Origin of the sequence: Pseudomonas sp., from assembly GCF_035554175.1 — a bacterium.
Lineage (GTDB): Bacteria > Pseudomonadota > Gammaproteobacteria > Pseudomonadales > Pseudomonadaceae > Aquipseudomonas.
In genome coordinates this window covers 171,106-401,791 of the sequence record NZ_DATMIV010000019.1, presented here as the reverse complement: position 1 = coordinate 401,791, position 230,686 = coordinate 171,106, and the positions used below count along the sequence as shown (strand labels likewise).

Genomic DNA, 230,686 nt, shown 5'->3' with positions numbered 1-230,686 from the left:
GCTGCAGGCGCTGCGTGGTGATGCTGGCAAGCAAATCGCTGTAGATCCGGTTGTATTTGCTCATGGCTGGGCTCTTTGCCGACGCTGCTCAAAATCCCGAACCTTAAGTGCAGGGCAGGAGTTTGTCCATGCAGAGGACGGAAAACACCCTAAGTCAAAGTAGGAAAAATCCGCGTTTATCTGACGTCCATCCAGATACACAAACTCGTACAGACGAGTTATTGCATTAACTCGTACAGACGAGTATTTTTCCTCTCGGCGTGCTGCCAATAACAACAATCCACGATGGAAGAACAAGCATGAGCCATGACTATCCGAACATTGCCCGTGAGCTGCTGGAAAGCCTTGGGGGCAGCGACAATATTGAGCAGGCCGCGCATTGCGTGACGCGCTTGCGCCTGGCGCTGAACAATCCCGCGCGGGTCAACGTTGCCGCGCTCAATGGGGTCGATCTGGTCAAGGGTTCGTTCTTCACCGGCGGGTTGTATCAGGTGGTGATTGGCCCCGGCGATGTTGAAAAGGTCTACGCCGAATTGCGCCGGCAGACCGGTCTTGCGGCATCGACCATCGCCGACGTTAAACAGAAAAGCGCGGAAAAGATAAACACCATGCAGCGTCTGGTTCGGGTGTTTTCCGATGTGTTCATGCCGATCCTGCCCGCGCTGATCATTGCCGGCCTGTTGATGGGTATCAACAACCTGCTCGGGGCCAAGGGCATGTTCATCGAGGGCCAGACCCTGCTCGATGCCTATCCGAACCTCGACGGCCTGTGGAGCCTGATCAACCTGATGGCCAACACCTCGTTCGTGTTTCTGCCGGCGCTGGTGGGCTGGTCAGCGGCCAAGCGTTTCGGTGGCAGCGAGATCCTCGGCATCGTCCTCGGCCTGATGCTGGTGCATCCGGATCTGCTCAATGCCTGGAATTACGGCAAGGCCGTCGCCGGGCTGGACGGGCAGCAGCTGCCGTACTTCGACATCCTCGGCCTGTTCCAGGTGGAAAAGGTCGGATACCAGGGCCAGATCCTGCCGATCCTGCTGGCAGCCTATGTGATGAGCGTCATCGAGAAATGGTTGCGGGCGCGAGTGCCCAACGCCGTGCAGTTGCTGGTGGTGCCAATCACCACCATCGTGCTGACCGGCGTGCTGGCGCTGGCGATTATCGGCCCGGTGACCCGTCATCTCGGCATCTACATCACCGAAGGTCTGGTGATGCTGTTTGACCTGGCTCCGCTGGTGGGCGGTGCGATTTTCGGTCTGCTGTATGCGCCCCTGGTGATCACCGGAATGCACCACATGTTCCTTGCGGTGGATCTGCAATTGATCTCGAGCCAGGGCGGCACTTTTATCTGGCCGATGATCGTCATGTCCAATCTCGCGCAGGGCAGTGCTGCATTGGCGGTGTTCTGGATGACGCGCAATGCGCGGGACAAGAGCATGGCCTCGACCTCGGCAATTTCCGCCTATTTCGGTATCACCGAGCCGGCGATGTTCGGCGTCAACCTGCGCTACAAGTTTCCGTTTTATGCCGCGCTGACCGGCTCGGCGCTGGGCTGCATGTTTCTCTCGCTGAACAAGATCCAGGCTTCGGCTATCGGTGTCGGCGGCCTGCCCGGTTTCATTTCGATCATGCCGCAGTTCATCCCGATGTTCGTGATCGGGATGCTGATCGCCATGCTTGTTCCGTTTGCCCTGACCTGTGTGCTGAGCATGAAGATTGTCCGGCCGGGTTACCGGGTCGCCTGAAATCAATAAAGGAGTCGTGCCATGCAAGACTGGCAACGTTCGGTGATCTACCAGATCTACCCGAAGAGCTTTCACAGCCATGCCGGCAACGCCACCGGGGATCTGCTCGGCATTGTCGCCAAGCTCGATTACCTGCAATGGCTGGGGGTCGATTATCTGTGGATCACGCCTTTTCTGCGCTCGCCGCAACGCGACAACGGCTACGACATCAGCGACTACTACGCGGTCGATCCGAGCTACGGCAGCATGGCCGACTGTGAACTGCTGATTGCCGAAGCGGGCAAGCGCGGGATCAAGCTGATGCTCGACATCGTGGTCAACCACACTTCGATCGAGCACGCCTGGTTCCAGCAGGCGCGCAGCAGCCTCGACAACCCTTACCGTGACTTCTATATCTGGCGCGACCAGCCGAACAACTGGGAATCCAAGTTCGGCGGATCGGCCTGGGAGTACGAGGCGCAGACTGGCCAGTATTATCTGCACCTGTTCGACCATACTCAGGCTGACCTCAATTGGGACAACCCCAAGGTCAGGGATGAAGTGTTCAAAATGATGCGCTTCTGGCGCGACAAGGGCGTAGGTGGTTTTCGGCTGGACGTGATCAACCTGATCTCCAAACCGGCGGACTTTCCCGAAGACGACAGTGACGGACGGCGTTTCTACACCGACGGGCCGAACGTGCATGCGTACTTGCAAGAGATGCACCGCGAAGTTTTCGAAGGGCATGAGCTGATCAACGTCGGTGAAATGTCATCGACCCGTCTCGAGCACTGTATTCGCTATTCCAGGCCGCAGTCGAAAGAGCTGTCGATGACCTTCAACTTTCATCACCTGAAGGTCGATTACCCGAACCTGCAGAAGTGGGTGCGTGCCGATTTCGATTTCCTCCAGCTCAAGCAGATTCTGTCCGACTGGCAGACCGGCATGCAGGCCGGTGGTGGCTGGAATGCGCTGTTCTGGTGTAACCACGATCAGCCGCGAGTGGTCTCGCGGTTCGGCAATGACGGCGAATACCGCGAGCTGTCGGCGAAGATGCTCGGCACGGCGCTGCACTTCCTGCAGGGCACGCCGTTTGTGTATCAGGGCGAAGAACTGGGCATGACCAATCCGGGTTTCGAGAGTATCGAGCAGTACCGCGATGTCGAGACCCTGAACATCTTTCGGCTCAAGCGCGAAGCGGGCGCGAGCGACCGCGAGAACATGGCGGCGATCATGCAGAAGTCCCGCGACAACGGGCGCACGCCGATGCACTGGCACGCCGGGCACAATGCCGGGTTCAGTCGCGGCGAACCGTGGATCGGCGTCCCGGCCAATGCCGCGCAGATCAACGTCGCGCAGCAGCTCCACGATCCGCAATCGGTACTGCATCACTATCGACGCCTGATCGCCTTGCGCCGCAGCGAAGCGCTGATCTCGGATGGCATTTATCGCCAGTTGCTGCCTGAACATCCGCAAGTCTGGGTTTACCTGCGTGAAGGGGCGGGTGAACGCTTGTTGGTGGTGAGCAATTTCTATGGCACTGCGTGTGACGTCGAGTTACCGCCGGTGATCGACGAAACGCAACAGCAGCGGCTGTTGATCAGCAACTACCCGGACTGTTCGACCCGCACGCGGCACGTGCATTTGCGACCTTACGAATCGTTCGTCCTGCACCTGACCGATCCCTGATCAATCCCTGAAAAACAGCTTTTGAAAAACACGCAGAACGCTGCGCGGGGGATTTGTGCGCGCTGAATTTCTGCAACCCCACAATAAAAACAATGGGTGGCTTATGAAAACAACAATGAATCTCAGCCTGGCAGTCGCAGGTTTTTGCCTGGCAATGCCTACGGCTTCGCATGCACTGGAGTTTGGCGGCTATCTGCGCAGCGGTGTCGGCACCTCGCTCAACAGCAGCGGCCAGTCGTGCTTCCAGTTGCCCGGTGCGCAGACCAAATATCGCCTCGGCAATGAATGCGAGCAGTACGGTGAACTCGAACTGCGTCAGGATCTGTACACCCTCGACGACGGCTCGGTGTTGAGTATCGACGGCATGGCCTCGCTGTATAACCGCTACGACCGCAGCCTGACCTTCAAGGAAGGCAACGGCTCGATTCGCTTGCCGCAGGCCTACGCGCAATGGTCGGCGATGCCCGCGCTCAATGGCGGGTCGCTGTGGGCAGGGCGGCGCTACTACAAACGTAACGACATTCATATTTCCGATTTCTATTACTGGAACCAGAGTGCCACCGGCGGCGGCGTCGAAGACGTGTTGATCGGTGGTCTGAAATACAGCTACGCCTTCTCGCGCAAGGACAACCTCTATCAAAAGGACTACATCAACCGCCACGACTTCAATGTCGGCGGTTTCAACAGCAACCCCGGCGGCGAGCTGGAGTTCGGCCTGAGCTACATCGACAAGCCCGACAGCCGCGATGCCCACCGTGGCTGGGCGATCACCACGCAGCATGTGCAGCAGGATTTCTTCGGCGGCAAGAACAAACTGGCGCTGCAATATGGCGAAGGGCCGGGCACCGGATTGGGTTATACCGGTGACGTCAGGCTCGACGACCGCAACAAAAGCTATCGAATCGTCGAGTTCTTCGACTGGCAGCTGACTCCGCGTTTCGGCGGACAATTTCAGGCTGTTTATCAGAAAGATATTCGCCGAGGCGGTGCCGACCAGAACTGGCTGTCGCTGGGTGTGCGGCCCGCCTACGCGATCAGCGAACAGTTCAAACTGGTCACCGAACTCGGTCACGATCAGGTCGAGGCAGCGGACGGCACGCGCAAACTCAGCAAGTTCACCTTCGCACCAACCTGGTCGCCCAAAGGCCCGGAATTCTGGGCGCGTCCCGAGGTGCGCTTGTATTACACCTATGCCAGTTGGAACCAGGCGGCGAAACGCGCAGCCAATCTGTTGGCCAATGGCTCGGCACTCTCTGATAGCGGCGCTTTTGGTCGCGCACGGCACGGGGCCAATGTCGGGTTGCAGGTCGAATACTGGTGGAAATAAGCGAGGCGGGTGTTACCGCCCTTACAAAAAATACAACCGCAGGTGATGTCATGGACACTCCCCAACAATTGCAGCTGCTGGCACCGTTGTCCGGCGTTCTGATGGCGCTCGACCAAGTACCCGACCCGGTGTTTGCCGGTCGGGTCATCGGCGATGGCGTGTGCATCGACCCGACTTCAGCAACGCTCTGCGCACCGCTGGCCGGTGTGGTCAGCGACGTGCAGGCCAGCGGACACGCCGTCACCGTCACCAGCGACACCGGTGTGCAGGTGCTGATGCATATCGGTCTGGACACGGTGAATCTGGCAGGCACGGGATTCACCCCACGCGTCGAAGCGGGCCAGCGGGTAGAGGCCGGTCAAGCGCTGATCGACTTCGATGCCGATTACATCGCTTTACACGCGCGCAGTCTGCTGACCTTGATGCTGGTGGTCAGTGGCGAGCCGTTCAAATCTCTGGTCGCGGCGACGGGATTGCTTGAGGCCGGCCAACCAGTGCTGGATGTCGTCGTAGGCGCCGCGGCAGGCGAAATAACAGCGACAACGCAAGGCGATGCCGTGTTCTCGCAACCGATCGAGCTGCTCAATCCCAATGGCCTGCACGCGCGGCCGGCGGCGGTCTTTGCCCAGGCAGCCAAGGCGTTTTCGGCAACGATTCATCTGCACAGGCTGCAGGCGCAAGCCAATGCCAAGTCATTAGTGGCGATCATGGCGTTGCAGACGGCCCATGGCGACAGCGTGCAAGTCAGCGCCGAAGGTGAAGATGCCGAAGCCGCCGTCCAGGCACTGACCCGGTTGCTGAGCGAAGGCTGCGGTGAAGCCGTGACAGCGCCCGCGCCGGTCGAAGTTGCCGCAGACATGCCGAACATTCTGCGCGGGGTCTGCGCCTCGCCCGGTTCGGCACTGGGCCGAGTGATGCACATTGTTGAACCTTCGCTCATGGTCAACGAGTTCGGCGCCGCGCCGCCCATCGAGCTTGAGTCGCTGACGCATGCCCTGATCGAAGCCGATATGGCTTTGCAGCATCTGCGCGATACCGCCAGCGGTCAGGCCCGGGCGGAGATCTTCAAGGCACATCAGGAACTGCTCGCTGACCCGAGCCTGCTGGATCAGGCCCGGGCGTTGATCGATGAGGGCAAAAGCGCGGCGTTTGCCTGGAAGACCACCACTGAAGCCACGGCGGCGATGTTTCGCTCGCTGGGCAACGCACTGCTGGCCGAGCGCGCGGCGGATCTGGCTGATGTCGGTCATCGGGTGCTGAAGCTGATTCTGGGGGTGCAGGAACAGGCGCTGGAGCTGCCGGACGACACCATCCTCATCGCCGAGCAGTTGACGCCTTCACAGACGGCCGGGCTCGATACGCGCAAAGTGCTGGGGTTCGCCACGGTCGGCGGCGGTGCCACCAGCCATGTCGCCATCCTCGCGCGGGCCTGTGGTTTACCGGCGATCTGCGGCATGCCGATGCAAATGCTGACGCTGGACAACGGCACTCAAGTGCTGCTCGATGCCGACAAGGGTGAGCTGCAGTTGTACCCGGATGCACAGTCCATCGATCAATTGCGCGCGCGGCATGAGCGACAGCGCCAACGTCATCAGCATGAGCTGGCGCACGCTGCTCAGGCGGCCTGCACCCGTGATGGCCAGCACATCGAGATCACCGCCAACGTGGCGTCGCACAGCGAAACCGCGCAGGCGATGGAACTGGGCGCGAATGGCGTCGGCCTGCTGCGTTCGGAGTTCCTCTACCTGGGCCGCCATCAAGCGCCGAGCCATGACGAACAAGTGTCTACCTATAGCGCTATCGCCCGCAGTGTCGGGCCGGCGCACAATCTGGTGGTGCGCACCCTCGATGTCGGTGGCGACAAGCCGCTGGCCTATGTGCCGATGGACAGCGAGACCAATCCTTTTCTCGGTTTGCGCGGCATTCGCCTGTGCCTGGAGCGACCGCAATTGTTGCGCGAGCAATTGCGCGCCATCCTGGCCTGCAGTGAGCTGACGCGTTTGCACATCATGTTGCCGATGGTCACCAGTCTTGCCGAGCTGCGGCTGGCGCGACAGATCCTCGAACAGGAAACCCGGGGGGTGGGCCTGGCGCACATGCCGAAGCTGGGGATCATGATCGAAGTGCCCGCCGCCGCGCTGATGGCCGACGTACTGGCGCCACACGTGGATTTTTTCTCCATCGGCACCAACGACCTGACCCAATACACGTTGGCCATGGACCGCGATCACCCACGGCTGGCCAGTCAGGCAGACAGCTTTCATCCGTCGGTGCTGCGCCTGATTGCCATGACGGTGCAGGCTGCGCATGCGCACGGCAAATGGGTTGGCGTCTGTGGCGCGATGGCCTCCGAGCGCCTGGCGGTGCCGTTGTTGCTGGGGCTGGGCGTGGACGAGTTGTCGGTGAGCGTGCCTTTGATTCCGGCGATCAAGTCGGCGGTGCGTGAAGTGAGTCTGAGCGATTGTCGGATCATCGCCGAGCAGGTTGCAAACCTCGAAAGCGCCGCTGATGTGCGCGCAACCTTGCAGCGATTTTATGAGGCGAAACTCGATGCCTCGCCGGTCATGGAGAACTGAAAATGCTCGACAAATTGCAGCAGGCCTTCTGGAAAGCGCTGACGCCGGATCTGCTCCCGGAGGAGCTGAAAGCACCCGCTGAGCCAGGTGAACACTTGAGCGCGGAAATCGTCGCGGCGCTCGGCGGTGTGGATAACCTCAAGGCGCAGCAACCGGTAGCGCTGACGCGAGTGCGCGTGGCGTTGCATGATGCGTCGCGCATTGATCGTCAGGCGTTGACTGATGCCGGTGTCGTGGGCGTGATGGCGCTGGAAGGCGACGTGCTGCACCTGATTACCGGGCTGCACGCGCAAGGCTGAACAGGACGTGCGGCCGTAGGTCGCCCTTACTGTTTCTCAACTGCGGGTGTATCGTATTCGCCTTTTTGCGGATCCCTCGGGATCTGTCGCTGATACGTGAGGTAGTTGAGTTCATGTCCTTTACCCGTCGCCAAATCCTCGGTGGCCTGGCCGGTCTTGTTGTCGTTGGCGTGGGCGCCGGAGGCGCGTCGCGTTACTGGCTGGGCAAGATGGCCGACGCCGAGGCCGGCCACGACTATGAACTGATCGCCGCGCCGCTCGACGTCGAGCTGGTGCCGGGGCACAAGATCGAAGCCTGGGCATTCGGATCGTCGGCGCCGGGCACCGAGTTGCGCGTGCGTCAGGGCGAATGGCTGAGGGTGCGCTTCATCAACCATCTGCCGGTGGCGACCACTATTCACTGGCACGGCATTCGTCTGCCACTGGAGATGGACGGCGTGCCCTACGTGTCTCAGTTGCCGGTGCTGCCGGGCGAGTACTTCGATTACAAATTTCGGGTTCCGGACGCCGGCAGTTACTGGTATCACCCGCACGTCAGCAGCAGCGAGGAACTGGGTCGCGGGCTGGTCGGGCCGCTGATCATCGAAGAGCGAGAGCCCACCGGTTTCAAATACGAGAAAACCTTGAGCCTGAAGAACTGGCATGTCGATGAGCAGGGCCAGTTCGTTGAATTCAGCATCCCCCGCGAAGCGGCACGGGGCGGCACGGCAGGGCGCCTGTCGACGATCAATGGCGTGCCGTTGCCGGTGATCGATCTTCCGGCCGGGCAGATCACTCGGGTGCGCTTGCTCAACCTCGACAACACCCTGACCTATCGCATCAACATTCCCGGCGTCGAAGCGAAGATCTACGCGCTGGATGGCAATCCGGTCGAGCCTCGCCCGTTGGGCAAGGAATACTGGCTCGGCCCCGGCATGCGCATTTGCCTGGCGATCAAGGCGCCGGCGGCCGGTGAAGAGTTTTCGCTGCGCAACGGCCCGGTGCGCCTGGGCACCCTGCGTTCGGTGGCCAATACCGACGCGCCGACAGACTGGCCCAAAGCCCTGCCGGCCAACCCGGTGGCCGAGCCAAATCTGGCCAATGCCGAAAAACTCAACTTCAATTTCGAGTGGGTCGGTTCCGTCTCGGTGAATACCGATAACGGCAAGCCGCCGAGCCTGTGGCAGATCAACGGCAAGGCCTGGGACATCACCGACAAGACCTGCGCCGATCGCCCGATCGCCAGCCTGAAGCTTGGCCAGAGCTATATTTTCGAACTGAAGAACATGACCCAGTACCAGCACCCGATTCACCTGCACGGCATGAGTTTCAAGGTGATCGCGTCGAACCGGCACAAGGTCGTTCCGTATTTCACCGACACCTATCTGCTGGGCAAGAACGAGCGCGCGCAAGTGGCGCTGGTGGCGGATAACCCGGGGGTATGGATGTTCCACTGCCATGTCATCGACCACATGGAAACCGGCCTGATGGCCGCAATCGAGGTGAAGTGATGCGCCAGGTTCGCCCGATGGCGATCATCGACCGCAGCCGCGATCGCGACTTCATGCGCGAAGCCCTGACCCTCGCCGCGCAAGGTGCGGCCCTCGGCGAAGTGCCGGTGGGCGCGGTGCTGGTGCAGGATGGCGCGATCATCGGTCGCGGCTTCAACTGCCCGATCAGCACCAGCGACCCGAGTGCCCACGCCGAAATGGTCGCGATCCGCGCCGCCGCGCAGGCTGTGGATAACTATCGCCTGCCGGGCAGTACGCTGTATGTGACGCTGGAACCGTGCAGCATGTGCGCCGGGCTGATCGTGCATTCGCGCATTGCGCGGGTGGTTTATGGCGCGCTGGAGCCCAAGGCCGGGATTGTGCAGAGTCAGGGGCAGTTTTTCACCCAGGGCTTTTTGAACCACCGGGTGCTGTATGAAGGCGGGGTACTGGCTGAAGAATGTGGCGCGGTGTTGACCGAGTTTTTCCGGGCACGGCGCACCAAATCCGCTGAATAAACACGGATTCAATGTGGGAGTGAGCTTGCTCGCGAAGGCGTCGGTACATTCAAAATGAATGGTGCCTGGTTCACCGCTTTCGCGAGCAATCTCGCTCCCACAGGGGATCTCCGTTATTCCGGAGATCGGGTTATTTCTTGGCGACAATCACCGCCCGCATCGGCGCCGGCAGCCCTTCGATGGTTTTGCTGTGATCCTCGGGATCAAGGAAATCGCTCAACGACTGATACTTCATCCACTCCGTCCCGCGCTGTTCCTCGACGGTCGTGGTGCTGACATCAACGCAACGGATATCTGTAAACCCGGCTCGCCGCAGCCACAACTCCAGCGCCGGCACCGAGGGCAGGAACCACACGTTGCGCATCTGTGCGTAGCGATCTTCCGGCACCAGCACCTGATGCTTGTCACCCTCGACCACCAGCGTTTCCAGCACCAGTTCGCCGCCCTTGACCAGGCAATCCTTCAGCGCCAGCAAATGCTCGATCGGCGAGCGGCGGTGGTAGAACACGCCCATGGAAAACACCGTATCGAAACCTTCCAGATTGGGCGGCAAGTCTTCAAACGGGAACGGCAGGTGCCAGGCATTCGGCTCGGACAAGTAACGCTGCACGGCCTGGAACTGGCAGAAGAACAGCCAGTTCGGGTCTACCCCGATCACGCTGTCGGCACCGGCGCCGAGCATGCGCCACATGTAGTAACCGTTGCCGCAACCGACATCGAGAATGCGTTTGCCTTTCAGATCCAGATGCGGGGCGACGCGCGACCACTTCCAGTCCGAGCGCCACTCGGTATCGACATGCACGCCAAACAGATCGAACGGCCCTTTGCGCCACGGCGACAGGCCCATCAGCGCGGTGCGCATCTGCGCACGAGTTTCATCGTCGCAATCGGTGTCGAGTTTCAGGCCGTTGAGCAAGTCGACTTCCTTTGGCTGAATCTTCGGCAAGGCGTCCAGCGCACTCTGCCAGCGCTCAAGATCGCCGTGACCTTTTTCCATTTTCCTGTCGAGTTGCGCTTGCAGGGTGTTGGCCCAGTCGGCCAGCGGTGTACCGGCCAGACGGCGGGCGAGGGGGGACAGATCAATCATGGCAAGGCAATCAACGAGGCAAAGTTAAGACACTGGAACCACGGCACGACTTTCGAGAACCCGGCGGCGAGCAGGCGTTCGCGGTGTTCTTCGAGGCTGTCGGGCTTCATGACGTTTTCGATGGCGCTGCGCTTCTGGGCGATTTCCAGTTCGCTGTAGCCGTTGGCGCGTTTGAAGGCCACGTGCAGATCGGTGAGCAAAGCGTGTTCTTCGGCGTCGTTGAAGCGCAGTTTCTCCGAGAGAATCAGTGCGCCGCCGGGCAACAGCGATTGGCGAATACGCGAGAGCAACGCGGTACGCTGATCGGGGGCGATGAATTGCAGGGTGAAGTTCAGCGCCACCACCGAGGCAGGCTGAAAGTCGAGGGCGAGGATGTCGCCTTCGATCACCTCGACCGGCAACAACTCCTGAAACATCGAATCCTGACCGTTAAGGTATTCACGGCAGCGCTCAACCATCGCCGCCGAGTTATCCACAGCAATCACTCGGCACCCGTCGGTGCGCACATGCCGGCGCAAGGCTTGAGTAACTGCCCCCAGCGATGAGCCGAGGTCATAGAGCACGCTGTCTGGCTGAGCAAATTGCGCCGCGAGCACGCCGAGGTTTTCGACGATGGTCGGATAACCCGGCACCGAGCGCTTGATCATGTCCGGGAACACCCGCACCACGTCTTCGTTGAAAGCGAAGTCAGGCACCTGGGCCAAGGGCTGGGCGAATAGGCGGTCGGGTTCTCTGCTCACGGCGGCGTCCGGCGGTATCGGTGGAAAGGGCCGGCATTTTAGCCAAAGTGGCGCGGGGATGCTTGGGTTGTCTGATAAAGCACCGGCGGGCGTGTTGTGCCTCGTTGTCAGGGATATGGCTTTCGCGAGCAGGCTCGCTCCCACAGGGGCGCGCGGTGATCTGTGGGAGCGAGCCTGCTCGCGAAGAAGCCAGCGCGGTTTCCCGAAGTCAGTTCACCGAAATGGCGCAGTCAAAGGTTTCCACTGGCAGCACTTCCGGTGCCCAGGGTTGTTGCGAAGTCAGGCGCAGACGGCCGGTGCCGGTGGCAAAGGCCTGGAAACGCCAGGTCGAAATGCCCGCCGCACCGACGACCCCTGCGTCTTCCGGATTGCTGTAAACCTCCGGACTCAGCGCGCGCAATACGCCGCCAGCGGAATCCTGGATTGCCCAGCGATAACCCGTGGTCGGGTTGCTTGGCAGCATCACAATCAGGTTTTGCCCGTTGGTGAGGCGTACGGGGCATTCGCTTTGTTTTTCCACGGTCACGTTGTGCTTCGGTTGCGTGGCGCAAGCGGCCAGCAAGGACAGGGCGAGGGGGAGAAACAGGCGAGTGGGGGTCATGGGGCAGCAGCTCCGGCGGTTACGACGAACGGCGAGCATAACTGAAGATGAGACAAAGTGTGACAGGCGGGTGCCGCGTTGGCCCCACTGGCGCCATCGCGAGCAGGCTCACTCCTACAGGGGGAACGCGTTCCATTGTAGGAGTGAGCCTGCTCGCGATAGCGGTATATGAGGTGCTACAAACCTGTCAGAACAACACCTTCGCCACATCGGCAAACCGCTTGGCGAAATGCACGGTAATGCCTTCCTTCAGATAATCCGGCAATTCCTCGAAGTTGCCCCGGTTCGGCTCCGGCAGAATCAGCTCGAAAATCTTCTGCCGCCGCGCTGCAATCACTTTCTCGCGCACGCCGCCGATCGGCAGTACGTGCCCGGTCAGGGTCAATTCGCCGGTCATCGCCACGCCTTTCTTCGGCGGTTGATTGCGTGCGAGCGAGAGCAGGGCGCTGGCCATGGTCACGCCGGCACTCGGGCCGTCCTTCGGTGTGGCGCCTTCCGGTACGTGCAGGTGGACGAAGGCTTCATCGAAGAACTTCGCATCGCCGCCGAACTGCTTGAGGTGCGAGCTCACGTAGCTGTAGGCGATCTCCGCCGATTCCTTCATCACATCGCCCAGTTGTCCGGTGAGTTTGAACCCACGGTTGAGCGTGTGAATTCGCGTGGCTTCGATCGGCAACGTAGCGCCGCCCATGCTCGTCCACGCCAGACCGGTAATCACGCCGGTGCCGGACAGCACCTGCTCATTGCGGAACACCGGATGACCAAGCGAGGCCTCCAGATCTTTCGGCCCGAGTTTGATCACCGCTTTCGGATCGTCGATCAGTTTCATCACCGCTTTGCGCACCAGTTTGCCCATTTGTTTTTCCAGCTGGCGCACGCCGGCCTCTCGGGCGTAACCGTCGATCAAGGCTTTGAGTGCGGTATCGCTGATGCTCAGGCTGCCTTTGGACACGCCGGCCTTCTCAAGCAGCTTTGGCCACAGGTGACGCTTGGCGATGGCGACCTTTTCTTCGGTGATATAGCCCGACAGGCGAATCACTTCCATGCGGTCGAGCAACGGGCCGGGGATCGAGTCGAGGGTGTTGGCGGTGCAGACGAACAGGACTTTCGACAGATCCATGCGCAGGTCGAGGTAGTGGTCGAGGAATTCGACGTTCTGTTCCGGGTCGAGGGTTTCCAGCAGCGCCGAGGCCGGGTCGCCCTGGTAGCTCTGGCCCATCTTGTCGATCTCGTCGAGCATGATCACCGGGTTCATCACTTCGACGTCTTTCAACGCCTGCACCAGTTTGCCCGGTTGTGCGCCGATGTAGGTGCGACGGTGGCCCTTGATCTCGGCCTCGTCGCGCATGCCGCCGACGCTGAAGCGGTAGAACGGCCGACCGAGGGATTCAGCGATGGATTTGCCGACACTGGTTTTCCCCACGCCCGGCGGGCCGACCAGCAGCACGATCGAGCCGCTGATTTCGCCTTTGTAGGCACCGACGGCAAGGAATTCGAGGATGCGATCCTTGATGTCGTCCAGGCCCGCATGGTGCTTGTCGAGGATTTTGCGCGCGTGCTTGAGGTCGAGCTTGTCCTCGCCGTACACGCCCCACGGCACCGACGTTGCCCAGTCCAGATAATTGCGAGTCACCGCGTATTCCGGTGAGCCGGTTTCGAGGATCGACAGCTTGTGGGTTTCTTCTTCAAGGCGTTTCTTCACTTGCGCCGGCAGGACTTTGCCTTCCAGGCGCTGTTGGAACTGTTCAAGGTCGGCGCTGCGGTCGTCCTTGGTCAGGCCGAGTTCCTGCTGGATGACCTTGAGTTGTTCCTTGAGGAAGAACTCGCGCTGATGCTCGCCGATCTTGCGGTTGACCTCTGCGGAGATCTCTTTTTGCAGACGCGCGACTTCGACTTCCTTGCGCAGCATCGGCAGGACTTTTTCCATGCGCTTGAGCATCGGCACGCAGTCGAGCACTTCTTGCAGTTCACTGCCTGTCGCCGAAGTGAGGGCGGCGGCGAAGTCGGTCAGCGGCGACGGGTCGTTGGGGCTGAAGCGGTTGAGATAGTTCTTCAGTTCTTCGCTGTACAGCGGATTGAGCGGCAGCAGTTCCTTGATCGCGTTGATCAGCGCCATGCCGTAGGCCTTGACCTCGTCGGTTGGCTCGGTGGGTTGATGCGGGTATTCGACCTCGACCAGATACGGCGGGCGGTGGTGCTTGAGCCAGGTCTTGATGCGCACGCGGCTCAGGCCCTGGGCGACGAATTGCAGTTTGCCGTTCTCGCGGCTGGCGTGGTGGACCTTGACCAGCGTGCCGTATTCGGGGAGGGCGCCGGTGTTGAAATGGCGCGGGTCTTCCTGGGGCGTGTCCATGAAGAACAGCGCCAGGGAGTGATGTTCGGATTTGCTGACCAGCTCAAGGGTTTCGGCCCACGGTTCTTCGTTGACGATGACCGGCAGGACCTGGGCCGGGAAGAACGGACGATTGTGGATCGGGATGATGTAGACCTTGTCCGGCAGGTTCTGCCCGGGCAGCGCCAGGCCGGTGCCGGAGGAGGTGTGTTCGATGTGGTCGGTTTCGTAGTCGTCGTGATTGTCCGGGCGATCTTGCTGGTCGGTCATGGGGCACCTGCGCAATGGGGTATGGGCTCTTAGATGGGGCAGGGGTGGGGTGGTTTCAATGGGGCGGGTGTGTTTCTGCTTGTGTGTTCGGAGGGGGGACAGGTTTTTTGACCTTGGCGGCCTTTGGGCCGGCCATGCTCTAGGGGTTTTATGTGAATATCCGTTTGTTCGGGTGTTGCGGCTGGCGGTTTCGCCCTTACGGCGAGGCACTTTTTCCAAACGCCGAAAAAGTACCCAAAAAGGCTTGCCCCAACGTTCGGCCCGCTCGCTAAAGCTCGGGGTTCCTTCGCTGCGGGATCGATCCGGGCGCAGCGGCTCCGGTTTGCTTCGCTGCACCTACACTCGCTGTGTCTGGCTGCGCCAGACGGTCGCTGCGCTCCCACCCCCGGATCAATCCCCCCGCTCAGCCTGCCGACGGGGCGGGTGGATCAAGATCAAAAGCGGTACTCGAGCTGGCGTTCATTGTGTGTAGGAGCTGCCGAAGGCTGCGATCTTTTGATTTGTGTGGGAGCAAGCCTGCTCGCGAAGGCGGTGTATCAGGCGCCATAACTGCTGAATGTGCTGACACTTTCGCGAGCAGGCTCGCTCCCCCCGGGTTCAGCTGTGTGTCGGGGCTGCGGGGCGTAGCTATCAAGCCTCCGTTCACCGCCAGCTCTGCCAGCATGATCACCTGGTGAGTCGCCAGAATGGCATGCCGTTGCGGACTGTCCACATACGCCGCGATGTCACTGGCCATCGCCGACACACGGCTTCACAGGCATGGGCCAACAGGTTGTCGTTGTCCTGAACCGGGGGGATCTGGAACATGGCACTGGGATTGAGGGATTTTCAGGGCTGACGGGGAGTTTTCAGGAGATGACCCAGCGCGTTGGTTTCAAGATGTTCAAGGCCCGCAACGTCGATATTACCGACCACTTCATGGCTGAGCTTGGTATCGAAATCCGTAAAGGTGAAGTTGAACGCGGCCGTGAAGGTTCCTTTGTTTATATCGAATGCTGTTACTTCAAGATAATCCCACGTCTTTTTTACTCTCGTAGCCTTTGGTATGTTCACCTACTGTGCATGAGAAGTAAGGTGGGCGAGGAAGTTTGCCCGGATGAAATTCATGTCGCCCTTTTTCGATGTCCGCTGCAAATTGCAACTGTATCCTGAAATACGGAAAAGGGTTTTTCGTATTTTGTATATAAGGCCACTACTTTTCCATCAGTAGCGAATATAGTGGGTTTCCCTTGGATTCGCTGATATTTTCGTTGTTTTTAATCACAGCATTCAGTGTGCCAGTGCCCGACTGGGTAGCATTTTTAAATTGAAAGTCCGCCCAGCGGGTTGAAAGACACAGAAATGCCAGTCGTCGTGAAGCTGCCCAGATCGACCAGCGTACCGCCAATGGTGCCTTTTACATAAACGTTAAGAATTCCGTTTACCCAGACTGCCGGGGATGCCTTTGGATTCATCATTGGAGTGCTTCCTGTCACTGATTTTGGTTGGAGTAGGAAGTCTGGGGGCGATGTTGGAAAACCGCGAACTGTCATACCTGACAGGTTTTTATACTCTTTGGCGATGAAGCACTATTAGTGGAAGTTATATAGGAGTCGGAGTGCCATCAGGATGCTGGCACTCCGAACAGCAAGCGCAGCCTTTGGAATAAACGTGCAACGGAAATGATCTAAAAAACTGTCAGACCTGACAGTTACATGCCTTAAAACTCATCCGCACTATTGTCATTCCACTTTACGCTTCAATGGAGCTTCATTATGACAGGCAAGAAAGCCGTAACATCCATCACGACTGGTGATTTTACTGCAAAGATCCAGGGACGCCCTGACTTCGACGCGAAAAGGGGCAGGGTCAGTGTTTTTTTCGATGGCGAGTATTATCACTGCGCCGGGACAGAGGAAAATCCTGATCCGAAGGTTTTCAGAACCCTCTATTTCCATGTTAAGAACAATCCAGGCCAGCCACCTACGTTCCATGAGTTGTTATATATCGCTCAATCAGGGCATGATCTTGAGAAAGCCGTCGCCAAAGATGGGACGTTCACTATTGATTTCGATACGGTGGCTCGAATTTACAAGATGTCTTTCGATGTAGTTGTCAAGCACGTAGATTTCGGCAGCATCGCTATTGAGGGGAGCTTTGATCTGCGTAACGAATGACGCACATGCCTCCCCGTTCGCTAGTGAGGAGGTCGTGCGCAGGAGGACTGACGGGAGCTCTCCTGCGCTCTGCGAATCCTTAATCAACCCTGCGCCGGTATCTCCAGATTATCCAGTACCCGGTTCACCGCCAGCTCGGCCAGCATGATCACCTGCTGAATCGCCAGAATGGTATGCCGTTGCGGACTGTCCACGTACGCCGCGATGTCACTGGCCATCACACTCGCCGACGCCAGGGATTCACAGGCATGGGCCAGCAGGCTTTCGTTGTCCTGATCCGGGGTGACCTGGAACATGGTGCTGGGTCGGTGGGATTTGTCGGCGCTGGCGGGTGGTTTCAGATAGTGGTCAAGCGCACGCTCGGCGGCGTGGTGGAGTTTTTTTGAGTCGGGGGATTGGTACGGGGAAGTGTTTTCGGTTTCGGGGGGATTGGGTGTTGGTTTGAACATAATGACGCCTCAGGTTGGGGCCACTTCTCAAATTGCCGCGACGCAATCTGAGGGTGGCAGCTGTACGCAGGTTCGCGGACCGACCTGAGGCATTCGGCATACCCGAAGGTATCCCGCGCACAGCCACCATGAATAACTGCAAAAACAGCATTTCAGTGGCGGCGATTATGCCTCATTACACGGGCCGCGACGCCCGTTCGCTGAATTAGCAGCGACCTTGCGAGCCTATCCAGCGGATTTCCGAAGCACAACCGACGCGAGCTGTCGGAAAACTCCACGGGATTGGTCGCATCTGTAGGACGGCTACATTTCTACGATTCTGCGCGGATCAAAATGTGGGAGTGAGCCTGCTCACGAATGCGGGGTGTCAGGCAACATTTACTGCCGAATGTGCCGATGATTTCGCGAGCAGGCTCGCTCCCACAGGTATTCGCGGTGCTTGCCAAATTGCGCTCACAAAAAAGGCGATGCCCCTCGCGGGACATCGCCTCTTCTTTAACAGCCGTTTACAACTTACTCAGACAGTTTGTAAGCAATCACATAGTCACCCTGCTTGGTGCCCAGCGAGCCGTGACCGCCGGCGACGACGAGCACATATTGCTTGCCGTCCTTGCCGGTGTAGGTCATCGGCGTGGTTTGCGCGCCGGCTGGCAGGCGGCCTTCCCACAGTTGCTTGCCGTTTTTCACGTCGTAGGCACGCAGGTACTGGTCGAGGGTGCCGCTCAGGAAAGCCACGCCACCGGCGGTGGTGAAAGTGCCGCCCAGGCTAGGCACGCCCATGCTCAGCGGGATCGGAACCGGCGAGCTGTCGCGCACGGTGCCGTTCTTGTGCATCCAGATGGTTTTGCTGGTGGTCAGGTCGACCGCCGCCACATAACCCCAGGCTGGCGCCTGGCACGGCAGGCCCATTGGCGACAGCAGCGCTTCGAGGATCACGCCGTATGGCGCGCCTTTGTTGGGCTGCACGCCTTCGGTTTCGCTCTTGCGGCCCGGGCCGGCTTCAACTTCTGCGGCCGGTACCAGTTTCGAACGGAACGCCATGTAGCTCGGGTTGACGAAGGCAATCTGGCGCACCGGATCGACCGAGATGCCGCCCCAGTCGAACACGCCGAAGTTGCCCGGGTAGACGATCGAACCTTGCAGCGACGGCGGGGTGAACGGGCCGTCATAACGCAGGGATTTGAAGTCGATCCGGCAGAGCATCTGGTCGAATGGCGTCACGCCCCACATGTCGCGTTCCTTGAGGGGAGGCGGCATGAAGTTGAGGTCGGATTTCGGCTGGGTAGGCGAGGTGTGGTCGCCTTCCACCGCGCCTTGTGGCACCGGGATTTCGTTGATCGGCACGATGGCCTTGCCGGTGCTGCGATCCAGTACGTAGATGCTGCCCTGCTTGGTCGACGCCAATACTGCAGGCTTGACGCCGTCAGCGGTTTTGATGTCCATCACGGTCGGCTGGCCGCCGACGTCCATGTCCCACAGGTCATGGTGGGTGAACTGGAAGTTCCAGCGCACCTTACCGGTGGCGATATCCAGCGCGGTCAGGCCGGCGGCGTGCAGTTCCGATTCAGGGGTGCGCATGCCACCGAACTGGTCCGGAGTCTGGTTGCCCATCGGCAGGTAGAGCATGCCGAGTTTTTCATCGACGGCGAACATCGACCACATGTTGGGCGAGTTGCGCGTATAGGTTTTGCCTTCGGCGATCGGCGCGGTGTCGTCCGGGTTGCCACTGTCCCAGTTCCACACCAGTTTGCCGGTGTGCACGTCGAACGCACGGATCACGCCGCTAGGCTCGTCGGTGGAAACGTTGTCGGTGACGTGACCGCCAATCACCACCAGGTCCTTGGTGACCGCAGGTGGCGAAGTGGAGTAGTAACCGCCGGCATTGAAGCCGCCGATGTTGGCGCTCAGGTCGACCTGGCCCTTGTCGCCGAAGTCTTCACACATCTTGCCGGTGTCGGCGTTAAGGGCGATCAGACGGGTGTCGGCGGTTGGCAGGAAGATGCGGCGCGGGCAGGCACTGGCCGGGGCCGGGCTGGCCGAACCGGTCGGGCTCTGCTCGGAGGCGTAGACCGCGTCGTCGTGATAGCTCACGCCACGGCAGGTCATGTGCGCCCAGCCTTTGAAGTTGGCCGCGTTCTGCGTGCTCAGCTTCGGATCGAAACGCCAGATCTCTTTACCGGTGTCCGGATCGAGGGCGATCACCTGGCTGTGCGGCGTGCACACGTAGAGCATGCCGTTGACTTTCAGCGGGGTATTTTCAGCGGTGGTTTCGCCCGGGTCGTTCGGCCCCGGGATGTCGCCGGTGCGGTAGGTCCAGGCTGGAACCAGTTTGCTCACGTTGGCCGGAGTGATCTGCGCCAGTGGCGAGTAACGATCACCGTGGGCGCTGCGGCCGTAGGAGTTCCAGTCACCGTCGGGCATGGCCGGGGCGGTGTTGGTCATGCCGTCGACGCTGTCGCGGTCGAGCTGGCCTTTGATTTCACCCGGGTTGGTGAACTGGCTGGCGACAGCGGTCAGGCCGGCCAGCACCACGGCTACGCTCAGAGCACCGGTGCCCATCGGCGCAGGGCCATTGAGCAGCAGCGGGCGGCGGAACCATGGCAGCAACATCACCAGGCCGAGGGCAAACAGCATGGCCAGACGCGGTACCAGTTGCCACCAGTCCAGACCCACTTCCCACAACGCCCAGACGGTGCTGGCGAACAGCACGATGGCGTACAGGCCCAGCGCCGCGCGACGACGCATCAGCAGCAGGATGCCGGTCAGCGCGATGCCGATACCGGCCAGCAGGTAATACAGCGAGCCGCCGAGCATGCTCAGCTTGATTCCCCCGGCCAGCATGGCCAGGCCCATCAGTAGAAGCAGGATGCCGAGCAGGCCCGGTAGCAGACGGCCCCGACTCGAAGCACTTTCGGTGCTCATAGTGTGATTCTCCGTGACGTTTATGTAGTCCCGCGCTGTAGTCACTTTAGATGACGATTCGGCGCGGGCATGGTTCAGATAAAAACTTGTGCAGCTTGCTGAATTTTCTGTGGGAGCGAGCCTGCTCGCGAAAGCGGTGTGTCAGGCAACATCTGCAGCGACTGGTACGCTGCCTTCGCGAGCAGGCTCGCTCCCACATTGAGTGTTTCGGTGTGCTTTAGAACGACGACTGGATCTTGATCCCGCCGATCAGGGCGTCGTCGACGTCGTTCACGCCACCGGGATGGCGGATGTATTGCAGGTTCGGGCGCACGGTCAGCCAGTTGGTCACGTGCACGCCGTAATAGAGTTCGGCGCTGTATTCAGTGTCTTGCGGTGGCAGGAACGCGGGATTGTCATAGTCGTAAACGGCGTTGGCGCGGTTGCTCGCTTCGGCGTTCTTGCGATACGCCGGATTGACGTGCACGCGGGCCAGGGCGAAACCGATGTCGTCTTTGGCGCGGGCATCGAACGGACCTTTGTAGGTCAGGCCGGCCTGCACGTAGTTGTCGATGGCGTTGGTTTTCTTGTCGTGCATCGTCGCGTTGGCGAACAGGCTCAGACCACGGCTGTTATCGCTGGCGACGCGGGTGACCTGCTGCTGCACGCCCAGCCACACGCCGTGCTTGCTCGACGCGCTGCGGTAGGCTTCGCCGCTCAGCGCCGCCGGTTGGCCATTCTGGTCTTTATAAACGTCAGAGGCCTTGGCGTTGCTGTAGTAGTAACCGGCACGGTATTCGCCCGGCAGGCCGTTGAGCTTCGGCGTCCACACCAGTTCGACCGGCAGGATCGCGCCCTGGGTGCCGCTGCCGCTGAGTTTGAAGCCGTTGCCGCGATCCAGGTTCGACGGGTTCTGCTCATAGGCGCCGACTTGCGCGTACAGCTCTGGCGTCAGGTGATATTTGACCCGCAGCGCCCATTGGCTGACCGGCCAGTTGTACCAGATGCCGCCGACCCAGTTGCCGACCTGCGAGCCGCAGAACGCCAGGTTCTGGAAGTCGCAAGGGAAACTGTTGAAGTCTTCACCTTCGCCGAAACGGCCGACCTTGATGTCGAGCTTCTGATCGAAGAATTTCTGCTGGTACCACATCTGCGTCAGGCGCGTGGTCTGGCCACGGCCCCAGACTTCCTGCGCCGAGGTGAAGCCGCCGACGCGCGGGTCGTTGATACGGTCGTTGCTGATGTTGTTGCCGCTGCGTTTGGTGATGGTCAGCTGAAATTCGGCATCGTCCCAGCCGAGGATCTTCTGCAGATCCAGATGCGTGCCGAGGCCGAACTGGTCGCTGTAGCGAGCGGTGCGGTCATGGTCGTAGCCGCCGTGCAGGTTGCTGCCCATCTCGCCGGTGTAGTCGAGTTTGAATTCGTAGCCTTGTTCGGCGAGTTCTGTGCGGGTGCCGTTCCAGTCTCCGAGCATGTACGGTGACTCGTTGTCGAACGCGGGAGCAGCATGGGCGCAGGTGGCGAGGCTCAGGGCAGTGCAGCCTCCGAGCAGGCGCAGAGCGGAGATAGCGCTATCTCGATACAGCGGAAAATCGGGCATAAAAGGGTCTTTCTTGATCTTTTTCTGGGGGTGGGCTGGCCGCTACGATTTGACGCAGGCAGTGAAGCGATTCAGCGGAACGGCGGCAGGATAATGATCTGTAACAAAAAGACAAAGCGCTTTTGTAGACATGCAGCCTTTCGTATTTGGTAACAGTGCGGCAAACGGGCGCATTGTCCGCTTGCCACGCGGCTGCGATCTTCGCCGGTTGACCTACATTTGCACGAAGGCCTTCCACCCGCTCACCCCCTCGGCTAAGGTGCGCGGCTTTACGCATTTTCACTTCGCCCAGAGGTCCGGCATGAACGAACAAACCCCCGATCCGCTGCACGGCGTGACCCTCGAACAGATTCTCAATGCGCTGGTGGCCCACTACGAGTGGTCGGGGCTGGCCGAGCGCATCGACATCCGTTGCTTCAAGAGCGACCCGAGCATCAAGTCGAGCCTGACCTTCCTGCGTAAAACCCCGTGGGCGCGTGAGAAAGTCGAACGCCTGTACGTGAAGCTGATGCGCACCAAGCGTCCGCTCTGAGATGGACAGCGCGAGGCGGCGAAGCCTGATCACCTGCCTGGCCGTATTGGGCTGGGCCGGATTGACGATTCAGCTGTACCTGATTTTCTTCGCACGTTTGAGCATCGGCGCCAGCCTGCTGGGCGGGCTGGTGAGTTTCTTCAGCTACTTCACCATATTGACCAACACCCTGGTGGCGACGGTGCTGACCTGCGCTGTCACCGAGCGCGAATCCGCCGCGCGGCGCTGGTTTCTGCAACCGTGGGTCAGCAGCGGCATTGCCGTGAGCATCGCCGTGGTCGGCCTGGCCTACAGCATCCTGCTGCGGCATTTGTGGCACCCCGAAGGCTGGCAGTTCATTGCCGATGAATTGCTCCATGATGTGATGCCGGTGCTGTTCCTGGTTTATTGGTGGTGCTGCGTGCCAAAAGGCACGTTGCGCCTGTGGCACCTGCCGCTGTGGCTGATCTACCCGCTGGTGTATTTCATTTACGCCTTGCTGCGCGGGCATTTGCTCGGCGCCTATGCGTACCCGTTCATTGATGTGGCGGTGCTGGGTTATCCACAGGTGCTGGTGAATGCCGGGGGGATTTTGGTGGGGTTTGTAGTGATTGGGTTATTGGTGATTGGTCTCGACCGATTTCGGCGGTAACGTCAAAAGATCGCAGCCTTCAGCAGCTCCTACAGGGGGAATGCATTTCAAATGTAGGAGCTGCCGAAGGCTGCGATCTTTTGATTTTCGAATTTACTCCTCTTCTGAGCCTTCAGCGCGCCAGTAACCGACAGCCTTGATCAACTGTTCATCCAGCCCATGCGCGTCGATCAGCACCCGGCGGATCTGCCGTGAGACCTTGGTCTCCGTCGCCACCCACGCGTACAGATTGCCCTTGGGCACCTGCAGTTGTTTGACGGTGGTCAGCAGGTTGTCCTTGCCGCCCTCGCGCAATACCCAGATCACGTGAACCTCTGCCGGGCTTTCGAGCCGTTGCTGCTCGGCACCGTTTTCCACTTCGATCACCACCAGCGCCTTGCGGTTGGCGGCCAGTCCTTCAAGGCGGCGGGCGATGGCGGGGAGGGCGGTTTCATCGCCGATCAACAGGTAGCTGTCGAAAATGTCCGGCACGATCATCGACCCGCGCGGCCCGCCGATGTGCAGGTACTGGCCGGGTTGCGCCTGCTCGGCCCAGGTCGAGGCAGGGCCGTCGCCGTGCAGGACGAAGTCGATGTCCAGCTCCATTTTTTCCAGGTCATAACGGCGCGGGGTGTAGTCGCGCATCTCGGGCATCGGGCCATTGTCCTTGCCGGCGCCCAACTGCAGTGTCTCGAGAGCGGCGGCCTGTTCGGCGGTCTGCGGGAACAGCAGTTTGACGTGGTCGTCGCTGCCCAGGCTGATGAACCCGGCCAGCTCCGGGCCGCCGAGGGTGATACGGCGCATGCGTGGGGTCAGGCTGGTGACGCGCAGCACTTGCAGCTTGCGCCGTTTGATTTCGTGCATCACGCGGTGAATGGTCTGGGTATCGACTGCAGTCATTGGGCTTTCTCCGGGACAGGTTGCACGGCAGGGCCGTCGACGATGGCTTTGGCGGTGTCGTTGAGCAGGTCACGCACACGCTGGATTTCCTCGGCGCTCCAGCGCCCATGGTGCAGTTGCAAGGCATGGCGCAGGTTGTGCACCGCTTCATGGATTTCCGGCGGGCGATCATGGCCGCGCAACGAGCGCTTGCTGACATCGATGCGCATGCGCACGCCATCGAGGGCCACGGCCTGTTCACTTAAAGACAGACGTCCGGCGTCGGTCACGCTGTAACGTTTTTTGCCGCCTTCGGCATCGCCGGCGATCAGGTCGCTCTCTTCCAGAAAGGTCAGGGTCGGGTAGATCACGCCGGGGCTCGGGCTGTAGGCGCCATCGAACATGGCTTCGATCTGGCGGATCAGGTCGTAGCCGTGGCACGGCTGCTCGGCGATCAGTGCCAGCAACAGCAGTTTCAGGTCGCCAGGGGCGAACACTCGCGGGCCGCGACCGCCGCGACCGCCGCGTTCGCGACCGGGGCGTTTCTCGAAGCCATCGCGGCCATCGTGTTCGCGGTGGGGGGGATGAGGGTCTCTCATTTTCGCTTTCTCTCTCGTCGTATTTAGATACAACTTAAGATATATCTTAATGCACATGCAAGGCGTTTTTCTTGCAGCCTGGGCTTGGCAGACGAGTGGTCGACATACAAAAAAAGGCAACAGGAAGTTTTTCCGCCCCTCGATGAGCACGGTAACTGCGAAGTTAAAGTTATCGCTCTAGTTGCTCTGGAGTATCTATTCTAATATCCCCCAAGTTACCGGTTTAACGTGGCCGCGTTGCTGTATGGTTTTTTGTTGATAACTGTATGTAGGGATTAACTTACGGCGATTGTTGCAAGTATCTGTTTTTCGTTCCTTTTTCCGGCAGGGTGTGAGGTTGTTTAACTACGAGTTTGTCGGAAGTTGCCTGCTTACATTCCAGAGGCAACAGCCGATGATGGCCGCCGTTGAAAGTTCAAGTTGCTCCCCGATGTTTTTGTCGAGCAATGGGTTTATGAACTTTTAATGACACCCCCCTTAGATAAGCAAACAGGTATTGAACGATGTTCAAGAAACTCGCAATCGCCGCTCCACTGGCTCTGGCCATGTCCTCCACTGGTGCCTTCGCTGCGGGCGAAGCGGCGCACTCGATCAATCTGATCGCACACGTGCCGACCAATGGTTTCTACGTAGTGCCGACCGATCCTGATCTGGTCAACAAGGATCAGGACATGAGCTACCAGCCGGCCACCGGCACCATGGGCGTAATCAATGGCTTCTTCGACGTGCGCAACAATAATGGTTCGGTGTACGGCAGCGTGGACAGCACGCCGGAACTGATCTCCGGTTCCACCAAGATCCCGCTCAAAGTCGAGTTCAACAACAAGACGCTGACCACTACCCCGCAGGAAGTTGTCGGCGAGGCGGAGTCGGACGTGAACTATCGTGCTCCGATCAGAATCAGCGCGGTTGGCAATACCTTCAACCCGGGTGATTACACCGGCGTCGTCGCGATGACGTTTGATGCTGTGCCACCGGTAGGTCCTTGATCGAACCGCTTGGCAAACGGCGCTGATCTCCCCACAGCGCTGACCGAAGGGCAAGCCGGCCGGCTTGCCTCTTCGGATTTTCATCATCCGTAATCAGAGTAAGAGTTCATGTTCCCGATGACACCCATCGCGGCTGCGCTTGCGCTGTTGTTTTGTGCCAGCGCAGCCGTGGCTTCCACCTCACCCGGCACCACGCCGCGCAGTTTGCTGGCGCAGGCCAAAGGTTTGCCGGCGGATTTCGAGGAGCATTTCTTTGATGTGCCTCTGGCGGTGCGGGTCGAACTGGATGGCCAACCCCTGGGCGAAGCCATGGTGGTGTTGTCCCGTGACGATCGCGTCACCTTGCTTGAATTTACCGACACCAGTGAAAACCGTTTCGGCCCCGCCGAACGGGAAAAGTGGGCCAGTTTTCTCAAGCCCGGTGTGCCGCTGGGCAATTGCACCGGTTCGTGTCCGGATCAGGTGCTGGCGGTGCATTACAACCTGGAAAATTCGCTGCTTTCGATCCTCACCGAAAACGCCGAACGCGACGTGCAAGCCAAGCGTTACTACGACCAGCCCGAAGGTGGCAGCAGTGGTTTGATGGTGCGCAATCAGCTCAACCTGAACGGCGGGCAGGACCAGGATCTGGGCGGGCGCTTCGGCCTTGAAGCCAGTGGCAGCCTGGGCAACTGGAGCCAGACGCTGAACCTGCAACTGGCGCGTCTGGGCGGCCCGGACGACAAGCTTTATCACGCGGTACACGAGCTTCACACCCAGCGCGAACTGCAAGGCAGTTTCTTGCGCCTGGGCTATTTCACCCCCAATTCCGAAGGCCTGACGCGCCAGCCGCGCACGTTTGGCACCAGCCCGGACACCGCCGTAGGCGTCATGTACGGCAGCTCCGACAGCCTGGCAATCAACAGCCCCATGCCCAGCGTCTATCCGATTTATGTCACCGCCAATCGCCAGGGTTCGGTGGAGATCTGGCGCGACGGCCTGTTGATAAATACTCAATCGGTGCCCGCCGGTCTGCAGACCCTCGACACTCGTCCTTTGCCGGGCGGCATTTACGAAGTGGAAGTGCGCCTGATCGAAAATGGCCAGATCACCTCCACCACCCAGGAGCTGGTGTACAAGCCCAACAACTGGCGCAACCTCGACGAGCGCTGGCGCTACAACGTGTTTGCCGGCGAAGAGACCCGGCTGCTGAGCAACTGGGACACCCAGGCCAGTGGCAGCCCTACCGGCGGCGCGGCGGTCAACTACCTGCTGCACCCGCGCGTGATTGTCGGCCTGTCGGCACGGCAGATTCGCGAAAAACTGCAATACGGCACGTCCATCGACTGGACCCTGGCCAATCACGTCAGCCTGTACGCCAACGTCTACAAGACCGAGGACTACGGCACCGGTCTGGATCTGCAAACCCTTTACAGTTATGGCTCCGGCAGCGTGGTCTTCAGCCATACCCGCAGTTGGCTCGACACCACCAACACCTACGACACCCTGCCCGACGGCACCCGCATTCGCCCGCGCAATGTCTTTGTCGGCCAGACCAGCAACTCATCGCTGGCAGTCAACCATCGGCTCAGCAGCAAGAACTCGCTCAACGCCCGGGTCTCCCACAGCGAAGGCAATGTCGAGGGCCTCGGCCTGGACCTGGGCTGGACGCAGCGCACCGAACTGTTTGGCAGCGATGCCAGCTGGCGCCTGTCGCTGTTCGATCGGCCCGGCAGTTACAGCAGCGGCGATGCGCGCAACCGTGGCGTCGACTTGAGCGTCAACCTGGCGCTTGGCGCGCCCGGCCAGCAAATCACCGGGAGCATCGGCTCGCGTACCGCCCGTGACGGCGCGCGCGACAACAATGCTTCGCTGGGCTGGCGCAAGGACTTCAAGGATCACGTGCTGCAAAGCGTGTCGGTGACGGCGTTGACCGACACCTATGGCGTGGGCATGTCCAGCCTGGCCAACTTCCGCACCGATGCGGTCAATGGCGACGGCTTTATCCAGCGCTCGTCCTACAACGGCAATTTCACCGGTGGCCTCAACCTCGACAGCACCCTGGTGGTCGGCGGTCAAAAGATGCTCATGACCAGTCAGAGCGAAATGCGCGGCGCCGGCATGATCGTCGATGTGGAGTCGGATATCGACGACATCACCCTGCGCGCCGACGACTACAGCGGTGGCAGTGCGGTGTTGAAGCCGGGGCGCAATTTCATCCCGATCACCGCCTATCAGAACAGCTCGGTGAGTTTCGATTTCGAGGGCAACAACGTCCCGGCCGCCACCATTGCCCCGGCGCGCACCCGCTATCACTTGAACAAGGGCGGGGTCGAATACCGCAAGTTGCAGGTGATGAAAACCCTCACCGTGCTCGGCCGTCTGGTGGATGCGCAGGGTCGCCCGCTCAAGGGCCATCACGTTATCAACCACGCCAGCCGCGGGGTGACCGAGGTCGACGGGTTCTTCTCGATGGAAATGAACGCCGGCTCACCGACCCTTGAAGTGCGTCGGGATAACCAGCTGCTGTGCCAGTTCCGCCTCGAAGAGAGCCAGCATCGCAGCGAAAACAACGTGTTGATGATCGGTGACCTGCGCTGCACGCCGGACACCCTCGCCGATGTTACGGCCACTGAACAGAAGGCGGGTTGAGCCGATGAAAGCCACTACGTACAGCCTGGGATTATGTCTGGCGCTGGTGATGCCCATGGTCGAGGCGGCCACTCAGGAGATTCGGGCGTTGTTTCAACCCGATTCGTCGCAGCCGGGCAAGAACGTGTTCGTCAACAAAACCCCGAACAGCGGGTACTGCGCCACTTACCCGAACCAGTGTGCGGAGCACTCGATGTTCAGCATTCAGGTGCCTGTGCGGTTCACTTCCCGGTACCCCCGCCCGCCCAATGCGACAACTGGAATAAAGGCGCCCACCGACTGGCGCCGCTTGACGGTGACCAACACCGAAACGATGGAATCGGAAACGGTTGAAATACGCATTATCGGCATAGGCTCCACCTATGTATTGAGCCAACCGGCCCACGAGCTGGTCGGAGTGAGCGACGTACTTGAGGGCCATAAACGGCTTTGGGATACCAGCAGCTGGGTATATCCGCCCCGGAACTGCCAGTACAGCGGTGTCGGCGCTTATACCCCCGAGACCTACCGTTTTTTCTGGAAGACTCCTACTGCGGGATATTGTGTCAAGAAGTCGTTGGCGGCCATTCCGTCGATGTACTTCAACAATATGGACTTTGCCTATGAACTGCGGACGCCTAATCCATTGGGCATGTCATCGGGTCAGTACACCGGTTCGCTGACCTACAGCCTGGGGGGGATTGACGGTGACTTCGTTCTGGGGGCAGAGCATGATCCAGACGACACCAGCCTCACCCTGGACTTCGTGCTCGACGTGCAGCACACCCTCAAAGTCGAGCTGCCACCGGGTGGCAACCGAGTGGTGCTGGAACCGGAGGGCGGCTGGATGCCCTGGATCAACAGCGGACGCATACCACCGCGCATCTTCCGGGATCAGCTGTTCTACATTTCCGCCTCATCGCGTTTCAAAGTGTCGATGCTGTGCAACTCCTACGGCGGTACGCTGTGTCAGCTAAACAGCCCTACGGGCAGGTCCACCCAGGTCGAAGTATTCCTCACCTTGCCGGCCGGGATCGAAGGCCCTGGCGGTGGCCCCGTCAAGGACACGCCGTTGCGGTTCAACGGATGGGCCGGGCCTTTCCAGCCCACCGCCTATTTGCCACGTCAGACCGGCTCACTACGTTTCGCAATACCCCCGGACGCCATCAGCTTTTTGTTGAAACCCGGCCTCAGAGACACCTTCAGCGGCAACATTACCGTGATCTGGGATTCGGAAGTGTGAGCGCGTCGATCAAACCATTTCAATTCAGGGAGAAAACGATGAACCGTGGTTTTTTGCTGAGCGTACTCGGGCTGTTTTGCCTGAGCGCGCAGGCCGGTCCGCAGATCAATGTCGGCACGGTCTACGACTATCTGGACGCCGATAAAAGCACCTACCTCAAGCGGGTGTTCAACAGCGGCGACGCCACGGCGTTCGTCAAGGTCAATGTGCTGGAAATCGTCTATGGCGACGATGGTGTGCCAAAGGAAATTCCCGTCGAAAGCGCTGCCGACGGTGCTTCGCGCAACGGTCTGATGGCCAGCCCGGCGCGGCTGATCGTCCCGGCCCAGGGCATGCAGGGCACGCGTCTGCTGTACATGGGCGCGCGCGATCGGGAACGTTATTTCCGCGTGCGCTTCGTTCCCGTGGTGCCGGAAAAGGAAGACGAATTCAGCGTCAGCGGCGAGGAGCGCGAAGACTATAAAAAAGCCTTGAAGGCCGGGGTCAACGTGATGACCGGTTTCGGCACGGTGTTTTTCGTGCGGCCCAAAGACGCCCGTTTCGCCACCGCCATCAATGAAACCGACACGCGCTTTGAGTTGCGCAACAACGGCAACACGGTGGTGATCGTCGATGAGTTCAAAAGCTGCTCGCAGGCAAAGGAAGGCGACTGCGGGGCGACGACCAAACACCATGTGCTGGCCGGCAAGACGTTCGCCTTCGATAAAGAAAAGGGGCGCGAGTACCGCTTCTTCCTGATCGAAGGCGCAGAGAAGAAAACCCTGAAAATCGCCAGTCGCTAGTGCGGTTTTCCATTGACGCATCGGGTATCCCACATGATCAAGCAATGCATCGTCGTCGCGCTGGTGGCCGCGACGATACTGACCGCCACCGCGGCCTGGGCCGCTCGCGAGGAGCACATCTTTGAAGTGTCGCTGACGGTTCCGGCCCGGCCGTTCTACATCATCCCGACGGAGCCGGGCTGGATTCATCTGCCGCAGTTGCTGGCCTGGGATTTCCCGACGTCGAGCCTGCGCGGCCTGCGCAGGAATTTCGATGTGCGCCATGACACCAGTGCCATTGAGGCGCGCCTCGGCAATTTGCCTTACCTGTCCAATGGTCGGCCGGGTGAAGAAATCGGGCTGCGGGTAACGTTCAACGACGTTGAGCTGAGTAACGAGGTTACGCCGCGGCAGGTACTGACGCGCGAAGAGGCCGCAGCCGGCGCACGCGTGGCGCTGGTGATCGAACCGCAAAGGCCGGTCGGGGGATACCGCGCCGGCGACTACAGCGGCAACGTGTTGCTGTTGTTCAACGCCCAGGCGCCGGACGTCAGATAACCGCCGTCCCGCGGATTTGCAAAGGCACAGAGACCCATGAAAATCGTCAAATGGCTGGTATTGCTGGCGTCGTTGAGCAGCCCTCAGGCGCAGGCGCTGAATCAGGAAATACGCGCCCTGTTCCAACCCGATCCTTCGAAACCGAACAAGAACGGCTTCGTCAACAAGACCCCGAACAGTGGTTACTGCGCGCAGTATCCGCAGCAATGTGCGACGCACTCGATATTCAGCATTGAATTGCCGGTTCGATTCACGTCCTCGCGCTTCGTGGCGCCCTTCGACTGGGCGCACGTAAAAGCCCCCGCCGAATGGCGGCGAGTGACGGTGACCAACCCCGAGACCCAGGAAGAGCAAACCCTCGAAGTGCGCATCAGCGGCATGGGCTCCACCTATGTACTGAGCCATCCGGCGGCCGATCTGGCGGGTGGCGGCAACGCGCTGGAAGGCCATCGCCGCCTGTGGAAAACCGGCGATTGGGTCAGCGGGATACCCGTGATGTGCCAATACAGTGGCGTCGGCGCCTATGGCGCGTCGCATTGGCGGTTTTTCTGGAAAACTCCTCTGCCGGCTTTTTGTACGAAGGAACCGGCGTTCATCATCCCGTCGATGTATTTCGACAAGCTGGACTTCGCCTACGAGCTGCGCACACCCGATCCATTGAAAATGTCCACAGGCCGTTACAGCGGCTCCATCAATTACAGCCTCGGCTACGGTGCCGATTTCGACATGGGTGTACTGTTCGAGCCGGACGAAACCAGTGTCACCCTGGATTTTGTCCTCGACGTACAGCACACCCTGAAAGTGGATATTCCACCCGGTGGCGACAAGATCGTGTTGGAGCCGCAGGGAGGGTGGCCCCGCTGGCTGGCCGGGGGACGCAAACCCGTGCGGGTTTTTCGCGATCAGGTCTTCCATATCTCCGCCTCGTCGCCGTTCAGCATGAAGCTGGAATGTGAATACGACATGGGCTTTGAAACAGGCTGCGGCATTACCAACCCCGACACCGGATACGCCGGGCTGGTCGGCGTGAGTGTCAGTCTGCCCAACAATTTCACTGACAGCGCCGGGCAAGCGGTCAGGCGCCAGCCGCTCAGTCTTCAGGCAACAGGGCCTTTCCAACCCGTTACCTATGCCGAACGCAAGCCCGGCACGCTGCATTTCGAAGTCGGTTCGAACCAGACCGGCTGGCTGATCGATAACGCCGGGGACAAACCCTACCGGGGCAACATCACGGTGATCTGGGATTCGGACGTTCGTTAGCTGGATTTTGCAAAGGGAAAAGACCCATGAAAACCGTGAAGTGGCTGGCACTGCTGATGGCGTTGAGCAGCCCTCAGGCGCAGGCGCTGAATCAGGAAATACGCGCCCTGTTTCAACCCGATCCCTCCAGACCGGACAAGAACGGGTTCGTCAACAAGACTCCGAACAGCGGTTACTGCGCGCAATACCCGGGGCAATGTGCAGCACAATCGATATTCAGCATTGAGTTGCCCGTTCGGTTCACCGCCACACGCGGCCTTTCGAATCTATACGACTGGACGTCCGTGAAGGCTCCCTCCGACTGGCGGCGAGTGACGGTGACCAACCCCGAGACGCAAGAGACTCAAACCCTCGAAGTGCGCATCAGTGGTATGGGTTCCACCTATGTGCTGCCCCGCAGAGTCACCACGATTGCCGGCGGCAGCAGCGCCCTTGAAGGCCATGGCCGCCTGTGGAAAGGCGGCGATTGGGCAAATGCAATACCTGCCCCTTGCCAGTACAGCGGAGCCGGCGCCTATGGTGATACGCATTGGCGTTTTTTCTGGAAAACCCCTCAGGCCGGTCATTGTTTCAAGGAGCCTGCCGTCTTCTTACCGGAGCCGTTTTATTTCGACAAACTGGACTTCGCCTATGAGCTGCGCACCCCCGACCCGTTGAAAATGTCGACGGGCCGCTACACCGGCTCCATCAACTACAGCCTCGGCTACGCCGGCGATTTCGACATGGGCAAGCTGTTGGAGCCGGACGTACGAGCCATCACCCTCGATTTTGTCCTCGACGTGCAGCACACCCTGAAAGTGGATATTCCCCCCGGTGGCGACAAGATCGTGCTGGAGCCGCAAGGAGGGTGGCAACGCTGGCTGGCCGGGGGAAGCAAGCCCGTGCGGATTTTTCGCGATCAGACCTTCCATATTTCCGCGTCGTCGGCGTTCAGCATGAAGCTGGAATGCGAACACGATATGGGCTTTGGCTCGGGCTGCGGCATTATCAACCCCGACACGAGATACGCCGGGCTGGTCGAGGTCAGTGTCAGCCTGCCGAACAACATAACTGACAGCGCCGGGCAACCGGTCAGGCGCAAGCCGCTCAGTGGCCAGGCAACAGGGCCTTTCCAACCCGTTTCCTATGCCGAAAACAAGCCCGGCACGCTGCATTTCGAAGTCGCTGCAACCCACCTCGACTGGCTGATCAACAATGCCGGAGACAGACCCTACCGCGGCAACATCACGGTGATCTGGGATTCGGAGGTGCGTTAGGCCGATCAACCCGGCCGGCCCTGCGCAAGGCTGGCCGGGTTGATTGCCAGACTGTCAGAGACCGGCTCTGGCCAGCGCTTCGCGGGTCAGGCGCCGGGCGAGTTCCTGGCGTTGATAACCCATGTCGGTCACCAGCTCGTCGTAACGTTCCTGGCGCATGGGCGCATCGTCGAACAGACCCGGTTCATTGGAAATGCCCAGTTGATCCGCCAGGGTCTGCATCCTGCGGGCCAGCACGTGCGCATTGGTCTGCTTGTTCGGGTTGGCCCATTCGGCCTTCGCCGTGCGCAGGTCTTCCAGCTGCTCCAGTCTGGCAGCGAAGGTCTGATTATTGAGTTCGAACTCCGCGGGATACGTCTTGCGCAGATGTTCTTCCCAGAAATTTTCCGAACGCAGATTGAGCATTGCGTTGACCAGACCATCACCTTTTTCAGCCTTGATGATCGTGGCGTAGGCGGCGTCGATTTTTTCCTCGGTGACGTTCGAGCGGCCTCGGTACAGCATGGTTTCGGTTTGCCAGGGCAACTGCAGTCGCGCAGCCAGGCCCGTCTCGAACGCGAGATGGACTTCGGCTTCATCCGGCGCCATGTTGTCGGCAGGGGCGGTTTCGTTGAGGGTCTTTTGAGACTCGTATTCAAATTTCGCTTCATCGGTGACCCGGTTCAGGCGTGACGCGCCACGGGCCAAGCGGACCAGCGTCTGCTCCAGCGCGGCAGGCGATGTCGAGTCGGTGTACGCCTTGGAAACCAGCACCTTCAGGCCCAGAGAGTTGAACAGCTGCGTGCCGAGATCGCCGCAGTCGTCCGCCGAGACGGCCTGTTTGAACATTTTCTCGCGCAGCCTGGAGTCCAGCGCCGTTGCATCGACCATGTCCCAGACACGTTGGGTCAGCCGTCGGCGACCTTCGTCCCACAAGTAATCGGCGCTTTCCCGCTGCTTGCGAATCACGCTGAAAAAACCTTCGGATTCGGGTTCGGCCATCAGGTCATGCCAGGATTCTTCCCGGTATTTGCTGAGCGATCGCGACGGCCCCAGATCAAGAACACTGTGGGGAAACAGTTGCCAGTAGCTGAGTTCGTCGCTGGCTGCCGGCAGATATTCCTGCACAAAAGTGAAACCTGTGGATTGACGGTACTGACCATAGCGCACCCGATCCTCATTGCTCAGGTACGACTGTTCGATGCGCGCGCGGCTCAGAATAAACGCCTGATCAGAACCCGGGGTGACCACAGGCAAGGTGTTTACGGTGGTTTCGCGCATATCCAGCATAAAGCTTCGCGGCCGCATTTTCGCGGTTCCACCGACCTCGAATAAACCTTTGGGCCAGCTCTGCAAACGCGTTTTGGCCAGATGCAGTTGTGTCAAATGATCCATGCGGCCGACGTCGGGCGGCACCTGCAAGTGGTTGCCGTCCAGATTGAGCGTGCGCAGGTCTTCCAGTGCGCCGAGGTCCTGGCTGGATTGCGCTGTCAATGTGATCTTGTTGTCGGCGAGATCGAGATCTTGCATTTTGCGCATCAGCCCCAGAATGGGCGGCAGTTCCTTGAGACCGCACTGGCGGGCGCTCAACTGACGCAGATTGGGGAAGTTGCTCAGCAGAGCGCTCGGATCTGGCGGGAGCATTGCTCTGTCGAGTTTCAGCGCCGTGATGCGGTCAAAGAATGGTTTCATTGCCGGACGTTGACGCAGGTCTTTCCACCAGCGCTCGAGATCGTAGCGTGACAGTTCGGTCGACAGGTCCAGCGTATAGCCTTGTTCAGGATGCACGCTGCGCTCGCCGAATATCTCGCTTTCGCGATCAAAGCATTCGATCAAGCGGCGCTCGATAAAGTCTCCGCCATTGCGCAGGTAATCCTGTGGCGAGTGAGGGTGCCCGGTTTCGGGATCACGGTCGACGACATAACTTTCGCGCCACTTGCGCAGTTCGTCGTGCAATTGCAAGCGCTCGTTTTCCAGCCGGGTGATGGCATCCACCGGCTCGCCCTTGCTCGCCAGCGCCTCGAGGAATGCAATGATCTCCCTTTTTTCCAGTCGCGGATAAAGACTCTGGAGCTTTTCCTCCGGTGTCGAACCACGCAAAAACCGTGGCCAGCCACGTACCAGAAGTTCGGTGTCACGCGGCGCCACCGGGCGAATCGGTGGTTCTGCCAAGGCGACGCGCCGCTCGGCGGGCGGGGCGCACGTTTCCATGATCCACAGCTTCAAGGCGCTGCCCTGGCCGCGACGATAACCAAGATTCGACAGGGCCTCGTCCGGCAACGCGCGCAGAATCGATTCGTAGAAGTCGGCGTCGGCATGCAGGCGATGGCCGTTGCCGTCGCGCACTTCATAACGGCCTGTTTCGTTGCGGATCAGACGCCGCACGGTGCGCGCGTCCGCCGGCCCGGCACTGCAACGCAGTGGCCCCTGCGGGGTGCCGTCGAGGACTTCGATGCGCAGGTCTGCGAAGCTGTCGCTGTGGATTTTCAAGGTGTTGAGCGCCAGGCGTTCGGTCTGCGCGCTTATTGGCTCATCCCGATAAAACCCCTCGTAGGCGCGGGTGGTCGATGCCTCGAAGTCCAGTTCGCGCGCGGTGGTTTTCAGTCGCAGGGGCAATCGTTGTTCATCATGGATTCTCTGCAACTCGGCGGGCCGGGCCTGGGCCACGACTTTTTCCGCCAGCGGCAGTGGCAGCTGTGCAAAGGACTGGCGGATCACCCGCAGTTCGCCGTTGCCGCCACGCTCGCCGGCCTGATAGACATGCCGGGCCACCTCGCTGCGGCGCAGATTGACCGCGTCGGCGAGCTGGTTGCGCAAGGCCGGCACTCGTTGCTCCGGGGGCACGGCGGGCCCGAGCAGGTTGTTGAATTCGTCGTCGCGCAGAAACCCCGCGACGCGCTCCGGCAACTGACCGGCGTTGAGGTCGGCAAGGCTGATGCGCAAGGTATCGGCCGGCAGGGCCAGCGGGTTGCCATATTTGCGCGAATAGCCAGTCAGATCCTGGCTGGCGAACACCTCCAGTGCGCGGGCCGGAGGCCAGCCCGGCAGGCTGGTCAGTATCGGCTCCAGCCACACCGACTCGGCTTCGATCGACTCGCCGTTGCGGATCCTCGCGCTAGCCTCGAGCACCTGTTCATGGGCACTGAAGCGCTTGATCGTATCGGCCAGCAGTGGCGGCGGCGGGCCGTTTTCGTTGTGCATCTGGCGCAGCTCGTGATGGTTGGTACCGCTGGTCACGCGGATTTGCTCCAGCTGCGTGGGCGAAAAACCTTCGACGCTGTGACCCAGGCGTGGCATCAGCCTGGCGTCTGGCCAGTCCGCCGGGCTCTCTGCTTCGTGCACCCAGGCACCGTGACCGTTATGTTCGACCCGTGGCTGGTAAGCATTGGGGCGGTGCGGGTGCTGGATCCGGTGGGTTTTACTGGCCGGGTCGGTCGAGGCCTTTTCGACCACATAGAGGTTGCCTTCGAGGGGCAGAACGTCGGCGCCGGCGTGTCGGTGCAGGCCATGACGGTCAGGTTTCGATTGCGCTGACAGCGTCAGGTCGTCGCGGGCGTAAGGGCTCAGGTCGCGATGCCACAGGCTCGGTTTACCGTTGGGCAGTTTGACCGGTTGCATGGCATCGACCAGCGGTGACAGTTTGACCTTGGCCAGCTCGCCGATCTGCGCGCCGGCGCCGACAGCGGCCAACTGGATGACGTCCGTCACCACGCTGATGACGTGTTCGGCCGCTTCCTGCCCCAGACCTTCGGCCAGATCGACGATGCCCTCGATGACGTCGGTGGTCAGTTGATAGGCGGTCCAGGCCATCATCAGTTCGCCCAGCCCCGGCACGAACGGGGTGGCGACCAGCAGCGCGACATTGAAGATGTCCGAGACGATTTTCTTGAAGTTGTCCCACCAGGCCCAGCGCGCCTTGCTGTCGGTGTCGGCGGTGGACACGGCGATTTCCCGGGCGTCATTGAGGATTTTATTGAGCTTTTGCTGGTAGGCGTGGCGCCAGTAATTGCCTTGCAGCGCCAGACGCTGCATGCGCAGTTTGGGATTGTCCACCGGGTCCTTGCGCCACGGCGGGCTTTGGTCGGTAGGGTCGGTGCGGGGGTGATAGCGCAGGGTGAACAGCTGTTGCTCCAGCTCGGCGAAGAAATGTCCGCGCTGCTGCTGGTCGACGAACTGGCTGAAAAACTGGCGGTAGGTCTGCCGGGTGGCGGCGCTGTATTTGTCTTCGCGCAACTGACGGGTCAGTTCTTCCTTGAAGCGCTTGAGCGAGTCGTACTCCTTGAGCGGATGCTCGGGATCCTGGGGCACGTAGGCGATCATCCGGGTAACCCCAGCACTGCCGCGAACCGCATAAACCAGCAGCAGGACACCGGTGAGCCGGGTGCCGAGGATCGACAGGTCGCAGCACCGCATGGCGCGGCCATTGAGCAATGGTGGCTGGATGTCCTGAGCCAGATCCATCAGCATTTTGAACGCGTCGTACTGGATGTCGTTTCTGATCAACGCCATGTGCGCGGCAGCACCGAGGGCATCTTTCTGGCTTTGCGTGACGCGGGTTTGCAGTACGGCTTCGGCCACGGGTTCGCCGGGCAGCAGAATACTTTCCAGGTGTTTTTTGTAGCGCGCGCCGATGTCCAGTTCCCGGCACAGGGTCTGAAATGCGGGAATCGACATGCTTTGCTTGATCGGCAGGATGTCGAACAGACCGCGCGCGTCCGGTTTGTTGATGTATTGCGAGCCGCTTTCTACGGTTTCGTCCTGGGCGAAGTTGTGCAGGGCGGCGTCCAGCAGGGACACTGTCCGGCTGGCGCTCCCCTTGACGATATCGAAGAAGGCGTACCAGGGCGTGTCCTGGGGCGCATACAGGCGCAGCCAGGTGGCTTTGACGTCGAGGTCGAGGCCGTGGCGCTGTTTGATTTCGGCCTTGAGCAAGGCTTCGGCGAAAGCGTACAGGTCAGTCTTTTCCAGCAGGTGGTCAATCGTGTTCTGCGAAGTCCAGGCCTTGAGGTTGGCGGCGGCGAGCTTGTCCGGCCAGACGCTGGCCTTGGTTGAATACCACGGCTCGATCTTCAGGGGGACGGCTGCCAGAGCCTGGATCCGGCTGACGGTGGTGGTTTTGAAAGCGGCGCTGACAGTCGACTCGATGAATCCGTAGTGCCGCCCTTTGTCCGCGTTTTCGGCAGGCTGAGGTGCGAGAGACATGGCAATCATCCTTGATTGTTTGAGGAATGATCAGCCTACCGCCGCAAGGGCAAAACAAAAGTTCAAAGTTCAGGAGGCAAACCGCGCTGCGGCGCACCAATGGGCCCAAAAATCGAATTCGAAAAATACAGGAGTACCGCCCGCAGCGACAAAAAAGCGCCACCCTGAAACAGAGCAGGGCGACACGCTTTGTTACCTCGCAGCATAAGCCACGTGATCGCCTCCGGGCACGGTGGGTGCTGCTGGCGTCCGACATTGCGAGTCACTGCCCGGCTGCAAATAGGGCGTCAGAATCGGCGCCATGCCCTTGAGCACCTGCGTGGGCAGGGCCGAGGTGAATTTGAAATTCTCCGCCGAGCGCCCCGGCACGAACGCGGTCAGCGTGCCGAAATGATGATCGCCGATGTAGAACACGAAAGTCGCGGTACGGTTGATCGACTTCGAACTGATGATCCTCCCGCCCGAGCCGATGGCCGCGATGCGGTTGTCGCCGGTGCCGGTTTTGCCACCCATGGCCAGCGGCGTGCCGTCGGGCAATTTGAAACTGCCGGACACACGTTTTGCCGTACCGGCATCGACCACTTGCGACAGCGCCTCACGCATGGCTCTGGCGACTTCCACGGGCATTACCCGCTTGCCGACGTGCGGGTCGTTGACCAGCTTCGTTTCGTAAGGCGTACCGGCAGCAAAATGCAGGCTGTCGATGCGCAGCGTCGGCATGCGCACACCGTCATTGAGAATGGTGCCGATCAGCTCGGCGAGCGCGGCGGGGCGGTCGCCGGAACTGCCGATGGCGGTGGCCAGCGACGGCACCAGATGGTCGAACGGGTAGCCGACCTGCTGCCAGCGCTGGTGAATATCGAGGAAGGCTTCGATCTCGAGCATGGTGCGGATACGACTGTCGCGGGCGCCTTTGTGCCGGCTCTTGAACAGCCAGCTATAGACTTCCTGGCGCTCGAAATGGCTGGCCTTGACGATCTCGCTGAAGGTCGCTTCCGGGTGATGCAGCAGGTAGCCCATCATCCACAGATCGAGCGGATGCACCTTGGCGATGAAGCCTTGATCGGGCAGATCGTAACTGCCGGGGCCATAGGCATCGTAGAGCCGGATCAACCGGTCATCGGTGAGTTTTTCCGTGACTTTGGCGCCCTTGAGGTGCGCGCGGACAAAGCTGTTGAAGTCTTCCTGGCTGGCGTCGGGCAGCAGATAGCGGTGCACCGCGGCCATGCGGATCGGCGTCGGGCGGATGCTGTCGAGAAAGGTTTCAAGCCGCGCCTGGGTGTCCTTGTTCTTGTACTTCTTCCAGAACTTGAGCAGGAACGACGTGCCCTCGCGGTCGGCGAAACTGGCGAGGTATTCCTGCCGGCGCGGGTCACGGTCGTCCTTGAGCAGTTCGGCGCTGCTGTTGGGGCCGGAATAGGTGACGTAGCGCACCACGTCGCGCATCAGGCGAATGAACGGCAGGTTGATCGACTCGCGCAACGAGTCGCGCAGGGTCGGCAGGCGCCCGTTGTCCTCTTTGCGAAAGTTATGGAAGGTGTGCAAACCGCCGCCGGTGAAAAACGCTTCGCCGGGGCTCGCCGAATATTTGCGATCCAGCGCGGCGGCGAGCAGCTTCGACAGGTCGTGATCCTTGTTCTGGATCAGGTAGTCGATAACCCACTGGCTGAGGCGATCCTGATCCGGCACGTCGACCTTTTTCAGTTCCGCCACGCCCATGGCGCCGTACTTGTCGTGCAGTTCGGCGATGATTTGCAGGTAGGTGGTCAGCACGCGCATCTTCGCCGTCGACCCCAATTCCAGTTTGCTGCCTTCGTTGATGTCGAAGGGCTGGTCGGTGCTGTCGGTCTGCACGCGCACCCGGGAGCCGTCCGGGGTCAGCTCGAACAGGGTGAAGCTGTAGCGCACTTGCGTGGTGCTGGTGGGTGTCAGCAGGCGTTCGCCGAGCAAACCGATTTCGGCGGCGTAGGCCGGGTCGGCGAGTTTTTTCAGGTAAGCGGTGGCCTGGTTTTGCAGATCGCCCTGCAGGGTGCTGGTGGCCGACAAATCGAGGCGATCGAGGTCGTACAGCGGACGGTTGAGCATGCTCGCCAGACGGCTGCGGGCGACGCTGATGCCTTTGTTGGTTTCGATCGGCTGCATGGTCGGCTGGGTCTGCCAGTCGCGGTACGACGCGGTGCTCGCCAGGGCTGCGTCGGCCAATGCGCTGTCGATCACGCCGTTCTGCCTGAGCAGGCGCAGGTGGCTGTCGGTCAGGCTGGCCAATTCCTCGCGGCCCTTGGTCAGGTAATACGAAGGCCGGCGCTGAGCGATCATCAGCGAAAGCATTTCCCGCAGGGCCAGGCCTTTGGCAGCCATGGTCTGCGGATCGGTCGCCGGACTGTTGAGTTGCTCGTTGGCCTTGTTGAAATCACTGCCGTACCAGACCCGCAAGCCTTCGGCCATGCCGTGCACTTCGCCGTGGCCAGGCACCGCCGAGAGCGGCACGCTGTTGAGGTAGTCACGCACGATGTTCTGGCGCGCGCCGAGGGTCTGCGGGCCATCCTGATAGGCGCGCACGCTGGCGGAAATCATCTGCCGAATCTTCTCCGCGCCGGACACGGTCAGGCCATCCGGTGAATGCCGGTACTTTTCCAGTTGGGTCGCCAGGGTACTGCCGCCGGCCGATTGCCCCGGCAAGCGCAGCAACTTTGCCACCTGCGACCAGGCGGCCATGCCGAAGCGCGGCCAGTCCACCGCCGGGTTGGCCAGCGGCTGCCTGGGGTCGAGCAGAAAACGGTTTTCGATGAACAACAGGCTGCTGACCACAACCGGCGGAATTGCCGCGAAGTCTGCGTACAGTTGCTGCGGATAGTTGTAGCGATACAGCGGCGCGCCTCGGCAATCGGTGATCGACAGCCCGGCCTGAATCTTTTCCGAATACGGCACGAACAGGCCTTTGTCGGTGTAACCGAGCAGGGCAGGGGAGAAGCGCGTCTGCTCGGTAATCACATAATTGCGCTTGAGCAGGCGCGGAAGAAATTCGTCGAGCGAGCTGTAACCCAGGCGCAGATCGAACGGCCCGTTGCCCGGATAGCGAATCGCTTCGCTGGGGCCGGGTTCGAGCTTGTAGGTCAACGAGGCGGCGTACTGGCTCAGTTCGCGGGCCTGGAAGCGCGAGGTGCGCATTTCCTTTGACGCAGCGAGACCCACCACCACCGCGATGATCACAAACAACAACCAGAAAGCCTTCCACCCGTGCCGGTTGCGGCGGGGTTTTTCAGGGACAGGCGCTTCATCCACACGTTCAGTCGGAACCACGGTTTTACTCGAATCGGTTTGCCACAAAACGCCCATAGTCGACTGATCCATTCACGCAGATTGATCGGACTTGTCTGAAGCTTAGACGGTGGACAGGAAGGGTGGAGGAAATGTGCGTCTGCAGCAGGCCCAAGCCCATGCGACCACGGTCTTGCTGATACACCGCAAGAGGCAGGTTTTACGACTGCTGCGCAGCCGAGCGGGAGCAAGCTCCCTCGCCACGGGGTGTTGCGCAGCTTTGGAGTGAACACGCAGGGCAGCGATGGCTGAAGTTGGCCATTACAGTGGGCGCACCCCACTTCTGTGGCGAGGGAGCTTGCTCCCGCTGGACTGCGCAGCAGGCCCAACCCCAGGCAAGCCCGGTCTTGCTGATACACCGCAAGAGGCAGGTTTTACGACTGCTGCGCAGCCGAGCGGGAGCAAGCTCCCTCGCCACAGGGTGTTGCGCAGCTTTGGAGTGAACACGCAGGGCAGCGATGGCTGAAGTTGGCCCTGACAGTGGGCGCGCCCCACTTCTGTGGCGAGGGAGCTTGCTCCCGCTGGACTGCGCAGCAGGCCCAGGCCCAGGCAAGCACGGTCTTGCTGATAGACCGCGAGAGGCAGGTTTTACGACTGCTGCGCAGCCGAGCGGGAGCAAGCTCCCTCGCCACAGGGTGTTGCGCAGCTTTAGAGTGAACACGCGGGGCAGCGATGACTGAGGTTGGCCCTGACAGTGGGCGCGCCGCACTTCTGTGGTGAGGTGTTGCGCAGCTTTGGAGTGAGCACGCAGGGCAGCGATGGCTGAAATTGCCCTGACAGTGAGTGCGCACCACTTCTGTGGCGAGGGAGCTTGCTCCCGCTGGACTGCGCAGCAGGCCCAACCCCAGGCAAGCCCGGTCTTGCTGATACACCGCAAGAGGCCGGTTTTACGACTGCTGCGCAGCCGAGCGGGAGCAAGCTCCCTCGCCACAGGGTGTTGCGCAGCTTTGGAGTGAGCACGCAGGGCAGCGATGGCTGAAGTTGGCCCTGACAGTGGGCGCGCACCACTTCTGTGGCGAGGGAGCTTGCTCCCGCTGGACTGCGCAGCAGGCCCATGCCCTTGCGACCACGGTCTTGCTGATACACCGCAAGAGGCAGGTTTTACGACTGCTGCGCAGCCGAGCGGGAGCAAGCTCCCTCGCCACAGGGTGTTGCGCAGCTTTGGAGTGAACACGCAGGGCAGCGATGGCTGAAGTTGGCCTGACAGTGAGTGCGCCCCACTTCTGTGGCGAGGGAGCTTGCTCCCGCTGGACTGCGCAGCAGGCCCAACCCCATGCGACCACGGTCTCGCTGATACACCGCAAGAGCCGGTTTTGCGACTGCTGCGCAGCCGAGCGGGAGCAAGCTCCCTCGCCACAGGGTGTTGCGCAGTTTTAGAGCCAACAGGCATCCCACAGCGGGTAGTTGCCGACTTTCGTTACCAGGCCTGCACGCAGAGGGTTGGCAATGATATAGCGTGCATAGGGTCGCAGGTCTTCATTGTCGCGGATCGCGTGGTCGTGGTATCCGGTTTGCCAGAAGGCACCGGTCCGGTTCAATGCTCGATTGATTGTCAGCGTGCTGCGGGACTTGATGGTTTGCATCAATCGCTCCAGCGAAGAGTTTTCGAGTTGCACCAGCCAGTGGAGGTGATCCGGCATTACCACCCACGCGATCGACTTGACCCATTGCTGGTCATGGGGTCGCTTGAGTTCTGCTACCAGCAGACGACCGATTCGCCAATCCACGAAGATCGGGCGGCGTTGGTAGACGACTGCCGTGATCAGATAAGCGCGCCCTGGTTCCGAGCACCGCCCGCGTCGAAGTCGATGCGAATACAAGCATTTGCGCATTCCGTTGCGTCCTGGTGATTCATTCCTTATTTACGCTAGCTGTCGAGTGACCGAGTTGGGTCTGAGAAGGCTGTCAGACGCTTCTGCTTAATGTGCGGGCAAGTTCTGTGACGAGGCAATGCGCAGCTTAGAGCCGGAGGGCAGGATTAATGGTGGTGTAGCCATGTAAGGGGGCCACAACCAGCGGCGCCGATCGCTCGGGCGCGACATGACGCTGCACCATAGCTGTGCAATACTCGTCGGCTTTTTCAGTGGCGAAAATTCCTACGAAGGGTAGGTGAAGCCTCTTCGCAAACCGGACTCATGCCGAGAGTTGTCGCTGAATATTGTGACCTATTGAGTGAAAAATCCTGTCCGGAGCTTTTTATACTGCACGCCCCGCTGATCTTGCAGGTCTGCCCGCAAGACGCGTCCGCCCACGAAGCGAACGCGGTTTCCTGCCCAGCCAAGGCCTATCGGCCGACGCTTCGAAACTCGGCGGTCATATCCAATAACAAGACGAGGTTGTACCCCTATGCCAGTCGGCAATCCTCTGCCCAACGGCGACACCGCTTCGGGCGGTCCGCTCAAACGCGAACTCGGCGAACGGCATATCCGCCTGATGGCGCTCGGTGCCTGTATCGGCGTCGGTCTGTTCCTGGGTTCGGCCAAGGCCATCGAAATGGCCGGCCCGGCGATCATGCTCTCCTATATCCTCGGTGGTCTGGCGATCCTGGTGATCATGCGCGCCCTCGGTGAAATGGCCGTGCATAACCCGGTGGCCGGTTCGTTCAGCCGCTACGCGCAAGATTATCTCGGGCCGTTGGCCGGTTTTCTCACGGGCTGGAATTACTGGTTTTTGTGGCTGGTGACCTGCGTCGCCGAAATCACCGCCGTGGCGGTGTACATGGGCATCTGGTTCCCTGACGTACCGCGCTGGATCTGGGCGCTGGCCGCTCTGGTCAGCATGGGCTCGATCAACCTGATCGCGGTGAAGGCGTTTGGCGAATTCGAGTTCTGGTTCGCCCTGATCAAGATCGTCACCATCATCGCGATGGTCATTGGCGGCGTCGGCATCATCGCGTTCGGTTTCGGCAATGACGGCGTGGCGCTGGGCATTTCCAACCTGTGGGCCCACGGCGGCTTCATGCCCAACGGCGTGACCGGTGTGCTGATGTCGCTACAAATGGTCATGTTCGCCTACCTCGGCGTCGAGATGATCGGCCTGACCGCCGGTGAAGCGAAGAACCCGCAGAAGACCATTCCCGATGCGATCGGCTCGGTGTTCTGGCGGATTCTGCTGTTCTACGTCGGCGCGCTGTTCGTGATTCTGTCGATCTACCCGTGGAACGAAATCGGCACCCAGGGCAGTCCGTTCGTGATGACCTTTGAGCGTCTGGGCATCAAGACTGCCGCGGGCATCATCAATTTCGTGGTGATCACCGCCGCGCTGTCGTCGTGCAACGGCGGGATCTTCAGCACCGGGCGCATGCTCTACAGCCTGGCGCAAAACGGCCAGGCCCCGGCCGGTTTCGCCAGGACCTCAACCAACGGCGTGCCACGCCGTGCGTTGCTGCTGTCGATTGCGGCGTTGTTGCTGGGGGTACTGCTCAACTATCTGGTGCCGGAAAAAGTCTTCGTCTGGGTCACCTCGATCGCCACCTTCGGCGCGATCTGGACCTGGGTGATGATCCTCCTGGCGCAACTGAAATTCCGCAAAGGCCTGAGCGCCAGCGAACGTGCCGGCCTCAAGTACAAAATGTGGCTGTACCCTGTCAGCTCGTACTGCGCACTGGCGTTTCTGGTGCTGGTGGTCGGGCTGATGGCGTACTTCCCGGACACCCGTGTGGCGCTGTATGTGGGACCGGCGTTTCTGCTGCTGTTGACGGTGTTGTTCTACGTGTTCAAGTTGCAACCGAGCCAGGTGTCGCAAGACCCGGTGCGTTCGGTTTCGTAAGTTCCAGTCGCTGAAAAAACAAAGCCCCGATCGCAGGATCGGGGCTTTGTTTTTGGCGCGTGCCACAGATCGTCTCGCAAGCCAGAACCACCTGTCTTTGCTCCGGCAGGGTGATGACCGCTCGTCGGAAGTAGCCCTGCACCTGTAATTTCTGACTGTGCACTGCCGCCGAACTGACCCAGGCCTCCAGCAATTTCGCGACTTTCTGCATTGCGGCAGCGTTTTCGTTTTACATGAATACGCTCTACACCTTCGACAGCCGCAGATCGGTGCTTGGTTATGTGTTGTTGCTTGGAGTGATGGGCGCGATGGGTGTTGCCATCGGCGACATTGCCTATGCGCGTGGTCTGCCGGGGATGCTGACGGTGGGGGTGTATACGCTGTTGAATCTGCTGTGTGGGTACTGCTTTTTCATTTTTGTGCTGTTGCGCGGGAGAGCGCCATGACCGCTCTTTCAACGTGCTGCGATGGAAGTTTTAGACGCGCTGGACCTTGGCCGGCACCACCAGGGCGTTCGGCTCAAGTTGCAGCCAAATAATCTGTCGCACAGTGCCGAGCGTTCGATGCCATCACCGAAAATCGCTGTCTGCAGCAGTGTCTACATCGTTTTGATCATGTAGAAGTTGTTGCAGGAAGCGATTTTTTTTGTTGTAAGCAGTCATTGAAAAAAGCTCGCTTGTTATCTCGGGAAATATTTGTGGAGTATGTGTCCGGGTGCGATGAGTTGATTCTTGTAGTTGTTTTGTCATGGGCGACAGTGGTTAGCGTCAGGAACGTATAATGTCCGGTGCCATTCTCTAAGTAACAGTTTTTATAGTTATTCGTTGAGTTGTTGTCTGTCGGCGTCGTCAAGCTACATTGGAAATACTTCTCCGGTTTATGGTTTTTTAAGTTTCATTATCTACTTTGGATTCCATTTAATCCCGTCAAGGAAGAATAAAATGTCTGAATCCAATGTGGACGTAGTTGCTGATGTATCGATATCCGAGAATGAACAGCTGGAGAACATCACCACCCTTCTGGAGGTCGAGAAAGTTGCTCCCCACCCGTTTGCTGATTTTGCCGGAGCATTGTCCTGGCCAATTCCATTGACGGTTGCGCAGCAAAAAGAAGTCTTGAGCGCCACCCGTGTTTATCTGGACAGCCTCGATCTTATTTCCACACCTGGTGCCGGCGTACTGGACTATCTGGATGCTGAAGAGCCGCTTTCAAACGAGGCACTGATGCATCCGCCGTCGGCATTGGCCAGCCTTGTCGCCAGTCCTCGCGGGCAGGCTCTTGGGCTGGCGATCCAGAATCGCTTGAACGGCATCGCGACGGATGTCAGCGTCAGGGAATACGCGTTGGCTGGCATCCATTTGAGCCTGCATCCGGGAGATATCGATCAACCGTCACGTAGCAAAGTTGCCGGTTTCGACCTGACCGGGGAGCAACTTTGGGGCAAACCTGCTTTGGCGGTTTTTGACAATCTGGCTGATGACCTGATCAAGAAACATCTGAGTAGCCGCAGACTTGCCGGATTGACAGCAGCCCTGTTGCTGGTTCGCAAGGCGCCTGAATTTCTCATCGAGAAGTTGCCCGACAATCTGAAATACGGCACCACGGCCTGGTTCAACCTGACAGTCGCGGCGCGAACGATTGAGGCTCAGACACCCGGCAGAGTTGCGTACATGACGTTTGCCCAAGTCATGGCGAGCGCCGATAACGCTGCACTGATCGACTCGCAAATTGCGCCTCAAATTCATGCCGCCGCGCTATTGGATTGGGGTGTGGTCAACGGTGTATTGCAAAGGAATGACAACGAACAATACACCCGCAAAGAGTTGGAGCAGGTCAGGATACAGTTCAACCAACAACTGACCGACCGCCTCAATACTTCAATACTGTTGAACAGCGAACTTCCGAGCCGCAAGGCCATTGCGCTGGAAAGGCTCAGGACAACATTCAAGGGCGATATTCCTTTTGAAGAGCGGCTTCTGCAACAACCCGCAGTGGTCGCTGTTGAAGGCATCGGCTTGTCCCCGACACTCAACGGCCGATATTCGCTGCTCGACATCGTCATGATGGAAGGGGCTAAGCAGTATCGATGGACGACCCGCGATCCGCGCTTGCTGCCGCTGCTTGGGAAGATCAATGCGCCGCTGGAACTCGGCGTGGTCGACGCCTTCCAGACTCAATTCAACAATGCCCTGAGCAACCTCAAGCAAGGTGCGCGGCTGCTGGTTAAACACCTGATAGCCGAGTTGCCGCTGCAAGACAGAAAAAATCTCGAATACGGACGCGTTTCTTTTTACCAATACAAAACCTATCGGCTGGATCTGGGCTTTTTCGGCAAAAGCCTGAAGTCCACTCAAGGTACCTTGAGAGTGAAGGCAGAACTGGGCGGGGAATCGAAGCTTTATGAAATCGATCTGAAGCGAGGCGTTATCCGTACCAGGACCTACGATCCAGCGGAGGCCAGCGAGCGTACTGATGCATTCGTTCCGAGCCTTCAGCACACCATTGAGCCTTTCAGGCTGGCTGACGAGGCGAAAACCAGAAAGCTTTCGTCACCAGGCGCACGTACCGCTCTGGTGCCCGCCAGTTACTCAAGCGAGAGGACTGAGCTGATTGCCGACGCTCTTGTTGAACATCTTGATCTGGACAGCAATGCCATTCTCCAGGCAGCCAAGGGCCAGACGACGCAAGATCGGGAAAACGCGGCGGTGCAGAAGTTCATCGATTTTCTGGTCGATCTGGTTCCGTTCAAGTCGGCGATCACCAACTTCATCAACGGCAACTATCTAGACGGTGCAGTGGATCTGTTTTTTGATTTGTTGGGCTTCGTTACCGCGGGTGCGTCGACTGCGGCGAGGCTGACGCAGGTTGTCGGCAAAAGTGCTTCGGCGCTCAGCCGGGGTCTCAAGGCGGCGAGGATCATCGGGGCTTTCGTTATCGGTGAACTCAATCCGCTCAGTGGCCTGCCAGCGCTGCTGGCAGGTGGCGGCAAGCTGATAGTAAAAGGATTAGGATTCGTTGGTCACCGTGGCCTGCAACAGCTCAACAAATTGCGCGGCGCGACAGATGGCTACCAGTTGCTGCAAACGATAAGTGAAAAGCACGGGCCCACATTGGTAGGCACGTTCAGGACGGGTGATCACGCTATCGTCGGTGTGGGGGCGTTGAAAAATGATGTCTGGTATCCCTACAACCTCGATACCGGCAAGTTGTATGGCCCACCAAGGAATTTCGAGCCTCGAGGTGTCAGTTGGGGGGGAACCTTGGGGGCCGACGCCAACTCCCGCCTGTACGTCAACTTTCACAACAATATCGAGTATGCACGACACCCGAAGCACCTTTCCGACTTCGAACTAGGTTACCGGCAGGGCCGGGTGCTCGATATCAGTGGCTATCAACCGCAAATGAAGTTTGATGACTTGATTGATCTCGCATCGCAGCCAGGACTCATGCCGGCAGAAATAGGAGCCCTTACAAAGGAGCTGAAATCAAGAATGGTTCATGACGCTAATTACACTTGCGCTCTGCTGCGCCAAGATGTTCAAGGTGTGAATGTCAAGGTGATCTCCTATTCCCAAGGGCATTATCTGGCGCACGTCAACCTGGTGTCCAAAGGCGAATGCGCAGGGCTCGCAAACGCCATGGCGCTGGCCGTTCTCAATGGAAACGAAGAGAGATTGCTGAGAAACATGACCAGGGCGGCCAAGATGCCCGCCAGCCCTGACGCCGCGCGATTCATTGGCGATCTGCGGTCGTTCCACGACACGGTGAATAAAAAACACACGTTTCATATGCGCGCGGCTGAGAAAAAATGGATGCAGATGAAATTATTGAAGCATTGGAAACGTCTTCGGAGACGAACATTCTCAGAGTGACTTCCAAAGATCATGCAATGCTTGCAGGGATAAGAGTCAAGAACGGCAACCCGGAGTGGTTTTTTTACGACCCTAATTCCGGATTAGCGAAATTTGCCACCCCGGAAGCCATGAAAAAGGGCTTGCATAACACCCTGGAAAACGGAGCGCTGAGCGCCACGTTCAATTCTTACGGACGCAAACGCGGTGGCCGTGATTTCAACGTCAGCAAGTTCGACCCCGCTGATGTTGACGGTGGCTCCTTCAGCCGCAACCGCGTTGAAAAGCTGTCATCGGTCGAGTTGCCTGATCCGGACGAACTGATCGCGGTCCAGGTCGTCAGGTAATCGGCGCAAGCCAGCAAGCCAGCAAGCCAGCAAGCCAGCAAGGCAGTCAAGCGTCAGTCCGCCATGCAGACTGACGCCGTTAGCGTCAAGCGGCCGCTACCTCCTGCGGCTCAAAACTATCCGCCCGCGCCATCTGCCACATCCGCGAATAGAACTCGCCGTTGACCTCGCCATTGAGCAGTTCCCCCGGTTTCAGGAACACATGCAACTGCGAAAACAGTTTGATCTCGGTCGCCGACATGCGCCGCACCAGATGTTTGGCCGACAGCTGCGACGGGTGATCGAGCCCCGCCGCAGCGAGCATTTCCGCCAGCGCTTTCAACGTGCTGCGATGGAAGTTGTAGACGCGCTGGGCCTTGTCCGGCACCACCAGGGCGCGTTGGCGCAGGGCGTCCTGAGTGGCGACGCCGGTCGGGCATTTATTGGTGTGGCAGCTTTGCGACTGGATGCAGCCGATGGCGAACATGAAGCCGCGCGCGGAGTTGGCCCAGTCGGCGCCGATGGCCAGCACGCTGGCAATGTCGAAGGCGCTGACGATCTTGCCGCTGGCGCCGAGTCTGATCTTGTCGCGCACGTTCAGGCCGACCAGGGTGTTGTGCACGAACAGCAGGCCTTCGCGCATTGGTACGCCGATGTGGTCGGTGAATTCCACAGGCGCCGCGCCGGTGCCGCCTTCCTTGCCGTCGACCACGATGAAGTCGGGCAGGATGCCGGTTTCCAGCATGGCTTTGGCAATGCCCATGAACTCCCACGGATGGCCGAGGCAGAACTTGAAACCCACCGGTTTGCCGCCGGACAGTTCACGCAGTTGCTGGATGAACTGCATCATTTCGATCGGTGTGGAAAACGCGCTGTGGCGCGACGGCGAGACGCAGTCCTCGCCCATCAGAATGCCGCGGGTTTCGGCGATTTCCCTGGTGACCTTGTGTTTGGGCAGGATGCCGCCGTGGCCGGGTTTGGCGCCCTGGCTCATCTTGATTTCGATCATCCGCACTTGCGGGTTTTGCGCCTGAACAGCGAAGCGCTCCGGGTCGAACCGGCCATCGCTGGTGCGGCAACCGAAATAGCCGCTGCCCAGCTCCCAGGTCAGGTCGCCGCCGTGTTCGCGGTGATAGGGGCTGATGCTGCCTTCGCCGGTGTCGTGGGCGAAGTTGCCGAGTTTCGCGCCCTGGTTCAAGGCGCGGATGGCGTTGGCGCTGAGCGAGCCGAAGCTCATTGCCGAGATATTGAAGATCGACGCCGAGTAAGGCTGTGTGCATTGCGGTCCGCCGACGGTGACGCGGAAACTGTTCGGATCGCTTAACGGCGCCGGGCGCATTGAGTGGCCGATGAATTCGAAACCCGACTGGTAAACGTCGATCAGCGTGCCGAACGGTTTGTCGGCGGTCTCGTTTTTCGCCCGCGAATACACCAGCGAACGCTGGGCGCGGGAGAAGGGCAGAGCATCGCTGTCGGATTCCAGCAAATACTGGCGGATCTCCGGGCGGATGCCTTCGACCAGATAACGGATGTTGCCCAGGATCGGGTAATTGCGGCGCACCGCGTGGCGCGTCTGCATCAGGTCGAAGACCCCGAGCAGGCTCAGCACTGCGGTAACGGCGCTGATCGGCCACAGCCAGTCATGTTCGAGGAAGGGCAGGCTGGCGAGGGTGAACATCACACAGACGGCAAAGAAGGCGTAGCGGCTCAGCAGTGACAGGCTCATACGGGTTCCCTGGTTCGGACTTGAAATTCAAAAGATCGCAGCCTTCGGCAGCTCCTGCAGGTCGGTGCATGACTCGCCCTTGTAGGAGCTGCCGAAGGCTGCGATCTTTTCAGGCGTTCTGCGCCTGCAGAAAAATCGAAAACAGCTCGGACTGGGATTTGATCCCCAGCTTGCTGTACATGTGCTTCTTATGGACTTTCACGGTTTCCACGGAGATTTCCAGCTTACGGGCGATTTCTTTGCTCGAGCAACCGCTGAGCATCAAACGCCCGACATCCAGTTCGCGCGCGGTCAATTGCGCGCCCTTGAGTTGTTGCACCGACGCTTCCAGTTGCACTCGCCAGTCTGCCTGCGCAGGCGCGGCGGCGAGAGCCACGGTTTCGTTGATCTCATAGGGCAGACGCTGGCGCAACAACCCGAGTACCCACGGTTGAATCAAAGACAGCAAAGCAATCTGTTCACCAGTGAAAGGTTTTTCACTGCCCAGCGACAGGCACAGCGTGCGCTCGCCTTCGAGCTGACAATTGAACTGGATTTCGTCAGCGACCACATTCAGACGAAAGTATCGCTGGTAGTACTCGGTCAGTTCGAAGTGCTCCGGCGCGACTTCCGAGAGACGATACAGCCCGGTGCGCGATTGCTCGCGGCAGGCGATGTAGAACGGGTCGAGCAGGTAGAGACCGCGCAGATAATCCTGAAACAACGGGTCCGAGCTGCCGTCCTCGCCGGGGCACTCGGCGAAGACCTGCGGGCGCTGATCGGTGCTGAACAGCAGCACCACCCAACTATCGAACGCTACGTACTGCTCAAGCAGACGCACCAGTTGGGCCCAGAAATTCGGCTTGTCGAGCGCGTCGATCAGTTGCCCGACGGCGCGGTGCCAAGTGATGTCATTCAACGAAAGTGTCATCGATCTACCCCTATCGGGTTACCCCGGCCGCGTGATTCCCTGGTCGGTTGCTTGCTGCGCATACTGGCCCACAGACAGTCACCGGGCAATCTTTCAAGGCCCGGCGCACCCAACAAGGAATGCCCATGAAAGTCGAACTCGCCCAACTGGCGGGCCGTGACCACGACACGGCTTACAACCTGGAACGCGCACTGGCGGCGATTGCAGCCTGCGCAGCCGATACGCAACTGATCGTCTTCCCGGAAACCCACCTGATGGGCTTCCCCAACGCCGAAACCGTGGCGCAGATCGCCGAACCGCTCGACGGTCCGTCCATCAGCGCCGTGCTGGCGGCGGCGCGTGAGCGCGACATCGCCGTGGTCATCGGCATGGCCGAGAACGACGACGGGCGCTTCTACAACACGACGTTGCTGATCACCCCTGAAGGCATTGCCCTGAAATATCGCAAGACCCATCTGTGGGCCTCGGATCGCGGTGTGTTCGAAGCGGGCGACCGCTACGCCACGTGTGAGTGGAACGGCGTGCGCGTCGGCCTGTTGATTTGTTATGACATCGAGTTCCCGGAATCGGCCCGTGCCCTGGCGCAACTGGGCGCCGAGCTGCTGATCGTCACCAACGGCAACATGGACCCGTACGGCCCGACCCACCGCACCGCGATCATGGCCCGGGCCCAGGAAAACCAGGCGTTTGCCTTGATGGTCAACCGCGTAGAGGCGGGGGACGACGGTCTGGTGTTTGCCGGTGGCAGTGCGCTGGTCGATCCGCTGGGGACGCTGCTGTTCGAGGCCGGACGCGAAGAAGGGCAGTTCAGTGTCGAGCTGGATGTCCGGCAGTTGGCGGTGGCGCGCAAGGATTACCGCTATCTGGATGATCAGCGGTTGAAGTTGCCGGGGGCGGTGGTGGAGCACGCTTCTGGCTTACGCGAGCTGCTGATTCCTGCCCGGTGATCCGAATGCTGTGCCGCTGGGGCTGACGCCTTCGCGAGCAGGCTCGCTCCCACAGGGATTTGAGACGTGCACGGACATTGTGGGAGCGAGCCTGCTCGCGAAGAGGCCGCTCAAACAACATAAAAACAACAAGCAATAACCGAAATTTTCGCCGACCCCGGCTCTGCCATAAATCCAATAACATTCGGAGTAAGTCGCCCATGGCTCGTTTGCAACGCACCCTTTCATTAGGGTCGGTGGTGCTGTTCGGCATCGCCTACATGACGCCGATCATTGTCCTCGGCACCTTCGGCATCCTCGCCCAATCCACTGCCGGCATGGTGCCCGCGGCCTATCTGGCGGCACTGGTGGCGATGTTCTTCACGGCGATGAGCTATGGCCGCATGGCCGCGGCGTTCCCTTTCGCCGGTTCCGCCTACAGTTACGTGCGCAAAGCGATCAGTCCGAAACTTGGTTTTATCGCCGGTTGGGCGGTGCTGCTCGATTATCTGTTTCTGCCCATGGCGATCTGGCTGATCGGCGCGGCCTATCTGGCCTCGGCGTTCCCGTCGATCCCGCAGTGGATCTGGGTGCTGGCATTTATCGGCATCACCAGTGCGATCAACATCATCGGCCTGAAACTGGCCAACGGCATCAACGCCTTGTTGATGCTGGTTCAGTTCCTCGTGCTGATCGCCTTCGTCGCGCTGTGCGTGCACTACATCGGTGGCGATGCGAATACGCCGTTGTGGTCGGTCAAACCGTTCTTCAACGGCGACATGCAAATGCCGCTGATCATGAGCGGTGCAGCGATTGCCTGTTACTCGTTCCTCGGCTTCGACGCGGTCAGCACTTTGACCGAAGAAACCCGCGATCCACGCCGCACCATCCCGCGGGCGATCATGTTGATCACCTTGGTCGGCGGGCTGATCTTCGTCGGCGTTTCCTACTTCGTGCAGATCGCGCACCCGTCGTTTCAATTCGAGAGTGTCGATTCGGCGGCTTACGAGATTGCGCGCAACATCGGCGGTGATCTGTTTGTATCGATCTTTCTGATCGGTCTGATTGTCGGTCAGTTCGCCTCGGGGCTGTCGGCGCAGGCCAGCGGCTCGCGACTGCTGTTTGCCATGGGCCGCGACGGTGTGTTGCCGAAATCCTTCTTTGGCACTTTGCACGCGCGCTTCGGCACACCGGTCAACAGCATCCTGCTTTGCGCCGTGGTGGCGTTGCTGGCGCTGAAACTCGACGTGACCACCTCGACTTCATTTATCAACTTCGGCGCGTTCCTGGCGTTCAGCCTGGTCAATCTGTCGGTGATCTTCCATTACTGGATCGGTGGCGAAAAAAAGGGCCTGCGCGAGTTGGTGCTGTTTCTGATCTTCCCGCTCATCGGGCTGGTGGCTGATGTGTGGCTGATGGTCAGCCTTGATCATCTGGCGGTGTATCTGGGCCTGAGCTGGCTGGCGATTGGCGTGGTGTATCTGGCGGTGCTGACGGGGGGCTTGCGGCGCCAGCCGCCGGAGATGGATTTTCAGGAACCCGCCTGAAACGGCTTCAGGCAGCGGGCCGGTTCTGACGCATCGGTAGCTCGACGCGAAAGGTCGTGCCCACTCCCGGCTCGCTGCGTACCGAAATCTCTCCACCGTGTTTTTTAACGATGCCGTAAGACAGGGACAGACCAAGCCCGGTGCCCTGGCCGACCGGTTTGGTGGTGAAAAACGGATCGAAGATTTTCTGCAGGATGTCCGGCGCAATCCCCGCGCCGGTATCGGCAACCTCCACCCAGGCGGTTTCCTGTTGTTGCCCGATGCGCAAGGTGATGGTGCCGCGCTCAGGGCCCATGGCCTGAGCGGCATTGACCACCAGGTTCATGATCACCTGATTGATTTGTGACGGCAGGCACTCGATATCCGGCAATGGCTGATACTCCTTGATCAGGTCAGCCTTGTACTTCAGTTCGCTGGCGACGATGTTCAGGGTCGACTCTATGCCTTGCTGCAGATTGGCCCACTGCCATTGCTGATTGCTGTCGACCCGGGAGAAATCCTTGAGGTCTTTGACGATCTGCCCGACCCGGCCGATGCCGTCCTTGGATTCGCGGATCAGCACCGGGATGTCTTCGAGGAGAAAATCCAGATCGACGTCTTTGCACAATTGCTCAAGGCGCGCAGCGGATTCGCCGTCCAGGGCCTGCCCGAGTGTCTGGCAGGCATCGCGCAGACTCAGCAATTGTTTGAAGTAGCCGTCCAGGGTGCCGAGGTTGGAGGAGATGAACCCGATCGGGTTGTTGATTTCATGGGCCACGCCGGCCGCCAGTTGGCCCAGTGAGGCGAGTTTTTCCGACTGTACAAGCTGACTTTCCAATTGCTTGCGCTCGTCGATTTCTCTTTGCAGTGCTTCGCTGGCCTGCTTGAACTGGGCCGTGCGGCGATCCACCAAGTGTTCCAGATGATGCATTTGCAGTGAGGCTTTTTCTGTCATCTGCCATTTGGTCAGCAGCGTGTTGGCCATTTGTTGGACTTCGATGTTGTCGAACGGCTTTTTCAGGATCAGCAAGCGGTCATGAGCTTGCAGGCGGTTGAGCAGTTCGTCCCAGGAATAGTCCGAATAGGCGGTACAGACCACCACTTGCAATTTCGGGTCGTGCTGCCACAGGTGTTCGATGGTCTTTGCCCCGTCCCAGCCATCGGGCATGCGCATATCGACGAACGCCAGTGCGTACGGCCGTTGTGCCTGCAGTGCTTGAATCAGTTTGCCCAGGCCTTCCTCGCCACCATAGGCCGAGTCCAGCTCGAACAGGGGGCGCTCGGGCAGCACCTGAGCGCCGAACAGCGCGGCCTCCATCTCATCGAGTTCTGCAGACTGCGCGGTGGCCGGGGTCAGAATCTTGCGAAAGTCCTCATGGATCGACGGCATGTCGTCGATCAGCAGGATACGGCGGTTCGACGGCTCGCTCATGCGTTCTCCGTTACGGTAATCAGCGGGATTTGCAAGGTGAACAGCGCGCCCGTGCCTGGCCCGTCACTGTGCGCGGTAAGGTGCCCGTTCATCTCGATGGCGGCCAGGGCACAACTGTGCAACCCGAAGCCGTGACCTTCCTTGCGGGTGGTGAAGCCGTGGGCAAAGATTCGCGTCATGTTCTCCGGAGCGATGCCTTCGCCATCGTCTCTGACGCTGATTTGCAAAAAGCTGTCCTCGACGGTTTTGACGCCCAGGGTCATGGTGCGCTGCCGATTGCCAAGGTCGGACATGGCATATTTGGCATTGCTGATGAGGTTGATCAGGATCAGCAGCAAACGGTGCTTGTCGCCCATGACTTGCGGCACGTCACCGTATTCCCTGACCACGGTGACGTGGTGCCGGGTCAGTGCTCCGGCGTTCATGCGCAAAGCGTCTTCGAGCAGTTCGTGAATGAACAGCGGCTCGGTCATGCTGCTGGCGCCGGCGTAGGACTGTTGCGTGGCGACGATGTCCTTGATGTGATCGACGCTTTTGCTCATCTGGTTCAACTCGTCGACCATTTCCTGCTGCTCCTGGGCAATGGCACCCACCAGTTGGTTGAGGTAACCCGGGAGCAATTTGCCCTTGGCGTCTTCGCTGAGGAAGGCGCCGAGATCATGAGGGTGTTCGTTGACCAGTTGCATGGCTTTGCCCATACCCTGGGTCTTGCTGCTGCGCAGTTTGCGCGCAATCAGATCGGTGGAAATGTTCACGCTGTTGAGGACATTGCCAACGTTATGCAGCACGTTGGTGGCAATCTCCGCCATGCCGGCCTGACGGGCGGCGGCCAGCAGTTCGCTCTGAACATTTTTCAGCTCGCGGGTGCGCTCTTCCACCCGTTGTTCCAGCACGTCGTTGGCGGTTTGCAGTGCGTTATTGACCCGATTGATTTCCGCGAAACTGCCGATCAGACGAATCGCCAGCCACACCAGCGACAACATCAGCAGCACGGAAAACACCAGCAGATAAAAGTGGTATTGCCGGTCCAGCAGATCAGCGCGCTGTTGATCGCGATCGAGCAGGGTGGTGATGGTGTCAAGACGTTCGGCCACGGGTATGGCCTCGATGCTTTCGAGCAGTTGATTGACCACCGGTTGCTCGCGTGCAATCAAGGCAATGTGATTGCTCAGGATTCTGATCGGGACCTGAAATTCCTGCGGCAGGCGTTGCGCATTCACTGCCAGTTTGTTCAGTCCCACCTCGATTTCGGCGGCCTTGTCGGTGCTGGTGACCTGGGCAAACTCCAGCGCACTGAGCAGCAGGTCATACGTATCGGTGGTGATGTTCTGCAGTTGCAATTTGTCGAAATCGGCGAGGTCGGCCAGTTGCTGCTGAATGTCGTCCTCGGCCGTTGGCAGAAAAGCCAGTGAATTACGCAACAGGGCGTTATGGGATTTGAACTGTTCGACCAGACGGGATTTCTCCCGCATCGCTTGCAAATAGCCTTGATGGGCCTGATTCCATTGCGCCGAATCGTGGCGTCCGTGGCCGGACTCGATAGCGTCGAAGCGCGCCCAGAGCTGGTTCATCTGGTTCATGGGCGACACCAACGGATCGTAGTCATGGGAGATTGCCACCCGCGCCTTCAGAACCTCGTTTTCCCACAGTGAATCCTGTTGTTTGATCTGCCGAATCAGGTCCCGTGATTCGGTGTAGGTCATGGTTTCATCGGCGCTGTACTTCACATAAAGAAACAGCAGCACCGAGGCCAGCACCAGGGCGACCAGGGTCAGCAACAGCAGGCTGCGCCGGCGTGAGGACTTCATCATGGTGCGCCTTCCCACTGGCCGGTCAGGGTCTTGAGAAACCCGATGATCAAGGTTTTGTCTTCCTCGCTCGGCATGCGTCCCAACTGGTACTTGAACATGATGTCCACCGCCTGTTCGAGCGTCTGCGCCGAGCCATCATGAAAGTACGGGGCGGTCAACGCGACGTTGCGCAGACTGGGTACTTTGAACACCGAGCGATCGGCTTCATCGCCGGTGACATTGAAGCGTCCCAGGTCGGCTGCCGTCGGCTTGCCGCGATCGGCGATGTAGTCGCCGAATACACCGAACTTCTGAAACATGTTGCCGCCGATATTCACGCCCTGATGGCAGGCGATGCAGCCGTAGTCCTTGAAGCGTTGGTAGCCTTGCTTTTCTTCGTAGCTGAGGACGTCGGTGTGGCCCAGAAGGTACTGATCGAAACGCGAACCGGGCGTCAGCAATGTGCGCTCGAAGGCGGCCAGCGCTTGCTGGATATTGGTCTGGGTCACCCCGTCGGCATAGATCGCGGTAAAGTCGCGGCGGTAACCGGGGTCGCCAGCGATGCGGGCGATAACGGTGTCCCAGTTGCTGCCCATTTCGTGAGGGCTGGTGACGACAATGTGGCTTTGCTCCTCCAGAGTTTCGACCCGGCCATCCCAGAACTGGCGGAAATTCAGACTGGCATTGAATACCGTCGGCGTGTTGACGGCTACCGGGTTGCCGTCAACACCCAGGGAGAACGCGCGGTTGTCGGCGCCGTTGGTTGCCAGTTGATGGCAGCTGGCGCAGGACAGGGACTGGTTGGCGGACAACCTTGCGTCGTGAAACAGCTGACGGCCGAGGGCAACGCGCCTGGCATCCTGGCTGACGATTTCGGGCAAGGGCTTGAGTGGTTCGTTCAGCGGTTCTGCCGGAACCTGGCAACACAGGCTGCACAGTGCCAACGCCAGCGTATGTCGGCGAAGGTTCATGGGCGATCGTCTGCCTGATCCACAGACCGTCGCCCGGCGATCGGCGCGTACAAACGCCGTGCTCACGTCAGACGATCTGCGGTGTTGGTCGCCGTTATTTTCAGAAACATCCTTTTCCCCCATGACTTCCGTTCCAGACTTTGCCCCCGACTACCCTGTTGAGCGTAGTTGGCCGCTCGGGACTTCGCCTGCGGGTCGGCCCTGAAGTTTTGCGTGGCCGGCGGAAAAATCATCTAGCCTTTCCCCAGATGCAGACAAGCGCGGTGCCGGATCGCTGCGTCATTAACGTTCACTGTTTCGCTGAGGCCATGCCATGGAAGTCCAATCCACTCCGACGACAGGTCACCGACCCAAAGTGCTGCTGGTCGATGATGAAGAGTCGATTCTCAACAGCCTGCGCCGTCTGCTGCGCGGCCAACCCTATGATGTCCTGTTGGCCACCAGCGGTGCGCAGGCGCTGGAGATCCTCGCACAGCAGCCGGTGGATCTGGTGATGAGTGATGCGCGGATGCCCAATATGGACGGTGCCTCGTTGCTGGCGCAGGTTCGCCAACAGTACCCGGCCGCCCAGCGCATCATGCTCACTGGCTATGCCGACCCCGACGCCATCATCAAGGCAATCAATGACGGGCAGATCCACCGTTATGTCAGCAAGCCGTGGAATGACGAAGAGTTGCTGTTGATTTTGCGCCAGTCCCTGGAACATCAGCATTCCGAACGCGAGCGCCAGCGTCTGGAGCGCCTCACGCGCCTGCAAAACGACCAGCTCAAGCAGCTCAACAGCGCGCTGGAAAAGCATGTCGCCGCGCGTACCGCCGAGTTGCAACAGACTGCCGACATGCTCGACCTGGCGTACGAAGAACTCAAACACAGTTATGTCACCGGCACGGAAGTGTTTTCGCTGCTGGCCAACCTGCGTTTGCCGCCTGCCAAGCAGACCAATCGACAGATCATCGAACTGGTGCGCGGCTACTGCAAGGCGCACGCCATCGATGAGGCGTCCAGCCGTGACCTGGCCATGGCGGCGGCCCTGTATAACATCGGCAAACTCAGCTGGCCCGACACCATGATGGCCTCCCCGTCGGATCTGCTGCGCCATACCGATCGTGAGCGCTATCGCAGCTATCCGAAGCAGAGCGAATCGTTGCTCATGACCCTGGATCCGATGAAAGACGCTGCGCGCCTGATTCTGCATCACCAGGAGCGCTGGGATGGCAGTGGTTTTCCCGATCGACTGAAGGGGGAGGCGATTCCGTTTGGTTCGCGGCTGCTGAAGCTGGCCGTGGACTTCGTCGAGCTGCAGCGCGGTCTGATACTCGAACGGCAGATGAACAGTGATGAGGCGCTGCTTTATCTGCGCCAATACAGCGGCAGGTTGTACGACCCGCAACTGGTCGAGGATTTCATCAGCGTATGTGCCGCGTTCCTCAGCGATATCACCCTGATCGATCCGGACGTCAAGGTGCTGACTACCCGTGAGCTGGTTGCAGGGATGAGCCTGGCGCGCAACCTCAATGCCGATAACGGCATGCTGCTGCTCAATGCCGGCAAAGTATTGAGTGCTCTGCTGATTGAAAAACTGATCGCCTTCGAAGCGATGGAAGGTGGCAAGTATCGTATTTTCGTCAAAGTCCCCCAAGACGATCCGGCGTTGCTGCAAGCCGAGGGATGAAAGGCATGACGGCATGGGGCTGGCGTGGGATCCTTGCCTTTTTGACCCAGGGCCGTTCCTTCCATGACGCTTGCATCCGCCGTTTCGCCTCGCCTCATACACATCGCCGCAGCGTTGCTGCTCAACGCTCAGGGCCAGACCCTGCTGGTGCGCAAGCGCGGCACCACGGCGTTCATGCAACCGGGCGGCAAGATCGAAGCCCAGGAGTTGCCGGTGCACGCGCTGGCCCGCGAGCTGGAAGAAGAATTGGGGCTGGCGATCGATCCGGCGCGGGCGGTGTTCCTCGGTCAGTTTTGCGCCCCCGCCGCCAACGAGCCGGGGTTCGTTGTGCATGCCGACATTTTTCAACTGACGATCGACGCTGACGTGATCCCTGCAGCCGAAATCGAGGAAGCCATCTGGGTCGATCCGGCCACTGATCCGGCACTCGAGCTGGCGCCATTGACACGCGAGCATATCCTGCCGTTTTATCGCCGTTCACTGACTGCGCTCGCCTGATCATCCCTGCCAAGGACGTTGCCATGATCCCGCTCGAAGACCTGCTGATCTTTGCCGCCGCTGCACTGCTGATGGTGCTGACGCCAGGGCCGAACATGATCTACCTGATCTCGCGTTCGATCTGTCAGGGGCGCCGGGCGGGAGTCACTTCGTTGCTCGGCGTGGTGGGCGGGTTCTTTGTGCATATGTTTGCCGCCGCGGCCGGTCTGACCGCAGTGTTTCTGGCTGTGCCGATGGCCTATGAAGTGTTGAAGTGGGCCGGTGCGCTGTACCTGTCATGGCTGGCCTGGCAAGCGCTGAAACCCGGCGCCCGCTCGCCGTTCGAGGCGCAGCAATTGCCGCCGGACTCGTCGCGCAAACTGATCACCATGGGTTTTCTCACCAGTGCGTTGAATCCGAAGATTGCTGTGTTCTACCTCTCGGTATTCCCGCAGTTCATCAGCCCTGAGCACGGCTCGGTGTTTACCCAGAGCATTATCCTTGGCCTGACGCAGATCAGCGTCAGCTTCAGCGTCAACCTGTTGATCGCGCTGTTCGCGGCCGGCATTGCTTCGTGGTTCGTGCGCAATCCGACGTGGCTGGCGTTGCAGCGTTATTTCATGGGCATGGTGCTTGGCGGCCTCGCGGTGCGCCTGATGCTCGAACAGCGCCGGACGGCCTGAGATGTGGATCGAGCGGCTGGATGCCAGCCATGCCCTGGCTTATCGCCAATTGATGCTGGAAGCCTACGACCGTCATCCGCAGGCGTTCACTTCCAGCGTGCGCGAACGGGCGGTGATGCCGCTGAGCTGGTGGGAAGGGCGGCTGACCAGCAAGCTTGATGTGGTGTTGGGGGCGTTCGACGCCGGCACGCTGGCCGGTATTGTCGGCCTGGCTTTCGAACCACGCGAAAAGGCCCGACACAAAGCCACGCTGTTCGGCCTGTATGTTTCAGCAGACTTTCGCCGCCATGGTCTGGGCTTTGATCTGGTCCAGGCCGCTTTGGCCGAAGCGCAAAGGCACCCGCTGCTGAAACTTGTTCAACTCACCGTTACCGCTGGCAACGACGCGGCTTTCCAGTTGTACCAGCGCTGCGGCTTCATTCAGTACGGTCTCGAACCACTCGCAGTGCGCGTCGGCGAAGACTATTTCGACAAGATCCACATGTGGCGCCAGCTCTGATCCAACACGACAATCCTCGTGGGAGCGAGCCTGCTCGCGAAAGCGCTGTATCAGCAAACATCTTCGGCGACTGACACGACGATTCGCGAGCAGGCTCGCTCCCACAGGGGGATCTTCCGCACAGAAGAATCAGCGTACGGCGCTGACCCCATCAAGGGTGGAAAACGAGGTGTCCTTGGCGGTCAGCAGGAAATCGCGCATGTACGGCGCGTCAAGCATGTCGGTGCGGATCGCCGCATACAGCGTCGCGAACAAACCTTTCTCCCCCAACCGCTTGCCCTTCACATAACCGCGCGAGCTGTATTCATGCAGCGCCCAGTGCGGCATGCCGCAGACACCGCGGCCGCTGGCGACCAGTTGCATCATCATCACCGTCAGCTCCGACGTGCGCACCTGCGCAGGCTCGATGTCGGCCGGTTCAAGGAAGCGGGTGAAGATGTCCAGACGATCACGTTCCACCGGGTAGGTGATCAGCGTTTCAGTGATCAAGTCTTCCGGGACGATGTACGGTTTGCTCGCCAGTGCGTGCTGATTGGCCACCGCGAGCATGGCCTCGTAGGTAAACAGCGGCACATAGGTCAGGCCGGCGATCTCCAGAGGGTCGGAGGTCACCACCAGATCCAGATCCCCCCGGGCAAGGGCCGGCAGTGGCGCAAAAGAGAACCCCGAGGCCAGATCCAGTTCGACCTCCGGCCAGGCATCACGAAACTGGTCGATGGTCGGCATCAGCCACTGGAAACAGCTGTGGCACTCGATGGCCATGTGCAAGCGCCCGGCAGTGCCACCGGCCAGACGGCCGATGTCGCGCTCGGCGGCACGCAGCAATGGAAGGGTGGCGTCGGCCAGTTGCAGCAGGCGCAAACCGGCGCTGGTGAAGCGTACCGGTTTGGTCTTGCGCACGAACAAGGCCATGCCCAGCCGTTCTTCAAGCTCCTTGAACTGGTGGGACAGTGCCGACTGCGTCAGGTGCAAGCGGTCGGCGGCATCAACAAGGCTGTCGGCTTCACGCAGGGCGTGCAGGGTTTTCAGGTGACGGATTTCAAGCACCGAGGGCTCCATGAGGAAAACTTTTGACTGGTACGATTATCTTGAGTTTGTCTCATGATCTCGCGCTTGTCGATCAGAGGGGCTGCGTTTGTCTCAGGTCGGCCAGATTGCCACCGACGGTCATCACAGACAGCGGTGGCGATGGCTGAGCGTTCAGACGTTTTCGAAATGCCTCAGTACCACTGACTGTTTGCTGATCTTTGCATACGGCAGCGTCGCGTCATCGGCATGGGTGAGAAACCGGTGTTGCGGCAGTTTCACGTGGCCAGTTTCAATCAGGCTGACCACCGGCGTGGCACTGAAGTAATGAAAGTGCACATACCACAACAGTCGTGCAGGCTCCTCAGTGATATTCCAGATTTCATACTCCTGCATATAGTCGGGACGATTGCCGCGCTTGCCCAAATATTTGATCGGTTGCATTTTGCGTATTTCAACAACCTTTTGCTCGATGAGGTCGTCGAGCATGCCGTCAGTGGGCTTCTGGCTGGTCAATGTACGTTCGGTACGCAGGGCTCGCCCCGCAATCTTCAACTCAGCGGCCTTGTCGCGTAATTGCTGCACAAGCGGGTGCCCGGCCGATCTGGCTTCAATGCGCTCGGCCCGGCTGATGAGCTCACTGGCCTGGGTATCCATCATGTGTTGCAGATCAACAGGCAGCATGCCGCGGTCGGCATGTCCCAGTACGTTGGCCCGATAGGCGGGCACCTTGTCCAGACTCTGTCGGGCGAAGTTGACCAGTGCGGCAAGACTCACCTGGGGCGGAGCAGGGCGGGCAAGCTGACTGCGAGTGCTGATCAGCCGTGCATAACCATCGCTTCCTGGTTCCCAGGTTTGCACTTCGCCTTCCCTGAGCTTGCGTTCGTACAGGCGCCGCTGCGCCGTGGTGTCCCATTTTTCGATCCCGTACATCAGTTCGCCGTCGACGCTGGTAAACACGCGCAGGACTGGCTGGCCCCTTTTTTTCGGTTGAGGCGGATCGATAATGCCTTTGCGGGCGCGGCTGGCGAACTGCTCCAGCCCGTCGAGCAGCGGTTCGATGTCGTCTGCATGGAAGTGCTCTGGATAGGCGGCGACCCAAATGGCCATGTGCCGTCGAAAGCGGGTGTAGACGTCCAGGCAGTTCTGGAGCATGCGGCTGCGCTGTTGGGGGATCGTTTGAATATCCGGCAAGTCGTACTGGGTGTTCACGGCCAGTCTGACGCTGTCCCAGAGATCCTCGCTCTGTTCACGGAAATACATCCAGGAAACATCGTTGTCGTAGAGGTTGTCCATGACCAGTTCCAGGCGCCTGCGGATTTTGTGATAGAGCAGGCGGGCATCACTGTGTTGACGATTGATCTGACCGATATCCGTGGACCAGCCGGTCTTGTCGGATTTCACGGTAATGCGCTCGTACCATTGATTGAGCTGGTTCCTGATGGCCTCCAGCTCCTCGATTTTTTTCACATAATCCAACTGCAACTGGCGGATTTCTGCATGCAGCGCCAATTTTCGCGTTCGTGTGCCCGGCGGCAGGGCGCTCACGGTCATGCTTAAGCGCAAGATGTCGTCCGATATCATGCTTGCGTCTACGGACACGTGACGGGCGCGCAAGGCGTATCGCGCAGTCAGTTGTGCTGCGACGGAGCTTTGCACCTGGCGCACGGACTGTTGTTTGTTGCCACTGGTGAGCAGCTTCAATTCCTCCAGGGCTTGATAACGTTGAGCAAACAGGCGGATATCTTCCAGGCACGCGGTTTGCGCTGCCGGCAACAGGGCGCGCTGGTCGGCGGGGCTGGCGTTCGCGAAAGCCAGCATCGCCGCCTTGTGCGCCTCGAGCTTGCTGTCAAGGACATAAGCCAGACGTTCCGTCTCCAATGTCAGCTGCTGATGGCGACGAAAGGTGCGCTCAGCCCACCAGCGCGGCAGATATTGGCGGATCGCTGGTGGCCAGTACGGATCCAGCGTATCGGCCAGACGCCCTTGAATATTGCCGCCGCCGACCAGGCCGCCATCGAACGCGGTTCCATAGACGCCGAACCAGGTATCCCACTGACCGGTTTCATCCAGGGCAACCGGTTGCTTGTAAGTCCTGCGGGAGTTACCGGACAAGCGCCAGATGCGCGAGTCCTGGTTCAGTTCCACTTGATAGATGCGCCCCTGACGAACGATGAAATCACCGTCGGCATGCTTGTAAATGCCTCGGTAAAGCCCGTGGCCGCCAGGCTCCATACCGCTCAGCGATAATGGCTTTTCATAGTCGTAACCCTGAAAACGCGCCAACACCTGCCTGGCATTGCGTTGCGTCCGGCCATGCAGCGCCGCGACGTTGCCGAGCAGCGTGCGCAGCTGGCGGGTGCGGGTCAGCGCGCGGGTAGTACGCGCGAGGGTCGAGGCCGCCGCTTCGCCCGGCAACAGATCCATGAACGCATCGATCAACGACAGGAACATGGATTCGATTTCTGCCAGGCCTTCGGCCACCTCTCCGCGCAAAAACGCCGCCACGGCCTGATTGGCTGCATTCCAGGCGTCATACAGCGCCAGCACGGTGCCGACGAAGGGCAGCATGCCCATGGCCATTTTTATATAGTTAAAGGCGCGCGGGCCTTTCAAAGCGTAACGTTCGAAGAACAGCTCATCGTTGGAGCGCGACGTGCCGCGATGCGCTTCGATCAAGCGGCCCATGTGCGCATCGAGCAGATGGGCGGCCAGCGAAGTGCTCGCCGGCCAGGGAATGCCGATCTGGATCATGGCGTCGAAGTTTTTCTGCACTGCCTGACCGATGCGGCTGACGTGGGCCCTCACATCGCCCTGCAGGGCCCGGCCCGCGAGATACTCGCTCCATTTATCAGTGCTGCATAAGGTGAACAAACCCCTGCGTGCGGCTTCGCGGCTGGCATAGCGGCGTATGAACTGACCATCCGGGCTTTGCGGCAAATACAGCAGGGTGACGCCGCTGACCTGTTCTTCGATGAGCGTCACACCCGACAAGGTGACCGGGCCTTGGTGCGGCGTGTCCTTGCCGCCTGATTTCAGCGACACCGGCAGCAGCACGATGCGCTTGCCATGGCTCAGCCAGACCTCGGGCGTGTTGGCGTCGATGGCGATGTTCAGCACCTGCGACTCGCCAGCACTGATGTGTTTTTGCAGTCTGGCGTTTTCACTCTGGATCTTGAGCAGCAAACGCCAGGGCTCGATCAGGCTTTCGCGCCGGTGTTCGCGGACGAAGCGTGGTTCGCTGGCCGATCCATTGAATGCTGCGTAGATCTTTTGCTCATAGGCCTTGGGCAGATCCAGCTCCGGCAGAACCTTGCGCAGCCAGGTCAGGTTGACGCCATTGAGCAGGCGAATGCGATCTCTGGGCAGCGTTGCGCTGATCTCCAGGCGCATGAACACCAGGCGTTGTGACAGTGCGTCATTGAGAATGGACGGAACGTTGTCGACATTGAGCTGGGCAAGGTCTTCGAGCGACATTTTGCTGCGCGTGGCGCCGGGCACTATGACGGTCTTGCGGCGTGGTCCGGTGGGAGTTGGCTCCACGATGGTCTCGGTTTTAGTCGAATCGGGCAGTTCGACCTGCACGGAAAAATCCCCCTCGATGGCGAAATCCTTGCGCAATCGAGCGTGCAAATGTTTGCGAGTGAAATCGTCACGGGGCTCCAGCGCCAGCGTCATCAGCTTGTGACTGTTGCGCATCGCCTGGATGTAGGCCTCGATGTGCTGCTTGAGCTCGATTCGCTGGCTTTTTTCCAGATGGACCAGCCAGTGCGGAAGGTTGGTGGCGAGCGTGCCACTGCGCTCCTGCTCCTGCATGTGATGGAAACACAGGCGGCGCGCGGCGTGAACGGGAACCTGCAGCGCCGTCAGGGTGACCAGGCGCAGGGTTTCCAGAGCGTCGGCCTGCTCGGGTTTACCGCGCAAACCGGCGGCTTTCGTTTCGAAGTCGGAAATCAGCTCATCGAGGCAATAATGCAGCGGATCATTCGCGAGTTTATTCAGTTGTACGCTCGCTTGGCTGTCGAGTTCGTGGATCTTGAACACTTCACGGGCCAGTGTCCGGTGATCGGCAAAGCGCTGCAGACCGCCTCCGGCGCCAGGGCAATAGAGCAACAGGCTCGAGTCGGGCGCATCGTTCGCCGGCGTGGTGCGGCGGCTGAACACCAGTGCGCCTTTGAGCGTTTCACGCTGTACGGTGGTTACTGCGTTCGCGCTTGCGCTGAGTGACAAGCTCAGACTGGCGGCGCCGCAGTCAGCATCGCGTTCAGCGGCGAGCGGGGTATCCAGCACCGCCGTGAGCAGGTCGTTTTCGCGGCGGTCGATCAGCCCCAGCAACGCTTGCAGGCTGGCCTCGGCCCGCAAACCGTCCTTGTGCGCCTGATAAATGGCGGTAAAGGTCGAATTAAAGGTTTGCGCATCAATCACGTGCTCGCGGTAAAGCAGAGATCTGGCGGCGCTCTCGCAGGCTTGTTCGGCGCGATCCTGGGCAGCCAGCGCGTCTTGGCATTGCTTGTAGCCGTCGGCCTCACGGCCATCGGCAAGCAAACGTTCGAGTGCCTCGCGTTCGCGTTTGAGCGCGGCATGCCGCACGGCCAGCGGGATGCCGGCGTGCAGGCTGCCGAACAAGGGCGGTTCGTCACTATCGACAGCGTCCGTGGCGGCGGCTGGTTTCGCCGGCGCCGCGACGATGGATGCGCTGCTGCGTTGAAGGTCGATCAGCTCGACATGCACCAGCGCTTGCCCGGCATGTTCCCTCAAGCCGGATTTGCCTCTGTTGGTGTTTCGCAACGCGGCGATTTGGGCATGATGCCGGTCGGCAAACAAATCGCTTGCGCCGGTGATCATCGGCGCTGTGGCTGCGGTGTAATCGAAGCGCAGGATCTTGCGGGGCAGCCCTGTGGGAATCTGCACCGCGCCGGCCAGCCAGGTTTCCAGTTGCCCGCGGTTGTCGAAAGCCCGAATGCATTCGGGGCGGCAAGGCAGATACAACAGCGGGCTGGCGCGATCGCCGACGCTGATGACCCATGCGCCCGGCAGTTTGACCTTGCTCTGATTGCTCAGCACCAGTGCCGGTTTCTCGGTGTGCAGGGCTTGCCCTTTGAAACTCAGCGCAGCGGAACCCGAATCGATGACCTGACGCAGAATTTCAAGCTGCTCAGCGTTGATCGTCTGCCGGGCGAAAGCCGCATCAACAGTTGCTTCGAAATGTCGGCGATAAAGCTGCGTTGCGCGTGTGCGCCGGGTGACCGGAGTACGCGGCGCACGACCTTCCCAGAATTGTGCCCAGGCCGTGGCATGCGCCTGTTGTGGATCGAGCGCCTGGAGTTTTCCCAGCAGTTGCAGCGGCTTCAAGGCGTACAGCGGGTGATCGCGCGTCAGACCTGTGATCTGGCAGCGCTGATCGAGGTCGCTTTCCAGCGTCGGCTGTTGCACGACAAAGGCGCAAGCGTCGGTGAGGCTGACAAGTTGCTCTGGTCGGGTACCGGTGGCGGCGAAGCGCAGCGCGCTCTTTTCGCCATCGAGTTGCAGCTGTTGGCGCAGCAATCTGTTGATCGTATCGCGCAGTGCCGGGCTGGCGGCAAACAGTTCGCGCAAGCCTTCGCTGCTGTCGCGCCAGCGTTCGTTGGCCTGTTGCAGCAAACTGTGATCGATGGTTTTTGGCAGGGGCATGGAGGGCGCCAGGATTTCTGGCGCAGAGGGCGGCAAATCGAGGACAAGCGGTTCGAGCATGGCGGATGACTCGCATGGAGGAAGCGGGGCATCCGCTCCTTTGGCGGTCATTCAAGAGAAATCGCAGCGGGCGATGGCGGTACATAGATATCGTCTGCGACCACCAGGCGACCGCTCGGCACTCTTCATCAAACTGTCATGGAAGTGTGGCAGCGCGCTCGCACGAAGTTCATCAGACTCGCGCTCTACTGGGGTGCTGCGTTTTGGTGTTTTTCATGTTCAAGGGATTTCTTTCAGTCGCGGCCGCGTTGGCCGCGCTTTTGTTCGGGGCTTCGGCGCTGGCGGTGGAACGTTGCGATGTGAACGTGCCGACCGAGCATGTCGATCTGCCGCAAGTCAGCTTGGCTTATCAGAGTATCGGTCGGGCGTCCGACCCGGCATTGTTGCTGGTCATGGGCCTGGGCGGACAGTTGATTCATTGGCCGGATGAGGTCGTGGTCGCGCTGTGTCAGCAAGGCTTTCGGGTGATCCGCTATGACAACCGCGATGTCGGTCTGTCGACCTGGCGGCAAACGCCGGTAGAGGCCAACCTGACGTTTGAAGTGCTGCGCTACAAGCTCGGCCTGCCCGTCTCGGCACCGTATAGTCTGACCGACATGGCCGACGACGCACTGGGTCTGATGACGGCGCTGCAGGTCGAGCAGTTCCATGTGCTTGGCGCAAGCATGGGCGGGATGATCGCCCAGCACATGGCGGCCCTGGCGCCGCAGCGGGTCGAGAGTCTGACCCTGATCATGACCACCTCCGGCGCCGAGGGTTTGCCGGCTCCGAGTGCGGCGCTGGTGCAGTTGCTGTCGCGGCGGGGCGCACCGAACCGGGAGGTGGCGCTGGAACAACAGGCCGATCTGCTCGCGGCGCTGGGCAGCCCGGCGGTGACTGATGATCGGCAAGCCCTGCTGCAACAGGCGGCGGCGTCCTACGACCGTGCGTTCAACCCTGAAGGGGTCAAGCGGCAGATCATGGCCATTCTCGCCGAGCCCAGTCGCGTGGCGTTGCTCAATCAACTGCGCGTGCCGACGCTGGTGGTGCACGGCACGGCTGATCCGCTGCTGCCGGTGATGCACGGTGTGCACCTGGCGGCGCACATTCAGGGCAGTCAGTTGAAACTGATTCCGGGACTGGCGCATCGGTTTCAGGAGGCGTTCAAGGAGCCGTTGCTGGCGGCGGTCCTGCCGTATTTGCAGGCGCATCGTGAAGACACTTCGCATTGGGCGCAGATTGAGCCGGTGGCGGGAACAAGCCTTTTGTAATAATGATGCATTGAAAATACCGGGAAAAGTTAATCCCTTGGTAGTGTGCTGCGTGGTGCGAGAACTATTAGAGGAAATGAAGTAAGAAGTTTCTTCGCTATTCTGAATCGGTATGTCCGACTGTAATTTCTGACAGTGGCTTAATTGGCATCATTAAAATATTCTCGGCCAATGGTCTCGCGAAGCGGGACAACTATAGGGAGAATGGAAAATGATACGTTTACGCCAAGGTCTTGTTGCAGCCGCATTTTTTGCCATGCTTTCTCTTAATGCCGAGTCTGTAAAGGCAGATCAATATGATGACGCTTTTGACGCTATCGACAAAGAGAGAGCAGAGGAAGAGGCAAAAGTCGCCGAGTGGGCGAAAAGTCGAAATCCAAAACCCGATACACCTTGTATGACAGCCTGGAAAGAAAATAGCGCGAACCATAGCTGTATCTCATCTGCCATCATGGATGGTCCTAACAATGAATGCACGTTTACAAGTATTACGTGCCCGAGGGTGAACACCTCACCAAACGATGAATATTCGACGGAATCAAAGGGCGACGCTTCATCCATTCATGTAAGGACTTCTGTGATCTATGAAAACCTGACAGTGCACATCAATACTGTGAGAGGTTACTTTAATTGTGATGGCGTATTAACGGTGAAACGTTCGATTAACGATCTTGAGCCCTGCAAAAAATGATTTTCACCGGCTTGAAGTGGATTGTGTGCAGGTCATGCATGGATACGCACCCAGACCGTGACAAGCACCGTAGCCGCCATCAACCACGCCACCGCCGCCACCGCTAGCGAAGCCTCCAGGCGCATTCGATCGACCATCACATACAACGTCGCCAGATACACAAAGTACGGAATGATCGACCACATCCCGAACACGATGGTGGTCTTCAAATCGTCAATCGAACGCCCCTTGCCGACGATGTAATGCGCGATCAAGGCAAAGGTCGGAAACAGCGGCACCAAACCTGCAATGTAATAGTTTTTTGTCTTGGCCAGCGCCGCCAGAATCACGACCACGGCGGCGCCGAGTGCAGCCTTCAGTAATAGATCCATCAGTGGCTCAACCCGTATTTTTTGACTTTGTCGAACAGGGTGGTTTTCGCCATGCCCAGTTCCTGACTGGCCTGGGTCAGGTTGCCGCCGCTGCGGTGCAAGGCGTCGCTGAGCAGGTTGCGTTCGAAGGCTTCCACCGCTTCGGCAAACGCCAGACCCTGGCCGGCGCTGGCGCCGGATTTCTTGAAGGCCGGCAGGCCGAGGGCGAAGCGTTCGGCGACGTTGCGCAGTTCGCGCACATTGCCCGGCCAGTCGTGGCTCATCAGCTTCGACAGGGTCTGGTTGTCCAGTTCCGGCAGCGCGCGGTCGAAGCGCAGCGCCGATTGCTGGGTGAAGTGTTCGAACAGTTGCAGGATGTCCTCGCGGCGTTCGCGCAGTGGTGGCAATTCCAGGGTCACTACGTTGAGGCGATAGTACAAGTCGCTGCGAAATGCCCCGGCCTTGCTCGCTTCGTCGAGGTCGGATTTGGTCGCCGCGATCACCCGGCAATCCACCGCCACGCTCTGGTTCGAACCGAGGCGTTCGAGGGTGCGTTCCTGCAGTACGCGCAGCAATTTGATTTGCAACGGCAGCGGCATGCTTTCCACTTCGTCGAGGAACAGCGTGCCGCCGTCGGCGTGTTCGATCTTGCCGATCCGGCGTTTGCCGGCGCCGGTGAAGGCATTGGCTTCGTGGCCGAAGATCTCGCTCTCGAACAGGTTTTCCGGCAGACCGCCGCAATTCAGCGCGACGAACTGTTTGCTGTGGCGGCGACTGAAATCGTGCAGGCAGCGGGCGACCAGTTCCTTGCCGGTACCGGTCTCGCCTTCGATCAACACGTTGGCGGAGGTGTCGGCAACGTTGGCGATCAGCTCGCGCAGGTTCTGCATCGCCGGTGAACGGCCGATGATCCGCCCTTCAAGAGAGTCGCGTTCAGCCAGTTGCCGACGCAACGAGGACACCTCGCGGGCGAGGCTGCGTTGCTCCAGCGCGCGTCGCGCAACGTCCACCAGGCGCTCCGGCGAGAACGGTTTTTCCATGAAGTCGTAAGCGCCTTTCTGCATCGCGCCGACGGCCATGGAGATGTCGCCGTGGCCGGTGATCAGCACCACCGGCAGGCTGCGGTCGCGTTGCTTGAGACGGCTCAGCAGTTCCAGGCCATCGATGCCCGGCAGGCGAATGTCGCTGATGACGATGCCGGCAAAGTTGTCGCCGACACGCTCCAGCGCTTCTTCGGCACTGCCGACGCCGATGCAGGGAATGTCTTCGAGGGTCAGCGCCTGTTGGCAGCCGAGCAACACATGGGGGTCGTCTTCGACGATCAGCACACTAAGGTCGTTGTTCATATTGGCTCGGCAGGAGTAGGGCTTACCAACGGTAAACTGAGGACGAAGGTGGTGCCACCGCCGGCCGGGTGTTCGACACCCAAATGCCCGCCAGTGGCGGCGGCGAGGCTGGCGGACAGGGTCAGGCCCAGTCCCAGGCCCTGCTCGCCGGGTTTGGTAGTGAAGAACGGTTCGAACAGATGCTTGCGCGCTTCGGCGTCGATGCCGTGGCCGTTGTCGCGCACACGCAAGCGATACTTGCCGTTGAATTCTTCACCTTCGAGCCACAGCTGCGGCTGCGGTTGTGCCTGCATGGCGTCGAGGGCGTTGCCGATCAGGTTGACCAGTATCTGTTCGAGGCGGGTTTGATCGATCTGCAACTGCACGTCGGCAAACTGCCGGTGAATCTGCAACGTGGTGTTTTCCAGACGCGCGCCAAGCACTTGCAGCGCGGCGTCGACGGCTTTGCCGAGACTGGCCTGGCCCTTGTTGTCACCGCGCCGGGCGAACGAACGCAGGCTGGCAGTGATCCGGCCCATGCGGTCGATCAGGTCGTTGATGGTCTTGAGGTTGGTGCTGGCGACGTCGAGCTGCCCGCGCTCGAGAAAGCGCACGGTGTTGCCCGACAGCGTGCGCATCGCCGCCAGCGGCTGGTTCAATTCGTGGGCGATGCTGGTCGACATCTGCCCTATCGCCGCGAGCTTGCCGGCCTGCACCAGTTCATCCTGGGCGCGGCGCAAGGTTTCTTCAGCCTGGCGGCGCTCGCGAATCTGACTCTTGAGTCGTTCGTTGCTGGCGCGCAGATCGGCGGTGCGTTCGGTAATCCGACGCTCCAGTTGGCTATTGGCTTGCTGCAACGCTTCGCGAGCGGCCAGGCGGGTGGCGAGGACTTTGCGCCGCTCGTTCCAGGCGATCAGCAGGAAGGCAAACAGGGCAAACGCCACTGCCACCAGAATCCCCTGGTTGATCGCTTCGCGGCGCAGATCCTGCAGCGGTGTCAGCAGGGTGAAATTCCACGGTGTGTCGCTCAGCGGCCGGGTTTGCGCCAGGTAACTGATGTCGTCCTCGCCAGGCTGCAGTTCGCTGTTGGCCGGGAAGGTCAGTTTCTCGACGCCTTCGGCCAGCGTCTCGCGGGCCAGCGGTTGCAGTTCGTTGAGCGGGAACCAGTAATACTGCAGGCTGCGGGCGAGTTTTTCCTTGACCTCGTCGCTCAGCGGAATCACCGATTTCAGGCGCCGGGCCGGGTCGCTGGAAAGAATGATGATGCCGTTCTCATCGCTGACGAACGCTTCCAGACGCGCGCGCTGCCAGCGCTCTTCCATGGCTTCCAGACGCACCTTGACCACCGCGACGCCGATGATCTTGCCATGCTCTTCGAGACCGTGAGCGAGGTAATAACCGGGCTCGCCGTTGGTGCTGCCGATGCCGTAGAAACGCCCGGGCTGGCCGCGCACGGCATCCTTGAAATAGGCGCGGAAGGACAGGTCTTCACCCAGATAACTGTCGACGTCGCGCCAATTGCTGGTGGCCATGACCCGGCCGGTGGTGTCCATTACGTAAATGGCCCGGCTGCGGCTGCGGCGGTTCAGGCCTTCGAGGTAATCGTTGACCGTCTGCCGATGTTCCGGCGTCGGGTCGGCCAGCAACTGCGGCACACTCGTTTCGAGCTCCAGCAGACTGGGCAGGTAGGTGTATTTGCTGATTTCGCTTTCGACCGCGCGGGCGTGCAGTTCCAGCTGACGCTGGCCGTTCTCGCCGAGGCTGCGGATGCCGAAATGTTCACTGGTCCAGAAGCCGATGAAACCCAGTCCGACCATCAGGGCGATGATCAGCGGCGGCAGGAACAAATGGCGGATCAGACGGGGCTTCACGGCAAGTGATGGCGGCGCTGCGCGATAGAGATTGGGGTCGCATTTCATCACAGTTGCCTTGGGTCAACCAGCGCTGCCGCGGACGACGCACTGGTTTGGTCGAGCCTGGAACCTGTGGCGAGGGAGCTTGCTCCCGCTCGGCTGCGAAGCAGTCGTAAATCCATTCAATGCGGTGTTTCAGATAGATTGCATTGGCAGGTTTTGGGGCCGCTACGCGACCCAGCGGGAGCAAGCTCCCTCGCCACAAAGGGCAGAGCGGTGTCGCTTTTAGTGCTGCAGGATTTTCTCGAGGAAATGCTGCGCGCGTTCGGAGCGGGCGCTGATATCGCCGAAGAATTCCTCCTTCGGGCAGTCTTCGATGATCTTGCCCTGATCCATGAAAATCACCCGGTCGGCCACTTTGCGCGCAAAGCCCATTTCATGGGTCACGCACATCATGGTCATGCCTTCGTGGGCCAGCTGCACCATCACGTCGAGCACTTCGTTGACCATTTCCGGATCGAGCGCCGAGGTCGGTTCGTCAAACAGCATGACGATCGGGTCCATCGCCAGCGCACGGGCAATCGCCACACGCTGTTGCTGGCCGCCGGAGAGTTGCCCCGGATGCTTGTGGGCGTGCGCCGACAGGCCGACGCGCTCAAGCAGTTGCAGACCTTTTTTGGTCGCCTCTTCCTTGCTGCGGCCCAGTACCTTGATCTGCGCGATGGTCAGGTTTTCGGTGATGGTCAGGTGCGGAAACAGCTCGAAATGCTGGAACACCATGCCCACCCGCGAACGCAGTTTCGGCAGGTTGGTTTTCGGGTCGGCAATCGAGGTGCCGTCAACCACGACATCACCTTTCTGGAACGGCTCAAGCGCGTTGACGCACTTGATCAGCGTCGATTTGCCGGAGCCCGACGGGCCGCAGACCACGATCACTTCGCCTTTTTTGACCTCGGTGCTGCAATCAGTCAGCACCTGGAAGTCCCCATACCACTTGTTGATGTTTTTGATAGAGATCATACGGCGAACCTTTTTTGCAGACGCTTGACCAGCCGCGAGGCGGCGAAGCTGATGATGAAGTACACGAGACCGGCGAAAATCAGGAACTCATTGGAGCGGCCGATGATGTCGCCGCTGGCGCGCGAGGCGTTGAGGAAGTCCACCAGGCCCACGGTGTAGACCAGCGAGGTGTCCTGGAACAGGATGATGCTCTGCTGCAACAGCAGTGGGGTCATCTTGCGGAACGCCTGGGGCAGGATGATCAGGCGCATCATCTGCCCGTAGTTCATGCCCAGCGCTTGCGCGGCACCCATCTGGCCCTTGGAAATCGACTGCACACCGGCGCGGACGATTTCGCAGAAGTACGCCGCTTCGAACATCATGAAGGCCACGACGCACGAGGTGAACGCGCCGATCGGCGTGTCTTCGCCGGTGATCCAGCGCAGCACGAACGGCACCGCCAGGTAGAACCAGGTGATCACCAGCAGCAGCGGAATCGAGCGGAAATAGTTGACGTAGGCGCCGGCAATGCTCGACAGCAACTTGTTGTGCGACAGCCGGCACAGCGCGAGGATCGTGCCGAGAATCATCCCGCCGATTACGCCCATGGCCATCAGCTTGAGGGTCATCACCATGCCGTTCCACAAACCGGGAATGGCCGGGACGATGCCACTGAAATCGAATTCCATTATTTACCCCCCACGGAGATCAGGCCGGGCACGGCGACTTTCTTCTCGACCAGGCGCATCAGCAGCATCAGGCTCATGTTGAGGGTGAAATAGATCAGGGTCGCCAGGGTGAACGCTTCGAACAGGTTGGCCGAGAACTCGGCGGTCTGTTTGGTCTGCGCCAGCAATTCCATCAAACCGATCAAGGACGCCACGGAGGAGTTCTTGAACACGTTGAGAAATTCCGAGGTGAGCGGCGGAATGATGATCCGGTAGGCCTGAGGCAGCAGCACATTCCAGTAGATCTGCGGCAGTTTGAAACCCATCGCGCGGGCGGCGGACTCCTGACCACGGGGCAGCGCCTGGATACCGGTGCGCACTTGCTCGCAGACACGGGCGGCGGTGAACAGACCAAGGCAGACGACAACGCTCAGGTAGGCGGAGGTGGTCGGGTTCAGATCCTGCTTGTACCACTCCTGCAGATCCGGCGGCAGCAGATCGGGCACCAGAAAGTACCAGATGAACAGCTGCACCAGCAGCGGCACGTTACGGAACAGCTCGACGTAGCAGGTCGCAATGCCGGATACGATGCGGTTCGGCACGGTGCGCATGATGCCCAGCAGCGAGCCGAGCAGCAGGGCGATGATCCACGCCACGACGGCGATGGCGATGGTCCAGCCCAGACCGGATATGAACCAGTCGAGATAGGTCTCGCTGCCCACGCCGGTGGACTTGAAGAACACGCCCCAGTCCCAGTTGTAATTCATTTAGGGTCTCCCCTCGAGTCGATCGATATACAAGTGCCCGCCTGGGGAACTCCGTTCCCTCCCCGGTCTTCTTTTCAAAGACCGGGCACACGCGATCGGCTCGACAGCCACCGGTTCGAGTGTTTCCAGAAAAATGCCAGCAGGGAGTGACCATCCCCTGAAAAGGCAGGCGCCTCCTCAGGGGATAAGGTTAGTCAGAAAATCAGGACTTCTTGTCGTCAGCCGCTTTGTCGGTCGGGTTGGCGATCAGGTTCTTGAGCTCGTCGCTCATCGGGAAGTTCAGGTTCAGGCCTTTTGGCGGGATCGGCTGCATGAACCACTTCTCGTAGATCTTGTTGATTTCGCCCGACTTGTAGGTGGCGACGATGGCGTCATCCACAGCCTTTTTGAAGGGGGCGTCGCCTTTGCGCATCATGCAGCCGTAGATTTCGTACGACTGTGGCGTGCCGGTGACGGCCCAGTCGGTGGCTTTCTTGGCCTTGGCCGCTTCGCCGGCGAGCAGGGCGTCGTCCATCATGAACGCAACGGCACGGCCCGATTCCAGCATCTGGAAGGACTCGCCGTGGTCTTTGGCGGAGATGACGTTCATGCCCATCTGCTTGTCGGCATTCATCGCCTTGAGGATGCGCTCGGAGGTGGTGCCGGCGGTGGTGACGACGTTCTTGCCTTTCAGGTCGTCGAAATCCTTGTACTTGGAGTCAGCCTTGGACAGCAGACGGGTACCGATTTCGAAGATGCCGACGGAGAAGTCAACCTGCTGCTGACGCTCGACGTTGTTGGTGGTCGAACCGCACTCGACGTCCACGGTGCCGTTCTGCACCAGCGGGATACGGGTCTGCGAGGTCACCAGGTTGTATTTGACTTGCAGGTTGGGCAGGTCGAGGTCTTTCTTGATCGCTTCGACGATGGCCAGCTGGATATCGTGGGAGTAGCCGACCGGTTTGCCGGAGGCATCAGCGATGTAGGAGAACGGAATGGAGGCGTCACGGTGGCCCAGGGTGATGACACCGGACTCTTTGATCTTCTTCAGGGTGCCGGTGAGCTCGGCGGCGAAAACTGGCGTGCTGATCAGAGCGGCAGCAATGGCTGCGCCCAGGATATGGGGAACGATGCGCATCAAATTTTCCTCGACATTGTTTTTTTTATGGAGCCAGTTTGTCGGCCCTTTTGTGCTTCGAATGCCTGACGGCTCCTGCAGTGTTGGCACAGCAGGCATTCGTCGAGAGAGTGTAGAGCATGACTCGTGCCAGAGCAGGCTGCATTGGCTAACGTATTGTTTTATAACGTTATTAAACTTTTATGGCGGCAATTTGATGCGAGTCAGATCCGGTTAACCGAATCGACCGTTGAGTCGCGTTCGGAAAACCGAATGCGGCCCTTGCAGGAGTGAGCATGCTTGCGATAGCGGTTCTCCGGGAAAGCATCTGTGCCTGATGCGCCGCTAGCGCGAGCAGGCTCACTCCTACAAAGAACGGGCTCTTGCCGGAGGTACGAAAAAGCCCCTGAATCTCTCGATTCAGGGGCGTTGGTTTGACCGCTAAGATCAAGCCGCCTCGATCTTGCGGTTCTGCTCAACCTTGCCCAGATACGAAGCGAGCTTCTGCTGCTCGTCCGGCGTAGTGAACAAGCCCAGCTTGGTACGCCGCCACAGAATGTCGTGCGCCGTGGTCGCCCACTCTTCGCTGCACAAGTAATCGACTTCGCGGGTATAGAGCCCGCCGCCGATGTGCTCACCCATGTCAGCCAGCGTTTCCACGCCTTCGAGCATGCGCCAGGTGCGGCTGCCGTAGGTGACGGCCCAGCGCCGGGCGATTTCCGTCGGGACGAAATCGAACTTGTCGCGGATCTGTGCGCTCAGGGCCTCTGGTGTCGTCATGTCCTCGCCGCCGGGCAGAGTAGCGGTTGCCGTCCAGCTCGGGCGCATCTGGGTGAAGAATGGCATCAGCTGAGCCATCGCCGATTCGGCGAGTTTGCGGTAGGTGGTCAGCTTGCCGCCGAATACCGACAGCAGCGGCGCCTCTTCGGTATTGCCCGACAGCGCCAGGGTGTAATCGCGGGTCACTGCCGACGGATTGTCGGATTCGTCGTTGCACAGCGGACGTACGCCCGAGTAGCTGTGCAGGATGTCTTCGCGGGTCAGCTGCTTCTTGAAATGAGCGTTGACCACTTTGAGCAGGTAATCGGTTTCACCCTCGGTGATCGCGACTTTGGCCGGGTCGCCGGTGTATTCGCGGTCGGTGGTGCCGATCAGGGTGAATCGATTGAGGTACGGAATGGTGAAAACGATGCGCTGATCTTCGTTCTGCAGAATGTGCGCGTGCTCGCCTTCGTACAGTTTCGGCACGATGACGTGGCTGCCCTGAATCAGACGGATGCCGTACGGCGATTCCATTTTCAGGTCATCACGGATGAACTTGGCCACCCAAGGGCCAGCGGCGTTGACCAGCGCTTTGGCGGTGATCGAAAACAGGCTGCCGTCGGCGCGTTCCAGGTGCAGATGCCACAGGCCTTTTGTCCGGCGGGCGCTGACGCAGCGGGTCTGGGTGTGCACGTGGGCGCCTTTTTCACGGGCGGCCATGGCGTTGAGCACAACGAGCCGGGCGTCGTCGACCCAGCAGTCGGAGTATTCGAAGCCTTTCTTGATTTCGCTTTTCAGCGCGCTGTCGGCGCCGAACTTCAGGCTTTTCGAACCTGGCAGCTTCTCGCGCTTGCCGAGGTTGTCGTAAAGGAACAGGCCGGCACGGATCATCCACGCCGGACGCAGGTGCGGACGGTGCGGCAAAACGAACCGCATTGGTTTGACGATATGCGGTGCCTTGGCCAGCAGCACTTCGCGCTCGGCCAGCGCTTCACGCACCAAACGGAATTCGTAATGTTCGAGGTAGCGCAGGCCACCGTGGATCAGCTTGCTGCTGGCCGACGAGGTGTGGCTGGCCAGATCGTCTTTTTCGCAAAGGAACACCGAAAGACCGCGACCGGCGGCATCCGCTGCGATCCCCACGCCATTGATCCCGCCGCCAATCACAGCAACGTCATAGATCTCGGAGAGAGGGGGCGTACGCAAGGTAGAGGTGGACATCGGCTGGCCTCGGTTCTTTTGATTTTCTGTATTGGAAATCGAACATAAATGTTCATTTGCGAAAATGGTAGCCCATAAAGACGCGCGCAGCCAGTCACGTTCGATTGAAAAAACTCATCGAAGGGCAGATAAAAGAAAATTTTCGAACATGAAAAGCAAAAGATCGCAGCCTTCGGCAGCTCCTACAGGGGAACGCATTCCAAATGTAGAAGCTGCCGAAGGCTGCGATCTTTTGATCTTGAGGGGGGTTAAACGACTTCCAGGCGAATCTTGTGCTGGTTCAACAACTGCGCCAGCGCCGGTACCGGCTGCTGATCGGTGACCAGGCAATCAATCAGGCTGATCGGCCCCAGTCGAATCATCGCGTTACGCCCGAACTTGCTCGAGTCGGCCGCCAGAATCACCTGCCGCGCGTTGGCAATGATCGCCTGGCTGACCCGCACTTCCTGATAATCGAAGTCGAGCAGGCTGCCGTCTTCGTCGATACCGCTGATGCCGACCAGCGCGAAATCGACCTTGAACTGATTGATGAAATCAACACTCGCCTGACCGACCACGCCGCCGTCACGGCGTACGTTGCCGCCGGTCAGCAGTACATCGAAATCATCCTTGGCACTGAGCATCGACGCGACGTGCAGGTTGTTGGTGATGATTTTCAGGTGGCTATGGTTGAGCAGGGCGCGGGCGATCGATTCGGTGGTGGTACCGATGTTGATGAACAGCGAGGCGTGATCGGGGATCTGCGCGGCGATGGCTTCGCCGATGCGTTGTTTTTCATCGCGCATCTGATCGGCGCGCATGGCATAAGCGGTGTTTTCGACACTGGAATCATAGGCGGCGCCGCCATGGTAGCGGCGCAGCAGATTGGCTTCCGCGAGCTGATTGATGTCGCGGCGGATGGTTTGCGGGGTAACAACGAACAGCGTGGCCATTTCCTCGATGCTGACATAGCCGCGTTCGCGGACCAGCTCGAGGATTTGCTGCTGACGGGGAGGCAGATTCATGGGGCTTCCTTTGGGCTGCCGTGCAAAATTTGCCCATGATGCCGCAGGAATCTCCTCCCGACCAGTTTCCAGCTTTAGCCAGTCCTCAGACTGGCTTATTCAGCGTCCTCACGCGCCCAGTCACGGGTGCGGCTGACGGCTTTCTTCCAGCCTTTGTACAGCTTCTCTTTCGCGACTTCGTCCAGGCTCGGCTCGAACTCGCGCTCGATGACCGCTTTACCACGCAGTTCTTCCAGGCTGCCCCAGAAACCGCAGGCCAGGCCCGCCAGATAGGCGGCGCCGAGTGCGGTGGTTTCGCGCATTTGCGGGCGCTCGACCTGGGTGCCGAGGATGTCGGCCTGGAACTGCATGAGGAAGTTGTTGGCCACCGCACCGCCGTCCACACGCAGGGCCTTGAGGCGTTCGCCGGAGTCCTGTTGCATGGCGTCGAGCACATCGCGGGTCTGGTAGGCGATCGACTCCAGTGCAGCACGGATGATGTGATCGACGCGCACGCCGCGAGTCAGGCCGAACAGGGCGCCACGGGCGTACGGATCCCAGTACGGTGCGCCGAGGCCGGTGAAGGCCGGCACCAGATAAACGCCGTTGCTGTCCTTGACCTTGTTGGCGAAGTATTCGGTGTCGTGGGCGTCGTTGACGATTTTCAGCTCATCGCGCAGCCACTGCACGGTCGAACCACCGTTGAACACTGCACCTTCGAGGGCATAGGCAACTTCGCCGCGCGGGCCGCAGGCGATAGTGGTAAGCATGCCGTGCTGGGACTTCACCGCTTTGTCGCCGGTGTTCATCAGCAGGAAGCAACCGGTGCCGTAGGTGTTTTTTGCCTGGCCCGGCTCGACGCACATCTGCCCGAACAGCGCGGCCTGCTGGTCGCCGGCGATACCGCCGATGGCGATGCCGCTCTTGGTGCGACCGTAGATTTCCGAGGAGGCTTTGACTTGCGGGAGCATTTCGCGCGGGATGTCGAGGATTTCCAGCATCTTCGAATCCCACTCCAGCGAGTGGATGTTGAAGAGCATGGTACGCGAGGCGTTGGTGTAATCGGTGACGTGCACTTTGCCGCCGGTGAATTTCCAGATCAGCCAACTATCGACGGTGCCGAACAGCAGTTCGCCGTTGCGTGCACGCTCGCGGCTGCCTTCGACATTGTCGAGAATCCACTTCAGCTTGGTGCCGGAGAAGTACGGGTCGGTGACCAGACCGGTGGTGTCGCGGATGTAGTCTTCGTGGCCATCGCGCTTGAGCTGCTGGCAGATCTCGGTGCTGCGGCGGCACTGCCAGACGATCGCGTTATACACCGGGCGGCCAGTGGTCTTGTCCCAGACCACGGTGGTTTCACGCTGGTTGGTGATACCGATCGCGGCCACCTGATCATGATGCAGACCGGCCTGTGCCAGCGCTTCAACCATCACCGCGCTCTGGGTAGCGAAGATTTCCATCGGGTCATGCTCGACCCAACCGGCCTGCGGGTAATGCTGAACGAATTCACGCTGGGCGGTGCAGACCACGTTCGCATCGCGGTCGAAAATGATGGCGCGAGAGCTGGTCGTACCCTGATCGAGGGCAATGATGTAGTTCTTGTTCTGAATGTCGGTCATGTCGATTGCCTTGGACGAAAAAAGGGAGAGTGGGCCGGGGCGCAGGCTCTATCGGGCAGGAGCCGGCGCCGACTGTTTCAAGAAGTTCTTGGTTTGCCGTCAATGGCCGGTTCTGCATCCTTTGTAGCAGGTGTGGCGCCGGTCAGGTGACGGGCAATCAGCCCGCGATACCCGGCAGCGCCGAGGCAGGCACCGACAATCGGTGCAAAAATCGGAATCAGGAAATACGGAATATCACGTCCACCGGTGAAGGAAATTTCACCCCAGCCGGTAAAGAAAGTCATCAGTTTCGGACCGAAGTCACGCGCCGGGTTCATCGCGAAACCGGTCAGCGGGCCCATCGCACTGCCGATCACGGCAATCAGCAAGCCGATCAGCAGCGGTGCCATCGGGCCGCGTGGCAGACCGTTGTTGTCATCGGTCAAAGCCATGATCACGCCCATCAGGATTGCGGTGATGATCATCTCGACGAGGAACGCCTGCGCTGTCGACAGCACAGGATTGGGGTAGGTGGAGAACACCGACGCCAGTTCAAGGCTCGCGGCCGAACCACGGACCATCTGGTGGGTTTGTTCGAAATCGAAGAACAGGTTGCTGTACAGCGTGTAGACCAGCAGCGCGCCGCAGAAGGCGCCGGCGATTTGCGAAAGAATGTAGAAGGGCAATTTGCGCTTGTCGAAGTCAGCGAAAATTGCCAGCGCAATGCTCACGGCCGGGTTCAGGTGCGCGCCGGAAACCCCGGCGGTGAGGTAGATCGCCATGCTCACGCCGACCCCCCAGATGATGCTGATTTCCCACAGGCCGAAGCTGGCGCCCGCGACTTTGAGCGCGGCGACACAGCCGGTGCCGAAGAAGATCAGCAGGGCGGTGCCCAGAAACTCGGCCATGCATTGGCCGGAAAGCGATGGTTGCGGTAAAGCAGCTGTCATTGAAAACCTCGGTTTTTTTTCTTGTGTGGCGCGTTGCCAACGGAGCAAGGCGCGATCTTCACCGGGTTGGAATCCCCATTCGGTTCCCGGGTTACTGCTGGGTACTGCGGTGACCATAATTCTTACATTATTCAGATTCGAAAAAATATAGACAAGAAACAAACCTGTCAAAGGTCGAAAGTGAACCGTCGGTCACAATAAAACTATTCGCTGCATGAATGATCAGTGCGAACGTGCGCCCAATAGACCTTCAGGCCACGGGAATAGCGGGCGGAGATAGAGCCTTTTGCTCAGTGTTGGCCTAGAATCGGCCGCAGGTTTTTTCTGTCATCGCCGAACCCGGAGCTGCCATGACCCCCGCGTTGGACTTGTTGAAAAAAGTTCGTGCCGAACATCGCGTGCACAGTTACGAACATGATCCGAAGGCCGCGTCCTACGGACTGGAGGCTGCGGAGAAACTCGCGCTGGAGCCGGCACAGGTGTTCAAGACGCTGCTGGCCGCCAGTGAAAAAGGCGAGTTGCTGGTGGCGGTGGTGCCGGTCGTCGGAAGTCTCGATCTCAAGGGACTGGCCCACGCCGCCGGAGTGAAAAAAGCCGAAATGGCCGACCCGGCGGCGGCGCAACGTTCCACTGGCTACCTGCTGGGCGGTATCAGTCCGCTGGGGCAGAAGAAACGCCTGCGTACCTTCATCGATAATTCCGCCCAGGGTTTTGCGACTATCTATGTCAGCGCCGGGCGGCGGGGACTGGAAGTGGAATTGGCACCAGCGGTGCTGGCTGAGCACACCCAGGCAAAGTTCGCCGACATCGGTCGGCCTTGATCCGGGCGCCGGCTGTATGAAGAAAAAACTGCGCTTCTGTCACTGGCACTGACCCCGCCAGGCGTTACATGCTCTGATCACCAATTCAGGGAGAAATTTATGCAGCTTGCGTTTCATCAGGTCGATGCGTTCAGTGATCGGCCATTCAGTGGCAACCCGGCGATGGTCTATCGGCTCGACAGCTGGCTGGCCGATGAATTGATGCAGAAGATCGCCGCTGAACACAATCTGGCGGAAACTGCGTTTCTGGTGCGTGAAGGACAGGCCTGGCATATCCGCTGGTTCACCCCGACTACTGAAGTGCCGCTGTGCGGGCATGCGACCCTGGCCAGCGCGTTTGTACTGTTCGAAATCTATAAGGAAAGCGCCGAGCGCATCGACTTCACCTGCAAGTCCGGCCCGTTGAGTGTCAGCCGTGAAGGTGATCGACTATGGCTGGATTTCCCGACGATCATCCCCTCGGAAATCGGCGTGACGCTGGATGTAGAGAGGGCGCTCGGTGTTGAGGCGGTTGATGTGCTCGGCTCCAACGAGCTGTTTGTGGTGCTGGAGTCAGAACAGGCCGTGCTCGACTGCAAACCCGACATGGCGGCGCTGGCGAAGCTGCCGTGGCTGGGCGCAATCGTCACCGCGCGCGGCAATCAGCATGACTTCGTCTCGCGCTATTTCGCCCCGGCGATCGGCATCAATGAAGACCCTGTGACCGGTTCGACGCATTGCAGCCTGATTCCTTACTGGGCCAAGCGCCTGGGCAAGTCGAACCTGACCGCGTGCCAGCGCTCGGCAAGGGGCGGCGAGTTGTTCTGTCGGCTGGAAGGTGAGCGAGTGAAGATTGGCGGCAATGCGACGCTGGTTGCCAGCAGTACCCTGCATCTGAGCTAGCCGCAATCCCCCCTGTAGGAGCTGCCGAAGGCTGCGATCTTTTGATCTTCAAGATCAAGATCAAGATCAAGATCAAAAGATCGCAGCCTTCGGCAGCTCCTACAGGGATATGTGTTGGATCAAAGGCTGGTGCTGAATCGGCGCACGCCGTTTTCCACCGCTGGAATCTGCGCCGCGGTGCTGCCGGATGCCTGGAACAGCACCAAGTGATCCGCCGCTACTCGAATCCCCACCTGCGCGCCAATCAGATGATCAGCGTGGCTGGGGAAGATCGATTCCAGCTGCGCGCCAGTTGGCAGTTGCAGGCGATACAGGGTCGCCGCGCCCAGAAATGTCTTGCCGACAATCTGCGCCTTCAGTGCGCTGTCCGGTGCGTAAACGATGTCGTCCGGACGCAGCAGCACATCCACCGCACCGCCAATCGGCCAGGTGTAAGCGCGATTGCCGCGCAGTTCGCCCAGTTCGGTCTGTACCGATTCCGGGCTGGAGAGCTGACCGCGAATGAAATACCCCTGACCAATGAAACTGGCGACATAAGGCGTCGCCGGTTCGTGATAAAGGTTATAGGGTGTGTCCCACTGCTCCAGTCGACCTTCCTTGAACACGCCGACGTGATCGCTGACGGCGAAGGCTTCTTCCTGATCGTGGGTGACCAGAATCGCGCTGGTGCCGCGAACCTTGAGAATGTCGCGCACCTCATGGCTGAGCTTGCGGCGCAATTCGCCGTCGAGGTTGGAGAACGGCTCGTCGAGCAGCAACAGTTGCGGCTCCGGCGCCAGTGCGCGGGCGAGGGCGACGCGTTGTTGCTGGCCACCGGACAGCTCATGGGGAAAGCGCTTGCCGAGGTTTCTCAGGTTGACCAGGTCCAGCAGTTCCTCGACCACGCGCGTCTTGTGCGGGTGCTTGCGGATGCCGAAGGCGATGTTGTCGGCCACGCTCAGGTGCGGGAACAGTGCGTAGTCCTGGAACACCATGCCGATCCGGCGTTTCTCCGGCGCCAGGGTGAAACCGGCGCTGGACAGGGTTTCGCCACCGAGGGTGATTTCGCCTTCGTGCACCGGCTCGAAACCGGCAATGGCGCGCAGGGTGGTGGTCTTGCCGCAGCCGGACGAGCCGAGCAGGCAACCGATGTCGCCGGCGTTGAGGTGCAGATTGAGGTTCTGCACCACGCGTTGATCTTGATAGCCGCAAGCGAGGTTGCGCAGGTTCAGCAGTAATTCATGGCTCATGCGTGGTGATATGCCGGTTCGACGAGGAACTCGAGCAGGGCCTTCTGTGCGTGGAGACGGTTTTCTGCCTGATCCCAGGCGACGGAGCGCGGGTCATCGAGCAGGTCGAGGCTGATTTCTTCACCCCGGTGCGCCGGCAGGCAGTGCATGAACAGCACGTCCTCGGCAGCGAGGTCGAGCAGGGCACGGTTGACCTGGAACGGTGCGAACAGCTTGAGGCGCTTGGCAGTTTCCTCTTCCTGGCCCATCGAAGTCCAGACGTCGGTGCTGACCAGATGCGCACCGCGCACGGCGTCCTGCGGATCGCGGACGATGGTCACGCGATCGCCGGCCCTGGCGACGAATTCAGGGTTCGGCTCGTAACCTTGCGGGCAAGCGACGCGCAACTGGAAGTCGAACTGGATCGCCGCTTCTATATAGCTGTTGCACATATTGTTGCCGTCGCCGATCCAGGCCACGGTCTTGCCCTGGATCGAGCCACGGTGTTCGAGGAAAGTCTGCATGTCGGCCAGCAACTGGCACGGGTGCAGATCATCGGACAGGCCGTTGATTACCGGCACGCGCGAGTTGGCGGCGAATTCGGTGAGAGTGCTGTGGGCGAAGGTGCGGATCATCACCGCATCGAGCATGCTCGACATGACGATGGCGCAGTCGCTGATCGGCTCGCCACGGCCCAGTTGGGTGTCGCGCGGGGACAGGAAAATCGCCTGGCCACCGAGCTGGATCATGCCGGCCTCGAAGGAGATCCGGGTACGGGTCGAGGATTTTTCAAAGATCATCCCCAGCACGCGGTTTTTCAGAGGCTCGAACAGTACGCCGCGGTTACGCAGGTCCTTGAGCTCAACGCCTCGACGGATCACGCTGACCAGCTCTTCGGGCGTGCAATCCATCAGGGAGAGAAAGTGCCTTGCGCTCATCATTGACTACCTTTTTGCTACAAACCGCAGATGCTCAAAGCCTTGTTTAACGGAACAACGGGCGAGACCTGCGGCGTAAGCCGCACGGGGCGACGAAATAGGGGGAGGCGCGATATTGACACTAAATGTCGCGTTTTTCCAATAGGCTACGATTTCAACGGGATTCGCAGAGCGGAGCTGCAATTGCAGTCACGCATTTGAAGCCGGGTTCAGGACAGCAGCGAGCTTCTTTGTACACTGGCCTCGCCAGGCTTGGCAATGCGCTGCGGCGGCGCTGGCGCGGCTTTGGTCGGTTTACGACCACTGCGCCGCGAATTCGCTTGGTCGGATGTTCTGACTGAAACATTTGCTAAAGCAAAGTGCTGGGTTATAAATAACTTTCGAGCGACGCAGGAAGCCTCCGCATGGAATCGAAAGAACAACTGTTAATGGAACTGCTGGGCCACACGGCTCGCTCTCTGACCCATCTCACTGCCTCGGTCACGTCGATGTCCTTCGAGCTCCTGCGCAGTGAGGACGAAGTAGTCAAATCCGCCGGCCGGCACATGATCGACCGCATGGCCACGATCAGCGCCGGGCTTGATGAGCACTGGCGCTTGATAGGCGAACTCACCGGCGTGCATGTCGCCCACGAGCAGATTGAAACCATCCAGGAAATCCAGCTGGCGGCACCGCCGCAGTTGCCGTCGAACTGATTGCGGCGATTTATCGGCTGCCCTGATAACCGTCGATTCACAAGACGAACGTCGCTGGCGCCAGCGCAGCGCACGGGCCATAGTTTTGTTCCCGCGGGCGTGAGTGCCTGCCCCGAACAAGACAGAGACTGGCCATGACCAAGACTCTTCATCACCGTGCGTGCCACCTGTGCGAAGCCATTTGCGGCCTGACCATCGAAACCACGCAAATCGATGGCAACGTCGCGATCACCTCGATCAAGGGCGATGCCCTTGATACCTTCAGTCGCGGCCATATCTGCCCGAAAGCCGTGGCCCTGCAGGACATCCAGAATGATCCGGATCGCCTGCGCCAGCCGATGCGCCGGGTCGGCAGTGAATGGCTGCCCATCGAGTGGGACGAGGCGTTTGCGCTGGTGGCCGAGAAGCTGGCGGCGATTCAGGAGCGTCATGGGCAAAACGCGGTGGCGGTCTATCAGGGCAACCCGAGCGTGCACAATTACGGGCTGATGACCCACAGCAATTATTTCCTTGGTTTGCTGAAGACGCGCAATCGCTACTCGGCGACCTCGGTCGATCAATTGCCCCATCACCTCAGCAGCTACCTGATGTACGGCCACGGCTTGCTGCTGCCGATTCCGGACATCGATCAGACTGATTTCATGTTGATCCTGGGCGGTAATCCATTGGCCTCCAACGGCAGCATCATGACCGTGCCGGATGTCGAGAAACGCCTGAAAGCGATTCAGGCGCGCGGCGGCAAAGTGGTGGTAGTCGACCCACGGCGCAGCGAAACCGCGGCGATGGCCGATCAGCATGTATTCATTCGCCCGGGTGGCGATGCGGCGCTGTTGTTCGGCATGCTCAACACCTTGTTCAGCGAAGGCCTGACCCGCGACAGCCATTTGCCGGTCGATGGCCTCGACGAGGTGCGCAGCGCCGTGGCGGCATTCACCGCCGAAGCCATGAGCCCGCTCTGCTCCGTACCTGCCGAGCAGATCCGCCAACTGGCCCGTGATTTCGCTGCCGCGCCGAGCGCCGTCTGCTATGGCCGCATGGGCGTTTCGACCCAAGCCTTCGGCACCTTGTGTCACTGGGTGGTGCAGTTGATCAACCTGGTCACCGGCAATCTTGACCGCGTCGGCGGCGCGCTGTGCACCGAGCCGGCGGTGGATCTGGTGGCGTCGACCTCCGGCGGGCATTTCAACAAGTGGCAGAGCCGTGTCTCCGGCCGGCCCGAGTATGGCGGCGAGTTGCCGGTGTCGGCGCTGGCCGAAGAGATGCTCACCGAAGGCGAAGGGCAGATCCGTGCGCTGATCACCGTGGCCGGCAATCCGGTGTTGTCGACGCCCAATGGCCGGCAGCTGGAGCAGGCGCTGGATGGTCTCGACTTCATGCTCAGCATCGATTTGTACATCAACGAAACCACACGCTATGCCGACCTGATCCTGCCGTCGACGTCGGCGCTGGAAAACGATCACTACGACACCACTTTCAACCTGTTTGCGGTGCGTAACGTGACCCGCTTCAACCGAGCGATCCTCGCCAAGCCTGAGGGGGCTTTGCATGATTGGGAGATCTTCGTCGGCCTGGCCAAAGCCTTCGCCGGGAAGACCGGCAAGGATTTGAAACCGACCATGCCGCCGGCGCAGATGATCGACATGGGTTTGCGCATGGGCCGTTATGGTGATGCGTCTGAGCACAAGCTGTCGCTGGCGACGCTGTACGATCATCCGCACGGTGTCGATCTGGGGGCGCTGAAACCAAATCTGGCGTCACGTTTGAAAACGCCGAATCAGCATGTTCAAGCCGCGCCACCGGAGATTCTCGCCGACCTCGCACGCTTTGCCGCGTTACAGGCACCGGCTGCCGATGAATTGTTGATGATCGGCCGTCGCCATGTGCGCAGCAACAATTCGTGGATGCATAATTTTCATCGGCTGGTGAAGGGCAAGCCGCGCCATCAATTGCTGATGCACCCGGATGATCTGGCCAGCCGTGGTCTGGTTGATGGGCAACTGGTCCGGGTCAGCTCGCGGGTCGGGCAGATCGAGGTGGAAGTGCTCGCCAGTCTCGACATGATGAAAGGCGTGGTCAGTCTGCCGCATGGTTGGGGTCACGCGCGCCCGGGCGTGCAGATGGCGATCGCCAGCGGTCAGCCGGGGTCGAGCGCCAACGACCTGACCGATGAGTGCCAGCTCGACGAGCTGTCGGGCAACGCGGCGCTCAATGGCGTACCAGTGACGGTAGCGGCGGCTTGAGCAGGTCAGTCGGGGAGACCGAGCATGGCGCTAGGGATTGCGTTACAATGCGCCACCGTGCCGACCTCTGAGTCGGAAAGTTCAGCCGAGGTGCTCCATGGATATCATCGAAACGATTAAAGAGCAGATTGCCAACAACACCATTCTGCTTTACATGAAAGGCTCGCCGAATGCCCCGCAGTGCGGCTTCTCCGCAAAAGCTGCGCAGGCTGTGATGGCCTGTGGTGAAAAGTTCGCGTACGTGGACATCCTGCAGAACCCGGAAATCCGCGCCAACCTGCCAAAGTACGCCAACTGGCCGACTTTCCCGCAGCTGTGGGTCGGCGGTGAGCTGATCGGTGGCAGCGATATCATGACCGAGATGTCTGCAGACGGTTCGCTGCAAAGCACCATCAAGGCTGCTGTCGAAGCGGCAGCGGCGAACAAGGCCGAAGCCTGATTCGCGTCTCCTGTAGGAGCTGTCGAGTGAAACGAGGCTGCGATCTTTTGATCTTCGGCCAAAAAAAAGCCCCGCACCTCGTGAGAGGGCGGGGCTTTTTGTTGGTTATATGAGATGACTGAGTGTCAAGGCTGAAATCGATGAAGATCGCAGCCTCGTTTCACTCGACAGCTCCTACTCCTCGCCCATCTGCGATTGCAGATAGTTTTCCAGACCGATCTTGTCGATCAGGCCGAGCTGGGTTTCCAGCCAGTCGATGTGCTCTTCTTCCGACTCGAGAATATCTTCGAGCAGTTCACGGCTGCCGAAGTCGCCAACAGTTTCGCAATGGGCGATGGCGGCTTTCAGGTCAGCGTGGCCGGTCTTTTCGATGCGCAGGTCGCATTCGAGCATTTCGCGGGTGTGTTCGCCGATGTGCAGCTTGCCCAGATCCTGCACGTTTGGCAGGCCTTCAAGGAACAGGATGCGCTTGATCAGCTTGTCCGCGTGTTTCATCTCGTCGATGGATTCTTTGTATTCGTGCTTGCCGAGCTTGTTCAGACCCCAATCTTCGTACATGCGCGCATGCAGAAAGTACTGATTGATCGCGACCAGCTCATTGGCGAGGATCTTGTTGAGATGCTGGATGACGGTAATGTCGCCTTTCATGATCGGAGTCCTGCCCTGTATTAACTGTATATAAAGCGGAGTTTGAGCTTGGCAGTTATAAGTGTCAAACCTAAGTTATTGAATAATAAATGAAAATTAATCGGAATAAGAATGTTTGTGTTCCGCGTCTGCGCGCTAAGCAATTGATTTTCAGGCATAAAAAAACCGGACACGAAGTCCGGTTCTTTAAAATGGGGAGTATTACGCGGCGGTAAATTCTGCCGGGTAAGGAATCGCGGCCTGCGCCGTTTGCAGCTTGGTCAGGGTCTCACGCACCACTTCCTTGGCAAGGCAGGCGCATTTGCCGCACTGGCTGGCGACGCCGGTAGCCTGGCGAACTTCTTTGTAGCTGCAGCAACCTTCATAGATCGCTTCGCGGATCTGTCCGTCGGTGACGCCAGTGCAGAGGCAAACATACATAAGTAAGAACCGTCGCTGGTTGTGACTCAATTGCGATGGATCTTAATGTTAACGAGAATGATTGTCAAAGTGCTTTCGGAACGCTTCGCAGCCTATTTGCCCGTGCCTGACGAACGGTATTTCACAACGGCTCGCGTGGCCCCACGAATACGCAGTGGAGAGCCGAACATGGAAAATCCATTACGGACAGGCCAAACACGCAGTGTATGATGGTCGTCCCTTGCGAAGAGGGTTCGTGTCACAGGGCTGTCGCCTGAGGGTGGCAGGCTGGCCCGGACCCTGAACTTCAAGTTTTTACACCAGGAGATATCAATGAGCGTACTCGTAGGCAAACAAGCCCCAGACTTCACCGTCCCGGCCGTACTCGGCAATGGCGAGATCGTTGACAGCTTCACCCTGTCCTCGGCCATCAAAGGCAAATACGGCCTGGTGTTCTTCTATCCATTGGACTTCACCTTCGTCTGCCCGTCCGAGCTGATCGCTCTGGACAACCGCATGGCTGACTTCAAGGCACGCAACGTTGAAGTGATCGCTGTGTCGATCGATTCGCACTTCACCCACAACGCCTGGCGCAACACCCCGGTCAACAATGGCGGCATCGGTCAGGTGAAATACACCATGGCTGCCGACATGAAGCACGACATCGCCAAGGCTTACGACGTTGAATCCGAAGGCGGCGTGGCTTTCCGTGGCGCGTTCCTGATCGACGACAAAGGCGTGGTTCGCTCGCAGATCATCAACGACCTGCCGCTGGGCCGTAACATGGAAGAGCTGATCCGTCTGGTCGACGCGCTGCAATTCCACGAAGAGCACGGCGAAGTCTGCCCGGCCAACTGGAAGAAAGGCGACAAAGGCATGAACGCTTCGCCAGAAGGCGTTGCGGCTTACCTGACCGAGAATGCTGCTGCCCTGTAAGGCGCAACGTCGAGGTACAAAAAACCGGCCCATGTGGCCGGTTTTTTTATGCGCAGGATTTATCCGACGGGGATCAGTCGTCGAAATCTTCCCAACCGCCCATCTGTTTCCAGCGATTGACGATGCCGCAGAACAGCTCAGCGGTCTTCTCGGTGTCGTAACGCGCCGAGTGCGCTTCACGGCCATCGAAATCGATGCCAGCGGCCTGACAGGCTTTCGCCAGCACGGTTTGCCCGTACGCCAGACCCGCCAGGGTCGCGGTGTCGAAGCTGGAGAACGGGTGGAACGGGTTGCGCTTCATGTCCAGGCGCGCGACCGCTGCGTTGAGGAAGCCCAGGTCGAAGCTGCTGTTGTGCCCGACCAGAATCGCCCGCTTGCAGCCGTTGGCCTTCAGCGCTTTGCGGATGCCACGGAAGATGTCGGTCAGTGCGGTTTCCTCGCTGACGGCCATGCGCAGCGGATGATCGAGCTTGATCCCGGTAAACTCCAGCGCCGCCGCTTCAACATTGGCGCCTTCGAACGGTTCGACGCGGAAAAAGTAGGTGTGATCCGGGTAGACGAAACCCTTTTCATCCATGGCGATGGTGGTCGCGGCAATCTCCAGCAAGGCATCGGTGGCCGCGTTGAAGCCACCGGTTTCTACGTCGACGACAACCGGCAGGTAGCCGCGAAAACGCGCTGCCATCGGATGGCGGGAACCGCCGCCACCACCTTGACCGTCCAGCTCATCGTCGAAATGGTCTTCACTCACGCGTGTTCCTCCAGCAGGCGCCAGCGCAGTTTTTCACCGGCGCGCAGCGGGATAACGGTCAGCTCGCCAAATGGCAGACTGGTGGGGGCGGTCCATTCTTCGCGAACCAGGGTGATGCGATCGGTGTTTGCCGGCAGGCCGTAGAAGCGCGGGCCGTTGAGGCTGGCGAACGCTTCGAGTTTGTCCAGCGCGTTACGCTGTTCGAACGCTTCGGCGTACATCTCGATGGCGGCGTAGGCGGTGTAGCAGCCGGCGCAGCCGCAGGCGGCTTCCTTGGCATGCTGGGCATGGGGCGCCGAGTCGGTACCGAGGAAAAACTTCGCGCTGCCGCTGGTGGCGGCGTCGAGCAAGGCTTCCTGGTGAGTATTGCGCTTGAGGATCGGCAGGCAGTAGAAGTGTGGCCGGATCCCGCCCACCAGCATGTGGTTGCGGTTGTACAGCAAGTGATGCGCAGTGATGGTCGCGCCGACGTTGGCCGCAGCCTCGTTGACGAATTGCACGGCGTCGCCGGTGGTGATGTGTTCGAACACCACTTTCAGCGTGGGGAAACGCTCGACCACGCGGCGCATGTGCTCATCGATGAAAATCTTTTCGCGGTCGAACACGTCGACATCGCCACGGGTGACTTCACCGTGGATCAACAGCGGCATGCCGACTTCGGCCATGGCTTCCAGCGCCGGGAAAATCTTGTCGATGCTGGTCACGCCGGAATCGGAGTTGGTGGTCGCGCCGGCCGGGTACAGCTTGGCGGCGTACACGAAACCGCTGGCCTTGGCCTGACGAATTTCTTCCGGTTGGGTGCGATCGGTCAGGTACAGCACCATCAACGGCTCGAACTGACTGCCGGCCGGGCGGGCAGCGAGAATGCGCTGACGATAGCCGTCGGCTTCGGCGGCGTTGCGCACCGGCGGTACCAGGTTTGGCATGATGATGGCGCGCCCGAAGGTGCGGGCCACATCGGCAACGGTATTGGTCAACACGGCACCATCGCGAAGATGAATGTGCCAGTCGTCGGGACGCAGCAGGGTCAGGCGGTCGGACATGAGGGAATTCCAGGCGGGTCAAACTGAGGCGAATGCTACCGGAAAAGACTCTTGCAGGCACTCGCTATCAAGTTTTGCCGCAGGTGTCCGATATCCCGAAGGTATGCCGTAAACATTGTGTGAATCGGTGTTTGTGTTTCACAAGCCAATGGAGCCTCCCGTGCGCCAGCGTTATTTAGCCCTGCTCAGTGTGTTTGCCAGCCTTCCCGCGATGGCGCTGACGTACCAGACCCGTCTGGAGAACATTGAGTGGACGGTCGCCGGCGACAAGTTCGAGTGCCGTCTGACCCAACCGATCACCGATTTCGGCTCGGGCGAGTTCGTGCGCAAGGCCGGTGAGCAGGCGATCTTTCGTCTTAATGCCTACAACGCCATGCTCGGGGGCGGGTCGGCAACCTTGCTCGCCGCCGCCGCGCCCTGGCAGCCGGGGCGGGGCGACATCAACCTGGGCAGCGTCAGGCTTGGCAGCGGCAACGTGCTGTTCAACAGCTCGCAATCGCAGGCCGGTGGCTTGATCAGTGGGCTGCTCGATGGTCGCAGCCCGGTAGTGCGTCGCGCGTCTGGCGATGGCCGCGTCTCGGAAGTGCGCCTGTTGCCGGTCAAGTTCAGCAAGGCCTTCAACGATTACCAGAGCTGTGTGGCGAAATTGCTGCCGCAGAATTTCGACCAGATCAAGCAGTCGCAGATCGGCTTCCCCGGCGAAGGTGTAGATCTGGACGCTGCCGCCAAAGCCAGGCTGCAAGTGATGCTCGAGTACATGAAGGCCGATCCGACGGTCAATCACATCGAACTTGACGGCCATTCCGACAACAGCGGCAATCGTCTGACCAACCGCGAGCTGTCGCGGCGGCGGGCGCTGGCGGTGGTTGATTTCTTCAAGGCCAACGGCATTCAGGAATCGCAGATCACCGTACGTTTCCATGGCGAGCAGTATCCGATCGTGCCGAACACCAATGCAGCCAACCGCGCGAAAAACCGCCGGGTCAATGTAAAACTGGCGCGCGTGGCGCCGACCACGGCCCCGGCTCCAGCACCGCAGGCGAGTACGCCGGCCACCGCTGCAGCGACTTCCTGAACCCATCGGTCATCGTCGCGCCCTCGACAGATTCTGTCGCTTTGTCGTCTTAAGCTGTCGCGCCTCTGTAAATTATCGCGTTTGAGCGGTAGACTCCCCGGCTTTCCGTAGAACCCCGTGGAGTGATGGCATGGCGGACGTAAACAAGGTCGTTCTGGCGTATTCCGGCGGCCTGGACACTTCGGTGATCCTCAAGTGGCTGCAGGATACTTATAACTGTGAAGTGGTGACCTTCACTGCTGATCTCGGTCAAGGCGAAGAGGTCGAGCCGGCCCGCGCCAAGGCTCAGGCCATGGGCGTCAAAGAAATCTACATCGACGATCTGCGCGAAGAGTTCGTGCGTGACTTCGTGTTCCCGATGTTCCGCGCCAACACCGTTTACGAAGGCGAATACCTGCTGGGTACTTCCATCGCACGTCCGCTGATCGCCAAGCGCCTGATCGAGATTGCCAACGAAACCGGCGCCGACGCCATTTCCCATGGTGCCACCGGCAAGGGCAACGACCAGGTGCGTTTCGAACTCGGCGCCTACGCGCTCAAGCCAGGCGTGAAAGTGATTGCGCCGTGGCGCGAATGGGATCTGCTGTCGCGCGAGAAGCTGATGGACTACGCCGAGAAGCACGCGATCCCGATCGAACGCCACGGCAAGAAAAAATCCCCGTACTCGATGGACGCCAACCTGCTGCACATCTCCTATGAAGGCGGCGTGCTGGAAGACACCTGGACCGAGCACGAAGAAGACATGTGGCGCTGGACCGTGTCCCCGGAGAAGGCTCCCGACACTCCGCAATACCTGGAACTGACCTACCGCAACGGCGACATCGTCGCGCTGGACGGCGTCGAAATGACCCCGGCCACCGTACTGGCAACGCTGAACAGGATTGGCGGCGAACACGGCATCGGTCGTCTGGATATCGTGGAAAACCGTTACGTCGGCATGAAGTCCCGTGGCTGCTACGAAACCCCGGGCGGTACCATCATGCTGCGCGCTCACCGTGCCATCGAGTCGATCACGCTGGATCGTGAAGTCGCTCACCTCAAAGACGAGCTGATGCCGAAATACGCCAGCCTCATCTACACCGGTTACTGGTGGAGCCCTGAGCGTTTGATGCTGCAACAGATGATCGACGCTTCGCAGGTCAACGTGAACGGTGTGGTGCGCCTGAAGCTGTATAAAGGCAACGTGATCGTGACCGGCCGCAAGTCCGATGATTCGCTGTTCGACGCCAACATCGCGACTTTCGAAGAGGACGGCGGCGCCTACAATCAGGCCGATGCTGCGGGCTTCATCAAGCTCAACGCGCTGCGCATGCGCATTGCTGCCAACAAGGGCCGCAAGTTGTTCTGAGTGATTCAGACCTGCGCGCACTAAAAAGGCGGCCTGTTCAGGGCCGCCTTTTTTTCTGGAATGTATATCTGGTTCATCAGGCTCGTCTCTCGGGTGCCCGCGTGCGGCACATGACTCATCTGTCAGCTTGTTCTTCCCAACAATGTCACTGTCTGGGAGCACAGGTTGTAAACGATACACAGCGTCGCGCCTGAGCCTTTCTTCGCTTGCCTGATCTGTTGCAGTGCGGTGTGCGCCAGCGAATCCGAGACATGATTGGACAGAAAGACCAACACTCGCGCGTTCTTTTTATCGGTTCTGCGCAGAGTATCGAGAATGGCATCAAATTCCCTCGTTGCGTCGACATCCCTGGCGTCAATGATGTTCAGTTCGCTGATCAAGGGTGACAACTTGATAGTCTGAACGACCGGGCTGGGTTGGCTGCCCGTATCGGGCGGTGGATCCTGCGCGTTGTGAATTGTGCATGAACGTTGAAATCTGCCTCCGCCGGATTTGCCTGTAACGATGCAACTGGTTATTTCAAAAGCGCAGTGTTCACCTGTTTCGCTTAGCGTTGTGTTTCGTTTGGTGTCGCGCTGCTGATTGTCCGTTGACTTTAGAAAGCTTTTATCTTTTACAAAGTCAGACGGCGAGTAGAGTGAGCGGTGGTTGAAGTTGAGGGTAATGAAAAACAGAAATAACAAGTAGAACGGGAAGCTGATCAGGAACCAGACGTAGATTTCCCGATCCTTATTGTCCAGAAACGGCAGTGTGACGGCAGCCGAGGTTTCCGAAAGAATCGCGAATATAGCGATGACTGTCATGGGGTTGGTTATCTTTCTTTTTATCTTCAGCATAAGTCTAAGTTCTATAAAGTTGTCTGGCAGGTTGTATTTCTATTTATAGCAAAAGTGCGCGTTTAAGTATGCGGCTGTTGTTTCAAGTTTTGAAAGCTGATTGAAACGTACGTCGCCTGTACACAGTCAGATTTTCGCGCCATGTTTCCAGTCATCCATTTGTGCAACGCTGGCGCAGAATCATGATCGTTCAGCGCGGGTTCGCTGCTGTTGATCACGGCGGACAAGTCCGTAAAACGCTGGCGTAGGGCGATGTTTCACTACCTCTGAAATTCTGACAATGGGCCGTGGAATATGTCGGGCAAGAGGCTGACGAAGCTGCTTTTGTGGGAATTATCTTCAATGTCTGTAGGGAATGTCTCTTGATGCAAGTGTGTGTAAAAGTTGGTATGCATCGGCGCAAGTGACTGGGATATCGTGCGTGTTCTAAAAATTCGAACAGCGAAAACTGGACTTGCCCATGAATAAAGTGCTGATCGTGGATGACCACCCTGTCATTCGACTTGCGGTACGTATGCTGATGGAACGGCATGGCTACGAAGTCATTGCAGAAACGGACAATGGTGTAGACGCGTTACAGATTGCTCGCGAACAACTGCCGGATCTTGTCATTCTGGATATTGGTATACCGAAACTCGATGGACTGGAAGTCATTGCGCGCCTGACCTCTACCGCCATGCCAGTTAAAGTTCTGGTGTTGACTTCCCAGGCTCCCGGGCATTTTTCAATGCGTTGCATGCAGTCGGGCGCAGCGGGTTATGTATGCAAGCAACAGGATCTGACCGAATTGCTGAGTGCAATCAAGGCAGTTCTATCCGGATACAGTTATTTCCCCAACCAGGCGCTGCACACCGTGCGAACCAGTCTGGGTAATGCGAGTGAAGCGGACATGGTTGATCGCCTGTCCGGGCGGGAGATGATGGTGTTGCAGCAGCTGGCGCGCGGCAAGACCAACAAGGAAATTGCCGACGGCATGTTTTTAAGCAACAAGACCGTAAGCACTTACAAGACACGCTTGTTGCTCAAGCTCAATGCGCGGTCGCTGGTTGATCTGATCGAGCTGGCGCAGCGCAATGGTCTTGTCTGAACGAATCGACAGCTGACCACGTCATGGGCCGATCAAGTTCAGTTGCCGCAAAAAGTGAAAAGCCTCCGGTTCGGGAGGCCTTCAACTATCACAGATCAAAATCGTAATCGGCCAATTGCCTTTGCAGTCGGCGCTCCTCAAGCAGGTTGTCGATTGTGCGACGCTTGCTGAGGTTGGTTTTGGCCACTTCAACCACCGGTTCTGCGTCATCGGCATCGGTAAGATCTTCTTCTACATCCAGTTGCTCTGTGTCGGTACTCATGAAGTCAACTCCCGGCTAAGACTGCCTTTGGCGCTCCTTATAGCGACAATAGTGCGGCGGGTAAAAAAGATTTTTTCAATCGATGCCCGACAAAACCTTCGGCCTGCTTAATCGTCGGAGGTTTTATGTTTGTATTCACACAAATCCTCTATGCGGCAGCTGCCACAGCGCGGTTTACGCGCCAAGCACACATAACGGCCGTGCAGAATCAGCCAGTGATGAGAATCGAGCAAGAATTCTTTCGGTACAAACTTCATCAGTTTCATTTCAACTTCCACCACATTTTTCCCCGGCGCGATGCCGGTGCGATTACTGACGCGGAAAATGTGCGTGTCGACCGCCATGGTCAACTGGCGAAACGCCGTATTGAGCACCACGTTGGCAGTCTTGCGTCCGACGCCGGGCAAGGCTTCCAGCTCTTCTCGGGTTTGCGGGACTTCGCCGCCATGGCGCTCAACCAACAGGCGGCAGGTTTCGATGACGTTCTTCGCTTTGCTGTTGTACAAACCGATGGTCTTGATGTACTCGGACAACCCTTCAACCCCCAGCGCATGAATCGCGGCGGGTGTATTGGCCACCGGAAACAGCTTGGCCGTGGCCTTATTGACGCCCACGTCGGTGGATTGCGCCGAAAGAATCACCGCAATCAGCAGCTCAAAGGGCGATGAGTAGGCCAGTTCAGTCTTCGGCTCGGGATTGTCTTCATGCAATCGACGGAAAATCTCAAGACGTTTTGCGGCATTCATGGGCGATGCGTTTCCTTGATAACAGGGTTGCGGCGAGTCCACGCCTGATGCGCGGCGAGGAGCAAACCCGACAAAACAAAGGCGCCGGGGACCAACGTCAGCAAATGCAGTCCCTGGGGAAATATAACCAGACCTTGCCAATCCGCCGACAGTCCTCGGCCAAGCGTGCCGTGGCCGAGCAGTTCACGCAGCCCGCCGATCAGCAGCATGAACGAGCCGAACCTGGCGCAGCGTTTGAAACATGCAACGACGGGCTCGCGGAAGAACCCATTGTATTCAAGCGCGACGCACTGCAAGGCGATGAGTCCCATATAAAGGCCAGACGTCTGTTGCCAAGACAAAAACCATCGTTGCGCCACGATGTCTGCACAACTGGTCAGTGTTGCGGCGAGCATCAGGCTCGCCAGCAATGCGCTTGTGCCCTCCAAACGATAGCGTAGCGGTGACATGCACGCGGCGAATACACCGAGCAGCACGCTGAGCATCAAGGTCATCGCCAACGCAGCGCTCAACGTTTCTGTAGCGCCCAGGAGTTGCACCAGCATCATTAAAGTCAGTGTGCGCTTCATGTGCCGGGCCCCAGCAGCAGCGCCCGGTGTTCATCGAAATAACGCAATGCGTCCTGAATCGCGTTGATGGCGGCCCGGGAGGTAATAGTTGCACCGGCCATTTGATCGAATTGCCCTTGGTCCTTTTTCAATGCCCATCCGGCATCTGGCGGATCGTTGCGCGATTTACCGCTGAAGGCCTGCAGCCATGTATTCGGCCATTCGCCAATATAACCGCCCAGCCCCGGTGTTTCGCGCTGCTCAAGAGTTTTCACGCTCAGAAGTTTACCGTTGGCGTCGATGGCGATCAGCAGGTCGATGGCACCGGTGTAACCATCGGTTCGACTGCGCAACAGCACCGCGACCGTTTGCCCGGAGCGAGTCGCCCGATAGCCGGCCGACAGCGTGCTATGGCGTAAAGCAGTGTCGACGAGCGCCAGAGGCTGTTCCAGTGGCTGATTGTCGTAGCGTTCTGCAGGGAGCACATCAAGCAGTTTGCGGCTGTCGAGCAAGCGCTGCGCAACGGCAATCTGCGGCGCACTGCTGCGCTGCGCCAGATAGGTCGCGCTGATGCCGGCGAGTGCCAGAAGCGCCACCGTCAGGGCATGCGCCGAGCGCTTCATGCGCTCACCGGCGCTTGTCGGGTGGCGGCGAAGCGTTCCAGCGCCGGCACCAGAAGATTCATCAGCAACACCGCAAACGCGACACCGTCAGGGTAGCCGCCCCACGTCCGAATCAGGTAAGTCAGCAGGCCGACGCCGACGCCGAACAACAGGCGGGCGAGGGCGCTTTTCGCCCCGGATACTGGTTCGGTGACGATAAAGAACGCCCCGAGCATGGTCGCGCCGCTGAGCAGATGAAACAGCGGCGAGCCATGGGAGTCGGAGCCCGAGCCGTTCCAGCACAACAGGCTGATGACGAACAGACTGGCGAGCATGCCCACCGGTGCGTGCCAGGAAAAGATCCGCCGTTGCAACAGGAACAGGCCGCCGAGCAGAAACGCCAGATTCACCCATTCCACACCGTGCCCGCCGAAACGGCCGAAGGCCCGATTGCTGGCGAACAGCTCATCGATGGTCAGGCTTTTATTGATGCGCAGACTGTCCAGCGCCGTCGCCTGTACCCAGGCATCCGGCGCTTGGGGCGGATTGAATACCTGTTGCAGCGCTGAGAGGAAATCCACGCCATGGCCCGGCCACTGCGTCATCGATTGCGGGAACAGCACCAGGCTCAGGGCAAAGCCGAGCATGGCCGGGTTGAACGGATTTTGGCCGACGCCACCGTACAGGTGTTTGCCAAACAACAAGCCGGAAGCGGTGGCGGTGACTGTCAGCCACCAAGGGCAATAAGCCGGCAGCGCGGCGGCCAGCAACATCGCACTGACCAGCGCGCTGCCATCGCGCAGTGCCGGTTGCACGGCTTGCCGACGCAGGCTGGCGACGGCGCCCTCAACGAGCAGCGCGCTGCCAGCCGCCAGTAGCAGATTGATCAACACGCCCCAGCCGTACAGCCAGAACAAAGCCAACAGCCCCGGCAGGGCGGCGAACAGGACAGTATTCATCGCCTGTTGCAGGCGACCGTCCGCTGCCTCAAGGGGTGGCATGGTCTTGCACCCGGCGCTCGGCGTCAGTCACGGCTTGTTCCAGTGCTGCGATCTGCTCCGGGGCCGCCTCGGCGGTCTGGGCTTTTTTCAGTTCGGCACGGCGCATGGCCAACTGAATCTTCGCCCGCTTCAGGTCGGCGTCGTTGGTCGGGGCCGGGGCGACGGGAATCGCCGGTTGACTGTTTTCCAGCATGGCCAGCGCTTGCTCGGCGGCTTCGAATTGTTGCTGCAGGACGATCAGTTGCGACTGCTGCTCGAACGTCGGCGGATGGCCGAAGGCTTTCAGCGATTTGTGCAGCTGCGCGCGACTCATCGCCACATCGACCTTGGCCTTTTTCAGCGCCGCATCGGCACTCGCGGCTTTTTGCGCACGCACCCGCTCCAGCGCAGCCTGCACCGGGTCGGCGGTCGATACTTGCGGTTGTGCCGCACGCGCGGCTCGCGCTTCACGTTCAGCCTGCTTTTGCTGTTCTTCACGCAGCAAGCGCTGGTTGCGTCGCTCGAAACGCTGGCGCGCATGGTCACGCTTTTCAGCCCGGGCGCGCTGTTCTTCGAGATCGAATGCGAGACCGCCAACCACTGGGATCGTGTTCGCAGGCAAAGGATGCATTTCGATGCAGTCGACCGGGCACGGCGCAACGCACAGATCACAACCGGTGCATTCGTCGATCAGCACCGTGTGCATGAGTTTTGCCGCGCCGACGATGGCGTCGACCGGGCAGGCCTGAATGCACTTGGTGCAGCCGATGCATTCGGCCTCGCGGATGAAGGCGATTTGCGGCGGTGCCGGGCCACGGCTGATGTCCAGTTCCAGGACCGGTATTTTCAACAGCTCGGCCAGGGCGGCGATGGTCTCCTCGCCGCCCGGCGGGCACTTGTTGATCGGCTCGCCATCAACAATGCCTTGCGCATACGGTTTGCATCCGGGATGGCCGCACTTGCCGCATTGGGTCTGCGGCAGCAGGGCATCGATGCGTTGAATCAGACTCATGTTTTGATCAATCCACTGAATCCGAGAAAAATCACTGCGACCAGTCCGGCGCTGATCAGATCGATCGGCAGGCCGCGAAAGGGCAGGGGAATATCGTTGTCGACCGTGCGCTCGCGCAGGTCGCAGAACACACTCAATACCAGCCAGAAACCCAGTCCTGCACCCAAACTCAAAGCTGTCGCGTGCAGCAGGCCATGATCGTTTTGCGCATTGATCAAGGCCAGCCCGAGCACGCCGGCATTGCCGAGCAGCAGCGGCCACAATCCAGCGAACGGCCAATCCGGCAGCCCGCGCGCCAGCAGTTTCAGCAGCGGCGCGATCAACAACACACTCAACGGCAGAAACACGAACAGGCGCAGCGCTTCAAGCTGCAACGGCAGCAGTATCCACTGCCAGATCGCCTGACCGATAACGCCGACCACCACCATCAGGCACAACGTCGCCAACCCCAGCGCATGGACCTGGCGTCGGCTGCCCGCCAACAGCGGAGCGACGCCCAGCGGCCAGTGCAACACGAAGTTGTTGAGCAGCGCAGCACTGATCAGCGTTAACACGAGTTCGGTCATGGTTCTGCCAGCGAAACGGGCGGGTGTCTCTTAAGGGTAGGCACTATCGGGCCAGATATGAAAAATCCCACCGGCATGCAGAGCACGTCGGTGGGATCGTTTTACGGCAACCTCTTACTTGATGCGCTGACCCGGCTTGGCGCCGCTGTCCGGGCTCAGCAGGTAAATCTCTTCGCCACCAGGGCCCGCCGCCATCACCATGCCTTCGGAAATACCGAACTTCATTTTCCGTGGCTTGAGGTTGGCGATCATCATGGTCAGGCGACCGTCGAGCTTGGACGGGTCCGGATACGCGCTCTTGATCCCGGAGAACACGTTGCGTTGCTCGTCACCGATGTCGAGGGTCAGGCGCAGCAACTTGTCCGCGCCTTCGACGTGTTCGGCCTTGACGATCAAAGCAACGCGCAAATCGATGGCGGCAAAGGCGTCGAAATCGATTTCCGGCGACAGCGGATCCTTGGCCAGCTCGCCGTTGCCCGCAGGCTTGGCTTCGCCGGTGTCGGTCTGGCTGGCGGTCAAGTCTTCCTTGGAGGCGTCGGTCATGGCTTGCACTTTTACCGGGTCGATGCGGGTCATCAACGGTTTGAATTCGTTGAGCTGGTGGTTGGCCAGCAGCGTGGTGTGGTCGTTCCAGGTCAGCGGCGCGACATTGAGGAACGCCTCGGCATCGGTGGCCAGTAGTGGCAACACCGGTTTGAGGAAGATCACCAGCTGGCGGAACAGGTTGATGCCAGTGGCGCAGATCGCCTGGACTTCATCCTGCTTGCCTTCCTGCTTGTTCAGCGACCACGGCGCCTTGTCGGCGATCCACGCGTTGGCGCGGTCGGCCAGGGCCATGGTTTCACGCATGGCACGGGCGAAATCGCGGGCCTCGTAGGCGTCGGCGATGCTCGGCGCGGCGGCGAGGAACGCCTCGGTCAGCTCCGGTGCGGCATTGGTGTCGACCAGCAGGCCGCCGTTGCCCTTGTGGATAAACCCGGCGCAACGGCTGGCGATGTTGACCACTTTGCCGACCAGGTCGGAGTTGACCTTCTGCACGAAGTCTTCGAGGTTCAGATCGAGGTCATCGACGCCACGGCCCAGTTTGGCCGCGTAGTAGTAACGCAGGTATTCCGGCGACAGGTGATCCAGGTAGGTACGGGCCTTGATGAAGGTGCCGCGCGACTTCGACATCTTCTGGCCGTTGACCGTCAGGTAGCCGTGCACGTTGATGCCGGTCGGCTTGCGGAAGCCGGCGCCTTCGAGCATCGCTGGCCAGAACAGTGCGTGGAAATTGACGATGTCCTTGCCGATGAAGTGATACAGCTCGGCGGTGGAGTCCTTGCCCCAGAACGCGTCGAAGTCCAGTTCTGGCGTGCGGTCGCAAAGGTTCTTGAAGCTGGCCATGTAGCCGATCGGCGCATCCAGCCACACATAGAAATACTTGCCCGGCTCGCCCGGAATCTCGAAGCCGAAGTACGGCGCGTCGCGGGAGATGTCCCACTGCTGCAGGCCGGCGTCCAGCCATTCGGAAAGCTTGTTCGCCACGGCGTCCTGCAGGGTCCCGCTGCGGGTCCAGGCCTGGAGCATTTCCTGGAAGTCCGGCAGCTTGAAGAAGAAGTGCTGGGAATCCTTGAGCACCGGGGTAGCGCCGGATATTGCCGACTTCGGATCCTTCAGGTCGGTCGGCGCGTAGGTCGCACCGCATTTTTCGCAGTTGTCGCCGTACTGGTCTTCGGTGCCGCACTTGGGGCACGTGCCCTTGATGAAGCGGTCGGCCAGGAACATCTTCTTTTCCGGGTCGAAATACTGAGTGATCGAGCGCTGGGCGATGTGCCCGGCGTCGCGCAGCTTGAGGTAGATCTGGCTCGACAGCTCACGGTTTTCTTCGGCGTGAGTGGAGTGGAAGTTGTCGAAGTCGACGAGGAAATCGGCAAAGTCGGCGCTGTGTTCAGCCTGCACGTTGGCGATCAGTTGTTCCGGAGTGATGCCTTCCTTTTCTGCGCGCAGCATGATCGCCGAACCGTGGGCGTCGTCGGCGCAGACATAAATGCATTGATTGCCGCGATGCTTCTGGAAGCGCACCCACATATCGGTCTGGATGTATTCCAGCATGTGGCCAAGGTGGATCGAACCGTTGGCGTAGGGCAGGGCGCTGGTGACGAGAATCTTGCGTGGCTCGGACATGGGGCTTCGCTACTTGATGAAACGGAGGTCGGCCACTATAAAGTGCTGGCGCATATTTTTCACCCTGTGCGCCTGTTTCATGAAGAGGCGGACACAATCACTGTGGCGAGGGAGCTTGCTCCCGCTGGGTGGCGAAGCCGCCCCATCTTCATTGTCAGTTATCCTTTATTGCGACTGCTGCGCAGCCGAGCGGGAGCAAGCTCCCTCGCCACAAAGGCGCGGTGCAATATAAATCTCCTCACCGCAAACGAATCAGCGCGGTAGGATACCCGTCATCTTTTCCAGTCTTGTTATCGGAGTTGCCCATGAGCGCCGTCACTCGCGCAGCGGTGGAAGCCGTCCTCAGCCAATACACCGACCCTTACCTGAACCAGGACCCGGTCAGCGCCGGTTGCGTGAAGAACATCGAGATCATCGGTGACCGCGTCAATGTGCAGCTGGAGATCGGCTACGCCGCCGGCCTGTTCAAGAGCGGCTGGGCGCAACTGCTGCAACTGGCCATCGAAAACCTCGATGGCGTAGTGATCGCTCGGGTCGAGGTCACCAGCGTGATCGCCGCGCACAAGGCGCAAACGCAGATTCCGGGGCTGGCCAACGTCAAGAACGTCGTCGCGGTCGCTTCCGGCAAGGGCGGCGTGGGCAAATCCACTACCGCCGCCAACCTCGCGCTGGCGCTGGCCCGCGAAGGCGCGAAGGTCGGCATTCTCGACGCCGATATCTATGGTCCCAGCCAAGGCATCATGTTCGGTATTGCCGAGCGTACCCGCCCCGAAGTCAAAGACCAGAAGTGGTTCGTGCCGCTCAAGGCTCATGGCGTGGAAGTCATGTCGATGGCGTTTCTGACCGACGACAACACACCGATGGTCTGGCGCGGGCCGATGGTGTCCGGTGCGTTGCTGCAACTGGTTACGCAAACCGCATGGGGCGATCTGGATTATCTGGTCATCGACATGCCGCCGGGCACTGGCGACATCCAGTTGACCCTGGCGCAGAAAGTCCCGGTGGCCGGCGCAGTGATCGTCACCACACCGCAGGATCTGGCGCTGCTCGATGCACGCAAAGGCGTGGAAATGTTCCGCAAGGTCAACATTCCGGTGCTGGGTGTGGTGGAGAACATGGCTGTGCACATCTGCTCGAATTGCGGGCATGCCGAGCATCTGTTCGGTGAAGGCGGCGGTGAGAAACTGGCGACCCAGTACGGCGTCGAACTGCTGGCCTCGCTGCCGCTGTCGATGCTGATCCGCGAACAGGCTGACGGTGGCAAACCCACTGTGATTGCCGAGCCGGACAGTCAGATTGCCATGGTCTATCAGGAACTGGCCCGCCACGTCGGCGCGCGGATCGTATTGCAGGAAGCAGCCAAGCCGGCGATGCCGAATATCACCATCAGCGACGATTGATCGGCGCCGTCTGTAAAAAGATCGCAGCCTCGCTTCGCTCGACAGCTCCTACATATTCCCCGTAGGAGCTGTCGAGCGAAGCGAGGCTGCGATCTTTTGATTTTGCTTTAGATACGCAACCCGCCATCCATCTCCAGAATCCGCCCGGTGTAGTAGTCGTTCTCGAAGATATACGCTGCCGAATGGGCGATCTCTTCCGGCTTGCCCATGCGCTTGAGAGGGATCCCGGAGGTCATCTTCTCCAACGCTTCCGGTTTCATGCCCAGGGTCATTTCGGTTTCGATGAAACCCGGCGCAATGCCCGCTACGCGAATGCCGTAACGCGCCAGTTCCTTCGCCCAGGTCACGGTCGCGGCTGCGACGCCAGCCTTGGCTGCGGAATAGTTGGTCTGGCCGACGTTGCCCGCGCGGGAAATCGACGAAATATTGATGATCGCGCCGCTGGTCTTCAGCTCGACCATTTTCGCTGCCACTTCACGGGTGCAGAGAAATACGCCGGTCAGGTTGACGTCGATCACCGCCTGCCACTGGGCCAGGCTCATTTTGGTCATCTCGCCATCCTTGACCTTCAACAGCAAGCCATCGCGCAGGATCCCGGCGTTGTTGATCAGACCGTGGATCGCACCGAAATCTTCGGCCACTTGCGCGACCATGTGCTCGACCTGTTCCTCATTGGCGACGTTGCACAGGTAGCTGCGCGCTTCGACACCCTGGGCTTTGCAGGCGGCCACGGCAGCGTCGAGTTTTTCCTGATTCAGATCGACCAGCGCCAGCTTCGCGCCCTTGCCGGCGAAATACTCGGCCATGGAACGGCCCAAACCCTGGCAACCGCCGGTGATAATGATTACTTTGTCGTTGAGTTGCATTCGCATGTCCCGCTGGCAGGTCAGAATTGTTTTTGTCGTCGGCAACGCTCGATCGGCACCGTCCCGGGCCAGTTGGCAAACGTACGTTGGCCGATGGCGCGAAGGTTGCCTTTGATCGCGCATCTGTCCGTTTTCTAGACGGAATCCATTTAAGGAGTCATAAATTGAGCGCTGAAGTGGCGAAGAATGCCCGAGAATTGCTTCTCAAGGAATACCGTGGAGTGCTCTCGACTCACTCCCGGTCGATGCCGGGTTTTCCCTTCGGCTCCGTTGTGCCGTATTGCCTCGACGCACAGGGCCGGCCGCTGATCCTGATCAGCCGCATCGCTCAGCACACGCACAATCTGCAAAAAGATCCGAAGTGCTCAATGCTGGTGGGCGAGCGCGAGGCCGATGATGTGCAAGCGGTCGGCCGCCTGACCTATCTGGCGCAAGCGCAAAAGCTCGAAGACCCTGGCGCCATCGAGGCGGCTGCCGAACGCTATTACCGCTATTTCCCTGACTCGCAGAATTATCACAAGGCCCACGATTTCGATTTCTGGGTGCTCGACCCCGTGCGGCATCGCTATATCGGCGGTTTCGGTGCGATCCACTGGGTAGACGATCTGACTCTCGCCAACCCGTTCGCCGGCAAGGCTGAAATCAGCATGGTCGAGCACATGAACAGCGACCATGCCAAAGCCATCGCCCATTACGTCGAACTCGCTGGCCTGCCGAAAAATGTCCCAGCGCAACTGGCCGGAATTGACAGTGAAGGCATGCACCTGCGCATCGGTCAGGCGCTCTATTGGTTGCCCTTTGCAACGCCATGTAATACGCCGACACAAGTGCGCGAGGCCTTGGTTTCTCTGGCTCACGCCCAGTCTTGGGCGAAAAATCCGTAAAGTTAAGCTTGAATTCACGCAAGGGCGACGTCATCTAAGGCTTACTGCAAGGCATTTCTTGCGTTGAGGAAACTTTGATGCGCCCTTTTCTGTTGCTCTTTCTGCTGTTTCCAGTGCTGGAGCTGTTCGTATTCGTCAAAGTGGCAGGCTCTATCGGGTTTTTCCCGGCCCTGCTGCTGATCATTCTCGGCTCGATGTTCGGTGTGTTCGTGCTGCGCATCGCCGGTCTGGCTACCGCACTGCGTGCCCGGGAAAGCCTGAACCGCGGCGAGCTGCCCGCGCAGACCATGCTCGAAGGGCTGATGCTGGCACTGGCCGGTGGCCTGTTGATCATCCCGGGCTTCATCAGTGACGTGGTCGGTCTGGTCATGCTGTTACCGGTCACCCGGCGTCTGCTGGCGAACAAGATGCGCCAGCGTGCCGAAGACCAGGCCATGCGCCAGCGCGCCTTCGCCGACGACCTGCAATCCCGTGGCGGTCCTGCACCGCGCGAGCCGCTGGGTCGAGAGCCGAATGTGATCGAAGGCGAGTTCGAACACCGCGACAACAAATGACACCACCATCGACACGGCACCTTCGGGTGCCGTGCTCGTTTATGGCGGTTATTTGCCGCGCCGCGATGAAAAAATTTTTTCCGTCAGCCCTTGTAATCGGCTTGTACGCCCCTATGTATCGGTCACCGAAAGGTTTCCGGTATTCAAACCGGACAGACTTGCGCGGTTCGCTCGACGGACCGCATCCGGCGCAGGCCGGATTCGTTAAACCCGCCGGGACTACACCGGCCGATGAAAACCACAATTAGGAGAGATCGACAATGAAGCTTCGTCCTCTGCATGACCGCGTCGTCATCCGTCGCAGCGAAGAAGAAAAGAAAACCGCTGGCGGTATCGTCCTGCCAGGTTCGGCTGCTGAAAAAGCCAACCACGGTGAAGTTCTCGCTGTAGGCCCGGGCAAAGCACTGGAAAGCGGTGAAGTGCGTGCACTGTCCGTGAAAGTGGGCGACAAGGTTGTGTTCGGTCCTTACTCCGGCAGCAACACTGTGAAAGTCGATGGCGAAGACCTGCTGGTAATGAACGAGAACGAAATTCTCGCGGTTATCGAAGGCTGATACTCCCGTTCATTTTCCCGTTACTACAAAGTATTTAAGGAATATCGATCATGGCTGCTAAAGAAGTTAAGTTCGGCGATGCCGCCCGCTCCAAGATGCTCAAAGGCGTCAACGTTCTGGCTGACGCGGTAAAAGCGACCCTGGGCCCGAAAGGCCGTAACGTGATCCTCGAGAAGAGCTTCGGCGCTCCGACCATCACCAAGGACGGCGTTTCCGTCGCCAAAGAGATCGAACTCGAAGATCGCTTCGAAAACATGGGCGCGCAGCTGGTCAAAGACGTTGCCTCCCGTGCCAACGATGACGCCGGTGACGGTACTACCACCGCTACCGTTCTGGCTCAGTCGATCGTCAACGAAGGCCTGAAAGCCGTCGCTGCCGGCATGAACCCGATGGACCTCAAGCGCGGCATCGACAAGGCGACCATCGCCATTGTCAAAGAACTCAAAGCCCTGTCCAAGCCATGCGCTGACTTCAAGGCCATCGCTCAGGTCGGCACTATCTCGGCCAACTCCGACAACTCCATCGGCGACATCATTGCCGAAGCCATGGAAAAAGTCGGTAAAGAAGGCGTGATCACTGTTGAAGAAGGCTCGGGCCTGGAAAACGAACTGTCGGTTGTAGAAGGCATGCAGTTCGACCGTGGCTACCTGTCGCCGTACTTCGTCAACAAGCCGGACACCATGGTGGCCGAGCTCGACGGCCCGCTGATCCTGCTGGTCGACAAGAAAATCTCGAACATCCGCGAAATGCTGCCAGTGCTGGAAGCCGTTGCCAAAGCCGGCCGTCCACTGCTGATCGTGGCCGAAGACGTTGAAGGCGAAGCCCTGGCGACTCTGGTTGTGAACAACATGCGTGGCATCGTCAAAGTCGCTGCCGTCAAGGCACCGGGCTTCGGCGACCGTCGCAAGGCCATGCTGCAGGACATCGCTGTTCTGACCGGTGGTACCGTGATCTCCGAAGAGATCGGTCTGAGCCTGGAAAGCACCACCCTGGAGCACCTGGGTAACGCCAAGCGCGTGACCCTGTCCAAGGAGAACACCATCATCGTTGACGGTGCTGGCGTGCAGGCAGACATCGAAGGCCGTATCGCTCAGATCCGCGCCCAGGTTGCCGAAACTTCCTCGGACTACGACCGTGAAAAACTGCAAGAGCGTCTGGCCAAGCTGTCCGGCGGCGTTGCAGTGATCAAGGTTGGCGCTGGTTCCGAAGTTGAAATGAAAGAGAAGAAAGCCCGCGTTGAAGACGCCCTGCACGCAACCCGCGCAGCCGTTGAAGAAGGCGTGGTACCTGGCGGTGGCGTGGCACTGATCCGTGCTCTGGAAGCACTGACCGAGCTGACCGGCGACAACGCTGACCAGAACGTTGGTATCGCTGTGCTGCGTCGCGCTGTTGAAGCGCCGCTGCGTCAGATCGCTGCCAACTCCGGTGACGAGCCAAGCGTAGTCGTCAACGAAGTGAAAAACGGCAAAGGTAACTTCGGTTACAACGCTGCTTCCGGCGAATACGGCGACATGATCGAAATGGGCATCCTGGACCCAACCAAGGTAACCCGTTCGGCTCTGCAGGCTGCAGCGTCCATCGGCGGTCTGATCCTGACCACCGAAGCAGCTGTTGCCGACGCACCGAAGAAAGAAGGTGCAGCTGGCGGCGGTATGCCAGACATGGGCGGCATGGGTGGCATGGGCGGCATGATGTAAGCCAGCCTTACCCTGTAACGCAAAACCCCGCCTGCGCGAGCAGGCGGGGTTTTTTATTGACTGGATTTCATGATTACGCCGATCCCCTGTAGGAGTGAGCCTGCTCGCGATAGCGGTTTTCATCCGACATATAAGTCAGTTGACCCGGCAATTCGCGAGCAGGCTCGCTCCCACAGGTTGTTTATTTCAAGCGTTGATTGGCTGTGGATTCACAGCCGTCAAAATCTTGCCTGCCGGGCGATACAACACCCAGTAATAAGCCCCCAGGCAAATCAGCCAGCAGAAAATCGCCGTCCACACGTTGTGCGAAAAGAAGTGCGCGCCCTGCATCATGCGGCTGATGGAGAACACCGAGCCCAGCGCGAAGGCAAAGACGAACGCCTGTCGCGCCAGGCGCGGCCGGCGGTCGCGCAGCACGAAGAACAGCGCAAACAAGGTAAATCCCGTCGCCGCGTGGCCGCCTGGCCAGCAACGTCCCGGCTTGTCAGTGGCGGGGCGATGCTCCATCAGTTTGCTGTAGGTTTCGTGGCCACCGAATTGCTCCAGGCTCCATGGGCACTGCACGGCGGTGACGGCTTTGACCGGGGTAACAAACGAAGTGGCCAGGCCCAGCGACAGTACCAGACAACCCAGTTCGCGCTTGAATGGCTTCAGCCGTTCGAGCAAAAACGCGCCGATAAAACCCAGAATGGCAAACACCGAGAAGGCGATCACCACCTGTTTCGCCCGGTCGTGCAGGATGTCTTCAAGAAAGTAGCTGTGCCGCCCGATGAAATCACCCGCGACCGGGTCATAGAACCTACGCGCCAGATCCATGTCCAGATCGGTCAGTTCCAGCAGCAAAAGAATGATCGCCGCCGCTGCGGGAATGCCCAGACACAACCACCAGTTCAGCGGTCTCGAAGCGGGAAGGGCAGAGGTCGACACCATGGGCAGATTCCTTGGTCGATAAAGAAAGAGGGAGAGCGCAACGGCGGGGAGTCTGCGCGCGCGGGCGTCGGCGATTTGTTAACCGAAAGTGAAAAAAACGTCGCGCAGCGCACCGCGCAGGTTTAGCGAAAACGCCCCTAGCCCTGAGCCACACTTGGCCGTAAGCTGCGCGGGCCAAGACGGCCGTTACCCCGTTCGGAGGAGGTGCCCATGCGAATTCTGCTGGTCGAAGACAACCGCGACATCCTGGCCAATCTGGCCGATTACCTGGGCCTCAAAGGCTACACCGTCGATTGCGCCCAGGATGGTCTGTCGGGTCTGCATCTGGCGGCTACCGAGCATTACGACTTGATCGTGCTCGACATCATGCTGCCCGGGATTGACGGCTACACCTTGTGCAAACGCCTGCGCGAAGATGCCCGGCGCGACACGCCGGTGATCATGCTCACGGCGCGCGATCAACTGGATGATCGTCTGCAGGGTTTCAAGTCCGGCGCCGACGATTACCTGATCAAGCCGTTCGCCCTGTCCGAACTGGCGGCCCGTGTCGAAGCGGTCATGCGCCGTGCTCAGGGCGGTGGCCGCCGGGCATTGCAGGTGGGTGACCTGAGCTACGACCTCGACACGCTGGAAGTGACCCGCGAAGGCAAACTGCTCAAGCTCAACCCGGTCGGCCTCAAGCTGCTCGCCGTATTGATGCAGAAGAGCCCGCACGTTCTGCGTCGGGAAATTCTCGAAGAGGCGCTGTGGGGCGACGACTGCCCGGACAGCGACAGCCTGCGCAGCCATGTCCACCAGTTGCGTCAAGTGATCGACAAACCGTTCGCCAAGCCACTGCTGCACACCGTGCACGGTGTCGGTTATCGCTTGGCCGAGGGGCGTGATGGAGTTTAAGCAGAGTCTTTCCCAGCGGATCATCATCGCCTTTGCGCTGATGAGTGCGCTGGTGGCCGGCGCCTTCGCCATGGGCATCGTCGCGACAGTGCACCTGGTGGAAGAGAAACTGATTTCGGCGGGGTTGGGCGGCGATCTGCAGCGCTTGCTGTTGATGGACAACGTTTCGGACTGGAGCCACCGTCCCGAACCGGATCAGCTGTTCTATTTCAGTGGCGGGCCGGGCGACTTCGAACTGCCCAAGGATTTGCGTCACCTCGATGCAGGTTTTCATGAGGTGTTTCGCGAACAGCTGTCCTATCACGCCATGGTTGAAGTGGTGGATGGTCGGCGCTATGTGCTGCTGCAGGATCAAAGCGATTTCGAAGAACGTGAGCGCGTGCTGTTTGCCGTGGTGCTGGTGGGCTTCGTGCTCAGTCTGGCGCTGGCGGTTTTTCTCGGCTGGGTACTGGCACGCAAGGTGATGGCGCCGGTGGTGCGTCTGGCGCGCCAGGTCCGTCATCGCGACCAGTTGCTCGGGCTGGCGCCGCCGCTGGCACCGGATTATGCGGCGGATGAAGTCGGTGAACTGGCGGTGGCATTCGATGCCACGCTGGGCCGCTTGCGCCAGGCACTGACCCGCGAGCGCCTTTTTACCAGCGACGTCAGCCACGAGTTGCGCACGCCGCTGATGGTTCTGGCCAGTTCCTGCGAACTGCTGCTGGAAAACCCCGGAATCGACCAGCGCGGGCGCGCCCAGGTCGAGCGCATTGCCCGCGCCAGCGAGGAGATGCGCGAGCTGGTACAGACCTTCCTGATGCTGGCGCGCGCACAAAACGAAGAGGCCGGGGCGGCGCCTCAGCAGGATCTTACGCAAGTGGCGCAAAGCCTGTTGTGTCTGTGGCGCGAGCCAATCGAGCGCAAGGGGCTGGCGCTGATGTTCGAGCCGGGCAACCCGGCGGATACCCGCTACAACGCGACCTTGCTGAATGCAGTGATGGGCAACTTGCTGCGCAACGCGCTGCATTACACCGAGCAAGGTTTCATTCGCCTGACGCTTACCGCCAACGGTTTTGTTGTCGAGGATTCGGGGGTGGGCATTCCCGAGGAAAAGCGTGAAGCGATGTTCGAGCCGTTTGTGCGCGGCAGCGAGAAACGCGGGGAGGGTCTTGGCCTCGGCTTGTCACTGGTACAACGCATCTGTGAAAACCAGGGCTGGACAGTCAGCCTGAGCACGATGAACCCCAATGGCTGCCGATTCGAGGTAGATCTTGGCGTTAATGGACGCAAATAGTGGCTCGAGGCTACTCCCGCCTACCTGTCTAAATCCTGTATAACGTTGTAATACTTTACAGATTTACCTGACAGAATTTTCACAACTGGATGACCTGACGCTGACACGCCGCTGCTTAAGGTGGCGTTATCAGAACGCAGGAGTCCAGATGATGGCCGACCCGATCAAGCTCGATTTTTCCGAAAAGTACGACGAACAACACGCACAGCGATACCTGCGCAAGCACAAGGAAAGCGTAGGCCGTCGCTTGTCGCATTGGCGCGATGAGCAATTGGCACGCAAGGCCCTGGCGCTGGCGGGCGATCCCGGTCTGGTGCTGGATCTGCCCTGCGGCGCCGGACGCTTCTGGCCGATGCTCGCGCAAAAGCCCAACCGGGTAATCATCGGCGCGGACAATTCCGAGTCGATGATCAACACCGCGCTGCAGGGGCAACCGGCCGATGTAGTAAAGCGTGTACAACCGTTGCACACCTCGGCATTCGATATCGCTCTGCCGGACAACGCGGTCGACAGCATTTTTTGCATGCGCCTGCTGCATCACATCGGTGAAGCCGAACACCGTCGGGTGATCTTGCGTGAGTTTGAGCGGGTGACCCGCGACAGTGTGATCGTTTCATTATGGGTCGACGGCAATTTCAAGGCCTGGAAGCGCAAGCGCGCCGAACTGGACCGGCCCGATCGTGATTACCAGAATCGCTTTCTGATTCCGGCAGCGACGATCGAAAAAGAATTTGAACAGGCGGGTTTCCGCATTCAGGAACAACTGGACTTTATACCGCTCTATGCGATGTGGCGGGTTTACGTATTACGCAAGAGGTAGAGGATGGCAGTGCAAGCAGCGGTTGAAGCGGATGTCGCTCCACAGGATCGTTTCGATTATTACTGGGCCCAGCGCGGCGAGTGGGTTGAAGAACCCAATGTGCGCCGCGGTGGCGAAAGTGGTGTACAGCGCATCGTCGGCCGTGACGGCCAGTTGCTGTACGCCAAGCGTCAGACCGGACACATCTATCGCAGCTGGTTGCACCCGTTCGGTCGCCCGACCGTATTGCGCGAACTCGATGCGCTGACCGGCGTGAGCAAACTCGGCGTGCGCGTGCCGCAAATCGTCTTTTGCGGCGCTCAGCCTGATCCACAGCACAAATGGCGCGCTCTGTTGGTAACCAAATCGCTCGACGGCTTCCAGGAGCTGGAACACTGGCTCGCCGCTGCCGGTGGTCGCGATCAATGCGGTGACGTGGTTTACGAGCGCGTCCTCAAGGATCTGGCCGAGAACCTGGCACGCATGCACAAGGGCCGCTGGCAGCACAGCTGCATCTACATCAAGCATGTTTTCGTGCGGGTAACCGGTGAAGGCGAAGCGGCGCAGGTTGAAGTGGCGCTGATCGATCTGGAGAAATGCCGCCAGCGCCTGACCGCCTACCGCGCAGCACAGCATGACATGAAGCAGTTGCGACGCCATTCGTCGTTCCGCGATGCCGACTGGAAAAAACTCGTCTACTTTTATGAGACGGCGTTTGGCAGCGCTATCAAAGGTTTATAGCGATGAAACTCGAAATTGCACGAGGTTTGTTCCTGGTCGGAGCCTTGGCAGTTGCGTCACTGGCGGTGGCTGCCTGGGAGCAGCCGCGCATGCAGGTCATAGGGGCGTGCGAAACGGACGCTCACTGCACGATCCCACGGGTGGCCAAAACCTCCGTGGCGACTCAGCCCGATCATGATTTATTGCTGTTCATGTTTGGACTGTCCCAAGGGATGAGGCCTGCCAGTTGAAACGATTGAAGCCCACATGAAAGGCCTCGCAAACGCGAGGCCTTTTTTTTGGAATACGGATCATGTAGGAGCTGCCGAAGGCTGCGATCTTTTGATCTTGTTTTTGCTGTTGTCTCTGAAACCCAGAATCAAGATCAAAAGATCGCAGCCTGCGGCAGCTCCTACAGGGTCACGACTTGGCATCCGGTTTCGCCAGAAAGGTATAAACGCACGGCAGGACGAACAGCGTAAACAGCGTGCCGATCGACATCCCCGTGGCAATCACCAGGCCGATATCAAAGCGGCTGACCGCTCCCGCACCGGTCGCCAGAATCAACGGCACCATGCCAAACACCATCGCTGCGGTGGTCATCAGCACCGGCCGCAAGCGAATCGCCGCCGCTTCTTCCACCGCTTCACGGGCGCTCAGGCCCTTGTCCTTGCGCAACTGGTTGGCGAACTCGACGATCAGGATCCCATGCTTGCTGATCAGGCCGATCAACGTCACCAGCCCGACCTGGGTGTAGATGTTCATGCTCGACCAGCCCAGGAACAGCGGAATCAGCGCGCCGCAGATCGACAGCGGCACGGTCACCAGAATCACCAGCGGATCGCGGAAGCTTTCAAACTGCGCCGCCAGCACCAGAAAAATGATCGCCAGCGCCAGCGCAAAGGTTACCCACAACGCACTGCCTTCCTGCACGTACTGCCGCGAGGCGCCGCCGTAGTCGAAGGCAAACCCGGCGGGAGCTTCTTCACGGGCAATCTGCAGCACGGTATCGATCGCTTCGCCCATGCTCACCAGCGGGAAGCCGGAAATCTTTGCCGCATTGAGCTGCTGGAACTGATTCAGCTGGCGGGGCCGCGCACGGTCGCTGACCTTGATCAGGGTCGACAGCGGCAGCAATTCACCCTGGGTGTTTTTCACGTAGTAGTTGTTCAGCCAGTCCGGGTTGTCGCGATAGGCGCGTTCGACCTGCGCGATCACCTTGTAGCTGCGCCCGTCGATGGTGAAGCGGTTGATCTCGGCCTCGCCGAGCAGCGTCGCCAGCGTGCCGCCGAGGTCGAGCATCGACACTCCCATCTGCGCGGCCTTGTCGCGGTCGATATCGACCACCACTTCCGGCTTGTCGAAGGCCAGATCGAGGTCGACGAAGGCGAACTTGCCCGAGTCCATGGCGCGTTTCTTGATCCGGTCGGCGACTTGCAGCAGCAGCTCGTAGTCATTGGCGCTGTTGACCACAAATTCGAAGGGCAAGCCTTCACCGGTGCCGGGCAGGGAGGGCAGGTTGAAACCGAAGATCTGCAGGCCGGGAATGCTCTCCAGTTTGCTCTGCACCTCGGGGAGGATCTGCATCTGCGTGCGGCTGCGCTCATTCCACGGCTTGAGCAGGAAACCGCCGATACCGGCCTGCACGCCGTTGTAGCCGTTGATCTGGAACGATGAGTAATACTCGGGAAACTCCTTGAAGATGGTGATGAACTGGTCGGTGTAGGTGCTCAGATAATCCAGGTTGGTCGGCTGCGGCGCGCTGGCCATCATGAAAATGATGCCCTGGTCCTCGTCAGGAGCCAGTTCCGATTTGCTGAACTTGAGAAACACCGGAATCAGGCACAGCACGATGACCGCGAACACCAGCACCACCGGGCGGGTGTTGAGCGTACCGTGCAACATGCTTTGATAGCGGCGCTTGAGACCTTCGAAAATCCGGTCGAGACGATGGGCCAGCCCGCTGGGATTTTCTTCGTGGCGCAGCAGAAATGCGCACATCATCGGCGATAGAGTCAGCGCAACGACGCCCGAGATGACCACCGCACCGGCCAGGGTCAAGGCGAACTCCTTGAACAAAGCCCCGGTCAGCCCGGTGAGGAAGCCGATCGGCGCATACACCGCCGCCAGCGTGATAGTCATCGAGACTACCGGCATGGCGATTTCCCGGGCGCCTTCCAGCGCTGCATCGAACGGCGTCTTGCCTTCTTCGATGTGCCGGTGAATGTTTTCCACCACGACGATCGCATCGTCCACCACCAGACCGATGGCCAGTACCATCGCCAGCAGCGTCAGCAGGTTCATCGAGTAACCCATCATCTGCATGAAGAACATTACGCCAATCATCGACAACGGAATGGTCACCACCGGGATCACCACCGAGCGCAACGCACCGAGGAACAGGAACACCACGACGATGACGATCAGCACCGCTTCGAACAGGGTTTTCACCACCTCGTCGATCGAGGCCTGAATGAACAGCGTGGCGTCGTAGGCGATTTCGCTTTTCAGGTTCGGCGGCAGCTGTGCTTCCAGCTCGGGCATCAGCTTGCGTACTTCCTTGATTACATCCAGCGGGTTGGCGCCCGGCGTCGCCTTGATGCCGATGTACACCGACGGCGTGCCGCCGAACGAGCTGATCGAGTCGTAGTTTTCCGCACCCATTTCCACCCGTGCGACATCGCGCAGCAGTACGCGGCTGTCGCCGTCGACCTTGAGCGGTATCGCCGCGAAGGCTTCGGCGGATTTCAGTTCGGTGTTGGCGTTGATGCTGGTGACCACGTACTCGCCTTTCACTTCGCCGGCGGCGGAGAGGAAGTTGTACTGGCGCACCGCAGCGGTCACGTCGGCGGCGCTGAGGCCGAATCCGGCGAGTTTCACCGGGTCGAGCCACAGCCGCATGGCGAACACCTGATTGCCGAGAATCTCGGCTTCAGCCATGCCCGGCAGTGTCGCCAGTTTCGGCTGGATCACCCGCGACAGGTAGTCGGTGATCTGCGGGTTGCTCAAATCCTTGCTGAAGAAACTGATGTACATCAGCGCCGAGGCGTCGGCGGATTCCTTGCTCAGTACCGGGTCCTCGGCGTCCTGCGGCAGCTTGTTCTTCACCTCGTTGGCCTTGGCCAGCAGTTCGGTGAACAACCGGTCGGTGTTGGCGCCGATGCGCGCGTAAATCGAAATCACCGAGAAATTCTGCCGGCTGACCGAGGTCATGTAGTCGATGCCTTCGGCGCTGGCCAGGCTCTGTTGCATGGGCTGGGTGATGTAACCCTGAATGGTTTCGGCGTTGGCACCGGGATACGCCGTGGTCACGGTGATCAGGGCGTTTTCCATTTGCGGGTACTGACGCAGCGGCAGCTTGCTCCAGGCCTGGAAGCCCAGCAGCACAATCAGCAGGCTGACCACGGTGGCGAGCACCGGGCGGCGGATGAACGGATCGGTAAAAGCCATGGGGATTCCTTGATCAGTCGGCGCGGGGCGGACCGTTCTGCTCGCCGAGGGTCTTGTCGTCGCTGATGGCGATGTGGGCGCCGTTGTCCAGTTTGATCTGGCCAGCCGTCACCACTTGTTCGCCGCTCTGCACGCCCTTGTTGATCATTACCAGGCCGTCGCGGCGGTCACCGGTTTCGATGAAGCGCCGTTCGGCGATCAACACCGGTTGACCCTTGTCGTCTTTTTCGACGCTGCCGTCCTCGGCTTTCTTCTGCCCGACCACGTAAACCGAGTTGCCATACAGGGTGTAGGTAATCGCGCTCTCTGGCACCACGATGTGTTTGCGCGGATCGGGCAGCAGCACCTCAAGGCTGGCGAACATGCCCGGCAGCAGTTTGCCATCGGGGTTGGCCAGGGTGGCGCGAACCAGAATGTTGCGCGTGGTGCTTTCGACGATCGGGTTGATCGCACTGATCTTGCCGACGAAATTTTGCCCGGGATACGCGGCGACGGTGAACTGTACGGGCTGACCGACGGCGAGTTTCGGCACCGACTGTTCGGGCACGTAGAAGTCGGCGTAGAGGCTGCTCAAATCCTGCAGCGTGGCGATTTTTGTGCCGCTGGCGAGATAATCACCGACGTCGACCTGACGGATGCCGATGGTGCCGCTGAACGGCGCGAGGATGCGTTTTTTTGCCAGCGAGGCATTGAGCTGATTGACCGTGGCCTTGTTCTTTTGCAGTACGGCGGAGAGGCGGTCGTATTCGCCTTTGGAGATCGCGCGGCTGTCGACCAGTTGGCTGCCTCGGCCAAAGTCCAGTTGCGCCAGACCGAGGTCAGCTTTGGCGGTTTCCAGCAGGGCGGTTTCCACGGCGCTGTCGAGTTGCAACAACGGTTGCCCGGCTTTGACTTTCTGTCCGGATTCGAACTTGAGTTCGGTAACGGTGCCGGCGACCTCCAGGCTCAGGTCGACACCTTGCAATGCCTTGAGCGTGCCGACGGTCGGCAGGCGCATCTGCCACGGCTGTACACTGGCAGTGGCCACGGCGACGCTGATCGGTGGCTTGGGCTTGGAAAAGCCCTGGATCATTGTGTAGATCGAAAAGGCTTTGTAACCGCCCAGCACCAGGACGATCAGCAAAACAACACCCAACATGATCAGCATGCGGCGACGCAGCATATGTCCAGTTCCTTGGATAAATCATGAGACAGGCGGGCACATTACTCCGAGTACAGGGGGGATTCCAACTGGCAGTTATTACAGGGTGAAGCAAAAGATCGCAGCCTTCGGCAGCTCCTACAGAGGAACGCGTTCCAAGGGTAGGAGCTGCCGAAGGCTGCGATCTTTTTTAACGGTCTACGCCATCAAGTGAAGATGGTTGTCCCAGAGCCCCGCCGGCAATTCCAGCGGCTTGGCCAGCAGCTGTTCCTGACGGCAATCGTAGTAGCGGCAACGGCCCTGACCCGAGGTCACGACAAACCCGTCCTTCACCGCTCCAACGCCAGCGCAATCAGGCAAAGGCGCATCGAGGCGCAGTTCGCCGCTGTCCAGATCCCAGATAAAGAAGCGGTTGCCACGCGGCGCCGTCAACGCGACCAGACGCAGATCGCTGTGCACCGCGACGCTGGCGGTGTAGTGCCCCATCGCTTGCAACTGCTGCTCCGCCACCGGGAACGCAACGAACGGTTGTCCCGGCCGCTTGATCGCCAGCAGCTCCGAGCGTTCGTGCGATGGCCCCATGAATTGCTGGCCGGCAACGATGGTGCCGTCGCTGGCGATGCCCAGGTGGCGCACGCTGTTCATCTGTTGGGCGAGGGTTTCCTTGCTCAACAGCGTGCCGTCGCGCTGCATCAGCACCAGGCTCGGTTCCATGGCATTGAGGTTCATGTCGACGCGGCTTTCCGCTTCGGTGCGAATCCCGCCGTTGGCCACCACCAGCGTTTCACCGTCGGGCATCCACGACACCTGATGCGGGCCGAGACCGTGAGTCGAGATCTCGCCGCTGTGCACCAGCCGCTCGCCCTCGAACTTGTACACGCCGAGCAGGCCACGCCCGGGATCGGTGGTGTCGTTCTCGGTGGCGTACAGGTATTGGCCGTCCTTGTGCACCACGGCGTGGCCGTAGAAGTGCCGGTTCGGCTGCGAGGTCACCGTCTGCAGCAACGTGCCGTCACGCAGGTCGATCAGGTAACTCTCGGTGCCCGGACGCCGCGCAACGAACAGCGCCAGCGGCTGCGTCGGATGATTGATGATGTCGTGGCAACGCTGGCCGACGTGGGTGGCGAACACCCGCGTGCCGTCGAGCCGATAACCGACGGCGTAATGCTTGCCGTCGCTGTCATCGCGCGCCGACAGCAACAGCGGGCTCTGATCCTTGCGTTTGAACAGCGTCCAGCCGCCCAGCGTCACTGCTCCCAGCAGTGCACTACCTAAAGTCAGTACCTGACGTCGCAGCATGGCACTCGCCCTCATCAGTCACCGTCGTTGGCATTGAAGCCCAGTTGGATGCCCAGCGCCTTGGCCAGTTCGCCTTCGTGCAGGCGATGGACGACGTTGAGGCTGTCGTAGATATCGTTGAGTTGCTGGCGACCGGCGTCGTCCTCGAGCATTTCGCCGAGCGAGCGCTGGGTGCTGTCGAACAGCTTGAGCGAAGCGGCGTAAGCAGCGTCGATCTTGTCCGCCAACGGTTTCTGCTCGGCCGGCAGCAGACCGCGCAGGCCTTTGTTGTCGACGCCTTCCCAGACGGTTTTGGCCGCGGCAAGGCTGGCTTCCAGCGCCGTCAGCGACGACTGGCTGCGCCACGCATCAGCCTGGAACGGCTGCGGCACGCCTTTGCTCTGACGGCCCATCGGCGTGCCGAGTTTTTTCTTCAGAGTATCCAGTGCAGTCACTTGTACGCGCAGCAGGTCGGCGATCGCTTCGTGGGAGTCGGCGTAGCGCTGGTTGGGGAATTTGCTCATCTGCGCAAGCATGCCGTCGGTGTTGTTCCAGCCCTGCAGAATTTCTTCGGCCAGTTGCTTCTGGCGTTCGCCGATGGCGATCAGCAGCGGACAGTATCTGGCTTTCTGCGCATCGTTGGCGACGTCCGGCCTGGCGTCGAAGAGGATGTATTCGTAGGCCGACAGACCCTGCACCACGACGCTGGATTTGGCCAGCGCGGCGGCATCGATCTGCGGCTGGGCGACGACCAGTTGCTCGACCTGACGGCCTACGAGGTTTTTCTTGTCCGGCCAGAACTGCACTTGCCATGCACGGTTGCCCTCGGCCAGCGGGCCGATCAGCAGCGGCTGCAACTCGGCCCAGGCTTTCTGCGCGTGGAGGAAATCGGCGCGGGCGGTTTCCAGGCTTTCCTTGCCCTGGCAGTAGGCGAGAGCGCTGACTGCCAGTTGCCTGTCGGCTTCGACCCAGCGGGTGTAGGTCGGCAGGATCACCGATTTGGCGATGGCCGCCGAGGTGACCGCTTGCGGATCCTGCGGCGAGCAGGCGCCGAGGGCGAGCGCGGCAAGGCTGGTGAACAACAACTTGGGACGGAACATGTCGGGCTCCCGATGCTTTTTCAGTATTTAAAGTGAGTTCAGAAATGCCAGCAACGCAGCGCGCTGCTCGGCATTGAAAGACAAAACCTGTTGCTGTGCCGCCGTCGCTTCGCCGCCATGCCACAGCACCGCTTCGAGCAGATTGCGGGCGCGGCCGTCATGCAGAAACTGCGTGTGACCGCTGACCGCTTGCGTCAGGCCGATACCCCACAACGGCGGCGTGCGCCAGTCGCGGCCGGATGCCAGGAATTCAGTGCGGTTGTCCGCCAGACCGTCGCCCATGTCGTGCAGCAGCAAATCGCTGTAGGGGCGGATCACCTGATTGGCCAGTTCCGCTTCGGCGGCATTGGCGGCGGTGGTGTATTTCGGCGTGTGGCACGACTGGCAACCAGCCTGGAAAAACAGATTCTTGCCGGCCAGCACCTGCGGGTCGTTGACGCCACGACGCGCCGGAACTGCCAGATTGCGGCTGTAGAAAAGTACCAGCCGCAGAATGTTATCGCTGACTTCCGGTTCGCCATCCGGGCCATTGCCGTTCGGCGCCTGTTTGCAGGCGGTTTGCGCCTCGGTGCAGTCGTCGAACGGCCGCAGGCTGGTGGTCAGGCCCATGTCACCGGAAAACGCGTGCACATTCTGTTGATTGAGATTCGGTTGCCCGGCCTTCCAGCCAAATCGGCCGATGACGGTTTTTTGCAGTTGATCATCCCAGACCCGGTTGGGCCGGCCGTTGACGCCGCTTTTGTCTTTGGCCTGAGCGGCGGCGTTGGCGAGGATCGCTTCTTCCGGGATGGCTTCGAGCAGGCCCAGACCGATCATCGGCGGCGCCACCCGTGCGGAGAAACGTGTGTCCGGGTGCATCGGGCCGTAACCGAGTTGAGTGATCTGCAGCGTCGGTTTGCGCAGCTCGACTTCGGTGCCGTCCTTGAAGCGTACCGGCACCGGCGTGTAGTCGACGCGCACCTTGCCCTCCGGGGCGACGCCGGGCACGGCCATGTCCTGGAATTGCGCGCCATAGACCGGCTCGGGCACTACGCCAAGCTGCTCGATGACTCTGGCGTAGGGCGGCGCGTCGGGGATCGACAGGCGCACCAGCATCGACACCGCATTGGCCGCGTCGGCTGCGGGCGGATGACCGCGACCGTCCTTGATGTGGCAGTTCTGGCAGGCATTGGTGTTGAACAGTGGCCCGAGGCCGTCGCGTGCGGTGGTGGTCGACGGCGCGATCACCCAAGGGCTGCGAAAAAAACTGTTGCCGACACTGAAATCCACCCGTCGCGATGGCGGCAGGTTGGCCGATGGCAGAGAGAAAGCATTCTGATCGCTCTTGCGCACAGTCGCTGCACCGCCCGAACGCGCCTCGCCGGGCTCGGCCTCGGTAAAACGCGGGGCGTCATCGCAGGCACTCAGGCCCAGGGCCAGCAACAGTGCGGACAAGCGAAGCGGCAACGACGGCATCAGACATCCTGCAAACGGGCGAAAACAAAGGCGCAAAGTCTAACAGGGCGGGGGGCTTTGAATAAGAGGAATTATCGTTTGCTTACTATCGCGCAAATCTGCAGACCAATGCGAAACCCCTGTAGGAGCTGCCGAAGGCTGCGATCTGTTGATCTTGATTTTTGAAGATCAAAATCAACAGATCGCAGCCTTCGGCAGCTCCTACAAGGGACTGTGAACATGAGGTATGAAAAAGGCGACCCGAAGGTCGCCTCTTTTTGTCTCGTACGCGGTGATCAGAACTCGTGATCAGCATTGTCCGGGTTCAGGTCGCTGATGCCCAGTTTGCCGGCAGCGGCTTCGATCGAGCCGGTCTGCTTGACCAGCGCGGCGATGGCGTCGCGAACGATCTGGTTGCCCGCAGTGTTGCCGGCAGCGATCAACTGGTCGTAGTGCTCACCCTTGCTGGCGTGGTCGACCATGACCTGGATCTTCGCTTCGGTCGCGGCCAGATCGGCTTTCAGCGCGGTGTCGGCGGCCGGATCAACCTTGGCCACCAGCGACGACAGGCTGGCGCCGGTCAGCTTGGTGCCGTCAACGCGGGTGTACTCGCCCAGATAAACATTACGCACGCCTTTGGCATCGTAGAAATGCGAATAGTGCGTGTTGTCGCTGAAGCAATCCTGCTCGTCTTCAGGGGAGTTGGCTTCCAGCGAGACCTTCATGCGCTCGCCTGCCAGTTCGCCCAGCGACAGGCTGCCCATGCCGAAGAGCATTTTGCGCAGGCCGCTTTCGCCTGGCTCGGCTTCCAGGGTGGCGCGGTAGTTGTCGGCCACGTTCGGCTTCCAGTTGCCGACCATTTCTTCCAGATCGCTGACCAGCAGTTGGGTCACGGCTTTGAGGTAGGCACGACGACGCTCGTTGTGACCGCCAGTGGCGCCAGCGCCTTCCAGGTAGTCCGAGGCCGGACGGTTGCCAGCGCCAGGGCCGGTGCCGTTGAGGTCCTGGCCCCACAGCAGGAATTCGATCGCGTGGTAGCCGGTGGCGACGTTGGCTTCGGAACCGCCCAGCTCGTTGAGGCTGGCGAGTTTTTCCGGGGTGATGTCCTTGACGTCGACCTTGTCTTCGCCGACCTGCACTTCGGTGTTGGCGATGATGTTGGCAGTGGCGCCCGGGTTACCCAGCGCGTGCTCGTAGGATTTGTCGACGTAGTCGATCAGGCCTTCGTCCAGCGGCCAGGCGTTAACCTGACCTTCCCAATCGTCAATGATGGTGTTGCCGAAGCGGAACACTTCGCTCTGCAGGTACGGCACGCGCGCGGCGACCCAGGCAGCCTTGGCGGCTTTGAGGGTGTCGGCGTTCGGCTTGGCGAGGAACGCGTCGACGGCGCTCTGCAGGGTTTTCGCGGTGGATTCGGCATCGCTGTAAACGGCGAAGACCATATCGGCGTAATGCGCAACTACAGCCTTGGCGGCGGCATCGTCAACTTTACCGGCAGCAGGGGCAGGCGCAGCGGCCGGGGCTGGAGCAGCGCTGCTGGAAGCCGGCGTCATTTCGGAGGCTTTTTCTTTGTCCTTGCCTTCGCCGCAACCGGCGAGGGAAATAGCGATGGCCAACAGACTGGCGGTAGCCAGAGGCATACGAATCATGGCGAACATCCTGCTTCGGTAGTTGATTGGACTGGCGCCGGCGGCGCGCAAAACTGCGACATAATGCAAATCTTTCGCATTATGTGTAAAGGCGTGGGTGGAAATATTTCTTATTTGCGCGTCAGGATCAAAAGATCGCAGCCTCGTTGCACTCGTCGGCTCCTACGGGGGGAACGCATTTCAAATGCAGGAGCTGCCGAAGGCTGCGATCTTTGCTGTTACAAAACGGCTGCGATCTTCTGATCTTTAAAGAATCGCCGCGTTACTGCGTTGCGCCTGCTTGAGGTAAATGCCCAGCTCCCGCGCCGGCAGCGGTTTGCTGTAGTGGTAGCCCTGACCTTCGTGACAGCCCTCGGAAATGATGTATGTCTCCTGCTCGGCGGTTTCCACGCCCTCGGCAATCACTTGCATGCCCAAGCTCTTGCCCAGTTGGATGATCGCGCGAACGATGGTCGCGTCATCGTCGTCATCGAGCAGATCCTGCACGAAACTCTTGTCGATCTTGATCTTGTCCAGCGGCAGGCTCTTGAGATAACTGAGAGATGAGTAGCCGGTGCCGAAGTCGTCAATTGCAATCAGCGCGCCGGAGCGACGCAGGCTGAGCAAGTGCTGGGCGGCGGTGGTGATGTCTTCCATCAGGCCGGTTTCGGTGACTTCCAGCTCCAGGCTGCGCGGCGGCAGGCGGTAGATCTGCAGCAGGTTGTTGACCACCCGGGGCAGCTCGGCGTGGTGCAGTTGCACAGTGGACAGGTTGACGGCCATGCGCAGATCGACGAAACCCTGATCGTGCCACTCGCGCAGTTGCTTGCAGGCCTGATCGAGCACCCATTCGCCAATGGCGATGATCGTGCCGTTCTGTTCGGCCAGCGGAATGAACAGGTCCGGCGGCACCAGCCCGTGCTCTGGATGTTGCCAGCGAATCAACGCTTCGACGCCGACCACGCGGTGATCGCGATAGCTGATCTGCGGCTGATAGACGAGATAGAACTGGTCGCGAATCAGTGCATCACGCAGGTCTTTTTCCAGCTCGCGACGGCGGCGCATCTCGCTGTCGACGCTGGCGATGTAGAACTGATAGCGGTTGCGCGAGCGGGTCTTGGCCAGGGTCATGGTCTGCTCGGCTTTCTGCAACAGTTTTTCGGTGCTGTCGCCGTCCTCGGGGAACAGGGTAATGCCGATGGTCGCGCGCAGGCGGATTTCCTGATCGCCGAGAGCGAAGGGTGCCTCCAGGTCATCGAGAATGCTCTGCGCCAGTTCCGCCGCTTCGTAAGGTTGTTCGATATCGGCCTGCACCAGCGCAAACTGGTCGCCGCCCAAGCGAGCGAGGGCGCCAAGACGGCCGCTGTGCGCGCGCAAGCGATCGGCCAGGGCCAGCAGCAATTGGTCGCCGGTCTGGTAGCTGAATTGCTCATTGATGCCTTTGAAGTCATCCAGCCCGACGCACAACACAGCAACGCGGCGCTGCAGTTTGCCGGCATCGATCAGGATCTTGTCCAGTTGTTGCTGCAGTTGCTGGCGGTTCGGCAGGCCGGTGAGAAAGTCGTACTGAGCCATGCGTAACAGGCTGTTTTCGGCTTCGTGGCGCAGATGGGTGTTGCGTTCGATGGACTCAAGCAACTCGTTGGCCGTGTTGATCCACAGGCCCAGCTCGTTTTTTTCGTGGCCCTTGAGCTGCGGAATCTTGTGCTCGCTGGGACGATCGGGGTTGATCTCGGTGAGGTGCTCGATGATCCGCGACAGCGGTTTGGTCAGCAGCCAGTGATAGACCAGATACAACACCAGCCCCAACGCCAGTGCGCGCAGCACGCCGGAAATGAAAATGATCACCGAGCTGATGATGAAACCTTCGCCGTAGGTCGCTGTGTCGAGGGTGATGCTCAGGTCGCCATAATATTCGCTGTAGGGACCCCGACCGACCAGTTGAGTGGTGAAGGTGCGTTCCTGACCGAGAATCAGGTCGGTCAGCCAGCGGCTGTTCGAATGCTGCAACTCGCGGGATTTCTGCGCGAGCATGGCTTCGTTGGGGTGGCCGATGGAGGCCTGGCGCACCGCGTCGTCCTGGAACAGGCCTTCGATCACCTGCATGCCCATTTCCCGATCGAGGCTGTAAACGGCCTGGGTCGAAGGATCGCGGAACATGTCGAGGATCCGTTCGGCGTCGCCAGCCACCGCCTGACGGGTCTTGTAGGCATCGAAGACAATCTGCGCGCAGCTCAAGACAACGCCAACGATCAATGCCGACAGGAGCACGACCCGGAGCAACTTCACCGACAAGCTGTTCTTGAGTTCCAGCTTCAAAGGGTTATTCCTTGTTCCGTGCGGGTAGCGTCAAGTTGCCATGAGTATTGGCAATCCCGGGTTGGCAGTCAAAGGGACAATCGGGCACGGGAAGATTTGCCGGTATCCTGGCCGCAATGTCGTCATTTGAGTAATAGCTCTGAATTACCTGTGTCGGTTGGAATTGCCTTCAACTTGAGCACTTGGCTAAAGATTTTTTCCTGTCTCTGATGGTAGTCGGCCATGGGTTGCCAGCAAACGGTGCGAGGCTGTATTTGCCGTGCGAGAAACGCCATTCGCCGGGCATAAAAAAACCCGGCCAAAGCCGGGTTTCTTGTCTGGCGCGCAGCTTAAGCAGTGAAGGTTTTGCCTTCGAACTGCTCGGCCACGAACTTCCAGTTGACCAGGTTCCAGAACGCTTCAACGTACTTCGGACGCAGGTTGCGGTAGTCGATGTAGTAAGCGTGTTCCCAGACGTCGCAGGTCAGCAGCGGGGTGTCGCCGCTGGTCAGCGGGTTGCCGGCGCCGATGGTGCTGGCCAGAGCCAGGGAACCGTCAGCCTTTTTCACCAGCCAGCCCCAGCCGGAACCGAAGGTGCCGATCGAGGTTTTGCTGAATTCTTCCTTGAACTTGTCGAACGAACCGAACGCTGCGTTGATCGCTTCAGCCAGCGCGCCGGTTGGTTGACCGCCGGCGTTTGGCGCCAGGCAGTTCCAGTAAAAGGTGTGGTTCCAGACCTGAGCGGCGTTGTTGAAGATGCCGCCCGAAGAAGTCTTGACGATTTCTTCCAGGGTCTTGCCTTCGAACTCGGTGCCTGGCACCAGGTTGTTCAGGTTCACGACGTAGGTGTTGTGGTGCTTGTCGTGGTGGAACTCCAGGGTTTCCTTGGAGATGTGCGGCTGCAGGGCATCGTGTGGATAAGGCAGCGGCGGCAATTCGAAAGCCATGATGATTCTCCTAATCAGGTCTGTTGCGGTGAGCGCAAGGCCGATCACGGGCGGCCGGAAATGCACCGGCGAGTTTTTACTCTTTGCGGCGCAGGGTTCGGATCATAGCACCGGGGTCGCGCCTTAACCACGCAACAACTGTGTGGGATAGAGGTTCCAGAGCCCTCTGGATTAATTATCCAGCGATGATCAGTTGCCCGGCGACGGCGAACATCATCAACGCGACGAGCAGATCGAGAATGCGCCACGTGCTCGGGCGGGCCAGCCATGGCGCCAGCCACGCCGCGCCAAGGGCCAGGGTGAAAAACCACAGCAGCGATGCGCTCGCGGCACCGACCACATAGGCGCCGGGCACCGATTGCTGCGCGCCCAGCGAGCCGATCAGCAATACCGTATCCAGATAAACGTGGGGGTTGAGCAATGTCACCGCCAACGCGCTGAGCATCACCGCGCGCAGCGAGCGCACGGTCTGGTTCTCGCCTTGCTCAAGGCTCTGTTTCGAGCAGGCCCGGCGCAGCGCCTGGCTGCCGTACCAGATCAGAAACGTCGCGCCGCCCCAACGGGCAATCGCCAGCAGGGTCGGGTTCTGCGCCAGAATCGTCGCCAGGCCGAACACTCCGGCCGCCACCAGAATTGCGTCACACACCACGCACAATGCCGCCACTGGCAGGTGATGCTCACGGCGCAGACTTTGCGCCAGGACGAAAGCGTTCTGCGTGCCGATCGCCATGATCAGGCCGAGCGCCACCAATAGACCGTTTACATAGCTTTGCCACATGGGGGATTTCCTTGAAAAAGAGTGCTTGCTGGCTATTCTCCGGTGCGCCGCTGTATAAGAAAAACCAATAGTGCTGATCGCCCATTAGGAAAACTGATGTTCGACTACAAGTTGCTCTCCGCTCTGGCCGCCGTGGTCGAGCAGGCCGGCTTCGACCGTGCCGCGCAGGTTCTGGGCCTGTCGCAATCGGCCATTTCCCAGCGCATCAAACTGCTCGAGGCGCGGGTCGGCCAACCGGTACTGGTGCGCGGGACGCCACCGGCACCCACGCAAATCGGCCGACGCTTGCTCAACCACGTGCAACAGGTGCGTTTGCTTGAACGTGACTTGCAAACCCTGGTCCCGGCATTGGATGAAGAGGGGGGGCCGGAGCGCCTGCGCATTGCGCTGAACGCCGACAGCCTCGCGACATGGTGGGCCGGGGCGGTTGGCGATTTCTGTGCCGAGCAGCATTTGTTGCTCGACCTGATCGTCGAAGACCAGACCGTCGGCCTCAAACGCATGCGCGCCGGTGAAGTGGCCGCCTGCCTGTGTGCCAGTGAGCGACCGGTGGCCGGCGCACGCAGCGTGTTGCTCGGCGCCATGCGTTATCGCGCAATGGCCAGCCCGGCGTTCATCGAACGCCATTTTCCTGAGGGTGTGCGTGCCGAACAGTTACCGCACACCCCGGCGCTGGTGTTCGGCCCCGACGATTTCCTTCAGCATCGCTATCTCGCCCTGTTGGGCGTCGACGGCGCTTTCGAACATCATTTATGCCCATCCTCCGAAGGCTTCCTGCGTCTGACCGAGGCCGGACTGGGCTGGGGGCTGGTGCCGGAACTGCAGGTGCGCGAGCAAGTGCAACGCGGATTGCTGCGCGAGTTGCTGCCAGATAAACCGATCGACGTGCCGCTGTACTGGCATCATTGGCGCAATGGCGGCCAATTACTCAATCTGCTGACCGAACAACTGCTGCGCTCGTCAAAGCAATGGCTAGTGGCTTGAAAGCAGCGGCAAGCGTCAAGCTGCAAGCGGCAAGAACAAGCACCGTTTCAACTTGCAGCTGAAAGCTCGTAGCTTGCAGCTGCTTCCCTGGAGTTTTAGATGAAGATTTTGGTTACCGGCGCCAGCGGCTTTATCGGCGGGCGCTTTGCGCGTTTCGCCTTGGAGCAGGGCCTGGAGGTGCGGGTCAACGGTCGCCGGGCCGAGAGCGTCGAGCATCTGGTGCGCCGGGGTGCCGAGTTCGTGCCAGGCGATCTGACCGACGCCGATCTGGTGCGCGAGCTGTGCCGCGACGTCGAAGCCGTGGTGCACTGCGCCGGGGCTGTCGGCTTGTGGGGACGTTATCAGGACTTTCACCAGGGCAACGTCGAAGTCACCGAAAATGTTGTCGAGGCGTGCCTGAAACAGCGGGTGCGGCGACTGGTCCACCTGTCGTCGCCGTCGATCTATTTCGATGGTCGCGACCATCTCGGCCTGAGCGAAGAGCAAGTCCCGAAACGTTTCAGACATCCGTATGCGGCGACCAAATATCTGGCCGAACAGAAGGTTTTCGGTGCGCAGGAATTCGGTCTGGAAACCATCGCGCTGCGCCCGCGCTTTGTGACCGGAGCCGGCGACATGAGCATCTTCCCGCGCCTGCTGAAGATGCAGCGCAAGGGCCGTCTGGCAATTATCGGCAATGGCCTGAACAAGGTCGATTTCACCAGCGTGCAGAATCTCAATGAAGCCATGCTCAGCAGCCTGTTGGCCGCGGGTTCGGCGTTGGGCAAGGCCTACAACATCAGCAACGGTTCGCCGGTGCCATTGTGGGACGTGGTCAACTATGTGATGCGGCGGATGGAAGTCGAGCAGGTGCGCAAGTACCGCTCCTACGGTCTGGCCTACAGCATCGCGGCGCTCAACGAAGGCGCCTGCATGCTCTGGCCCGGACGCCCCGAGCCGACCCTGTCGCGCCTGGGCATGCAAGTCATGAATAAAAATTTCACCCTCGACATCAGCCGCGCCCGGCATTATCTCGATTACGATCCGAAAGTCAGCCTGTGGGCGGCCCTCGATGAGTTCTGCGCCTGGTGGAAAGCGCAGGACATTCGTTGAAACGATTCGGCCGGGCGGCAATGAACCGCCTTGCGGGTTGGGGGTCAATGCCTGCGGCTGCGGCGGTTATACTTCGCAGCATTTAGCCATCACCGCTCCACAAAGGTTGCCTCAATGTCCATGCGTAATGATGCCCACGACGACGATTTCGATAACGTGCCAAGTCTGCGTGCCGACCCGTTCGACGACGATGGCATCCCGCCTTCCGCCCGCACCGCCGTGCATTCGCGCCCAGCGCCGGTGGTCAAGGTCAAGGCCGCCAGCACCGGGCCATTGTGGGCGCTGGTCGGTGCGTTGTTTTTCGCCTTCATCGGCCTGGCCTGGTGGAGTTTTCAGCAGATTTCGCTGATGGAACAGCAACTGGTCGCCACCCAGGAAAGCTTCGCGCGGATCAGCGAAGAAGCGGCGGGGCGCCTGCAGGATATTTCCGGCAAGGTGGTCGCCAGCCAGAGCAATGTCAGCAGCGACAGCGAAGCGTTGAAACTGCAGATCAGACAACTCGAAGGCAAGCTGCTCGATCAGAGCAAGCAGCAGCAAGGCGTGGCCGGGCAGGCCAGCGAGCTGGACAAGCGTCTGGCGCAGATGACCGCGCAGACCACCGAACAGCAGAACGCCAATACGCAGTTGCAGGCACAGGTCAAAGCCCTGAGCGCTGAGTTGGCGACGATCAAAAGCACTCCGGCCGATACCAGCAAGGTTGATGCGCAGTTGAAAGCCTTTGACGCCCAATTCAAAAGCCTGGGCGCCGATATTGCCGCACTGAAGAAGCAGGGCAATCCGAGCGCGGCGATCGATCGTCTGGAGCAGGACATCGTCGTGCTGAAGAGCCAACAGGACAACCGCCCGGCAGCGCCACAGGGCGGCGGCAATACCGCCGAGTTCGATGCGTTCCGCGCGCAGATGACCCGCAACCTCAACACCCTGCAGGCGCAGATCCAGAACCTGCAGCAACAGATCAATTCCCGCCCTTAGGGTTAGTGAGCAAGCTCCTTGGCCACAAAAGCTGCGCAATGTTCAGAAACGCTCTGAATATCTCTACATGACCCCAAGCCGTCTACGCTCTTGAAACACCGACAAGAACGAGGGATGCGCTATGGGGTTTTTGCATAAAGTGGCCGGGCTTTGCCTGGTGTTACTGGCCGGACTCGGCCAGGCCAGCGCCGCCACTGCCGCCAGGGATGACAGCCAGGCCGCCATCGCCCTGCTGGAAAAAGCCCTGGCGTATTACCACGACAATGGCGACAAGGCGTTCGCCGCGTTCAGCCGCCAGGGTGAGTTCGTCGACAAGGATCGCTACGTGTTCGTCCTCGACACCCAAGGCGTGATGCTCGCCAGCGGCGGCCCCTCATCGGCGCTGATCGGCCGCGATGTCAGCGAAGTGCTCGGGCCGGATCTGCAGAAGGCGTTCAAGCAAGCGCTGAAAGTGCCGGAAGGCAATGGCATCCAGCAGGCCGAATATCGCTGGCAGAACTGGGCAGACGGCAAGGTCGAGCGCAAGCATGTGTTCTATCAGCGCGTGGGGCAGCGCATTCTTGCGGTCGGTTACTACTTGCCGCGGGCTTCGGCCGAGCAGGCCAAAGCGTTGCTGGACAAAGCCGCGACGGATCTGACCAAGGACGAAAAGGGCACGCTGACCGCGATCAACTCGCTCAAGGGCGGTTACCTGCAGGATGATCTGTATGTGTTCGTGGTCGATCTGAACACGGGTCGCTATGTCGGCCATGGCACCAATCTGCGCTTGATCAACACCGACTTCGGCAAGGTCAAGGATCCGGAGGGCAAACCGGTGGGCGAGCCGATTCTGGCGCTGATCGGCAAGCAGGATGAGGGTGAGTACGAATACCGCTGGAAAAACCCGGTGACCGGAAAGATCGAGGACAAGCATGCCTACCTGAAAAAGGTCGGGCATTTCCTCGTAGCAGTGGGTTACTACAGCCCGTGAGCCAAACACCGTCCCCCGTGTGGCAGCGAGCCTGCTCGCGAATGCGGTGTGTCATCCAGCCATGTGTCGGCTGATGCTGCGCCTTCGCGAGCAGGCTCGCTCCCACATGGGTATCTGTTGCGGCAATTATTTCGCGCCGTGCTCGCGCCCGCGCAGCAGGTTGTTCGGCATGGCAATCGCCGCCGCCAGCCCCAGCAGCGACACCGCTGTGCTGACCCAGAGCAAATGCCGGAAGGTCACCAGCAGCTCCGCACGCAAGGCATTCTGCGCCTCGCCCGGTGCTGCGTTCAGGCCATCGAGCAGGACGTTGCCCGAATGTCCTTCGCTGAGCAGCGAACTGCTCGCCAGGTGGGCGAAACTGGAGTCGTGCAACAGTGCCAGGAGCAGCGCCGACATCAACGCCACACCCACCGCGCCACCCAGCGAGCGGAACAGGTTGGTGGTGCTGGTGGCCACGCCGATGTCCCGTTGCTCTACCGAGTTTTGCGTGCCGACCAGGGACGTCGGGAACTGCATGCCGCCGGCAATGCCACTGAGTAACATGAACAAACCGCTGAGCAGTGTCGCTTGCGGCGCACTGAAAGCCATACCGAGAATCGAGATCGGCATAAGGATCGCGCCGGTGAGGATCTGTGGTTTGTAACGCCCGGTGATCGACGTGCGGCGCCCGGCGAAATAGGCGCCGATCGGCAAACCCATCGCCAGTGGCAGCAGGTGCAATGCCGCGCTGTCCGCGCCAGCACCTGTGACACTCTGAAAGCGCAGCGGCATCAGCACGATCAGGGAAATCGCCTGGAAACTGGTGAAAAAGATCGTGCACCAGCACAGCAGCGCATTGCGGTTGGCAAACAGGTGCATTGGCAGCAAGGGCTCGCGTGCCCGGCGCTCATGCCAGACAAACAGCGCCAGCACCAATACGGCGCAGGTGAACAGACCGAGCACTTCGCTGCTGCGCCATGCATGGCCTTGGCCGACTTCGGTGATGCCGAGCAACAACGCGGTCAGGCCGATGATCATCAGCACCGTGCCGAGGTAATCGATCACCGGTTTGCGCTGTGGGATTGGCAAGCCGCGCAGGTTGCGCCGCGCTACCCACCAGGCGCCCAGGCCCAGCGGCAGGTTGATCAGAAACACCCAGCGCCATGACAGATATTCGGTCATGTAGCCGCCGAGCACCGGGCCGGCGACGCTGGCTACCGCGTACATGCTGCTGAAATAGCCCTGATAGCGGCCGCGTTCGCGCGGCGGCACGATGTCGCCGATGATCGCCTGACTCACCGAGATCATGCCGCCGGCGCCGATGCCCTGAAGAATCCGCGCCAGCACCAGTTGTTCCATGCTCTGCGCCATGCCGCAGAACAGCGAGGCGAGGGTGAACAGGCCCATGCCGAAGAGCATCAGTTTGCGTCGCCCGTACAGGTCGCCGAGCTTGCCGTAGATTGGCACCGCCACGGTCATCGCCACCATGTAGCCGGAAATCACCCAGGCCAGCAGGCTGACGTCCTTGAATTGTGCGGAGATGGCCGGCATCGACACGGCGACGATGGTCTGATCCAGCGCACCAAGGAAGATCGCCATCATCAAGGCGACCAGCACGCTGCGAATGGCCGGTTTCGGCGTTTCAGGCTGATTGAGAGTGGTCACGGAAAACCTGCGGGCAGTGATTGACCCGCGCGTTCAGGGCGAGCGGGTGGGTGCTCGCCACTATAAGTCGATAGCAGGCTATTCGATAGCCTCGTATGGAAGCCCGACGTAATTTTCCGCAATGGTTTTTTGCCCGGCTTCGGAGCTGACGAAGTAGTCCAGTTCCGAGGCGCAAATGCGCTGGCTGAATGCATCGTGCTCGTCGAAGCGATGCAGCATCGATGTCATCCACCAGGAAAACCGCTCGGCTTTCCACACCCGACGCAGGCAAATCTCCGAATATTTTTCCAGAAGATCCGTGCGACCTTGGCGATAGACCTTGAGCAGGATGTCGAACAGCGTGCTGACGTCGCTGGCGGCGAGGTTCAAACCTTTGGCGCCTGTAGGCGGGACGATATGCGCGGCGTCGCCAACCAGAAACATGCAGCCGTACTGCATCGGTTCGACGACAAAGCTGCGCAGCGGCGCGATGCTTTTTTCGATCGAGGGGCCGGTCACCAGTTTTTCCGCGAGAGCCTGCGGCAGGCGTTTTTTCAGCTCATCCCAGAAACGCTGATCGCTCCAGTCATCGATGCTTTCATCCGCCGGCACTTGCAGGTAGTAGCGGGTGCGCGTGGCCGAACGCATGCTGCACAGGGCGAAGCCACGTTCGTGCCGGGCATAAACCAGCTCATCGTGAACGGGTGGCGTATCGGCGAGGATCCCCAGCCAGCCGAATGGATAGACCCGCTCGAACGTCTTCAGGCAATCGGCAGGAATCGCCTGCCGCGCGACGCCATGGAAACCATCGCAACCGGCGATGTAATCGCAATCGACGCGCCAGGTTTCACCGTCCTTTTCGAAAGTGACGAACGCTTCGTCGCTTTTCATGCCGTGGGGGATGACGTTGTTGGCTTGGTAAATTGTCGTTGCGCCGGCGTCCCGACGAGCGGCCATCAGGTCACCGGTCACCTCGGTCTGACCGTAGACCATGACGGTTTTGCCGCCGGTCAGCCGATGCAGATCGATATGCACTCGACGCCCGTCCAGCGCCAGATCAAAACCGCCATGAACCAGACCTTCGGCATCCATTCGCTGACCGACACCGGCCTGACGCAACAGCTCTACCATGCCTTGTTCAAGCACACCGGCACGGATGCGCCCAAGAATGTAATCAGGCGTCTGGCGTTCGAGGATAAGTGTGTCGATGCCAGCGTTGTGCAGCAACTGGCCGAGAAGCAGTCCGGAGGGACCGGCGCCGATAATGGCGACTTGGGTTTTCAAGGTTTTCATTGTTTTTATGACTCGCAAGCTTCACCCAGCAAACGCCGGTGAATGATTTATGGATCGAGTGCTTGCATTTTTCCCTTGCGGGTCTGTCAATTGAAGGTGAAAACTGAGCCGAAATCTGTACATTCTGCCAATCGGTGCGATTATCGCCCACAACCCCGAGGCCTGGATTGAAGTGATGAACAAGCCTGCCCTGCCTTCGATTCCGGTGTTCAAGCTCTATGGTGAAAGCCTGGACTGGCCGACTCCGGACTTGCTGCACTGTGAAACCATTTCCTCACGCAGTCGCGAACATCAATGGGAAATCAAACCTCACCGCCACGCGGATCTGTGCCAGCTGTTGTTCGTTTTCAAAGGTCAGGCAGAGCTTGAGATCGAAGGCCAGCGCACCCAGCTCGAGACACCGGCGATTCAAGTCCTGCCACCGCTGTCGGTGCACGGCTTTCGTTTCTCCGAGGACGTCGAAGGCTTCATCGTCACGCTGGCGACGCCGCTGATCAACCACTTGCAGGCGCAACTGGGCGACTCGGTACACGCCCTGGCCCGCGCGGAAAACTACCCGGCCGGCAAGGACGGTGATTATCTGAACAGCCTGTTTTCGGCGCTGCAGGGCGAGTACAACGGTCATCAACCGGCGCGGGAAATGCTCATGCATTCGCTGGTCAGCGTGATCATGGTCTGGGTCAGCCGCCAGGCGATCGTGCGCCATAAGGCCAGTCAGCGCCCGCAACGCCAGCGCGAATACCTCAACGGTTTCATTCAGTTGGTGGAGGAGACTTACCGCCAGCACGTCAAGGTCGAAGACCTCGCCCATCGCTTGGGCATTTCCGTATCGCACCTCAACGGCACCTGCCGTGAACTGGCCGGGCAGCCGGCGTTGCAGATCATGCATGAGCGTCAGTTACTGGAGGCCAAGCGTCTGCTGACGTACACCAGCATGACCATTTACGAGATGTCAGAGCTGTTGGGGTTTTCCGATCCGACCAACTTCACTCGCCTGTTCCGCCGCCGGGTGGGGATTTCGCCAAAGGCATTCCGCGACCGCTTGAAGGCCGAGCAACAATCCTGAGAGCACCGGCAGACCCTGCAGGAGTGAGCCTGCTCGCGAATACGTTCCTTCATTCAGCAAAGATGCTGGCTGACACACCGCATTCGCGAGCAGGCTCGCTCCCACAGGAGCGACATTCCAGACAGAAAAATCAGCGCAGCGCGTTCAGCGTGGCATTGTGCGGAATACACCGCTCATAGTTGCAACTCGCATACTCGCGCGGCAGCTGGCGCAACTGCTCGACCCGCCAGGCCGCAGTGCCATACAGCGCCAGCGTGGCGGCGCAGGTGATGAAAATCGCGGCGTACCTTTTTGTTTTGATGTTCATGGCGTGGACCTCTGAACGTCTACCTTGCGGTATTACTTTCAGCATAGAACAAGATCAAAAGATCGCAGCCTTCGGCAGCTCCTACAGGGAGAATGCATTCCAAATGTAGGCGCTGCCGAAGGCTGCGATCTTTTGATTTTTTACAGGCCGACATCCCACGCAGGATTCTCGGGGAAACGCTGAACAAGAAAATCGAGCATGCTGCGCAGTGCCGCCGGCATGTGTTTGCGCGAGGCGTATACCGCGTAAATATTCATCTGCCGCGGTTCGGCGTGCGGCAGCAGGCGCAGCAATTCGCCGCTGTGAATATGCACGCCGGCCTGATACGTCGGTAGCATCGCCACGCCCGCGCCGGCTAGGGTTGCGCGAAGCAGGGTGCTGGCTTCATTGGCGCTGATATTGCCCTGCACCGGCACCGACACCGGTTCGCCATCCACTTCGAAATGCCACAGGCTCTTGCCAAAGTACGAATGTGTCAGGCAATTGTGCCGGCTCAGGTCTTCGATCCGTGAAGGCGCCGGATGCTCATGCAGATAAGCCGGCGCGGCGCAGACCACCGAGCGACATACGGTCAGGCGCCGGGCGATCAGGTTGGGATCGAGGTCGTTGCTGGTACGAATCGCCAGATCGATGCGCTCATCGACCAGATTCACCGTGCGATCGAGCATTTGCAGGTCGATGCTCACGCCGGGGTAACGCTTGACGTATGCCGCCATCGCATCGGCCAGTTGTGCCTGACCGAACGAGGTGCTGACGCTGATCCGCAGCAGGCCGCGCGGCGTGTCATGGGGCTCGCTGACGGCGGCTTGCATGTCGGTCGACAGCTCGATCATCTGTCGGCAACGGGGGAGGATTTCGCTGCCGGCGGCGGTCAGGCTCAACTTGCGCGTGGTGCGGTGCATCAGCCGTGCACCGACCCAGTCTTCCAGCTCCGCCAGATAGCGCGAAACCACTGGCCGCGACAGGTCCAGGTGATCGGCCGCTGCTGACTGGCTGCCCAGATCCACCACCGTGACGAACACTCGCATTGCTTGAAGACGATCCATGATTTGCCCGCTTTCAGAAACAAACTATGTCCAAGCATCGCATTTTTTGTACTGAGTCAGGCAACTAAGCTCTGTTGCATCGCCAACCTGGCATTCGAACCCCGGAGCAACCCATGATCGGTTTCACCCCATTCAAACGCGTTCTGCTCGTCGCTGCATTTTTCGGCTTTGCTGCCCATGCATCTGCGGCCGAGCTGCGCCTGGATGTCTACAACCCAGGCACAAACGCGATTTTTCCGGTGAGCTCGGTGTTGGTCAGCGGTGAGAAGGAAGCGATTCTGGTCGATGCCCAATTCGGCAAATCCCAGGCTGAGCAAGTGGTGGAAAAGATCCGCGCCAGCGGCAAGCAATTGACCGCCATCTACATCAGCCACGGTGACCCGGATTACTACTTCGGCCTCGACACCCTGACCAAGGCATTCCCACAGGCGAAAGTGCTGGCGTCGCAACCGACTGTCGAGCACATCAAGCACACCGTCGACGGCAAACTGGCCTACTGGGGTCCAAAAATGGGCGCCGATGTGCCGGCAAAAACCATCGTCCCGGACGTGCTCAAGGGTGACAGCCTGACCCTCGAAGGCCAGAAGCTGCAGGTGATCGGCCTCGATGGCAAACAGCCTGATCGCAGCTTCGTGTGGATCCCGTCGCTCAAGGCCGTGGTCGGTGGCGTGGTGGTCGCCGAGAACATTCATGTGTGGATGGCCGACACCCAGACTGCGCAGTCCCATGCCGACTGGCTGCACACCCTGCACACCATCGAAGGCCTGAAACCGAAAACCGTGGTGCCGGGTCACTTCCTCGGTGACAGCAGCCGCTCGCTGACCAGCGTGAAATTCACTGCTGATTACATCAAGGCGTTCGATGCCGAAACCGCCAGGGCCAAGGATTCCGCTGCACTGATCGCGGCGATGAAGAAGCGCTACCCGCAACTTGGCGAAGAAAGCTCGCTGGAGCTGAGCGCGAAAGTCGCCAAAGGCGAAATGCAGTGGTAAACCGAATCCGAATACCCACTCAAGCCAACTGGAGAATGTCATGAGCAAGATCGCAATCATTGGCGCCACCGGACGTGCCGGTAGCCAACTGCTGGAAGAAGCCCTGCGCCGCGGGCACAGTGTCACCGCCATCGCCCGGGATACATCAAGCATCGGCAGTCGCGCCGGTGTGGTCAGCAAGAATGTCGATGTGCTGGATTCGGCGGCGCTGCAAGCGGCAGTGGCCGGTCACGACGTTGTAATCACGGCTGCGCATTTCGCCAGCGTGCCGGCGCAGGCGATTGTCGGGCCGCTGAAGCAGGCCGGGGTCAAGCGACTGCTGGTGGTAGGGGGCGCCGGTTCGCTATTGCTGCCGGATGACACGCGGGTGATCGACAGTGCAGGTTTCCCGGCCGAGTACAAAACCGAGGCCAGTGCCGGGGCTGCGTTCCTTGAGGCGCTGCGTCAGGAGCAGGCACTGGACTGGACTTTCCTGTCGCCGTCGGCAGAGTTTGTCGAAGGTGAGCGCAGCGGTACTTTCCGCCTCGGCAAGGATCATCTGTTGGTCAGTGCACAAGGGCGTAGCTGGATAACGTTTGCCGATTACGCGATTGCGCTGATCGACGAAGTGGAAACGCCGAAGCATTCGCGGCAGCGCTACACCGTCGGTTACTGATCCGAAATGCGATCCGTGTAGGAGCTGCCGAAGGCTGCGATCTTTTGATTTTGCTTTTCAAGATCAAAAGATCGCAGCCTTCGGCAGCTCCTGCAAGGTATCACGGTGTTCAGCGGGTATGAGCCTGCTCAACCAGCCAGAGCATCAGCTCCTCCAGCTGCGCGGACGGTTCGGCTCCCGCAGGCACCACCACGTAATACGCCAACCCCGTCTTGACCTTCAACGCAAACGGCATCACCAACCGCCCGGCGCTCAGATCATCGCCTATCAGCGACCAGTCCCCGATCGCCACACCCGTGCCGTGGGACGCCATCGACATCGCCTGATCCAGGGTTTCGAAATGCTGGCCGCTGCCGAGGTTGCTCAGCTGCAATCCGGCTGCACGCAGCCACACCGACCAGTCCTGAAGGTCGAGGGTCGGATGCAACAACAGGTGCTGTTGCAAATCCTCTGGCGAATTCAACGCGGGCACGCCCTGGAACAATTGCGGCGAGCACACCGGCGTCAGTTGCTCGTCGAACAGGTGCAATGCGCCCGGCGAATTGTCCGGCGGCGGGCCGTAAATCACCGCGGCATCGAATGGCTCGCGCTGGAAATCGACCCCGTGCTGCAGCGAGGCCGTCAGTTTGACCGGCACATCCGGGCGTTCCTTCTGCCACTGCAGCAGGCGCGGCAACAGCCAGCGCATCACGCAACTCGGAGCCTTGAGTTGCAAGGTCTGGTGCCTGAGCCCGATCTGTTCAGCGGCCTCGCTGATCAGACCGAAGACCTTTTCCACTTGCAGCAGCCATTCACGTCCTTCAGCGGTCAGCGCCAGGCCTCGGGCCAGACGAATGAACAATGGATAACCAAGATGTTCTTCCAGCCCGGCGATCTGCCGGCTCACCGCGCCCTGGGTGATATGCAACTGTTCGGCGGCGCGGGTGAAGTTGCAGCACTGGGCGGTGATCAGAAACGTGTGCAGCGCGGGCAGGGGAGGCAAGCGTTTCATGGCGATCCGAGATATGACGTGAGGACATGGCTAGTATGACTTTTAATCGATTGTTGCCGCTAGCTGTGCGCCGTTCCAATGGGCACTCCACCGACCCTGTGGGAGCGAGCCTGCTCGCGAAGGCGGTTCAAGGTTCGACACTGATAGTGGCTGGACCGCCTGTTCGCGAGCAGGCTCGCTCCCACAGGGAGTGTTCAGTGAATGAAAGGGCAATCGACATGGCAACGTGCGGCGAAGTACTGGTCAAGCTGTTGGAAAATTATGGGGTCGAGCAGGTGTTCGGCATTCCGGGCGTGCACACCGTGGAGCTGTATCGCGGTCTGGCCCGTTCGAGCATCAACCACGTCACGCCCAGGCATGAGCAGGGCGCGGGTTTCATGGCCGACGGTTATGCGCGCACCAGTGGCAAGCCGGGGGTGTGTTTCATCATCACTGGCCCGGGCATGACCAACATCACCACCGCCATGGGGCAGGCCTATGCCGATTCGATTCCGATGCTGGTGATCTCCAGCGTGCAGTCGCGCAGTCAGTTGGGCGGTGGGCGCGGCAAGCTGCATGAGTTGCCGAACCAGAGCGCACTGGTCGGCGGCGTCGCAGCGTTCTCGCATACGCTGATGTCCGCCGCCGAGCTACCGGTAGTGCTGGCGCGTGCATTTGCCTTGTTCCAGGCCGGGCGACCACGTCCGGTGCACATCGAAATTCCGCTGGACGTTCTGGTCGAAGAGGCCGATGACTTGCTCGCCAGCGTGCCGGTGAACATCGATCGCGCTGGTGCCGCGCCGGGTGCGGTGAGCCGCATGACTGAACTGCTGGCCGGCGCACAACGACCACTGATTCTGGCCGGTGGCGGAGCCATCGACGCGGCGGCGCAGCTGACCCGAATCGCCGAGATGCTCGATGCCCCCGTGGCGCTGACCATCAACGCCAAAGGCATGCTGCCGTCCAGCCATCCGCTGCTGATCGGTTCGACCCAGAGCCTGGTCGCCACTCGCGCGCTGGTGGCCGAGGCCGACGTTGTGCTGGCGATCGGCACCGAGCTGGCCGAGACCGATTACGACGTGACCTTCGCTGGCGGCTTCAGGATTCCCGGCAAGCTGCTGCGCATCGACATCGATGCCGATCAGACGGTGCGCAACTATCCGCCGCACGTCGCGCTGGTCGCCGACGCGCGCCATGCCGCGCAAGCATTGCTCGGCGCGCTGGAGCAAAAAACCCTGGCTCTGCGCCGCAGCGACTGGGGCCATGTGCGGGCCGCACGTCTGCGTGAAGAATTGAGCGCGACCTGGGACGCACCCACCCTCGCCCAAACGCGTTTGCTCCAAACCGTGTTGCACGAACTGCCTGAGGCGGTGTTCGTCGGCGACTCCACGCAACCGGTGTACACCGGCAACCTGACTTTCAACCCCGAACGTCCACGTCGCTGGTTCAACGCCTCGACCGGTTACGGCACCCTCGGTTATGCCTTGCCGGCGGCCATTGGCGCATGGCTCGGCGGCAGCGTCGAGGGCGGGCGGCGACCGGCGGTGGTGTGCCTGATCGGCGACGGCGGCTTGCAATTCACTCTGCCGGAACTGGCCAGCGCCGTCGAAGCGCGGGTGCCGGTGATCGTGCTGCTGTGGAATAACCAGGGTTACGAAGAGATCAAGAAATACATGGTCAACCGCGCCATCGATCCGGTCGGCGTGGACATCTACACCCCGGACTTCATTGCCGTGGCCAAGGCCCTCGGTTGCGCCGCGCAGGCCATCAGCGATATCGCACAACTGCGCGCCGCGCTGCGTAGCGCGACGGACCGGCAAGGGCCGACGCTGATTGAAATCGACCAGACCCAATGGATGCAGGCGGTGGCCCCATGATCACTTTTCCAACCACGCTCGACGGCCTGTTCATCAACGGCCAATGGTCGGCGGGCCGCGAACATCTGCGAGTGATCAACCCGGCCAGCGAGGCGCTGCTGACCACGGTCAATGGCGGTGACGAGCAAGCCGTCGATCAAGCCATCAGCGCGGCAACCGTAGCGTTCAGGGACTGGTCGAAAACCACCGGTGCCGAACGCGGGGCGATCCTGCGTAACATCGCCAATGGCGTGCGCAACGGTCGCGATCACTTGATGAAACTGCAGTCGAGCAACAACGGCAAACCGCAGTTCGAGGCGGCCATCGATGTCGATGACGTCATTGCCACTTTCGAGTATTACGCCGAACTCGCCGAACGCCTCGACGCGCAACAGGACAGCGACGTGGCACTGCCCAGCGACGACTTCAGCGCACGCCTGCGCCGCGAACCGTGCGGCGTGGTCGGGCTGATCGTGCCGTGGAATTTCCCCATGGTCACCACCGCGTGGAAACTCGCGCCCGCCCTGGCTGCGGGTTGCTGTGTGGTGCTGAAACCTTCGGAAGTGACGCCGCTGCCGGAACTGGGACTGGCAGCGATCATTGCGCAGTCCGGTTTGCCCGACGGCGTGTTCAACCTGGTCTGCGGCACAGGGCTGGCCGTAGGCGCACCGCTTTCGGCGGACCCGCGCGTCGCCAAGATCTCCTTCACCGGCAGCAACGCGGTCGGTGTCCAGGTGATGCAGCGCGCCGCGGAAACGGTGAAAGGCGTGAGCCTCGAACTGGGCGGCAAGTCTTCGCTGTTGGTGCTCGATGATGCCGATATCGAGCTGGCCGTTGAGCTGGCTTGCGGTGGCGGGTTCTTTAACGCCGGGCAGATGTGTTCGGCCACCAGTCGCGTACTGGTGGCCGATGAGCTGGCGGATGAATTTCTCGAAGGTCTACGACAACGTGCCCAGGCTATTCGCGTCGCCGACCCGTTTGACCCGAACGTGGAGATGGGCGCGCTGGTCAACCAGGCGCAATACCAGCGCGTCCTCGGCCACATCGATCGTGGTCTGAGTGCCGGGGCGAAACTGGTGTGCGGCGGCAATCGTCCGGCGCATCTGCCGCGCGGCTATTTTTTGCAGCCGACCGTGTTCACCGAGGTGCCCCTCGACAGTGCGTTGTGGTGCGAAGAGATCTTCGGGCCGGTGGTCTGTGTGCGCAGTTTCAGCAGCGAAGCCGAGGCGATCGCCCTGGCCAACGACAGCCAGTTCGGTCTGGTCGCCAGTGTGGTGACGCGTAACCCCGCAACCGCCGACCGTGTCGCCAACGCCCTGCAGGCAGGGCTTGTGTGGGTCAACGCGCCGCAGGTGATCTTCCCGCAGGCGGCGTGGGGTGGTTACAAGCAGAGCAGCCTTGGGCGCGAATTGGGGCCGTGGGGCCTGCAGGCTTTTCAGGAAATCAAACATGTGATCCGGGCGCACTGAGCGCCCGAAAAAGGTCAGCGCATGCCTCGCAAGGAGGCATGCGTCGGCATCATGGCTTCAATGAGTTTTTATCGATAGTCAGGTGTTTTGCACGACCTCAGGATGAACCGTCGGCAGCGCTGAAGCCCTTGTGAACCGGGGCTGGCGCAGGACAGGCCGCGCGGATGCAACGGTTGCGACCAATCTCATACTTAAAACAACAAAGGGAGTCCGTCATGGGCGAGCACGATCTGAACAGGCGTCAATTCATCAAAACCGTGGGCGTGGCGTCGGTGGCTGCGGCCGCCCTGAGCATGCCCTTGATCCGGGCGAGTGCCAGCGATACCCGCTTTGCCGGCAAGACTCTGCGTTTGCTGACCTGGTCGGATGACACCGGCCTGGCTGCCCTGCGCAACATCGCCGCGACCTTCGAAGCCAAAACCGGCGCCAGGGTTATCGCCGACCGCACCGGCAGCACCTCGGAAATGGTCGCCAAACTCAAGGCCGGCGGTGACCGTCCGCAATACGACATCATCACTCTGGCGGGCGTCGGCGCCGAAGGTCTGGCCGCCGCCGGACTGCTGGAGAAACCCGACCTCAACCGGATCCCCAACCTGATCGACGTGCCGGAAAAATACCGCACCGGCGCCAACGGCCACGGCATCGGTTACCTGCTCTGGTGCAACAGTCTGGTCTACAGCACCCGCACGCTCAAACAAGCGCCGGACAGTTACGCGGCATTGTGGGATCCGGACCTGGCGCCGAATATTTTCCTGCCGCCGCCGAACTGGACCGAGGCGATGGACCTGATCATCATCGCCGCGAAACTGGCCGGCGGTGACGAACACAACATCGAACCGGGTTTCAGGAAACTCGCCGAGCTCAAGGACCGCGTGGTGACCCTGGGCGAAAACCCGAATCAGATTGCCGAGCTGTTCCGCACGGGTTCGCTGGACATGGGCGGGTTGTATGCGCCGGCGTTCTTCCCCAAGCAGATCCGTGATCCGAACTACGGCCTCGGCGCGACGTTCGGCATGAAGGAAGGGTTCTACACCGACCTGATGCTCTCGGTGATGCCGAAGAATCGCCCGGGCGACACCGACTTGGCCTATGCCTTCATCGACCACTCCCTCGACCCGCTGGTGCAGGGCAAGATGGCCGAGGACATCTACAACGGCCCGGTCAACGCCAAGGCAATCATTTCCGCCGAGGCCCGCAAGAGCCCGTTCATCCTCACGCCGGAACAGATTGCCGAGAAGGCGATCATGCACGACAACGCCTTCCTGGCGACTGTGCATGACCAATGGATTCGTCGTTATACGGAAATTTTTTCTTCCTGATTTTCGCGGCCTGAAGATCTTGTGTGGCGAGGGAGCTTGCTCCCGCTCGGCTGCGAAGCAGCCGCAATCTGAACGGCAACCTTGCGAGTGCGTTCAGTCATTGATGGGGCCGCTTCGCGACCCAGCGGGAGCAAGCTCCCTCGCCACAGGTTTTTTGCCCGGATTTCAATCCTGTTGCTTGCCGTTGACGAGATCATTGCTATGGAACATCAAACCCTGACCCGAACGGCAGGTGCTGCCGACGTGCGCCCGACGCGCGGTGTATCGCCCACTGTGCGGGCGTGGCTTTTCCTGTCGCCGTCGATGCTGTTTCTCGGCGTGCTGATCGCCGCCAGCCTGCTGGTGCTGCGCATGAGCGTCGGCAGCAAAGGCGCGGAATGGACAGGTTTAAGCCTGGCCAGTTATGCGCAGTTGCTTGAACCCTATTACCTCAAATCGCTGCTGTTGACGTTGCGTCTGGCACTGATCAGCGCAGTGATCGCGGTGGTGCTGGCGATCCCGGTGGCGTACACCATGTCGCGGCTGACCTCGCCGTTTCTGCGGCGGGTATTCCTCGCCGCAGTGCTATTGCCGTTGCTGGTCAACCTGCTGCTGCAAAGCTACGGCTGGCTGGTGATTCTCGGCCCCGGCGGGATGCTCAACCAGACCCTGATGGGACTGGGTCTGATCAAGCGACCGATCATGTTGCTGTACAACCAGAACGGCGTGCTGATGGGGCTGGTGCAGACCGCGTTTCCGCTGGCCGTGTTACCGATTGCCAGTGCCATGCGCGGCGTTGCCCGCACCTATGAAGAAGCGGCGGCAACTCTTGGCGCCAGTCGTTTTCAGGTGTTTCGCCAGGTGGTGTTGCCGATGAGCCTGCCGGGCATCATCACCGGTGCGACGTTGGTGTTCGCCTACAACGCCAGCAGTTTTGTCGTGCCGTTGCTGCTCGGCGGTCGGCGCGTGCCGATGCTCGCCGTGATGGTGCATGACCAGATCGCGCCGCTGATGAACTGGCCCGCCGCATCGGCTGCCGGTGTGGTGCTGATCGTCACCACGCTGGCGATCATGACGTTATCCGAATACATCACCGGCCGTCGTCGGCGTCTGCTGGAGGCTTCGCAATGAGTGTTCTGAGGAAAAAGCGTATGGCGTTGTTGCCCGGCGACACCGGCAAGTTCGCCGGCATGCTCTCCGGGATCATTCTGTTGCTGGCGGTGTTGCCGATCCTGACCATGATCGTCATGTCGTTCAGCGGTGCGTCGAACCTCGACTTCCCGCCGAGCAGTTACAGCCTGCAATGGTACAAGGCCGCCTGGCACACCTTCGTTGCACCCGACGCCAGCGACGTGCTGAGCCTCGGTCAGGCGATGGCCACCAGCCTGTTGGTGTCATGCCTGACCATGATCTTCGCCACGCTGATTGCCGTGCCGGCCGCTTATGCGCTGACCCGTTGCGAGTTCCGCGGCAAGGCCGTGGCCCTGCAACTGATGTCGCTGCCGCTGGTGTTCCCGATGGTGGTGCTGGGGCTGGCATTGCTGTTGGTGTTCGACAGCCTGCCGTTCCACATGACCACGTCGCGGCTGGTCATCGCCCATGTGATTCTGGCGCTGCCGTTCGTGGTGAAAAACTGCACAGCGGCGATGTTGTCCATCGGCGGCGAAGTCGAAGAAGCGGCACGGATGCTCGGCGCCTCGCCACTGCGCGCAATCGTCGATGTGGTGGTGCCGTTGATGAAATCGGGGATTCTGGCGGGCATGCTGCTGGCGTTCATCGTCTCGTTCAACGAATTCACCGTGACCTACTTCCTCTACACCATCGACGTCATGACCGTGCCGATCTGGATGTACAGCCGCACCGTGTCATCGCTTGACCCTACCGTGTTCTCGTTTGCCGTGCTGATCGTCCTGATCGACTTCGTCCTGATCTGGGCGCTGGAGAAACTGGTGGGCGAGGGCGGCGTTTCCTTTTGATTTGAGGTGCAACATGACTGGTCTGATTCTGGAAAACGTCGAGAAACATTACGGCTCGGCTTGCGCGGTACAAGACGTCAACCTGCATTTGCCGGAAGGCAAACTGGTGTGCTTCCTCGGCCCGTCCGGCTGCGGCAAAACCACCTTGTTGCGGATGATCGCCGGGCTGGAAACCCTTTCCGGCGGCGAGATACGCCTGGACGGCGAGAACATTGGGCACACCCCGGCGCACTTGCGTAACTTCGGCATGGTCTTCCAGTCGCTGGCGCTGTTCCCGCACATGACCGTCGGCGAGAACATCGCTTATCCGCTCAAGTTGCGTGGCGTCGGCAAGGCTGATCAGCAAAAACGTGTCGTGGAGTTGCTCGAGCTGATCCAGTTGCAGGCAATGATCGATCGTCCGGTAGCCAGACTCTCCGGCGGGCAGCGCCAACGGGTGGCGATTGCCCGGGCGATTGCTTCACACCCGAAAATCCTTTTGCTCGACGAACCGCTGTCGGCGCTCGACGCCAAGTTGCGTGAGTCGATGCAGGTGGAAATCCGGCAACTGCAACAACGCCTGAACATCACCACGATCATGGTCACCCACGATCAGCGCGAAGCGATGACCATGGCCGATATCGTCGTCGTGCTCGGCGAACACAAAGTACAGCAGGTCGGTACGCCGATTGAAATCTATCGGCACCCGGCCAATGAGTTCGTCGCCGACTTTATCGGCTCGGGCAATATCTTTCCGGCCACGGCGCTGGGCGATGGCAAGGTCAGCCTGCCGGGCGGTGACGCGCTGCAGGTGCCGATCTGCAGCAGCATCGTCGTCGGGCAGAAAGTGAAGATGCTGATTCGCCCGGAAGACCTGCAACTGTCGGCACCGCAGGCCACGGCGGGCAATCGTTTGCTGGGCAAGGTGACATTCGTGCGCGATATCGGCGCGACGATCGAGACCACGGTGGAGTGTTCCGGCGTGACGTTTACCGCGCTGAGTACGCCGTGTCAGGGGATCGGGCTGGGGATCGGCCATCCGGTGTCGGTGACGTTGCCGGTAGAGGCGTGTCGGGTGTTGGGGGGCTGATCCGGATGGGGCAGTGATCATTTCGGCCTCATCGCGAGCAGGCTCACTCCTGCATGTGGAATGCGTTCCACTGTAGGAGTGAGCCTGCTCGCGATGGCTTCATCAGCAGCGCTACCAAACCCGGATCAGACCGACAACCGCAATCGCGCCAGATCCCGCAACGGCGGCGCGCCAAACAAGCGGCTGTATTCGCGGCTGAACTGCGACGGGCTTTCATAGCCCACGCGATACCCCGCCGCCGACGCTTCCAGTCCTTCAGTCAGCATCAGGCGCCGCGCCTCTTGCAGGCGCAATTGCTTCTGATACTGCAACGGACTCATCGCCGTCATCGCCTTGAAACGATGATGCAGGGTCGACACGCTGAGGTTCACTTCCCGGGCCAGATCATCGATGCGCAGCGGCTGCTCGAAATGGCCGTTGAGCCATTTGATCGCCTGGCTGATGCGGTGGCTCTGGCTGTTGGCAATCGCAATCTCATACAAGCGATGACCCTGCGGGCTGCGCAGCAGGCGATACAAAATCTCGCGCCGAATCAGCGGCGCGAGCATGGCGATGTCCTTCGGTGCATCGAGCAGCCGGGCCAGGCGCAGCACCGCATCGAGCATGGCACTGTCGATCTTTTCGACGTACAGACCGCGCCCGGTAGGCCGGGTCGGCACGCCCATCGGGCCGGCATCGGCGATCAGTGCGGTGATTTCGGCCGGGTCGATGTCCAGGCGCACGGCGAGGATCGGTTCCTCTGGCGAGACGTTGACCACGCGCCCGCTCAGCGGCATCGAAACCGATACCACCAGATAATTGAGCGGGTCGTAGTTGAAGAACTCATCGGCCAACCGTACCTCTTTGCGCCCCTGCGCCATGATGCACAGCGCGGGCTGCGCGAGCACCGGGGCGAAGTCATGGGACTTGGTGTGACGCGACATCACCAGCGAACCGATGGCGGTCTGGTAGCTGCCATCGTCGCTGGTGTTGCGGCGGATGATCGCCGCCAGTTCCGCGCGCTGCTTTTCCATGTCGGCGCTGGGTTCGGCTTGAAAACGATCGAATGACGTCATGCACGGCATCCTCGGCAAGTGAGGGGGAATGCAGCAGAGCATATGTTTGTGCAAGCAGCGGCGGTAGCCACATTCTGCCAAATGCTTGCCTGATTCTGCCCGGAGCTATTTCCGCGTCTGGCGCCATGCCACCCTGTAGGAGCTGCCGAAGGCTGCGATCCGTTGATCTTCAAGGCAAAATCAAAAGATCGCAGCCTTCGGCAGCTCCTACACAAAACGCGTATGACAGACGTGTTGCGCGGGGTTACCGGTTGTTACAGGTCGTCTGCACAGTCTCGCAGGATTGTGCAACGCGAAGGCAGGAATCGACTAACGGCGCAGATACCCCGGCCCTTAATCTTTGCTCCAGTCGCAGCCCGTCCCCGGCTGCCACGCGATTTCATGGAGGGTTGATCATGTCCAAGCAGATGCCTGTCAGTCATATGGCCTTCGTCCGTGCCCAGGCCGGGCGCTCGGCGGAACTCGGTGTGCGCCTGAGCGCGTTGATCGAAGTCTCGCGCGCCGCGCCCGGGTGCCTGAGTTTTTCGTTGCAGCAGTCGCAGTGCGATGCTGACCTGTGGCTGGTCAGCGGCTACTGGAGCAGTCAGCAGATGATGACCGCGTATTTCAACAGTCCGTCGATGGAAGTCTTCGCCGAACTGGTGCAGGACTTGGTGGTCAACAGCCTCGACTTCCATACTTTCAGAGACGTCTCGGCAGCGCAGGCCCTTGGCCAATGTTCGGCGCCGGTACACAAACTCGCCGGTTGAGGGTTTAATGTCCGGCTTGATTGATTGAGTCGGGATCCGCGACATGGCACGTAAAGAGTTTGAACGCTTCGAAGCAGTCTCCGCAGTCGTCCCCGTCGAACTGGGCGGCAACAAGGGTTATTACGCGGCCATCGCGGTCAAGGCCCGGGTCGATGGCGGCGCACCGCGTTTTCACAAACTGCTGAATGATCAGGTCTTCGCCGGCGCGATCGCTGCCGATGACGCGGCAATCAACGAGCTGGACAAGCTCAAGGGCGTCACTGATGAGGCCGAGCTGGTCTGGTAATTATTTCTGCGCCCCGGGGCGCCACATCTTGAACAGCGCCTCAGGCCCCAGCTGAAAGTAATCCGCCGGCCCGCCGCCACGCAGAATCGGTTCTGCCGCGGCGGTGTCGTAGATGCCATCCTTGAGCAACCACTTGGCGATGTGCACGGCGACCACCTCACCCAGGATCAGCCAGCTCGGCACGGTTGCGCCATCGGCGCGTTGCAACTGGATGATCTGGCTGACCTTGCACTCGAACGACACCGGGCTTTCGGCCACCCGTGGTACCGAGATCACCTTTGACGCCACGGTCGTCAGCCCCGCCAGTTCAAACTCGTTGACCTGGGGCGCGACCATCGCGCAGCTCTGATTCATCTGCTCGGCCAATGGACGGGTGGCGAGGTTCCAGGCGAACTCACCGGTCTGCTCAATGTTGTTCAGACTGTCTTTGCGCCCGACGCTGGAAAAACCAATGATCGGCGGCACGTAGTTGAAAGCGTTGAAGAAACTGTACGGCGCCAGATTGAGCCGGCCTTCGGCATCCTGCGAGGAGATCCAGCCGATGGGCCGCGGGCCGACAATGGCGTTGAACGGATCGTGAGGCAGGCCGTGGCCGTGGGCGGGTTCGTAGAAGTGGATATCATCGGGCATGGGGAGCGGATTCCTGGGCTGCATTCGGATGCAGCCATAGTGCAAGGACATACCACATATTTCCAGCCAGAAGCACATCCCGTGTAGGAGCTGCCGAAGGCTGCGATCTTTTGATCTTGAAAAACAAAATCAAAAGATCGCAGCCTTCGGCAGCTCCTACGGGTTCGAGTCAGGACACAGATTTTGTGTCCTGCCAGCGATGCGGCCCGGTCAGTCAGTCACGATCCGCGAATGCTTCTGGGTGTCCTTCATGGTGATGTACACCAGCAGCGACACGGCAATGCAGGCGGTGACGTACCAGTAGTAACCGGTTTCCATGCCGATGCTCTTGAACCACAGCGCGATATATTCGGCGGTGCCGCCGAAAATCGACACGGTCAGTGCGTAGGGCAGACCGACGCCCAGTGCGCGGATTTCGGTCGGGAACAGCTCGGCCTTCACCACCGCATTGATCGAGGTATAGCCGCTGACGATGATCAGTGCCGCCATGATCAGGAAGAACGCACCCCACCAGGTCTGGATGGTGTGCAGAGTCATCAGGATCGGCACGGTGAAGATCGTGCCCAGTACGCCGAAAGCGATCAGGATAGGACGCCGGCCGATCTTGTCCGACAGGCCGCCGATGATCGGTTGCAGGCACATGAACAGGAATAGCGTGGCGGCAGAAATGGTGGTCGAGTCGGAGATGCTCATGCCGACCGTGTTCACCAGGTACTTCTGCATGTAGGTGGTGTAGGTGTAGAAGGCCAGGGTGCCGCCCATGGTCAGGCCGACCACCGTCAACAGCTCTTTCGGGTGGCGCATCAAGGTGCGCATGGCGCTTTCCCTGGATTTCTCTTTTTTGCTGAACGACTCGGTCTCTTCCATGCCGCGACGCAGGTACAGCGCCACCACCGCACACAGCGCGCCGATGGCGAACGGGATGCGCCAGCCCCACGCGTACAGCTGTTCGGTGGTCAGCATGTTTTGCAGCACGATCAACACGCCGAGGGCGATGAGCTGGCCGGAGATCAAGGTCACGTACTGGAAGCTGGAGAAAAAGCCGCGACGTTCCCTGGTCGCCATCTCCGAGAGATACGTGGCCGAGGTGCCGTATTCGCCGCCGACCGACAGGCCTTGCAGCAACCGCGCGAACACCAGCAGGATCGGCGCGCCGATGCCGATGGTTTCATAGTTGGGGCTCAGGGCGATCAGCAGCGAGCCGAAGCACATGAGATACACCGAGGCCATCAGCGCTTTCTTGCGCCCGACCTTGTCGGCGTACATGCCCATCAGCCAGCCACCGATCGGACGCATCAAAAATCCGACGGCGAAGATCGCTGCGGTGTTCATCAGTTGCGCGGTGGTGGAGCCGGCGGGGAAGAAGGTCTTGGCGAAGTACAGGGAGAAGGCGGCATACACATACCAGTCGTACCACTCGACCATGTTGCCGACAGAACCGCTGAAGATCGATTTGATCCGGCTGGCGGTGGTTCTGGGTTTGGCCGGCACGGCAGCCGACCCAAGGGGCAGGGCGTTGGAGTTATCCATTGAAGGATCCTTCATTTAATTGTTTTTGTGGAGCGCGTCGGAACGCAGCCTGCTAGGGCTATAGCAGGAGCTGTGCCAGGGGAAAGAGGGCCGGTTTAGAGGGGGTGGCGGGAATGGGTGAGCGGAAATCCGCTTATGGTTGGTCGAGGCTGAGCGGAAATTTGCTTATGCGAATGGTTCTGTTGCCTGATCAGGCCCCTTCGCGAGCAGGCTCGCTCCCACAGAGAGTGCATGACAAATGTGGGAGCGAGCCTGCTCGGGAAGGGGCCATCAGCGACGACGAATAACTCAGTTGTCGGAAACAAACATCTCCCGACTCAACCCATGCCGCTGCATCTTTTCATTGAACGTGCGGCGCGGCAGTTGCAGTTCTTCGAGCACCGCTTTCACATCGCCCTTGTGTCGGGTCAGCGCCGCGCGCAGGCACTGCGCTTCGAACGCTTCCTGCTGCGCGGCCAGCGATTGCCCGGGATCAATCCCGGCGACCGGTTCATCCAGTCCCAGCACTTGCCTTTCAGCAACATTCGCCAGTTCGCGAACATTGCCCGGCCAGTCGTGGCTGAGCAGATGACTCAACTGCGCACCCGTCAACGGCGGGAAGGTTCGACCCAGGCGTTGGGCGGCATTGTGCGCGAAGGTCTCGAACAGCAACGGAATGTCTTCGCGGCGATCACGCAAGGGCGGCAAGCGCAGTTCGGCGACGGTCAAGCGGTAAGCCAGGTCTTCACGAAAGCGCCCGGCGCGGGCTTCGTCGAGCAGATCCGGTTTGGTCGCCGCAACGATGCGCAAGTCAACGCGGATGCTCTGGTTCGACCCCAGGCGTTCAAGCTTTTGCTCCTGCAACACGCGCAACAGTTTCACCTGCTGCGCCAGCGGCATGCTTTCGATTTCATCGAGAAACAACGTGCCGCCATCAGCGTATTCCAGTTTGCCGATGCGCTTGCCCGCGGCGCCGGTAAATGCGCCGCTCTCATGGCCGAACAGTTCGGCCTCGAACAGCTGCTCGGGGATCGCCGCGCAGTTCAGCGCCACAAACGGTTTGCCGGCTCGCGGACCGAAATCATGCAGACAGCGCGCGACCAGTTCCTTGCCGCTACCGGTTTCGCCACGGATCAGCACATTGACCGGTAACGTCGCCAGATCCAGCACTTGCCGGCGCAACGTCTGCAAGCTCCGGGACACGCCCAACAGCGTCGCATCGAGCCTGGCGCGGTTGTCGGCGAGTTCGTGCAGGGCGCGGTTTTCCAGGACCAGGCGGCGCTTGTCCAGCGCCCGGCGCAAGCTGCCGAGCAATGTTTCGGGGCTGAACGGTTTTTCCAGAAAGTCATAGGCGCCGTCGCGCATCGCCTCTACCGCCATCGGCACGTCGCCATGGCCGGTGAGCAGAATCACTGGCAGATCGGCGTCGCGCTTTTGCACGGCGGCGAGCAATTGCAAACCGTCCATGCCGGGCATGCGCACGTCGCTGAGGATCACTCCGGCGAAGTGCTCGGGGAGTGCGGCGAGGCATTCTTCAGCGCGGCTGAACAACTGCACTGCGAATCCCGACAGGCTCAGCCACTGTTCGACGGCGTTGCGAATGCTGGTTTCATCGTCGACCACCATCACCGAATTGAGCATCAGATGTGTGCCTCCAGATCGATCGGCAGGGTCAGGCTGAACACCGCGCCGCTGTCGCCATTCTCGGCGCTCAGGCGACCGCCGGATTCATGCACGATGGCGAAGGATACTGCCAGCCCGAGGCCCAGACCATCGCCCACCGGTTTGGTGGTGAAAAACGGGTCGAACACCTGGCCCAGATGCTCCTCGGCAATGCCGTCGCCGTTGTCACTGACGCTCAGCCGCCATAGTTGCTCGTCGGCCTCCAGACGGATTTCCACACGCTTGCAGGCTTTGCCCTGCATCGCATCCAGTGCATTGCGCAGTAGATTGATCAGCACCTGTTCGAGACGAATCGCATCACCGCGCACCCACGCCGGACGCGCCAGATGCAGGACCAGACTGACCTGCTCGTCACGCAGCCGCGCATCGAGCAGTTGCAGCGCCTGATCGACCACCGTCGCCAGATCCAGACGTTCGCGCAGGCCGCTCGGGCTCTTGCGGGCGAAAGTCTTGAGGTGACCGGTGAGTGCGGCCATGCGCGTGAGCATGTCATCCACCGGTTTCAGCGCCTTGTACGCGTCGTCGACGCGGCCGTGTTCGAGCAGCAGGCGCAAAGTCGCCAGCTGCATGCGCTGAGCGGTCAGCGGTTGATTGATTTCGTGGGCCAGCGCGGCGGACATCTGCCCCAGCGCCGCAAGTTTGGCCGATTGCACCAGACCTTCCTGAGCGGTGCGCAAGTCGCGGGTGCGCTCCTCGACCAGACGTTCGAGTTCTTCGCGATTGCGCTGGCGCACCTTGGCCAGGCGCCAGCGCTGGTTGAGGAACAACAGCAGGAACACCAGCGCCAGCCACACACCGGCGGCAGCAAGTGCGGCATTGCGCAAATCTTCGAAGGCTACTTGCGGTCGCCGCAGCAGGTGCAGGGTCCAGCCCTCGGTCGTCAAAGGCAGCGATTCCCATAAGTAATCCGCCGTACCCTGCGGACCCTCGACCCGGCGCAGGTCGCTGTTGTCATCGAAGCGGCGCACCGACAAATGGGTCAGGGGCAGCAGCGATTGCTTGTCGTACTGACGCGTGGTCTTGATCTCGGCCAGATCGCTGGCAGTCAACGGCCGCAAGGCGCGGTAACGCCAGCCAGGCTGGTTGGCGATGAAGACAATCCCGCGCGCGTCGCTGACCAGCAGAGTGTCGTTGCCCTGACTCCATTCACGCTCCAGTTCGGGAAATTCCAGCTTGACCACCATCGCGCCGAGGAACTCGTCGTGGTCGCCGAGCACCGCACTGGAGAGGAAATAACCGGGAATCCCGCTGGTCACGCCCACCGCATAAAAGCGCCCGGTGCCTTGAGTGCGGGTCTGGCTGAAGTAGGGGCGGAAACCATAATTGTGGCCGACGTAACTGCTGGGCAAGCGCCAGTTACTGGCAGCCACGGCCAGGCCAGTACGGTCGAGCAGTTCAAGGGTCGAGGACTGCGCCGCACCGTTGATCTTTTCCAGCTTCAGATTCAGCGCTGCCTGTTCATCGGCATCGACCGGGCCGGCCAGTGCCGAACGCAATTGCGGGTCCAGTGCCAGTACGGCGGGCAGGGCGCGGTAGCGGTCGATCAGGGTGTGCAACGAGTTGGCATAAAGCCCCAGTTGCTGATTGGCGCGGGCGGCGTCTTCCTCCAGCGCCTGACGCTCGGCGTGGCGCATTGCGAGCGTCGCGGCGAGTGCGGCGCCGGCGATGATCAGCAGGGTATACAACGACAGACGCAGGGTACGGGAAGTCGGCAGCATGCTGGGCGAACGGATGACAATCGGGCAGGCACGATAGCATGCCGCAGATTCATGGCAGCTCCGACTGTGTTAAAGACCCGGGAAGGCGTGCGCGACTGCGTGAGTTCATCGCCCGTATTTAAACTTGGCTACCAGTGGATGAGCGGGTTTTTTCGATGCCACATGCCGTTGTCTTGCCATATACAGGTTATCCGTCGTCCCCATCTCTTTGTAGTGCGCAAGGCCGGCCTGAGCCCGCGAGATGTTGGCAAGCACGGCTCGGGTTTTCTGCCGCAGGCCCGAACGCGTGATGACGGCCAGCGTTTCGCTGGAAGTGTTGCCATTGGCATTCGGAAGCACATTAGCGGGCGAAACACGGTCAACACCCACTGCATCGAAAGCATTCTCTGCCCACGCAGACCGTTGTTCGATGGCTGCTTTCCAGTCGCTGAGCATTTTTTCGATCTTTTCAATCTTCACCGGATCGAGCCGGTTCTTGATGTCTTGTGCTTCCTGCGCCCGACTTCCCATATTAAGTGCGCCGGAAATGCCCCCGATTACCGATCCGACTACTCTGTTCATTAAAAATAACGGGTTGAAGACTGAATTGAGTACCGGATGGACTACCTCGCTTTTGAAGTCTTCCCAGGAGTTGATCTCCTTGACCGGTTCCGCAATTCCCAGCCGTTCATCAATCGCGCTGACGGACATCTGCGAGGTCTGCGGTATCAATGGGCCGACTCGCAGGTCCACCTGGTTTGCCAGCGGTTCCAGCATAGCCCCCGCGACATCCCCACCGATGTTGCCACCGATCAAGCCTGAGGGTTTCAACACGTTCGGTTCGACTTTAAGGGCGGGGAGCAGAATGTCGAATTGCCCGCCACCCAAAGATCCTCCTTCATAGCCGATAAGGCCTCTGATGCCTTCTCCTGCCATATTCACCATCATGTTCACTGCAACGTCTGAATGAATAATGCTGTGCAGTTGCCCCAAAACTTCTTCGGAATGTTCTCCTACGGCCGAAACAAACGCCGAATACAGCATGATCACGCCTTCTGCTCGCTTGTTTCCGTCCGGATCGACGAAGCGGATCGGGTTGTTCCCCACGAACGCATATAAGTTCAGACCATCTGCCTGCTCCGCATCCGGGCTGACCCATCGCTGCAACCACGGCGCGTAATACCGTGCGCCGTAGTAATACGCACCGCTGCAGTCCATTTCCTTGCCCGAGTAACGCCAGAATCGGTAGCTGACCTCGATGAAGAATTCGGCCAGCAGCCACGCCGTGGCGCCGAACGGGTAATAACCTTCCTCGCTGATGATCCGCGCGAGCTGGTCGAGCTCCATCGTGCACGAGCCCAGGTGGTCTTCGAGGCTGTAGCGCAGTTGATTGTTGGCGATGTCTGCCGGTGGTTTCTGCACCCAGTGCAGGCAGCGCGCACTGCCCACGCTGATGACATGCAGTTCTTCACCGTTGTCCCTGGTGCGGATTTCCAGTCCCGGAAGGTAACGCACCTGATGAAAATGCACCGTGGCGCCGGCATGCCATTCATGTCGCTTGAGCACACGTGCGCCCTGGCTGTAGGTGTAGTGCTCGATGTCGTCGGGAGCGTTTTCGCGGTGGACGAGGGTGACGCTGTGCAGTTCGTCGCGAGTGTTCCACTGCATCGGGCGACCGGGGTGCAAATGCAGCTGATTGCCGTGGGGGTCGAACAGGCTGTCGAAGTCGGGCTCCGGATCATTCGGTTGCCAGCGCACGCTGCGGTTGCTGTGCCGGTCGGTGCACATCTGCAGGGTATGACTGGCGCCGGCACGCACGTGCACGCGTTTTTCCAGGTTGCCGCCGTCGTCGTAGGTGTACGTCTGAGTGTAGTTGAGGCGGTTTTTCGGATCGGTCGGTTGCGGCAAACCGGGAATGTCCGAAGGCGGGCCGTCGTCGTAACCGGTGGCGTAGACCAGGCGGTACTGCTCGTCGTAGCAAAACTCCCGGTGGCCGTCGACCTGCTGGTTGGCGAACCAGGTCGGCTGGAAGGTGTGGTCCTTGATGCAAGTGATATTGCCGACCGGGTCGTAGAAGTATTCGAAGTTTTGCAGCGGCGGCCCGACATCCTTGCGGCTGCACTGGGTGCGTAAACGACCATCGGCCAGGTCGTATGTCCATTGACTGCACACGCCATTGCCGGCCCGCTGTTCGATGATCTGATCGGCGGCGTTGTATTGCGCATCGTATAAAACCGGCTGCCAGTCGGGCTGGCCCTTGACCCATAGTCGCACCTGCCTGAGCTGGCCGGCGCGGCCGTAGCGCGATTGTTGACGATGACCGCCGGCGTCGGTCTGCTCCAGCACCGCGCCCAGCGGGCTGAACACGCGCCGACTGGTGAAGGCTTGGTCATCGCCAAAGGTGCGGGTTTCGGTCAGTGGCTGGCCAGTCAGGGCATAGCTGTCGGTGCGCAGAGTGCCCGACCGGTCCTTCTGCTCGAGCAACTGACCGCACCGGTTGTGTCCGGTGTCGGCGCTGGCATCGGCATAGGTGAATACCTCCACCTCGGCCTGGCCATTTTCCTCCACGGTCAGTACGCGCAGTTGATCATCGAAGGCCATGCGCCAGTGGTTGACGCGCTCGTCCCAGCGCTGGCGCGGCTCCCCGGCCAGCCCTGGCAGACTCAGGCGCCAGCCGGCGTCGACGCTGTCGGTTTTCAACACTGCGCCGCCCAGGTCATGAACCGTGGTCAGGTTGGGCATCGCCAGGCGCGGGTCCCGCTGCGTCACTGGCCGGCCCGCTGCATCATGTTGCTGGCGATTGACCAGCGCTTTAATGACCCCCTCGCAGCGCATGTAAGCGACTTGCCGAACGGCCAGGCCGCGACCATCGATGACCGAAAGTGCCGGCGTGTGCCAATGCGTCGCGGCGTTCATCGCGTGCTGGTCTCGGTTGGCGGTTTGATCGTGTCGTTGAAGTCTTCTGCGGTCTGATACCAGGGATGGTAAGCGGTGCGGGAAAAATAGCCTTTGGCATTGATCAGTTTGATCAGGCGACCGAGGGCGTCGTAAAACAGCTGATCGAAGAAGCCGTATTCGCGCAGCGACTCGTCTTTGATATAGCGATGATCTTCGGTGAAGATCGGTCGGAAAGCGCGTACCTCCGCGCCCTTGTTGTTGTACTCGACCCGTGCGCTGGTGCGCCAGCGCGACTCGGCGAAGACTTCTTTCAACTGGCCGTTTTCGATGATCAGCGAACCGTCGTCATCCACCGCGTAAGCCATGCCCGGATCAACCCGTTGCTGGGTCTGCAACGCTCGGCCAAAGCCGTCGACACAGGCCTTGATGATCTGGATCTGCGCGGGGATTTCATCATCGTGATAGCGGTCGGCTGAGAGCACAACGCTGTGCACCGGTTCGCGCCGGGTCGTCTGGATCGCCTCCAGCAGTGCCTGTTCGGAGGGCGTCAGGCTCGTGCGCCGAGCCAGACGCTGACGTGCACTGGCGCGAATGTGGCCGCTGGGCAGCAGATACCGGTCGGCCACCCATTGTGCGCTCAGCGCGGCAGGCGCGGTGACCTCGCCCATCCAGCTGAACAGGTCCTTGCGCAACGTGCTTGCGGCATTTTGCACGGCGCTCTCGGGGTCGGCAATGGCCGGGTCGGGTCGATGATCCTCCGGACGCTTGTATTCACTGAGCGGTCGGAATCCCGCGACGACGCCGTTTTCCGTGCCGTGAAAGCTGGTGGCCAGCGGTTGACCGGAAGGTTCGTAAATGGCCTCCTCGATATTCTCGTTCGCGTTGATGATCTGCAGCGGTTGCAGGGCATGGTAGTCGTAGGCGATGCGGGTGGTACAACCGTCAGGAAGCGTAACCCGGGTCAGGGCCAGCCCGTAGCCATCGTATTCGGCTTCGGTGACACCGTGGCTCGGCGTTTCGTGATAGCGCTGCACTCTGTAGAAGCCGTTGAGGTCGGCATACTCGGCAAAGCCGAAACACGAGGAATACAACTCAGGTTCGGCATCCGCCGGGGCGGGAGGCTCGAACAGAAACGCCATCGGCGTGTAGCCGATTTTGCTCAGTTCGATATGGATGTCGAACGGTTTCGGCAGGACGCTGTAAGCCTGCAGCGCGGTCTTGTCCAGTTGCGCCAGTTCCAGCGGGCCTTTGAGGGCTTCGAACCCGGCTTTGCCATCGGGCAGCGGCGAGCCATCGGGTTTTACGTAACGCTGCACCGACTGGGATGTCAGCAGCCTCGCGTTCCTCCATTGCGACGAATCCTGATGCAGCGCCAGTTGTTCATAGGACACCTGCGCCGGGGACAGGCCGGTCGGCAGCGTGCCCTTGGGCAAGACCAGCGCATTACTGCGCGCCAGGTATGGCAGGCCCAGCCGCCATTGCTGCAGATCGAGCAGGTCGATGTATTGCGCGCGACTTTCGCTCAGGTAAAACGACTGCTGCGCCTCGTCATGCGCATCGCGCCACCACTGCTGTTCATCCGGATCGGTGAACGGCGGGGTGTCACCTTCGTTCAGGCGCCGTGCGTAACTTACCGTCAGCGCCTGGGTCGACAGACCGTAGCGGTTCCAGCGCAGGTTGACCTGGTGACTGCACAGCGGGTCATCGACGAATCCGTCGTACTGATAGCTTATTTCCTCCAGTACCAGCGGTAACAACACGGCGTCGGCGTAATGGCCTTGAGGGCGAACTTCGCGCACCAGATAGCGCGACTCTTGCACGGCAAACGGTGTGGCAATCCCTGGCAAATCCTTGTCGGCATCGGCATAGGTTTCAACGCGCGCGACCGCGCCCACCAGCGCCCGACGAATCTGGTATTCGGTGTCGGCGTCGTGCGGGGCAATCGGCTGGTCGAACTCTTCTTCCGGCGGGGTGCGGCTGAACAGCGTTTTTCCCAGCGCGACGGCATCCTTGTCTGCATTGAAATATTGATCACGGGGCCGATCCATCGATTGTCCGGTGTGAAACCAGGTGCACACCCGGACCGGTGCGCTGAAGCCGGCATCATCATCACCGGTTGCACTTTCGCTGTCGGTCTGCTGCAAGTGGCCGAAGCCGCGAAACTCACGATCCACGCCGTCGTATACGCCTTCGCGCCAAGTGAACGTCTGCGTCAGACAATTGCCGGTGATCTCGTCGAGTTGTTGCTGCTTCTTGACCACTGCCACCGGGAACGGCAAGTGTGAAACGGGCAAACGCTTGAGGGTAAGCATCCGCTGTTTTTCGTCGAGCCATTCCTGTGCGGAACTGCGATAGACCACGCTGGCGCTGCAACCCATGTTGTTGTTGCTGGACGTCAGCAGATAGGGCTTGGCCGACACAAAGTCGTAGCGCCAATGCTGCGGCTGCATGTAGGGCACGGTCAGGATCAGACTGGCGCAGCCCAGGCCTTGCAGATCGGCGAAGGTCACCTGGCACAAGCGGTCATATCGCACGCCTGTGGGCCAGGGCACCGTAAGCGGGATCTGCTCCAGGCCGTTGCCGCCGCGGTTCAGATAGATTTCGAACACATCGGATTTGAGGTAAATCAGCGCCGAAGCACCGGAGCCATCGAGGTCGGCGAGGCGCACCCGTGAGGCATCGAATTGCTCGTAGCTGAAGGGCAGATCGCTGATCTTGCGCCCGCGGCCGAACTTGCCATGGCCCAGATTGGGCCAGCAAGTGATTGCATCGTGGCGGATGCGGCTCAGCTCAGGCATGTCACTGCCCAGCATCTGTCCCAGCAGTACCAGCTCCGTGGGGGTGTCACTGAACACCGGCAAGCGATCATCGTCGGGCTGGTGACTCACCTCTTCTGCCGCGGCGAAGCCCTCTTCGCGGCGATTGGCGTACAGACGCACCGAGTGCGGGCCGATCATCGCCACCGAACTCAAACCGTCACCGCTCAGGTCGCCGAGGGTCGACAGCGTGTTGAAGAACTCCAGCGGAAATTTATTGAAGGCGACGAAGTCGGAGAACTCGCGCTGTGCATTGAGCGTTCGAAAACCACTCAAGCCCGGCTGGGCGGTGATCCAGTCCAGGCGTCCGTCACCGGTCAGGTCGGTCAGTAGTTGCTCTGTTCCCCGGCTGCGATCGGCCACCGGGATTCTCTCCAGGGGCGTCCACGGGCCGTAGTCGATTTCGTCGGTCTGCGGCGTACCGCGCAACGGTTCGCGGTAGTACCAGCTCTGGTCGTAGCGACACAGAAACCCCGGCAGGCCTTCGCCGTAAAGGTCGACGCACTGATAAGAACCGCCGTCTTCGATGCCCGGTTGGGTTTGTGATTCGAACAGGCGGGACGGAGTTTTATTGAGTTCGAACGGCGCGTAGTCAAACTCCACCGGCGGCGTGTTCTCGACAAAACCACTGGCATCAAACGCTTGATAGTGGGCCGCAGCGATCTGGCCGAACGCCCACTGCGAACGGTCTGGCGCGGTGTGATATTCCAGCAGCAGGCGACGTACCAGTTTCGGCGGGTCATCCTCACTCGCGGGAAAATGGTGGAACATCAGCACTTGCTGGCACAGCCGTCGGGTGCCCAGCGCAAAGCCCTGGCCGTAGGTCGAAAAGCGGTCGGGTCGGTCGATCCACGGCTGGAGGGTGGCGCCGTCATACACCGGCACCTCGGTCAGCGATGTCGTGCGCTCGCCGTAATCGAACAGCAGGTGAAAAAGCCAGCCCCATTGCGCGGGGTCAGCGTCGTCCCAGGCATAGAGTTTTTCGCTCGCGGTACAGTTGCCGTAATACACCCGCTCCAGGTAGCGCTGGGCACGGTAGTCATGGATCGGGTCGGGATCCTGGTCATCCGCCTTGTACTGGTAGCAGATGTGTTTACCATGGGTATTCATGCTTTCGCTGAGCAACCAGGCGCTGATGCGCTGCGCGTCGTCCGGGTCTGTCAGGCGTGCGTTGGCTGTTTTGCCGTAGACGTGCAACGAACCGTCGGCGCCGTGGATCAGCCAGAACCCAGGCGGTGAAGCCTCCTTGAGGCGGGACGGGCGTTGCCAGTATTCGCGCAGGGCAAAGTCCCCCTCCACCCGTGCCCAGTAGCGCACCACGCTGTGCGGGCCGATGTTTTCCCCCTGATAGGTGGTTTCCAGGCGTGAGTCGAGGCTGCCGTCGGCAAGCAGTTCCGGCATCCATACCTCACCGTCGGAGCCGACGACTTCGTCATGGCCGTCGTAACGCGGCACACCCTTGTTGGTCCGCAGGCTGATCTGACCGGCATTCAGCGCCCAACCGATGCCGAACGGGCCGTTGCCGGTCTGGCTGCTGTAGGTGAGCGACAGTTGCGGATCCCAGCCACGTCCGCTGGAAGCGGGAATCGGCAGTACGAAAGAGGCGGCACCGGTAGGGCCAACCGCGCCCCAGCTCTTGCCGATGGTGGCGATCGTCGAACTTTTGGCGATAGACGGCGTGACGATGCTCAACTCTTGTTCGGCCATGATTGCGTCCGGTGCAGATACGGTGACGAAGGTGGTTTGACGCTAACAAGAATCGACGCGGGCGTAACCTGTCAGATCTGACAGGTGCACAAGAACGTTTTGTATGCATGGACGAGTTTTTTATCGCCAATGTGCATTTGGTTTTTTTGGCAGGCATGAAAAAGGCCGGCCCATCGTGTGATGGGCCGGCCTGTTTTTTGCGCAACGCTTACTGCACTTCGACCGCCAGGCTTTCGCTGATCTTCTGCTGCCAGATCGCCGGGCCGGTGATGTGCACCGACTCACCCTTGCTGTCCACCGCGACGGTGACCGGCATGTCCTTGACCTCGAACTCGTAGATCGCTTCCATGCCCAGCTCGGCGAACGCCAGTACTTTGGACTTCTTGATCGCCTGGGCCACCAGATAAGCGGCGCCGCCTACGGCCATCAGGTAGACGGCCTTGTTGTCCTTGATCGCGTCGATCGCCGTCGGGCCGCGTTCGGACTTGCCGATCATGCCCAACAGGCCGGTCTGCTCGAGGATCTGACGGGTGAATTTGTCCATCCGCGTAGCCGTGGTCGGGCCAGCCGGGCCAACCACTTCGTCACCGACCGGATCAACCGGGCCGACGTAGTAGATGAAGCGGCCCTTGAGGTCAACCGGCAGGGTTTCACCCTTGTTGAGCATCTCGACCATGCGCTTGTGCGCCGCGTCGCGACCGGTGAGCATCTTGCCGTTGAGCAGCACGGTTTCGCCCGGCTTCCAGCTCTGCACGTCTTCCGGGGTCAGGGTGTCCAGGTTGACGCGGCGCGCCGACGGGCCGGCTTCCCAGACGATTTCCGGATAGGCGTCCAGCGGTGGTGCTTCCAGCGAGGCCGGGCCGGAACCGTCGAGCACGAAGTGCGCATGACGGGTGGCGGCGCAGTTGGGGATCATGCACACCGGCAGCGAGGCAGCGTGAGTCGGGTAATCCATGATCTTCACGTCGAGCACGGTGGTCAGGCCGCCGAGGCCCTGGGCGCCGATGCCCAACTGGTTGACCTTCTCGAACAGCTCCAGACGCATTTCTTCGATGCGGTTCTGCGGGCCACGGGCCTTGAGCTCGTGAATGTCGATGGATTCCATCAACACTTCTTTAGCCATGACCGCGGCTTTCTCGGCGGTGCCGCCGATGCCGATGCCGAGCATGCCCGGCGGGCACCAGCCAGCGCCCATGGTCGGAACGGTCTTCAATACCCAGTCGACGATCGAGTCGGACGGGTTGAGCATGGCCATTTTCGACTTGTTCTCGGAACCGCCGCCCTTGGCCGCCACGTCCACTTCCACGGTGTTGCCCGGGACGATGGAGTAGTGAATCACCGCGGGGGTGTTGTCCCTGGTGTTCTTGCGAGCGCCCGCCGGGTCGGCAAGGATCGAGGCACGCAGGACGTTTTCCGGCAGGTTGTAGGCGCGACGCACGCCTTCGTTGATCATGTCGTCCAGGCCCATGGTGGCGCCATCCCAACGCACGTCCATGCCGACACGGACGAACACGGTGACGATACCGGTGTCCTGGCAGATCGGGCGGTGGCCGGTGGCGCACATGCGCGAGTTGATCAGGATCTGCGCCATCGAATCACGGGCCGCTGGCGATTCTTCGCGCAGGTAGGCTTCGTGCATCGCCTGGATGAAATCCACGGGGTGGTAATAGGAAATGAACTGCAGGGCGTCGGCGACGCTCTGAATCAGGTCATCTTGCTTGATTACGGTCATGAGTCGCGCTCCTCTAAAAAACGGTGGGGCAGCTACAAGCTTCCAGCTTCGAGCGGCAAGTTAAAGCAGTACGCGGACAGCTTGAGCTTGCCGCTTGAAGCTTGCGGCTCGTAGCTGTCCCTCTGTGGCGCGACGCTAAAAAGGCGCGGCAGTATACCGCGGCTCGGTTGGGCGTACACGCACCAGCAGTCATTCGTTGCGGCAGCTGCAAGCTGCAAGCCTCGAGCGGCAAGTTAAAGCAGTAGGCGGACAGCTTGAGCTTGCGGCTTGAAGCTTGCGGCTTGTAGCTGCCCTTCCGGGCCGGGCGGGCCACACTTTTGACGCCATTTTCCCGGCCCGAAAATCGGTGGTCATTTATCGACTACGCCTCTAAAGTGGCATCCGGTCTGTAGAGTAGGACACTCGGTCAGCCTCCTATCGCACGGTGAGTCAACGATTGACCCATAACGCCATTCAACGCCTTTTGCTCAAACGCTTCGCCCTCGCTGCGGCCACCTACGGATTGGCTTTGCTGCTGCTGTGGCTGGCGTTTTTTACCGGGCATTACCAGCAGTCGCTCAGTGGCGTGGCCATCGGCAGTGCCCTGGTGGTGATCAGTCAGGCGACCCTGTTCGGGCTGTTCTGGAGTGGTCGCAATCAACGCTTCGCCGACCCCAGCCTCACCGAAGCGCAAGTGCTGCTCGGGCTGGGCTGGCAGACCTGGCTGATCGCCCATGTCGACGAGGCGCGCGGTGCGTTTCTGGTGTTTTATGTGCTGATTCTGCTGTTCGGCCTGTTCCACCTCACGCGTCGGGTGTTCATACGCTGCGCACTGCTGGTGTTTTTCAGTTTCTGCGCCATCACGCTGTGGGACGGTTACCACTTCCGTTTGGCCGAGCCGGCGCTCGCAGCGTTGCAGGTGTGCATTCTGGCGATGGTGCTGGCGTGGCTGGTGCTGTATGCGCGCTTCGTCCAGGTGTCGCGCCAGCGCCAGCGTCAGCGCCGCTTTGCTTTGCAGGCGCATCAGGACACCCTGCGCGGGATGATGCGCCAGCTCGAAGACCTGGTCGCCACCGACGAACTGACCGGGCTGTTCAATCGCCGACATTTCCTGCGCCTGGCCACCCGTGAGCTGAATGCGCTGGACGACGATGTGATGCATGGTCTGGCCTTGATCGATCTGGATCACTTCAAACGCATCAACGACCTGCACGGCCACGCCGCCGGTGATCAGGTATTGCAGGCGTTCGCCGGTGTGGCGCAGGCCTGTCTGCGCGAGGGCGATGTACTGGCGCGTTATGGTGGCGAAGAATTCGTCGTGCTGTTGCCCGACTGCGATGCCGAACGGCTGACCGCCTGCTGCGAACGTTTGCGCATCGCCTTCAGCGAGGTTGAATTGATGGGCCTGCAAGTACGCAATCTGAGCCTGTCGGCGGGCATGACCTTGCTGGCAGTCGGTGACGATCTGGACGAAGCCTTGCAGCGCGCCGATCAGGCGCTGTACCGCGCCAAACGTGACGGGCGCAATCGTTGTGCGGCCGCATGGGAGAACGTCGATGCCTGAGCTGCGCGTCGGTGAACGACACTGGACAGTGGAGGCGGGCAGCAACCTGCTCGATACCCTGAACCGCCACGGCGTCGCCGTGCCCTACAGCTGCCGCGCCGGCAGTTGCCATGCCTGTCTGGTGCAATGCGTGCACGGTCTGCCCTTTGACAACCGCCCGGACGCCTTGACCGCCGAACAGCGCCAGCAGGGCTGGCGGCTGGCTTGCCAGTGCCAGGTGAGCGAAGACTTGCAGGTGCATACCTTCGACCCGATCACCGATGGTCGCCCGGCAGTGGTCGAAGCGCTGGACTGGCTCAGCGATAACGTCCTGCGTCTGCGCCTGACCCCTCAACGGCCGTTGCGCTACAGCGCCGGCCAGCATCTGGTGCTGTGGATCGACCACATCGCCCGCCCGTATTCGCTGGCGAGCCTGCCGGAAGAAGACCGCTTTCTCGAATTTCACCTCGATTGCCGCCAGCCCGGCGAATTCATTGATGCTGCACGCAAGCTGCAGATCGGCGACGCTATCCGCCTGGGCGAGCTGCGCGGCGGCGCGCTGCACTACGACCCGGACTGGCACACCCGAGCGCTGTGGCTGCTGGCCGCCGGCACCGGTTTAGGCCCATTGTTCGGCGTGCTGCGCGAAGCCCTGCGCCACGATCATCAGGGCGCCATTCGCGTCATTCACCTAGCCCATGACGCTCGCGACCACTACCTGGCCAAACCCCTCGCGGCACTGGCTGCGCAGCGGGAAAACCTCAGCGTCGAGCTGTGGACAGCGGCCGAGTCCGCCGCCGCTTTGGCGCAACTGCGCCTTGTTTCCCGGCAAACCCTGGCTCTGGTCTGCGGCTCGACGGCCAGCGTCGATGCCTTCGCCAAGCGACTCTACCTGGCCGGACTGCCGCGCAACCAACTGCTGGCGGACGTGTTTCTGAGCCGTGGTTGAGCGCTGACGGGCTTGAGGCGTATTCAGCTCAAATAGCGCAGGATCACGCCCTCAGCGTTACCGTCGGTACGCTGAACGCCGGCCGCGACGATTTTTTTGTCATTCTGCAAAGTCAGTGCATTGAAAAAGGTCCTGCCGTTTACCTGAGTCGCTACCCAACCACGCCCGTGGAATGTCTCGTCCAGCGTGCCGTCGCTCAGCAAACGCGCCACCACGCCCAGCATTGACTTGTCCGCAGGTGCGATGGCGCCGCACAGAACGATCTTTCCATCGGGTTGCATCGCCCCGGCTGCCCAGTAGGTTATGTTTCCCAGTTGTGTGAGCAACGGTTTTGCACCGTTGAACTGAATGTTGTACTTGCCATCCGGTTCGAGGCTGATCAAAAGACCTTGCCCATCATCGGTTGCACCGATCCCCAGGAGTCGGTTGTTCGGCTGGCCAATGACCGCGTTGAGATGACCGAATTCGGGCAATTCCTGTGTCGGGATGAAGAATCCCCCGGTGCCGAAACGAGCATCAGGTTGCCCGTCGCGTGTATAACGCGCCATCAATGGCCTTGCTGACAGGGGGGCTGGCCGGAGATTGCCCACCACAACGATCGTCCCGTCCTTGTCAAGAAATCCACCGCGCAGTACTACGTGGGTCTGATCGGCTCCGGGATAGATGACCTGGACGTAACCTTTCTGGTTGAACGAGGTGTCCAGCGAGCCGTCGCGGTTGAGCACAAACAGGTAAGCACGGGTATCTGCCAGGTGACTGACAACATAAGTGCGAGTCACCAGAATTTTCCCCTCATCCAGTGGTATGACGCTTGTCGATGAGTCCTGACTTTCATTCATGTCAGATGCCGCACTCTGGATCGGATCTTCGGCGGCATCCGGCATTCTGAGAATCACGTAACCATCGTCACCACCGAATTCAAGGTCGCGCGTGCCGTCTGAGGTGAATCTGGCCAATGCCGGAACCGAGTTGCCAAACACCCGCCCGAGCAGCAGGATTTTTCCGTCAGGAAGTACAGTGATCGAAGTACCGCCTGATTCCGACTGCATTGAAAAGTGGCCACTGGTGATGCCGTTTTCTCCGAAATCAGGATCAAGCGTGCCATCAGGTTTCAAGCAACCTAGCAGGTAGACTGAATGGGCAGCGCCTGCGCGCACCTTTCCAGTGAAATAAAGACGTTGTGCTGTAGAGGAGTATTGCGCCTTGATGTCATTAAGGATCGACTCACGTCCCAGGTGGGGGAGGTCGAGCAAAAAAATCCCGGCGTCTGCGAAGTCCTTATCAAGTGCAGCGTCGTCCTGAGCTAACCGTTTCGTGTCGTTCATACCGCTCTCCTTGAGTGTATGGGGGCGACTCGATTAGCTGCCGAAGAATGTTCGCGGTCTACTGTCAGGTCTGACAGTAGACGCCAGCGTCGCTTTTATGTATCGCCAATAAAAAGCCCCGCCATTCACATGGCGGGGCTTTGGTTTTTCAGCGCCTGGTAATGCCGACCAGCTGCTGGTTGCTTTCTGGCCGGACTACCGTGCAGTCAACTGCTGGCCGAGGTGTTACTGAGCCATGGTTGAGCGCTGACTTTCATGCTGGTTCGGCCGTTACACCTTTTCACGTGAGGTAACGCAACAAGGCACTTTTTCCGCCGGGAAGTTTGGCGCAGACCAGAATTTTCTCGTCTTGCAGCGTCATGCCATAGGCCGATTGCACCCCATTTTCCAGACGTGTGCGCACCCAGCCTTGGCCATCGTTGAACTCAGGGTCGAGGTCAGCGTCGATGAACCGCGCAACGACGATGTCTGCCTGCCCCCTTTCGCCCAGGCCCCCGACAAGCACAATCCTTCCGTTTGCTTGAACGGCTGCGCCGCTCCACGTTGTAATCGCATCGGGTTGCAGCTCGGTGTAGAGCGGCTGGCCTCTATTGAACTGAATGTTGGGGCTGCCGTCAGGTTCAAGGCTGGTCATCACGCTTGCGTTGTCGTGCGTGTCGCCGAATCCGAGGATGCGTTGATTGGGTTGCATGACCGTGGCCTTGATCATATGGGCGTGCGTTGCGCTGCCAATGGTGACAAACCCATGTTCGCCAAACTGTTCATCCAGTACCCCGAATGGATCGTAGCGCACGAACATGGCCGAGCTGGGTGTTGCGGAATCGTCGTACACATTGCCGCAACCCAGATACTTGCCATCAGGCTGCACGGTCACGTGCCTCAGCACCGTGGCATTAAGCATGTAATCGGGGTGAATCACCGGTAAGTAACCGATCTGGTTGAAACTGGTGTCCAGAGATCCGTTTTCGTGCAGCCGAATAAGCACTCCCTGGATCTGGCTGAAGTTAAAGAAATAGTTGAGGGACGTAAGAATCTTGCCATCTGGCAATATGCTGACTCTGCCATTCGCTGCGCTTTGGCCGCTGGAGTGCAGAGAGTTGTTGTCAGGTTCAGCAGAGGGTTTTGGCGGGGACGACCGCTCCGTCGGCGGCGATAGCACGATGTTGAGGACGGTGTGGCCATTTTCGCCAAAGTCCTTGTCTATCCAGCCGTCCACGCCCACGCGTGAGAACGCTGCACAGCGCCGCTCTTGTCCAGACATGACCGTACAGTTGACGACAACTTTGCCATCGCTCTGGAACGCAAAAGACTGGACTTGCTCGATCCCGAAGCCTTCATAAATCCACTGAGCGAAGCCTGAATCGCCGTAACCCGAATCGAGAGTGCCATTTGCTTCAAAGCGACCCAATACGCACGCGCTTGCCGGCACCGACCCGCCACTGACCGTGCCTGCAACGTAGATTTTCTGATCCGGACCGGTTTCTACGCAGCTGATCGTGATCGATGGGTAGTCGTGATGGATGATCGTTGCGACTCCGTCCCTCCCGAACTCTGGATCAAGTTTCCCGGCGTCATTGCTGTTGTGTCTGATCATGATGTCGTCATCCGCGGTCAAGTGTTGAGGCAAACCGCGACAGCGGTTTCGCCCGGCGAACACCCATTTCGCGCTTCCCCAGCGCAGACGTCTACTGTCAAACCTGACAGTTGACGGTGCGCAAAAAAACGCGATTGCCCGTCTCGCGGGCGAAAAAAAGCCCCGCCATTCACATGGCGGGGCTTTGGTTTTTCAGCGCCTGGTCTATCAGACCTGCGGATCACCGACATGCAGGATCTTCATGCCGTTGGTGCCGCCGGTGGTGTGGTAGCTGTCGCCCTTGGTCAGGATGACCCAGTCGCCTTTTTCCACCACGCCGCGCTTGGTCAGTTCGTCGATCGCCTTCTGGCTGACTTCGTGCGGTTCCAGCGAGGCCGGGTCGAACGGGATGGTGTAGACGCCACGGAACATCGCTGCGCGGGCCTGGGCTTCGCGGTGCGGGGTGAACGCGTAGATGGGCACCGAAGAGCGGATGCGCGACATGATCAGCGGGGTGAAGCCACTTTCGGTCAGGGCAATGATCGCTTTGACGCCCGGGAAGTGGTTGGCGGTGTACATGGTCGCCAGCGCGATGCTTTCGTCGCAGCGGCTGAATTCCTTGCCGATGCGATGGCTGGAGGTCTTGCCGGTCGGGTGCTTTTCCGCGCCGACGCAGATGCGTGCCATCGCCTGCACGGCTTCCAGCGGGTACAGGCCAGCGGCGGATTCGGCCGAGAGCATCACGGCGTCGGTGTAGTCGAGCACGGCGTTGGCCACGTCGGACACTTCGGCGCGGGTCGGCATCGGGTTCTGGATCATCGACTCCATCATCTGCGTCGCCACGATCACCGCCTTGTTGTGGCGGCGTGCGTGCAGAATGATTTTCTTCTGGATGCCCACCAGCTCGGCGTCGCCGATTTCCACACCGAGGTCACCCCGGGCAACCATCACCGCGTCGGAGGCCTTGATCAGACCGTCGAGGGTCTCGTCGTCTGCCACGGCTTCGGCGCGCTCGATCTTCGCCACCAGCCAGGCGGTGCCGCCGGCCTCGTCGCGCAGTTGACGGGCGTATTCCATGTCGGCAGCGTCGCGCGGGAAGGACACCGCGAGGTAGTCGACTTCCATTTCAGCGGCGAGCTTGATGTCGGCCTTGTCTTTTTCCGTCAGGGCCGGCGCGGTCAGGCCGCCACCACGACGGTTGATGCCTTTGTGATCGGACAGCGGGCCGCCGATGGTCACCACGCAGTTGAGTTCGGTGGCGGTGGCGGTTTCAACGCGCATCACCACGCGGCCGTCGTCGAGCAGCAGCTCGTCACCCACGCCGCAGTCCTTGACCAGATCCGGGTAGTCGATGCCGACCACCTGCTGGTTGCCTTCGGTCAACGGATGGCTGGTGGAGAAGGTGAACTTGTCACCGATCTTCAGCTCGATCTTCTTGTTGGCGAATTTGGCGATACGGATTTTCGGGCCTTGCAGGTCGCCGAGCAGGGCGACGAAGCGGCCATGTTTGGCAGCGAGGTCACGCACCAGCTTCGCGCGAGCCTTGTGCTCGTCGGGGGTGCCGTGGGAGAAGTTCAGACGGGCGACGTCCAGACCAGCCAGAATCAGCTGTTCGAGAACTTCCGGCGAGTTACTGGCCGGGCCAAGGGTAGCGACGATTTTGGTACGACGGACGGACATGCAAAGACTCCTGAGTTCAAGCGCAGGCAGAGGCTACTATGCTCGAAGGGTGTAGTCATTGTTCGAATGCACTACTTATCGTTTTCTTTATTGAACGTGGCCACTTTGGGACAAACACGCCTGAAGATTTCCGACCAGGGGTCGATACAGAGCACAAGACAGGAGAACCGAAATGCGATTGTTGCCCATTGCCGCCCTTGCCCTCAGCGTCCTCGCCGTCACGGGCTGTACCCGCTGGTCGATGAACCATCATTTGAACAATGCCTACAGCGCCTATGAGCGAGGCAACTGCGAGCAGGTCATGCTCGAGCTGTCCAAGGTCGAACGCGCCAGCCGCGCCCGCCCGTATGTGTGGCCGGAAGTGTCGATGATGCGCGGTCAGTGCCTGGAGCGGCAGAAGCTCTACATCGACGCGGTGCAGACCTACCAGTTCATCATTGCGTCGTACCCGAACAGCGAATACGCCTATCGCGCCCGTGCGCGTCTGGAAACCCTGCAGAGCCTGGGTCATTACCCGACGCGCAGTGCCGCGGCGGTGGTGCGTCCGACGCGCTTCTGACAGGATTGTCGTACAAAATCTGGCCGTCTGTACAAGCTGAGCTATAGTCCAATGACACCGGTTCAGAGCGATGTCTCTGGTCGGCGCAACACCTGCAACTGGCATGTGAAGCAAGTGAAGGCGCTCGGGCGACCTTTGCACCGGAAGCGGGGAGAGCGTGGCCATGCAAGCCGCGTTCCGAAGCAAGGTGTGGCTCCGGTCAGGGAGCCCTGCATGGCGAACTGCGCATGTTTACCGACCGTCGAATCGAGCGGCACCAGTTGCCGTATTACCTCAGAGTGTTCAACAGCGTCACCGACAAACCCGTCGGTTTTCTCGGCAACGTGTCTGCAGACGGGCTGATGCTGATCAGCCAGTTGCCGATGATGGTCGGCGCGGATTTCCAGTTCCGCCTCAACGTGCCCGCCTGCGATGGCAGCCAGCAAATCATCGATTTCAGCGCCTGCTGCGTGTGGTGTCATGAAGACGCCACGCCGCTGCATTACGACGCCGGTTTCATCCTGCGACGCGCGCCGGCGGAGTTCGGGCAGTTGGTGCTGGCGTTGCAGCAGTATTTCAGCTTTCAGCCGCTGCCGGCGTCGGCCTGAACTGTAAAAGATCGCAGCCTTCGGCAGCTCCTGCAGGGGGAACGCGTTCCAAAATGCAGGCGCTGCCGAGGGCTGCGATCTTTTGATCTTGACATCACGCCAGCGCAATCGCCCGCTCGTGATCCAGCGCCTTCTCCGCCAGCAACAAGCCCATCTCACTCAACTGATAGATCGCCATCGCCAGATGTCGAGGCTTGTCCTCGAGGCTGTCGGCCAGGTCGAGCAGCAGGATGCTGACCGAAGAAAAGGTTTCGTAGGTTTGAATGGCCATCGCTTCGGGGTTGATGTCGGGCGCGACCATGAACATCTGCATGCCGCGATCCACGGAATTGCGCGAGGGTGGGGCGGCGGGTTTTTTGAGGTAATGGTCGAGGGCTTTTTCGGCGGCCTCGTGGAGCTTGTTTGAATCGGGGGACGCGTAGGGAGAAGTCGAGTCTTCGATTTCCGGGGGATTGGGTGTTGGTTTGATCATGATCGTATTGCCTCTATGAAGGCCATCACCTGTTCGCGACTAAACGAAAAGGGGTGGCGGCTGTACGCAGGTTAGTCGACCGGGAGGCATACGAATTACCGGCGCGCCCGAGGGCGCCCTGCGCACAGCCACCATCAAGTGCGGGGATAGGGAATACCCGACTGGATGACGCTTATGCACCTTCATATACCTACCGGGCGACTAAACCCGACCACTGATTGGCAGCGGCATGGATCACGTTACGGAGCATCGGCAAAGTGCACAAGCCGGCGGATTCTGAGGGATGTGTAGGCAACGGCGCAACCTGCTGCAGCCGCGTGTTAATGACTGAAGGACGTCTGCATGTTGCTGTGTGGGAATAGTTACCGTTGGTCGGGACTGTCAGATTTTACAGGTGCCTGCGCACTGGCGTGTTCTGTAAAAACAAGACTGGCTGCCAAACTTAGCGAGAGGAGAACAATCATGTCAGAGGGTACTTTTATTCCTGAGGAGGGTGAGCGTGCTCCGAACGAAGATGACGGAAGTTCAGATGTTCACGCTTTGCTGCCTCTCGAGTTTCTCCATGCATCCAGCACGATTCTTCTCGCCCCCGATACGCCGCTTACATTCAGTATTCCATCGTCCGTCGGAGAATATAATCAGGCGTGGATGGACTTTCATTCTGGAAACACCAGCAGGACTATTCTTGATGGAGATTGGTTTCAGGCGGTTCATTGGAACACTATCCAGGTCAATGGACTTGTGGAAGGAAGGGCCAGATTTGATGGGGTGTGGAGGAGAGGTACCGTGTGGGCACCATGGACCTCTCAGTATGTTGAAGTGAGGGTGCCTGCCGCGTTCGGCCCCAGTGATGCTGTTGCGGTCGCCGGGGTGGTGGCAGGTACTGCCCGTCCGGGCAGTGTGATAAAGCTTGTGCGTCCTGCCGACAAAGCCGTAATGAGTACCACGCACCCTACTCAAGATTGGGGGCGGTGGAGTGTCACCTTGTCGGCCGGCCTTGCTCAAGGCGTGCACGACCTGCAAATCCGTGAAGACGTCGACGGAACGCTGGGTCGATATACCGAGACGAAGAGGTTCTTCGTTCTAGGCAAAATCAAAATCACATCCCCGGATAACAATCTGCCCGTCGAGAGTGTTCAACCCGTCATCAGGGGCCGCGGGGCGCTCAAGGGCGCCACAATTAATGTTTACATATCGGGTTCATTGGTGCTTGTGGCTTCTTTCGAAGCGGTTTCCGACGGCGATTGGCTCGCAACCAGTACCCATACTTTTGCGCGAGGGGCTCGCTACACCCTGATTGCTCAACAGAGAAAGGGCGACATCGTCTCCGGCTGGGGGGATCCTCAAGAGTTTTATCTTATTGGCCCTCCAGTATTTACAGCGCCAAAGCCTGATCCCGCTGCGCCGCCAATCGTGGACGTGGAATCGATTTTCGAGGGGACCGGCGGCGCCGGTTTTCATCAGGACAGGGTCGACGTGTATTCAGAGCAAATGGGGAGCGATGCCGTGACTGTGGGCTGGCCTGATGCTGTCACCGGCAAATGGCGCGCAGAAGCCACCCTGACACCGGGCCCTCATTCGATTTTCGGAACGCAAACAGTCAAGGGGGTTACCTCAAGAACAACTGAACCTTTCGGCATACGGGTGCGCACGGACAAACCGACGGTCACCTACACGCAAGCCAATGAAACGATCACATTCTCCGGCACCGGACATTTCGACGAGAAACTCAGAACCGAAGTCGGGTTTACCATTCTCGAAAGTACAGCCGACCCGATGCCGGACGCGCCTCAAAGTGCAGAAGTACGGCCCGACGGCACCTGGAAAACCACCGCCACGGGCTGGGAATTTGGCACCTATAAATTAAATGCTGTTCAGAAGATCAGAGACAACGCCAATGGCTGGATCGAGTCGCTCCCCGTTACCTTTGAAGTGAAAAAAATCCTCCCTGATGTCAGTGATGTGCAATACACCAGGGATTACACACCGACCCTCAGCGGCACAGGCTTCAACGGAGCCACGGTGCAGCTGCGCCGGCCCGATAGCGAAGATCTCGAGGCGCCTGCTGTGGTGGTCGCGGGCGGTCGCTGGTCAACCAAGGTCTCGACTGAGTGGGGGCCGTCATTCGAGCGTCAAGTGAACATCAAACAGTTTCTCGACGTCCACCAGTCACCGAACTGGCACATTCTCAAAGTCACCATCCCACCGAAGGCCCCAGGCTTGAACGACCCCGAGGAAGACGGCCTCTCGCCGAAGCTGAGTGGCACTTGCTGGCCGGGGGCAGCCGTTAATATCCAGTACAGCGACGAATCCAGCATTGTCCATAAAGGAGTTGTCAGTGGTAACACGTGGAAGTTCCGGCGCGACAAGGAGTTTGCTCTGGATGTCACGCATACTGTCACGGTAACCCAACTCGCCGCACAGCAGACTTCGGAGCCGGTGTCCAAGACCTTCACGGTCAGAATACCGATGGTCGCACCTGTGATTACCCAGCCAGAAGATGGCTCGGAAGTTGGCGCCCTCGTAACAGTCAGGGGCGAGCAGGGCATGGCGCGCGCCACGTTGCAGCTGCGTGACAAGCGTTTTGATCGTCCCTTGGGCGATCCGAAAGTATTGAGCCAGGACGGCGACTGGTCGATCGATCTGAGCCTTCAGCAATTCAGGCTCTACACCTTCGACGCCCGGCAGACACTGGATGGGCGGCCGTCGCTTGACAGTAACGAGCATAAATTGACGGTGGTGCTGTTACCGCCAGAAATTCTCCAGCCGGCGAAAAACGGCAAGTTGCCACGCACTGCAATGATCAGCGGCACGGGAATGAAGAATGGCCGTGTCGAAGTCTGTCTGGAGGGGCTTGCCGAGCCTCTCCTGACGAATGTCATTGTGGGCAGCGATGGCAATTGGCAAGGCGAAGTGACGTTGCCGGTGGGTAGCAAAACCATCCGGGCCCGGCAGACGTTCATGGATGAAGACGGCACGCTGCAGGAATCGAAAGACAGTGAGTGGGTGCCATTCGCCGTGGTCCCGGCCGCACCCTTCATTGAAACTCCGGTTGAAGATGGCAATGTCGGCAGGCAGGTAGTGGTGTCCGGTTTTGGTGTGCCGGGCGATACCGTTACGGTGGCACTGGTGGGGCCCGCGTGCTCAGCGCCGACGAGCGCAATCGTGCAGGAAGATCGCACTTGGTCGGTGATGCTCGATGCCGCTTCACTCGACGGGGGGCATTACCGGCTGCAAGCAATCGCATCACTGGATGAGTTCGAATCGTTCGAGACGTTGCGACCAGTAGACCTGGGCACTTTTTTGCCCGTTCTCGACGAGCCAGCGGCGGGACGCTGGGTCAGTCATCCAGTGCCATTTGCCGGACGCGGCCTTCCAGGCGTGGGTAGCGTCGTGAGTTGGTACAACCCGGATGTGCAGTGGGTGCCGACGTTGCCGGTGATCGATGAGCAGTGGCGCGGTGAGGCGACGCGGGCACTGCCCGTAGCGGGTAATTGGTACCGTTTCCGGCAGACCTTCACTGACGGAGCGGATGACGCAACGATGTCCGATTGGGTCGACAGCGCGCGTTTTGAAGTCGAGGCAGCACGCCGGCCTACTGACGATTCCGGAAACTCTGATTTCGACGAACGGTTATAAAACCTGTCAGATCTGACAGTGGACGTCAACGCTATCCAAGCGCTAAATCGTACTCACCGAATGCGCAGCCTGACGAAGGACGTCAGGCTGCGCCGGTCAGTTGCAGCCTAAAGGAACCTGATCATGGTTGATTCGCGCCGTCCCGCTTTGCAACTGTTCGACCAGTTGTTCAGCGAGGAACAACACGTACAAGACATCGGACTGAAGAACCTCGAGACTTACCTGGAAACAGGCGGATCGATTTTCCTTCTGGTGGAAAAGGGTGTTCAAAGCCTGGTTCGGGAGCTGCAGCTCAGCGTTGAGGACGCGCAGCGTTTTTTGCGTGGCGCCAACAGCATGGCTACGCATCTGCGGCGCCAGTTTATCGAGCAGACGCTGACAGGCGACAAGCTAGCGACGACGCGCAGCTCCAGCGGCCTGTTATCGATGGTGGACGGCCCCAATTATCATGCGCTGATCGGTACCGATTTTGCTGCGCTGTGCCCACCCGATGCACTGGAGTCTATTTGGTCGCCTGCGGCGTATCTGATTGCGTTGTTGCGCTGGGTTTTTGATCGTCTGGAGGGCATCAATGAGGAAGACAAATATCGGTTGGTTATACGTCGTACGGATTTACTGAAGCTGGAAGTCGACTTCAACGCGGTTTATCAGTCGATGTCGTCTGTGGACATCATCGTCGAGGTGCTGGAGGCGTTCATTGCGGCGAACACTGATTCCGAATCGATTGAAGACGCGCTGATCCAGGCTCGCTACCCCAATGGCCTGCCGTATTACCAGCATTGGGTGACGGTTGATGGCATCGCGCAGTTTCACGACCTGTCGGTCGGCGACTTCGAGCACCAGGTCGACCTGACTTATCCCTATTTTCTGCAGGCCAATGCTCGGGGTGGCAATACTGCCCAGGGTTTCGCCCATGCGTCGCGGCTTGGCCCTTATCAACGCCAGTTGCTGACAGAGGCGCGTGCGGATTTTGCCGATCGCGAAGATTTTCTTGCGCACAACTTTGGTACCGATAATCTCGACAAATATCAGAATCTCAATCAGGTGGTGTTTTTGGGTGAGCGCACCAAGCTCGACAGCCGGCAGATCGAAGCCTTGCTGTCGACTGGCGACTTTGCTCCGATACGCTCGGCCAATGTGACCTATTCCGATGACGAGCCGGAGCACGCGGAAAGCGAGCGCTCGGGGTCGGTTTACATAAATAACAATACTGCGCCCGCGTTGCGTATCGACCCTGCAACCAAGCCTCGCCTTCGATTGACGTTAAGCCCCGACGACCCCATCGGTTTTGATCGATATGGCCGGATAAACCAGATGGTGCGCCTGGGCAACTGGACCGGATTACCGTTCGATCAGTTGGATGCAGTGTTGGCGGCCGCCATCAAGGCGACAGCGCTCGGCAACCCACTGAAACTCCCTCCGTACATGATGGACATCTCGAGTGGCGCGGTGCGTGCGCTTGGCTTGTTTCAGACGTTGCGCGAGCGCTATCAATGCACCGCTGCAGACTTTGCGGTGTATATCGGTGAACTGTCGGTTTATGGCCGCGGCGAAGCGCTGTCGCAATTCGATCAGGTGTTCAATTTTCAAACGGGTTATCGCGAGCCCTTGAGGCTCGACAATGGTGATTTTGCGGTGACGCCGACACCGGGCAAGGCAGACCTGACGGTTAACCAGCTCTGCAGTAGCCTGGTGATTGATCCGCAGACTTATTACGTTCTGGCAACGACGGTGGCCAGGGCTCATGGCTTGACCGACACACTGACACGCAGCTCGGCGATCATCTCGAGTTTTTATCGCTTGGTAGCGCTCCCCCGATTATTGGGCATCACGCCGATTGAAGGCGTACTGATGCTGTCGCTACTGGGTGGTGATGACTGGATCAATCGCTTCGCTGGCATTCCTGTCATTCATGACGTGCCGGATGGTTTGCCGGATGCGCTGGAACTGATCGAAGCCATGCACGGTTGCGTGCAGTGGTGCGCGCAAAACGACTTGCCGGTGTTGTGGGCATTGCAGCATGCGATCCCTGCGCCATCGGCACAGGAGGCGTCCGAACAGGAGGAGCAATTTTTCGAGCAGATTCGCAATTTGCTGCCAGCTGCACGGCTGTCCAATAGCGCGTTTCTGATGGGCGGCGTACCTGCGGCCGGGGCCGCCGACTGGCTCGATTTTTTGGCGACATCTGCCGATGGCCTTGAGCCGATCGTAGACGCTTATGGTCTGGTCTTACCTCCAGGCGGAACCGCCGAAGCGTATCCGGCTGCCGTCCATGAAAAAATCTCCCGGGCCGTCGACAGTGCCCTTGGCGAGCTCGAATCGGTATTGCGTCAGAACATCATCGACAGCATGGTCAGTGTATTTTTGCAGATGCGCGATGTTCAGAACTCGCTGGTCAAGGAAACGCTCGCCGTGTACGCCGGCATCGGCATTGATCAAGCATTACTGGCCCTGAGCTGGGCAAGTGCCACGGTTCATCAATTATTGCTGCTTGTGCTGGAGCAAACCGATAAGGAAGCCGAGGCGTACGGCCGAAAACGCTTGCGCAACGCCAACGTATTGCTCGATCTGATGGCTGAGGTTCGACGGCGCAGTGAGGTGGTGTCGACCCTGGGGTTAAGTGCCCCGGTGCTGCAGGACTATCAGGATTACGGCTACAAGGCCTGGCTCGGTCAGGACGACAGACATGCGTTGACGCTGCGCACTCTTTATTACCTCACAACGCTCACTCGCGCTTTTGCCCTCGCCTCTGCCTCGAGTCAGCAGCCGCCACAGAAACTGTTGGACTACCTGCGTCAGGTCAACGCCTTGCCGGCGGTTACCGGCGATGCAAGGTGGCTGGCGCAACAAGTGGCCGACATCAAGCTGGCCAATTTTTTTGGCTGGAGCGTGCAGGAAGTGCGCGAGTGTGTCAGCCGCATCGATCCCGAGCTGAAGGTGTTGAAAAACCTCAGCCAACTCGATTTGTTGATGCGCGTTCTGGTGCTGTCCACCAAGAGCGGTATGGATGCGTTGACGATTTTCCTGATCGGTAATCTGCCCGAAACCGTCGACAAACAGGCCTATGCCGAGGCTGCCGAACACGCCTTGCTCGGTGAGTCCGGTATGCAGGCTCCGATGGCGCATGTGCCGGAAAATCCCAGAGGGCTGGTCGTGCTCACGTGCGAGGTGGTGGGCAACAGCACGGTCGTGGCCAATAAACCAGACGAAAAAGTCACTTACAAGGTGACGCTCAAAGATGTGAAAGGGAAGGCGCTGAGTGGCATCAACGTTTATTGGAGCGCCACGTTGGGCACCATTGAAAGCGGCGCGACCGATATGGACGGAACGCTACTGGCCACGTTTATCCCCGGAACTGTAATGGGTCACGACACGCCACTGTTATGGCTGGACCTGTTTGAGCCGGAGGATGCCCCGGCTGTCCAGATTGGAGTCGACCATGGTTCGCTGTCTTTCCCGCTGGTTGAGCTTTCACCGACGCCTTCGGGTGACGTGCCGAAAGGCCATGAAGTGGAGCTTTACGCGGTGCTGGAAGATGCCTTCGGGAACCGCGCTCAGAACTCGCTCGTGGATTGGTTCTGGCAGAGCGCGTCGCCGACACCACTGGATGCTGCAATTATTCGCCCGGCGCAGGGGTTCACCGATCAGCAGGGGCTCACACGGGTTTTCGTCTCCAGCAAGACAGGAGGCAGCTTCCTGTTCAGTGTTCGCTCGCAATCTGGCGAGGCCGAAAGAGACTTCGTCCATGCCGTTACCTTCGTCGGTGAATGAGCAACGAGGTGAGCGGTCGTGCCTGGCGAGCGTGTGTCCCCGGGCCATATTCCAAGGAGCAAGATCATGGCACTGAGTAACATTGGCGGATTGCTGGAAAAACGTCGATCGGCACTGCTCGAATACTGCATTGGCCAAGTGGCCAATGAAAAATACCGGTTTTTGAAAACGCCTGAAGATTTATTCGAACTGCTGCGCATCGACCCACTGGACACTTATCAGGTAAAGAGTTCCAGAGTTGCCGAAGCGACAAGTTGTGTGCAGCAGTACATCCATGCGGTATATCGCAAACTTGAACCAGGTTTTCAACTGCACCAGTTCGACAAGTTTCATCTGATCGAATGGCAGCTCTTCAACAACTATCCCGACTGGGCCGCGCTGCAGCGTATTTCATGCTATCCGGAAGACTTCATTATTCCATCCGTGCGACGGCGCAAGACCACTCTGTTCAAAAACCTGGAAAACAACCTCAACCAGGCGCGCTTGAACAAAGATACCGTGCAGGCCGCGCTGCAAGACTATCTACACGCATTCGAGCTGACCTGCGATCTGGATGTGATCAGTTGTTTCATGGACGGCATGACACCTGCCAAAGCCGAATATTACTTTTTGGGGCGGCAGCGGGTGCAGCCATTTCAGTATTTCTGGCGCAAGGCCAGGATCGAACTGGGCGCGACCAGCGAAGCGGTCAGTCCGGCGGCCTGGAGTGAATGGCAAGCCGTGGAAATTCCTGCCGCCAATCAGGTGCTGGATATTCGCCCGGTGTTCTGGAATGGCCGGTTATGTGTGGTCTGGGCCGAATGGCGTGACCGGGTGGCGGGTAAGACCGAGGAAGATTCCGTTCCGTACAAACTGGATATCAACCTGGCGTTCATGACACAGAGCGGGCAGTGGTCGGCACCGCTGTGCGTAAACAGTTCAGAGCATGAAGGCATGCTTTATCCAGGCACTCGGCTGGTTGCGAGCGTGCGCACCGATTATCTTGATCCCAAAGGCAGGCTGGGAATTCTGCTGACGGGCAAGTTAATGCCGGGAACCTCAATACCGCCCGCGGACCTGAGAGTGCACGCGGTTTATGACGTGCTGATGCGCCCCGTCACCAGTGACGGTGGGGACTGGCTTGATCTGGCACTCAGAGACCGGTTTGTCAGCAACGAAACAGTGCAGCACCCGCTGGCCAGTCAAGTGAGGGTTGTTCCCAGTGTGACGACCGCAGGAGACATGACGCCGTACCTGGATTTGCAGGCTACTGCCTTGCGGGTCAATGATCATGATCAGCTGACGGTGCAGGGTTTTTGCAGGCCCACCGGATTTGCCAGCGCTACTACCAGCATCACTTTGCAGTTTTTGGGCATTCCAACAGCAGATGATCCAGACCCGATAACTGCGCAACTGGATCGGGCGGGGGGCTGGGTAACCGGGTCGTGGACATCCCATCGTGCCAAAGGCACATGGCTGAATCCGACACTTTTTTCGCTCGGTACAGACAACCCTGCGGTAGGAGTCAAGCAGTTTGAGCTGACGATTGTCGACCTCATGGACTTCGTTCCTCCTGCGCTGCACAAAAATACCGCCGATGCGGCACAGTTTCTCTCATTCAATCAATCCGGACTGGCGCTGAAATTCGTCAGGCTCAATTCATTGTTCGGCCCGGAACTGGTGAAACGTTCGAATGACTCCGTGGACGCAGTGCTGGACTGGGACACCCAATTCATTTCCGAGCCGGGACCGAACGGCGAGGATTTCCATGAGCCCAATGGTTTCTTCAACGGTGCCAATGGCCTGAATTTCTGGGAACTTTTTTTTCACCTGCCACATTTGGTCGCCACCCGCTTGAGCGATGAAGAGCGCTTCCAGGAAGCGCAAGACTGGCTGCATTACGTATTCGACCCACAGGCAACAGCCGATCCACAAAAGCCTGCCGACCGGAAACCGGACTACTGGCGTTGCCGGCCTTTGGATATCGGAACGGCGCCGGGCGAGCCGGGGTGTGAAATCCAGGATCCTTCGGATCCGGACGCCATTGGCTACGCGGCCCCCGCGCATTTTCAAATCCTGATGTTTACCGACTACGTGAAAAATCTGATGGCGTGGGGTGACTGGTATTACCGGCAGTTGACCCGTGACAGTCTTGTGGCCGCCAAACTTTGCTATGTCCAGGCCGGGTTTCTGATGGGGAAGGCGCCCACCGCCGAAACCGCGACCCGATGGCAGACCGATACCGTTGCAAACCTCTTGGCCAAAAGCGCCTCACGACCCGCACTCGAAGCGCTTGAAATGACGCTGGATTTCAGCAAGGTAGATTACCCAATCGCTTCCGATACCCCCCCGATGCTCGGGCTGTTGGGGTGCGAACCTTTCGAAATTCCGATCAATCAGTCGCTGCTCGACCTGTTTGCAGCGCCGCAACGCCGGCTGGATAACCTGCGCAACAATCTCACCATCGATGGCAAGCCTCTGGATATACCGCTGTTCAGCCCGATGACGGACCCCAGGCAACTGCTTCGCGATCTGGCGGCCGGAGGCATGGCCGGGCCGAGACCGATGGGCGGGCGGCTGGTAGTCAATGCGTTCCGCTGGCGCGTGACATTCGAAGTCGCGTTACGCGGGGTACAGATCTTGCGGGATTTCGGCAGTCTGGTGTCCCGTCTGCTGGAACAGCGTGATCGCGCCGAGCAGGAGGAAATGCAACAGAACCACCTGTTGGAACTGGGTCGCTACGCCGAGACGGTGCAGGAGCAATCCATTTCCCAGTTGCAGGCCAGCGTGACTGCACTGCAGAACAGCCGGGACATGGCGCAGGAACGTGCCGATGTGTACGCCATGCGTTGCAAGGAATATGTTTCGGCGGTCGAGTATCAGGTCCTGGACAGTCTGCAGCAGTCGAAGACATCCGCGCTGCAGGCCAAGGTTGTCAAAGTTACAGGCGGCGCCGTCGCGGCGTTACCGAAAATTTTTGGCATGTCCAATGGTGGCTTCAAACCCGAGCACGCGTTTGATGCAGTGGCTTTCGGCCTGGAAGTTTCCTCCTCACTGCTGCAAATCGACGCCGACAGGCAGGCCACGACTGAAGGTTATCGCCGTCGTGGTAGTGACTGGGCGCTGCAGCGCGATCAGGCACTGGCGGAAGTAAGTGCCATCAATGCGCAAATCGAAGCGCAAAACTATGCGCTCAGCGCGGCAACATCCAGCCTTGAACAGACGTTGCGGGCCAACAGTCAAGCATTGACGATGTACAACTTCCTGAAAAAACGCGCGAGCAATGCCGAGTTGTTCGGCTGGATGCTCGGCCAGCTCAAGGCGCTGCATTACCAGGCCTATGATGCGGTTGTCAGCCTGTGCCTCAGCGCTCAGGCTTCGCTGACCGCCGAAACCGGAGACTACGATGCGCAAATCCCCTTGCCGCAGGCCTGGCTGGATCACCGCTTTGGCCTGGGCTCTGGCGAGCAATTGCAGGTGTATCTGCTGGAGCAGGAACGCCGACACTTGCAAAGCTACGAGCGGCGGCTGGAGCTGGTCAAAACCACTTCGCTGCGGCAATTGTGCGATGACAAAGTCGATCCTCAACCAGGGATAACTTCCTGGGCGGATGCTCTGGAACGACTGATCGAGACCGGTGTATTGGAGTTCAGACTGACCCAATTGCTGTTTGATCGTGACCATCCCGGTCATTTCTGCAGGCAGATCAGATCAGTGGAGGTCGATCTGCCGATCCTGACCGGCGCCTACGAAGATGTACGGGCAAGCTTGCAGCAGAAAAGTAGCGTGCTGGCGACCCGAGCCACCACACAGTCCGTGCAGTATTTGCATAACCCGACCACAGTGGCTCCAGTGGATCTGGTGTTCAACCTGCGCAGCGCTCAGCAAGTCGTTTTGTCGCGCGGGCTTTCCGACAATGGCCTGACAAACCCGAGGCCCGAAGAGGGCTTGCTCAATCCGTTTGAATGCACTGGTGCAGTTTCACAATGGGTATTGCGTTTTCCATGGTTCTTGAAGCAGGCGCAAGCAGAGATGCTCCGCTCATTGCCCGACATCATTATTCGCCTGTACTACTGCGCCAAGGCCGGCGAGCCGACGTTCACTCAAAAAGTCGTCGACCTTGTCACTGAGGCTGAAACCGCCAGCCTCGCCAGGCGGACCAAAGGAGCAAGTGATCATGAATGATCCAGTCATCCAGGGAAACGAAAGTCTGGTGCGCAATGGCGACTTCAGTGACCGGCTCAATGAGTGGAGCCGCAGTGGGACCGTGGGCCGGGCGAAAGAGCTTTATGAAGGCGATTTCGTTAACTATATGGAAGTGGGCGCAGGGGGCGTGGCGACTCAGGTTGTCACGGCGCCTAAAACCCCGGCTGCCAGCGCCGGTTATGAATTGACGTTTCTGTGCGAGCTGCGCCCCGGTGTTGCATGGTCGGGTGAACCAGGCTGTTTGCGTATCCGCAAGGACGACGAGGTTCTGATGAGCATCGACCTCATAGCGGGGACAGACCGGAACCTCGAGGATGATCAAGCCCGCCTGGTGGCGGGGCAGCCGCTGGACTTCAAACCGCGGGTCTATCTGCGGTCGCTGGATCAACTGTCATTTGCCGGCGGCGATGAGCTGATCTTCGAAATCAGCGGTATACCGACCGATCCGCCCGACAACCGTACGACGGTCTGCATCACCCGCATCAACCTGCAATTGAAGCTGGAGCCATTGCAGCTTCGCGAGATATGTCTGGATGAAGAAGTGCTGGCACCGGGGCGAACGTTGCATCTGTGCCTGGGAGCGTCGCTTGGCAATGCGGTGAGCGACCCCCTCTACGTTTCGCACAGGCTCTCGTTCAAACCTGTGGACGGCAACGCCTGGCTGGGTACAAAGGTTGCGTTGAGCGCGCCTGGCAATCCGATGGAAGCAGTCAAGGCTGACCCTGACTGGAAAGTCGACGCTGCGTTGTTATCGCAATGGGAACTTGACTGCCCGGCAATCGGTGAAGAGAAAAGCTACGACTTCTCGATAGACGTGGTCAACCAGTACAACGCTGAAACTTATGTGATCGACGTGTCGCTGGGGCACCATCGCCTGGCGATAAGCAACGTGCAGGAAGCGGCTTATTACCCTGTACTGGAACTCCGGCAAAGTGTCCGGCTGGGCGTGCAAGTCATCTCGTTCTACACCGGCCAGGCGCTTGATGGCCGGGAGGTCAGGTGGACAGATACCGGACAGGGATTGCTCGGCACCGGCACCACCAATGAACAAGGTTGGGCGTACTTCGATTTCGTCCCTGAGCAAGCAGGCGAATGTGTCATCGAGGCCTCAGTCGACAGCCCTTATTACGCCAGTGGCGAGGTGACTCACGAATTTCCGGTGACAGTCCTGCAAACCGATCCCTGGATCGAGTTGCGGTGCGTTGTCGAGGAGCAGGAAACCCTCTGGAATGTGACCGGCTATCCCAACCGCGGCACAGAGCATCCTTTCATCGTGCGTTGGCCGGTCGCCAGTTCTTTGCGGGGAAGTACCCTGTCGCTGCACTGGAGCGGCGTCGGACACGAAGAGTTGAGGGTCACGGTTGACCCGCCGCTCCAGAAACCGGTCGCCTTCGATGGGAGCGACAGTCTCTGGACGCTGGCCTGCGAGGACTGGCTCGACGGTCGCTTTGAGCTGTCATTGGTCTGCTCAAGGTTATTGTTGCCATCGCCGCGTAAACCGATGTCGCTGGCGCGCAACATGGTCAGGATTGTTGACACGCGCGGTCCCAACCTTTCGCCGGTAGTGGAGAACGGTGCACAGACATTGATGCGGGTGAAGGTGGTGCATGTCACCGACAAGGGGGACGGTGAGCCAGTGATTGATGCGATGGTCGACTGGCAAACTCCCGAGGGTATGGTCAAGTCGCGTACCGGCAGTGGGGGCTGGGCCAGTCTGTATTACCGCCCGTTGACGGCGTTGAACAACGCGCGCGTTACCGCAAGCGTCAGTGCCTACGAAGGCGGGCCCGTGGATGAACGCGTATTTCTTGTCACAGCGCTCGAACGTGACGAGTGGAAGGACAAGGTCCGCATCACCTTTGATGGCAGCGAACCTGGCTGGCATGGAATCGTTTGCAAGCGCGGCCAGACGCATGTGCTGACGGTCCGCGCGCTGGATGACAGCTCCCTGATTGACCAGCCGGTCACGCTTCGATGGCGGGACGAAGAACCAGCGATTGGTCTGGATGTGAGCGACCTGGGCGTACGCAGAATATTGCGCAAAGGGGAAGATCTGACATGGACGTTCGAATCTGATCGCATCGAAAGTATCAGCAGCATTTTCGAGATGAAGTTGCTGACCGACACTCTTGGGGACCGCGAGTTGTTCTGCCGGCTGTTATCCACTGACATTCATGAAGAAATGACCGTCGTTCTGGATCAGATGACCGACCTGAGGGGGCAGCCGCTCTTTCCGTGTATTGGCGCTGTTCATCGCTATATCTTCCGCACGAATGCGCTGAGCCCTTTGGTAGGTATCGATATGGATCTGCAGTGGGGGGGAACCTCGGCGCAAGAGCTTGGAATCACATTGAACCCGCCACCGAAGAGCCTCAATTTTGTAGATGACAGTGGGTTTACCTGGACGCTGGACTGTTCAAAAAGCACGCAACCTGGGCGTTTCAGTCTCAACTTCATTATTCATTATCTTGGCTCGAGCGAAGTTAACACGATGACCTTGGCCCACCATAAAATCACGATCGAAGATGCGCGTGGAACCGCGGTGAATCCGGTCATTGGACAAGAACCGGCATGGATGTGGCTGAAGGTACGCTCGCCTTGGCGTCCCGACCTTGCCTTGGATCAAGTGCCTGTTCGATGGACAGTCGATGGCGACACCGAAGAGCACGGGACGGGGGCCGACGGCTGGAGTGGTTTTCCCTTTAGGTCGGCAACCGCAGATGAGCATGTGGTGACAGCGTCGATTGTCAGTCCTTATGACGGTTTCGAAGAAAGTCGCTCGATGAAGGTCATATCCCTGAAGGCGGACCCGTGGGCCGGGCTTGAATACAGTTTCGATTTCAAGCCGTTCAAGCCAATGGGGCAAGACACAGAGTTCCCGCGGCGCAATGGTCAGCACCACTTGCGCGTGAGAGCTGCGCCAGACAACGCCTTGCTGGGCCAGTACCTGACATTGGGAATGACCGGTACCGGGCCGGCGGAACTGGGCATCCGTTTTGAGGAACCAAGGCTGGGGGATCCCAGGTTGTTTTCAGGAGAAATGACCTACCGGTTCCAGGCAGGCGACCTCAAGGATGGGAGTTTTGGCTTGCGCTTTTCCTCCACTCGGCTCGCCAGTTTGTCTCCTGTTATTGCAATGTCGCTGGGCCAGGGCGATCAAGTGGTGAAAATCGCCGAACGTTCGCGAAGCACTCAGACATTGCTTTGGGGTGAGGCTGTGTCGGAGCAGATCACCATTGTTTCGGCCATCAGTGGCAAGCCGATGTCAGGGGTGCGGGTCGTCTGGCGCAGTCCGGATCTTGGCGAGGTGAGCACCACTACCAATTATCATGGCGAGGCACGGATTCGGTTTGTGCCAACGACACCGGGATCGGCGCAACTGACCGCTACGGTGGGGGATGCGCAGTATTCGGAATCGATTTCGTTGCCGTATTTTTTGCACGAGCCTCGCAAAATTGTCGGGTTGTATGTGTCGGGTGATACCGAGGATTACGCCCATGCCAAGGTGGTTTCCGTGCTTACTGGCGCGCCGCTGGCAGATATCGAAGTAGTGTGGGAATTCGAAAACCAACCACTGGGAACTTCGCTGACAGGCGTAGATGGCATTGCTCATTTGCCATCGGCTCTGCCTGGCGATGGCGTTTTGCACGCTGCGGTAAAAGGTGGTGTGGCAGGCTGGGACATGGCGTCTTTATTGTATGCAGGTCAAGTGCCCATCATCGAATCACTCAACTTCGACAGAACAACAATCTATCGCGCAGATGAAGTAAACGCTTGGGCAGTCGTGAAAAACCGACCGCACGGTACTCCTGTAAGAAACGTGCCAGTCAGTTGGCAATTCGCCGGACAATCGCTGCCCATATCGATGTCCGACGAGTACGGGATTGCTCCGGCAATATTTCTGGCTGCTGAAGTCGGGGAGTTTGATCTGGTGGCATCGCTGCATCTGGCCACGGGTTCGGTAACACAGAAAATCAACGTGGTTACTCGGCCGAGTGTCATTTTGCGCGCCATTTACGCATTGCCCCCCATTGGTCAAGCGGGCAAGCCTGTGACCGTTGCGGTGCAAGTGGTAAAAAATCTGACCGAGCCGGTCGTCGGCATGAGCGTGCTCTGGACCGTTGATGATATTCCGTTGAGAGGGACTCCCAGCGATGAGAAGGGGTGGTCGAAGGTGGTTTATGAACCTGCTGAAATCGGTTCGGTTGTTGTCAGGGCAAGCGTGACCAACCCTGTGGGAACAGCCGAAAGCTCATTGACGTTGGTCGTGGTCTGAACGTGCCGACGCATTAGAGCGTGGCGGATTTTTTCCACCCAAGATAACGGTTCACCAAATCGGCTCCCAATTCTGCGGGTCGGACGTCCACCACATGAACGCCATGAGCTTCCAATCGTTCATGGCGTTCCGCCCGTTCATTCAGATAACTCACCGTGCCGCAGTAAACCAAGGCTTCCGGCAGCGTTTGCGCCGGTGTCAGGCGTAACGTATCCAGCACTTGTTCGCGCAGACTTGTTATCAGCACCCGGTGTTTTTTGCTCACGCGTTCAACTGCTGCCAGCAGTTCATCGTCTTCATCACGCAAATTGGTCACCAGCACCACCAGTGCCCGACGCTTCTGCCGAGCCAGCAGTTGATTGACCGCCGCCTGATAGTCAGCTGGACGCTGCGTGCTCTCAAGGTCATAAACTGCGTTGAGCAAAACGGTCAGTTGGCCACTGCCTTTGACCGGGGAAAGATAACGCGGGTGATCACAGGCAAACGTACTCAACCCCACCGCATCGCCTTGGCGCAACGCCACATAACTGAGTAACAGACAGGCATTGAGCGCATGATCGAAATGCGAAAGCTGTCCATCCTGACTGCGCATCTGTCGCCCGCAGTCGAGCATGAAGATGATCTGCTGGTCTTTTTCGTCTTCGTACTCGCGCGCAATCGGCGTGCGCTGGCGCGCGGTGGCTTTCCAGTCAATCTGGCGCAGGCTGTCGCCCTCGCGGAATTCGCGCAACTGGTGGAATTCCAGGCCCTGACCACGACGTTGCCTCTGGCGTACGCCAAGCTGGCTGAGCCAGTTGTCCACCGCCAGCAGTTCACCACCATAGAGCCGGGCGAAGTCCGGATAGACGCGCGTCTGGTCGATAACGCTGAGCAGGCGTTTGCCCGACCATAGACCCAATGGGCTCGGCACGTTCACTTCGCATTGCTCGAAGCTGAAACGGCCACGCTTGAGCGGGCGCAGACGGTAGCTGATCCGGCTGTATTGACCGGGCTGCAATTCGACATCCAGCGGCAGGTGTTCGAAACCCATTCCCTGTGGGACATGGTCGAAAATCCGAATGTTCAATGGCGCGGTGAAGTCGTGTTCAACCTTGAGTTGCACGTGCCCCCAGCGCCCGAGCGCGAGGCTGCCGGGCATCTGCCGCTTGATCCGCACCGTCGGCAAACGCTTGAGGCGTGACGCATCGAGCGCGGCCAAGGCCAACAGCGCCAGCAGCAGTCCCCAGTTGATCGACAGCAGACTCGCCGGGAGATCGATCTGTAACGCCTGCAAAACGCCCAGCACCATACCGATCATCAGCAACGCGGCGACCCAGCTCAGTAGCAGACGCGAAGGTTTCATCGGCAAACACTTCCTGTGGCGAGGGCGATCAGCTGCATGGTCACACGCGCGGCGCCGAAATCTGGTCAAGCAACTGCAGCAGCACCTGATCCACTTGCAGCCCTTCGATATCCAGCTCCGGAGCCAGCCGTACGCGGTGGCGCAACACCGCCAATGCGCAGCCCTTGACGTCGTCTGGAATCACAAATTCGCCGCCGCGCAACAAGGCCCGCGCGCGGGCACAGCGCACCAGCGCAATGGACGCACGTGGCCCGGCACCGAGAATCAGGCCCGGCCAGGTGCGGGTGCTGCGCGCCAGGCGCACGGCGTAATCGAGCACCTGATCGTCCAGCGGCAAATCACTGGCGATACGTTGCAAGGCCTGCACATCCTTGGCCTGCAACACCGTGCGCAGCGGTTGCACATCGAGCATGTCGGCACGGGTCGAGCGACTGACCTGGCGCACCATGTTCAGTTCCTGATCCGCGTCGGGGTAGTCCATGCGCACCTTTAGCATGAAACGGTCGAGCTCGGCTTCCGGCAGGGGATAAGTGCCTTCCTGTTCGATCGGGTTCTGCGTGGCCAGCACCATGAACGGTTGCGCAATCGGCAGGGCGCGACCTTCGAGCGTCACCTGGCGTTCCTGCATCGCTTCGAGCAATGCGGCCTGGGTTTTCGCCGGGGCGCGGTTGATTTCGTCGGCCAGCAACAGGTTGGTGAACAGCGGGCCCTTGCGCAGTTTGAACTGCTCGGTCTGCAGGTCGTACACCGCGTGTCCGGTGACGTCGCTGGGCATCAGGTCCGGGGTGAACTGGATGCGCGTGAACTCGCCGCCGAAGCAGCGCGCCAAGGCTCGCACCAGCAAGGTTTTGCCCAGACCGGGGACGCCTTCGAGCAGCACATGGCCACCGGCAATCAGCGCCGTCAGGACATCATCGACCACCGCATCCTGGCCGATCAGCGCCTTGTTCAATTCGTTGCGCACCGCTTGCGCCAACTGGCTGGCACGCTGGCGTTGCCGGGCGACGTGGGTCTCGCTGCCGGGCTCGATCTGTTCAGTCATAACGCGTTCCTCAAGGTTTGCAGGTGAGCGACCTGACGGCAGAATTCGGCGCTGGACAAGCGCTCTTTCGGTCGCGGGCTCAGGGCCTGGCTGATGGCGCGGGTGGGTTGCCGGGTCAGGCGCGACAACGCCAGCCACTGCTTGGCCACATTCAATTGATCGAAACCGGGATGCCGGCGGCGGGCGCGGCGCAACAGGTCTTGCTGCAGCGCTTGCAGCAGTGCCTGCTGGCCGTTGTGGCGCAGGACGAAGTCGGCGCTGGCGCGCAGATGTTCCTGCAATTGTCGCCGACCGCCTGGCGCGGGCATTTGCACGGGGCCATGGCGCACGGCGGCCTGCCACAACCACAGGCCGATCAAAGCGAGCAACGCGACGATGGCCTGTGGGAAATAGCGCCAGAGCAAGGTCCACAGACCCTCGTGCGCCGTGTTGTAAATCAGCGTGACGTTGGTGTCGGCGCTCAGGTACCAGAGCAGCCACGCATTGTCGTATTGGCCAATCGCCGGGGTTTTCCACAACTCGGCGTCAGTCACCACGGTGACCGTGCCGAGGCCATACACCCGTTGCATCATGTGCGTGGCTTTGGCGCTGTTGGCCCAGGCTTGGGCGACATTGTCCGGGTCGTCGAGGTGGAAGTCGGTATCGAAACCGGCGTAGGCCGGCGCGTCCTCATCCTCCAGATACAGCTTGGTCAGTTTCGGGTAGCGGTCCTTTTCCGGTTCCGCCGCAGGATCTTGCAGATCCTTGCTCAGCGATTGTTGCAGTTGCACCCGGTCGAGCAGCAGGTCATTGCTCTGTTTGCGCTGCGCATCCCACAGCGACTCGGCGACAAACACCAGTCGCCCGCCGGCGCGTGTCCAGTTCAGCACCTGATCGACTTCACGGGGCGTCATCCGCGCGCGCTCGCCAAATAACAGCAGCGTATTGGCGTGCGGATCGATCTGCGGCAGCACCGCCAGCGTCTCGGCGTGGCTGACCGCGAGGCCGCGTTCGCGCAGAAACATTTCCGCCGCCAGATACGGGTTGGCTTGTGCCGCCGGCGAGGGGCCGTGATCGATGACTTCCTGATACGGCCGCGCCTTGAGATAAAGGAACAGGCTCAAGCCCCCAAGCAGCACAAGCGCCAGCACCCCGAGCGACCAGCCTGTGCGCCGGTTCAATGCGCAGGGCCTTTGGCGAACAGTGCGCGCCAGCCATCGCACAGCTGCGCTTGCACATGAGCCGGTGGAATCCGCTGCCCGTAGGCCATGTTCTGCCAGTGGCCGGTGAGGTTGCGGCTGTAGGCGAGCAGGTCAGGACGCTGCAAGTGTTCGATGCGTTTGAGGATCTGGCTCTCGGTGTCGGCAGGTGTCAGCGCAAGATCGAAATCATTCAGCAGATGGCTGAGCAGCCCGCGATAGAGCAGACTCAGCGCAGCGCGAGGTTCGCTCAGCCACAACTGTTCGGCGCTGGTGGCGATGTCGTCGGGCAGGGTTTCACGGTTCAGGCCCGGGCCGAACACTTGTGGCGCTGGCGCTTGCCTGTTACGCACCGGCAACTTTGGCCGACGGCTGACGAACGTCTGGAAAAATTGGCGATAGCGCCAGATGAGCCAGCCGAGCGCAGCAATCAACGCGCCCCACAGCGCTACCTCAATGACATTGGCCACGGCATTCAGGTGCTGACCGTCGAGCCAGCCGAGCAGGGCTTTGAGCCATTGCGGTGCGTCACCGGGTTGCGCTTCCCTGGCCGGGCTCGCCGGATCTTCGCCGAAGCGATAGCGGGTAACGCTCTCTTTGTTTTTGAACGGCGGTTGTTCCAGCAACGATTGAATGCTGTCGCGCGCAGCCTGGCTGGTCAGTGGCTGATTGAGCAGACGCGCAGTGTCCGGCGTGTCGTCTGCCCACAGCGGTTGCAGATTCGGCAGCAGCAGACACACAGCCAGTAACAGACCGAGCACGCCGTTGTTCAGACGCTGGCGCAAACGGCGAAACACCAGCTCGATATCCCAGGCTTCCAATTGCGTGCGTCGGTTGAGGTACAGACTGAACCCGCAAGCGACATAAACCGGCTCCCACACCACCAGAACCAATGCATAAAAAGCGTTGGTCAGGTGTTCCAGCCATTGCCAGTCGTTATCGGCCGCGAGCAGCAGCGACTGCCAGTCCCAATCGGTTTCGATCTGTTGCGGCACGAGCATGTAGAACAGCAGCATCAGGCCGATCCACAGTGCGGTTTCCAGGTGCATGCCGATGATCGTCAGCCACTGCGCGGCGCCGCCGTTGCGTTGCAGCAGCACCTGCAGGCGTTGCTGTCTGGCATGGCCATCGAGGCCTTCGAGTTGCTGCACCGGCAGCACGAAGCTGCGACTCAGACTCAGGCGGCGCCAGGTCAGGCTGGCCAGCAGTTGCGGCTTGAGCAGACGTGGCCATTCGCGCAAGGCTTGCCTGAGCGTTGGAGTTTCGCCGAACAGTGCTTTGGAGAGGATGTACAACGGCAGGCGTTCATACGCCGGTTTCAGCCACCAGAAAACAAACACCGCCAGCGACGGCGAATCCCACAGCAGCACGCTGAGCAGAATGAACAGCGGCAGGGTGACGATTGCCCAGCTGGTCATCAACAACCGGCGGTGTTGTTGGCTCATCAACACGCCCAGGTCCATGGCTTCCCAGGTCGTACGCGGGCGGATCACCACGGTGGCGTCACTCAGGCGCATGGCGAACGCTTCCGGCGAACATCAGATAAGCCGCCACGGCGAGCCACAACGCCGCGCCGACTGCGTATTTGATCAGTGGCGTGACACTGGTTTTCGACGACCAATAGGCCTCGACAAATGCTGAGATCAACAGGAACAGCATGACCCCGCACACCAGCGCTACGCTTTTGCGCGCGGCCAGGCGCAGTGCCTCACCGCGCGTCAGGTGTCCGGGGGCAATCAGCGCCCAACCCAGTTCGAGGCCCGCTGCACCGGCGAGGGCGATGGCCGTCAATTCGAACGCACCGTGACCGATCACGAACGACCAGAAGGTCCGGCCAAAGCCGATTTCGCTGAGATGCCCGGCAACCGCGCCGATGATCATGCCGTTGTAGAGCAGAAAGAACGCGCTGCCCAGTCCCATGAACAAGCCACTGGCGAAGGTCTGGAAGGCGATGCCGATGTTGTGCATGACGTAATAGCCGAACATCACCCAGTCTTCACTGGCGGCGCGCTCGGCCGAGCGTCCGAGGTGGCCGGCGACGGGGTCGTACATGCCTTGCATCTCGCGCACCTGGTCAGCGGGAATCAGGTTGTAGATCAACTCGGGAAACAGATAAACCGCAACAGCGAAACCGGTCAGGCTGGCGAAGAACAGCAGGCTGGCGACGGCTACGAAGCGCCACTCTTCACGTACCAGGCGCGGGAAGTCAGCGAGAATGAAACTCAGGATCTGCGCGCCCAACCGGCTGCGATGCCGATACAGCTGTTGGTGGCCGCGCAACACTTGCTGCTGCAGCGAGTCGATCAGGAAACTGCTGTAGCCGCGCTCCTGTGCCAGCGCCAGATGCTGACAAAGGCGGCGATAGGCTTTGGGGAAACCGGCCACTTGCGCAGTGTCCTTGCCCTGTTCAAGGCGTTGCAGCGCGAGGGCAAAACGCTCCCATTCGGCCTTGTGGCGACTTTCGAAAAGACTTTGCTTCATCACGGCCCCGACAAACCGCGCGCGATGCCGTTGAGTTCGGCCACCGCTTTGGGCGCAGAGATGTGCAGCGGCTGGGCCAGCAACGCCGCCAGTTCGTTGACCCGCGCCGGCGACAGCTCGGCCTGACGCTCGGCGAAACCGAGCACGGCGCGTTGTTCGTTGAGGGTGAGCGAGACGGCCGAGCGGCGAGGTTCAGCGTCAGGCAATTGCGGGCGGCTCAGCGGGCGTTCGCTGTAGACCACCAACGTACCGGCGGCGATATCGCCAAGGCGTTTGAAGGTCGGGTGTTGCAGGCAACTGATCGCACCGAGGAAGTAGCCGAACGGCAGCAGATCGACAAAACGCAGCAGGTTGCGCAGCAATGACGCCGACCAGCCAACCGGCGTGCCGTCATCGTGCACCACGCGCAGCCCCATCCATTGTTTACCGGGTGAGCGCCCTTGGTGCAGCACCTCGAACAGCACCATGTACCACCAACTGATCGCAAACAGCAGTAGTGAACCCAGGCCCATGCCGAGCTTGCCGAGAAACGCCAGGGCGATAAACAGCACGCCCAGGATCAACCCGCGGATGCCCAGATCGATCGCAAACGCCACCGCGCGCACCATCAACCCGGCGGGACGCAGCGGCAGGTCGATGCCCTCCGGGGTTTCGACCTGATGCCGCGTATCCAGCGGCGGGGCCAGCGGTGCTTTCCTTGGCGGTGCTGTGGGCTCGAGCATGGGCTACCTGATGTTCGCCGGTTCGGGGTGCAAGTGCGCCTGATGCTAGCAGCCTCTCGGGGGGGAACGACATCACTATGTATTGCACAGGATGTAACCGTAGTCAGTTGAATGCCAATTGTGTGCGAGCCTGCTCGCGAATGCGCTGGGCCAGTCAGCCTGTATGTCACTGACAGAATGCTTTCGCGAGCAGGCTCGCTCCCACAAGCTGAAGGCATTCCAGCTGTAGGAATTCGGAGAAATTGCCGTTCACGGGCTACGAGGCTGGCCGTGGCAACCCTGGAGAGCCTAGACTTCGCCGATCTTCTGTTCAGGATCCGCCTGTGACTTCAATCTTCTGGTACGACTACGAAACCACTGGCATCAATCCGCGCAACGACCGGCCGCTGCAGGTGGCCGGGATTCGCACCGACCATGCGCTCAACGAAATCGACGAGCCGGTCAACCTTTACTGCCAGCCCAGCGAAGACATCCTGCCGCATCCGGCGGCGTGCGCGATCACTGGAATCACCCCGGGCCAGCTCGCCGAAAAAGGGCTGAGCGAAGCCGACTTCATGACCCGGGTGCATGCGCAACTGGCCGCACCGGGTACCTGTGGCGCCGGTTACAACACCTTGCGTTTCGACGACGAGATGACCCGCTACAGCCTGTATCGCAACTTCTTCGATCCCTATGCCCGTGAGTGGCAGGGCGGTAACAGTCGCTGGGACCTGATCGACGTGGTGCGTGCCGCCTGCGCGTTGCGCCCTGACGGTCTGGTCTGGCCGACCGATGACGAGGGCCGCGTGACCCTCAAGCTCGAACGGCTGACGGCCGCCAACCATATCGACCACGGGCACGCCCACGAAGCGCTGTCCGATGTGCGCGCCACCATCGCGTTGGCGCGGCTGATTCGCGAAAAACAGCCGAAACTCTATGACTGGCTGTTCCAGTTGCGCAGCAAGCAAAAGGTCATGGACCAGATCCGCCTGCTGCAGCCGCTGGTGCATGTGTCGGGGCGTTTCTCGGCGGCACGCAGCTACGTCGGCGTGGTATTGCCGCTGGCGTGGCATCCGAAGAACCGCAACGCTTTGGTCGTCTGCGATCTGCACCTCGATCCACAAGGGTTGCTGGACCTGGACGCGCAAACGCTGCGCCAGCGTCTGTACACCCGTCGCGATGAGTTGGCCGAAGGCCAATTGCCGGTGCCGCTCAAGCTGATTCACATCAATCGTTGCCCGGTCGTGGCACCGTTGACGGTATTGCGTGCGCAAGACCAGCAACGCCTCGGTCTGGACATGGCACTTTATCAGGAGCGCGCAGTGCGACTAACTGACGCACAACAAGTCTGGAAAGATAAAATAGCGGCGATTTATGCCAGCGAAGATTTCACTCCCAGCGAAGATCCCGAACAGCAGTTGTACGATGGGTTTATCGGTGATCGCGACCGTCGTCTATGTGAGCAAGTTCGAACGGCGGATCCGGCGCAATTGGCGCAAGAACAGTGGCCTTTCGATGATGAACGTTTGCCCGAATTACTTTTTCGATATCGAGCACGCAACTTTCCGGACACGCTGGATGAAGCCGAGCAAGAACGCTGGAAATTATTTTGTCAGCAACGTTTGAGCAACCCTGAGGCGGGCGCGCCGAATACCGTGCAGTCATTTATCGAGGCTGCCGAGCAATGGTCGCTTAGTGCGACGCCAATGCAGAGAGAGGTGCTCAATGACTGGCAGAATTATGTCCAGGCATTACGCAAACGTTTGAATCTTTGAAACCGAACATACCCGCAGACAATTGGCGGGCATAAAAAAACGCCAGCGCAGGCTGGCGTTGTTTTTTCGCGGATCGCTCGGCGAAGGCGTAGCGTGACGGCTTAGCCCAGCAGCGTAGCCCAGCCTTCAACCACGTCGCCGCCCCACTTGGCTTTCCACTCTTTCAGAGTCTTGTGGTTGCCACCTTTGGTTTCGATGACTTCACCGTTGTGCGGGTTTTTGTATTGTTTAACTTTGCGAGCACGCTTGGTGCCAGTAGTTTTGACTGCGCCGCCACGTGGAGCCTTGGTTTTGGCTTCCGGGTCAAGCAGCGCGATGATGTCACGCAGCGACTTGGAGTATTCGCCCATCAGCGTACGCAGTTTGCCTTCAAATTCCAGTTCGGCTTGCAGTTTGTCGTCTTCCGACAGGTTTTTCAGACGGGCTTGCAGCTCTTTGATGGCTTCTTCGGTGGCGCGATATTCGTTGATCAAGGACATGTGTACTACCTTTTGTAGAATGCTGAATGACAGGGGACAGTGCCGCAATAATAGTCAGGCTGTTTCATCAAGTAAACATTTAGATGGGCTTTTTATTTAAATGAGTTACGAGAATTAGCCTCGATTGAATATTCAGTTAAATAATGTGATGCAGTCATCACAGATATTTACAGTTACCTGACAAAAGCCTTGGTAAAGCGTCACCGGCTTGACGTAGTGCTGCGTCAGAAAGCCGTTCAGCCGAGCTTGCCTGCGGCTTATGCCGATCCGTACTGCAGTTTTCCTGCGCAGTCGCTAGAATGGCGGCCTTTGCGAAGTTCTGGAGTTTCCCCCTCATGCGCACTTTTCGTCTGGTGATCTCTTGCCCGGACCGCGTTGGCATCGTTGCCACAGTCAGTAATTTTCTGGCTTCTCATAATGGCTGGATCACCGAAGCGAGCCACCACTCGGACAATCAAGTGGGCTGGTTCTTCATGCGTCACGAAATCCGTGCCGACTCCCTGCCGTTCGGTATCGAAGAATTGCGCGAGAAATTCGCGCCGATCGCCGAAGAGTTCTCGATGGACTGGCGTATCACCGACACCGAGCAGAAAAAACGCGTGGTACTCATGGCCAGCCGCGAATCCCACTGCCTGGCAGACCTGCTGCACCGCTGGCACAGCGACGAACTGGACTGCAACATCTCCTGCGTGATCTCCAACCATGACGACCTGCGCAGCATGGTCGAGTGGCACGGCATTCCTTACTACCACGTGCCGGTCAATCCGCAGGACAAGCAGCCGGCGTTCGACGAAGTGTCGCGTCTGGTCAAAAAGCACGATGCCGAAGTGGTGGTGCTGGCGCGTTACATGCAGATCCTGCCGCCGGACATGTGCCGTGAATACGCGCACAAGGTGATCAATATTCACCACAGCTTCCTGCCGTCGTTTGTCGGCGCCAAGCCGTATCACCAGGCGTCCCTGCGCGGCGTCAAGCTGATCGGTGCGACCTGCCACTACGTGACCGAAGAGCTGGACGCCGGCCCGATCATCGAGCAGGACGTGGTGCGCGTCAGCCACAGCGACAGCATCGAGGACATGGTGCGTTTCGGCCGTGACGTCGAGAAGATGGTGCTGGCCCGTGGCTTGCGTTATCACCTGGAAGACCGCGTGCTGGTGCACGGCAACAAGACAGTTGTGTTCTGATTGACCTGACACACTTGAAAATCGAAGGGCCTGGGCGTTGAATCGCCCAAGCCCTTCGCCGTTTCTGCCCAAGGAAAAGCCATGAGCGATCCACTGGACAAAGCCACTTCCAAAGCGCCCGCCACCCTTGGCGAAGGCTGCCTGAGTCGCTACGACCCGGACGCCATGAGCCCTGAGGACGGCACCGAATTCCCCGGCGCCGCCGAGCTTTGGGAACAGCTTCAGCGAGAGCAGGACGACCCTAAGAAGCCTGCCTGACGTTCATCAGCTTCTTCAGCAACGGCTTGCCCAGCATCAACACGAATACCGGGCCGCCGACCAGCAGATAGAAGTAATACGTCACTACCCGCCAGATCAGAATCGCCGCCGCTGCGGTGGATTTGCCCACCATCGGTGCGAGCAGCGCGGCCGAAGTCAATTCCGCCGCCCCCGCACCACCGGGCAACAGGCTGAACTGACCCGCGCCCAACGAGAGCATCTGCACCAGAAAACTCCAGGCCCACTGCAAGTCTGCGCCGAGCCCGCGCAAGGCCAGATACAAAACGCTGTAGCGCAACAGCCAATGCACGCAGGTCAGCGCGAACACCTGGGTCAGTGTCTGCCACGGCAACTTCAAGGTATCGGTGAACGCCGCGAGAAAGTGCAGCAACTTGCGCGCCCAGCGCCGACGGGTGCGCGCCGTAACGTTCATCCGCGCCAGAAGGCGCCCGCTCAGGCGAATCAAGGCGCGGTGATAACGCGCAATCAACACACAACTGAACAGACCGCCGAACAGCGACACGGCGCTGACCGTCAGCAGCCATTCGAGGCGATCACTCAGGTGCTGGAACAGCGCGTAGATCAGAATGCCGGTCAACGCGCAGAGGAAGAACAGCAGGTCGCTGAGCTGGTCCATGGCGAACACCGCGCTCCCGCGCGCCGGACGTACGCCGCACCGGGCCAGCAGCGCCATGATGGTCAGCGGCCCACCGCTGCCGCCAGGCGTGGCGCAATAGGCAAATTCCGCCGCCATCACCACGCCGAGGCTTTTCAGGGGCGGAACTTTTTCCCTCTGGTCGCCAAGCAGCAAGCGCAAGCGCAGGGTATTGATGCCCCAGCACAGCAGGATCATGCCGAACATGATCAACAACCAGTTCAGCGGAAAACTGCGCAGGCGTGCCCAGGTTTCGCCGCCGCCGAGCAGCACGGGAATCAGCACCGCCGCGAGCAGGCCGATCAGCAACAACAGGCTGCGCTTCATGCCGCGCGTTCCAGTTGCGCGCGCTGTCGGGCGAGCCAGTCGATTTTGGTCATCGGCACACGTCCATCGGCCAGCAGGCGTTGCAGGGTGCAGAGCCAATAGTCACGAGAGAACCGGTGGCGCATGTCGACCGGATGCAGACCCAGACGTATCACCGGCGCTTCGCGCCAGCGCTGTTCACGCTGATCGCTGACGATTTTCGACAAGCCGCGACGCCAGGCACTGCGCGCACTCCAGACCAGTCCCGGCGCATCGATAGTACTGAAGTCGGGCAAACTGTAGAGATGCTGCGGATCGCTGGTGTAGCTCAGCGGCAATTCGCCCAGGGCCTGACGTGTGCCGTCACTCATCAGCCAGGCCGGGGCGACGAAGCCCTGTACCGGCCAGTCATAGCGCTGAAACAGTTCGAGACCTGCGTGCAGGCGGGTGAGGGCGGCTTCGCGAGACAGGCGATAGAACTCGCCTTCATGGGTGTAGACCCTGCGCATGAACCAATCGCGTGGGGTGGTCGGCGCAGCTTCGTGATCGTCATGGTAGTAACCATGCAGCGCCAGTTCGTCACCACGCGCCACGCGGGCGTCGAGCACCCGCCGAAACGCCGGGTTGGCGTCAAGGGAGTCGTGGCGATGAAAATTCGGCACTACCAGCCATGTCATCGGCACATTGCCCAGTGCATCGACCGCCTCGACGAAGGGTTGGTAATCCACCCAGGTCGAGGGCGCCACATCATGCAATACCAGACAGACAGTCTTGATCTTTTCAGCCATTGGCCACCCGTGGCAGCGCATGGCCGAGTACGGCGTGGTAGTGACTGAGCAGGCTGTCGACCACGGTATCCCACGCGTAATGCCGTTCGACGTGTTGCCGCGCCTGTTGCCCCAGTCGCGCACAGCCGCGACTGAACAGTTCACGCACGGCGTTGGCCATCGCTTGCGGGTTGTTCGGCGCACACAGTAAACCGCAGGCATCGTTGACGATTTCTTCAAACGCCCCGGCCGCCACCGCCACCACGGGAATCCCGCAGGCCATGGCTTCAAGGATGACCAGCCCGAAGGTTTCCTGATCGCCTGCATGCAGCAGTGCATCGGCACTGGCCATCAACCGCGCCACTTTCGGCGCCGGGCAGAATTCGTCGATGACGCTGACGTTGTCCGGTACGGCTGCCGGCATCGACGAGCCGACCAGCAACAAGTGATAGCGGGGGCCGAGGCGCTGCATGCACTTGAGCAGCACCGGCAGGTTTTTCTCCTTGGAGCCACGCCCGGCGAAAATCAACAGCCGGGCATCCTCGGCAATGCCCAATTCGGCACGCAGACCGGGATCGCGGGCGTTGGGGTGGAAGGTGTGCAAATCCACCCCCAGTGGTTGTACGTAGACATTGCGCACGCCAAGCCCGGTGAGCTTGTCGGCCATGACCTGGCTCGGCGCAAGGACCCGGTCGAAATTGCCATAGAGCCGGGTGACATAAGCTTCGACATTCGGCGTAACCCACTGGCCCATGCGGTTGCTGACCAGCAGCGGCAGATCCGAGTGATAAAAGCCGATTACCGGCACATCCAGTTGCCGCCGGGCATCGAGCGCGGCCCAAGCGGTGAGGTAGGGGTCGCCGACTTCGATCAGATCCGGCTGCAAATCCTGCAGGACGTTTCGCCATGGTGCCAGGCGCAGGGGGAAGCGGTAGCCTTTGCCAAACGGCAGGGCGGGCGCTGGAACCGTATAAATCCCGTCATGTTCACCTAGTCGCGCGCCGGGGATCAGCAGGCTGTGGCGAATTCCATTGCGGTCGCCAAGGCGACGGTGTTTGGCATCCAGATAAGTGCGCACGCCTCCGCTGGCCGGGGCGTAGAACATGGTGATGTCGGCGATATGCACGGTGAGCAACCCTCCGCTGTGTTGTTCTCCCTTGGTTGACCGTTATCCAGAATAGATGTTCGGTCGGGATTGCGCGGTGCAGGGCACATGCAAAAAGATCGCAGCCTTCGGCGGCTCCTACAATTGGAATGCGTTTCCCCTGTAGGAGCTGCCGAAGGCTGCGATCTTTTGATTTTAGATGCGGAAACTGCCGACCAACTGTTTCAACCGCGAAGCCTGCTGCTCCAGATCCGAGCACGCGCGCAGCGTCGCATGCAGGTTCTCGACGCCTTCCTGGTTCAATGTATTGATCTCGGTAATATCGACGTTGATCGACTCGACCACCGCGGTCTGTTCCTCGGTTGCGGTCGCCACCGACTGATTCATTCCGTCAATCTCGCCGATGCGCAAGGTCACACTGTTCAGACGTTCGCCAGCGAGGTTGGCGATCTCCACGCTGTCCTGACTGTGGCGCTGGCTGTCGCTCATGGTGCTCACCGACTCCCGAGCGCCGATCTGCAGTTCCTCGATCATGGTCTGCACCTGTTGCGCCGATTCCTGGGTGCGATGCGCCAGATTGCGTACTTCGTCGGCCACCACGGCAAAACCACGACCGGCCTCACCGGCACGCGCCGCTTCGATCGCCGCGTTCAGCGCCAACAGATTGGTCTGCTGGGAAATGCTGGTGATCACTTCGAGAATCTGGCCGATGTTGACGGTCTTGCTGTTCAGCGACTCGATATTGGTGCTCGACGCGCTGAGCATGCTCGACAGTTGATTCATCGCCTTGATGCTGCGCTCGACCACCTGCTGGCCATCCTCGGCCAGACCCCGGGCGTCACTGGCCTGGTTCGACGCTTGCGCGGCGTTGCGGGCGATTTCCTGTGCGGCGGCGCCGAGCTGATTGATGGCGGCGGCGACGCTGCTGGTGCGCGAGGCTTGTTGGTCGGAGTTGTACATCGACGAGTTCGACGCAGCGACCACACGCAGAGCGACTTCGTTGACCTGCCCGGTGGCCGAGGACACTTCGCGGATGGAACCGTGAATGCGCTCGACGAAGCGGTTGAATGCGGTGCCAAGGATGCCGAACTCGTCGTTATTGACGATGTTCAGACGTTTGGTCAGATCGCCTTCGCCGTCAGCGATATCCTCCATGGCACGGGTCATCACGTGCAGCGGCTGGATCAGCAGACGAATCAGCATGCCGAGCAGGGCGATGATGATCGCTACGGCAATTACGGTGGCGATTACCGCCGAGGTGCGGAATTCGCTGAGCATCGAGTAGGCCTGATCCTTATCGATCGACAGACCGATGTACCAGTTGACCGACGGCAAGCCCGTGATCGGCGCGAAGGTGACGATGCGGGTTTTGCCATCCGCCGTCACTTCACTGAAATCGCGGCTGATGCGCGGAGTGTCCTGGGGATAGGCTTCCTTGAGCGATTTCATCACCAGCGCCTTGTCCGGGTGCACCAGAATCTTGCCGTCGGCGCTGACCAGAAACACATAGCCCATGCCGTCGAAATCCCGCGCGGCGAGGGTATCGACCAGCGATTGCAGGCTGAGGTCGCCGCCGACCACGCCTACGCTCTGGCCGCCTTTTTTCGACGCGGTGGCGATGGAAATGATCAGTTGGCCGGTGGCCGCGTCAATGTACGGTTCGGTCAGGGTCGAAGTGCTGCTGCTCTCGGCGCCTTTGTACCAAGGGCGCACGCGCGGATCGAAACCGTCCGGCATCTTAACGTCCGGGCGGATGGTGAAATGCCCGGTGGCATCGCCCAGGTAGGTGGCCATGAACGTCGAGGTCAGGCTTTTCTGTTCCAGAAGGCTGGCGACTGTGGCCGGTTCCGGGTTGATCGCGATGTTCTGGGCAGCGTTCTCGATCAGCAGAATGCGTCCGCTGAGCCAGGTCTGGATATTGCCGGCGGTGACCTCGCCCATTTCGTTGAGGTAGTTGTTCAGGTCATCGCGAATCGCATTGCGCTGCAACCAGTCGTTGTACAGCGTGAACGAGGCGAAGGCGGCGATGACGATGAGGGCGGCGGCAAGCAAAATCTTATGGCTGAAGCGCAGGTTTTTGTTCATGGCTTGGGGTTCCGCTAAGGTCTTAATGTCCTGGGCGTGCTTTGATAGAGGCGCGCACTATGGGCAAGGTTGAAAAACTGATATTTCCGGCTCTCCTTAGGGAAATGTCTGACCCTGTTTTCTGACGGGTCTGTCCACTTTATGTATCGGCCATGTGTCATCAAAGATTAACCATTGGGTGAGAAAATGCCTGACTCCTTGCAACTCGTCATCGGCGCTGATCCGGCCGCGCAACCGACCGCTCAGGCCATGCGCCTGGCCAACCGGCACGGACTGATTGCCGGCGCCACCGGCACCGGTAAAACCGTTACTTTGCAGCGTCTGGCCGAAGCGTTCAGCGACGCTGGCGTGGCGGTATTCGCCGCCGACATCAAGGGCGACCTCTGCGGTCTCGGCGCCGCCGGCAGTCCGCAGGGCAAAGTAGCCGAGCGCATCGCCGGCATGCCGTGGCTCAATCACGCGCCCCGGGCCTATCCAGTGACGTTGTGGGACATCCACGGCGAATCCGGTCATCCGTTGCGCACCACGCTGAGCGAAATGGGGCCGTTGTTAATCGGCAGCCTGCTCGAGCTGACCGACAGTCAGCAATCGGCGCTGTACGCAGCATTCAAAGTCGCCGACCGCGAAGGGTTGTTGCTGTTGGATCTCAAAGATCTGAAAGCGCTGCTCAATCACCTCAAGGACAACCCGCAGTTATTGGGTGAAGATGCCGCGCTGATGACCACCGGTTCCAGCCAGGCGCTGCTGCGCCGGTTGGCGACGCTGGAGCAGCAGGGCGCCGAAGCCTTGTTCGGCGAGCCGGCGTTGCAACTCGAAGACATTCTGCAACCGACTGCCGATGGCCGTGGGCGCATCCACTTGCTCGACGCCAGTCGGCTGGTGCACGAGGCGCCGAAGGTCTATGCGACTTTCCTGCTGTGGCTGCTGGCCGAGTTGTTCGAACAACTGCCCGAGCGTGGCGACGCCGACAAGCCGCTGCTGGCGCTGTTTTTCGATGAGGCGCACTTGCTGTTCGGCGACACGCCCAAGGCTTTGCAGGAACGCCTGGAGCAAGTGGTGCGTTTGATTCGTTCCAAGGGCGTGGGCGTGTATTTCGTCACCCAGTCGCCAGCGGATCTGCCGGATGACGTGTTGGCGCAGTTGGGCTTGCGCATCCAGCACGGTCTGCGGGCGTTCACCGCCAAGGAACAGAAATCCCTGCGCGCGGTAGCCGAGGGCTTCCGACCGAATCCGGCGTTCGACAGCCTGTCGGTGCTGACCGAGTTGGGCATTGGCGAAGCGCTGGTGGGTACCTTGACCGAGAAGGGCACGCCGGAAATGGTCCAGCGTGTGCTGGTGGCGCCGCCGCAGTCGCGGATCGGACCGTTGACCGAGACCGAACGCACGATGTTGATCGCAGGCTCGCCGTTCAAGGGCCGGTATGACAAGCCGATCGATCGCGAGTCGGCCTATGAAATCCTGATGGGGCGTAAAGGCCTGGCGCCTGAGGCTGAAACCCCCGCAGGGAAACCGGTAGCGCAAGAACCGAGTCTCGCCGATCGCGCAGGAGAATTCCTCGGCACGGCGGCAGGGCAGGCGCTGAAATCAGCGATGCGTCAGGCGGCCAATAACCTTGGAAAACAGTTGGTGCGCGGGTTGATGGGTTCCCTGCTCGGGGGCAGCAAGCGCCGCTAAAAGCATAGATCGCAGCCTTCGGCAGCTCCTACAGTTGCAATGCATTCATTCTGTAGGAGCTGCCGAAGGCTGCGATCTTTTGATTTTGCTTCAGGCTTTACCCTTGGCATGCGCCGCCAACCGCTCCAGCGCCGCCCGCAGCCCCGGATCGCTGATGCCGTCAGCCGTCGACTGAATCGTCTGCGCCGCACTGCTCGACAAATCCATCGTGTGCCCAACCGCCCGATGCTGGACGATGGGCGGGCGCACGCTGAATTTGATCCGTGTCAGGCTGGCGAACTCTTCGAACAGTTGCAGCTGCCGTTGCAGGCGTTTGTGCTGATAGCGCAGGCGCGTCGCCCAATGACCGTCGGTGACCACCAGCGACAATTCACCTTCGCGCCACTTGGCCACACGGCAATGCTCGCGGGCGGCGGGTTGCAGCTGGCTTTCGAGCAGGCGCTGCAAATGCTCAAGACGTTGGGCATGGCCGAGGATGGCTTTGAGCGGCTTGGCTTCGCGTAGCAGAACGGCGGGTGCTCTGGCCGTGAGAGGGCGAAATGCCATGATTGAACACCTGAAGTAACAGAGGCGCCATGTTAGCAGAAAGCTGCGGAACCTCTGGCCCATTGCTTTTGTCCCTGCTTTGCTCATTAAATCAACGCCTGACTTCCTCCCCTGACGGGTTGAAGTTGAGCAAAACGCCCCTATTTCAAGTGAGCCCCGTCAAAGCGCAGTGCCAGCATCGTGGAACATCGCCACTTTCCTCACCACCGTTTCCGGGTAGAATGCTCGTTCGCATGCGGCCATGAGGGCTGCACGGGCGACTCACGGGGCCGCCCTCCATCCCTTTAGTGTGGAAGATCCTGCCGATATGTTTGCGCCTTTGTTAAAGAAACTTTTTGGAAGCAAGAACGAGCGTGAAGTCAAACGCATGCTCAAGACGGTGCAGCTCGTCAATGCCTTCGAAGAGCAAATGGTGGCCCTTTCGGACGATCAATTGCGCGCCAAGACCGCCGAGTTCAAGGCCCGTATCGCCAAAGGGGAAACCCTCGACAAGCTGTTGCCCGAAGCCTTTGCCGTAGCGCGCGAGGCCGGCAAGCGTGTGATGGGCATGCGCCACTTCGACGTGCAACTCGTCGGCGGCATGACCCTGCACGAAGGCAAGATCGCCGAAATGCGCACCGGTGAGGGCAAGACCCTCGTGGCCACCCTGGGTGTTTACCTCAACGCACTGTCCGGCAAGGGCGTGCACGTTGTGACCGTCAACGATTACCTGGCCCGCCGGGACGCCAACTGGATGCGCCCGCTGTATGAATTCCTCGGTCTGACCGTCGGCGTCGTGACGCCATTCCAGCCGCCGGAAGAGAAGCGTGCCGCCTACGCCGCCGACATCACTTACGGCACCAACAACGAATTCGGTTTCGACTACCTGCGCGACAACATGGCGTTCAGCATGGATGAAAAATTCCAGCGCGAACTCAACTTTGCCGTGATCGACGAAGTCGACTCCATCCTCATCGACGAAGCGCGTACTCCGCTGATCATCTCCGGTCAGGCCGAGGACAGCTCCAAGCTGTACATGGAGATCAACAAGCTGATCCCGCAGCTGGAACTGCACGTTGAAGAAGTCGAAGGCGAAGTCACCAAGGCTGGCCACTACACCATTGACGAGAAGACCCGTCAGGTCGAACTCAACGAGGCCGGTCACCAGTTCATCGAAGACATGCTCACCCGCGTTGGCCTGCTGGCCGAAGGCGAGAGCCTCTATTCGGCGCATAACCTTGGCCTGCTGACCCACGTCTACGCCGGTCTGCGTGCGCACAAGCTGTTCAACCGCAACATCGAATACATCGTGCAGGACGGTCAGGTCGTACTGGTCGACGAGCATACCGGTCGTACCATGCCGGGTCGTCGTCTCTCCGAAGGCCTGCATCAGGCCATCGAAGCCAAGGAAGGCCTGAACATCCAGGCCGAAAGCCAGACCCTGGCCTCGACCACCTTCCAGAACTACTTCCGTCTGTACACCAAGCTGTCCGGCATGACCGGTACCGCCGACACCGAAGCGTTCGAATTCCATCAGATCTACGGTCTGGAAGTCATGGTCATCCCGCCGAACAAGCCGTTGGCGCGTAAAGACTACAATGACCTGGTGTTCCTCACCGCCGAAGAGAAATACGCGGCGATCGTGGCGGACATCAAGGAAAGCATGGCCGCCGGTCGCCCGGTGCTGGTGGGTACCGCCACCATCGAGACGTCCGAGCACATGTCTGCACTGCTCGTGAAAGAAGGTATCGAACACAAGGTGCTCAACGCCAAGTTCCACGAAAAAGAAGCCGAGATCATTGCCCAGGCCGGTCGTCCGGGCGCGCTGACCATCGCCACCAACATGGCCGGTCGTGGTACCGACATCCTGTTGGGCGGCAACTGGGAAGTGGAAGTCGCTTCGCTGGAAAACCCGACCCCTGAGCAGATCGCCCAGATCAAGGCCGACTGGCAGAAGCGTCACCAGCAGGTGCTGGAGTCCGGTGGTCTGCAGGTGATCGCGTCCGAGCGCCACGAATCGCGCCGTATCGACAACCAGCTGCGTGGCCGTGCCGGTCGTCAGGGCGATGCCGGTTCGAGCCGCTTCTACCTGTCGCTGGAAGACAGCCTGATGCGCATCTTCGCCTCCGACCGGGTGAAGAACTTCATGAAAGCCCTGGGCATGCAGCCGGGCGAGGCGATCGAGCACCGCATGGTGACCAACGCGATCGAGAAGGCGCAGCGCAAGGTCGAAGGCCGCAACTTCGACATCCGCAAGCAATTGCTCGAGTTCGACGACGTCAACAACGAACAGCGTAAAGTGATCTATCACATGCGTAACACGTTGCTGGCCGCTGACAACATCGGTGAAACCATCGCCGACTTCCGTCAGGACGTGCTCAACGCTACTGTCAGTGCGCACATTCCGCCGCAATCGCTGCCAGAGCAGTGGGACGTTGCCGGTCTGGAAGCGTCGATCGAAAGCGATTTCGGCGTGAAACTGCCGATCCAGCAATGGCTCGACGAAGACGATCACCTGTACGAAGAAACCCTGCGCGAGAAGCTGATGAACGAGCTGATCGCCGCGTACAACGAAAAAGAAGACCAGGCCGGTGCCGAGGCGCTGCGCTCGTTCGAGAAGCAGATCGTTCTGCGCGTGCTGGACGACCTTTGGAAAGACCACCTGTCGACCATGGATCACCTGCGTCACGGCATTCACTTGCGTGGCTATGCGCAGAAGAACCCGAAGCAGGAGTACAAGCGCGAGTCGTTCACGCTGTTCTCCGAACTGCTCGATTCGATCAAGCGCGACTCGATCCGTGTGCTCTCGCACGTTCAGGTTCGTCGCGAAGATCCGGAAGCCGAAGAGCAACGCCTGCGTCAGGAAGCCGAAGCACTGGCCGCGCGCATGCAGTTCGAACACGCCGAAGCGCCTGGGCTCGATCAGCCGGAAGCGCTGGGTGAAGAGGTCGATGTAGCCCTCGCCACCGCCGCTGCTCCGGTTCGCAACGAGCAGAAGCTGGGCCGCAACGAACTGTGCTACTGCGGTTCGGGCAAGAAATACAAGCATTGCCACGGGCAGATCCAGTAAAACCCGTTTCAATCGCTGAACACCCGCGCCGCGACCGGCTCCTGCCGTCGCGGCGTTTTGCCATTTATCCCACCGTCCTTTCCCGTGGCGGTGCTGACATCATTGAGTAAGGAGCGCATTCATGGCTGTTGGTCTTGGTCCTTTGCCAACGTTGCACCCGGTTGCCGGTTTTGAACTCGGTATCGCCTCGGCCGGCATCAAGCGCCCGGGGCGCAAGGATGTGGTGGTAATGCGCTGCGCTGAAGGTTCGACCGTGGCTGGCGTGTTCACCCTGAACGCTTTTTGCGCCGCGCCGGTGATCCTGGCGAAAAAGCGCGTGCACAATGCGGTGCGTTACCTGCTGACCAACACCGGCAACGCCAACGCCGGCACCGGCGAGCCGGGTCTGGCCGCCGCTGAGCGCACCACCGCCAGACTGGCTGAGCTGACAGGCGTGGATGCCAGCCAGATTCTGCCGTACTCCACCGGGGTGATCGGCGAGCCGCTGCCGGTCGAGAAAATCGAAGGCGCGCTGCAAGCTGCGCTGGATGATCTGTCGGAGAACAACTGGGAAGCCGCCGCCACCGGTATCATGACCACCGACACCCTGCCCAAGGGCGCCAGCCGCCAGTTCGAACATGATGGCGTGACCGTCACCGTCACCGGCATCAGCAAAGGCGCCGGCATGATCCGCCCGAACATGGCGACCATGCTCGGTTACATCGCCACCGATGCCAAGGTCTCCCGCGAGGTGCTGCACAACCTGATGCTCGACGGCGCCAACAAGTCGTTCAATCGCATTACCATCGACGGCGACACCTCGACCAACGACTGCTGCATGCTGATCGCCACCGGCAAGGCCGCGCTGCCCGAGATCACTCGTGCTGAAGGCGCGCTGTTTGCCAAGCTGAAACAAGCGGTGTTCGAAGTCTGCATGGACGTGGCCCAGGCCATCGTGCGTGACGGCGAAGGCGCGACCAAGTTCGTCACCGTTGAAGTCAATGGCGGCGGCAACCACCAGGAATGCCTGGACGTCGGTTACACCGTGGCCCACTCGCCGCTGATCAAGACTGCACTGTTCGCCTCCGACCCGAACTGGGGCCGGATCCTTGCCGCCGTGGGCCGTGCCGGTGTGCCGGACCTGGACGTGAGCAAGATCGACGTGTTCCTCGGCGACGTGTGCATCGCCAGCCGTGGCGCCCGCGCCGCGACCTACACTGAAGCCCAGGGTTCGGCGGTGATGCAGCAGGAAGAAATCACCATTCGCATCGAGCTGGGTCGCGGCGATTGCAGCGAAACCATCTGGACCACCGACCTGTCGCATGAATACGTGAAGATCAACGCCGAATACCGCACTTGATCTAACCTGAGACCGAGTCGCGGCCATCGCGAGCAAGCTCGCTCCCACAGGGTTTCGTGAACGCCAGAGACCCTGTGGGAGTGAGCCTGCTCGCGATGGCGGCCCATCAGGCAACATCCATGTTGAGATTGGTCACAAGATCTCAAGGCAGCTCGGTCCATTGTGGGAGCGAGCCTGCTCGCGAAAGCGGTGGAACAGACACGATCAATTCAGAAGCTTTCCTCTGACGAAAAGGCGCCACACCATGTCCCTGCACCTGATCATCGGCGACAAACTGCTTTCCTCCTGGTCCCTGCGCGCGGCACTGGCGCTGGAGCTGACCGGCGCACCCTATACCGAAGAGCTGATCAAACTCGGCAAGCCCGACACCCGCGAGCGTCTGCTCAAGCATTCGCCGACCGCCAAGGTACCGTTGCTGCAGACTACGCGCGGCACTATCGCCGACTCGCTGGCCATCGCTGAATACCTGGCCGAGCAGTTTCCCTCCGAGCAGCTCTGGCCGAGCGATACCTTCGCCCGCGCACAGGCTCGTTCCGCCTGCGCGCAAATGCACAGCGGCTTCTTCGCCATGCGCAACCACATGCCGTTCAACCTTGGCCAGGACGCGCCGCTGAACCCGGTGCCGCCAGAAGTGAAGGTCGATATCGAACGCATGCTCGCGCTGTGGGCCGAGTGCCGCGCGGCGGCAACGGAAGAAGGGCCGTACCTGTTCGGGCGCGTCAGTCTCGCCGATGCCTTCTTTGCGCCAATCGCCGTGCGCCTGCGCACCTATCAGGTGCAGTTGCCGGCGGTCGATGAAGCCTATGTTGAAACCATCTACCAATGGCCCGCTTTCAAGGCGTGGCAACAGGCCGGGCTGGAGGAGTTGAACCCGTGAAACGCGTGCACGTCGCAGCTGCCGTCATTCGTGACGGCGCTGGCAAAATTCTCATCGCCCGCCGTGCCGACACCCAACACCAGGGCGGCTTGTGGGAGTTTCCCGGGGGCAAGGTCGAGGCTGACGAGTCAGTCGAATCGGCACTGGCTCGCGAGCTTCAGGAGGAGTTGGGTATCGTCGTCGACGCTGCCCGCCCGCTGATCAAGGTTCGCCATGATTATCCGGACAAACAGGTGTTGCTGGATGTCTGGGAAGTGTCGGCGTTCAGCGGCGAACCCCACGGTGCCGAAGGTCAGCCATTGGCTTGGGTGAGTGCAAGGGAGTTGGCCGATTATGAGTTCCCCGCGGCCAACCAGCCGATCGTGGCGGCGGCGCGGTTGCCTGCCGAATACCTGATCACCCCGGAAGATCTCGAAGGCCCGGCCTTGTTGCGCGGCATTCAGAAGGCGATTGCTGGCGGCATCAAGCTGATTCAGTTGCGCGCGCCGAATGGCTATGACCCCAAATACCGCGATCTGGCGATCGATGCGGTTGGTCTGTGTGCGGGCAAGGCGCAGTTGATGATCAAAGGGCCGTTCGAATGGCTGGGTGATTTCCCGTCTGCCGGCTGGCATATCACCGCTGCCCAACTGCGCAAATACGCGGCGGCAGGGCGCCCGTTGCCGGCCGAGCGCTGGCTCGCAGCGTCGTGCCATAACGCTGAAGAACTGGCGCTGGCCGAGCAGATGGGCGTTGACTTCGTCACCCTGTCGCCAGTGCAGCTCACGCTCACACATCCGGATGCACAGCCATTGGGCTGGGAGCAGGCTGCTGCGTTGATTGAAGGCTTCAGCAAGCCGGTGTTTCTGCTGGGTGGAGTAGGGCCGGCGGAGCGGGAGAAAGCCTGGGGTGTTGGGGCTCAGGGTGTCGCGGGGATTCGGGCGTTCTGGCCTGAAGCTTGATTTTCGATTGCGGCTAGAGGCCCCTTCGCGAGCAGGCTCGCTCCCACATTTGTCTGCATTCCAACCGGTTAAATGCAATCCACTGTGGGAGCGAGCCTGCTCGCGAAGGCGTCCTGCCAAGCGCTATTGTCCTTCAGGTTTCGCAGCCGGCTGCCACAGAATCTCCGCCACCCCCTGGCGCCGCGCAATCAGCCGCGCCGCGACAAACAGCAAATCCGACAACCGATTGATATACGCCAAGCCGACCCCGGCCAGCGGCTCCAGCGTATTCAAATGCTGGCAGCGCCGCTCGGCGCTTCTGGCCAGGCTGCGGCAGACGTGCGCCTGCGCAATCAACATCGAACCGCCGGGCAAGATGAAATTCTCCAGCGGCCCCAACTCTTCATTCCATACATCGATCGCTGCTTCCAGCCGCTCGATTTCCGCCGCGTTCAACGCCTGATACGCCGGCATCGCCAGTTCACCGCCGAGGTCGAACAAGCGGTGCTGACAAGGCGCCAATACGTCGATCACTTCATTGAGCCCCGGATGCGTCTCACGTTCGGCCAGCAACCCGGCCAGCAGCACGCCGATCTGACTGTTCAGCGTATCGACCTCGCCGATCGCCTCGATGCGCGGGTGATCCTTGGGGACACGGCGGCCGTCGCCCAGGCCGGTTTCGCCTTTGTCGCCGGTGCGGGTGTAGATCTTCGACAAGCGAAAGCCCATGGGTTACCTCGGGAGTGAATTGGTTTCGGTGGCAATCGGCGCAGGCTGCGTCAGCGGCAGGCGCAGGGTGAAGCAAGTGCCCTGGCCGGGCGCCGACTGCACCTCCATCTGGCCTTTGTGGTTGTTGGTGATGATGAAGTACGAAACCGACAGGCCAAGGCCAGTGCCCTGACCGATCTCCTTGGTAGTGAAGAACGGTTCGAAGGTGCGCTTGCGCACGTTTTCGCTCATGCCGATGCCGTTGTCTTCGACCTGAATTTCCGCCCACGGCGGATTGAGCCTGGTACGCAGAATGATCCGTCCCGGTTCACTGTCGTCTTCACGCTGGTGGATCGCCTGCGCGGCGTTTTTCAACAGATTGAGCAGCACTTGTTCCAGTTCGTTGGCGGTACCTGGCACCGGGCCGAGTGCCGGATCGAACTGGCGGATGATCGCCTGGCCCTTGAAGTCGAAACCGATGGCCAGGTCAAAGTCATTGCCAGCGATTTCCACAGCCTGATCGATCAGCGCCGGCAGATCGCAGGGCGCCATTTGCCGGGTACTGCGGCGGCTGAAACTGAGCATGTGCGTGACGATCTTCGCCGCGCGGGCACCGGCCTGCTGAATGCCATCGAGCAATTGCGGGACTTCGCGGCCGTGCAGATAGCGGTTGACCGCATCCAGCTCAATGCCCAGCTGTTCGGCAGTCTCGATGTTCTTCGGCAGATCCGCCGACAAACGGCGGCGAATGTTCTGCACGTTGTGCAGGATCGCCCCGAGCGGGTTGTTGATTTCGTGGGCCATGCCGGCCGCGAGGCCACCGACCGAGAGCATTTTTTCCGACTGCACCATCATTTCTTCCAGCGACAGGCGCTGAGTGATGTCGTCGATACGGATCACCACGCCGCGCCCGGCACCGCCCATCAGCGGATAGAACGTCAATGCATAATGCTTGGGCTCGTCGTCCTTGAACCAGGTCACCCGATCGACTTTCGCCACGGTGTGCTGTTCGACGGTGGCTTTGAGCTGCGGCAGAAACGGCTTGAGCGGTTCGAAGGCGAGGAAGATCGGCTGGTTCAGCGCCTCATCCAGGCGTGTGCCAGAGAGCGCGCTGGCTTCCTGGTTCCACTGGGTGACGTAGAGCTGCTCATCGAGGGCGATCAGCGCCGAGGGCATCGAATCGATGATGCTGTTGAGGTAATTCTGGAAACCGGTGAGTTTCTTCTCGATCTTGCTGCGCACCTGGACTTCCAGCTCCAGTTTGCGGTTGGTGTGACGGGTTTCCTCGGCCAGCCCCTGCGCCTGATCGTAGGCGGCTTGCGAGTCGTCACGGGCGCGTTTGAGCTGCTGCTCGCGAGCCTCGATGCGCGAGAGCATGGTGTTGAACGCCTCGGCCAGGCTGCCGATTTCGTCGTGATTACCGCGTGACGCGCGCAGGGAGTAATTCTCTTCGCGGGTGACCTGTCGCGACAGTTCCTCGAGCTGATGAATCGGCCGGGTAATCAAGCGTTTGATCTGCCGGGCAATCACCAGCCACAGCAACACGCTGAAAATCAGAATGCCGAGGCTGGCGGTCAGCGTGCCGGTGTAGAAGGCCATCGGCAGTTCGCTGCTGGCCACCAGTAACAAGTGCCCCGGCGCAGCACCGGGGCGGGGCAGGGTGATCAGTTGGTTGCTGCGAAACTCGGTGAGCTGCCAGGCTTCGACATGGCGGTAGCGTTCAGGAAGGCTGAGCTTTTCGCCGCGCTGCACCTGCGCCAGCCGTTCGCCCTTGCCGTCGTACAGGGCGGCTGCGCGCAGCGGTGAATAACTGTCGAGTTCCTTGAGCAGGCGCTCGGCGCTGCGCGGCGATTCCAGCGCATCGCTGACCAGACTCGGATTGGCAATCAGCCGGCCGATGGTCTGCAGGGCTTGTGGCGCCATGCTTTCCTGAGAAATGTAGTAGGCGGCGCTGATAAAGGTCAGGTTGGCGACCAGCAGAACCGTGGTCAACAACACCAGCAGGGCGGCCAGCAGTTTCTGGCCAACCGGCAGGTTTTCAAGGCGCTGGCGCAATGGCATCAGGTTTATCGCAGCAAAGGAACAAGTGGTCAGCGTAGCGGCTGCTCAGTCGCTGGGCAATCCACGGCTGCGCAGATGAGCGACCAGGCGTTGCTGCAACTGGTGCAGATGCGGCAGGCTCAACTGATGGCGCGCAGCAACTTTGCAGGCATGGCCCAGCAGATAGCTGATCTCGGTGCGGCGCTGATTCGCCACGTCCTGATACATCGAGGAATAATTGGCGGCGGTGGCCTGAATCACCCGTTCTACTTCCTGTTGCAGATTGTCCGCCGCAGCGGGCTGGCCGCAACGCTCCAGCAGCTCAGCGAGCTCGGCGCAGAGGGTGGCGACTTCGCAGTGATGCTCCGTCAGTCCGCCGTTACGGCAGTCGTGGAGCACGGTCAGCGGGTTGATCGCGCAGTTGAGCGCCAGTTTGCGCCACAGGCGGGTGAGGATATCGGCGCTCCATTCATGAGGAATGTTCGCCGCTTGCAGATCGTCCAGCCAGACCGGCGCCAACGGATTCGCAGCATCGCCCAGCCAGTTGAAGCCATGCCCGGCAAACACCACACGCCAATCTCCATCGCGAAACGCGCCTTCGGTGCTGGACGCGCTGATGCAGCGCGCTTGCGGCACCCGCGCGGCAACAGCGTCCTGACTGCCGAGGCCGTTTTGCAGCAGGATCAATTCCGCGTCCGGGGCCAGGCGAGAGGCCAGACGAGCGACGGCCTCTTCAGCGTCATAGGCCTTGCACGCCACCAGCAGACGGCGAATCGGCTCGGGGCTGCCCGGGGTTTCGCCGGGAACCGCATAGGTATGAGGTTGTCCGTTTTCTACCAGGGTCAAGCCGCCGCCAGCTGCATAGCTGCGCAAGCGTGACGCGTCGCGCAGGATCAGTCGCACCGGCAAGCCGGCCCGAGCCAGACGCGTCCCCCAAAGTGTGCCGAGACTGCCGGCGCCGAGTACGTGCCAGGTCGTGGACATCAGTTTTTTGCTCGATTGCGTACAGGCATCTGCGGCTCGCCGTATCGGTAGGAAAAGACCCGTTATAATGAGCCCGATTTTAACCGCAAGCCAAGCGCGCTCCATGTACATCGAGCGCGCCTTTTTATTGGAGAGATTACATGCCGTCGTTCGACGTGGTATCCGAACTGGACAAACACGAACTCACCAACGCGGTCGAGAACGCCGTGAAGGAACTCGATCGTCGTTATGACCTGAAAGGCAAAGGCAGCTTCGAGTTCAAGGAAAAAGACCTGACCGTCAGCCTGACTGCCGAGGCCGAATTCCAGCTTGAGGCGATGATCGAAATCCTCAAGCTGGCGCTGACCAAGCGCAAGATCGACGTGCAGTGCCTTGAGGTCAAGGATGCTTACGCTTCCGGCAAACTGATGAAGCAGGACGCCATCCTCAAGGAAGGTATCGACAAAGAACTGGCGAAGAAGATTGTTGGCCACATCAAGGAGGCCAAACTCAAGGTCCAGGCCGCCATTCAGGGCGAGCAGGTACGTGTCACCGGCAAGAAGCGTGACGATCTGCAGGAGGCCATCGCGGCCCTGCGTGCCAAGGAATTCGGCATGCCGCTGCAGTTCAACAACTTCCGCGACTAAGCTTGGTCTGAAGGCTATGTGGGAGCGAGCCTGCTCGCGAATGCGGTGTTTCATTCAGCGATGAGTTGACTGATATGGCGCATTCGCGAGCAGGCTCGCTCCCACATTTTTTATGTACACCCCGGGAAGCCGGAAATCAGGAGATAGAACATGGATTTGAATGCTGAAGTGGACCACTTGGTCAAGGCGTCCCAGGCGTGGATCCCGATGATCATGGAATACGGCAGCCGTGTGTTGCTGGCAGTAATTACCCTGGCCATCGGCTGGTGGCTGATCAACAAGGTCACGCAAAAGCTCGGCGGTCTACTGGCCCTGCGCAATGCCGACCTGGCGCTGCAAGGCTTTATCAGCAGCCTGGCCAACATCATTCTCAAGGTATTGCTGATTGTCAGCGTCGCGTCGATGATCGGCGTCGAAACCACCTCGTTCGTCGCGGCCATCGGTGCTGCGGGTCTGGCAATTGGTCTGGCCTTGCAAGGCAGCCTGGCGAATTTCGCTGGCGGCGTTCTGATTCTGCTGTTCCGCCCGTTCCGCATCGGTGACTGGATCGAAGCCCAAGGCGTGGCGGGTACCGTCGACAGCATTCAGATCTTCCACACTGTGCTGCGCACCGGCGACAACAAGACCATCATCGTGCCCAACGGCAACCTGTCGAACGGCATCATCACCAACACCAACCGTCAGCCAACCCGCAAAGTCGTGTTTGACGTGGGCGTGGACTACGAGGCAGATCTGCAGAAGGCACGTCAGGTGTTGCTGGATCTGGCCAGGGATGCTCGCGTCATGCAGGATCCGGAGCCACAAGCGGTAATTTCGACACTGGGCGACAGCTCGATCACGGTTTCCCTGCGAGTGTGGGTTAAAACTGCGGACTATTGGGATGTGATGTTCATGTTTAATGAACAGGCGCGAGATCGTTTGAAGGCAGCCGGAATTGATATTCCATTTCCGCAGCGTGTTATACGCGTAGTGCAGGAATCGGCGACACAATGATAGGTTGCTAGCTAAGTAATTGGTTTGTTGGTCAGACTACTAAACAAATGGCAGGCAACAAAAAAGGCCCATCCGAAGATGGGCCTTTTTTTATGCTGTGAAACTAACCACTGACGATTACAAGATGTTCAGTGGGTATTCGGTGATCAGGCGGAACTCTTTGACATCGCCTTCACCTTGGTCATCGTTGGCAACGTGCCAGGCTTGACGAATACGGAAGGACAGATCTTTCGCCGGGCCAGACTGAACAACATATTTGGCTTCGAAGTTGGTTTCGTGGTGTTCACCATCTTCACCGTAAAGCGGTGCGCCAGTTCTGGTGCGGTATTGGCTGTTGTCAGACAGACCGGTACCGTCGATATCCCAACCTTTGACGTAGCGAACCATGAAGCTCAGGCCAGGAACACCGTATTCGGCCATTTTCAGGTCGTAACGGGCTTGAACCGATTTTTCGCCAGGACCGTTGAAGTCAGAGTACTGGATGGAGTTGGCGAGGAAAATCGAGTCGCCACCACGATTGTTTTTGCCCACGCCGATGTAGTCGAACGGGGTGTCGCCGTTGACCTTCTGGAAGGCCAGGGTGAAGGTGTGTGCCTTCAGGAACGACAACGCAGTTGCCAGAGAGAACGTGGTGTTGCTGATGTCACCTACATCCTTGTCACCGGTGTCGGTGGTGCGGTAGATGTTGAAGTCAGTGTTCAGCGAAGTGTCACCACCCAATGGCGTGGTCAGGTTCACGTTGGCGTAGTACTGGTTCCAGATGTCTTCCAGCTTGGCGCCATACAGCGATGCGCTGAGGTTTTCGGTGATACCGTATTTGCCGCCGAAGTAATCGATCGAGTTGGCTTCGATGCCCGAGTAGTTGGAGTACAGACCACCGTTGCGGGCGTTCTTGTCCTGGCTGGTCGCCGAGTAGAAGTGACCGGCTTCCAGATCAAGATCTTTGATCTCGCTGCTCTGCAGCTGGAAGCCACTGGCACTTTGCGGAATGATGCGCGAACCACCTACGGCGAACACTGGAGCAGTGCTTGGCTGTTGGTCGCCGATTTTCAGTTCGGTCTTGGATACACGGAATTTAATGGCTGCGCCGGCTTTGCCCTGGCTGTCGTTGACGTCGCGGGAATCATTGAGCGGGTCAACAGTGTCGCTGCGGCTCATGTTGCCCGAACCGGAAGTACCGTCACCACCGTCGAGTTTCAAGGCCAGATAACCGAACGCATCGATACCAACACCGACTGTCCCTTGGGTATAACCGGAGTTGAAATTGGTCAGGAAACCCTGGGTCCAGTCTTTCTGGTCAGCGCCGCCGTCCTTGTTATCGCGGTTGAAGTAATAGTTCTTCACCGTTTCAGTGAGTGTCGCGCCTTCAACGAAGCCTTTGGCTTCTGCCTGGTCACTTACAAATGGTGCGGCCGTAGCCAACTGAGAACCAGCAGCTGCAGCAACTGCCAGTGCGATCATGCTCCACTTCATCACGCGCATCGTGATTTGCTCCTTTGGTTTTTAGAAGAGTACTGCCGTCCCACCTGTTTTATTATCTGGGCGGCTCTTTCTTTTTGTGTCGGCGCAAACTTATATCACGCCGACAATGTTGGCGATACTTGCGAAATCAACCTTTCAGCTTCTTTACGACGTTGTCGCAAAAGGAGCGGTGGATGTCGCAAATTCACAGTCCCCATGCAGCCGGGCTGACAACTTTATCGCTGTTTCCGGACCTTCTTGCATCGGTACAAAGAGTCCCTGGCAAAACACTTGAATCTCCATCGGGCAACCCTGCCACTGTTCTTATGGGACCAAGGCTTCCACGTTCGTGGTGCGCTTATAGTCCATAAGGTTACGAATGCAACAAGCGTGCACAAACCGCAAAATCGGTGCGGTTATTTTTCCGTCAGGTACGCACATATGTGAAAACCGTGTGAAAACGGGGCCCCGAGCCTGTTTTGTCACGGGCTTGACGAGGCTCTGACAATGGTGTTGCACCGCACCAAAGGCGCGCACGACAACCAAAAACGTTACCGGTTCACCCCTCAGTGAGTATTCGGCGGATGCCCGACCCAGTGAGCGTAGACACAATGTGCGATTTTGGTGCAAAAAATTCACGACTCGGCCGGCATCGATTCGGCGGTGGGAAATTCAAGGTGGGCCTGATCAGGGGGTTCCATGCTTTTCTTCAAGTCGACACTCAAGTCAGGCCTCGTATTGGTGCGCACCGTCGGTAAACGTTTCATGTCGGAGCGAGGGGCGCGGTTGAAGTGAAGCTCGCTGCATTCGCAGGTATGCTGCCGCTCTGTCGCTTGGTGCGCCGCTTTGTGGGCGCGGCCGCTAAGCTGAGTTATAGGATCAGCCGGGAGTGCAGGCAGTGTTTGCTTTAGATAAACGACTTCAACAAGACGCGCTGGTCATCGGCGACTTTCCGCTGTGCCGGCTGTTGCTGTCCAACGACAGCAACTACCCGTGGTTCATCCTGGTGCCTCGTCGCGACGATATCAGCGAGTTGTTTCAGTTGGATGTCGCCGACCAGCAGCAACTCTGGCAGGAAACCACGGCGCTCGCTGAATTGCTCAAGGATTCATTCGATGCCGACAAGCTCAACGTGGCGACCCTGGGCAACGTTGTCAGTCAATTACACATGCATGTCATCGTGCGCAAACGCGACGATGCCGCTTGGCCGGCGCCGGTCTGGGGCAAGCATCCGGCCAGGCCGTACAGCGCAGAACAGGTGGTGGCCATTCGCGAACGTTTGCGTCTGGTGCTGACTGAAGAATTCACTTTTGTGGAGGGCTGAGTCATGAGCCTTGAAGAACGCGTTACCGATCTGGAAAGCCGTTTGGCCTTTCAGGACGACACCATTCAGGCATTGAACGATGTGCTGGTAGCCCAGCAGAAAGTCATTGAGCGCCTGCAATTGCAGATGGAGGCGCTGATCAAGCGTCACGAAGAAATGGTCGGGCAGTTCGGTGCTTTCGAAGAAGACGCACCGCCACCGCATTACTGATTCGTTTCTGCGGGCATAAAAAAACCGCGAACAGCCAGGCTGTTCGCGGTTTTTTGCTTTGGATCAGCGACGCGGCAGAGCGGCGATCACATCCTCGGCTTGCAGGCCTTTGTCGCGGTTCATCACCGAGAACTCGACGCGCTGGCCTTCGACCAGGACGCGGTGGCCTTCGCCACGAATGGCGCGAAAGTGCACGAAAATATCATCGCCGGAATCCCGGGAGATAAACCCGAAACCCTTGGAAGTGTTGAACCACTTCACGGTCCCGGTATCGCGGTTGCTCATGTCGTAGCTGGCTGGCGCAGCAGCTGGTGACGATTTGTAGAAGCTGACGGCCAGGTGCAGCAGCACGGCAACCAGCGCAATCACCAGACTGAACAGCACGGCCGGCTGGCCAGCGATGACAGGCATTGGCGCGATCAGGGTCAGGGTTTGCAGGACGACAGTCAGCACCAGCAGGGCGCTGACCAGATTTTGCAGATGCTGGCGCGGGCCTTTGTTCCAGTAGGGAATCACTGGAGCGAGAACCAAGTTCAGCAGGCCGAAAAAGGCCAGGTAAAGTGCATCGGGCTGTTGCAGGTAGGGAACGGCTTCGGCTTTCAGGCTGGGGATGAACGACAGCAGCAAGGCCGCTGCGCCCATTAGCAGGTGGACGATTTTCAACATTTTGATTGGCTCACGTTATGACGGCTCACAAGGAAGAGCTGAAGGCGCACGGTTCGCTTCAGGACAAAATAAGAGGCGGTGGACACGTACACGGCATCAGCCTATGCGCAACACCCCGGAAAATGGGGCATGGCGACACGCTGTCTATTTAACAGCAAAGCCTGCGGCTACTCAAATCAGCCCGGCCAGCGGCAGAGCAACGGTCGATTTGTCGCAGCCTGTTTGCTGATTGATAGCTGCGAGCCTGCGCTTGCCTTGCTAAAGTGGGGTCGAACCTGCTGGATGAATTCAATCACTGTTAGGGGGCAAGCATGGCAATTGATATCGGTATCAGTGAAGAAGACCGCAAATCCATCGTCGAAGGACTGTCGCGACTGCTGTCGGACACCTACGTGCTGTATCTGAAAACCCATAACTTTCACTGGAACGTCACCGGCCCGATGTTCCGCACGCTGCATCTGATGTTCGAAGAGCAGTACAACGAGCTGGCGCTGGCCGTCGACTCGATCGCCGAGCGCATCCGCGCGCTGGGCTTTCCGGCGCCGGGTGCCTACGCCACCTATGCGCGCCTGTCTTCCATCAAGGAAGAGGTCGGCGTGCCGAGCGCCGAGGACATGATCAAGCAGCTGGTCGAAGGCCAGGAAGCGGTGACCCGGACCGCGCGGGGCATTTTCCCGTTGCTGGACAAGGTCAGTGACGAGCCGACCGCCGACCTGCTGACCCAGCGCATGCAGGTGCACGAGAAAACCGCGTGGATGCTGCGCGCGTTGCTCGAGGAATAACCGATCGGTGCGGACGCGGTGACGTTGTCCGCACACTGTCCAGCCTCTTACCACTGTCGTTGGCTTATCCTACGTGGATGGTCAACAAATCGTATGGCTATAACTTTGTCACTGGGTTTTTATGAAGGCGCAGGATGTTGCCTTATAAATCAGCAGTCATGGCAAAGGAGTGTCAACGCTATGGTGGAAGGAGACAGGCGAAGCGACAGGATGTCGGCTTCGCGGCACGTTATAAAGGTCGATCCGTTTGTCGGCGAGTTCGACATGGCTTTGGTCCGGCCGTTGTCCCGATCAATACGCCTCAATGGTTTCGCGACCTGCCTGCGACTTGAGCAGGTCTACTGGAACATCCTCGGCGCCATGGCCGAGGACAATCACTGTTCGGTCAGTACGCTGTTGTCCCATGTCGACCGTGAGGTTCACCTGCGTCACGGCGGGGTGAAGAACTTCAGCGCCCTGGTGCGGGTAGTGTGTGTCATGAACGGGGTCAGGCAAGCTGCACCGGTGATTCCGCGCTGAAGCGGCGGTTGCAGACGAGCTCGCGGGCTGTGCAGTCTAACGGCTGCACAGCCCGCATTTAATCGATATAATCCCGCGCTTTCGCCGCAAAGCCCTGCGCGCGGCAGCAATCCGATCGCCGAGACACCCCCATGCCAATGTACGATTACCAATGTGCTTCCTGTGGTCATCAGTTGGAAGCCATTCAGAAGATCAGCGACGCACCGCTGGTCGACTGCCCTGCCTGCCAGGCGCCCGAACTGAAGAAGCAGCTGTCCATGCCGGGTTTTCGCCTCAGCGGCAATGGTTGGTACGAAACCGATTTCAAGACCGGAGCCAAGAAGAATCTGGCCGGTGGCGACAAAGCTGACTAGGGTTCAAGCCCTGAACGAACGACACGCGTGAGTTTCCGCCTTGCCTGAAGGCGACGGTTACTCCACCGAATTTCGAATTACGAGAAGCGAACCACACCATGATGCGCAGCCACTATTGCGGCCAACTGAACGAAAACCTGGAAGGCCAGGAAATTACCCTTTGCGGATGGGTTCACCGACGCCGCGACCACGGCGGGGTGATTTTCCTCGATATCCGTGATCGTGACGGTCTGGCCCAGGTGGTGTTCGATCCGGATCGCGCCGAGAGTTTCGCCGCCGCCGATCGCGTGCGCAGCGAGTACGTCGTGAAAATCACCGGCAAGGTACGCCTGCGTCCGGCCGGTGCGACCAACGCCAACATGGCTTCGGGCATGATCGAAGTGCTGGGTTATGAACTGGAAGTGCTGAACGAGTCGGAAACCCCCCCGTTCCCGCTCAACGAGTTCTCCGACGTCGGCGAGGAAACACGCCTGCGCTACCGCTTCCTCGATCTGCGTCGTCCGGAAATGGCCGAAAAGCTGCGTCTGCGTTCGCGCATGACCACCAGCATCCGCCGCTTCCTCGACGAGAACGGCTTCCTCGACGTCGAAACACCGATCCTGACCCGTGCCACCCCCGAAGGCGCGCGTGACTATCTGGTGCCGAGCCGTACCCACGCCGGTTCGTTCTTCGCATTGCCGCAATCGCCGCAGCTGTTCAAGCAACTGCTGATGGTGGCCGGTTTCGACCGCTACTATCAGATCGCCAAATGCTTCCGTGACGAAGACCTGCGCGCCGACCGGCAGCCGGAATTCACCCAGATCGACATCGAGACCAGCTTCCTCGATGAAAAAGAGATCATGGGCCTGACCGAGCAGATGATCCGCAACCTGTTCAAGGAAGTGTTGAACCTGGAGTTCGGTGAATTCCCGCACATGACCTTCGAAGAAGCCATACGCCGTTACGGTTCGGACAAGCCGGACCTGCGTATTCCGCTGGAACTGGTCGACGTTGCCGACCAGTTGAAAGAAGTGGATTTCAAAGTGTTCAGCGGCCCGGCCAACGATCCGAAGTGCCGTATTGCCGCACTGCGCGTTCCAGGCGGGGCGAGCATGCCGCGCAAGCAGATCGACGATTACACCAAGTTCGTCGGCATCTACGGCGCCAAGGGCCTGGCGTACATCAAGGTCAACGAGCGCGCTGCCGGTGTTGAAGGTCTGCAATCGCCGATCGTGAAGAACATCCCTGAAGACAAGCTCAACGTGATCCTCGATCGCGTGGGCGCAGTCGACGGCGACATCGTGTTCTTCGGTGCCGACAAGGCGAAGATCGTCAGCGAGGCCCTGGGCGCGCTGCGTATCAAGCTCGGTCACGATCTGAAGCTGCTGACCTGCGAGTGGGCGCCGATGTGGGTCGTCGACTTCCCGATGTTCGAAGAGAACGACGACGGCAGCTTCTCCGCGCTGCACCACCCGTTCACCGCACCGAAGTGCACCCCGCAGGAACTCGAAGCCAACCCGGCCGGCGCGCTGTCCCGCGCGTACGACATGGTGTTGAACGGCACCGAGCTGGGTGGCGGTTCGATCCGTATCCACCGCAAGGAAATGCAGCAAGCGGTGTTCCGTCTGCTGGGCATCAACGAAGCGGAACAGGAAGAGAAGTTCGGCTTCCTGCTCGATGCGCTGAAGTACGGTGCACCGCCGCACGGTGGTCTGGCCTTCGGTCTGGACCGTCTGGTGATGCTGATGACCGGCGCCCAGTCGATCCGTGAAGTGATCGCTTTCCCGAAAACCCAGAGTGCTGCCGACGTGATGACGCAGGCTCCGGGTGTGGTGGATGCCAAGGCATTGCGCGAGCTGCACATTCGTTTGCGCGAAACGCCAAAGGCAGAGTAAGCGGGCCTGAAGGCGCATCTTCGGATGCGCCTTTTTTCTTTCTCAGGTCGAATTTTTCAATTGCCGGCCGCTGCCTCGGCGGGGCGGGCAAGGTTTCAAAGAGCATTCGGAGCAAGTTATGGCAGGTCATTCCAAGTGGGCAAACATCAAGCACCGCAAAGAACGTCAGGATGCCAAGAGAGGCAAGATCTTCACCAAGTGGATCCGTGAACTGACCGTTGCGGCCCGCCAGGGTGGCGGTGATCCGGGTTCCAACCCGCGTTTGCGCCTGGCGCTGGACAAGGCGCTGAGCGCCAACATGAGCCGCGACATCATCGACCGCGCCGTCGCGCGCGGTGCTGGCGCCACCGAGGCGGACAACGTTGAAGAACTGACCTACGAAGGCTACGGCCCGGGTGGCGTGGCGGTGATGGTCGAGTGCATGACCGACAACCGCAACCGCACCGCCGCAGCAGTGCGCCACGCGTTCAGCAAGTGTGGCGGCAATCTCGGAACCGACGGTTCGGTGGCTTACCTGTTTGAGCGCAAAGGCCAGATCAGCTTCGCTCCTGGCGTCGATGAAGACGCACTGACCGAAGCGGCGCTGGAAGCCGATGCCGATGACGTGGTCACACACGAGGACGGTTCGATTGATGTGTTCACCTCGTTCACCGGTTTCTACGCGGTGCGCAATGCGCTGGAAGCTGCCGGGTTCAAGGGCGACGACGCGGAAATCGTCATGCAGCCGACCACCAGCGCCGAGCTGGATCTGGAAGGCGCGGAGAAGGTGCTCAAGCTGATCGACATGCTTGAAGACCTGGATGACGTGCAGAACGTTTATTCCAACGCGGATATCCCGGAAGACGTGGCCGCTCAGCTCGGCTGAATAAATAGGCAGGTCGCAGGTTTCGCCGGCTCTACACTCATCTGTAGGAGCTGCCGAAGGCTGCGATCTTTCTGTTTATAAAGATCAAAAGATCGCAGCCTTCGGCAGCTCCTACATGTACCCTCAGCTTTCGCATCATTTTCTGCAGGCGTTATGACTTTAATTCTTGGTATCGACCCCGGTTCGCGCATTACCGGTTACGGGATCGTTCGCGATACCGGGCGTGGCGGCTGCATCTATGTGGCCTCGGGCTGTATTCGCACCGGATCCGGCGAACTGCACGAGCGTCTGCAGATCGTCTATCGCGGCGTGCGCGAGATCATCAAGACCTACGGCCCGGTGACCATGGGCATCGAAAAAGTGTTCATGGCGAAAAACGCCGATTCGGCGCTGAAACTGGGCCAGGCGCGCGGCGCTGCCATTGTCGCCGGCGCTGAAGAATGCCTGGAAATCGCCGAGTACACCGCCACGCAGGTCAAGCAGGCCGTGGTCGGCACCGGCGCGGCGAATAAAGAGCAGGTGCAGATGATGGTCATGCACATGCTCAAGCTGACCAGCAAACCGCAAATCGATGCCTCGGATGCCCTGGCCATCGCCATTTGTCACGCACACACCCGCTCCAGCCTGCTGCCTCACGGTTTGGCAACCGCACGCAGTCGTGGCGGGCGCCTGCGTCTCTGATAGCATCAGCAACAATTTTTCTGAAAGTGGCTTTGTGGTGCCTGTGTGGTCGGCGCGCAAGTTGCCTTCAATCGTCGCCAGCCCACGGCTGGCCAGCGCTCAAGGATTTCAAACGTGATTGGACGCTTGCGCGGCACCCTGGCTGAGAAACAGCCGCCGCACCTGATTCTCGATGTAAACGGCCTGGGGTATGAGGTGGAAGTGCCCATGACCACCCTTTATCGTCTGCCGTCGGTCGGCGAGCCGCTGACCCTGCACACCCATTTGGTCGTACGCGAAGATGCGCAATTGCTCTATGGTTTTGCCGGCAAGCGTGAGCGAGACTTTTTTCGCGAGTTGATCCGCCTCAACGGGGTCGGGCCAAAACTGGCGCTGGCATTGATGTCGAGCCTGGAAGTCGATGAGCTGGTGCGCTGCGTGCAGTCCCAGGACACTTCGGCGTTGACCAAGGTACCGGGCGTTGGCAAGAAGACCGCCGAGCGTCTGCTGGTAGAACTCAAAGATCGCTTCAAGGCCTGGGAAACCTCGCCGGCCATGTTCGCGCTGGTGCCGAATCAGCCGGATGGCCCGGCGCCGGTCAACAGCGCCGAGACCGACGCGGTCAGCGCGTTGATCTCCCTGGGCTACAAGCCGCAGGAAGCAAGCAAGGCAATTTCCGCGATCAAAGAGAAAAACCTGAGCAGTGAAGACCTGATCCGCCGCGCTCTGAAGGGAATGATTTAAGTGATTGAAGCTGATCGTCTGATTGCCGCCGCGCACAGCCCGCGCGAGCGCGAAGAAGTCCAGGACCGGGCAATTCGTCCGGTCAGTCTGGCTGACTACATTGGCCAGCCGACCGTGCGCGAGCAGATGGAACTGTTTATCCAGGCCGCTCGTGGGCGCAGCGAATCCCTCGATCACACCTTGATCTTCGGCCCGCCAGGGTTGGGTAAAACCACGCTTGCCAACATCATCGCCCAGGAAATGGGCGTGTCGATCAAGAGCACTTCAGGGCCGGTGCTTGAGCGCCCGGGCGATCTCGCCGCGTTGCTGACCAATCTTGAGCCGCACGATGTGCTGTTCATCGACGAAATCCATCGTCTGTCGCCAATCGTTGAAGAAGTGCTGTACCCGGCGATGGAAGACTTCCAGCTTGACATCATGATCGGCGAAGGGCCGGCGGCGCGCTCGATCAAACTGGATCTGCCACCGTTCACCCTCGTCGGGGCAACTACCCGTGCGGGCATGCTGACCAACCCGTTGCGTGATCGCTTCGGTATCGTCCAGCGCCTGGAGTTCTACAGCACGGCCGACCTGGCGACGATCGTCAGTCGTTCGGCGGCTATTCTTGGCCTGCCGCTGGATCCGGAAGGCGCCTTTGAGGTCGCCCGTCGCGCCCGCGGCACCCCGCGTATTGCCAACCGCCTGCTGCGTCGAGTGCGAGACTTCGCCGAAGTCCGCGCCAAGGGCCATATCACCAAAGCGGTGGCGGATCTGGCGCTGAACCTGCTGGATGTCGACGAACACGGTTTCGATCATCAGGACCGGCGCCTGCTGCTGACCATGATCGAGAAGTTCGACGGCGGTCCGGTCGGTATCGACAGTCTGGCGGCGGCGATCAGCGAAGAACGCCATACCATTGAAGACGTTCTCGAGCCGTATCTGATTCAGCAGGGCTACATCATGCGCACGCCGCGGGGCAGGGTGGTG

The 230,686-nt window shown here is 59.9% G+C and carries 185 protein-coding genes and 2 pseudogenes (2 of these 187 running past the window's edge); 93 read left to right on the top strand and 94 right to left on the bottom strand.

What is annotated here, in order from left to right:
• Positions 1 to 64, bottom strand: partial view of a trehalose operon repressor gene (gene treR, locus VNV36_RS10040; RefSeq protein ID WP_325717632.1) — the start only. Its footprint begins 641 nt before the window's first position; only the first 64 of its 705 coding nucleotides appear in the window; it begins with the start codon at positions 62 to 64; its stop codon lies off the left edge, out of view.
• A gap of 235 nt (positions 65 to 299) precedes the next feature.
• On the opposite strand from treR, the gene treP reads away from it, so the two are divergent.
• From treP to tadA, 7 genes are all read left to right on the top strand, one after another.
• Positions 300 to 1,742: a PTS system trehalose-specific EIIBC component gene (gene treP / locus VNV36_RS10035; protein WP_325717631.1), complete on the top strand. Its 1,443-nt coding sequence runs from the start codon at positions 300 to 302 to the stop codon at positions 1,740 to 1,742.
• A gap of 21 nt (positions 1,743 to 1,763) precedes the next feature.
• Complete coding sequence (gene treC / locus VNV36_RS10030) at positions 1,764 to 3,410, top strand: alpha,alpha-phosphotrehalase (protein WP_325717630.1); 1,647 nt, start codon at positions 1,764 to 1,766, stop codon at positions 3,408 to 3,410.
• A 103-nt stretch (positions 3,411 to 3,513) separates the two neighbouring features.
• On the top strand, positions 3,514 to 4,737 hold the full coding sequence (locus VNV36_RS10025; protein ID WP_325717629.1) for a maltoporin: 1,224 nt from the start codon (positions 3,514 to 3,516) through the stop codon (positions 4,735 to 4,737).
• A 50-nt stretch (positions 4,738 to 4,787) separates the two neighbouring features.
• On the top strand, positions 4,788 to 7,313 hold the full coding sequence (gene ptsP / locus VNV36_RS10020) for a phosphoenolpyruvate--protein phosphotransferase (RefSeq protein WP_325717628.1): 2,526 nt from the start codon (positions 4,788 to 4,790) through the stop codon (positions 7,311 to 7,313).
• Positions 7,314 to 7,315: 2 nt separating this feature from the next.
• Positions 7,316 to 7,612: a PTS sugar transporter subunit IIB gene (locus VNV36_RS10015; RefSeq protein ID WP_325717627.1), complete on the top strand. Its 297-nt coding sequence runs from the start codon at positions 7,316 to 7,318 to the stop codon at positions 7,610 to 7,612.
• Positions 7,613 to 7,725: 113 nt separating this feature from the next.
• Positions 7,726 to 9,102: a multicopper oxidase family protein gene (locus VNV36_RS10010; protein WP_325717626.1), complete on the top strand. Its 1,377-nt coding sequence runs from the start codon at positions 7,726 to 7,728 to the stop codon at positions 9,100 to 9,102.
• On the top strand, positions 9,102 to 9,599 hold the full coding sequence (tadA, locus tag VNV36_RS10005; protein ID WP_325717625.1) for a tRNA adenosine(34) deaminase TadA: 498 nt from the start codon (positions 9,102 to 9,104) through the stop codon (positions 9,597 to 9,599). Before VNV36_RS10010 ends, tadA begins: the two co-directional genes overlap by 1 nt.
• 130 nt (positions 9,600 to 9,729) lie before the next feature.
• On the opposite strand, the gene cmoB is transcribed toward tadA, so the two are convergent.
• The 5 genes and pseudogenes from cmoB to VNV36_RS25775 all read right to left on the bottom strand — a co-directional run.
• On the bottom strand, positions 9,730 to 10,686 hold the full coding sequence (gene cmoB / locus VNV36_RS10000; RefSeq protein ID WP_325717624.1) for a tRNA 5-methoxyuridine(34)/uridine 5-oxyacetic acid(34) synthase CmoB: 957 nt from the start codon (positions 10,684 to 10,686) through the stop codon (positions 9,730 to 9,732).
• Entirely contained in the window at positions 10,683 to 11,426 is a 744-nt protein-coding gene (gene cmoA, locus VNV36_RS09995; protein ID WP_325717623.1) for a carboxy-S-adenosyl-L-methionine synthase CmoA, read from the bottom strand. The genes cmoB and cmoA overlap by 4 nt, the downstream gene beginning before the upstream one ends.
• Positions 11,427 to 11,634: 208 nt before the next feature.
• A complete protein-coding gene (locus VNV36_RS09990; protein WP_325717622.1) occupies positions 11,635 to 12,027 on the bottom strand; it encodes a protease inhibitor I42 family protein in 393 nt (130 codons plus the stop codon).
• A gap of 187 nt (positions 12,028 to 12,214) precedes the next feature.
• The gene (gene lon, locus VNV36_RS09985; RefSeq protein WP_325717621.1) at positions 12,215 to 14,629 is read right to left on the bottom strand and encodes an endopeptidase La; all 2,415 of its coding nucleotides are present in this window, start codon (positions 14,627 to 14,629) and stop codon (positions 12,215 to 12,217) included.
• Positions 14,630 to 15,269: 640 nt separating this feature from the next.
• A pseudogene (locus VNV36_RS25775) lies at positions 15,270 to 15,445 on the bottom strand (DUF6124 family protein); the annotation flags it as partial.
• On the opposite strand from VNV36_RS25775, the gene VNV36_RS09980 reads away from it, so the two are divergent.
• The gene (locus tag VNV36_RS09980; RefSeq protein WP_325717620.1) at positions 15,389 to 15,781 is read left to right on the top strand and encodes a hypothetical protein; all 393 of its coding nucleotides are present in this window, start codon (positions 15,389 to 15,391) and stop codon (positions 15,779 to 15,781) included. The pseudogene VNV36_RS25775 and the gene VNV36_RS09980 sit on opposite strands and share 57 nt — an antisense overlap.
• A 149-nt stretch (positions 15,782 to 15,930) precedes the next feature.
• Here VNV36_RS09980 and VNV36_RS09975 read toward each other — a convergent pair whose 3' ends face one another.
• Positions 15,931 to 16,086 carry a hypothetical protein gene (locus VNV36_RS09975; protein WP_325717619.1) on the bottom strand — a complete coding sequence of 52 codons (156 nt, stop codon included), beginning with the start codon at positions 16,084 to 16,086 and terminating at the stop codon, positions 15,931 to 15,933.
• Between the two features lie 297 nt (positions 16,087 to 16,383).
• Between VNV36_RS09975 and VNV36_RS09970 the strand changes: the two genes are divergently transcribed.
• Positions 16,384 to 16,785, top strand: coding sequence for a hypothetical protein (locus tag VNV36_RS09970; RefSeq protein ID WP_325717618.1), 402 nt, complete (start codon positions 16,384 to 16,386; stop codon positions 16,783 to 16,785).
• Between the two features lie 83 nt (positions 16,786 to 16,868).
• Here VNV36_RS09970 and VNV36_RS09965 read toward each other — a convergent pair whose 3' ends face one another.
• The 3 genes from VNV36_RS09965 to VNV36_RS09955 form a co-directional block, all read right to left on the bottom strand.
• Entirely contained in the window at positions 16,869 to 17,234 is a 366-nt protein-coding gene (locus tag VNV36_RS09965; protein ID WP_325717617.1) for a DUF6124 family protein, read from the bottom strand.
• A gap of 513 nt (positions 17,235 to 17,747) precedes the next feature.
• The gene (locus VNV36_RS09960) at positions 17,748 to 20,156 is read right to left on the bottom strand and encodes a glucose/quinate/shikimate family membrane-bound PQQ-dependent dehydrogenase (RefSeq protein WP_325717616.1); all 2,409 of its coding nucleotides are present in this window, start codon (positions 20,154 to 20,156) and stop codon (positions 17,748 to 17,750) included.
• Positions 20,157 to 20,373: 217 nt separating this feature from the next.
• Positions 20,374 to 21,735, bottom strand: coding sequence for a carbohydrate porin (locus VNV36_RS09955; protein ID WP_325717615.1), 1,362 nt, complete (start codon positions 21,733 to 21,735; stop codon positions 20,374 to 20,376).
• 301 nt (positions 21,736 to 22,036) lie between these two features.
• On the opposite strand from VNV36_RS09955, the gene VNV36_RS09950 reads away from it, so the two are divergent.
• Positions 22,037 to 22,267, top strand: coding sequence for a VF530 family protein (locus tag VNV36_RS09950; RefSeq protein ID WP_042608309.1), 231 nt, complete (start codon positions 22,037 to 22,039; stop codon positions 22,265 to 22,267).
• A gap of 1 nt (position 22,268) precedes the next feature.
• Positions 22,269 to 22,898 carry a Pr6Pr family membrane protein gene (locus VNV36_RS09945; RefSeq protein ID WP_325717614.1) on the top strand — a complete coding sequence of 210 codons (630 nt, stop codon included), beginning with the start codon at positions 22,269 to 22,271 and terminating at the stop codon, positions 22,896 to 22,898.
• 93 nt (positions 22,899 to 22,991) lie between these two features.
• Here VNV36_RS09945 and VNV36_RS09940 read toward each other — a convergent pair whose 3' ends face one another.
• Complete coding sequence (locus tag VNV36_RS09940) at positions 22,992 to 23,777, bottom strand: siderophore-interacting protein (RefSeq protein ID WP_325717613.1); 786 nt, start codon at positions 23,775 to 23,777, stop codon at positions 22,992 to 22,994.
• Positions 23,774 to 24,355: a PadR family transcriptional regulator gene (locus VNV36_RS09935; RefSeq protein WP_325717612.1), complete on the bottom strand. Its 582-nt coding sequence runs from the start codon at positions 24,353 to 24,355 to the stop codon at positions 23,774 to 23,776. The genes VNV36_RS09940 and VNV36_RS09935 overlap by 4 nt, the downstream gene beginning before the upstream one ends.
• A 503-nt stretch (positions 24,356 to 24,858) precedes the next feature.
• Here VNV36_RS09935 and VNV36_RS09930 point away from each other — a divergent pair.
• From VNV36_RS09930 to VNV36_RS09900, 7 genes are all read left to right on the top strand, one after another.
• Complete coding sequence (locus VNV36_RS09930; protein ID WP_325717611.1) at positions 24,859 to 25,344, top strand: CS1 type fimbrial major subunit; 486 nt, start codon at positions 24,859 to 24,861, stop codon at positions 25,342 to 25,344.
• 108 nt (positions 25,345 to 25,452) lie between these two features.
• Positions 25,453 to 27,975: a CS1-pili formation C-terminal domain-containing protein gene (locus tag VNV36_RS09925; protein ID WP_325717610.1), complete on the top strand. Its 2,523-nt coding sequence runs from the start codon at positions 25,453 to 25,455 to the stop codon at positions 27,973 to 27,975.
• Positions 27,976 to 27,979: 4 nt separating this feature from the next.
• Positions 27,980 to 29,197: a hypothetical protein gene (locus tag VNV36_RS09920; protein ID WP_325717609.1), complete on the top strand. Its 1,218-nt coding sequence runs from the start codon at positions 27,980 to 27,982 to the stop codon at positions 29,195 to 29,197.
• Positions 29,198 to 29,235: 38 nt separating this feature from the next.
• The gene (locus tag VNV36_RS09915; RefSeq protein WP_325717608.1) at positions 29,236 to 29,979 is read left to right on the top strand and encodes a molecular chaperone; all 744 of its coding nucleotides are present in this window, start codon (positions 29,236 to 29,238) and stop codon (positions 29,977 to 29,979) included.
• A 33-nt stretch (positions 29,980 to 30,012) separates the two neighbouring features.
• Entirely contained in the window at positions 30,013 to 30,516 is a 504-nt protein-coding gene (locus VNV36_RS09910) for a CS1 type fimbrial major subunit (protein ID WP_325717607.1), read from the top strand.
• A gap of 36 nt (positions 30,517 to 30,552) precedes the next feature.
• On the top strand, positions 30,553 to 31,776 hold the full coding sequence (locus VNV36_RS09905; RefSeq protein WP_325717606.1) for a hypothetical protein: 1,224 nt from the start codon (positions 30,553 to 30,555) through the stop codon (positions 31,774 to 31,776).
• A gap of 26 nt (positions 31,777 to 31,802) precedes the next feature.
• Positions 31,803 to 33,032, top strand: a complete 1,230-nt coding sequence (locus tag VNV36_RS09900) for a hypothetical protein (RefSeq protein ID WP_325717605.1) — start codon at positions 31,803 to 31,805, stop codon at positions 33,030 to 33,032.
• A 54-nt stretch (positions 33,033 to 33,086) separates the two neighbouring features.
• Here the strand turns inward: VNV36_RS09900 and VNV36_RS09895 are convergent, their stop codons facing one another.
• A complete protein-coding gene (locus VNV36_RS09895; RefSeq protein ID WP_325717604.1) occupies positions 33,087 to 38,213 on the bottom strand; it encodes a dermonecrotic toxin domain-containing protein in 5,127 nt (1,708 codons plus the stop codon).
• Here VNV36_RS09895 and VNV36_RS09890 point away from each other — a divergent pair.
• On the top strand, positions 38,212 to 38,421 hold the full coding sequence (locus VNV36_RS09890) for a hypothetical protein (RefSeq protein ID WP_325717603.1): 210 nt from the start codon (positions 38,212 to 38,214) through the stop codon (positions 38,419 to 38,421). The genes VNV36_RS09895 and VNV36_RS09890 overlap by 2 nt on opposite strands.
• Here the strand turns inward: VNV36_RS09890 and VNV36_RS09885 are convergent.
• Both VNV36_RS09885 and VNV36_RS09880 read right to left on the bottom strand, forming a co-directional pair.
• Positions 38,406 to 41,549, bottom strand: coding sequence for a transglycosylase domain-containing protein (locus VNV36_RS09885; RefSeq protein ID WP_325717602.1), 3,144 nt, complete (start codon positions 41,547 to 41,549; stop codon positions 38,406 to 38,408). The two genes, VNV36_RS09890 and VNV36_RS09885, sit on opposite strands and share 16 nt — an antisense overlap.
• A 1,355-nt stretch (positions 41,550 to 42,904) precedes the next feature.
• Positions 42,905 to 43,363: an REP-associated tyrosine transposase gene (locus VNV36_RS09880; protein ID WP_325717601.1), complete on the bottom strand. Its 459-nt coding sequence runs from the start codon at positions 43,361 to 43,363 to the stop codon at positions 42,905 to 42,907.
• Positions 43,364 to 43,877: 514 nt separating this feature from the next.
• Between VNV36_RS09880 and VNV36_RS09875 the strand changes: the two genes are divergently transcribed.
• The 4 genes from VNV36_RS09875 (at position 43,878) to VNV36_RS09860 (ending at position 49,497) form a co-directional block, all read left to right on the top strand.
• On the top strand, positions 43,878 to 45,299 hold the full coding sequence (locus tag VNV36_RS09875) for an amino acid permease (RefSeq protein ID WP_325717600.1): 1,422 nt from the start codon (positions 43,878 to 43,880) through the stop codon (positions 45,297 to 45,299).
• A 233-nt stretch (positions 45,300 to 45,532) separates the two neighbouring features.
• Positions 45,533 to 45,745 (top strand): hypothetical protein, encoded by a 213-nt coding sequence (locus tag VNV36_RS09870; RefSeq protein WP_325717599.1) that lies wholly within the window; start codon positions 45,533 to 45,535, stop codon positions 45,743 to 45,745.
• Between the two features lie 495 nt (positions 45,746 to 46,240).
• A complete protein-coding gene (locus VNV36_RS09865) occupies positions 46,241 to 49,171 on the top strand; it encodes a hypothetical protein (RefSeq protein ID WP_325717598.1) in 2,931 nt (976 codons plus the stop codon).
• Positions 49,108 to 49,497 carry an Mcf1 protease effector domain-containing protein gene (locus tag VNV36_RS09860; protein WP_325717597.1) on the top strand — a complete coding sequence of 130 codons (390 nt, stop codon included), beginning with the start codon at positions 49,108 to 49,110 and terminating at the stop codon, positions 49,495 to 49,497. The genes VNV36_RS09865 and VNV36_RS09860 overlap by 64 nt, the downstream gene beginning before the upstream one ends.
• A gap of 85 nt (positions 49,498 to 49,582) precedes the next feature.
• Here the strand turns inward: VNV36_RS09860 and VNV36_RS09855 are convergent, their stop codons facing one another.
• Both VNV36_RS09855 and VNV36_RS09850 read right to left on the bottom strand, forming a co-directional pair.
• Positions 49,583 to 51,202, bottom strand: a complete 1,620-nt coding sequence (locus VNV36_RS09855; RefSeq protein ID WP_325717596.1) for an FMN-binding glutamate synthase family protein — start codon at positions 51,200 to 51,202, stop codon at positions 49,583 to 49,585.
• 109 nt (positions 51,203 to 51,311) lie between these two features.
• A complete protein-coding gene (locus VNV36_RS09850; protein WP_325717595.1) occupies positions 51,312 to 52,112 on the bottom strand; it encodes a helix-turn-helix transcriptional regulator in 801 nt (266 codons plus the stop codon).
• A gap of 125 nt (positions 52,113 to 52,237) precedes the next feature.
• Here VNV36_RS09850 and VNV36_RS09845 point away from each other — a divergent pair, with 125 nt between their 5' ends.
• Together VNV36_RS09845 and VNV36_RS09840 are read left to right on the top strand one after the other, a co-directional pair.
• On the top strand, positions 52,238 to 53,059 hold the full coding sequence (locus VNV36_RS09845) for a carbon-nitrogen hydrolase family protein (protein WP_325717594.1): 822 nt from the start codon (positions 52,238 to 52,240) through the stop codon (positions 53,057 to 53,059).
• 200 nt (positions 53,060 to 53,259) lie between these two features.
• Complete coding sequence (locus VNV36_RS09840; protein ID WP_325717593.1) at positions 53,260 to 54,585, top strand: APC family permease; 1,326 nt, start codon at positions 53,260 to 53,262, stop codon at positions 54,583 to 54,585.
• A 7-nt stretch (positions 54,586 to 54,592) separates the two neighbouring features.
• On the opposite strand, the gene VNV36_RS09835 is transcribed toward VNV36_RS09840, so the two are convergent.
• From VNV36_RS09835 to VNV36_RS09825, 3 genes are read right to left on the bottom strand one after another with little or no spacing between them, the layout of a single operon-like run.
• Entirely contained in the window at positions 54,593 to 55,996 is a 1,404-nt protein-coding gene (locus VNV36_RS09835; RefSeq protein ID WP_325717592.1) for an ATP-binding protein, read from the bottom strand.
• The gene (locus tag VNV36_RS09830) at positions 55,993 to 57,804 is read right to left on the bottom strand and encodes a DAHL domain-containing sensor histidine kinase (protein ID WP_325717591.1); all 1,812 of its coding nucleotides are present in this window, start codon (positions 57,802 to 57,804) and stop codon (positions 55,993 to 55,995) included. Before VNV36_RS09830 ends, VNV36_RS09835 begins: the two co-directional genes overlap by 4 nt.
• On the bottom strand, positions 57,804 to 58,757 hold the full coding sequence (locus VNV36_RS09825; RefSeq protein ID WP_325717590.1) for a cytochrome-c peroxidase: 954 nt from the start codon (positions 58,755 to 58,757) through the stop codon (positions 57,804 to 57,806). The genes VNV36_RS09830 and VNV36_RS09825 overlap by 1 nt, the downstream gene beginning before the upstream one ends.
• Before the next feature lie 313 nt (positions 58,758 to 59,070).
• On the opposite strand from VNV36_RS09825, the gene nosR reads away from it, so the two are divergent.
• From nosR to VNV36_RS09805, 4 genes are all read left to right on the top strand, one after another.
• A complete protein-coding gene (gene nosR / locus VNV36_RS09820) occupies positions 59,071 to 60,429 on the top strand; it encodes a response regulator c-di-GMP phosphodiesterase, NosR family (RefSeq protein ID WP_325717589.1) in 1,359 nt (452 codons plus the stop codon).
• 63 nt (positions 60,430 to 60,492) lie between these two features.
• Positions 60,493 to 60,927 carry an NUDIX hydrolase gene (locus VNV36_RS09815; RefSeq protein WP_325717588.1) on the top strand — a complete coding sequence of 145 codons (435 nt, stop codon included), beginning with the start codon at positions 60,493 to 60,495 and terminating at the stop codon, positions 60,925 to 60,927.
• Between the two features lie 23 nt (positions 60,928 to 60,950).
• On the top strand, positions 60,951 to 61,589 hold the full coding sequence (locus VNV36_RS09810) for a LysE family translocator (protein WP_325717587.1): 639 nt from the start codon (positions 60,951 to 60,953) through the stop codon (positions 61,587 to 61,589).
• Between the two features lies 1 nt (position 61,590).
• Complete coding sequence (locus tag VNV36_RS09805) at positions 61,591 to 62,088, top strand: GNAT family N-acetyltransferase (RefSeq protein WP_325717586.1); 498 nt, start codon at positions 61,591 to 61,593, stop codon at positions 62,086 to 62,088.
• 129 nt (positions 62,089 to 62,217) lie between these two features.
• Here the strand turns inward: VNV36_RS09805 and metR are convergent, their stop codons facing one another.
• Both metR and VNV36_RS09795 read right to left on the bottom strand, forming a co-directional pair.
• The gene (gene metR / locus VNV36_RS09800; RefSeq protein WP_325717585.1) at positions 62,218 to 63,135 is read right to left on the bottom strand and encodes a transcriptional regulator MetR; all 918 of its coding nucleotides are present in this window, start codon (positions 63,133 to 63,135) and stop codon (positions 62,218 to 62,220) included.
• Positions 63,136 to 63,288: 153 nt separating this feature from the next.
• Entirely contained in the window at positions 63,289 to 68,784 is a 5,496-nt protein-coding gene (locus VNV36_RS09795; RefSeq protein WP_325717584.1) for a dermonecrotic toxin domain-containing protein, read from the bottom strand.
• 275 nt (positions 68,785 to 69,059) lie between these two features.
• On the opposite strand from VNV36_RS09795, the gene VNV36_RS09790 reads away from it, so the two are divergent.
• Positions 69,060 to 70,094 carry an alpha/beta fold hydrolase gene (locus VNV36_RS09790; RefSeq protein WP_325717583.1) on the top strand — a complete coding sequence of 345 codons (1,035 nt, stop codon included), beginning with the start codon at positions 69,060 to 69,062 and terminating at the stop codon, positions 70,092 to 70,094.
• A gap of 211 nt (positions 70,095 to 70,305) precedes the next feature.
• Positions 70,306 to 70,785: a hypothetical protein gene (locus VNV36_RS09785; protein WP_325717582.1), complete on the top strand. Its 480-nt coding sequence runs from the start codon at positions 70,306 to 70,308 to the stop codon at positions 70,783 to 70,785.
• A 32-nt stretch (positions 70,786 to 70,817) separates the two neighbouring features.
• On the opposite strand, the gene VNV36_RS09780 is transcribed toward VNV36_RS09785, so the two are convergent.
• The 11 genes from VNV36_RS09780 to VNV36_RS09730 form a co-directional block, all read right to left on the bottom strand.
• The gene (locus tag VNV36_RS09780) at positions 70,818 to 71,156 is read right to left on the bottom strand and encodes a GlpM family protein (protein WP_325717581.1); all 339 of its coding nucleotides are present in this window, start codon (positions 71,154 to 71,156) and stop codon (positions 70,818 to 70,820) included.
• A complete protein-coding gene (gene aauR / locus VNV36_RS09775) occupies positions 71,156 to 72,433 on the bottom strand; it encodes a two-component response regulator AauR (RefSeq protein ID WP_325717712.1) in 1,278 nt (425 codons plus the stop codon). Before aauR ends, VNV36_RS09780 begins: the two co-directional genes overlap by 1 nt.
• A 44-nt stretch (positions 72,434 to 72,477) precedes the next feature.
• Positions 72,478 to 74,379: a two-component sensor histidine kinase AauS gene (gene aauS / locus VNV36_RS09770; RefSeq protein ID WP_325717580.1), complete on the bottom strand. Its 1,902-nt coding sequence runs from the start codon at positions 74,377 to 74,379 to the stop codon at positions 72,478 to 72,480.
• A gap of 219 nt (positions 74,380 to 74,598) precedes the next feature.
• Complete coding sequence (locus tag VNV36_RS09765; protein WP_016773390.1) at positions 74,599 to 75,333, bottom strand: amino acid ABC transporter ATP-binding protein; 735 nt, start codon at positions 75,331 to 75,333, stop codon at positions 74,599 to 74,601.
• Positions 75,330 to 76,001 carry an amino acid ABC transporter permease gene (locus VNV36_RS09760; RefSeq protein WP_016773391.1) on the bottom strand — a complete coding sequence of 224 codons (672 nt, stop codon included), beginning with the start codon at positions 75,999 to 76,001 and terminating at the stop codon, positions 75,330 to 75,332. The genes VNV36_RS09765 and VNV36_RS09760 overlap by 4 nt, the downstream gene beginning before the upstream one ends.
• Complete coding sequence (locus tag VNV36_RS09755) at positions 76,001 to 76,747, bottom strand: amino acid ABC transporter permease (RefSeq protein WP_056790046.1); 747 nt, start codon at positions 76,745 to 76,747, stop codon at positions 76,001 to 76,003. Before VNV36_RS09755 ends, VNV36_RS09760 begins: the two co-directional genes overlap by 1 nt.
• Positions 76,748 to 76,949: 202 nt before the next feature.
• Positions 76,950 to 77,864, bottom strand: coding sequence for a glutamate/aspartate ABC transporter substrate-binding protein (locus tag VNV36_RS09750; protein ID WP_325717579.1), 915 nt, complete (start codon positions 77,862 to 77,864; stop codon positions 76,950 to 76,952).
• A 426-nt stretch (positions 77,865 to 78,290) separates the two neighbouring features.
• Positions 78,291 to 79,826, bottom strand: a complete 1,536-nt coding sequence (gene glpD / locus VNV36_RS09745; protein ID WP_325717578.1) for a glycerol-3-phosphate dehydrogenase — start codon at positions 79,824 to 79,826, stop codon at positions 78,291 to 78,293.
• Between the two features lie 248 nt (positions 79,827 to 80,074).
• Positions 80,075 to 80,830 (bottom strand): DeoR/GlpR family transcriptional regulator, encoded by a 756-nt coding sequence (locus VNV36_RS09740; RefSeq protein ID WP_101162134.1) that lies wholly within the window; start codon positions 80,828 to 80,830, stop codon positions 80,075 to 80,077.
• A 95-nt stretch (positions 80,831 to 80,925) separates the two neighbouring features.
• Positions 80,926 to 82,428, bottom strand: a complete 1,503-nt coding sequence (gene glpK / locus VNV36_RS09735) for a glycerol kinase GlpK (protein WP_325717577.1) — start codon at positions 82,426 to 82,428, stop codon at positions 80,926 to 80,928.
• A 77-nt stretch (positions 82,429 to 82,505) separates the two neighbouring features.
• Positions 82,506 to 83,357 carry an MIP/aquaporin family protein gene (locus tag VNV36_RS09730; RefSeq protein WP_325717576.1) on the bottom strand — a complete coding sequence of 284 codons (852 nt, stop codon included), beginning with the start codon at positions 83,355 to 83,357 and terminating at the stop codon, positions 82,506 to 82,508.
• Between the two features lie 350 nt (positions 83,358 to 83,707).
• Here VNV36_RS09730 and ybaK point away from each other — a divergent pair, with 350 nt between their 5' ends.
• Positions 83,708 to 84,178: a Cys-tRNA(Pro) deacylase gene (ybaK, locus tag VNV36_RS09725; RefSeq protein WP_325717575.1), complete on the top strand. Its 471-nt coding sequence runs from the start codon at positions 83,708 to 83,710 to the stop codon at positions 84,176 to 84,178.
• A 99-nt stretch (positions 84,179 to 84,277) separates the two neighbouring features.
• Positions 84,278 to 85,060, top strand: coding sequence for a PhzF family protein (locus VNV36_RS09720; RefSeq protein WP_325717574.1), 783 nt, complete (start codon positions 84,278 to 84,280; stop codon positions 85,058 to 85,060).
• Positions 85,061 to 85,179: 119 nt separating this feature from the next.
• Here VNV36_RS09720 and VNV36_RS09715 read toward each other — a convergent pair whose 3' ends face one another.
• Both VNV36_RS09715 and argF read right to left on the bottom strand, forming a co-directional pair.
• Positions 85,180 to 86,289 carry an ABC transporter ATP-binding protein gene (locus VNV36_RS09715; RefSeq protein WP_325717573.1) on the bottom strand — a complete coding sequence of 370 codons (1,110 nt, stop codon included), beginning with the start codon at positions 86,287 to 86,289 and terminating at the stop codon, positions 85,180 to 85,182.
• Positions 86,286 to 87,206 (bottom strand): ornithine carbamoyltransferase, encoded by a 921-nt coding sequence (gene argF / locus VNV36_RS09710; RefSeq protein ID WP_325717572.1) that lies wholly within the window; start codon positions 87,204 to 87,206, stop codon positions 86,286 to 86,288. The genes VNV36_RS09715 and argF overlap by 4 nt, the downstream gene beginning before the upstream one ends.
• 404 nt (positions 87,207 to 87,610) lie before the next feature.
• Here argF and plzR point away from each other — a divergent pair, with 404 nt between their 5' ends.
• From plzR to grxD, 3 genes are all read left to right on the top strand, one after another.
• Entirely contained in the window at positions 87,611 to 87,901 is a 291-nt protein-coding gene (plzR, locus tag VNV36_RS09705) for a PlzR type 4 pili assembly inhibitor (protein WP_042607370.1), read from the top strand.
• A 134-nt stretch (positions 87,902 to 88,035) separates the two neighbouring features.
• Positions 88,036 to 90,141 carry a molybdopterin oxidoreductase family protein gene (locus tag VNV36_RS09700; RefSeq protein ID WP_325717571.1) on the top strand — a complete coding sequence of 702 codons (2,106 nt, stop codon included), beginning with the start codon at positions 88,036 to 88,038 and terminating at the stop codon, positions 90,139 to 90,141.
• 97 nt (positions 90,142 to 90,238) lie between these two features.
• Complete coding sequence (grxD, locus tag VNV36_RS09695) at positions 90,239 to 90,580, top strand: Grx4 family monothiol glutaredoxin (protein ID WP_325717570.1); 342 nt, start codon at positions 90,239 to 90,241, stop codon at positions 90,578 to 90,580.
• 174 nt (positions 90,581 to 90,754) lie between these two features.
• Here the strand turns inward: grxD and bfr are convergent, their stop codons facing one another.
• Both bfr and VNV36_RS09685 read right to left on the bottom strand, forming a co-directional pair.
• Complete coding sequence (gene bfr / locus VNV36_RS09690; protein WP_042607368.1) at positions 90,755 to 91,228, bottom strand: bacterioferritin; 474 nt, start codon at positions 91,226 to 91,228, stop codon at positions 90,755 to 90,757.
• Positions 91,229 to 91,429: 201 nt separating this feature from the next.
• Complete coding sequence (locus VNV36_RS09685; RefSeq protein ID WP_007953193.1) at positions 91,430 to 91,648, bottom strand: bacterioferritin-associated ferredoxin; 219 nt, start codon at positions 91,646 to 91,648, stop codon at positions 91,430 to 91,432.
• A 312-nt stretch (positions 91,649 to 91,960) separates the two neighbouring features.
• Between VNV36_RS09685 and VNV36_RS09680 the strand changes: the two genes are divergently transcribed.
• Positions 91,961 to 92,563, top strand: a complete 603-nt coding sequence (locus VNV36_RS09680; protein WP_003227723.1) for a peroxiredoxin — start codon at positions 91,961 to 91,963, stop codon at positions 92,561 to 92,563.
• 73 nt (positions 92,564 to 92,636) lie between these two features.
• Here VNV36_RS09680 and rnt read toward each other — a convergent pair whose 3' ends face one another.
• Positions 92,637 to 93,314: a ribonuclease T gene (gene rnt / locus VNV36_RS09675; protein WP_325717569.1), complete on the bottom strand. Its 678-nt coding sequence runs from the start codon at positions 93,312 to 93,314 to the stop codon at positions 92,637 to 92,639.
• Positions 93,311 to 94,357, bottom strand: a complete 1,047-nt coding sequence (gene pyrC / locus VNV36_RS09670) for a dihydroorotase (RefSeq protein ID WP_325717568.1) — start codon at positions 94,355 to 94,357, stop codon at positions 93,311 to 93,313. Before pyrC ends, rnt begins: the two co-directional genes overlap by 4 nt.
• 160 nt (positions 94,358 to 94,517) lie before the next feature.
• On the opposite strand from pyrC, the gene VNV36_RS09665 reads away from it, so the two are divergent.
• The gene (locus VNV36_RS09665) at positions 94,518 to 95,432 is read left to right on the top strand and encodes a flagellar protein MotY (RefSeq protein WP_325717567.1); all 915 of its coding nucleotides are present in this window, start codon (positions 94,518 to 94,520) and stop codon (positions 95,430 to 95,432) included.
• Between the two features lie 130 nt (positions 95,433 to 95,562).
• The gene (locus VNV36_RS09660; RefSeq protein WP_011335737.1) at positions 95,563 to 96,780 is read left to right on the top strand and encodes an argininosuccinate synthase; all 1,218 of its coding nucleotides are present in this window, start codon (positions 95,563 to 95,565) and stop codon (positions 96,778 to 96,780) included.
• A 122-nt stretch (positions 96,781 to 96,902) separates the two neighbouring features.
• Here the strand turns inward: VNV36_RS09660 and VNV36_RS09655 are convergent, their stop codons facing one another.
• Positions 96,903 to 97,616: a hypothetical protein gene (locus VNV36_RS09655; protein WP_325717566.1), complete on the bottom strand. Its 714-nt coding sequence runs from the start codon at positions 97,614 to 97,616 to the stop codon at positions 96,903 to 96,905.
• A gap of 460 nt (positions 97,617 to 98,076) precedes the next feature.
• Here VNV36_RS09655 and VNV36_RS09650 point away from each other — a divergent pair, with 460 nt between their 5' ends.
• A complete protein-coding gene (locus VNV36_RS09650; protein ID WP_130912025.1) occupies positions 98,077 to 98,703 on the top strand; it encodes a response regulator transcription factor in 627 nt (208 codons plus the stop codon).
• Between the two features lie 88 nt (positions 98,704 to 98,791).
• Here VNV36_RS09650 and VNV36_RS09645 read toward each other — a convergent pair whose 3' ends face one another.
• The 8 genes from VNV36_RS09645 to metG form a co-directional block, all read right to left on the bottom strand.
• Complete coding sequence (locus VNV36_RS09645; protein ID WP_325717565.1) at positions 98,792 to 98,965, bottom strand: PA3496 family putative envelope integrity protein; 174 nt, start codon at positions 98,963 to 98,965, stop codon at positions 98,792 to 98,794.
• 107 nt (positions 98,966 to 99,072) lie between these two features.
• Positions 99,073 to 99,711, bottom strand: a complete 639-nt coding sequence (gene nth / locus VNV36_RS09640; RefSeq protein WP_016773410.1) for an endonuclease III — start codon at positions 99,709 to 99,711, stop codon at positions 99,073 to 99,075.
• The gene (locus VNV36_RS09635; RefSeq protein ID WP_325717564.1) at positions 99,708 to 100,280 is read right to left on the bottom strand and encodes an Rnf-Nqr domain containing protein; all 573 of its coding nucleotides are present in this window, start codon (positions 100,278 to 100,280) and stop codon (positions 99,708 to 99,710) included. The genes nth and VNV36_RS09635 overlap by 4 nt, the downstream gene beginning before the upstream one ends.
• Positions 100,277 to 100,882 carry an RnfABCDGE type electron transport complex subunit G gene (locus tag VNV36_RS09630; protein ID WP_325717563.1) on the bottom strand — a complete coding sequence of 202 codons (606 nt, stop codon included), beginning with the start codon at positions 100,880 to 100,882 and terminating at the stop codon, positions 100,277 to 100,279. The genes VNV36_RS09635 and VNV36_RS09630 overlap by 4 nt, the downstream gene beginning before the upstream one ends.
• Positions 100,879 to 101,862 carry an RnfABCDGE type electron transport complex subunit D gene (locus VNV36_RS09625; protein WP_325717562.1) on the bottom strand — a complete coding sequence of 328 codons (984 nt, stop codon included), beginning with the start codon at positions 101,860 to 101,862 and terminating at the stop codon, positions 100,879 to 100,881. Before VNV36_RS09625 ends, VNV36_RS09630 begins: the two co-directional genes overlap by 4 nt.
• A complete protein-coding gene (gene rsxB / locus VNV36_RS09620) occupies positions 101,849 to 102,853 on the bottom strand; it encodes an electron transport complex subunit RsxB (protein WP_325717561.1) in 1,005 nt (334 codons plus the stop codon). Before rsxB ends, VNV36_RS09625 begins: the two co-directional genes overlap by 14 nt.
• Positions 102,850 to 103,419, bottom strand: coding sequence for an Rnf-Nqr domain containing protein (locus VNV36_RS09615; protein ID WP_325717560.1), 570 nt, complete (start codon positions 103,417 to 103,419; stop codon positions 102,850 to 102,852). The genes rsxB and VNV36_RS09615 overlap by 4 nt, the downstream gene beginning before the upstream one ends.
• A 114-nt stretch (positions 103,420 to 103,533) precedes the next feature.
• Positions 103,534 to 105,585, bottom strand: coding sequence for a methionine--tRNA ligase (metG, locus tag VNV36_RS09610; RefSeq protein ID WP_325717559.1), 2,052 nt, complete (start codon positions 105,583 to 105,585; stop codon positions 103,534 to 103,536).
• Between the two features lie 305 nt (positions 105,586 to 105,890).
• On the opposite strand from metG, the gene apbC reads away from it, so the two are divergent.
• Positions 105,891 to 106,985: an iron-sulfur cluster carrier protein ApbC gene (gene apbC / locus VNV36_RS09605; RefSeq protein ID WP_325717558.1), complete on the top strand. Its 1,095-nt coding sequence runs from the start codon at positions 105,891 to 105,893 to the stop codon at positions 106,983 to 106,985.
• 107 nt (positions 106,986 to 107,092) lie between these two features.
• On the opposite strand, the gene VNV36_RS09600 is transcribed toward apbC, so the two are convergent.
• Positions 107,093 to 107,851: an SDR family oxidoreductase gene (locus tag VNV36_RS09600; protein ID WP_325717557.1), complete on the bottom strand. Its 759-nt coding sequence runs from the start codon at positions 107,849 to 107,851 to the stop codon at positions 107,093 to 107,095.
• 164 nt (positions 107,852 to 108,015) lie between these two features.
• Here VNV36_RS09600 and VNV36_RS09595 point away from each other — a divergent pair, with 164 nt between their 5' ends.
• The 4 genes from VNV36_RS09595 to groL all read left to right on the top strand — a co-directional run bounded on the left by VNV36_RS09595 (position 108,016) and on the right by groL (position 111,540).
• Positions 108,016 to 108,735 carry a HugZ family pyridoxamine 5'-phosphate oxidase gene (locus VNV36_RS09595; protein ID WP_325717556.1) on the top strand — a complete coding sequence of 240 codons (720 nt, stop codon included), beginning with the start codon at positions 108,016 to 108,018 and terminating at the stop codon, positions 108,733 to 108,735.
• Positions 108,736 to 108,812: 77 nt separating this feature from the next.
• The gene (locus tag VNV36_RS09590; protein ID WP_325717555.1) at positions 108,813 to 109,289 is read left to right on the top strand and encodes an FxsA family protein; all 477 of its coding nucleotides are present in this window, start codon (positions 108,813 to 108,815) and stop codon (positions 109,287 to 109,289) included.
• 260 nt (positions 109,290 to 109,549) lie between these two features.
• A complete protein-coding gene (locus VNV36_RS09585) occupies positions 109,550 to 109,843 on the top strand; it encodes a co-chaperone GroES (RefSeq protein ID WP_325717554.1) in 294 nt (97 codons plus the stop codon).
• Positions 109,844 to 109,893: 50 nt separating this feature from the next.
• Entirely contained in the window at positions 109,894 to 111,540 is a 1,647-nt protein-coding gene (groL, locus tag VNV36_RS09580; protein WP_064365078.1) for a chaperonin GroEL, read from the top strand.
• A 186-nt stretch (positions 111,541 to 111,726) separates the two neighbouring features.
• Here groL and VNV36_RS09575 read toward each other — a convergent pair whose 3' ends face one another.
• Entirely contained in the window at positions 111,727 to 112,470 is a 744-nt protein-coding gene (locus tag VNV36_RS09575; protein ID WP_325717553.1) for a phosphatase PAP2 family protein, read from the bottom strand.
• 210 nt (positions 112,471 to 112,680) lie between these two features.
• Here VNV36_RS09575 and colR point away from each other — a divergent pair, with 210 nt between their 5' ends.
• The 5 genes from colR to VNV36_RS09550 all read left to right on the top strand — a co-directional run bounded on the left by colR (position 112,681) and on the right by VNV36_RS09550 (position 116,407).
• Entirely contained in the window at positions 112,681 to 113,364 is a 684-nt protein-coding gene (gene colR, locus VNV36_RS09570; protein ID WP_041479855.1) for a two-component system response regulator ColR, read from the top strand.
• Positions 113,354 to 114,637: a sensor histidine kinase gene (locus VNV36_RS09565; RefSeq protein ID WP_325717552.1), complete on the top strand. Its 1,284-nt coding sequence runs from the start codon at positions 113,354 to 113,356 to the stop codon at positions 114,635 to 114,637. The genes colR and VNV36_RS09565 overlap by 11 nt, the downstream gene beginning before the upstream one ends.
• Positions 114,638 to 114,788: 151 nt before the next feature.
• Entirely contained in the window at positions 114,789 to 115,457 is a 669-nt protein-coding gene (locus tag VNV36_RS09560) for a class I SAM-dependent methyltransferase (RefSeq protein ID WP_325717551.1), read from the top strand.
• Positions 115,458 to 115,460: 3 nt separating this feature from the next.
• A complete protein-coding gene (locus VNV36_RS09555) occupies positions 115,461 to 116,177 on the top strand; it encodes a lipopolysaccharide kinase InaA family protein (protein WP_325717550.1) in 717 nt (238 codons plus the stop codon).
• Positions 116,178 to 116,179: 2 nt separating this feature from the next.
• Entirely contained in the window at positions 116,180 to 116,407 is a 228-nt protein-coding gene (locus VNV36_RS09550) for a hypothetical protein (RefSeq protein ID WP_325717549.1), read from the top strand.
• A gap of 169 nt (positions 116,408 to 116,576) precedes the next feature.
• Here the strand turns inward: VNV36_RS09550 and VNV36_RS09545 are convergent, their stop codons facing one another.
• The 9 genes from VNV36_RS09545 to VNV36_RS09505 form a co-directional block, all read right to left on the bottom strand.
• On the bottom strand, positions 116,577 to 119,606 hold the full coding sequence (locus tag VNV36_RS09545; RefSeq protein WP_325717548.1) for a multidrug efflux RND transporter permease subunit: 3,030 nt from the start codon (positions 119,604 to 119,606) through the stop codon (positions 116,577 to 116,579).
• A gap of 13 nt (positions 119,607 to 119,619) precedes the next feature.
• Positions 119,620 to 120,768 (bottom strand): efflux RND transporter periplasmic adaptor subunit, encoded by a 1,149-nt coding sequence (locus tag VNV36_RS09540; RefSeq protein WP_325717547.1) that lies wholly within the window; start codon positions 120,766 to 120,768, stop codon positions 119,620 to 119,622.
• Between the two features lie 177 nt (positions 120,769 to 120,945).
• Positions 120,946 to 122,046, bottom strand: coding sequence for a DUF1513 domain-containing protein (locus tag VNV36_RS09535; protein WP_325717546.1), 1,101 nt, complete (start codon positions 122,044 to 122,046; stop codon positions 120,946 to 120,948).
• Between the two features lie 14 nt (positions 122,047 to 122,060).
• On the bottom strand, positions 122,061 to 123,125 hold the full coding sequence (locus VNV36_RS09530; RefSeq protein ID WP_325717545.1) for an imelysin family protein: 1,065 nt from the start codon (positions 123,123 to 123,125) through the stop codon (positions 122,061 to 122,063).
• Between the two features lie 27 nt (positions 123,126 to 123,152).
• A complete protein-coding gene (locus VNV36_RS09525) occupies positions 123,153 to 124,580 on the bottom strand; it encodes a di-heme oxidoreductase family protein (RefSeq protein WP_325717544.1) in 1,428 nt (475 codons plus the stop codon).
• 275 nt (positions 124,581 to 124,855) lie between these two features.
• Positions 124,856 to 126,208, bottom strand: a complete 1,353-nt coding sequence (locus VNV36_RS09520) for an imelysin family protein (protein ID WP_325717543.1) — start codon at positions 126,206 to 126,208, stop codon at positions 124,856 to 124,858.
• A gap of 246 nt (positions 126,209 to 126,454) precedes the next feature.
• Positions 126,455 to 128,506 (bottom strand): putative bifunctional diguanylate cyclase/phosphodiesterase, encoded by a 2,052-nt coding sequence (locus VNV36_RS09515; protein ID WP_325717542.1) that lies wholly within the window; start codon positions 128,504 to 128,506, stop codon positions 126,455 to 126,457.
• 329 nt (positions 128,507 to 128,835) lie between these two features.
• Positions 128,836 to 129,432: a superoxide dismutase gene (locus VNV36_RS09510; protein WP_325717541.1), complete on the bottom strand. Its 597-nt coding sequence runs from the start codon at positions 129,430 to 129,432 to the stop codon at positions 128,836 to 128,838.
• A gap of 175 nt (positions 129,433 to 129,607) precedes the next feature.
• A complete protein-coding gene (locus VNV36_RS09505) occupies positions 129,608 to 130,210 on the bottom strand; it encodes a LysE/ArgO family amino acid transporter (RefSeq protein ID WP_325717540.1) in 603 nt (200 codons plus the stop codon).
• A gap of 96 nt (positions 130,211 to 130,306) precedes the next feature.
• Between VNV36_RS09505 and VNV36_RS09500 the strand changes: the two genes are divergently transcribed.
• The 4 genes from VNV36_RS09500 to VNV36_RS09485 all read left to right on the top strand — a co-directional run bounded on the left by VNV36_RS09500 (position 130,307) and on the right by VNV36_RS09485 (position 134,228).
• Positions 130,307 to 131,194, top strand: coding sequence for a LysR family transcriptional regulator ArgP (locus VNV36_RS09500; RefSeq protein ID WP_325717539.1), 888 nt, complete (start codon positions 130,307 to 130,309; stop codon positions 131,192 to 131,194).
• Positions 131,195 to 131,293: 99 nt separating this feature from the next.
• A complete protein-coding gene (locus tag VNV36_RS09495) occupies positions 131,294 to 132,286 on the top strand; it encodes an NAD-dependent epimerase/dehydratase family protein (RefSeq protein WP_325717538.1) in 993 nt (330 codons plus the stop codon).
• Positions 132,287 to 132,400: 114 nt separating this feature from the next.
• Positions 132,401 to 133,258, top strand: coding sequence for an ATPase (locus VNV36_RS09490; RefSeq protein ID WP_325717537.1), 858 nt, complete (start codon positions 132,401 to 132,403; stop codon positions 133,256 to 133,258).
• A gap of 121 nt (positions 133,259 to 133,379) precedes the next feature.
• Positions 133,380 to 134,228, top strand: a complete 849-nt coding sequence (locus VNV36_RS09485) for a cache domain-containing protein (RefSeq protein WP_325717536.1) — start codon at positions 133,380 to 133,382, stop codon at positions 134,226 to 134,228.
• 126 nt (positions 134,229 to 134,354) lie between these two features.
• Here VNV36_RS09485 and VNV36_RS09480 read toward each other — a convergent pair whose 3' ends face one another.
• Together VNV36_RS09480 and pobA are read right to left on the bottom strand one after the other, a co-directional pair.
• Positions 134,355 to 135,872 (bottom strand): MDR family MFS transporter, encoded by a 1,518-nt coding sequence (locus VNV36_RS09480; RefSeq protein ID WP_325717535.1) that lies wholly within the window; start codon positions 135,870 to 135,872, stop codon positions 134,355 to 134,357.
• 78 nt (positions 135,873 to 135,950) lie between these two features.
• Positions 135,951 to 137,144 carry a 4-hydroxybenzoate 3-monooxygenase gene (gene pobA / locus VNV36_RS09475; protein ID WP_325717534.1) on the bottom strand — a complete coding sequence of 398 codons (1,194 nt, stop codon included), beginning with the start codon at positions 137,142 to 137,144 and terminating at the stop codon, positions 135,951 to 135,953.
• A 175-nt stretch (positions 137,145 to 137,319) separates the two neighbouring features.
• On the opposite strand from pobA, the gene VNV36_RS09470 reads away from it, so the two are divergent.
• Positions 137,320 to 138,210: a helix-turn-helix domain-containing protein gene (locus tag VNV36_RS09470; protein WP_325717533.1), complete on the top strand. Its 891-nt coding sequence runs from the start codon at positions 137,320 to 137,322 to the stop codon at positions 138,208 to 138,210.
• 130 nt (positions 138,211 to 138,340) lie between these two features.
• Here the strand turns inward: VNV36_RS09470 and VNV36_RS09465 are convergent, their stop codons facing one another.
• Both VNV36_RS09465 and VNV36_RS09460 read right to left on the bottom strand, forming a co-directional pair.
• Entirely contained in the window at positions 138,341 to 138,517 is a 177-nt protein-coding gene (locus VNV36_RS09465; protein ID WP_016773438.1) for a hypothetical protein, read from the bottom strand.
• Between the two features lie 140 nt (positions 138,518 to 138,657).
• On the bottom strand, positions 138,658 to 139,563 hold the full coding sequence (locus VNV36_RS09460) for a LysR family transcriptional regulator (RefSeq protein ID WP_325717532.1): 906 nt from the start codon (positions 139,561 to 139,563) through the stop codon (positions 138,658 to 138,660).
• A gap of 113 nt (positions 139,564 to 139,676) precedes the next feature.
• Here VNV36_RS09460 and VNV36_RS09455 point away from each other — a divergent pair, with 113 nt between their 5' ends.
• The gene (locus VNV36_RS09455) at positions 139,677 to 140,555 is read left to right on the top strand and encodes an MBL fold metallo-hydrolase (RefSeq protein ID WP_325717531.1); all 879 of its coding nucleotides are present in this window, start codon (positions 139,677 to 139,679) and stop codon (positions 140,553 to 140,555) included.
• 40 nt (positions 140,556 to 140,595) lie between these two features.
• Positions 140,596 to 141,210, top strand: a complete 615-nt coding sequence (locus tag VNV36_RS09450) for an NAD(P)-dependent oxidoreductase (RefSeq protein WP_325717530.1) — start codon at positions 140,596 to 140,598, stop codon at positions 141,208 to 141,210.
• Positions 141,211 to 141,319: 109 nt separating this feature from the next.
• Here the strand turns inward: VNV36_RS09450 and VNV36_RS09445 are convergent, their stop codons facing one another.
• The gene (locus VNV36_RS09445; RefSeq protein WP_325717529.1) at positions 141,320 to 142,201 is read right to left on the bottom strand and encodes a LysR substrate-binding domain-containing protein; all 882 of its coding nucleotides are present in this window, start codon (positions 142,199 to 142,201) and stop codon (positions 141,320 to 141,322) included.
• A 218-nt stretch (positions 142,202 to 142,419) separates the two neighbouring features.
• Between VNV36_RS09445 and VNV36_RS09440 the strand changes: the two genes are divergently transcribed.
• The 6 genes from VNV36_RS09440 to VNV36_RS09415 all read left to right on the top strand — a co-directional run bounded on the left by VNV36_RS09440 (position 142,420) and on the right by VNV36_RS09415 (position 149,848).
• Positions 142,420 to 144,057: a 5-guanidino-2-oxopentanoate decarboxylase gene (locus tag VNV36_RS09440; protein WP_325717711.1), complete on the top strand. Its 1,638-nt coding sequence runs from the start codon at positions 142,420 to 142,422 to the stop codon at positions 144,055 to 144,057.
• Positions 144,054 to 145,505 (top strand): aldehyde dehydrogenase family protein, encoded by a 1,452-nt coding sequence (locus VNV36_RS09435; protein WP_325717528.1) that lies wholly within the window; start codon positions 144,054 to 144,056, stop codon positions 145,503 to 145,505. Before VNV36_RS09440 ends, VNV36_RS09435 begins: the two co-directional genes overlap by 4 nt.
• Positions 145,506 to 145,720: 215 nt before the next feature.
• Complete coding sequence (locus VNV36_RS09430) at positions 145,721 to 146,824, top strand: ABC transporter substrate-binding protein (protein ID WP_325717527.1); 1,104 nt, start codon at positions 145,721 to 145,723, stop codon at positions 146,822 to 146,824.
• A gap of 201 nt (positions 146,825 to 147,025) precedes the next feature.
• On the top strand, positions 147,026 to 147,934 hold the full coding sequence (locus tag VNV36_RS09425; RefSeq protein WP_325717526.1) for an ABC transporter permease: 909 nt from the start codon (positions 147,026 to 147,028) through the stop codon (positions 147,932 to 147,934).
• Complete coding sequence (locus VNV36_RS09420; protein ID WP_325717525.1) at positions 147,931 to 148,779, top strand: ABC transporter permease; 849 nt, start codon at positions 147,931 to 147,933, stop codon at positions 148,777 to 148,779. Before VNV36_RS09425 ends, VNV36_RS09420 begins: the two co-directional genes overlap by 4 nt.
• A 13-nt stretch (positions 148,780 to 148,792) precedes the next feature.
• Positions 148,793 to 149,848: an ABC transporter ATP-binding protein gene (locus VNV36_RS09415; RefSeq protein WP_325717524.1), complete on the top strand. Its 1,056-nt coding sequence runs from the start codon at positions 148,793 to 148,795 to the stop codon at positions 149,846 to 149,848.
• Between the two features lie 125 nt (positions 149,849 to 149,973).
• Here VNV36_RS09415 and VNV36_RS09410 read toward each other — a convergent pair whose 3' ends face one another.
• Positions 149,974 to 150,903, bottom strand: a complete 930-nt coding sequence (locus tag VNV36_RS09410; RefSeq protein ID WP_325717523.1) for an AraC family transcriptional regulator — start codon at positions 150,901 to 150,903, stop codon at positions 149,974 to 149,976.
• Between the two features lie 395 nt (positions 150,904 to 151,298).
• Between VNV36_RS09410 and VNV36_RS09405 the strand changes: the two genes are divergently transcribed.
• Both VNV36_RS09405 and VNV36_RS09400 read left to right on the top strand, forming a co-directional pair.
• Positions 151,299 to 151,652 (top strand): putative quinol monooxygenase, encoded by a 354-nt coding sequence (locus tag VNV36_RS09405; protein WP_325717522.1) that lies wholly within the window; start codon positions 151,299 to 151,301, stop codon positions 151,650 to 151,652.
• 43 nt (positions 151,653 to 151,695) lie between these two features.
• Positions 151,696 to 151,938: a hypothetical protein gene (locus VNV36_RS09400; RefSeq protein WP_325717521.1), complete on the top strand. Its 243-nt coding sequence runs from the start codon at positions 151,696 to 151,698 to the stop codon at positions 151,936 to 151,938.
• Here VNV36_RS09400 and VNV36_RS09395 read toward each other — a convergent pair whose 3' ends face one another.
• The 7 genes from VNV36_RS09395 to VNV36_RS09365 all read right to left on the bottom strand — a co-directional run bounded on the left by VNV36_RS09395 (position 151,939) and on the right by VNV36_RS09365 (position 166,610).
• Positions 151,939 to 152,568 (bottom strand): flavin reductase family protein, encoded by a 630-nt coding sequence (locus tag VNV36_RS09395; RefSeq protein ID WP_325717520.1) that lies wholly within the window; start codon positions 152,566 to 152,568, stop codon positions 151,939 to 151,941.
• 210 nt (positions 152,569 to 152,778) lie between these two features.
• Positions 152,779 to 154,098, bottom strand: a complete 1,320-nt coding sequence (locus VNV36_RS09390) for an MFS transporter (RefSeq protein ID WP_325717519.1) — start codon at positions 154,096 to 154,098, stop codon at positions 152,779 to 152,781.
• A 288-nt stretch (positions 154,099 to 154,386) separates the two neighbouring features.
• Complete coding sequence (gene mifR, locus VNV36_RS09385; RefSeq protein ID WP_325717518.1) at positions 154,387 to 155,718, bottom strand: two-component system response regulator MifR; 1,332 nt, start codon at positions 155,716 to 155,718, stop codon at positions 154,387 to 154,389.
• Positions 155,718 to 157,478, bottom strand: coding sequence for a two-component system sensor histidine kinase MifS (mifS, locus tag VNV36_RS09380; protein ID WP_325717517.1), 1,761 nt, complete (start codon positions 157,476 to 157,478; stop codon positions 155,718 to 155,720). The genes mifR and mifS overlap by 1 nt, the downstream gene beginning before the upstream one ends.
• 105 nt (positions 157,479 to 157,583) lie before the next feature.
• Positions 157,584 to 160,373, bottom strand: coding sequence for an RHS repeat domain-containing protein (locus VNV36_RS09375; protein ID WP_325717516.1), 2,790 nt, complete (start codon positions 160,371 to 160,373; stop codon positions 157,584 to 157,586).
• Positions 160,370 to 164,878 carry a SpvB/TcaC N-terminal domain-containing protein gene (locus VNV36_RS09370; RefSeq protein WP_325717515.1) on the bottom strand — a complete coding sequence of 1,503 codons (4,509 nt, stop codon included), beginning with the start codon at positions 164,876 to 164,878 and terminating at the stop codon, positions 160,370 to 160,372. The genes VNV36_RS09375 and VNV36_RS09370 overlap by 4 nt, the downstream gene beginning before the upstream one ends.
• Before the next feature lie 208 nt (positions 164,879 to 165,086).
• Positions 165,087 to 166,610, bottom strand: coding sequence for a fumarate hydratase (locus VNV36_RS09365; protein ID WP_325717514.1), 1,524 nt, complete (start codon positions 166,608 to 166,610; stop codon positions 165,087 to 165,089).
• 436 nt (positions 166,611 to 167,046) lie between these two features.
• On the opposite strand from VNV36_RS09365, the gene VNV36_RS09360 reads away from it, so the two are divergent.
• Together VNV36_RS09360 and VNV36_RS09355 are read left to right on the top strand one after the other, a co-directional pair.
• Complete coding sequence (locus tag VNV36_RS09360; protein ID WP_325717513.1) at positions 167,047 to 168,153, top strand: GGDEF domain-containing protein; 1,107 nt, start codon at positions 167,047 to 167,049, stop codon at positions 168,151 to 168,153.
• A complete protein-coding gene (locus VNV36_RS09355; RefSeq protein ID WP_325717512.1) occupies positions 168,146 to 169,081 on the top strand; it encodes an iron-sulfur-binding ferredoxin reductase in 936 nt (311 codons plus the stop codon). The genes VNV36_RS09360 and VNV36_RS09355 overlap by 8 nt, the downstream gene beginning before the upstream one ends.
• 23 nt (positions 169,082 to 169,104) lie before the next feature.
• Here the strand turns inward: VNV36_RS09355 and VNV36_RS09350 are convergent, their stop codons facing one another.
• The 3 genes from VNV36_RS09350 to pyk all read right to left on the bottom strand — a co-directional run bounded on the left by VNV36_RS09350 (position 169,105) and on the right by pyk (position 173,659).
• Positions 169,105 to 170,406, bottom strand: coding sequence for an NHL repeat-containing protein (locus VNV36_RS09350; RefSeq protein ID WP_325717511.1), 1,302 nt, complete (start codon positions 170,404 to 170,406; stop codon positions 169,105 to 169,107).
• A 280-nt stretch (positions 170,407 to 170,686) separates the two neighbouring features.
• The gene (locus tag VNV36_RS09345) at positions 170,687 to 172,000 is read right to left on the bottom strand and encodes an NHL repeat-containing protein (protein ID WP_325717510.1); all 1,314 of its coding nucleotides are present in this window, start codon (positions 171,998 to 172,000) and stop codon (positions 170,687 to 170,689) included.
• Between the two features lie 207 nt (positions 172,001 to 172,207).
• The gene (gene pyk / locus VNV36_RS09340; RefSeq protein WP_325717509.1) at positions 172,208 to 173,659 is read right to left on the bottom strand and encodes a pyruvate kinase; all 1,452 of its coding nucleotides are present in this window, start codon (positions 173,657 to 173,659) and stop codon (positions 172,208 to 172,210) included.
• Between the two features lie 172 nt (positions 173,660 to 173,831).
• On the opposite strand from pyk, the gene VNV36_RS09335 reads away from it, so the two are divergent.
• Complete coding sequence (locus VNV36_RS09335) at positions 173,832 to 174,218, top strand: tetratricopeptide repeat protein (RefSeq protein ID WP_208939991.1); 387 nt, start codon at positions 173,832 to 173,834, stop codon at positions 174,216 to 174,218.
• A gap of 227 nt (positions 174,219 to 174,445) precedes the next feature.
• Positions 174,446 to 174,805 (top strand): PilZ domain-containing protein, encoded by a 360-nt coding sequence (locus VNV36_RS09330; protein WP_325717508.1) that lies wholly within the window; start codon positions 174,446 to 174,448, stop codon positions 174,803 to 174,805.
• A 94-nt stretch (positions 174,806 to 174,899) separates the two neighbouring features.
• Here the strand turns inward: VNV36_RS09330 and VNV36_RS09325 are convergent, their stop codons facing one another.
• Positions 174,900 to 175,277, bottom strand: a complete 378-nt coding sequence (locus tag VNV36_RS09325) for a DUF6124 family protein (protein WP_325717507.1) — start codon at positions 175,275 to 175,277, stop codon at positions 174,900 to 174,902.
• Positions 175,278 to 175,739: 462 nt separating this feature from the next.
• Between VNV36_RS09325 and VNV36_RS09320 the strand changes: the two genes are divergently transcribed.
• From VNV36_RS09320 to VNV36_RS09305, 4 genes are all read left to right on the top strand, one after another.
• Entirely contained in the window at positions 175,740 to 178,916 is a 3,177-nt protein-coding gene (locus VNV36_RS09320) for a hypothetical protein (RefSeq protein WP_325717506.1), read from the top strand.
• Positions 178,917 to 179,039: 123 nt separating this feature from the next.
• Positions 179,040 to 182,687 (top strand): Tc toxin subunit A, encoded by a 3,648-nt coding sequence (locus VNV36_RS09315; protein ID WP_325717505.1) that lies wholly within the window; start codon positions 179,040 to 179,042, stop codon positions 182,685 to 182,687.
• Between the two features lie 66 nt (positions 182,688 to 182,753).
• Positions 182,754 to 186,851 carry a Tc toxin subunit A-related protein gene (locus tag VNV36_RS09310; RefSeq protein WP_325717504.1) on the top strand — a complete coding sequence of 1,366 codons (4,098 nt, stop codon included), beginning with the start codon at positions 182,754 to 182,756 and terminating at the stop codon, positions 186,849 to 186,851.
• Complete coding sequence (locus tag VNV36_RS09305) at positions 186,844 to 191,148, top strand: Ig-like domain-containing protein (RefSeq protein ID WP_325717503.1); 4,305 nt, start codon at positions 186,844 to 186,846, stop codon at positions 191,146 to 191,148. Before VNV36_RS09310 ends, VNV36_RS09305 begins: the two co-directional genes overlap by 8 nt.
• Before the next feature lie 13 nt (positions 191,149 to 191,161).
• On the opposite strand, the gene VNV36_RS09300 is transcribed toward VNV36_RS09305, so the two are convergent.
• From VNV36_RS09300 to VNV36_RS09275, 6 genes are read right to left on the bottom strand one after another with little or no spacing between them, the layout of a single operon-like run.
• Complete coding sequence (locus VNV36_RS09300) at positions 191,162 to 192,490, bottom strand: DUF58 domain-containing protein (protein ID WP_325717502.1); 1,329 nt, start codon at positions 192,488 to 192,490, stop codon at positions 191,162 to 191,164.
• 40 nt (positions 192,491 to 192,530) lie between these two features.
• Complete coding sequence (locus tag VNV36_RS09295; protein WP_325717501.1) at positions 192,531 to 193,532, bottom strand: AAA family ATPase; 1,002 nt, start codon at positions 193,530 to 193,532, stop codon at positions 192,531 to 192,533.
• Entirely contained in the window at positions 193,529 to 194,692 is a 1,164-nt protein-coding gene (locus VNV36_RS09290; RefSeq protein WP_325717500.1) for a DUF4350 domain-containing protein, read from the bottom strand. Before VNV36_RS09290 ends, VNV36_RS09295 begins: the two co-directional genes overlap by 4 nt.
• Positions 194,689 to 196,227 carry a DUF4129 domain-containing protein gene (locus VNV36_RS09285; RefSeq protein WP_325717499.1) on the bottom strand — a complete coding sequence of 513 codons (1,539 nt, stop codon included), beginning with the start codon at positions 196,225 to 196,227 and terminating at the stop codon, positions 194,689 to 194,691. Before VNV36_RS09285 ends, VNV36_RS09290 begins: the two co-directional genes overlap by 4 nt.
• Positions 196,214 to 197,191, bottom strand: coding sequence for a stage II sporulation protein M (locus VNV36_RS09280; protein WP_325717498.1), 978 nt, complete (start codon positions 197,189 to 197,191; stop codon positions 196,214 to 196,216). Before VNV36_RS09280 ends, VNV36_RS09285 begins: the two co-directional genes overlap by 14 nt.
• Positions 197,191 to 197,913, bottom strand: a complete 723-nt coding sequence (locus VNV36_RS09275) for an RDD family protein (RefSeq protein ID WP_325717497.1) — start codon at positions 197,911 to 197,913, stop codon at positions 197,191 to 197,193. The genes VNV36_RS09280 and VNV36_RS09275 overlap by 1 nt, the downstream gene beginning before the upstream one ends.
• Before the next feature lie 323 nt (positions 197,914 to 198,236).
• On the opposite strand from VNV36_RS09275, the gene sbcB reads away from it, so the two are divergent.
• On the top strand, positions 198,237 to 199,667 hold the full coding sequence (sbcB, locus tag VNV36_RS09270) for an exodeoxyribonuclease I (RefSeq protein ID WP_325717496.1): 1,431 nt from the start codon (positions 198,237 to 198,239) through the stop codon (positions 199,665 to 199,667).
• A 101-nt stretch (positions 199,668 to 199,768) separates the two neighbouring features.
• On the opposite strand, the gene mvaT is transcribed toward sbcB, so the two are convergent.
• A complete protein-coding gene (gene mvaT / locus VNV36_RS09265; protein ID WP_325717495.1) occupies positions 199,769 to 200,146 on the bottom strand; it encodes a histone-like nucleoid-structuring protein MvaT in 378 nt (125 codons plus the stop codon).
• Positions 200,147 to 200,481: 335 nt separating this feature from the next.
• Between mvaT and purU the strand changes: the two genes are divergently transcribed.
• Together purU and VNV36_RS09255 are read left to right on the top strand one after the other, a co-directional pair.
• Positions 200,482 to 201,330, top strand: coding sequence for a formyltetrahydrofolate deformylase (purU, locus tag VNV36_RS09260; RefSeq protein WP_325717494.1), 849 nt, complete (start codon positions 200,482 to 200,484; stop codon positions 201,328 to 201,330).
• 81 nt (positions 201,331 to 201,411) lie between these two features.
• Positions 201,412 to 201,588, top strand: coding sequence for a hypothetical protein (locus VNV36_RS09255; RefSeq protein WP_325717493.1), 177 nt, complete (start codon positions 201,412 to 201,414; stop codon positions 201,586 to 201,588).
• Here the strand turns inward: VNV36_RS09255 and gpgF are convergent.
• From gpgF to VNV36_RS25905, 5 genes and pseudogenes are all read right to left on the bottom strand, one after another.
• Positions 201,572 to 202,570 carry a glucosaminyl phosphatidylglycerol flippase gene (gpgF, locus tag VNV36_RS09250; RefSeq protein WP_325717492.1) on the bottom strand — a complete coding sequence of 333 codons (999 nt, stop codon included), beginning with the start codon at positions 202,568 to 202,570 and terminating at the stop codon, positions 201,572 to 201,574. The two genes, VNV36_RS09255 and gpgF, sit on opposite strands and share 17 nt — an antisense overlap.
• A complete protein-coding gene (gpgD, locus tag VNV36_RS09245; RefSeq protein WP_325717491.1) occupies positions 202,567 to 203,337 on the bottom strand; it encodes an N-acetylglucosaminyl phosphatidylglycerol deacetylase in 771 nt (256 codons plus the stop codon). The genes gpgF and gpgD overlap by 4 nt, the downstream gene beginning before the upstream one ends.
• Positions 203,330 to 204,451 (bottom strand): N-acetylglucosaminyl phosphatidylglycerol synthase, encoded by a 1,122-nt coding sequence (gene gpgS, locus VNV36_RS09240; protein ID WP_514132617.1) that lies wholly within the window; start codon positions 204,449 to 204,451, stop codon positions 203,330 to 203,332. The genes gpgD and gpgS overlap by 8 nt, the downstream gene beginning before the upstream one ends.
• Before the next feature lie 165 nt (positions 204,452 to 204,616).
• Entirely contained in the window at positions 204,617 to 205,381 is a 765-nt protein-coding gene (locus VNV36_RS25910) for a methyl-accepting chemotaxis protein (RefSeq protein ID WP_514132619.1), read from the bottom strand.
• A 93-nt stretch (positions 205,382 to 205,474) separates the two neighbouring features.
• Positions 205,475 to 206,506 (bottom strand): annotated as a pseudogene (locus tag VNV36_RS25905) (cache domain-containing protein); the annotation flags it as partial.
• 186 nt (positions 206,507 to 206,692) lie between these two features.
• Between VNV36_RS25905 and VNV36_RS09230 the strand changes: the two are divergent.
• Entirely contained in the window at positions 206,693 to 208,180 is a 1,488-nt protein-coding gene (locus tag VNV36_RS09230) for a helicase HerA-like domain-containing protein (protein ID WP_325717489.1), read from the top strand.
• 90 nt (positions 208,181 to 208,270) lie between these two features.
• Here VNV36_RS09230 and VNV36_RS09225 read toward each other — a convergent pair whose 3' ends face one another.
• Positions 208,271 to 208,726, bottom strand: a complete 456-nt coding sequence (locus VNV36_RS09225; protein WP_325717488.1) for a DUF721 domain-containing protein — start codon at positions 208,724 to 208,726, stop codon at positions 208,271 to 208,273.
• 307 nt (positions 208,727 to 209,033) lie between these two features.
• On the opposite strand from VNV36_RS09225, the gene secA reads away from it, so the two are divergent.
• From secA to VNV36_RS09205, 4 genes are all read left to right on the top strand, one after another.
• Positions 209,034 to 211,775: a preprotein translocase subunit SecA gene (gene secA / locus VNV36_RS09220; protein ID WP_325717487.1), complete on the top strand. Its 2,742-nt coding sequence runs from the start codon at positions 209,034 to 209,036 to the stop codon at positions 211,773 to 211,775.
• A 121-nt stretch (positions 211,776 to 211,896) separates the two neighbouring features.
• Entirely contained in the window at positions 211,897 to 213,114 is a 1,218-nt protein-coding gene (gene argJ, locus VNV36_RS09215; protein ID WP_325717486.1) for a bifunctional glutamate N-acetyltransferase/amino-acid acetyltransferase ArgJ, read from the top strand.
• A 244-nt stretch (positions 213,115 to 213,358) separates the two neighbouring features.
• Positions 213,359 to 213,991: a glutathione S-transferase family protein gene (locus tag VNV36_RS09210; RefSeq protein ID WP_325717485.1), complete on the top strand. Its 633-nt coding sequence runs from the start codon at positions 213,359 to 213,361 to the stop codon at positions 213,989 to 213,991.
• The gene (locus tag VNV36_RS09205) at positions 213,988 to 214,932 is read left to right on the top strand and encodes a Nudix family hydrolase (RefSeq protein WP_325717484.1); all 945 of its coding nucleotides are present in this window, start codon (positions 213,988 to 213,990) and stop codon (positions 214,930 to 214,932) included. Before VNV36_RS09210 ends, VNV36_RS09205 begins: the two co-directional genes overlap by 4 nt.
• 123 nt (positions 214,933 to 215,055) lie before the next feature.
• Here the strand turns inward: VNV36_RS09205 and VNV36_RS09200 are convergent, their stop codons facing one another.
• Genes VNV36_RS09200 through VNV36_RS09190 form a run of 3 tightly spaced genes read right to left on the bottom strand, consistent with a single transcriptional unit; the run spans position 215,056 to position 218,643 of the window.
• Entirely contained in the window at positions 215,056 to 215,640 is a 585-nt protein-coding gene (locus tag VNV36_RS09200; RefSeq protein WP_325717483.1) for a cob(I)yrinic acid a,c-diamide adenosyltransferase, read from the bottom strand.
• Positions 215,641 to 215,643: 3 nt separating this feature from the next.
• Positions 215,644 to 217,680 (bottom strand): sensor histidine kinase, encoded by a 2,037-nt coding sequence (locus tag VNV36_RS09195; protein ID WP_325717482.1) that lies wholly within the window; start codon positions 217,678 to 217,680, stop codon positions 215,644 to 215,646.
• Between the two features lie 45 nt (positions 217,681 to 217,725).
• Positions 217,726 to 218,643, bottom strand: coding sequence for a putative 2-dehydropantoate 2-reductase (locus VNV36_RS09190; protein ID WP_325717481.1), 918 nt, complete (start codon positions 218,641 to 218,643; stop codon positions 217,726 to 217,728).
• Between the two features lie 140 nt (positions 218,644 to 218,783).
• Here VNV36_RS09190 and VNV36_RS09185 point away from each other — a divergent pair, with 140 nt between their 5' ends.
• A complete protein-coding gene (locus VNV36_RS09185) occupies positions 218,784 to 219,269 on the top strand; it encodes a YajQ family cyclic di-GMP-binding protein (protein ID WP_325717480.1) in 486 nt (161 codons plus the stop codon).
• Positions 219,270 to 219,419: 150 nt separating this feature from the next.
• Positions 219,420 to 220,262: a mechanosensitive ion channel family protein gene (locus VNV36_RS09180; protein ID WP_325717479.1), complete on the top strand. Its 843-nt coding sequence runs from the start codon at positions 219,420 to 219,422 to the stop codon at positions 220,260 to 220,262.
• 117 nt (positions 220,263 to 220,379) lie between these two features.
• On the opposite strand, the gene VNV36_RS09175 is transcribed toward VNV36_RS09180, so the two are convergent.
• Positions 220,380 to 221,744 (bottom strand): OprD family porin, encoded by a 1,365-nt coding sequence (locus tag VNV36_RS09175; protein WP_325717478.1) that lies wholly within the window; start codon positions 221,742 to 221,744, stop codon positions 220,380 to 220,382.
• Positions 221,745 to 222,621: 877 nt separating this feature from the next.
• Here VNV36_RS09175 and VNV36_RS09170 point away from each other — a divergent pair.
• Positions 222,622 to 223,047, top strand: coding sequence for an HIT family protein (locus tag VNV36_RS09170; RefSeq protein ID WP_325717477.1), 426 nt, complete (start codon positions 222,622 to 222,624; stop codon positions 223,045 to 223,047).
• A gap of 3 nt (positions 223,048 to 223,050) precedes the next feature.
• Complete coding sequence (locus VNV36_RS09165; protein WP_039758193.1) at positions 223,051 to 223,257, top strand: SlyX family protein; 207 nt, start codon at positions 223,051 to 223,053, stop codon at positions 223,255 to 223,257.
• A gap of 63 nt (positions 223,258 to 223,320) precedes the next feature.
• Here VNV36_RS09165 and VNV36_RS09160 read toward each other — a convergent pair whose 3' ends face one another.
• On the bottom strand, positions 223,321 to 223,923 hold the full coding sequence (locus VNV36_RS09160; RefSeq protein ID WP_325717476.1) for a cold shock domain-containing protein membrane protein: 603 nt from the start codon (positions 223,921 to 223,923) through the stop codon (positions 223,321 to 223,323).
• A 311-nt stretch (positions 223,924 to 224,234) separates the two neighbouring features.
• Between VNV36_RS09160 and VNV36_RS09155 the strand changes: the two genes are divergently transcribed.
• The 8 genes from VNV36_RS09155 to ruvB all read left to right on the top strand — a co-directional run.
• Positions 224,235 to 224,705 carry a Dps family protein gene (locus VNV36_RS09155; RefSeq protein ID WP_016773497.1) on the top strand — a complete coding sequence of 157 codons (471 nt, stop codon included), beginning with the start codon at positions 224,235 to 224,237 and terminating at the stop codon, positions 224,703 to 224,705.
• A gap of 180 nt (positions 224,706 to 224,885) precedes the next feature.
• Positions 224,886 to 225,224 carry a ribbon-helix-helix domain-containing protein gene (locus VNV36_RS09150; RefSeq protein ID WP_325717475.1) on the top strand — a complete coding sequence of 113 codons (339 nt, stop codon included), beginning with the start codon at positions 224,886 to 224,888 and terminating at the stop codon, positions 225,222 to 225,224.
• A gap of 131 nt (positions 225,225 to 225,355) precedes the next feature.
• The gene (locus VNV36_RS09145) at positions 225,356 to 225,577 is read left to right on the top strand and encodes an FmdB family zinc ribbon protein (protein WP_016773499.1); all 222 of its coding nucleotides are present in this window, start codon (positions 225,356 to 225,358) and stop codon (positions 225,575 to 225,577) included.
• A gap of 98 nt (positions 225,578 to 225,675) precedes the next feature.
• Positions 225,676 to 227,451 carry an aspartate--tRNA ligase gene (gene aspS / locus VNV36_RS09140; RefSeq protein WP_325717474.1) on the top strand — a complete coding sequence of 592 codons (1,776 nt, stop codon included), beginning with the start codon at positions 225,676 to 225,678 and terminating at the stop codon, positions 227,449 to 227,451.
• Positions 227,452 to 227,569: 118 nt separating this feature from the next.
• Positions 227,570 to 228,316, top strand: a complete 747-nt coding sequence (locus VNV36_RS09135) for a YebC/PmpR family DNA-binding transcriptional regulator (protein WP_024014089.1) — start codon at positions 227,570 to 227,572, stop codon at positions 228,314 to 228,316.
• A 153-nt stretch (positions 228,317 to 228,469) separates the two neighbouring features.
• The gene (gene ruvC, locus VNV36_RS09130; protein WP_325717473.1) at positions 228,470 to 228,997 is read left to right on the top strand and encodes a crossover junction endodeoxyribonuclease RuvC; all 528 of its coding nucleotides are present in this window, start codon (positions 228,470 to 228,472) and stop codon (positions 228,995 to 228,997) included.
• 114 nt (positions 228,998 to 229,111) lie between these two features.
• Entirely contained in the window at positions 229,112 to 229,720 is a 609-nt protein-coding gene (gene ruvA / locus VNV36_RS09125) for a Holliday junction branch migration protein RuvA (RefSeq protein WP_325717472.1), read from the top strand.
• Positions 229,721 to 230,686, top strand: the 5' portion of a protein-coding gene (ruvB, locus tag VNV36_RS09120) for a Holliday junction branch migration DNA helicase RuvB (RefSeq protein ID WP_325717471.1). The gene runs 96 nt beyond the window's last position; 966 of the gene's 1,062 nt are visible here — the first part of the coding sequence; the start codon lies at positions 229,721 to 229,723; the stop codon falls past the right edge of the window. It begins immediately after the preceding gene.

Bases quoted from the DNA above. Each gene is read 5' to 3' on its own strand.
- VNV36_RS09900 (WP_325717605.1), top strand. From the start codon at position 31,803: ATGAAAACCGTGAAGTGGCTGGCACTGCTGATGGCGTTGAGCAGCCCT.
- VNV36_RS09460 (WP_325717532.1), bottom strand. From the start codon at position 139,563: ATGGATCGTCTTCAAGCAATGCGAGTGTTCGTCACGGTGGTGGATCTG.
- VNV36_RS09135 (WP_024014089.1), top strand. From the start codon at position 227,570: ATGGCAGGTCATTCCAAGTGGGCAAACATCAAGCACCGCAAAGAACGT.
- VNV36_RS09230 (WP_325717489.1), top strand. From the start codon at position 206,693: ATGCCTGACTCCTTGCAACTCGTCATCGGCGCTGATCCGGCCGCGCAA.
- VNV36_RS09585 (WP_325717554.1), top strand. From the start codon at position 109,550: ATGAAGCTTCGTCCTCTGCATGACCGCGTCGTCATCCGTCGCAGCGAA.
- VNV36_RS09490 (WP_325717537.1), top strand. From the start codon at position 132,401: ATGTCCATGCGTAATGATGCCCACGACGACGATTTCGATAACGTGCCA.
- VNV36_RS09410 (WP_325717523.1), bottom strand. From the start codon at position 150,903: ATGACGTCATTCGATCGTTTTCAAGCCGAACCCAGCGCCGACATGGAA.
- VNV36_RS09255 (WP_325717493.1), top strand. From the start codon at position 201,412: ATGAGCGATCCACTGGACAAAGCCACTTCCAAAGCGCCCGCCACCCTT.
- VNV36_RS09300 (WP_325717502.1), bottom strand. From the start codon at position 192,490: ATGAAACCTTCGCGTCTGCTACTGAGCTGGGTCGCCGCGTTGCTGATG.
- VNV36_RS09615 (WP_325717560.1), bottom strand. From the start codon at position 103,419: ATGACCGAACTCGTGTTAACGCTGATCAGTGCTGCGCTGCTCAACAAC.
- VNV36_RS09485 (WP_325717536.1), top strand. From the start codon at position 133,380: ATGGGGTTTTTGCATAAAGTGGCCGGGCTTTGCCTGGTGTTACTGGCC.
- VNV36_RS09625 (WP_325717562.1), bottom strand. From the start codon at position 101,862: ATGCCACCCCTTGAGGCAGCGGACGGTCGCCTGCAACAGGCGATGAAT.
- VNV36_RS09165 (WP_039758193.1), top strand. From the start codon at position 223,051: ATGAGCCTTGAAGAACGCGTTACCGATCTGGAAAGCCGTTTGGCCTTT.
- VNV36_RS09365 (WP_325717514.1), bottom strand. From the start codon at position 166,610: ATGACCGTAATCAAGCAAGATGACCTGATTCAGAGCGTCGCCGACGCC.
- VNV36_RS09790 (WP_325717583.1), top strand. From the start codon at position 69,060: ATGTTCAAGGGATTTCTTTCAGTCGCGGCCGCGTTGGCCGCGCTTTTG.
- VNV36_RS09700 (WP_325717571.1), top strand. From the start codon at position 88,036: ATGACCAAGACTCTTCATCACCGTGCGTGCCACCTGTGCGAAGCCATT.
- VNV36_RS09305 (WP_325717503.1), top strand. From the start codon at position 186,844: ATGAATGATCCAGTCATCCAGGGAAACGAAAGTCTGGTGCGCAATGGC.
- VNV36_RS09500 (WP_325717539.1), top strand. From the start codon at position 130,307: ATGTTCGACTACAAGTTGCTCTCCGCTCTGGCCGCCGTGGTCGAGCAG.
- VNV36_RS09885 (WP_325717602.1), bottom strand. From the start codon at position 41,549: ATGGGCGTTTTGTGGCAAACCGATTCGAGTAAAACCGTGGTTCCGACT.
- VNV36_RS10010 (WP_325717626.1), top strand. From the start codon at position 7,726: ATGTCCTTTACCCGTCGCCAAATCCTCGGTGGCCTGGCCGGTCTTGTT.
- VNV36_RS09785 (WP_325717582.1), top strand. From the start codon at position 70,306: ATGATACGTTTACGCCAAGGTCTTGTTGCAGCCGCATTTTTTGCCATG.
- colR (WP_041479855.1), top strand. From the start codon at position 112,681: ATGCGAATTCTGCTGGTCGAAGACAACCGCGACATCCTGGCCAATCTG.
- VNV36_RS09565 (WP_325717552.1), top strand. From the start codon at position 113,354: ATGGAGTTTAAGCAGAGTCTTTCCCAGCGGATCATCATCGCCTTTGCG.
- VNV36_RS09650 (WP_130912025.1), top strand. From the start codon at position 98,077: ATGAATAAAGTGCTGATCGTGGATGACCACCCTGTCATTCGACTTGCG.
- ruvC (WP_325717473.1), top strand. From the start codon at position 228,470: ATGACTTTAATTCTTGGTATCGACCCCGGTTCGCGCATTACCGGTTAC.
- VNV36_RS09875 (WP_325717600.1), top strand. From the start codon at position 43,878: ATGCCAGTCGGCAATCCTCTGCCCAACGGCGACACCGCTTCGGGCGGT.
- VNV36_RS09635 (WP_325717564.1), bottom strand. From the start codon at position 100,280: ATGAAGCGCACACTGACTTTAATGATGCTGGTGCAACTCCTGGGCGCT.
- VNV36_RS09860 (WP_325717597.1), top strand. From the start codon at position 49,108: ATGGATGCAGATGAAATTATTGAAGCATTGGAAACGTCTTCGGAGACG.
- purU (WP_325717494.1), top strand. From the start codon at position 200,482: ATGCGCACTTTTCGTCTGGTGATCTCTTGCCCGGACCGCGTTGGCATC.
- treP (WP_325717631.1), top strand. From the start codon at position 300: ATGAGCCATGACTATCCGAACATTGCCCGTGAGCTGCTGGAAAGCCTT.
- VNV36_RS09750 (WP_325717579.1), bottom strand. From the start codon at position 77,864: ATGCGCATCGTTCCCCATATCCTGGGCGCAGCCATTGCTGCCGCTCTG.
- VNV36_RS09550 (WP_325717549.1), top strand. From the start codon at position 116,180: ATGAAACTCGAAATTGCACGAGGTTTGTTCCTGGTCGGAGCCTTGGCA.
- VNV36_RS09555 (WP_325717550.1), top strand. From the start codon at position 115,461: ATGGCAGTGCAAGCAGCGGTTGAAGCGGATGTCGCTCCACAGGATCGT.
- tadA (WP_325717625.1), top strand. From the start codon at position 9,102: ATGCGCCAGGTTCGCCCGATGGCGATCATCGACCGCAGCCGCGATCGC.
- VNV36_RS09905 (WP_325717606.1), top strand. From the start codon at position 30,553: ATGAAAATCGTCAAATGGCTGGTATTGCTGGCGTCGTTGAGCAGCCCT.
- VNV36_RS09955 (WP_325717615.1), bottom strand. From the start codon at position 21,735: ATGCCCGATTTTCCGCTGTATCGAGATAGCGCTATCTCCGCTCTGCGC.
- VNV36_RS09630 (WP_325717563.1), bottom strand. From the start codon at position 100,882: ATGAAGCGCTCGGCGCATGCCCTGACGGTGGCGCTTCTGGCACTCGCC.
- gpgD (WP_325717491.1), bottom strand. From the start codon at position 203,337: ATGGCTGAAAAGATCAAGACTGTCTGTCTGGTATTGCATGATGTGGCG.
- VNV36_RS09520 (WP_325717543.1), bottom strand. From the start codon at position 126,208: ATGATTCGTATGCCTCTGGCTACCGCCAGTCTGTTGGCCATCGCTATT.
- VNV36_RS09435 (WP_325717528.1), top strand. From the start codon at position 144,054: ATGATCACTTTTCCAACCACGCTCGACGGCCTGTTCATCAACGGCCAA.
- VNV36_RS10025 (WP_325717629.1), top strand. From the start codon at position 3,514: ATGAAAACAACAATGAATCTCAGCCTGGCAGTCGCAGGTTTTTGCCTG.
- pyk (WP_325717509.1), bottom strand. From the start codon at position 173,659: ATGTCCGTCCGTCGTACCAAAATCGTCGCTACCCTTGGCCCGGCCAGT.
- VNV36_RS09405 (WP_325717522.1), top strand. From the start codon at position 151,299: ATGTCCAAGCAGATGCCTGTCAGTCATATGGCCTTCGTCCGTGCCCAG.
- VNV36_RS09980 (WP_325717620.1), top strand. From the start codon at position 15,389: ATGGGCCAACAGGTTGTCGTTGTCCTGAACCGGGGGGATCTGGAACAT.
- VNV36_RS09285 (WP_325717499.1), bottom strand. From the start codon at position 196,227: ATGCGCCTGAGTGACGCCACCGTGGTGATCCGCCCGCGTACGACCTGG.
- VNV36_RS09495 (WP_325717538.1), top strand. From the start codon at position 131,294: ATGAAGATTTTGGTTACCGGCGCCAGCGGCTTTATCGGCGGGCGCTTT.
- VNV36_RS09150 (WP_325717475.1), top strand. From the start codon at position 224,886: ATGGTGGAAGGAGACAGGCGAAGCGACAGGATGTCGGCTTCGCGGCAC.
- VNV36_RS09755 (WP_056790046.1), bottom strand. From the start codon at position 76,747: ATGAATTACAACTGGGACTGGGGCGTGTTCTTCAAGTCCACCGGCGTG.
- aauS (WP_325717580.1), bottom strand. From the start codon at position 74,379: ATGAAATGCGACCCCAATCTCTATCGCGCAGCGCCGCCATCACTTGCC.
- VNV36_RS09950 (WP_042608309.1), top strand. From the start codon at position 22,037: ATGAACGAACAAACCCCCGATCCGCTGCACGGCGTGACCCTCGAACAG.
- VNV36_RS09935 (WP_325717612.1), bottom strand. From the start codon at position 24,355: ATGAGAGACCCTCATCCCCCCCACCGCGAACACGATGGCCGCGATGGC.
- VNV36_RS09600 (WP_325717557.1), bottom strand. From the start codon at position 107,851: ATGCAACTCAACGACAAAGTAATCATTATCACCGGCGGTTGCCAGGGT.
- VNV36_RS09450 (WP_325717530.1), top strand. From the start codon at position 140,596: ATGAGCAAGATCGCAATCATTGGCGCCACCGGACGTGCCGGTAGCCAA.
- groL (WP_064365078.1), top strand. From the start codon at position 109,894: ATGGCTGCTAAAGAAGTTAAGTTCGGCGATGCCGCCCGCTCCAAGATG.
- VNV36_RS09590 (WP_325717555.1), top strand. From the start codon at position 108,813: ATGCGCCCTTTTCTGTTGCTCTTTCTGCTGTTTCCAGTGCTGGAGCTG.
- nosR (WP_325717589.1), top strand. From the start codon at position 59,071: ATGGAAGTCCAATCCACTCCGACGACAGGTCACCGACCCAAAGTGCTG.
- pyrC (WP_325717568.1), bottom strand. From the start codon at position 94,357: ATGTCCGACCGCCTGACCCTGCTGCGTCCCGACGACTGGCACATTCAT.
- VNV36_RS09780 (WP_325717581.1), bottom strand. From the start codon at position 71,156: ATGGATCTATTACTGAAGGCTGCACTCGGCGCCGCCGTGGTCGTGATT.
- VNV36_RS09335 (WP_208939991.1), top strand. From the start codon at position 173,832: ATGCGATTGTTGCCCATTGCCGCCCTTGCCCTCAGCGTCCTCGCCGTC.
- aspS (WP_325717474.1), top strand. From the start codon at position 225,676: ATGATGCGCAGCCACTATTGCGGCCAACTGAACGAAAACCTGGAAGGC.
- VNV36_RS09455 (WP_325717531.1), top strand. From the start codon at position 139,677: ATGATCGGTTTCACCCCATTCAAACGCGTTCTGCTCGTCGCTGCATTT.
- VNV36_RS09375 (WP_325717516.1), bottom strand. From the start codon at position 160,373: ATGAACGCCGCGACGCATTGGCACACGCCGGCACTTTCGGTCATCGAT.
- plzR (WP_042607370.1), top strand. From the start codon at position 87,611: ATGGAATCGAAAGAACAACTGTTAATGGAACTGCTGGGCCACACGGCT.
- VNV36_RS09540 (WP_325717547.1), bottom strand. From the start codon at position 120,768: ATGCTGCGTCGCCGCATGCTGATCATGTTGGGTGTTGTTTTGCTGATC.
- VNV36_RS09575 (WP_325717553.1), bottom strand. From the start codon at position 112,470: ATGGTGTCGACCTCTGCCCTTCCCGCTTCGAGACCGCTGAACTGGTGG.
- VNV36_RS09370 (WP_325717515.1), bottom strand. From the start codon at position 164,878: ATGGCCGAACAAGAGTTGAGCATCGTCACGCCGTCTATCGCCAAAAGT.
- glpD (WP_325717578.1), bottom strand. From the start codon at position 79,826: ATGTCCACCTCTACCTTGCGTACGCCCCCTCTCTCCGAGATCTATGAC.
- VNV36_RS09530 (WP_325717545.1), bottom strand. From the start codon at position 123,125: ATGTTCCGTCCCAAGTTGTTGTTCACCAGCCTTGCCGCGCTCGCCCTC.
- VNV36_RS09440 (WP_325717711.1), top strand. From the start codon at position 142,420: ATGGCAACGTGCGGCGAAGTACTGGTCAAGCTGTTGGAAAATTATGGG.
- VNV36_RS09850 (WP_325717595.1), bottom strand. From the start codon at position 52,112: ATGACACTTTCGTTGAATGACATCACTTGGCACCGCGCCGTCGGGCAA.
- VNV36_RS09145 (WP_016773499.1), top strand. From the start codon at position 225,356: ATGCCAATGTACGATTACCAATGTGCTTCCTGTGGTCATCAGTTGGAA.
- VNV36_RS09350 (WP_325717511.1), bottom strand. From the start codon at position 170,406: ATGAACGACACGAAACGGTTAGCTCAGGACGACGCTGCACTTGATAAG.
- VNV36_RS09795 (WP_325717584.1), bottom strand. From the start codon at position 68,784: ATGCCCCTGCCAAAAACCATCGATCACAGTTTGCTGCAACAGGCCAAC.
- VNV36_RS09685 (WP_007953193.1), bottom strand. From the start codon at position 91,648: ATGTATGTTTGCCTCTGCACTGGCGTCACCGACGGACAGATCCGCGAA.
- VNV36_RS09175 (WP_325717478.1), bottom strand. From the start codon at position 221,744: ATGCGCGTGATGAAGTGGAGCATGATCGCACTGGCAGTTGCTGCAGCT.
- ptsP (WP_325717628.1), top strand. From the start codon at position 4,788: ATGGACACTCCCCAACAATTGCAGCTGCTGGCACCGTTGTCCGGCGTT.
- VNV36_RS09545 (WP_325717548.1), bottom strand. From the start codon at position 119,606: ATGGCTTTTACCGATCCGTTCATCCGCCGCCCGGTGCTCGCCACCGTG.
- secA (WP_325717487.1), top strand. From the start codon at position 209,034: ATGTTTGCGCCTTTGTTAAAGAAACTTTTTGGAAGCAAGAACGAGCGT.
- VNV36_RS09560 (WP_325717551.1), top strand. From the start codon at position 114,789: ATGGCCGACCCGATCAAGCTCGATTTTTCCGAAAAGTACGACGAACAA.
- VNV36_RS09295 (WP_325717501.1), bottom strand. From the start codon at position 193,532: ATGACTGAACAGATCGAGCCCGGCAGCGAGACCCACGTCGCCCGGCAA.
- mvaT (WP_325717495.1), bottom strand. From the start codon at position 200,146: ATGTCCTTGATCAACGAATATCGCGCCACCGAAGAAGCCATCAAAGAG.
- nth (WP_016773410.1), bottom strand. From the start codon at position 99,711: ATGAATGCCGCAAAACGTCTTGAGATTTTCCGTCGATTGCATGAAGAC.
- glpK (WP_325717577.1), bottom strand. From the start codon at position 82,428: ATGACCGACATTCAGAACAAGAACTACATCATTGCCCTCGATCAGGGT.
- VNV36_RS25910 (WP_514132619.1), bottom strand. From the start codon at position 205,381: ATGTACAACTCCGACCAACAAGCCTCGCGCACCAGCAGCGTCGCCGCC.
- VNV36_RS09190 (WP_325717481.1), bottom strand. From the start codon at position 218,643: ATGTCCACGACCTGGCACGTACTCGGCGCCGGCAGTCTCGGCACACTT.
- VNV36_RS09400 (WP_325717521.1), top strand. From the start codon at position 151,696: ATGGCACGTAAAGAGTTTGAACGCTTCGAAGCAGTCTCCGCAGTCGTC.
- VNV36_RS09195 (WP_325717482.1), bottom strand. From the start codon at position 217,680: ATGCCATTGCGCCAGCGCCTTGAAAACCTGCCGGTTGGCCAGAAACTG.
- VNV36_RS09160 (WP_325717476.1), bottom strand. From the start codon at position 223,923: ATGTTGAAAATCGTCCACCTGCTAATGGGCGCAGCGGCCTTGCTGCTG.
- VNV36_RS09470 (WP_325717533.1), top strand. From the start codon at position 137,320: ATGAACAAGCCTGCCCTGCCTTCGATTCCGGTGTTCAAGCTCTATGGT.
- VNV36_RS09505 (WP_325717540.1), bottom strand. From the start codon at position 130,210: ATGTGGCAAAGCTATGTAAACGGTCTATTGGTGGCGCTCGGCCTGATC.
- pobA (WP_325717534.1), bottom strand. From the start codon at position 137,144: ATGAAAACCTTGAAAACCCAAGTCGCCATTATCGGCGCCGGTCCCTCC.
- apbC (WP_325717558.1), top strand. From the start codon at position 105,891: ATGAGCGCCGTCACTCGCGCAGCGGTGGAAGCCGTCCTCAGCCAATAC.
- VNV36_RS09940 (WP_325717613.1), bottom strand. From the start codon at position 23,777: ATGACTGCAGTCGATACCCAGACCATTCACCGCGTGATGCACGAAATC.
- argF (WP_325717572.1), bottom strand. From the start codon at position 87,206: ATGAGCGCAAGGCACTTTCTCTCCCTGATGGATTGCACGCCCGAAGAG.
- VNV36_RS09855 (WP_325717596.1), bottom strand. From the start codon at position 51,202: ATGAGCCTGTCACTGCTGAGCCGCTACGCCTTCTTTGCCGTCTGTGTG.
- VNV36_RS09715 (WP_325717573.1), bottom strand. From the start codon at position 86,289: ATGAGCCATGAATTACTGCTGAACCTGCGCAACCTCGCTTGCGGCTAT.
- VNV36_RS09430 (WP_325717527.1), top strand. From the start codon at position 145,721: ATGGGCGAGCACGATCTGAACAGGCGTCAATTCATCAAAACCGTGGGC.
- argJ (WP_325717486.1), top strand. From the start codon at position 211,897: ATGGCTGTTGGTCTTGGTCCTTTGCCAACGTTGCACCCGGTTGCCGGT.
- VNV36_RS09425 (WP_325717526.1), top strand. From the start codon at position 147,026: ATGGAACATCAAACCCTGACCCGAACGGCAGGTGCTGCCGACGTGCGC.
- VNV36_RS09840 (WP_325717593.1), top strand. From the start codon at position 53,260: ATGGCTCGTTTGCAACGCACCCTTTCATTAGGGTCGGTGGTGCTGTTC.
- VNV36_RS09825 (WP_325717590.1), bottom strand. From the start codon at position 58,757: ATGAACCTTCGCCGACATACGCTGGCGTTGGCACTGTGCAGCCTGTGT.
- VNV36_RS09325 (WP_325717507.1), bottom strand. From the start codon at position 175,277: ATGATCAAACCAACACCCAATCCCCCGGAAATCGAAGACTCGACTTCT.
- VNV36_RS09315 (WP_325717505.1), top strand. From the start codon at position 179,040: ATGGTTGATTCGCGCCGTCCCGCTTTGCAACTGTTCGACCAGTTGTTC.
- VNV36_RS09920 (WP_325717609.1), top strand. From the start codon at position 27,980: ATGAAAGCCACTACGTACAGCCTGGGATTATGTCTGGCGCTGGTGATG.
- VNV36_RS09355 (WP_325717512.1), top strand. From the start codon at position 168,146: ATGCCTGAGCTGCGCGTCGGTGAACGACACTGGACAGTGGAGGCGGGC.
- VNV36_RS09765 (WP_016773390.1), bottom strand. From the start codon at position 75,333: ATGATCTCTATCAAAAACATCAACAAGTGGTATGGGGACTTCCAGGTG.
- VNV36_RS09680 (WP_003227723.1), top strand. From the start codon at position 91,961: ATGAGCGTACTCGTAGGCAAACAAGCCCCAGACTTCACCGTCCCGGCC.
- VNV36_RS09890 (WP_325717603.1), top strand. From the start codon at position 38,212: ATGGCAATCATCCTTGATTGTTTGAGGAATGATCAGCCTACCGCCGCA.
- VNV36_RS09525 (WP_325717544.1), bottom strand. From the start codon at position 124,580: ATGCCGTCGTTGCCGCTTCGCTTGTCCGCACTGTTGCTGGCCCTGGGC.
- treC (WP_325717630.1), top strand. From the start codon at position 1,764: ATGCAAGACTGGCAACGTTCGGTGATCTACCAGATCTACCCGAAGAGC.
- VNV36_RS09280 (WP_325717498.1), bottom strand. From the start codon at position 197,191: ATGAAGCAAAGTCTTTTCGAAAGTCGCCACAAGGCCGAATGGGAGCGT.
- VNV36_RS09945 (WP_325717614.1), top strand. From the start codon at position 22,269: ATGGACAGCGCGAGGCGGCGAAGCCTGATCACCTGCCTGGCCGTATTG.
- VNV36_RS09970 (WP_325717618.1), top strand. From the start codon at position 16,384: ATGACAGGCAAGAAAGCCGTAACATCCATCACGACTGGTGATTTTACT.
- VNV36_RS09720 (WP_325717574.1), top strand. From the start codon at position 84,278: ATGCAGCTTGCGTTTCATCAGGTCGATGCGTTCAGTGATCGGCCATTC.
- VNV36_RS09275 (WP_325717497.1), bottom strand. From the start codon at position 197,913: ATGCTCGAGCCCACAGCACCGCCAAGGAAAGCACCGCTGGCCCCGCCG.
- VNV36_RS09990 (WP_325717622.1), bottom strand. From the start codon at position 12,027: ATGACCCCCACTCGCCTGTTTCTCCCCCTCGCCCTGTCCTTGCTGGCC.
- VNV36_RS09915 (WP_325717608.1), top strand. From the start codon at position 29,236: ATGAACCGTGGTTTTTTGCTGAGCGTACTCGGGCTGTTTTGCCTGAGC.
- VNV36_RS09645 (WP_325717565.1), bottom strand. From the start codon at position 98,965: ATGAGTACCGACACAGAGCAACTGGATGTAGAAGAAGATCTTACCGAT.
- VNV36_RS09870 (WP_325717599.1), top strand. From the start codon at position 45,533: ATGAATACGCTCTACACCTTCGACAGCCGCAGATCGGTGCTTGGTTAT.
- VNV36_RS09805 (WP_325717586.1), top strand. From the start codon at position 61,591: ATGTGGATCGAGCGGCTGGATGCCAGCCATGCCCTGGCTTATCGCCAA.
- VNV36_RS09960 (WP_325717616.1), bottom strand. From the start codon at position 20,156: ATGAGCACCGAAAGTGCTTCGAGTCGGGGCCGTCTGCTACCGGGCCTG.
- ybaK (WP_325717575.1), top strand. From the start codon at position 83,708: ATGACCCCCGCGTTGGACTTGTTGAAAAAAGTTCGTGCCGAACATCGC.
- grxD (WP_325717570.1), top strand. From the start codon at position 90,239: ATGGATATCATCGAAACGATTAAAGAGCAGATTGCCAACAACACCATT.
- VNV36_RS09465 (WP_016773438.1), bottom strand. From the start codon at position 138,517: ATGAACATCAAAACAAAAAGGTACGCCGCGATTTTCATCACCTGCGCC.
- mifR (WP_325717518.1), bottom strand. From the start codon at position 155,718: ATGCTCAATTCGGTGATGGTGGTCGACGATGAAACCAGCATTCGCAAC.
- bfr (WP_042607368.1), bottom strand. From the start codon at position 91,228: ATGAAAGGCGACATTACCGTCATCCAGCATCTCAACAAGATCCTCGCC.
- lon (WP_325717621.1), bottom strand. From the start codon at position 14,629: ATGACCGACCAGCAAGATCGCCCGGACAATCACGACGACTACGAAACC.
- VNV36_RS09180 (WP_325717479.1), top strand. From the start codon at position 219,420: ATGGATTTGAATGCTGAAGTGGACCACTTGGTCAAGGCGTCCCAGGCG.
- VNV36_RS09865 (WP_325717598.1), top strand. From the start codon at position 46,241: ATGTCTGAATCCAATGTGGACGTAGTTGCTGATGTATCGATATCCGAG.
- VNV36_RS09845 (WP_325717594.1), top strand. From the start codon at position 52,238: ATGAAAGTCGAACTCGCCCAACTGGCGGGCCGTGACCACGACACGGCT.
- VNV36_RS09810 (WP_325717587.1), top strand. From the start codon at position 60,951: ATGATCCCGCTCGAAGACCTGCTGATCTTTGCCGCCGCTGCACTGCTG.
- VNV36_RS09895 (WP_325717604.1), bottom strand. From the start codon at position 38,213: ATGTCTCTCGCACCTCAGCCTGCCGAAAACGCGGACAAAGGGCGGCAC.
- VNV36_RS10015 (WP_325717627.1), top strand. From the start codon at position 7,316: ATGCTCGACAAATTGCAGCAGGCCTTCTGGAAAGCGCTGACGCCGGAT.
- VNV36_RS09415 (WP_325717524.1), top strand. From the start codon at position 148,793: ATGACTGGTCTGATTCTGGAAAACGTCGAGAAACATTACGGCTCGGCT.
- VNV36_RS09420 (WP_325717525.1), top strand. From the start codon at position 147,931: ATGAGTGTTCTGAGGAAAAAGCGTATGGCGTTGTTGCCCGGCGACACC.
- VNV36_RS09310 (WP_325717504.1), top strand. From the start codon at position 182,754: ATGGCACTGAGTAACATTGGCGGATTGCTGGAAAAACGTCGATCGGCA.
- VNV36_RS09330 (WP_325717508.1), top strand. From the start codon at position 174,446: ATGTTTACCGACCGTCGAATCGAGCGGCACCAGTTGCCGTATTACCTC.
- VNV36_RS09930 (WP_325717611.1), top strand. From the start codon at position 24,859: ATGTTCAAGAAACTCGCAATCGCCGCTCCACTGGCTCTGGCCATGTCC.
- cmoB (WP_325717624.1), bottom strand. From the start codon at position 10,686: ATGATTGATCTGTCCCCCCTCGCCCGCCGTCTGGCCGGTACACCGCTG.
- VNV36_RS09760 (WP_016773391.1), bottom strand. From the start codon at position 76,001: ATGGAATTCGATTTCAGTGGCATCGTCCCGGCCATTCCCGGTTTGTGG.
- VNV36_RS09200 (WP_325717483.1), bottom strand. From the start codon at position 215,640: ATGGGCTTTCGCTTGTCGAAGATCTACACCCGCACCGGCGACAAAGGC.
- VNV36_RS09185 (WP_325717480.1), top strand. From the start codon at position 218,784: ATGCCGTCGTTCGACGTGGTATCCGAACTGGACAAACACGAACTCACC.
- VNV36_RS09965 (WP_325717617.1), bottom strand. From the start codon at position 17,234: ATGTTCAAACCAACACCCAATCCCCCCGAAACCGAAAACACTTCCCCG.
- VNV36_RS09730 (WP_325717576.1), bottom strand. From the start codon at position 83,357: ATGACAGCTGCTTTACCGCAACCATCGCTTTCCGGCCAATGCATGGCC.
- VNV36_RS09975 (WP_325717619.1), bottom strand. From the start codon at position 16,086: ATGATGAATCCAAAGGCATCCCCGGCAGTCTGGGTAAACGGAATTCTT.
- VNV36_RS09835 (WP_325717592.1), bottom strand. From the start codon at position 55,996: ATGAGCGAGCCGTCGAACCGCCGTATCCTGCTGATCGACGACATGCCG.
- VNV36_RS09830 (WP_325717591.1), bottom strand. From the start codon at position 57,804: ATGAAGTCCTCACGCCGGCGCAGCCTGCTGTTGCTGACCCTGGTCGCC.
- VNV36_RS09660 (WP_011335737.1), top strand. From the start codon at position 95,563: ATGGCGGACGTAAACAAGGTCGTTCTGGCGTATTCCGGCGGCCTGGAC.
- VNV36_RS09225 (WP_325717488.1), bottom strand. From the start codon at position 208,726: ATGGCATTTCGCCCTCTCACGGCCAGAGCACCCGCCGTTCTGCTACGC.
- gpgF (WP_325717492.1), bottom strand. From the start codon at position 202,570: ATGAAGCGCAGCCTGTTGTTGCTGATCGGCCTGCTCGCGGCGGTGCTG.
- VNV36_RS09880 (WP_325717601.1), bottom strand. From the start codon at position 43,363: ATGCGCAAATGCTTGTATTCGCATCGACTTCGACGCGGGCGGTGCTCG.
- VNV36_RS09535 (WP_325717546.1), bottom strand. From the start codon at position 122,046: ATGCTGCGACGTCAGGTACTGACTTTAGGTAGTGCACTGCTGGGAGCA.
- VNV36_RS09345 (WP_325717510.1), bottom strand. From the start codon at position 172,000: ATGATCAGACACAACAGCAATGACGCCGGGAAACTTGATCCAGAGTTC.
- VNV36_RS09655 (WP_325717566.1), bottom strand. From the start codon at position 97,616: ATGCTGAAGATAAAAAGAAAGATAACCAACCCCATGACAGTCATCGCT.
- VNV36_RS09210 (WP_325717485.1), top strand. From the start codon at position 213,359: ATGTCCCTGCACCTGATCATCGGCGACAAACTGCTTTCCTCCTGGTCC.
- VNV36_RS09445 (WP_325717529.1), bottom strand. From the start codon at position 142,201: ATGAAACGCTTGCCTCCCCTGCCCGCGCTGCACACGTTTCTGATCACC.
- VNV36_RS09510 (WP_325717541.1), bottom strand. From the start codon at position 129,432: ATGGCTTTCGAATTGCCGCCGCTGCCTTATCCACACGATGCCCTGCAG.
- VNV36_RS09390 (WP_325717519.1), bottom strand. From the start codon at position 154,098: ATGGATAACTCCAACGCCCTGCCCCTTGGGTCGGCTGCCGTGCCGGCC.
- rsxB (WP_325717561.1), bottom strand. From the start codon at position 102,853: ATGAGTCTGATTCAACGCATCGATGCCCTGCTGCCGCAGACCCAATGC.
- metG (WP_325717559.1), bottom strand. From the start codon at position 105,585: ATGTCCGAGCCACGCAAGATTCTCGTCACCAGCGCCCTGCCCTACGCC.
- VNV36_RS09925 (WP_325717610.1), top strand. From the start codon at position 25,453: ATGTTCCCGATGACACCCATCGCGGCTGCGCTTGCGCTGTTGTTTTGT.
- VNV36_RS09740 (WP_101162134.1), bottom strand. From the start codon at position 80,830: ATGAATCTGCCTCCCCGTCAGCAGCAAATCCTCGAGCTGGTCCGCGAA.
- VNV36_RS09155 (WP_016773497.1), top strand. From the start codon at position 224,235: ATGGCAATTGATATCGGTATCAGTGAAGAAGACCGCAAATCCATCGTC.
- VNV36_RS09320 (WP_325717506.1), top strand. From the start codon at position 175,740: ATGTCAGAGGGTACTTTTATTCCTGAGGAGGGTGAGCGTGCTCCGAAC.
- mifS (WP_325717517.1), bottom strand. From the start codon at position 157,478: ATGCTGCCGACTTCCCGTACCCTGCGTCTGTCGTTGTATACCCTGCTG.
- VNV36_RS09815 (WP_325717588.1), top strand. From the start codon at position 60,493: ATGACGCTTGCATCCGCCGTTTCGCCTCGCCTCATACACATCGCCGCA.
- VNV36_RS09910 (WP_325717607.1), top strand. From the start codon at position 30,013: ATGATCAAGCAATGCATCGTCGTCGCGCTGGTGGCCGCGACGATACTG.
- VNV36_RS09395 (WP_325717520.1), bottom strand. From the start codon at position 152,568: ATGCCCGATGATATCCACTTCTACGAACCCGCCCACGGCCACGGCCTG.